This window comes from Salipiger sp. PrR003 (assembly GCF_010500785.1).
GTDB classification, from domain to species: Bacteria; Pseudomonadota; Alphaproteobacteria; order Rhodobacterales; family Rhodobacteraceae; genus Salipiger; species Salipiger pacificus_A.
Map to the genome: position 1 here is coordinate 56,138 of NZ_JAAGOV010000054.1, position 194,234 is coordinate 250,371.

The following is a 194,234-nucleotide window of genomic DNA, read 5'->3' on the forward strand; positions in this document are numbered from 1 at the left end:
CTTCATCGGCGAGCGGAAGAAGGGCGAGATCCAGACCGCATCGACCCCCATCGAGGCGATGTGCGGCAACCGGCGCGAGATGCCGAGCAGATCGCCCACGCCGTCGCCGTTGCTGTCCTGAAAACTGCGCGGATAGACTTGGTAGATCACCGCGCCGCGCCACCAGTCGCGGTCTTCGGTCGAGGGCACGGGAAGGGTGTTCTTGCTCATGTATTGGGTCTTTCGATCACTTGACGGAGCCTGCCAGCAGGCCGCGCACGAGGTATTTCTGCATCGCGAAGAAGACAACCAGCGGCACCACGATCGACACGAAGGCCGAGGTTGCAAGGAGCTCCCATTGTCCGCCGCGCGAACCCATCAGATTGACCAGCCGCGCCGTCAGCACCAGCCGGTCGTCGTCGGTGCCAAGGAAGACCAGCGCGACCAAGAGGTCGTTCCAGGTCCAGAGGAACTGGAAGATGGCAAAGCTCGCCAGCGCCGGGAAAGACAGCGGAAGCACGATCTTGGTGAAAATCTGGAAGTCCGACGCGCCGTCGACGCGGGCGTTCTCGATGATGTCCTTGGGTAGACCGACCATGTAGTTGCGCAAGAGGTAGATGGCGAGCGGCAGCCCGAAACCGGTGTGGGCCAGCCAGACCCCGAGGTAGCCCTTGCCGATGCCGATCGCGTTGTGCAGCTGCAGCAGCGGGATCAGCGCGAGCTGAAGCGGCACGACAAGCAGCGCCACCACCGCGGCGATCAGCAGCGCGCGGCCGGGAAATTCCATCCAGGCCAGCGCGTAGGCGGCAAAGGCAGCGACGAGGATCGGGATCACCGTCGCCGGGATCGACACGGTCAGCGTGTTGAGAAACGCCTGCCCGACCCCTGCCCCCGCGGTCGTGCCGAAGAGCACGTTCTTGTAGTTCTCGAGCGTGAACTCGGGGGGTGTCGTGGCCGTGGCAAAGACCCGTGGCAGGCGCTCGCCTTCGAAGCTCTGCGGCGCTGTGAGGCGGAAATCCCCCGATTGCTCCACGGTCAGCGCCCAGCCATCCTGCAGCTCGACTTCGGTGTCCGGCTCGTAGGCCTCGGGCTCGCGCGACGAGGTGCCCCAGGCCGAGAGCGTGGTCTCGGCACTGCCGAAGAGGTTGCCGTCGATCACGTAGAGCCCGCCTTCCTCGCGCTCTTCGCCCGAGATCCGGATTGCCGGGAGCTGCCCCTTCTGCGCCGAGAAGGCCGACCACCAGCCCGAGTTGCTGATCTGCTCGGCGGTCCGGAACGACGAGACCAAGAGGCCAACCGTCGGAAAGAGCCAGAGCGCCACGAGCAACGCCACCGAGATGTGGACCGCCCAGGTGAGGGTCGATTTCTGTCCTGCCATGCCTTCCATGTTCCGCCCTCCTCAGCGCGTCTCGCGGCGCGCGTTGATCACGTTCCACACCAGGATCGGCGAGACCAGCAGCATGATCACCATCGCCGCGGCCGAGCCGACGCCCCAGTCGAAGGCGCGGAAAAGCTTGTCATACATGTAGTTGGCCAGAACCTGCGTCTGCCACTGGCCATTGGTCATGGCGAGCACGATGTCAAAGACCTTGAGCACCACGAGGGTGATCGTGGTCCACACCACGACAATGGTTGAGCGAATCTGCGGCACCTTGATTTTGAAGAAGATCTGGAACGGGTTCGCACCATCGACGATGGCCGCCTCGACCGTCTCCTCGGGAATGCCGCGCAGCGCTGCGCCGAGGATCACCATGGCAAAGCCGGTCTGGATCCAGATCAGCACCACCATCAGCAGGAAATTGTTCCAAGGGGTGATGGTCAGCCAGGTCTGCGGCTCGCCGCCGAGCCAGACCCAGACCGCGTTGAGGATACCGATCTGCTCCTGCCCGATCGGGCGGAAATCATAGACCAGCTTCCAGATCACCGAGGCGCCGACGAAGGAAATCGCCATCGGCATGAAGATCAAGGACTTGGCGAGATTGCCCCAGCGAATGCGGTCGGTGAGCTGCGCCGCCAGCAGGCCGAAACCGGTCGAAGCAGCGGGCACCACGATCAGCCAGAGCATGTTGTTGCGGATCGCCTCCCAGAATTTCGCCTCGCGCAGCATCTGCTGGTAGTTGGCGAGCCCGACGAAGGCGCCCCCCTGGTTGCGGTCGGTCAGCGACAGCCAGAAGGTCGCCACTACGGGATAGGCCAGGTAGAGCCCAAGCGCGAAGATCGCGGGAAAGAGAAAAAGCCAGGGCCGGATCATCTCGGCGCGGCGGATGTTGCGGCCGATGTTGGGGCCGCGGGCGGGGAAGAGAACCTTGTCGATCAGCTGGTTCGATAGCCAGAAATAGCCGATGCAGCCGCCGAGCCCGATCACGATGGTCAATACGGCCTGAAGTGCCGGATGCATGACGTCCTCCCCGTCGCTTGCAGTCGTTCGGGGCGCCGCATCTTCCCTATTAAGAGCGGCGCCCCGCGTCGAGTTTACCCCGAGTTACTTGTTCGCGTCCCAGCTTTTCTGGATCGCGGTCGCCACGTCCTCGGCCGACCTGCCGCCGACGTAATCGACCATCCCGGTCCAGAAGCTGCCTGCGCCGACGGCGCCGGGCATGAGATCCGAGGCGTCGAAGCGGAAGGTGGTCGCGTCCAGAAGGATCTCGCCCATCTTCTTCAGCGGCGGGCTGCCGTAGAGCTCTGCGTTCGCTTCCTTGTAGGGGGTCAGGAAGCCCGACTGCGCCATCCAGATCTCATGCGCGATGGGGGTCTGCAGGAACTCGATGAAGGCGCGCGATGCGTCACTGTCCTTGGTGATGAACGCCAGCGTGCCCGCACCCAGCACCGGCTGGCCGAGGTCCTTCTCGGCATAGGCGGGCATGTAGAAGAAATCCGCGTCCACGCCCATCTCGGTGCCTTCGGGGAAGAAGGTTGGGATGAAGCTGGCCTGGTGATGCATGTAGCATTGTGGCGGCGAGGCGAAGAGACCCGCCGGGCTTTCGCGGAAGTCGGTGGTGGCCACTGCGCCGGCGCCGCCATTGACGAAGGCGTCGTTCTTGGCGAACCAGCCGAATTCCTCGATCGCCTCGATCACCTTGGGATCGTCGAACTTGACCTCATTGGTCACCCATTGGTCGTAGACCTCGGGCGGCTGCACGCGCAGCATCATATCCTCGACCCAGTCGGTCGCCGGCCAGCCGGTCGCCCCACCCGAGCCCAGACCGATGCACCAGGGCGTTTCGCCCTCCTCGGCGATCTGCTCGGTCAGGGCCTTGAGGTCCTCCATGGTCTCGGGAACCTCGTAGCCCGCATCCTCGAAGTTCTCGGGGACGTAGAAAACCAGCGACTTCACGTCGATCTTGTAGGGGAAGGCGTAGAGCTGCTTGCCGTCCTTGCCCTCGAAGGAGCCGAGGCTCACCCAGCTGTCGCCGGCGGCGTAATTCTCGCGCAGCCAGTCGGCGGTCTCGTCGCCAAGCGGGGTGACGTAGCCCTTTTTCACCAGGTCGGCGATCAGGCCGGGCTGCGGCAGGATCGCGATGTTGGGCGGGCTGCCCGCCTCGGTGTCGATGACGATCTGCTGCTCGTAGGTCTCGGACGAGGAATAGCTGACGTCGGCGCCGGTGGCCTGCTCGAAATAGGCCAGCACCGTCTCGACCAGTTGCTGGTCGTCACCGCGCCAGGGGCCGAAGATGCTCAGGGTCTGGCCCGACAGGTCATGCTCGGCCGCGAAGGCGTCGAGGCTGTCCCAGTTGAAATCGCCCTCGCCGGGGGTGAACACCATCTCGGCCTGGGCTGCGCCCGCGCAGAGCGCCAGCGCCGCCACCGAGCCGAGAATGGCGCGCGTGCCGCGAACGGGTGTGTTTCGCTTGGTCATGTCGTCAAAGTCCTCCCGTGTTGTCACGGCACCCAGGGCCGCGAGAGATGTGGTCAATTCGGACGCGCTGGGGACACTCCTCACCCCAAAGCGCTTTGAGCCACGAGCAGCCTCACGCGTTTGCCCCCCTGTTGTCAATCATGCAATGGCCTAGGTGATCGGAAATTACATGCCGCACTGCAGCTAATCTAGGCGTTTTGCAAAGGGTCTTCCCGACCGCCCCGTTTTGCCGTTACTGTCGGAAGGTACCGAAGCGCTTTGGAAGACCGCTGATGAACCTCAAGCAACTGGCCGCGCATCTGAATCTCTCGCAAACCACCGTGAGTCGCGCGCTCAACGGCTACCCGGAGGTCAACGAGCAGACCCGCAAGCGCGTCATGGAGGCGGCGCAGGCGCTCAACTATGCCCCGAATGCACGGGCCAAGGGGCTGGCGACGGGGCGGGCCATGACCATCGGCCATGTCATCCCCTTCTCGCACCAGCACCAGATGATGAACCCGGTGTTCGGTGATTTCATAGCTGGCGCATCGGATGAATACGTCAAGGCCGGATACGACATGACCCTGTCGATGACCGGCGATCGCGACGAGGAAGAGAACTACCGGAGGCTCAAGGCCAAGGGCAATGTCGACGGGATCATCGTGCATGGTCCCTCGATGAAGGACGGGCGGATCCCCTTCCTGCGGCAGCTTGGCCTGCCCTTCGTGGTGCATGGCCGCGCCACCGATCTCGACATGCCCTACAGCTGGGTCGACATGAACAACACCCATGCCTTCCAGCGTGCCACCGACTTCCTGCTGGACCTCGGCCATCGCCGGATCGCCTTGATCAACGGGCTCGAGTTCATGGATTTCGCCTACCGTCGCCGCGTCGGCTTCGAACAGGCGATGGCCGGGCGAGGCGTGGCCGTCGATCCCCGCCACTTGAGCGCTGGCGAGATGACCGAGAGCTACGGCTTCGAGAGCGCCGCGCGCATGCTCGCCCTGCCCGACCGGCCCACGGCGATGATCACCTCGTCCGTCATTGCCGCCATCGGCATCCGCCGCGCCATTCATGCCGCCGGGCTGGAGATGGGCCGCGACATCTCGGTGATCACCCATGACGACGATCTGAGCTTCCTGCGCAACGGGCCGGATGTGCCGATCTTCACCGCCACGCGTTCCTCGGTCTATGAGGCCGGGCGGATCGCCGCGGCGATGCTGCTGGCGCATATCGCCGATCCGGAGAGTCCGGCGCAGTCCCGCCTGCTCGAGGCGCAGCTGATCATCGGTGGCTCCACCGGCCCCGTGCCGCAAGACACCCGCTAACCACCGGGCCTCTCCAAGCCTCAGCCCCCCTTTCCCTCGAATCGACAAGGACAACCCATGCAGTTCACCCGCAAGGATTTTCCCGAGGATTTCCTCTTCGGCGTCGCCACCTCCAGCTACCAGATCGAGGGCCATGCCTTTGGCGGCGCTGGCCGCACCCACTGGGACGATTTCGCCGCCACCCCCGGCAATGTCGTGCGCGCCGAGAACGGCGACCGGGCCTGCGATCATTACCACCGCTACGAGGAGGATCTCGACCTGGTGAGGGCCGCAGGGCTCGATGCCTACCGCTTTTCCACGAGCTGGGCACGGGTGCTTCCCGAGGGGCGCGGACAGGTGAACCAAGAGGGGCTCGACTTCTACGACCGGCTCACCGACGCCATGCTCGAGCGCGGCATCAAGCCCTGCGCCACGCTCTACCACTGGGAGCTGCCTTCGCCGCTCGCCGATCTTGGGGGTTGGCGCAACCGGGACGTGGCAAGCTGGTTCGGCGATTTCACCGAGGTGCTGATGAGGCGCATCGGCGACCGCATGTATTCGGTCGCGCCGATCAACGAGCCCTGGTGCGTCGCCTGGCTGTCGCACTTCATGGGGTTCCACGCGCCCGGCCTGCGCGACATCCGCGCCACCGCCCGTGCCATGCACCACGTCCTGCTCGCCCATGGCCGCGCCATCGAGGTGATGCGCGGGCTTGGCATGCAAAACCTCGGCGGGGTCTTCAACATGGAATGGTCGAGCCCCGCCAATGACACCCCCGACGCCCGCCATGCCGCCGAACTCTACGATGGCATCTACAACCGCTGGTTCACCGGCGGCGTGTTCAAGGGCGAATACCCGCAGATCGTGCTCGATGGCCTCGAGCCGCACATGCCCGCGAATTGGCAGGATGATTTCGGGCTGATCACGCAGAAACTCGACTGGTGCGGGCTGAATTACTACACGCGCAAGGTGATCGCCCCCACCAAGGGGGCCTGGCCTTCGCTGGAAGAGGTCGAAGGACCGCTGCCCAAGACCTTCATGGACTGGGAGATCTACCCGCAGGGCCTGTCGCAGTTCCTCACACGGATGGCGACTGAATACACCGGCGACATCCCGCTGTACGTCACCGAGAACGGCATGGCCGCGCCCGATCCCCTGGTGGACGGCGGCGTGGACGATCAGGACCGCATCGCCTATCTCGACGACCATCTTGCCGAGGTCCGCAAGGCCATCGCGGGCGGCGCGCCGGTGAAGGGCTATTTTGTCTGGTCGCTGCTTGACAATTACGAATGGAGCCTCGGCTACGAAAAACGCTTCGGGCTGGTCCACGTGGACTTCGACACCCTTGAACGTACGCCCAAAGCCTCTTACCACGCGCTGGCGAGAGCGCTAACGGAGTAAGGCATCATGAGCAGCGGCGGCACGGCAGTTCTGGCGGATATCGGCGGCACCAACACCCGGGTGGCGCTTTGCGAAGGCAGCAGGCTGATCGAAGGATCGGTGATGCGCTACCGCAATGCCGAGAACGACGGGATCGGTGCTGTCCTGAAGCATTACCTTGCCGAAAAGGGCGCAACGGTCGACGCCGCCTGCGTCGCGGTGGCCGGCCCGGTGCGCGACGGCGCGGGGCGCCTGACCAACATCGACTGGGAAATCGATCGCCCGACGCTTGCAGAGGCCACAGGCGCCGAGACCATTTCGGTGCTCAACGATCTGCAGGCGCAGGGCCATGCGCTCGGACATATCGCCGAGGACTGCCTCACCCCGATCCTGCCCGGGCTGCCCGCCAGCCCGCAGGCGGCGCGGCTGGTCGTCGGCATCGGCACCGGGATGAACGCCGCCCCGGTGTTCCGGCTCGGCGAGCGGACCCTGGTGCCGCCGTCGGAAGCGGGCCACGTGGCCATCCCGGTACAGACCGACGACGAGATGCGCCTGCTGCGCTACATCGAGCGCAAGCACCAGGGGCCGAGCGTCGAGCACATCCTGTCGGGCCGCGGCTTCGAGCGCGTCTACGCCTGGCTCTGCGACGAGGACGGCGCAGGGGAGCCGCTGGAGGCGCAGCAGATCATGGAGGCGGCGCAAGCCGGCACGGATGAGCGTGCCTTGCGGGCCATCGAGGTCTTCGTGCGGATGATGGGCCGGGTGTGTTCCAACCTTGCACTCACCACCCTGCCCTTCGGCGGCATCTATTTGATCGGCGGCGTGGCGCGGCACTTCGGTCCCTACCTGACCTCCGGCGCTTTCGAGCAGGCGTTTTGCGACCGTGGGCGCTTCGCCGAGTTCATGACGCAGTTCCCGGTGAGCCTTGTGACCGACGATTATGCGGCGCTCACAGGTTGTGCCTGCCACTTGAGCGAATTGCCGTAAATCTCGGCGCAATCTTCAAGGCGGTTGCCTTTGTGTAACAAAAACTGTTCATCAATCGTGCAGACGCCCTAGGTCGACCGGCGCAACCCTTCGTCTTTTCCAAAAGCGAGTGCCTTACCCATGAGCCAATCCGCCTCCCTGCGCGAGTCCATCCTCCAGCACCTTCGCTACTCCTTCGGCAAGGATCCCGAGCACGCGATCCTCGAGGACTGGCGCATGGCGCTGAGCTACGCGGTGCGCGACCGGATCACCGATGCCTGGATCGCGGCAACCGGCAAGACCTACGACTCGGAGGCAAAGCGGGTCTACTACCTGTCGATGGAATTCCTCATCGGCCGGCTGCTCGAGGACGGGATCGTCAACCTCGAGCTGGTCGAGGAAGCCAAGGCCGTGCTCGAGGAATTCGGCAAGGATTACGCGATGGTGCTGGCCGACGAGCCCGACGCGGCGCTCGGCAACGGTGGCCTCGGGCGCCTGGCCGCCTGCTTCCTCGAGAGCCTCTCGACGGTCGGCTGTCCGGCGCACGGCTACGGCATCCGCTACGAACACGGGCTCTTTCGCCAGAGCTTTGTCGACGGGCGCCAGGTCGAGCAGCCCGAGCTCTGGCTCGAACAGCGACACGCCTGGGAATTCGAACGCCCCGAGGTGCGCTACCGCATCGGCTTCGGCGGCCATGTCGACAAGCGCGGCGAGACCGTGCGCTGGTATCCCGGCGAAGTGGTCGAGGCCGAAGCCTTCGACACACCGGTTGTCGGCTGGAAGGGCCGCTGGGCCAACACGCTGCGGCTCTGGTCGGGCCGGGCCATCCACCCCTTCGACCTCGACCGGTTCAACCACGGCGATTTTGCCGGCGCGGCCCAGCCCGAGGCGCTGGCGCGCACCATCTCTCGCGTGCTCTATCCCGATGACACCACCGAGCAGGGCAAGGAGCTGCGGCTCAAGCAGGAGTACTTTCTGACCGCCGCCGCCCTGCGCGACATCCTGCGCCGCTTCAACAACCAGTTCGGCGACCTGCGCAAGCTGCCCTCCAAGGTGGCGATCCAGCTCAACGACACCCACCCGGCCATCGCCGGCCCCGAGCTGATCCGGGTGCTGCATGACGAGCGCGGCCTGTCCTTCGAGGAGTCGATGGAGATCGCCCGTGGCTGCCTGAGCTACACCAACCACACGCTTCTGCCCGAAGCGCTGGAGACCTGGGACGAGTCGCTCTTCGGTCGGCTCCTGCCGCGCCATATCGAGCTGATCGATCAGATCGACAGCACCCACGCCAAGCAGAACCCGTCGCGGCTGAACTCCATGCGGGCCGACCACCAGGTGAAGATGGGCCAGCTCAGCTTTGTCATGGCGCATCACGTCAACGGCGTCTCGGCGCTGCACACCGAGCTGATGAAGACCACGGTCTTCGAAGAGCTGCACACCCTGCATCCGAACCGCATCGTCAACGAAACCAACGGCGTCACCCCGCGGCGCTGGCTGCTCGGTTGCAACCCGCGCCTTGCCGGGCTGATCACCGAGGCGATCGGCGAGGATTGGGTCGATGATCTCGAACAGCTCGAAAAGCTCGAGCCCTTCATCGAGGACAGCGGCTGGCTCGACCGCTACGCGAAGGTCAAGCGCGACAACAAGGCAGAGCTGTCGACCTGGATGGCCGAGGGGTACGGGCTTCACGTCGACCCCGAAATGCTCTTTGACGTGCAGATCAAGCGGTTGCACGAGTACAAGCGCCAGCACCTCAACATCCTCGAGACCATCGCCTATTGGGCCGAGATCCGCGACAACCCCAATGCCGACTGGACGCCGCGCCTCAAGCTCTTCGGCGGCAAGGCCGCGCCGGGCTATTTCTTTGCCAAGGACATCATCCGGCTGATCAACGACGCCGCCGCGGTGATCAATGCCGATCCGGTGACCGCGCCCTATCTCAAGATCGCCTTCTTGCCGAACTACAACGTCAGCCTCGCAGAGCGGATGATCCCCGCTGCGGATCTTTCGGAACAGATCTCGACCGCGGGCAAGGAAGCCTCGGGCACCGGCAACATGAAGTTCGCGCTGAACGGCGCGCCGACCGTCGGCACGCTCGACGGCGCCAACGTCGAGATCCGCGCGCATGTGGGGGCCGAGAACTTCTTCCTCTTCGGTATGACCGCCGAAGAGGTGATGGAGCGCCGCAAGGTCGAGGGCCACGCCTGGCAGGCGGTGCAGGCCGATCCGCGCCTCAAGCGCGCGCTCGATCTGATCCGCGACGGGCGTTTCTCGCCCGGCGAGCCCGACCGCTATCATGGCATCACCGCCAATCTCGAAGGCGCCGACTACTTCCTCGTCTGCTCGGATTTCACCGACTACTGGCGCGCGCAACGCGAGGTGGACGCGGCCTTCAAGGACAGCCGGGCCTGGGCGAAGATGGCGGCGCTGAACACCGCGCGCTCGGGCTGGTTCTCTTCCGACAGGACGATCCGCGGCTACATGAACGACATCTGGGGCGCGGCAAGTCTTCTCTGAGCGAAAGGAATCTTACGAGTTCCCGATGCCTGAGATCATTGCCAGATGCGCGGATCCGACTACAGTCACGTCATGAGCACCGCGTCCACATCCCTCGACACTGCCCTGCTGCGGCTGCTGCGGGGCCATCACGACGATCCCTTTGCCGTCCTTGGTCCGCACGAGCAGGACGGCGCACGATACGTCACCACCTACGACCCCGGCGCCGACCGCATGTGGGCCCTGGTCAGGGGCGTGCGCCACCCGCTCGAGCCGACCAATGTACCGGGCTTCTTCCGAGGCCCGGTGCCGGGCGACATGGCCTATATGCTCCTCGGCGAAGACCACGGCGAGGACGGCGAGCCGCGGGTCTACCAGCGCGAAGACCCCTACCGCTTCGGCCCGGTGCTCGGCGAGATCGACGAGTACCTGCTGGGCGAAGGCAGTCACCAGCGGCTCTGGGAGGCGCTCGGCGCCCATGTGATGACCCACGAAGGCGTGGCGGGCACCCATTTCGCTGTCTGGGCACCGAATGCCAAGCGCGTCTCGGTCGTGGGCGATTTCAACTGGTGGGACGGGCTGCGCAATCCCATGCGCCGCCGGGGCGCTACCGGCGTGTGGGAAATCTTCGTGCCAAATGTCGGCGACGGGGCCTTCTACCGCTACGAGATCGTGGGCCCCGACGGGACCGTGCAGCCGCGCAAGGCCGATCCCATCGGCTTCGGCTCCGAACACCCGCCCGCCAATGCCTCGATCGTGCGCGACATCACGGGCTACGGCTGGACGGACGATGCGTGGTTCGAGACCCGGGCCGAGGCGCAGAGCCGCTCCGCGCCGATCTCGATCTACGAGGTCCACCTTCCTTCGTGGCGGCGAAAGGATTGGGGCCGGCCGATCTCTTACATCGAGGCCGCCGAAGAGCTGGTCGACTACGTCGCCGATATGGGCTTCACGCACATCGAACTGATGCCGATCAGCGAATACCCGTTTGACGGCTCCTGGGGTTACCAGCCCATCGGCATGTTCGCCCCGACCATCCGCCACGGGTTGCCCCACGAGTTCCGCGACCTGGTGAATGCCGCGCACCGCGCCGGGATCGGGGTGATCCTCGACTGGGTGCCGGGCCACTTCCCCACCGACGCGCATGGCCTTGGGCGCTTCGACGGCACCGCGCTCTACGAGCACGCCGACCCCAAGGAGGGCTTCCACCACGACTGGAACACGCTGATCTACAACTACGGCCGCGCCGAGGTGGCCAACTACCTGACCGCCAACGCGCTCTACTGGCTCGAGGAGTACCATGCCGACGGGCTGCGGGTGGATGCGGTCGCCTCGATGCTTTACCGCGATTATTCCCGCCCCGCGGACCAATGGGTGCCCAACAAGGACGGCGGCCGCGAGAACTACGAGGCGATCGCGATGCTGCGCCGGATGAACACCGAGTGCTACGGCCAGCACCCCGGGATCATGAACGTTGCCGAAGAAAGCACCGCCTACCCGGGCGTGTCGTCGCCGGTGGATCAGGACGGTCTGGGCTTCGGCTTCAAGTGGAACATGGGCTGGATGAACGACACGCTCGATTACATCCGCAAGGACCCCATCTACCGCAGCTACCACCACCACCAGATGACTTTCGGGCTGGTCTACGCCTTTTCCGAGAACTTCATCCTGCCGATCAGCCACGACGAGGTGGTGCACGGCAAGGGCTCGATGCTGGGCAAGATGCCGGGCAACCAGTGGGAGAAGTTCGCCAACCTACGCGCCTACTATGGCTTCATGTGGGGCCACCCGGGCAAGAAGCTGCTGTTCATGGGGCAGGAGTTCGCGCAGGCGCACGAGTGGAACCACGATGCCGAGATCGACTGGGCCTGCCTCGACGATCCCCAGCACGCCGGCATCCAGCGCCTGATCCGAGATCTCAACGCACTCTATTGCGAGACACCAGCCCTGCACGCCAAGGACTGCGAGGAAGAGGGCTTTGCCTGGATCGCCGGAGGCGACACCGGAAACTCGGTCTTCTCGTGGATCCGACGTGGCCGGTCGGACGAACCCGAGGTGGCGGTGGTCTGCAATTTCACGCCTGCCGAGCAGCCGCGGTACCGCATCGGCCTGCCCGACACCGGCGTCTGGCGCGAGGCGCTGAACACCGATGCAGGCATCTACGGCGGAGGCAATCGCGGGAATTTCGGCCGCGTCAGCGCCGACGACGAGCCCAGCCACGGCTATCCCGCCTCGGCCGAGCTTTTCCTGCCGCCGCTTTCGGCGATCTTCCTCGTTCGCGAAGACAGCTGACGCATTCATACCCGTGTCGCGGCCGTGCCCGATACATCGCATTTAAGTAAAGGAGGAGACGAATGCCCCGACGTTCCCAGAGGCTCGCGAGCCGCAGCATGGCCTTCGTGCTCGCGGGGGGCCGCGGCTCGCGCCTGCACGAGTTGACGAATTTTCGCGTGAAGCCGGCTGTCTATTTTGGCGGCAAGGCCCGGATCATCGACTTCGCCCTCTCCAACGCGCTCAACTCCGGCATCCGCAAGATCGCGCTGGCCACGCAGTACAAGGCGCACAGCCTCATCCGACACTGCCAGCGCGGCTGGAACTTCTTTCGCGCCGAGCGCAATGAGTTCCTCGATATCCTGCCCGCCTCGCAGCGCTACAACGAGCAGACCTGGTACCGCGGCACCGTGGACGCGGTGGCCCAGAACATCGACATCATCGACAGCTACGACATCGACTATATAGTCATCCTCGCGGGCGACCACATCTACAAGATGGACTACGAGGAAATGCTCGAGCAGCACGTCGAGAGCGGCGCGCAGGTGACCGTGGGCTGCCTGACCGTGGACCGGTCCGAGGCCAGCGCCTTTGGCTGCATGGCGGTGGACGAGAGCGACCGGATCACCTCGTTCCTCGAAAAACCCAAGGACCCGCCGGGCCTGCCCGACGATCCCGAGAAGACGCTGGTCAGCATGGGCATCTACGTCTTTGACTGGAAGTACCTGCGCGGCAAGCTGGTGGAGGACCTGGGCTCGGAAAGCTCGAGCCACGACTTCGGCAACGACATGATCCCCGAGATCGTCGCCGCGGGCGGCGCGCAGGCGCACCGCTTCGAGGACAGCTGCGTGCGCGAGGCCGGCAAGCCCGCCTACTGGCGCGACGTCGGCACCATTGATGCCTTCTGGCGGGCCAATATCGACCTGACCAACTTCGACCCCGAGCTCGATCTCTGGGATACCGATTGGCCGATCTGGACCTATGCCGAGGTCGTCCCCCCCGCCAAGTTCATCCACGACGAGGAAGACCGCCGCGGATCGGCCGTCAGCTCGCTCATTGCCGGCGGCTGCATCATCTCGGGCACGGAGATTCGCGAGTCGCTGCTGTTCACCAAGGTGCACACGAATTCATATTCGGCACTCGAACGTGTGGTACTTCTGCCCAATGTCCACGTCTCGCGTCATGTCCGGCTGACCAACACCGTGGTCAATCGCGGCGTGCATATTCCCGAGGGGCTTGTGGTCGGCGAGGATCCGGAGGAAGACGCAAAGTGGTTCCGTGTCACGCCAGGCGGCGTGACGCTGATCACGCAAGGAATGCTCGACCGGAGGGAAGCCGCCAAATGACAAAAGTCCTGTCTGTCGCCTCGGAATGTGTGCCGCTGATCAAGACCGGGGGGCTTGCCGACGTGGTCGGCGCCCTGCCCGGCGCGCTGTCGGTGCACGGGGTCGACATGCGGGTGCTGCTGCCGGGCTACCGGCAAGTCATCGCCAAGCTGCCAACGCAGGAAGTGGCAGCGGACTACGACGATCTCTTCGGTGGGCCTGCGCGCGTGCTGAAAGCGCCGCTCGGGGATCAGCTGCTCTACGTGCTCGAGGCGCCGCATCTCTTTGACCGGGACGGCGGTCCCTACATGGACGCGCACGGCCATGACTGGCGCGACAACCCCGAGCGCTTCGCCGCGCTCTCTTCGGTGGCCGCGATGATCGGCGCCGACGGGATCGAGGGCTGGCGGCCGCAGATCCTGCACTGCCACGACTGGCAGGCGGGCTTCGTGCCGCTCTACCTGCGCGAGCTGGGCGCCGCGGGCCGGGTCTCGACCTTGATGACCATCCACAACATCGCCTTCCAGGGCATGGCGCCGGCGTCGCGCATCGGCACGCTGGGCCTGCCGCGCACCGGCTTTCACCAGCGCGGCTACGAGTTCTGGGACAGCGTCTCGGCGCTGAAGGCGGGGCTTGTCTATGCCGACAAGCTCTCGACCGTCTCGCCCACCTATGCTGCCGAGCTGATGACCAAGGACTTCGGCATGGGGCTCGAGGGCGTGCTGCGCGAGCGGCAGGAGGATATGGTCGGCATCCTCAATGGCATCGACGAAGCGCTCTGGACCCCGCCCTACAAGACCATCGCCGAGAAGGCCGAGCACAAGGCCGCGCTGCGCAAGGAGCTGGACCTGCCGGACGACTGGCCCGGCCCGCTTTGCGTGGTGATCTCGCGGATGACCGAACAAAAGGGGCTCGATATCCTGCTCCAGGCCCTGCCCGCGCTGCTCGATCGCGGCGGCCAGCTGGCGCTCCTCGGGTCGGGCAACCCGGGGCTGGAAGAGGCCTTCCAGCGCAAGGCGCAAAAGCACCCCGGCGTTGCGGTGCGCATCGGCTACGACGAGGAATTCGCGCATCGGCTGATGGCGGGGGGCGATGCGATTCTCGTGCCCTCGCGCTTCGAGCCCTGCGGGCTGACCCAGCTTTACGGCCTGCGCTACGGAACCCTGCCCCTGGTGGCGCTCACCGGAGGTCTGGCGGACACGGTGATCAACGCATCGCCTGCTGGATTGGCAGCAGGCTGTGCAACCGGCCTGCAATTCCACCCGGTGACCGCCCAGGCTCTGGCCCAAGCGATGATGCGGCTTATAACTCTGTACCAGGACAAGGAAACCTGGACACGCATGATGACCAACGCGATGGCCTCGCCCGTAAGCTGGACCCATTCGGCAGCGAAATACGCGGCGCTCTACCAAGACATGGTCAAGGCCAAGTCTTTATGAGGCATAGATGAGCGAGCCGGTCATCCTCGCGGGGTCCGCCAGCCCGCTCGGCGCGACATTTGATGGCGATGGCGTGAATTTCGCGGTTTTCTCGGCCCATGCCGAGGCCGTCACGCTCTGTCTCTTCGACGAGGATGGCACGGAAACCCACCGGCTCCCCCTGCCCGAGCGCGATGGCGACGTCTGGCACGGGCGGGTGCCCGGCCTCACCCCGGGCCAGCACTACGGCTTGCGCGTCGAGGGACCGTTCCAGCCGCGGCAGGGGCACCGTTTCAATCCCCACAAGCTGCTGCTCGACCCCTACGCCCGCCGCATCACCGGCCACCCGCTGTGGAACGACGCGCTCTACGGCGGCACGCAGACGCGCAATACCATCGACAGCGCGCCCTTCATGCCCAAGGGCGTGGTGGTGGACACCAGCTTCGACTGGGGCGATACCAAGCCCCCCGAGACCCGGCTTGCCAAGAGCGTCATCTACGAGGCCCACGTGAAGGGTCTCACGCAGCGCTTTCCCGGCGCCGAGCACCCGGGCAGCTTTCTCGGCATCGCCTCGGACCCGGTGCTCGACTATCTGACCGACCTCGGGATCACCGCCATCGAGCTCTTGCCTGTGCAGAGCTTCCTCAACGACAGGTTTCTCGTCGACAAGGGGCTGAAGAACTATTGGGGCTACCAGACGCTCGGCTTCTTCGCCCCCGATCCGCGCTACCTCACGCAGGACGCGCTCTGGGAGTTCCAGCACATGGTTGCCCGGCTCCACGCCGCCGGGATCGAAGTCATCCTCGACGTCGTCTACAACCATAGCTGCGAGGGCGATGAACACGGGCCGACACTCAGCTTCCGCGGGCTCGACAATGCCAGCTACTACCGGCTCCCCGAGGACAAGCGGACCTACATCAACGACACCGGGACCGGCAATACGCTCAACTTGGACCATCCGATGGTGCTGCGCATGGTGATGGACAGCCTGCGCTACTGGGCCACCACCATGGGCGTTGACGGGTTTCGTTTCGATCTGTGCTCGACGCTGGGCCGCACGCCGGAGGGCTTCGATCGCAACTCCGCCTTCTTCAAGGCGCTGCGCCAGGACCCGGTGCTGGCCGCCAAGAAGCTGATCGCCGAACCTTGGGACATCGGCCCGGGCGGCTACCAGCTCGGCGGCTACCCGCCGCCGTTCAGCGAATGGAACGACCAGTACCGCGACGGCGTGCGCCGCTTCTGGCGCGGCGATCTGGGACATGTGCCGGTGATGGCCGACCGGATCACCGGCTCGGCCGGGCTCTTCGACCATTCGGGGCGCAATGCCACCGCCTCGGTCAACCTGCTCACCGCCCATGACGGCTTCACCCTGATGGACGTGGTCTCCTACACCCGCCGCCACAACGAGGCGAACGGCGAGAACAACCGCGACGGCCACGGCGAGAACCACTCGGACAATATGGGCGTCGAAGGCCCGACCGACGATGCCGAGATCACCGCCGCCCGCGCCCTGCGCCGCCGCAACCTCATGGCGACTCTGCTGCTCAGCCAGGGAACACCGATGATCCTCGCTGGCGACGAGATCGGCAATTCGCAGGGCGGCAACAACAACGCCTATGCCCAGGACAATGAGACCGGCTGGATAGACTGGGACCATCGCGACGACGCCTTCCACGCCTTCACGCGCAAGCTCATCGCCTTTCGCAAGGCCCACCCGATCCTGCGCCAGCGCCGCTACCTGCACTCGCGCCCGCGACGGATCGACGGGGTACCGGACCTCTTCTGGTGGCGTCCCGACGGGCAGGAGATGACCCGCGCCGACTGGACCAATGGCCATCTCAAGGTGCTCTGCGCCGAGTTCCGCATGGCCTCGGGCACGCCGCTCTACAAGCAGCGCGAGGAAGCGATCTACATCGCTCTCAACGCCGGCGAGGCGGTGGAACTAACCCTGCCGCACCCAGGCGAGGGCTTTTCCTGGGTACGCCACATCGATACCACCGACCCCGAGGCAGCCCCGCAGCGTCTCGGCGGCACCGTGACGCTCGCCGCGAACTCGGTGCTCTTGCTTGCAGAGGAGGCATGATGAGCGAGCTCGACGCCCGCGCGGAACAGGCCGGGATCCTCGGCGAATACCGCGACCTCTACGGCGCGTGGCACAGCACCCCGACCGAGACCAAGGCGGCGCTGCTTGCGGCCATGGGGTTGGACGGCGACGCGCCGCTGAACGTGCGCGACCTGCCCAAGTGGCACGTCTGCAGCCACGGCGAGCCGCCCTCTCTGGGTGTGCCCGGGGCCTGGCAGATCACCCTCGAGGATGGCCGCGGGATCGAGGGCGAAGGCCGCCTGCCCGCCCTGCCGCTGGGGCGGCACCGGCTCGAATCCCGCGGCGAGACCTGCTGGCTGCTCAGCGCGCCGCCGCGCCTGCCGCTGCCCGAACGCGATTGGGGGCTGATGGTGCCGCTGGCCTGCCTGCGCCCCGCGGCGCAGGGCGGCATCGGCAGCTTCGACGATCTCGCGGTGGTGGCCGAGGGCGCCGCTGCGCAGGGCGCGGGGTTCCTCGGCATCAACCCCATTCACGCCGGCTTTCACGTCGCCGATGCCGGCGGCTTCAGCCCCTACACGCCGTCGCACCGCCGCCGGCTCTCGCCGCTCTACCTGCCCACCGACACAGCCGCCACGCCCGGCCCTCTGGTGGATTTCGCCACCGAGACCCCGGCCCGGCTCGCCGCGCTCGAGGCAGAGTTCCACAACGCCCCGCCCGGCCCCGGTTTCGACGCCTGGCTGCGGCACGAGGGCGCGGAGCTGCAACGTTTCGCCCTGCACCAGGCGCTGTCGGAAAAGCTGGGCGCCTATTGGGATGCCTGGGCGCCGCCGTATCAGGATCCGGCCAGCCCCGAGGTCGCGCAGGCCGCGCGCGAATTGGCCGAGCGGGTCCGCTTCCACGCCTGGCTGCAATATGCCGCCGAGGGCGCCGTCACCACCGCGCAGCGCCGCGCGCAGGCCGCGGGCATGACCCATGGGCTCTACCTCGATCTCGCCGTCGGCACCCACCCGCATGGCGCCGAGACATGGACCGACCGCGCCAGCTTTGCCACCGGCGCCAGCCTCGGCGCGCCGCCCGATGCCTTTGCGCCCCAGGGGCAGAACTGGCGTCTGGCGCCGTTCAACCCGGTGGTGCTGGAAGAGACCGGCTTCGAAGCCCTCGCCCTCACCCTCCGCCAGCAGCTCCGCTTCTGCGGTATGCTGCGCATCGACCACATCATTGGCTTCGAGCGTGCCTATTGGGTGCCTGACGCGGACGGCCTGCCCGGCGCCTACGTGCAGATGCCCCGCGAGGCAATGTTCGCCGTCGCGCGCATCGAGGCGGCGCGCTGCGGCGGGGTGATCATCGGCGAAGACCTTGGCGTTATCCCCGACGGGCTGCACCACGCGATGGACGAAAGCGGCCTGCTGGGCTGTCGCCTCGCCTGCTTTGAACACCGTGGCGATCCCCCCGAGTTCAAGCGCCCCGAGGATTACGACGAGGCGGTCATCGCCAGTTTCACCACCCACGATCTGCCCACCTGGAAGGGCTGGCGCGCCGGTCGCGAAATCGATATCCGCGAGCGCATCGGCCTCACTCCGCCCGAGCACGCGCAGGGCATGCGCGACTGGCGCGGGCGCGAGATCGCGGGCTTCGACTGGCTCAGCGGGCAATTCCGCGGCGATCTTTCCCCCGAAGTACCCGAGGCGATGTTCCACGTTCTCGCCGCCACCCGCTCCCGGCTGGTCGCCGTTCAGGTCGAGGACCTGCTGGACAGCGACGTGCAGCCCAACCTCCCGGGCACCGTCCGGGAATATCCCAACTGGCGGCAGCGCCTGCCTTTCGGTCCGCAAGAGATTGCAAATACACCCGTTCTTGCCAATGCCGCCCGGATCATGGAAGCATCCGGCAGAAGGAGACATTCATGACGCATATCCGTACCGTACCCACCGAGCCGATCGAGGGGCAGAAGCCGGGCACGTCCGGCCTGCGCAAGAAGACACCCGTCTTCCAGAGCCACCACTATCTCGAGAATTTCATTCAAAGCATCTGGGACGGCATCGGCGGGGTCGAGGGGAAAACCCTCGTGCTCGGCGGTGACGGGCGGCACTTCAATTCGCAGGCGGCGCAGGTCGTGCTGCGCATGGCCGCGGCCAGCGGCGCCAAGAAGGTGATCGTCGGCGAGCGCGCGCTGCTCTCGACCCCGGCGGCCTCGCACTTGATCCGCAAACGCGGCGCCGATGGCGGCATCATCCTGTCGGCCAGCCACAACCCCGGCGGCCCCGAGGGCGACTTCGGCGTGAAGTACAACGCCGGCAACGGCGGCCCTGCCCCCGAGAGCATCACCGACAAGATTTTCGAGGCGACGAAGACCATCAAGGAATTCCACATCCTCGACAGCCAGGACGTCGGCCTTGCTGGCACCGGCAGCGTCATGCTCGGCGATATGGAGATCGAGATCGTCGATCCCGTCGCAGATTATGCCGAGCTGATGAAGGAGATCTTCGACTTCGACGCGATCCACGCGCTGTTCCGCTCCGGGTTCACCATGCGCTTCGACGCGATGCACGCGGTCACCGGCCCCTACGCGCGGATGATCCTTGAAGAAGAGCTCGGCGCCGGTCCGGGCACGGTGATCAACGCCATCCCGCTGCCCGATTTCGGCAAGGGCCACCCGGATCCCAACCCGATCTGGGCCAAGACCCTCATGGACGAGATGATGGGCGATCATGCGCCCGATTTCGGCGCCGCCTCGGATGGCGACGGCGACCGTAACATGATCGTCGGCAAGCACTGCTACGTCACCCCCTCGGACAGCCTCGCGGTTCTGGCCGCCAACGCCACGTTGGTTACGGCCTATGCCGATGGTCTAAAGGGCGTCGCACGCTCCATGCCGACCTCGGGCGCGGTGGACCGGGTCGCCGAGAGGCTCGGCATCGATTGCTACGCCACACCCACCGGTTGGAAGTTCTTCGGCAACCTGCTCGACGCCGGCCGCGCCACGCTCTGTGGCGAGGAAAGCGCCGGCACCGGCTCGGACCACGTGCGCGAGAAGGACGGGCTCTGGGCGGTGCTCTTCTGGCTCAACGTGCTGGCCAAGAAGCACTGCTCGGTCGCCGAGCTGATGGAGGCGCACTGGCAGGAGTACGGCCGCAACTACTACTCCCGCCACGACTACGAGGGCGTTGACAGCGATGCGGCGAACGGGCTGATGGATCACGTGCGCGAACAGCTTGGCGTGCTGCCGGGCAACGAGGTCGCGGGGATGACGGTCACCTCGGCCGAGGAGTTCGCCTATGACGATCCGGTCGACGGCTCGCGCGCCGAGAAGCAGGGCCTGCAGATCGGCTTCGAGGGCGGCTCGCGGCTTGTGCTGCGCCTCTCCGGCACCGGGACCGAGGGGGCGACCCTGCGCGTCTACCTCGAGAAGGTCGAGACGGACCCGGCGAAATTCGCGCTCGATCCGCAGGTCGCCCTGGCGCCGGTGATCGCCGCCGCCGAGGCCATCGCGGGCATCAAGACACGCACCGGACGCGACGCGCCCGACGTCATCACCTGATCGGAAGACACGACCATGGACACCCTCCGCGCCATCGCCCTGATGGTGCTTGGCATGGCGTTGCTGGCTCTCAGCGACGCCTTCATCAAGCTGTCGACGCTGCAGGCGCCCTCCGGTCAGGTCATGATGGCCATCGGGCTCGGCGGCTGCTGCGTCTTCCTGATCCTCGCCCGGCTCAAGAAGCTGCCGCTGCGCCGCGCCGATGCGCTGCATCCGCGCGTGCTTTTGCGCAACCTCTTCGAAATGGTCGGCGGGCTCGGGATGATCGTCGGCCTGACCTACATCCCGCTCTCGGTGATGGCGGCGATCATGCAGACCGCGCCGCTGGCGGTGACACTGGGCGCGGCGCTGTTCCTTGGCGAGACGGTCGGCTGGCGCCGCTGGACGGCGATAGGTGTCGGTCTTGCCGGCATGCTCATGGTGATCCGCCCCTTCGGCGCGGAATTCACCGGCTGGGAGATCTTCGCCGTCGTCGGTGTGATCGGCCTTGCCGCGCGGGATCTGGTGACCCGCACGTTGCCCGCCGCGCTGCCTTCGATCGTCGTCTCGGCCTGGGGCATGGTGTCGATCGCGCCCGTGGGCCTCGTGCTGCTGATCGTCTCGGGCCGCGCCCCGGACTTCACCCTGCCCGCCGTGGCGCCGATGCTGGCCGCCGTGGCCGTCACCGCGGCCGGCTATCTCGCGGTGACCAACGCCATGCGCATGGCCGAGGTCGCGGCGGTCTCGCCCTTCCGCTACACCCGGCTGATCTTTACCGCGAGCCTTGGCATGCTGATCTTCGGCGAGCGCCCCGACGGCTGGACCTTCGCCGGCGCCGCACTCATCCTCGCCGCCGGGCTCTACACCTTCGTGCGCGAGCACCGTCTGGCCCGCGCCCGGCAGAGGGACGTCACCCGGGGGCTCTCTGAGCCCCCGGCGTTCGCCTCATCCCCCCACGACCTCGATCCCCGGCGCCCTGACGCTGTTGGCCGCGTCCACCGAGACCGTCTCGCGGGTGCGCGGCAGCGCCTCGGGCATCTCGCGCTGGATCCAGGTGATCAGCTTCTCGCGGATCTCGCAGCGCAGGTCATAGGTGCGCGGCGCGTTGCGCGCCGAGGCGAGGATGCGGATCTCCATCACACGCTCGCGGAAGTCGTTCACCTGCAGATGGCACACGTTGCCGTCCCAAAGTTCGCTCTCACGGCAGATCTCGGTCATCTTTTCGCGGATCCGACCGATGTCGGCGCAATGGTCGAGATAAAGCAGCACCCCGCCGATCAGCGACGATCCGTCCCGCGTCCAGTTCTGGAACGGCTGCTCGATGAAATAGCTCAAGGGCACGATCAGCCGCCGCCAGTCCCAGATCTTTATGACCACGTAGGTGCCGGTGATCTCCTCGATCCAGCCCCATTCGCCTTCGACGATCACCGCGTCGTCGATGCGGATCGGCTGGGTGATGGCAAGCTGGATGCCGGCGATCAGGTTCTTCAGCACCGGGTGGAACGCAAAGCCCACCACGATGCCCGCCGCCCCCGCCGAGGCCAGAAGCGACACGCCCCACTGGCGGACCCCCGGAAAGGTCATCAGGATCGCCGAAATGGTGACGATGAGGATCAGCCAGCCGGTCAGACGCACCAGGATGCGGCTCTGCGTGACGTGCTTGCGCGCCAGGAAGTTGTCCTCGGCATCGAGCGAGAATTTCCGAAGCCGCACCGTCGTCCAGATGTGCAGCGCGGTGTGCACCACCCAGGCCACCAGCACGATGAAGGCGATCAGCAGCGCATGTTGCGCGAGGTCGCGCCACGTCGCATCGAGCGGCGCCACTGCCACGCCGATCGCGAGGAAGAACACCACGAGCCCCATGCGCAGCGGACGGCGGGTGCGCGACACGAGGCTGCGCCAGAAGAGCTCGCGCTTCTCCACCATCCGCGTCAGCAGGCCGAAGACCAGCCGGAAGGCCAGCACCCCGACCAGAAAGGCAACGCCCAGCACCGCCGTGGGCATCACCCAACCCGGCAACACCGGAATGATCGCCTCGACCGTCTCCGAAAAATTCGCCACCTGCTGTTCGAGCTGGTCAAGCTCGGAGATCTCGGCCACCTGCTGGCCGATCTGGCTGAGTTCGTCGTCCATGCATCACGTCCGCGCGGCGCCGTCCTCCCCTCGGCACCCCTCTCGCGGCCTTTCCTGCTGATCATTGCCTATGCGTCTGCAGCAAAAACCTAGAGGCCATTTCCCCGGGGGCAAAAACAATCCTGCAAGCCCATGGAGTTGTTAGCGCAACCCCATGGGAACAGGCTATGTTAGCGTTACCGTCATTGTTTACATCTGCCCAACCCCTGCTATAGCTCATCGCGAACCCATTCCTTTGCGAGGGACCCATGAGCATCATCATCGACATTCACGCCCGCGAGATCCTCGACAGCCGGGGCAACCCCACCGTCGAAGTCGACGTCACGCTGGAAGACGGCACCATGGGCCGCGCCGCCGTGCCCTCGGGCGCCTCGACCGGCGTGCACGAGGCCGTGGAAAAGCGCGACGGCGACAAGGCGCGCTACATGGGCAAGGGCGTGCTCGAGGCGGTGGCGGCGGTCAACGGCGAGATCGCCGAAACCATCGTCGGCTTTGACGCCACCGAGCAGCAGGCCATCGACATGGCGATGATCGAGCTCGACGGCACCGACAACAAGGGCCGGCTCGGCGCCAACGCGATCCTCGGCGTGTCGCTCGCCGTGGCCAAGGCGGCGGCAGAGTTCACCGGCCAGCCGCTCTATCGCTACGTCGGGGGCACCTCGGCGCGCGTCCTGCCGGTACCGATGATGAACATCATCAATGGCGGCGAGCATGCCGACAACCCTATCGACATCCAGGAATTCATGATCATGCCGGTCTCGGCGACCAGCATTGGCGAAGCCGTGCGCATGGGCTCCGAGATCTTCCACACGCTGAAGAAGGAACTCTCGGCGGCGGGCATGTCGACCGGTCTTGGCGATGAGGGCGGCTTTGCGCCCGAGCTGGCCTCGACCAAGGACGCGCTCGACTTCATCCTGAAATCCATCGAGAAGGCCGGCTACAAGCCCGGCGAGGACATCTACCTCGCGCTCGACTGCGCCTCGACCGAATACTTCAAGGACGGCAAGTATGAGATGAAGGGCGAAGGCCTCTCGCTCAGCTCCGCCGAGAACGTCGACTACCTTGCCAAGCTCTGCGAAGACTACCCGATCATCTCGATCGAGGACGGCTGCGCCGAGGATGACTGGGAAGGCTGGAAGCTGCTGACCGAGAAACTCGGCGCATCGGTCCAGCTGGTCGGCGACGATCTCTTCGTCACCAACCCCGAGCGCCTTGCCATGGGCATCGAGCAGGGCGTGGCCAACTCCATGCTGGTGAAGGTCAACCAGATCGGCACCCTGTCCGAAACGCTGAAGGCCGTCGATATGGCTCACCGCGCGCGTTACACCAACGTGATGTCGCACCGCTCGGGCGAGACCGAGGATGCCACCATCGCCGACCTCGCTGTCGCCACCAACTGCGGCCAGATCAAGACCGGCTCGCTGGCCCGCTCGGACCGGCTCGCCAAGTACAACCAGCTGATCCGCATCGAGGAAATGCTGGGCGAGGCCGCCGAATACGCCGGCCGCTCGATCCTCAAGCGCTGATTTCGGACCACCAAGAATGGCGAAGGGCGGGGAATTTCCCCGCCCTTTTTCTATGGGCCGCCGCCTTGCGCTTCTTCGCCTAGCAAACACGCCCCGTCACGGCGGCACCGGGAGCGTGCCCCGGATCAACTGCTCTCGGAAGACCGGGTCAGGACGCGCTCTTTTCCTCGACCGCCTCTGCCAGCGCCTCGGCGCGCGCGGCAAGCTCGGCCATGGCCTCGGTCAGGCTGCGCGGGATCACCGGCACCTCGACGCGCTCGGCCTCGGGCGGCGGGGCATCGCGCAAGGCGCGCACCTCGGCGGCCATGGCGGCCATGCGCTCCTCCGCTTCGCGCAGCCGGTCCTCGGTCTCGCGCAGGCGATCCTCGAGGCCGGCGGTCTTGTCTGCCAGCATCAGCCCGGCCATCAGCAGCATGCGCGCCTCGGGCATGCGGCCGATCTGACCGACCAGCACCTGCGCCTCGGTGTCCAGCATGCGTGCGGCGGCCTGGAGATATTGCTCTTCGCCCTCCTGGCAGGCGACCTCGAAGAGGCGGCCGCCGATCGGGATCTCGACTTCGATCTGCGACATCACAGCTCCTCCGGATTGGTCGCGGCGGCCAGCACCGGGGTCAGCCCCGCCAGCAGCGCCCGCGCCTCGGCTTCCTCGACACCGCGCGCGGCGCGCAGCGAGTCGAGCTCGGCCAGCATGGCCTGGTTGACCAGATGCGGCTCGCCGATGCCCGCCTCGAGCGCGGCGCGCATCTCGGTCTGTGACCGCATCAGCATGTCATTGGCCTGGCGCAGCCGCTGCAACTCGCCGTCGAGCGCCGCAAGGGCCTCCTGCTGCTCGGCGAGCTGTGCCGCCAGCGCCTCGGCTCCGGCAGCGCCTTCCGGCGGATTTTCCAGCTGCGCGTGCAGTTGCCGCACCCGCTCCTCGAGCTGGGAGTTGGCCATGCGCTCCTCTTCCAGGGCGGTGGCAATCTCGCTCTCCGCGCCGCCCTCCGCGGCCGACCGTGCCGGCCCCAGCGCCTCGACTCCCGTCGAGATGCGGTCGAGCGCGCGCGTGATCCTGGAGTGCAACTCGTCGATCTGGCTCATCCTGCGTCCCTTATTCCTTGCCTCTTTCCGAGTGTCATCTGTTCCGCGTGCCTTTCGGGCCGTCCTTGCGGCATCGCCCATGGCGGCCCGCATCCGGGTGTTGCCGACCTATACCAAAGAGTCTGGAAAGGCGAATCAATGCGCCCCCGTTCGGGGAAAGGATAACAAGCGGGCCCGGAAAATGCGCGCCATATGTTCCAAGGCCTTAGGGCGCGTGCTTCATCCTGCGCATGACAAGTTCCGGCCACTGCGCTTGAACTTATCCGTAGCGCTGCTATTGAGCCCGATGACAGGCTTCCGGCAAGAGGACAAAGCCCCGTGGACATTTCTGCACTCAAAGCCAAGAACCCCGACCACTGGACCCGCGCCTGCGCCATCCGCGCGCTGACGCTGGACGCGGTCACGGCTGCAAATTCCGGCCACTCCGGCATGCCCATCGGCATGGCCGACGTGGCCACAGTGCTTTACTCCAAGCACCTGAAGTTCGACGCCAAGAACTCGACCTGGGCGGACCGCGACCGGTTCATCCTCTCGGCTGGCCATGGCTCGATGCTGCTTTATTCGCTGCTCTATCTCGCAGGTGACGAACAGATCACCCTCGATGAGGTGAAGAACTTCCGCCAGTGGGGCGCCCGCACCGCCGGCCACCCCGAGAACTTCCACGCCGACGCCATCGAGACCACCACCGGTCCGCTCGGCCAGGGCATCGCCACCGCCGTCGGCTTCGCCATGGGCGAAGAGATCCTGCGTGCCCGCTTCGGCAAGAAGGTCGTGGATCACCACACCTATGTCATCGCCGGCGACGGCTGCCTGATGGAGGGCGTGAGCCAGGAGGCGATCACCCTCGCCGGCCGCTACAGCCTCGGCAAGCTCGTGGTCTTCTGGGACAACAACGGCATCACCATCGACGGCAAGGTCGAACTGTCGGACAAGACCGACCAAGTTGGCCGCTTCCGCTCGGCTGGCTGGGAAGTCATCGAGATCGACGGCCATGATCCCGAGGCGATCGACGCGGCCATCACCGCGGCAAAGAAGAGTGCCCAGCCGACGATGATCGCCTGCAAGACGCATATCGCGCTTGGCCACGCCGCGCAGGACACCTCCAAGGGTCACGGCGCGCTGACCAACGCCGAGCAGAACACCGCGGCGAAAGAGAACTGGGGCTGGGCCTATGGCCCGTTCGAAGTGCCCGCCGAGGTGAAGAGCTGGTGGGAAGAGGTCGGCAGCCGCGGCGCAGCCGATCGCGCCGAGTGGGAAGAGCGCTTTGCCGCCCTGTCGGACAGCCGCCAGAAGGAATTCACCCGCCAGCAAAACGGCGACGCGCCGAAGAAGCTCTCGGCGGTGATCCGCGCGCTGAAGAAGCAGGTCTCGGAAGAAGGGCCTAAGGTCGCCACCCGCAAAAGCTCGGAGATGGTGCTCGAGGTGGTCAACCCGATCATGCCCGAGACCGTGGGCGGCTCGGCCGACCTCACCGGCTCGAACAACACCAAGACCGGTGACCTCGGTGTCTTCGACGTGGATAGCCGCAAAGGCCGCTACGTCTACTGGGGCATCCGCGAGCACGGCATGGCCGCGGCGATGAACGGCATGGCGCTGCACGGCGGCCTGCGCCCCTATGGCGGCACTTTCATGGCCTTCACCGATTACGCGCGCCCGGCGATGCGCCTCGCCGCGCTGATGCAGATCCCGACGGTCTTCGTGATGACCCACGATTCCATCGGCCTCGGCGAGGATGGCCCGACGCACCAGCCGGTCGAGCACCTGGCAATCAGCCGCGCGACGCCGAACACGCTGGTGTTCCGCCCCGCGGACACCGTCGAGACCGCGGAAGCCTGGGAAGTGGCGCTGACGCAGAAAGGCACCCCTTCGGTGCTGTCGCTGACCCGTCAGAACCTGCCGACCGTGCGCCGCGAGCACAAGACGAACAACCTGACCTCGAAGGGCGCCTATGTGCTCGCCGAGGCAGAGGGCAAGCGCCAGGTGATCCTGATCGCCACCGGCTCGGAGGTCGAGATCGCGCTCGCCGCGCGCGACGCGCTGCAGGCCGAGGGCATCGGCACCCGCGTCGTCTCCATGCCCTGCATGGAGCTCTTCGCGCAGCAGGACGAGGCCTACCGCAAGCGCGTTCTGCCGGCCGGCCCGGTCCGCGTCGGCATCGAGGCGGCAACCCGTCTCGGCGGCTGGGACCGCTGGCTGCTCGGCGAACGCGGCCGCGAAGCGAAACAGGCGTTTGTCGGCATGGACAGCTTTGGCGCCTCGGCTCCGGCAGAGGTACTTTACAAGAAGTTCGGCATCACTGCGGAGAACGTGGTCGGACAGGCCAAGGGGCTGCTCTGATCCAGGCGCAGCGAGGGGCGCTGCCCCTCGCCCCTAGGGCTCACCCCCGGCGTATTCGTAAAGACAAGACATAAAAAGGGCGCCTCTCGCGGGGCGCCCTTTTTCGGTGACTGACCTAGGTGACCGGGGCGGCGCTCAGTGCGCCGCCTTTTTGCTGCTGCCGAAGAGCGGCAGAACCAGCTTGGTGATGATCGGCACGAGGATCATCCCCCAGATCACGCCGAGCACCGCGTCGCAGGCCGCCGTGACGATCCACAGCGCCGCCGGTTGCAGGTTTTCGGGGACCAAATGTGCCGCGCTTTCGGCGAGGTGGTGGATCGTCTCCTCGGGCATGTGCCAGCCCATCTGCGCCAGCGAATGCACAAGGATCGAGCCGCCGACCCAGAGCATCGCCACGGTACCGACGGTCGACAGCAGCCACATGACAATCGGCATACCCTTGACGATGCCGCGCCCGAGCGCCCGTGTGGCGCCAAGGCGGCCGACGCGGGTGAGCCAGAGGCCGATGTCGTCCATCTTCACGATCAGCGCCACCGCGCCATAGACCAATGCGGTGATGCCGACGCCGACCAGTCCGAGCGCGACTGCCTTGATCCAGACCTCGGTAACCTCGATGGCCGAAAGAGAGATGGTCATGATCTCGGCCGAGAGAATGAAGTCCGTCTTGATCGCCCCCTTAACCTTTTGCTCTTCGAGGTGCACCGGGTCGCCCTTCTCGACCTGCTTTTCCGGATTGGTCTTCTCATGTCCGGGCTTCAGGACGTGCAGAACCTTTTCGGCTCCCTCGAAGCACAGGAATGACCCGCCGGCGATCAGCAGCGGCGGCAGCAGCCAAGGCGCGAAACTCGACAACAGCAGGGCCAGCGGAAGCAGGATCACCACCTTGTTGAACACCGAGCTGCGGGCGATGCGCCAGATGATCGGCAGTTCACGCTTCGGCTCGAAGCCGGCCACGTATTTAGGTGTCACCGCGGCGTCGTCGATCACCACGCCCGCGGCCTTGGAGCCGGCCTTTGCGGCGCTGGCCGATATGTCATCGACCGAGGCCGCCGCGATCTTGGCGATTCCCGCCACGTCGTCGAGAAGCGCGAGAAGTCCGCTCATGTTCTGCTCCGTGTTGTTTGCGACCAAAAGTAATCCGGCGGCGCCATTGTGCAAGCGCGCGGCTGCCGCGAGGGCACTGCCCAAGCTTATGCGCTACCAGTTCGCCATGTTAGCGCCCGCAGCGTAGTTTATCGCTAACATACTGCAATTCCTCTATTTTTCGCGTTGCTGCGACGGCACACCTCTGTATACGAGTAAGAAAGTTATCCCACTTCCTCCCCTTTCCTGACCAGGAGACCGCTCCATGACCGTGACCGTCGGCATCAATGGATTCGGCCGCATTGGCCGCTGCACCCTCGCCCATATCGCCGAGAGCGCGCGCAACGACGTGCAGGTGGTGAAGATCAACGCCACCGGCCCGCTCGAGACCGCCGCCCACCTGCTGCGCTACGACAGCGTGCATGGCCGCTTCGGCGGCGAGGTGCGGGTCAACGGCACCACGATGGACATCGGTCGTGGCCCGATGGAGGTCATGTCGACCTACGACATGAAAGAGCTGGACTGGACCGGCTGCGACGTCGTTCTGGAATGCACCGGCAACTTCAACGACGGCGAGAAGGCCGTGCAGCACATTCACCAGGGCGCCAAGTCGGTGCTGATCTCGGCCCCTGCAAAGAACGTGCAGAAGACCATCGTCTACGGCGTGAACCACCGCGATCTGGAAAAGGGTCACACGATGATCTCCAACGGCTCGTGCACCACCAATGCGCTGGCACCGCTGGCCAAGGTGCTCGACGAGGCGATCGGCATCGAGAGCGGGATCATGACCACGATCCACTCCTACACCGGCGATCAGCCGACGCTGGACCGCCGCCACAAGGACCTCTATCGCGCCCGTGCCGCCGCCATGGCGATGATCCCCACCTCCACCGGGGCCGCCAAGGCGCTCGGCGAGGTGCTGCCGAACCTCAAGGGCAAGCTCGACGGCTCGTCCATCCGGGTGCCGACGCCGAACGTCTCGGCCGTGGACCTGACCTTCCAGGCCGGCAAGGACGTGACCGTCGCCGACGTCAACGAGATCATCCGCGAGGCCGCAGGCGGCCGCATGGGATCGGTTCTGGCTTATGATCCCGAGCCCAAGGTCTCGATCGATTTCAACCACACGACGCACAGCTCGATTTTCGCGCCGGACCAGACCAAGGTCATCGGCCGCACCGTCCGCGTGCTGGCCTGGTACGACAACGAATGGGGTTTTTCGGCCCGCATGGCGGATGTCGCCGCGGTGCTTGGACGCACCCTGCACTGATCCGCGAAAACCGATCCCGCGCGCGGAACTTTCGGGTCCAGCGGTAATAACAAAGGGCGGCCGATCTGGCCGCCCTTTTGCATGTCAGCTCGTACTTTCGGGCGACGCGCCTAGACCTTGCGCAGCGCCAGCACCGCGTTCAGTCCACCAAAGGCAAACGCGTTCGACAGCACCACCGAAACATCTGCCTCGCGCGCCTCGTTGGGCACCACGTCGAGCGCGCATTCGGCGTCGAATTCCTCGTGATTGATGGTGGGCGCAATCACCCCGTCACGCAGCGCCATGATGCAGGCCAAAAGCTCGACGGCGCCGGTGCCGCCGATGCAATGGCCATGCATCGATTTGGTCGAGGAGATCATCAGACGGTCGGCCTGCGGCCCCATGGCATCGGCCACGGCGGCGCATTCGGTCTTGTCGTTGGCGGCGGTGCCGGTGCCATGGGCGTTGATGTAGCCCACCTCGTCGCGATCGATCCTGCCGTCGCGCAGCGCGCCCGAGATCGCCCGGGCCGCGCCCTGCTTGCTGGGCATGACGATATCGGCCGCGTCCGAGGTCATGGCGAAGCCGACCACCTCGGCGAGGATGTCGGCGCCGCGCGCTTTGGCATGGTCATACTCCTCGAAGACGTAGACCCCCGCGCCCTCGCCCTGCACCATGCCATTGCGGTTGGCCGAGAACGGGCGGCAGGCATCCTTGGACATGACCCGCAGCCCTTCCCAGGCCTTCACTCCACCGAAGCAGAGCATCGACTCGGATCCCCCGGTGATCATCGCCGGGCAGGCGCCCGAGCGGACCATCTGGAAGGCAAGCCCCATCGCGTGGTTCGAACTGGCGCAGGCGGTGGCGACGGTGAAGGTCGGGCCGCGCAGGTTGAACTCCATGCTGACATGGCTGGCGGCGGCGTTGTTCATCAACTTGGGCACGACAAAGGGGTGGACGCGGTTCTTCCCCTCCTCGTAGACCGAGCGGTAATTCTCGTCCTGCGTGGTGAGCCCCCCGCCCGAGGTGCCCAGCACCACGCCCGAACGGTCCGCCATGTCGCCGTGGAATTCGAGCCCCGACTGCGCGATGGCCTCGCGCGCCGCGATCAGTGCGAACTGCGTGAAGCGGTCGTAGAGCGCAAGCTGCTGGCGGTTGAAGGTGTCTTCCGGCTCGTAGCCCTTGACCTGCCCGCCGATGCGGATGGCCAAGCGCTCGACGTCCCGGAAGTCCAGTTCCCCGATGCCGCAGCGCCCCTCGCGCATGGCTTCGAAAGTCGCAGGCACCCCGCGCCCGAGCGCGTTGATGGTGCCTGCCCCGGTAATGACGACCCGTTTCACGCGGTCTGCTCGGCCACCAGCTTTTCGATCCCGGCGACGATGCTCGCCACCGAGGAGATGTCGAAATCGCTCTGTTCGGGCTCGTTGGCGTTGAACGGAACCGAGATATCGAAGGCTTCCTCGATGGCGAAGATGCTCTCGACGAGACCAAGGCTGTCGATCCCCAGATCCTCGAGCGTGCTGTCCATTGTCACGTCCGAAGGTTCGAGCACGGCCTGCTCGGCGATGATCTCGATGACCTTGTCTTTTACAGTCATGTGCGGCGCTCCCTTTGTCGTCGCAGCGTCAGTGTCAGCGTCGGCTTACTCATTCCCCATGAGCTTGGAAACAGATTTCTTGAGTTCGGCGACATCCTTGAAGAGCCGTGGCAATCTGCGCAGCCCCTTGTAAGTCTCGACGTGTGTTTCCATTTTCATCGCCGGGTAGCCAAGCATGACGCGGCCTGCGGGGATGTTCGACAGCACCTTGGTGCCGCCGCCGGTGATCACGTTGTCGCCGATGAAGATATTGTCCGACACACCCGTCTGCCCGGCGAGCACGACGTTGCTGCCGATCTTGGTCGAGCCGGCGATGCCGCAGCAGCCGCAGATCAACGTGTTGTCTCCGACCACCACGTTGTGGCCGATCATCACGAGGTTGTCGATCTTAGTGCCATTGCCGATGCGGGTGTCGCGCACCGAGCCGCGATCGACGGTGGCATTGGCGCCGACCTCGCAGTCATCACCGATGGTGACCGCGCCGAGCGAGTGGATGCGCGCCCATTGCTGTGCCTGCTGGGTGCCTTCCTCGCCAAGGCTGGCGCGGGCCTTCTCCACGCCCGAGACCTCGGGGGTCACGTAGCTGAAGCCGTCGCCGCCGATCGCGCAGTTGAACTGGCCGAAGAAGCGTTTGCCGATGGTGCAGCGCGCGCCGATGCGCACGCCCGAGTGGATCACCGCGTCCTCGCCGAGGGTGGCGTCTTCGCCGATGAAGACCTGCGGCCCGATCACCGAGCGCGCACCGATCTTCACCCGCGCGCCGATCACCGTGTAGGGACCGACGGACACGCCCTCGCCAAGCTCGGCGCTCGGGTCGACAAGCGCGGTCGGATGGATGCCCTCGCCATAGCCATTGCCACGGTCGAGCATCGCCGAAAGGCCCGAGAGCGCGTGGCGCGGGCGCGGCGCGAGAATCGCCGCCTTGAGCCCCATGGACTGCCAGTCAGCGCCTTCCCAGAGCATGGCGGCGCGCGCCTGGCCCTCGCCGATCTGGGCGGCAAACTCGGGTTTCATCGCCAGCGCCAACTGGTCCTCGCCGGCCTGCGCCGGTTCGGCCACCGAGGTGATGCGGATTTCGAGGTCGCCCTCTGCCGGCAGACCAAGCGCGGCGGCGATCTGGGCAATGCTGTGGGTGTGTACGGTGCTGTCTAGGGACATTGGGTCCTCCGGGATGCTCTCCCCGAGGATTTAACTCGGCCCGCCCGCCAGTACCACCCCTGCGGCACTCAGCGCATCCCAGATCCGCGCGTCCCGGCCGTAAACATCGGCGCGATATTCCATCTCGCCCTTCACCGTGGTGAAGGCGGTCCGGTAGATCAGGTGCACCGGCACCGGCTGGTCGAGGTTCACCCGCGTCTCGCGCCCGGTCCCGAGCTTCGACTGGAAGAACCTCACCGGATCCGAGGTCTGCGGCGCCAGCAGCGCATAGGCGAAGTCATGCGGGTCGCTCAGGCGGACGCAGCCGTGCGAGAAGGTGCGCTGGGTGCGGTCGAACAGGGATTTCGACGGCGTGTCATGCAAGTAGATATTGTACTTGTTGGGGAACATGAATTTCACCGTCCCCAGCGCGTTACGCGGCCCCGGCGGCTGGCGCATGGCGAAGGGGAAGCTCGACGCGGTGTATTGCGAGAACCCGTTGGCTCGGTTCACCGGCCGACCCTGACGGTCGGTGATCTCGAGATGGCCCGCGGCACCGGGGTTGTTGCGCAGCAGCGGCAGATATTCTTTGACCACGATCGAGCGCGGCACGTACCACGACGGGTTGATCACCATGAATTCCATCTTGTCCGAGAATTCCGGCGTGCGCCGGTCATCCTCGGGCGAGCCGACCACCGAGCGCGTCTCGAAGGTGACCTTGCCGTCATCGACGATCTCGGCATGGAAATCGGTAAGATTGACCATGATGTGCCGCTTGCCGAGCCCCTCGGGCAGGTTCAGCCAGCGCTCGCGCTCCATCGCCACGAGAACCGATTTCAGCCGGTCCTCGGCAGAGATGTTGAGCTGGCTGAGCGTGCTCGACCCGGCAACGCCGTCCACCGCCAGCCCGTGACTCCCTTGGAAGCGCATCACGGCGCTGCGCAGCGTGTCGTCATATTCGGCCGAGAGCGTCGGTTCGAGATAGCCCATGGCGATCAGCCGGTCGCGCAGCACAATCACATCGCCACCCCGCTGGCCCAGTTCGAGCTTGGCGGTGCGCACGGTCGGCCCCCAGCCACCGCGGGAGACGATCTTTTCGAGCTTCAGCTTGGCGCGCAGCAGACGGGCGTATTCATCCGAGGACGGCGCAAGGTGTTGCAGCACCTGGTGCGGATCGCTCGCCGCCAGCACCTCGAGCAGGATCTTCGGGTCGCGCCGCGGCGCGTCGCGCTTGATGCCGCTGTCGGCGTCATGCGGGTTGAGGATGCCGCTCTGCAGATCGTGGGCGTATTGCAGGAAGGCGCGGCTGATCTCGACCTCGAGCTCGCCGCGGGCGCGCTCGCCCTCGACATGGCGCATCTTGCGGATCAGACCGTCGAGATCGTAGCGCTGCGTGGGAAGCCCGTGCACCGAGGCCGTGCCGAGCGCCTCGATCAACGCCGCCCGCCGCAGTGCCGCGGTGTCGTCCGGGCCGGTCCAGATCGGGGCGAAATCTCGCATCCGGTAGAACGCCGCGAGCCCCTCGTTGCCCGAGAGATTCTCGGCCACCGCCTGGCGGTAGGCGGTCATGGAAAGACCTTGGGTGACGTCCTGGCCAACCTGCTCCGAGAGCCCCTGCGACAGTTCCTGAGCGCCGGCGCGCCCCGCCGGCAGCGCGATCAGCGCCCCTGCCAGAACAAGGCCCACAAGACCGCTACCACGCCGGAGATTCCGCAATTTACCCATGTCGACCCGTAATATTCTGCATTCATGCCTATCGGCGATTTTCCGGTGCGGCGGTGGGGCTTGTCCACACACAATCGCGCGTGATCGGCGAGTTTTCCACCGTTGATACGCCAATGCACAGTCGGCGCCGAGGTTCCTTCTGGCCGGAACGTTGCTTCTCGGCGTCTGCGCAAAATTTCGCCGATTTTGCCGGGGAACCCACTAGGGGTAGCAAAATATCCTTCATCGATAAATTTTCCTGTGCCATAAAAGCCGCACATCTGGGGGAAAGATGGTAGGTCCGCCCAACGAGGCGGAACAAACAGGCACAGCGACTAAACGGGACAGGCGCTTCACATGACAGACAAAACAGCTAGCGGCATCTCGCGGCGTGGCCTTCTTGGCGCGTTCGCGGCAACTCTCGTCACGGCAGCACCCACTTACGCAAGCGCGGCAGGTTTCCTGCGCGGCGCGGGCGACGTGCGCCGCCTGCGGATGTACTCCGCCCGCACCGGCGAGACGCTCAACATGATCTACTGGATCGAAGGGGAGTACATCCCCGACGCGCTCAAGGAAATTTCCTACTTCATGCGCGACTGGCGCAGCAACGATGTGAAGAACATCGACGCACGCACCATCGACATCATGACGGCAGCCCACAACCTCATGGACGTGAGCGAACCCTACATGCTGATCTCGGGCTACCGCTGCCCGAAAACCAACGCGATGCTCCGGGCCCGGTCCTCGGGGGTTGCCAAGAACTCGCGTCACCTCAAGGGCGAAGCAGCCGACCTGCGGCTCAACTCGCGCTCGGTCAACCAGATGGCGCGCGCCGCGGCCTCGTGCAACGCGGGCGGCGTCGGCCGCTATTCCAGCTCGAACTTCGTGCACATGGATTGCGGCCCGGTGCGCAGCTGGGGCAGCTGAGCGGCTCTTTCGGTTCTTTTGTGTGACAGGGGCGCCCATGGGGCGCCCTTTGTCTTTCCGGAGGGTCCGGAGGCGGCTCTACCAAGGTATTTCCGCCTCGCGGCAATGGCTTACGCGGCACCCGAGCGCAAGGCACGCCATTCGTCGAGGGCGGCATTTTCCTCGGCGGGCGCCAAGTCTCGCGGCTCGGGCGAAGGGCGCGCGGCCCGCGCGAGGCTGGTCGCGATCTCGCGCTGAAAAGCCTGTCCCTTGGTCTGGTGGCGGGCGCCGAAGTAGAAGCTGACAACCGCGCCCAAGAGCCACCACAGCGGCTCGGGCACCAACGCCAGCCCCTGCATGCGCGCGGCAAACCACTCGGGGCTGGTCATGGCACTGCCGAGAAGACCCAGCGTGCCAAAGGCCATTGCCGGGCGCGGAAGACGGTTGAGCCCGTCCACCAGCCGGTCAAAACGGGAGGTGGCCGGGCGCCCGAATTCGCGGGCAAACTGCTCAAGCGCGGCGGCGCGCAACCCCGCGTCGCGCGCCGAGGCCGCCTCGGCGTTTTCCCGGAACACCTCGGCGGTCTCGCGGATCACGCTGCCGCCGGTGCCGGCGAGCGCGGCGAGAATCCGGTCGATCAGCCCCATGCCGCCACCCGGGCGCGAAACTGATCGTCGGTCAGGCGGAACCGCGGCGAGATGAAGGTCTCGGCGCGGCGGATCCAGCCCCCCTTGCCGCCCGCGCGGCTGCGGGCGAACTTGCGGCTCGCCGGGCGGCGGTCCGCCAGCGCGAAGTAGTAGTTCCGACGCGCGATCCCGTAGGCATCGGCGATATGGTCCGGTGCGGCAGCCATGGCCCGGCGGGCCGCCGCGACGGTTTGCGGGCCAATGACACCGTCTTCCTCAAGCGCCTCGCCCATCTCATTCAGCAGGCGTTGCAGCAGCTTCACCGCGCCGGCTCCGGCATTCACGTACATGTCGAAGACCGAGGGTTGCAGAACCTCTGGCAGCGCGTCGATGCGCGGCGCGTGGAAGTAGTCGCGCAGGAAGATGGTCGCGGCCTCGCTTTCGCCGAGCCGCCGCAGGTCCGCCCTGTCGACGTCGCCATCTCCGTCGAGGTCCCTCCCTAGCCGCCGCAGGGTGCCGAGCGTGACGCCGTGGTTCGTGGCGCCGCCCGGATCATCCGGATCATCAACATAGCCGCCTTCGCGCGCGACAATCTCCTGCGCCATGCGGCGCAGCTCTGGGGTTTCGGTCATCGTCGGCCTCCTGCTTCACCGATGGGTTCCCGGAGGCCCCATGGTCTGCCACAAGGGGTAAACGGAGTTTCATCAGAGCGTTCGGAGGGGCTGTGCAGGGCAATATGACAGCAGAAGAGATCATTGGGCTGCTCGGGCTCGTCCCCCACCCCGAGGGCGGGCACTATCGGCAAACCTGGATCGCCGGGGCCGACGATGGAACGCGCCCTGCCGGCACCTGCATCTATTTCCTGCTGGGGGGCGACGAGCGCAGCCACTGGCACCGGGTCGACGCGGTGGAGATCTGGCATTTCTACGCCGGGGCGCCGCTGGAGCTCTCGATGGCACAGACCGAGGCAGGCCCCAAGGAAGTTCACGCGCTCGGGCCGGACCTTGGCGCGGGTGCGCGGCCTCAGCTCATTGTGCCCGAGGGGCATTGGCAGGCGGCGCGCAGCCTCGGCGACTGGACGCTGGTCGGCTGCACCGTCTCGCCAGGCTTTCGCTTCGAGGGGTTCGAACTGGCCGCGCCGGGCTTCGACATCCCCTGAACGCAAAACGGCCGGGGCAAGACGCCCCGGCCGCATGGATGCTGGAAAAGAACCTTAGTTCATCGGGCCTTCGTCGATGTCTTCAAGTTCCATCAGCTGGTCCTTGGTCATGTTGGTCACGACCGAGTACTCGCCGTCATCGATCGGAACGAACTTGGCGTTATCGATCTCGAGCAGCACGTGCTTGTCACCGATGTCGAGGAAGCCGCCAACTTCGGCCACGATGCCGCGGAACGACCCGTCGGAGTTCAGCACGATGTCTTCGATCTCGCCGACGTTGTCCCAGTCTTCCGAGACGGTGTCGTAGGTCATGCCTTCATCCCAGTCCGACATGTCGCCATCCGCGTCGACCGCATAGACGGCACCGCCGGTGATGTCGCGGGTGCGGATCAGCCCGTCGGGCGAGCCGTTGAACATGTTTTCGGCCGAAGTAGCCATCTCGCCGGCTTCCTGCTTCATCTCGGCGCCAGCTTTGGCCATCTTGTCGCCAGCTGCGTCAAGTGCCTGCTCGCCTTCGGCCACGGCTTCGTTGGTTTCCTGAGCAACCGCGTCGCCGGTGTTCTCCATTGCCTGCTCAGCATTCTGCACGGCTGCGTCCGCGTTGTCCTTGGCAGCGTCCATGCTGGTTTCCTGCGCGTAGGCAGCCGAACCGGCAACGAGGGCGATGAGGGCGGCGGTGGTGGTGAGACGTTTCATGGTAGCTCCTCCTTAGGGAAGTCGTCGTCTTGTCTGCCCTCTCAACACGCGGGGCGCGGTCGTGTTCCGACCGCGCCCCGATTTTAATTGCATTGATATCGTGGAACTTTTTCACATATCGCGTTGCGCGAATGCGACCAATCGCCGGGTCGAGCCATCCTTGCCCTCGGCGCTTTCCTTGCCCGAGACAATCGGCCCAAGCGCGGTCGCCAGTTCCTTGCCGAGCTCCACGCCCCACTGGTCGTAGGAGTTGATGTTGAGGATCACCCCCTCGACAAAGACACGGTGTTCGTAGAGCGCCACGATCATCCCGAGCGTGCGCGGATCGAGCAACGGATACACCAGCGTGGTCGAGGGGCGATTGCCCGGGAAGACCCTGTGCTTGGCCTGGCGCTCCAGCTCGGCGCCCTCGAACTTTCCGGCAACCTTGCCGCGCGCCTCGTCAAGATCGCGTCCGCGCATCAGCGCCTCGGACTGGGCAAAGCAATTGGCCAGCAGCAGCTCATGGTGGTGGCGCAGCTTGGGCTCGTGGCTGCGCGCGCCGACCATGAACTCGCAGGGGATCACCCGCGTGCCCTGGTGGATGAGCTGGTAGAAGGCGTGCTGGCCATTGGTCCCGGGCTCGCCCCAGACCACCGGGCCACTGTCGAAGCCGAGGGTCTCGCCGTCCATCGCCACCGACTTGCCGTTGCTCTCCATCTCGAGCTGCTGCAGGTAGGCGGGCAGCCGGGCGAGCCGGTTCTCGTAGGGCAGCACGGCGCGGGTGGCATAGCCCAGCACCTGATTGTGCCACATGCCGACGAGGGCCAGCAGCACCGGCATGTTCGCCTCGAGCGGGGCCGAGCGGAAATGCGTGTCCATCGCCTGCCCGCCCTCGAGGAACGCGCGGAAGTTCTCCGGGCCGATGGCGATCATCATCGACAGGCCGATCGGCCCCCACATGGAATAGCGCCCGCCAACCCAATCCTCGAAGCCAAAGACGCGGCTCGCCGGGATGCCCCACTCGCCCGCCTTCTCGGCATTGGACGAGAGCGCGACGAACTTGCCCTCGGTGCTCACGCCCTTCGCTTCGAGCCAGTCCCAGGCGGTGCGCGCGTTGGTCATGGTCTCGATGGTGGTGAACGTCTTGGAGGCGATGACGAAGAGTGTCGTCTCGGGATCGCAGAGCTTCAGCGCATCGGCGATATCCGCCCCGTCGACGTTGGAAACGAAGTGGCAGCGCGGGCCGTCGTGATAGGGTGCGAGCGCGATGGTGCCCATCTTGGGGCCAAGATCCGAGCCGCCGATTCCGATGTTCACCACGTCGGTGATCTTCGAGCCGCGCACCTCGGCGGCCAGCGCCTCCATGCGCGACAGCGTGTCCAGCACCTCGGGCATCACGTCGGCGCCGTCCACCTCGACCGGCGTTCCCGCAAGGTTGCGCAGCGCGGTGTGCAGCACCGCCCTGCCCTCGGTCTCGTTGATCTTGGCGCCGCCGAACATGGCCTCGCGCCGCGCCTCGACGTCGGCGCCGCGCGCCACGGCCAGCAGCGCCTGCAGCACCTCGGCGTCGACCTGCGTCTTGGAGTAGTCGAAGAGCATCCCCTCGGCCTCGACCGAGAAAGTCTCTGCCCGCGCGGCATCCTCGGCGAAGAGCGTGTCGATGCGCCGGCCTTCACGTGCAGCCGCGAGGCGTTTCAGGTCATCCCACATGGAGGTACGTCCCCTGTTGATCCGTTCCGTCTGATAGCGTCACTCGGCCCAGTGCACCACCGCCTGATCGAGCACCGCATTGATCGGCGCCTCCTCGGGCGGCAGACCCTTGGCCTTTTCCAGCGCAGCCCGCTTTTCTGCCCCGAAGATGAGCACGTGCTTGTTCAGGGCCCCGCCCAGAACCGGCGCGGTCAGGGTGATCCGCGGCTCGGGCGCACCGGGCGCGCGCATCGGCAAGAGGATCGGCGCTTCCGGCGACAGCGCCTCGGCCAGCCGGTCGGCGCCGGGGAAGATCGAGGCGGTGTGCAGATCGGCGCCCATGCCCAGCAGCACCACACCGAGCGGCAGCGAGGGGCGTATCGCCTCGGCCAGTTCCTCGAGCTTCTCCTCGGGGGTCTCGGCCTCGGCGTAGAGCGGCAGCAGCCGTGCCGCCGCAGCCTTGCCGGTCAGCAGACGCTCGCGCAGCAGTCGGGTGTTCGACCGTTCCGAGGTCTCGGGCACCCAACGCTCGTCGCCAAGCAGCACGTCGACCCGGTCCCAGTCGAGCGACGTCGCGCTGAGGCTGTCGAAGATCGGCCCGGGCGATGTGCCACCGGGCACCGCGAGAGACACGCGCTTGGAATGGTCGAGCTGTGCGCGCAGCTCTCCGGCGATCATGTTGGCAAGGTCGATCGCCAGCATCTCGCGGTCGGGGTAGTCGCGGAACTCGTAGCTCATGTCTTGATCCCCCGCCAGCGGCGGCCGTCCCTGTTGATCAGGAAAGCGGCATCGTCCGGCCCGGTGCTCCCCGCATCATAGGGCTTGGGGTGATCGCCGCGGCGTTCCCAGCCCTCGATCAGCGGATCGGTCCAGGCCCAGGCGGCCTCGACCTCGTCGCCGCGCATGAACAGCGTCTGGTTGCCGCGGATTACGTCCATGATCAGCCGCTCGTAGGCATCGGGCGCATCTGCGGCATCCGGCCCCAGCGCATCGGCAAAGGACATGTCGAGCGGCACGTCGACAAGACGCATGCCGCCCGGCCCCGGCTCCTTGATGGTGACGCCCAGCGTCATGCCTTCGTTCGGCTGCAGGCGGATCGACAGCATGTTGCGATGCCGCCCGGCGTCCATGCCGAAGATCGAATGCGGCGCGTCCTTGAACACCACGGCGATCTCGGAGGCCTGCGCCGAGAGCCTTTTACCCGTGCGCAGATAAAACGGGGTATTTGCCCATCGCCAGTTGGAAATGTAGCATTTCATCGCGATGAAGCTCTCGGTCCGCGATGCCTGGTTTTCGACGTCCTCGCGGTAGGAGTTCACCTCGCCGTCCGAGGTGTACTGGCCGCGCACGATGCTGTCGGGATCAACCGGGTCGAGCGCGCGGATCACCTTGAGCTTCTCGTCGCGGACCGCGTCGGGCTCGAAGCGCGCCGGCGGCTCCATGGCGATAAGGCAGAGCAGCTGCATCAGGTGGTTCTGCACCATGTCCCGCATCGCGCCGGACTTGTCGTAGTAGCTGCCGCGCCCGCCGACGCCGACGGTTTCGGCCACCGTGATCTGGATGTGGTCGACATATTGCGCATTCCACAGCGGCTCGAACAGCATATTGCCGAAGCGCACCGCCATCAGGTTCTGCACCGTCTCCTTCCCGAGGTAGTGGTCGATCCGGTAGATCTGTTTTTCGTCGAAGTGCCGGGCCAGCTCGGCGTTGAGCGCGCGGGCGGATTCGAGATTGTGGCCAAAGGGCTTCTCGACGACGATCCGCGCGTCGGGATTGGTCAGCCCGTGGCTGCGCAGTTGCTCGGCAAGATCGCCGAAGAGGCTCGGCCCGACCGAGAAGTAGAAGGCCCGCACAATCCCATCGTCGTCGCGCAGAGCCTCTTTCAGCTCGGACCAGCCGCTTTCGCCGCGGGCGTCCACGGCGACATAGCCCAGCAGTTCGAGAAACTCACCGAGCGACGTATCATCGCATTTGGCCTTGCCGAACTCGAGGATCGCCTCGCGCACCATGTCGCGGTATTCGTCCACCGAGATCTCGGAGCGCGCAGCGCCGATCACCCGCGAGCCCTCAGGCATCTGCCCCGAGCAGTAGCGGCGATAAAGGCCGGGCAGGATCTTGCGGCGCGCAAGATCGCCGGTGCCTCCGAAAATGACCAGGTCGAAAGGATCGACGGGAATGACGCGGGAAACCATCTAGGGCCTGTCTCCGATTCTCATATTACGTCGGTTAGCGCTAACCGAGCCCTGCCTACCGCATTGCTGCGCGCGAGTCTAACATCCTGCGGCAGCGCGGCAATGCCAGGGGGAAAGATAAACCGCACCGGTAACCATTTGCCGAAGGCCGACGGATCGCTTGAACCGGCGGGGCGCCCGTGCGACGCAAGGGCAGAACAAAACGACAGCAACAAGACCACGCCTTGGGCGCGGGGAAAAAATCGGGGCGGGCCATGGCACGACGCATCATCATCGACACGGACCCCGGGCAGGATGACGCGGTTGCCATCCTTCTGGCCCTTGCCTCACCCGAACTCGAAGTGCTGGGGATCACCGCCGTTGCGGGCAACGTGCCGCTGCCCCTGACCTCGCGCAATACCCGCATGGTCTGCGAACTGGCCGGCCGCACCGACATCCCCGTCTTCGCCGGCTGCGACGTCCCGCTGGAACGCAAGCTGGTGACCGCCGAGCACGTGCACGGCAAGACCGGTCTCGATGGCCCCGAGCTGCCCGCGCCGGTCATGCCGCTGCAGGAGCGCCACGCGGTCGACTTCCTCATCGACACGCTGCGCGCCGAGCCCTCGGGCACGGTCACGCTCTGCCCGCTCGGCCCGCTCACCAATATTGCCACCGCCTTCCGCCGCGCCCCCGACATTGTCGAGCGCGTGCAGGAAATCGTCCTGATGGGCGGTGCCTATTTCGAGGTCGGCAACTACACCCCCGCCGCAGAGTTCAACATCTACGTCGATCCCGAGGCCGCCGCCGAGGTCTTCGGCTCGGGCGTCCCGCTGGTGGTCATGCCGCTCGACGTGACTCACAAGGCGCTGGTGACCAAGCCGCGCAACGACGCGATCCGCGCGCTCGGCACGCCGGTGGGCAAGGCCGTGGCAGAGATGACCGACTTCTTCGAGCGCTTCGATCTGGAGAAATACGGCTCCGAAGGCGCGCCGCTGCACGATCCCTGCGTCACCGCCTATCTTCTGGCTCCCGAGATCTTTTCGGGCCGGCACATCAACGTCGAGATCGAGACCGTTTCCGAGCTGACCCTCGGCATGACGGTGGCCGACTGGTGGGGGGTTTCGGGCCGCGCGCCCAACGCCACCTTCATCGGCGATCTGGATGCCGACGCCTTCTTCACCCTGCTCACCGAAAGGCTGGCCAAGCTATGAAATCCCTGCACCTCGCCGGTTCCGACGATCTCGAACGGCTGCTGCCCATGGTCGCCAGCTTCCAGGCAGAGCGCGGCACCGAGCCCGACGAGGCCCGGGTCACCGCAGCGCTGACACCGCTGCTCGAGGGCGCGCCGCAGGGCGCCGCCTGGCTCATCGGCCCGCGCAAGGCGCCGGTCGGATACGTGGTGGTCAGCTTTGGCTGGTCGGTGGAAAGCGGCGGCATGACCGGCACGATCGACCAGCTCTACATCCGCCCCGCGGTGCGCAGCCGCGGCATGGGCAGCGAGGCGCTGTTCCAGCTCACCCAGGCGCTGCGGCAGGGCGGCATCACCGCCCTGCAGATGGAGGTCGACCGCGAGGACGAACACCTGCAGCGCTTCTGCCGCCGCGCCCGCCTGCAGGACCGCGGCGCCGCGCTGATGCGCTGCGCGCTCTGAGAGCCGCGCCCGAACCGCCGCTCTCTCTCGCAAGCCCCCCTTTCGCGGAGCGCCAGCTCTGCCTATCTGGACTGTCATGACCCTTTCGATCCCCTTCGACAACAGCTATGCCCGCCTGCCCGAGGCCTTCTACGCACGGGTTCCGCCCGCCCGCGTCGTCGCCCCGAAGCTCATCGCCTTCAATACGGCACTGGCCGGGGACCTTGGCATCACCGGCATGGGTGATCCGCTGCTCGCGGCGATCTTCTCCGGCAACACGCTGCCCGAGGGGGCGAACCCGCTCGCCCAGATCTACGCCGGCCACCAGTTCGGCGGCTTCTCTCCGCAACTCGGCGACGGGCGGGCACTGCTGCTCGGCGAGGTGATCGACAGGGCCGGCCTGCGCCGCGACATCCAGCTCAAGGGCTCCGGCCCCACCCCCTTTTCGCGCCGCGGCGACGGGCGGGCGGCGCTGGGGCCAGTGCTGCGAGAATACGTGCTGTCCGAGGCGATGCACGCGCTTGGCGTGCCCACCACCCGCGCGCTTGCGGCGGTGCGCACCGGCGATGACGTCTACCGCGAGACCATCCTGCCCGGCGCTGTGTTCACCCGCGTCGCCGCGAGCCACATCCGCGTCGGAACCTTCCAGCTCTTCGCCTCGCGCCAGCAGTACCCAGAGCTGCAGCAGCTCTACGAGTACACCCGCGCGCGCCACTACCCCGAGACCACCACCCCCGGCGAGATGCTAGCCGCCGTCTGTCAGCGCCAGGCCGAGCTGGTGGCGCAGTGGATGTCGCTCGGCTTCATTCACGGGGTGATGAACACCGACAACTGCACGCTCTCGGGCGAAACCATCGACTACGGCCCCTGCGCCTTCATGGACCAGTATCACCCGGACATGGTCTATTCCTCGATCGACCAGCACGGGCGCTATGCCTACCAGGCGCAGGCCGACATCATCGTGTGGAACATGGCCCAGCTTGCCACCGCCATGGTGCCGCTCGTGCAGGACCAAGATGCGGCGGTGACCGAGTTCACCGAGATCATCAACGCCATGCCCAACCTCATCCGGGGTGCCTGGCTGACCCGCTTCGATGCCAAGCTCGGCCTTGGCGCGCCGGACCCTGAGGACGCGCGGCTGATCGCCGACCTGCTGCAGATGATGCAGGCGGGCGGCTCGGACTTCACCAACACCTTCCGCGCCCTCGCCAGCGGCTCGGCCCGAGACGAAATCACCGACCGCGCCGCCTATGACGCCTGGCACACCCGCTGGCAGGAGCGCATCTCCGGAGAAAGCGCTCCCGAAGCGCGGATGCGCGCGGCCAACCCCGCCTTCATCCCGCGCAATCACCGCGTCGAGCAGATGATCGCCGCCGCGATGGAGGGCGACGAGAGCCTCTTTCATCACCTCAATGCGGTGCTCTCGCGGCCTTACGAGGATCAGCCCGAGGCCGACGAGCTGCGCCGCCCGCCGCTGCCCTCGGAGGTTGTTCAAGCGACCTTCTGCGGCACATGAGCCGGCGCCGGCACGACCGGCAACTCCTTCGTAAAAGCGCGCAAATCCGCCCATACGGGAATTTTCCTTCCCCAACGTCACCGCATCCGGCAAGCTTGCGGCGACATCAACCTCGGCACGCATGTTGAAGGGAGCACGAAGATGAGTCTCATGGGAACCCTGGCAAAGATTGCCGTCGGCTATGCCGCCGCGCGCGGCGTTGACCGTCTCTCCGGCGACCAGGGCCTTGGCACGCTGATCGGCGGCAAGGCCCAGATCCCCGGCTCAGAGCCCGGCACATCGCTGCAGGCGCAGATGGGCAAGATGCTCGGCGGCAACGGCAACCCGCTTGGCGCCATCATGGAACAACTGAAGAAAAGCGGCCTCGGCACCATGCCGGGCATGGATCAGGCCGGCCAGGCCGCCAGCACGGGCCTCGCGGGGATGCTCGCGGCCGCGGCAAAGGCGGCCAACATGGGCGGCAAGAACCTCGGCGACATGCTCGACAAGATGAGCGCCACGCAGGCCGCCCCCGAGGCCGAGACCGCCGCCGGGCTGATGCTGCGCGCGATGATCCAGGCCGCCAAGGCCGACGGCGAGATCGACGCCGCCGAAAAGGCCAAGCTGACCGACACGCTTGGCGCCGACGCCTCGCCCGAGGACATCGCCTTTCTCAAGGAGCAGCTGGGCGCCAAGCTCGACCCCGAGGCGCTGGCCAACGACACGCCCGATGCGCAGAAGACCCAGGTCTACGCCGCTTCGCTGATGGCGATCACGGTGGACACGCCGAACGAGGCCGAATACCTTGATCGTCTCGCCAAGGCGATGGGGCTGCCGGAAACTGCGGTGAACGCGCTTCACATGCAGATGGGCCTGCAACCGCTCTACGCCTGACACAGTCGCCGGTCCTCCGGCCCCAAGACCGAAGGCCCGTATGCAAAGACACCCCTTCTACGGCCTTGGGCTCGCCGCCCTCGGCGCGCTCGTTCTGACGCCCGACACGTTGCTGATGCGGCTGTCGGGCATGGTGGGGCTGTCGATGCTGACCTGGCGCGGGCTGGCGCTCGGGGCGACCTTCTGGGCGATCTTCCTCCTGACCACACGCGGCCCGCGCAACCTGCGGCTTCTGCTGACCCGCCCCGGGCTGACGGTGATTGCCTGCCAGAGTGCCAATGCCGCGCTCTTCTCGCTTGGCATCGCGGTGGCGCCCGTCGCGGTGGTGCTGCTGGCGGTGGCGACCATGCCGGTCTGCGCCGCGCTGCTGTCGCGGCTGCTCTACGGCGAGCCCACCAGCCGCGCCACCTGGATGACCATGGGCGCGGTTCTGCTCGGCATCGGGCTCGCGGTCAGCGGCAAGGGCGATCTCGCGGCCAGCCCCGGCACGCTCGTGGGGGCGCTCTGCGGATTTGGTGTCGCGCTCACCCTCGGGCTCAGCTTCGTCACGCTGCGCCACGCTCCGACACTGCCGCTGATGCCCGCCATGGGCACTGGCGCGCTGATTTCGGGGCTCTGCGGGCTGGCGCTGGTGCCGGCGGGCGCACTCACCGGGGGCCATGTCCTGCCGATCCTCGCCACCGGCGCGGTGATCCTGCCGGTCTCCTTCTTCTGCCTCAGCTCCGCATCGCGCCACACCGCCGCGGCCAACGTCAGCCTGCTGATGCTGCTCGAAACGGTGCTTGGCCCGGTCTGGGTCTGGGCCTTCCTTGGCGAGGCGCCGAGTCCGCGCATGCTGCTTGGCGGCGCGCTGGTGGTCATCAGCCTCGCGCTCTACATCGTGAGCACCCGCCGCCGCGCCCCGAGACCCGCCCGGGTTCCTGCCAGGGCCAACTACCCCGGCAGCGAGGCGCGCGGTGCCGAGGGGGCGAAGCCCCCTCTCTCCTGACGCGCCAACCTGCCGAACGGGTTCAGCCGACCAGCAGGTTCACCCTCCGGTTCTGCTTGCCCTTGTTCTCGATCTTGCCGAGCCGCAGGTCCCCGATCTCGCCGGTGCGCGCGACATGGGTGCCGCCGCAGGGCTGCAGGTCGATCTGCCCGTCGCCCACGCCGATCCGTACCAGCCGGATCCGCCCGGCGCCACGCGGCGGCTGAACGCTCATGGTCTTGACCAGCTCGGGGTTGGCGTCGAGCTCGGCCTCGGTGATCCAGCTTTCCGAGACCGTCAGGTCGCGGGCCACGAACTCGTTCAGCATCGCCTCGAGTGCGTCCCGGTCCTCGGGTGGCTCGGGCATCAGGAAGTCGAGTCGGCCCTTGCCAGCGCTGATCTGCCCGCCGGTCACCGGCAGCGGCAGGGCCACCGACAGCAGGTGCAGCGCCGTGTGCACCCGCATGTGCCTGTGGCGGCGCTCCCAGTCGAGCACCTGCGTAACGCGCGCGCCGACATAGGGCAGCGGTTTGGGCTCGGCCGGGACGAGCACGATGGTCTCGCCCTCGCCCTTCACCGCCGTCGCGATCTCGATCGCGCCGCCCGGCCAGCGCAATTGGCCGCTGTCGCCGGGCTGGCCGCCGCTGGTCGCGTAAAAGAGCGAGGCATCAAGGATGATGCCGCCCTCCTCGGTCAGCCCGATGACCTCGCCCGGCGCCTCGCGGCGATAGGCGTCTTCAAGGAACAGTCGTTCCGTCAACTCGCTCTCCTACTCGTCTTCCGGTCCGACGGTCGGAAAGGCATCGCCTCCGCCGCCGGTCTTCTTGCCCTGCCGCTTCGCCGGCGTGTCATCCTCGGTGCCCTCGTCGCCGCCCTTCGGCGACCGATCTTCGGAGGGATACAGCGCTTCGGGGTTCCGCAGCCAGATATCGCGCTGCGCAAAGGGCACCTCGATCCCCTCGGCCACGAAACGTGCGTTGATCTCGTGGTTGAAGTCCGAGAGAATTTTGATCTTCTGGTTCACGTCCCGCACGATGGCCCGGATCTCGAACTCCAGCGAATCCGCGCCGAAGCGTGCAAAGACAACCGAGGGCTCGGGATTGAGAAACACCATGTCATGCTCGCGCACGATGCGCAGCAGGATGCTCTCGACCTTGCGGGTGTCGCTGCCATAGGCGACGCCGACGGTGGTGAAGACCCTGCCGACGACGTTGCCGCGGGTGAAGTTGGTCACCGTGCCCGAGATGAAGTCCGAGTTCGGCACGATCACGTCGGTGCGGTCGAAGGTCTCGATCCGCGTCGCGCGCACCGAGATGTCCTTGACGATGCCCATATTGGGCCCGACCTCGATCCAGTCGCCCTGGCTGATCGGTCGCTCGATCAGCAGGATGATCCCCGAAACGAAATTCTGCACGATGTTCTGCAGGCCGAAACCGATCCCGACCGACAGCGCCGAGATCACATAGCCGAGCGCGGTGAGGTTGATCCCCGCTGCTGTGATCGCAACCACCGCCGCCAGCATCACCCCGGCGTAGCCAAGCCCCGAGATGACCGCATTCTGCCCGCCGATGTCGAGCTTGGTCTTCGGCAGGATCGAGCTGCGCAGCCCGCTCTGCAGCAGGCGGGTGACGCCGTAGCCGACGGCGAAGACCACCAGCATGGTCAGGAAGCTGGTCGGCGAAATGCGCGCGTCGCCAAGCAGGAAGCCCTCTTGGAAGCGCGCCCAGAGTTCTGTGAGATCCGCGACCCGCGCGCCCCAGATGAGCGCCAGCATCGGCAATGCCAGAACGATCAGCACCACGCCCGCAAGCACGGTCATCAGGCTGTCGTCGGGATCCTTGCGGGTGATCAGCTCATAGAGGTCCTTGACGAAGCGCTGCAGCACCAGCACCAGAGCCAGAAGCGAAAGCGACACCACTGCGGGAAAGACCATCCCCTGCCCGACCCGGTGATAGCCGACCGCCGCCATGATCGGCCCGAAGACCGCCAGCAGCATCGACAGTCGGCCAATCAGCCGCGCCAGCTGCATCCGGAAGGTCGAGCCCTCGAGCAGCGTGCCGTCGCCCTCCTCGGGCTCACTGCGGCTCAGCCCGGACAGGATGTGCCCGAGGCGGAACAGCATCAGCGCCGTGAGCACGATCAGCGGGAAATCGAGCACCGCGTTTGTCGCATCGGAGAATTTGAAAATCTCCGAGAGCGTCTGGCCCATGCCGCGAAGCACGTAGAGCAGCGCGAGGACCGACGAATAGAGCCAGGCCTCGGTGCGCTGCCAATTGGGCAGGGGCATCGTGGCGACCGCGTCGTCGCTGTTGAAGCTCTCGCCCGCCAGCCAGCGGATGTAGAGCAGCACCAGCCCCCAAATCGGCACGGTGTACATCACCACTGTCAGGTTCTGTCCCGGCAGCCCAGAGATCGTCGCCGCCACCACCAGCAGGATCAGCCCGCCGAGCGGCACCACGATCGAACCGAGCGAGGCGACGAAGCGCCAGACCCCAGTGCCCCGGCGTGTGCGGCGCCGCAGCCATTCCTCGATCCGCCGCACCCACGCCGGGCCGCGGATCACCAGAAGGCCCGACAGGCCAACCAGCAGGATGATCACCGGAAGGTTCTCGCGCGCCGCCGCGCGCTGGCTTTCGGAGGCGAAGTTGTCGCGCACCTCCTGCACCAGCGACGTGCCTGCCGCGACCACGTCGTTCGCCGCAGGAGCCCAGAGTTGGAAGTTCAGCGGCGACGGCCCGAGGGTCAGCAGGCGGCTGGTCTGCATCTCGCGGATCTTGGTGTCGATCTCGCCGATCAGCCCGTTGGCCTGCGTGTAGGCCTCCTGCGCGCGGCGCACCGGCGCCTGCGCATCGGCAAGTTGCTTGGTCAGGTCGGCCCGCCGATTGCCGATGTCCTCGGCCTCGCTCTCGCCCTCGGCGGGGGCCGGGCCGAGCGTGTCAAGCTGCTGCTGCAACGTGTCGATGCGCGAAGCATTGGTACTTTCGGCCCGCAAGAAACTGTCCCGCCAACCCGCGATCTGGCTGCGCAGATCCTCGTATTGCTTGACGGTGACATCCTCGCCGTCCAGCAGCCCGTCGGCCTGATCCGCGAGTTTCGTCCAGGTGGCGTAATCAATGTCCTGTGCCTGCGCGACCGCCAGGGTCGCGCAGAGCAAAGTCATCGCGCAGGCGGCAAGGACACGCCGGATCAGGGCACTCATACGTCCTCGAAGACGCCGGGGATCGAAGCGGGCGAGCGGTCGAGCCAGCCCGGCACCGGCAGATCGCGCGAGCGCAGGAAGCTCGGGTTGAAAAGCTTGGACTGGTAACGCGTGCCGTAGTCGCAGAGCACGGTGACGATGGTGTGTCCCGGGCCCATTTCCTTGGCCATGCGGATCGCGCCCGCAACGTTGATGCCGGACGAGCCGCCAACGCAGAGACCCTCCTCGGAGAGCAGGTCAAAGACCACCGGCAGCGCCTCGGCGTCGGGCACCTGGTAGGCGAAGTCGGGGGCGAACCCTTCGAGGTTGGCGGTGATCCGGCCCTGGCCGATGCCCTCGGTGATCGAGTCACCCTCGGACTTCAGCTCGCCGGTGGTGTAGTAGCTGTAGAGCGCCGCGCCCATCGGATCGGCCAGACCGATCTTCACACCCTTGGACTGCAGTGCGCCCGCAACCCCCGCCAGCGTGCCGCCCGATCCCACGGCGCAGATGAACCCGTCGACCTTGCCGCCGGTCTGCTCCCAGATCTCGGGGCCAGTGGTTTCCACATGGGCCAGCCGGTTGGCGACGTTGTCGAACTGGTTGGCCCAGATCGCGCCGTGCGTTTCGGTCTTGGCCAGCTGCTCGGCCAAGCGGCCCGAGTAGCGCACGTAGTTGTTCGGGTTGCGGTAGGGCGCCGCCGGGACCTGCACCAGTTCGGCGCCAGCAAGACGGATCATGTCCTTCTTTTCCTGAGACTGGGTCTCGGGGATCACGATCACCGTGCGGAAGCCCATGGATGCGCCGACCAGCGCGAGACCGATGCCGGTGTTGCCCGCCGTGCCCTCGACGATGGTGCCGCCGGGCTCAAGCAGCCCCTTCTCCATCGCATCCTTGATGATGTAGAGCGCCGCGCGGTCCTTCACCGACTGGCCGGGGTTCATGAACTCGGCCTTGGCGAGGATCTCGCAGCCCGTCATCTCGCTGGCTTTCTTCAGGCGGATCATCGGGGTATGTCCGACCGCCTGCGCCAGATCCTGTGCCACGCGCATGGGTATCTCCACTTCGTCAATTCGTTGGTGGACAGGTGTAGGGCGGACGCCGGGTGAACTCAAGCCGCCGAACGGAGGCGCTCACGCGCCCGTGCCAACCACAGAAGCATCATCGCCAGCGGCCCGGCGTTGACCTCGCCGCTCTCGACGAGGTCCATGGCCGCCTCGAACGGCAGAACATGGCTGCGGATGTCCTCGTTTTCGCTGTCGAGCCCGTTGATCCCGCCATTATGATCACCAAGATCGCACAGGCCAAGGAAGCAGTGGAAGAACTCGCTGGTATACCCCGGGGATGCATAGACCCGCAGCATCGGCTCGAGCCTGCCGAGGCGCAGCCCCGCCTCCTCGACCGCCTCGCGGCGGGCACAATCCTCGGGGCTTTCGCCGGCATCGACCAGCCCCGCGACCGGCTCGAGCACCCAGGGGTGGCGGTCCTCGCGCAGAAGCGGCCCGTAGCGCATCTGCTCGATCAGCAGCACCAGGTCGCGCTCCGGATCATAAGGCAGCACCAGCGCCGCGTCATAGGCGACAAATCCCTCGCGGTGGATCACCTCGGACATGGCGCCGTCGAAGCGCTCGTGCTGCAGCGTGAAATCGCGCATCCCGAAGAAGCCGTCGTGGGCGCGGCGATCGGAGAGGATTCGCACCGCGCCCTCGCGGGTGCGGTCCGAGCGCAGCGTGCAGGGCGTCTCCCGCGCCGCCAGCGCCCGCGACCAAGCGCGGGCCGCGAGATAGGGCCGGATCCTGCGCACCATCTCCGCCGGGCGCCGACCGTAGCCGAGCATGATCTCGCGCGCGATCTCGCAGCCGAGCGTGGCGTTCTGCGCGCGCCATCGCGCGGCATCCCAAGGGCTGCCGCCGGACGCCGGATCGATCCGTGCGTAGACCGCTTCCGCCTCGCCGGGAATGGCGATCTCGGCGAGGTCTTCGGCGTACCAGCCGGTGAAATAGCACAGCCGCGCGACATCGCCCTCGGTCAGCTCGGGCAACAGACCCGCCGCCTCGGACCCGGGCGCCGCGCAGAGCAGTGTCAGCCGGTCCGCCCCGCCCTCCGGGTCCAGCACCGCGTGGCCGGGCAGACGTGTCGCAGGGGTCTCCACCGGGCGGCCGAGCACGATCTCAAGCAGGGCCGGATCCGCCAGTACGCCGGACAGGAAGACCTTCATGCGGGTTATCTCCAGTTTCGTGCGGCCAGCTCCGCCAGGGCGCCGGACAGGACCGCGCCCAGGACCATCAGCCCGATGAACCCTCCGTCCAGCAGATGCGCCCCGAAATCAAGGGCCAGATCGAAAATCGCGACGAAGGCCTCCGCCGGGCCGTCGTAGCGGTGCCGCATGGCGAGCCGGAACATCTCGTAGATCGCCTGCGCCAGGATCCCCCAGAGCACCAGCATGGCCGTTGCGGTGATCCCGGCCGAGATGCCGTTGGCCATGCCGCGTCCGACCCGTGTGCCCAGGATCCGCCAGCCCGCCGTCAGCCCGAGCAGCAGGTTGAGCCAAAGAAACCCGCCGAAGGCCGTGGTCTCGGGCATGACGCGGGTCATGATGTAGCGTGACCCGACAAAGGCCAAAAACGCGAGGCAGAGCGCTGCCACGAGGCGCGCAGCAGTGGTCATCTGAATACTCCCCGAACACCAATTACTTGTTTGCTGTCAATAAACGCCGCGCGCCCCCCGGGCGCAAGATGGCGACAGCCCATGGGGCGGCGACGTCACCCTGCAACAGCAGATTGGCCCGGAATGCGCCGTTTTTATGAAATAATGATGCCCCTCGGAGTCAAAAGTCCCGGTTCTCATAGGCCTCCAGCGCCGCCTCGCGTCCCTCGCGGGCCGAGACCACGGGCTCGGGATAGGGGTCCGACCCGGCCAGCCCCCAGCTGCGCGGCACCGCGTCGAAGTAGTCGAGCGCGCTTTGCGGCGCCTGCGCCTGCCCTTCTGCGATCCACTTGCGGCGGTAGGCGCCCTTGGGGTCGAACTTCTCGGCCTGGCTCTCGGGATTGAAGACGCGGAAGTAGGGCGCGGCGTCCGGCCCGCAGCCCGCCACCCATTGCCAGCCCATCGCGTTCGATGCCGGGTCCCAATCGATCAGGCAATCGTCGAACCACGCCTGGCCGATGCGCCAATGCACCATCAGGTGCTTGGTCAGGTAGCTGGCGACGATCATCCGCGCACGGTTGTGCATGTAGCCTGTGACATACATCTCGCGCAGCGCCGCATCGACCACCTCCATCCCGGTGCGCGCCTGTTCCCAGAGCCGCACCTCGCGCAACCGGCGGTCCTCCTTCCAGGGGAAGGCGCGCCATTCCTTGCGCCAGTTTTCCTCGAGGATATGCGGCGTGTGCCACATCAGGTGATAAGCAAAGTCACGCCAGGCGAGCTCCGCGAGGAACTTGCCCGCGCCGTCCTTGCCCTCGGCCTGCGCCCGCAGCCCGGCGTGCCAGCAGCGCGCCGGGCTGATCTCGCCGAGGCTGAGGTACTCGGACATCCGAGATGTGCCGTCCACGTCCAGCCGGTCGCGGGCCTTGCCATAATCCGCAACACCGTCGCGCATGAAAGTGCCAAGCCGCGTCTGCGCCGCCTGCTCGCCTGCGGACACATGCTTGGCCAGCACCGCCGCGCCACGGTTCATCGCGCCGCCAAGGTTCCAATCCGCCAGCGCCGCGCTCTCGGGCCACTCGCCGGGAGCGGCGATACCCGAGGGCGCCGCTTCGGGTGCGGCCACCTCGCGATCCTTCACCGCCCGCCAATAGGGGCTGTAAACCTTGTAGTAGCCCCCCTGTTTGGTCTCCACCGTCCAGGGTTCGAAAAGCAGGTGCCCGGCAAAGCTCTCCGCCTCGATCCCCTCCTCCTTGAGCCGCGCCTTGACGTCGGTGTCGCGCTCAACCGAGGCCGGATCGTAGGCGCGCTGCCAGTAGACCGCCCCGGCCCCGGTCTCGCGAAGCAGCTCGGGGATCACCTCACGCGCCGGCCCGGCCCGCAGGATCAGCCGCGAGCCCGCCTCTTCGAGCGCCGCCATGAAGACCTCTAGCCCCCGCTCCAGCCGCCACTTCGGCGCCGCCCCCAAAGCGTCGACCGTGTGGTCGCGCAGGAAGACCGGGATCACCGGACCGCCGCGCGCCACCGCCGCGCTCAGCGCCGCATGATCCGACAGGCGCAAATCGCGCCGAAACCAGACAAGTGTCGGGGAAACATCGTGCATGGGGCCTCCTGGAACCTCGGGTTTCGCGGGCAAACTGGCCCGCCCGCCGGTTCCGTCAAGGACTCTGGCACGGACCGGCCGTCTTCATCTCTTTGCAAATACGCGTATTGCGCCGGACTGGATCAGCGCCAAGATCGGGGGCGAGCGCCTAAGCTGCCCGATGAGATCGCGGCGAAAGGCCCCACAAACCGCGGGAGGAGCACCATGCACATCAGGACCGAGGGACCGGAGGAGGCCGCGGCGATCTTGGCACTCACCACCCGGGCGTTCGAAACGGCCGCGCAGGCGAGCGGCACCGAGGCGCAGATCATCGAGCGGCTTCGCGCCGCAGGTGCGCTGACCGTCTCGCTCGTTGCCGAGGAGAACGGAGCGCTGATTGGCCATGTCGCGGTCTCGCCGGTGGAGATCGGTGGCCACCACGGCTGGCAGGGGCTGGGGCCGATCTCGGTCACGCCGGAGCGGCAGCGCAAGGGAATTGGCACGGCCCTGATGCGCGCGGCGCTGGCCGAGGTCCGGGCTTCGCATGCGCCCGGCGTCGTGCTGGTGGGCGATCCGGCCTTTTACGGGCATTTCGGATTTCGGCGGGCCCCGGGGCTGCAGCTTGACGGCATACCGCCCGAGGTGCTCCTTGCCCTGCCCTTCGGCCCGGACCTGCCGCGGGGCGCGCTCAGGTTCCATCCCGCCTTCGGGTTGGACTGACCGCGCTGGCAACGCAAAACGCGGGCCCCGAGGGGCCCGCGTCTTGATCATCGAGCGATGCGGATCAGAGCCGGCGCTCTGCCTGCAGGCCGCGCCAGATGGCGATGCACATCACCAGCAGCACCAGCGTGAACGGCAGGCCGGTCGAGATCACCATCGACTGCAGCGATGAGAGCCCGCCCGCCGAGAGCAGCAGCACGATGGCCACAGCCCCCTCGAAACAGGCCCAGAACACGCGCTGCGGCACCGGGGCGTCGACCTTGCCACCGGCGGTGATCGTGTCGATCACCAGCGAGCCGGAGTCCGAGGAGGTCACGAAGAAGACGATGACCAGCACGACTGCGAGCACCGAGGTGATCGACGACAGCGGCAGCGCCTCGAGCATGGCAAAGAGCGACAGCGGCGGGTTGTAGCTGTCGATGACATTGGCCTTCACCATGCTGGTGGCCGGATCGCTCAGCACCTGGTCGATGGCCACGCCGCCGAAGACCGCCATCCACAGCACGCAGACAAGGCTCGGGATGATCAGCACGCAGGTGATGAACTCGCGCACCGTGCGGCCGCGGCTGACGCGGGCAATGAACATGCCGACAAACGGCGACCAGCTGATCCACCACGCCCAGTAGAACGACGTCCAGCCCTGCACGAAGTCGGTATCCTCGCGCCCGACGGGGTTCGACAGCGGCACTAGGTCGACGATGTAGGCCCAGAGACCGCCAAGGAAGTCCTTGAAGATCAGAATCGTCGGGCCGACCAGCAGCACGAAGACCAGCAGTGCCGCAGCGAGCACCATGTTGATCTCCGAGAGCACCTTCACCCCGCCGTCGAGGCCGCGCACCACCGAAACAAGCGCAATCGCAGTGATGAAGGTGATGATCAGAACCTGCATGGTCGGGCTGATCGGCAGGCCGAAGACGTGGTTGAGACCCGCATTCACCTGCTGCGCGCCGAAGCCGAGCGACGTGGCAAGACCGAAGAGGGTGGCGAAGACCGCGAGGATGTCGATGATATGGCCCCACCAGCCCCAGACACGATCGCCAAGCAACGGATAGAAGGCCGAGCGCACGGTCAGCGGCAGCCCCTTGTTGTAGGAGAAGAGCGCCAGCGCCAGTGCCATCACGGCGTAGATCGCCCACGGGTGCAGACCCCAGTGGAAGATCGTCGCGGCAAGACCCATGGCCTTGGCGGCGTCGACGTTCTCGGGGATCAGGTTGCCATCAGCGTCAAAGGGCGACGGAACGCCAAGCGGAGAGCTGACCGCCATGTGGTAGACCGGCTCGAGCACGCCGAAGAACATGAGGCCAATGCCCATGCCGGCGGCAAAGAGCATGGCGAACCAGCCCGCGTAGCCGTAGTCGGGCGACGCCTCGGCGCCGCCAAGCCTGACCGAACCGAGCGGCGAGACGATCAGCACCAGGCAGAAGATCACGAAGATATTGGCCGCGCCGAGGAAGAACCAGTCGAAGGTCTTCGTGGCGAAGGAGAACAGCCAGCTGAAGATGCTTCCCGCCTGCTCTGGCAATGCCAGCGTGTAGAACACGAAGGCGACCACGACGGCGCCCGAAATCGCGAACACGGGGTTGTGCACGTCGAGCCCGAACGGGCCGATCTGTGCCTCGAAATTGTCCTGACCGATCTCGTAATCGGTCTCGATAATCTCCGACGCGCCCTCGGGCGCCGGGATCCCTTGGTCCGCAGTGTCAGTCTCTGCTGCGTCACTCACGCGTGGACCCTCCTTTTTTCATTCTTAGTTCAAGTTGTGACAGTCTTGTCTTTGGCAATACGCCAAGGCCCGCGGGCCTCAGCGCACCACCATGACCGAGACCCTGGCCCGAGAGGCGATGGTTCCACCGTTGGAAGGCCAGAAATGATCGGCGATGCCGGGGATGTGGCTGGCCATGACGACGAGGTCGGCGCCGGTCTCCTCCGCGGCCTTCACCAGCGCCGGATCGAGATCCACCGCCGGGTCGTGGGTGGTGACCGGATGCGCCTCGGCCGCCACCCCGGCGGCCAGGCCCTGCGCCTTGGCGAAGGCCGCGAGCTTCTCGCCGTACTCCTTGGGCGTATGCGCGATCGACGATGGCGTCGAGGCAGTGACGCCCACATAGACGAGTTGCGCCCCGTAGTGCGCGGCAAGATCACCGGCCACGTTGAGCGCTTTCGCGAGCCGATCCGCATGCGTCAGGTCAACCGGCACCATGATGCGATTGAACATAGGTCCCTCCGTCTTGGGCGGCCCGGCTTCCCCGGACCTGCGAGATTCCAGCCTCGGGAACCGCCACGGCCTCTGCCCGGCAGTCTCCAAGGACGTCCGACGCCTCCCGCGGGCCTTCCCGCGCCAGCATCGCAGGGCCGCGCTGCACGCCGCCCTTGGACAGCGGTGTTCCGCCGATATGGATCGACCTAGGGCACAATTGCGTGAGGTAAAGGCACCGATCCTCAGAAAGTTGAAATCCCCCTGCCCGGCCCCGGCGCCACGGCAAGCCTCGGCAGGCCACAAGGCCACTTGACCGGCGCGGAGGGAATGCTACTCAGGCGCCACGGTGGGCCTGTAGCTCAATTGGTTAGAGCAGGGCGCTCATAACGCCTTGGTTGCGGGTTCAAGTCCTGCCGGGCCTACCAGATCACCCAAAATCCTTCGTCAGGACGCCTAAGGCGACCCTTTCCTCGCATCGCCCTGACCTCGTGAAGGCCCCCGCCCAAGCGGTGCAAGCCAAGCAAGCCGTCCGGCCTCGGCGGCCGCACGACGTTAATCTTTTTCAGCACTGCACGCTCAACCGCGACCATTACGCGGACAACGCGGGTACTCGTACTGCTCTAATCAACAATCCCTGACCATCGCGGCGAATTTGACCCATTTGCGCCACAGTTCAATCACAGTTTTTCCCCGTCCCTCATCTAGTGATTGGTTAACCAAGATCGCCAAGGCCGGCTCCTGCGGCAGCTTATGGCGTCGAGCAGTTTACGTGAGTGAGAAAGGGTACCCCATGCCGGATCGTCTCGACCGTCACCCAAAGATGAACACCTCTTTTCTCGGGATCCTCGGCGTTGTTCTGATCACGGCGACCGCCGCGGCGATCTTCGGCGTGCGCTGGCAGGCGCAGGAATACCAAGTGCAGTTGCAGCGCGAGTTGGGCCTGCGCGGTGCCCAGGCACTGGCGCAGACCTTCAACAAGGCCATCAGCCGGGAATGGGACTCGCTGCGCGCCGTCGCCTCCCGCACCGCCTATGCCGAGCCTGCCGAGATGCAGGATTTTGCCAATGCGGTGGTGCGCGCCGGCGGACAGATTGCCTGGGTGGGCTTTGCCTCCCCCGACGGGGTGATCATCGCGGGCTCGCGCGGCGAACGCATGGGCGAAGACGTCTCACAGCGGAACTGGTTCCGCGCCGGTTTCAGCGGCGAGACCGTCGGCACGGCCTATACCAAGAACGAGGGCACCAACGAGGAGATCAGCCTCATCAACCTGTCGATGCCGGTGAAGGACAGCTTCGGCAACACGCAGGCTGTGGCGGTCTACAGCGTGCGCATTTCCTGGGTCGCCGACTACATGGCCGAGGCGGCGCAAGAGCTCGAACTCAGCGCGCTCATCCGCGACCGCAAGGGGCAGACGCTGGTTGACACGCGGCCCGAGGCCGGCAGTGACCTACCCGCCCGCGTCGAGGGGTTGATCCTTGCCGGCCGGCCCGATGCCGACCGCACGCGGCTGCATCGCAGCGACGCCGGGCACCTCTATGCGGTGCTGCCCAATTTCACGCTCAACTCCATGCCGGGCTTCGGCTGGACGCTGATCGTCGATGTCCGCGAAGACAGTTTCGGGGCGGCCTTCCCGCAATTCGTGAAGAACGTCAACATGATCCTCGCCGCGGTCGGGATCAGCGTGCTTGCCGCAACGCTGGTGCTCTTCCACTACCTCACCCGGCCCTTCCAGCGTCTCATCCGCGCCGCGACGGCGCTGGCGGACGGCCAGATGGTCTACCCGCGAGAAGAACAGAGCACCCGCGAGAGCATGCTCCTGTCGGCGGTGCTGGCGCGCCTGCAGACGCAGATTCAGTCGCTGCGCGCCAAGCCCTAGGCCCGGCGCACAACAAGGCTTGGGATCAGGCGCAGCGTTCGGTCGCTGCGCCTTTTTCCTGTCCGAGCACCTCGGCGGCGATCTCGAAGCTGCGCAGGCGCGCGGCAGGATCGTGGATCATGCCGGTGAGGATCAGCTCGTCCGGCTGGTAGCGCGCGATCAGCGCCTCGAGCTCCTCGCCGACCTTGTCACGATCACCCGCGGCCGAGACGCTCAACGCCGAGTTCGCCGCCGCAAGGAAGCGCGGGTCGGTCTGCGCCGAGATGTCGCCCACCGGCCGCGGCAGCCGCCCCGGGCGCCCGGTGCGCAGGTTGATGAAGGCCTGCTGCTGCGAGCTCTTCAGCCGGATCGCCTCTTCGGTGGTCTGCGCCGCCCAGACGTTGGCGGCCAGCATGAAGCGCGGCTCTCGGGTGATGCCGGGCTGGAAACGCGTCCGGTAGACCTCGATGGCCTGTTCGAGCGCATCGGGGGCAAAATGCGAGGCGAAGGCATAGGGCAGCCCGAGATGCGTGGCGAGCTGCGCGCCGTAGAGCGAGGAGCCCAGCATCCAGACCGGCACATGGGTGCCCTCGCCCGGCACGGCGATCACCGACTGGGTCTCGTCGGCTTCCTGGAAATAGCCCAAGAGCTCGATCACGTCCTCGGGGAAGCGGTCCGCGGCGGTGCTCATGTTGCGGCGGAGCGCCATGGCGGTCACCTGATCCGAGCCCGGCGCACGGCCAAGGCCCAAATCGATCCGCCCCGGGAAGAGCGTTTCGAGCGTCCCGAACTGCTCAGCGATCACCAGCGGCGCGTGGTTGGGCAGCATGATGCCGCCCGCGCCGACGCGGATGGTCTTGGTCGCCGCAGCCACCTGCCCGATCACCACCGCCGTCGCCGCCGAGGCGATGCCGCGCATGTTGTGGTGCTCGGCGAGCCAGTAGCGCTGATAGCCCCAGTCTTCGGCGTGGCGCGCAAGGGTGATCGTATTGGCCAGTGCCTGCGCCGGGGTGCTGCCCTCGGGCACCGGCGAGAGATCGAGAAGGCTGAAGGGAATGCGGGTCATGCGGCACCTCTAGGTCGTGTTGGTGCCAGATATAGGAGCCGCCTCCCCGCAGGGTCACCCTGCGCAGACGCACAAAGGAGCGCCTCCCCTGTGCGTCTGCACAAAGACGACGCTCTGCGCCCGCGCAAGTTTGGTCAGCGCGCGGCCATGCGGATCGCCCCGTCGAGACGGATCACCTCGCCGTTCAGCATCGGGTTCTCGACGATATGCTGCACCAGCGCCGCGTATTCCGACGGGCTGCCGAGCCGCGCCGGGAAGGGCACCTGCTGGCCGAGGCTGTCCTGCACCTCCTGCGGCAACCCCTGCATCATCGGCGTCAGGAATAGCCCCGGCGCGATGGCGCAGACACGGATTCCCAGCGCGGCCAGATCGCGCGCCATCGGCAGGGTCATCCCCACCACGCCGCCCTTCGAGGCCGCATAGGCCACCTGCCCCACCTGCCCCTCATAGGCCGCGACCGAGGCCGTGTTGACGATCACGCCGCGATTGCCATCGGTATCCAGAGGCGCGTTCTTGGCCATCAGCGCCGCCGCCTGCGACGCGAGGTTGAACGTTCCGGTGAGGTTGATGGCGATGGCCTTGGCGAAGAGCGCCGGGTCATGCGGCTCCCCGCGCGACACGGTCTTGGCGCCCGGCGCGATGCCCGCGCAGCTCACCGCCACGTGCAGCGCGCCCTCGGCCTCCATCACCCCGGCCAGCGCGGCGGCTATGCTTTCGGGGTTGGTCACATCGGCCTCGATGAACCGCCCGCCGATCTCCTGCGCCGTGACCGGGCCGCGCTCGGCGTCCCTGTCGAGCAGCGTGACCTTAGCGCCAAGGCCTGCCAGCCGCGCCGCCGTCGCAGCCCCGAGGCCCGAGGCACCGCCCGATACCACGGCCACGGTTGTTGCACCGATCTGCATAAAACTCCTCCCGATTTATCCTCGGGGCGGAGTTGAACCGCAGCGACCACACCGCGTCCAGCGCAGCGGCACGGAACGTTGCGTCAGGGCAGTCTCAGACCGGAGGCCTGCGCTCCGCCGCGTCGAGCACCGGCGTGCCGAGCGCACCGTAGAGGATCATCACAACCGCCCGGCTCGGCGCCTCGCGCAGCGCCTCGCCCAGATCCGCCACAGTCGAGGAGACCATCCGCTGACCCTCCTTGCTGACGTTCTCGGCCATCAGCGCCGGCGTCTCCGGCGGCATGCCGGCGGCGATCAGGCGCTCGGCCAGCTTCGAGAAGGTACGCCGCCCCATGTAGAGGCAGGTCACCGCCTCGGGATCGGCGAGCGCTGCCATGTTCATCTCTTCGGGCAATGCGCCGGTCACGTCATGGCCGGTGACAAACTGCAACCGGCGCGCTGTGAGCCTGCGAGTCAGCGGCATCGCGGCCGCCGCAGCCGCGGCCGAAGCCGAGGTCACACCCGGCACCACCTCGAAGGGCAGCCCCGCCTCGGTCACCGCGGCGATCTCTTCCTCGAGCCGCCCGAAAATGCCCGCATCTCCGGATTTCAGCCGCACCACGTGCTGGCCCGCCAGCGCGTGCTGCACCAGAAGCGCGCTGACGAATTCCTGTTTCGGCGAAGGGCAGCCTGCGCGCTTGCCGACGGCCACCATCTCGGTGCCCTCGGCGCAAAGATCGAGGATCGGTCCCGAGGCAAGGTCGTCGTAGAGCACCGCATCCGCCTTCTGAAGGCACTTCAGCGCCCGCACGGTCAGCAGGTCGGGATCCCCGGGACCCGAGGAGACGAAACTGACAAAACCGGGCATGGGGCCTCCGTATGCGGCGTAAGCGGTGCGCCCCGTGCTACGCCGCCGGAGGAAGCGGTGCAAGACGTCCCTGTTGCGCCGGCAGCCGGCCCCCGCCAAAGGAAAACGCCCCACACCTTTCGGCACGGGGCGTCGAAATTTCAAGCTGTGTCAGGAGATCACAGGCGCGAGGCCACGTTTTCCCAGTTCACCAGGTTGTCGAGGAAGTTCGCCAGGTACGCCGGGCGCTTGTTGCGGAAGTCGATGTAGTAGGAGTGCTCCCACACGTCGCAGCCCAGAAGCGCGGTCTGGCCGAAGCAGAGCGGGTTCACGCCGTTCTCGGTCTTGGTGATCTTGAGACCACCGTCGGTGTCCTTGACGAGCCAGGCCCAGCCCGAACCGAACTGGCCGGCGCCTGCTGCCGAAAACTCTTCCTTGAACTTGTCGAAGGTGCCGAAGGACTCGGTGATCGCCTTCTCGAGCTCGCCCGGCATGGCGTTCTCGCCCGGGCCCATCATTTCCCAGAACTGGCTGTGGTTCCAGTGCTGCGAGGCGTTGTTGAAGATGCCGCTCTGGGCAACCGCGCCGGCCTCATAGGTGCCTTTGACGATCTCTTCCAGCGACTTGTCGGCCCATTCGGTGCCCTCGACCAGCTTGTTCAGCGTGGTGACATAGGCGTTGTGGTGCAGGTCGTGGTGATACTCCAGCGTTTCCTTGGACATGCCCTTGGACGCGAGCGCATCGTGAGCATAGGGAAGATCGGGAAGTTCGAAGGACATATGCGTTTCCTTTCGCCTGTCGGTGAGATTGCCAGTATTCCTAGACCTGCCATCGGCGAGGTCAAGCGAAGTATGGTGTACCATTGCACTCAGGGCTGTGCGGACAGCTCTTCGAGCGGCTGCGCCTCGCATCGGCCATCTGCCTGAAACACCGAATCAAATCCCGCCGGGATGGCGGTGACCGTGGCCCTGCCGCTCGCCTTGTCGATGCTGGCGCGATAAAGCATCTTTCGAGTCTGCTGCGCGTTCACGCCGACGGGGTAACTCCAGGTAAAGCTGATCCGATCGGCGGTCTCGGAGGCGCGCTTGCCAAGCACCGGCAACCCGGCGTTGTGAAAGAGCGCGATGGGATCCGAGATCACCACGCGCCCCGTTTCGGGATCATGGGCGATGAACAGGATCGGCGGCACCCAGCGCTGGCTGTAGGGCACGTCGAGTTGGCACAGGTAGCCCACGGACTGCTTGGAGACCAGTTGGCCCGCTATGGGTTCCTCGACCGCCAGCAAGAGCCGCTCCGGCACCGAGTCCGCCGCCACCGACGCCGCCGGAAGCGCAAGGCCCAGGCAGAGGGCAACGGACCGCGCAAATACTCTCATCCGTTCGCCCCTTCCTGAAACGTCGCCGTGGCCGACGCTACGGGTGCCGGGCTCCGGGTGCAATGCGGGGCGGCTCAGAAATATTCGAATTCAGGCGCATTTCGCGCCGCGCCGCTCAGCAGCCGGAAGGCGTAGTCTGCCACGGACCGGAAGCAGAAGACCTCAGCCTGCTCGGCCGAGAGCACGTGGATCGCAGCCGCGACCTGGGCGATGCGGGTGCGGCGGAGGCTTCCGACGGGCAATGCCGAGGGCGAGACGTCGGCGGGCGTCAGTCGCGCCAGCGCCTCGCGCATCTGCGGACCCTCGATCCGAAGCCGCACCCGCATGTCCGACACGTCCTGCACCAGTGCGAACACGGTCTGCCGGTCGAGCTCGGCCTGAAGCTGCGGCGCGGCGCTGCGCGCGTCGCCATAGGGCATGAGCAGCAAAAGCTCGTCCGGCGACATCCACAGCAGCCCGCGGGTGTCGCTGCCGCTGGATTGCCAGACGCCCGGAATCCGGCAGCCCGCCAGCGCCTCGACCGGCGCGGTGAAGGCGGGATCGGAAAGGTCGCCACGCAGGGCGATCATCCCCGTCGGCCCCTCTTCGCGCACTGTCAGCGCACCTTGGGAGACCGCGCCCATCAACGGGCTCATCGGCTCAAGACTGGATTCAGGCATCGTTTCTTGCCCCCTCGGGATCGTAGAAGACCGGATCGACGATCGTGGCCTTCAAGGTCGTCTTCGCCTCGTCGGCCGCGTCGTAGTCGTCGGTGGTGAAGGTGAGCTCCTCGCCCATCCGCTGCGGCCCGTCGAGCACCAGCGCCATGGCGATGCCCCGACCCAGAGTGGGCGAGAAGTAGGAGGAGGTCACCCGCCCCTGCGTGTTGCGCTGACCGTTGGCGTTCTTGCCCGGCGCGAGAGCGAGCGCGCCGGTTGGCAGCACGCCGCCGTCGGGCGTCTCGAGGCCGACCAGCTTCCAGCGCTTCGGATCGGCCATGTGCACCCGCTCCTGCGCGCGCTTGCCGAGGAAGTCGTCCTTCTTCTTCGAAAGCGCCCAGCCGAGGTTCAGATCCTGCGGGATCACCGTGCCATCGGTCTCGTCGCCGATCATGATGAAGCCCTTCTCGGCCCGCATCACGTGAAGCGCCTCGGTGCCATAGGGAGTCACATCCCATTCCGCGCCCAGTTCGAGCAGCCTTCCCCAGAAGGCGCGGCCCAGATGGGCGGGCACCGCGACCTCGTAGCTCAGCTCTCCCGAGAAGGAGATGCGGTAGACCCGCGCCGGAAACCCGCCGAGCGTGCCTTCGGCGAAGGTCATGAAGGGCAGCGCTTCTTTCGAGACGTCCATCCCGCCGAGCTTTTCCAGAAGCCGGCGCGCCTCGGGGCCGACCACCGCGACCTGCGCGTATTGCTCGGTCACGTTAGCGGTGTAAACTCGCCAGTCAAACCATTCACATTGCAGCCAATCTTCCATGTGAGCATGAATCCGGTCGGCCCCGCCCGTGGTGGTGTGGCAGAGCCATGTGTCCTCGGCGAGCCGCACGACGACGCCGTCGTCCATCAGGAAGCCGTTTTCACTGCACATCAGCCCGTAGCGGCACTTCCCGATCGGCAAGGTGCTCATCATGTTGGTGTAGAGCATGTCGAGGAACCTGCCTGCGTCCGGCCCTTTCACCACGATCTTGCCCAGCGTCGAGGCGTCGAGCAGGCCAAGGCTCTGGCGGGTGGCGAGGATCTCGCGGTTCACCGCCATCTCGGTGGTCTCGCCGGGACGGCGATAGCAATAGGGTCTGCGCCAGTGACCCACGGGCTCCCATTGGGCACCATTGGCGTCGTGCCAGGCATCCATCGGTGTGCGGCGCAGGGGCTGGAACAGCTCGCCCCGCGCCTCGCCGGTGATCGCGCCAAAAGAGATCGGCGTGTAGGGCGGCCTGAAGGTGGTGGTGCCGACCTGTGGAATCGCCTCACCCAATGTCTCAGAAAGCACCGCAAGACCATTGATATTGCTGAGCTTACCCTGATCCGTTGCCATACCCAGAGTGGTGTAGCGCTTGGCGTGTTCGACGCTTTCGTAGCCCTCGCGGGCGGCAAGCTGGAGGTCCGAAACCTTCACATCATTCTGGTAATCCAGAAAGGCCTTCATCCGCAGGTCGGGCGTCGCCTTTGCGGGCACGATCCAGAGCGGCATGAGCGCTGCCTCCGGTTCAGACTCTCCGACCGGTGCCCCTATTTGGCCAACCTCACACCCAACCTTAAGAGCGACGTTTTTCCCTGCCTTTACGGCATCTTCAAGCACGTTCCTCAGAGGAAACTCGCCATTGGTCGAGCCCGCCACGACGACCATGGGCGAGCCATCGGCGCCGGTGGGCGCGCGCTCGGGATCGGGACGGAAGAAAGCCCCCGGCTCGTCCCAGCGAAGCTTGCCGCCGCAATGGGACCAAAGATGCACCACCGGCGACCAGCCGCCCGACATGGCCACCGCGTCGCAGGGGATGTCCTCGAGCACGTTGCCCATCCCGTCCGCAAGGCAGCTGTGCACCGTTCGCACCCGCTTGCCGCCGCTGACCTTGGCGATGGCACGCCCGGGATCGACGCGGATGCCGATCTCGCGCACCCGCTCCATCAGCTTGCCGCCGCCCATGGGCCGTGCATCGAGCACGCGAACCACCTCGACACCCGCCTCGTGGAGCACCAGGGCCGTGCGGTAGCCATCGTCGTTGTTGGTCAGCAGAACGACCCGCTGGCCGGGCGTCACGCCGTAGTTGACCACGTAATCGCGCATCGCCGAGGCCAGCATCACCCCCGGCACGTCGTTGCCGGCAAAGCTGAGCGGACGCTCGATGGCACCGGTGGCGGCGACGATCTGCTTTGCCCGGATCCGCCAGAGCCGGTGACGCGGCCCGATGGTGCCCGGCGCGTGGTCGGTCAGCCGCTCGTAGCCAAGCACGTAACCGTGGTCCTGCACCGCCGCGCCCATGCAGCGCACAACGCGGCGCAGGTTCGGCAGCGCGTCGAGTTCCGCCAATGTCTGCGCGATCCAGGCTTCGGGCGTCATGCCGTCGATCGTGCCGCCATCCACGGGCGCCCGCCCGCCCCAATGCGCGGACTGCTCGATCAGCAGAACCTGCGCACCGCTCTCGGCCGCCACTTTCGCCGCCAGCAGCCCGGCCACCCCGCCGCCGACCACCAGCACATCGACATGGGCATGGAAATGCTCGTAGCTGTCGGAATCGCGGCTCTCCGGGTGCGGTGCCTTGCCAAGCCCCGCCGCACGGCGAATGAACGGCTCGTAGAGGTGCTTCCAGAAGGCGCGCGGCCAAAGGAAGGTCTTGTAGTAGAAGCCCGCCGGCAGAAAACGCGACAAGGCCGCGTTCACCGCGCCCACGTCCTGCTCGAGGCTCGGCCAGCGGTTCTGGCTTTCAGCGGTGAGCCCGTCGAAGAGCTCGGTGGTGGTCGCGCGCTGGTTCGGCTCGAAGCGCGGTCCCCCGCCGAGCCCGACCAGCGCGTTCGGCTCCTCCGCGCCCGAGGCGATCACCCCGCGCGGGCGGTGGTACTTGAAGCTGCGCCCCACCAGAAGGTGGTCATTGGCGATCAGCGCCGAGGCGAGCGTGTCGCCGGGATGGCCGCTCATCGCAACGCCGTCGAAGGTGAAACGGATCTTGCGGGAGCGGTCGAGAAAACGGCCGCCCTTGGCCAGACGGGTGCTCATCTGCTGGACCTCGTGCGGGTGTGCCCGGTGTCACATCCCTTTGAGAGGGAGGGCGCGGGCGTATTTTGAAAGAGAAGAAGGCTCATGCGGGCAGCTGCCAGCCGGGGTGGCGAGCCCGAATCCGGGCGAGCACCTCCTCGGGCGGCTCGGGGAGCCGCGCAGCATAGGTGCCGTAGACCTCCATGGTTACGCTGTCGCGCGCCGCGAGGAACCACTTGCCGCAGCCATAGGCGTGGCGCCAGCGTTCCAGCACCGGCCCCTTCGCCGCGTGGCGAGCGAACAGGTAGCCCTCCAGTTCCGCATCGCTGCTGCCCGGGCCGAAACGCTTCAGATGCGCTTCGCCGCCCGGGGCAAGCTCGATCTCCGCAGCCTCGAGGCCGCAACAGGGACAGGTGAGGATCAGCATGCGGCCTCTCCATTTCGATTTCGACAGGGTGTGGTCGCGACACCTTGTGCCGCGAGAGCTGGGCACGCAAAAGGCCCGGCCGCGAAAACGGGGCCGGGCCTTCCAAGGGTGTGCGGCGTCACGCCCCGAGGGGCGCGGCGCGGATCAGTTGCCGCCGGTCTGTTCGGCAGCGCCATCCGTGGCCGGAGCAGCCTCGGGAGCAGCCTCGGGCGCGGCTTCCGGAGCGGTCTCGACGGGGGCAGCCTGCTCTGCCGGGGCAGTCTCGACGGGAGCTGCGGTGCCGGAAGACGCGGTACCGTCCTCGATCGTGACGTTGACGTCATCGGCGGGTGCGGTCGTGGTCGCGGCGTCATCGCCCCCGAACATGGCCCAGGCGAGCACAGCCAGCACGACAACGACGATGCCGAGGATGAAGGCCATCCCGGCGCCTGCGCCGCTCTTGGTCGTGGTCGTCGTGGTCGTTGTGGTGTGGTCGTGCACCGGGCGCGGCTCGGGGCGGGGTGTGCGGGTATTGCGCGTATCTGTGGTGTAATCGGACATGGCTCTTCTCCAGTGCATTTCGTGACTGGAAGTGGAACGTCCATGCCGCGTGGCCCGTTCCCGCGCCCCCGGGGCATGCTCAGTTTTCCGCCTATCGATGAGGCAGAGCCCCCTGCGGCCCGCCTCAATTCCCGGCGTGGCGCCGCTTTACACGTGGAATTCACCGCCCGGTGGTCGCCTATCCCTGTTTGGAGCCGGAACGGCCCTATCCTTGCGAAACGGCGGAGATCCCCCGGCGCCGCGTCGCGGGCGGCTCCCGCAGGCAACAAGACGACCCCCGAGCAAGAGGAGGCCCCATGAGCAGACTTCTGACAACGACCCTGACCAGCAATCGCGGACGGCGATACCCGGTGGAGCTGTTCACCCGCGACACCGAGCTGGCGGAGGAAGGCGCGGTCTACATGCTGTTGCGGCTGCCCGAGGGGCGCGCCGTGCAGGCGCAGATCCTCTATGTCGGCGAGACCTGCGCGCTCGGCGCGCGGCTCGCGCGGGACAAGCTTCCGGGCGGGCCCTGGGCGCGGGCCGACGAGCTGGGCTTCGATGCCATCGGCGCGGTGGCGCTGTCGCGGCCCGAGGATCGACAGGCCGTGGCGCAGGAGTTCATCCAGAGCTGGCGCCCGCCCTGCAACGACGGGCACGGCGCACAGGGCGGACACGCCGGCCTCATGGAACTCGCCGGCCCGCTGCCGGTCACCTTGCCGCGCAGCACGCCCGGGCACTGAGCCCGGCGCGGCAGCGGCCCTCGCGCGGGCGCTCAATGCGCCACCCCGGCCGCGACGCTCTCGTCGATGAACCGCCCCTCGCGGAAGCGCTCGAGGCCGAACTCGGAGGTCAGTGGTGAATATCCCTTGGCCATCAACTCGGCGAAGCCCCAGCCCGAGCCGGGGATCGCCTTGAACCCACCGGTGCCCCAGCCGCAGTTGAGATAGCAGTTCTCGAGCGGCGTCTTCGACAGGATCGGCGAGCGGTCGCCGGTCACATCGACAATGCCGCCCCATTGCCGCAGCATCTTGAGGCGGCTGATCATCGGGAAGGTCTCGGTCAGCGCCCGCACGGTCTCCTCGATGTGCTGGAAGGAGCCGCGCTGGGTGTAGTTGACGAAGCCGTCTGTGCCGCCGCCGATCACCATCTCGCCCTTGTCGGACTGGCTCATGTAGCCATGCACGGTGTTGGCCATGACCACCACGTCCATGCAGGGCTTGATCGGCTCGCTGACCAGAGCCTGCAGTGCCACCGACTCGATGGGCAGTCGAAAGCCGGCCTTCTCGGCCATGACACCCGAGTGCCCCGCCACCACGATACCGAGCTTGTCGCAGTCTATCTCGCCCTTGGTCGTGGTCACCCCCTGCACCTTGCCGCCCTCGGAGCGCACCGCGGTGACCTCGCAGTTCTGCACGATGTCCATGCCCATGTCCGAGCAGGCCCGGGCGTAGCCCCAGGCCACGGCGTCGTGCCTTGCGGTGCCGCCGCGCGCCTGCCACAGCGCGCCCAGCACCGGGTAGCGCGGCCCGTCGACGTTCATGATCGGGCAGAGCCGCTTGACCTCGCGCGGGCCGATCATCTCGGTCTCGATCCCCTGCAGCCGGTTCGCGTGCACCGTGCGCTGATAGCCGCGCAGCTCGTGCTCGGTCTGCGCCAGCATCATCACGCCGCGCGGGCTGAACATGACGTTGTAGTTGAGCTCCTGGCTCAGCCCCTCGTAGAGCGCGCGCGCCTTCTCGTAGATCGCTGCCGAGGGATCCTGCAGGTAGTTCGAGCGGATGATCGTGGTGTTGCGCCCGGTGTTGCCGCCGCCGAGCCAGCCCTTCTCGAGGATGGCCACATCGGTGATGCCGAAATTCTTGCCGAGGTAGTAGGCGGTGGCGAGCCCGTGGCCACCCGCCCCGACGATCACCACCTGGTAGCGCCGCTTGGGGTCCGGCTTGCGCCAGGCGCGACCCCAGCCGGTGTGGTATCGCATGGCCTCGCGGGCAATGGCAAAAACCGAATAGCGTTTCATGATCGTCGAATCCGCCCCTGTTGTCCCTTCGGGTTCCCCGATACCTGCACGAGCCGAGGCCATCTGCAACCACCCGGGCGCCAACACCCTGCCCGATCGGCAGGAAACGGACGCGCCCCGGCGCATCCGTTTCCCCCAGCCCAGGAGTCACAGCCCCGAGAGCGGCCCAAATGCCGCGGCCCTTGCCTCTTTTTTCCCGCGCGCCGCCCGGCTACACAATGGCAAGAACGGGAGAGTTTTAATGACCACATTCTGGATCGTGACCGCGCTGGCGGTTCTGGCTGTCTCGGCACCGTTGCTGCTGGCGCTGCTGCGCGGCCAGGCCGAGATCGCCGGGGCCGAGGCGTTCGACCTCAAGGTCTACCGCGACCAGCTCTCCGAGATCGACCGCGACCGCGCCCGCGGCACCATCGGCGAGGCCGAGGCCGAGCGGCTGCGCACCGAGGTCTCGCGCCGCATCCTGGCCGCCGACAGCCGCGCGCATCAGCCCGCCCCTGGCGGCCGTGGCACCGGGATCGCCCGCTCCGGCCCGCGCCGCATCGCCGCCGGTCTCGTGCTGCTCGCGCTGCTCGGCGGCAGCTACGCGCTCTACCTGCAGCTCGGCGCGCCGGGCTACGGCGATCTGTCGCTCGGCACCCGCATCGAGGCCGCCGAGAAGCTGCGCGCCAGCCGTCCCTCCCAGGCCGAGGCCGAGGCCTCCGCAGCCAGCCCGCCGCCCGAGGACGCCCCCGAGGAATACACCCAGCTTGTCACCCGCCTGCGCGAGGCCGTCGCCGCGCGGCCGGACGATCTGCAGGGTCAGGCGCTGCTCGCCCGCTCCGAGGCGGCGCTTGGCAATTACCCGGCGGCCCATGCGGCGCAGCGCAGGGTGATCGAGCTGCGCGGCGAAGAGGCCAGCGCCTCCGACTACGCCGATTTGGCCGACATGCTCGTGCTGGCCGCCGGCGGTTACGTTTCGCCCGAGGCCGAGACCGTGCTCGACGAGGTGATGCAGCGCGATCCGCACAACGGCGTCGCGCGCTACTACGGCGGTCTGATGATGGCCCAGACCGGGCGCCCGGACAGCGCCTTCCGCATCTGGGACACGCTGCTGCGGGACAGCCCGCCCGACGCACCCTGGGTGCCCGCAATTGCCGCACAGATCCCCGAGCTGGCGCTCCGCACCGGGATCAATGACTACGCTTTGCCCGATGTCGCCAGCGCGGCGCTCCGGGGAGAGACCCCGCCCGCCCTGCCCGGCCCCAGCGCCGGGGACGTGCAGGCCGCCTCCGAAATGTCCGAAGCCGACCGCCAGGCGATGATCGAGGGTATGGTCGACTCGCTCTCCGAGCGCCTCGCCAGCCAGGGCGGAAGCCCCGAGGAATGGGCCCGGCTGCTGACCGCGCTTGGCGTGCTCGGCCAGACCGACCGCGCCGCGGCGATCTGGACCGAGGCCCAGCAGGTCTTTGCCACCCGCCCCGAGGCCCTCGACACCGTCCGCGCCGGCGCCGCCCGCGCCGGTCTTGCCACCGAGTGACGCGCCCGGCGCGCGCGCCCTTTCTTCCAGGGGGTAATGTCCCGGGGCGCTCCCTTCCCTCGGACCCACGCCTGAGGTAGGGACAGCGCAGCACCCCAGAGGACCTCGCCGATGATCCACGAAGACATCTCCGACTTCGCCGCCGCCCTGCCGCCGATGCAGGCCATCGCAGGGCTCGACCTCGGCACCAAGACCATCGGCGTGGCGCTCTCGGACCGGCTGCTCTCGGTGGCGACGCCGACCGAGACGATCAAGCGCAAGAAGTTCACCCTCGATGCCGAGGCGCTGCTGAAGATCGTCACGAGTCGCGAGATCGGCGGGATCATCCTCGGGCTGCCGCGCAACATGGACGGCTCCGAGGGGCCGCGCGCGCAATCCACCCGCGCCTTCGCGCGCAACCTGTCGAACCTCTGGGACGGGCCGATCGGCTTCTGGGACGAGCGGCTTTCCACAGTCGCTGCCGAGCGCGCGCTGCTCGAGGCCGACACGTCGCGCAAGAAACGCGCCGAGCTGATCGACCACGTGGCCGCGAGCTTCATCCTTCAGGGCGCGCTCGACCGGCTTCGGCACCTGCGGACCGGCTGATGGGCGGGCCTGTCGAAACGCCCTGCGTGAACATCTGCGTGGTGCACCGCGAGAGCGGGCTCTGCACCGGCTGCCTGCGCACGCTGGACGAGATCGCCGGCTGGGCGGGCTACACCCCGGAAGAACGCCGCGCCATCATGCAGGAGTTGCCCGAGCGAAAGGCGCTGCTCCGCCAGCGCCGCGGCGGCCGGGTGGGTCGGCTCAAACGCGAAAGCTGAGGCGGCTCAGGCCGCCTCGCGCATCCGCCCCAGCGCCTCGTCCAGCACCTCTGTGCCGGCACCCTCGCGCGAGGCTTTCTCCGACAGCACCTGCCGCCATTTCCGCGCCCCTGGGCGACCTGCGAAAAGCCCGAGCATGTGCCGCGTGACCTGATGCAGCCGCCCGCCGTCGGCAATGTGACGCTCGATGTAGGGCACCATCGCGGCGACAGCCGCGTCGGGCGAGACGGTCTCGCGCGCGCTGCCGTAGATCCGCGCGTCCGCCTCCGCCAGCACGTCCCAGGGGGTATGGTAGGCCGAGCGGCCGATCATCACCCCGTCGAGCCCACGCGCCAGATGCGCCTCGGCCTCCTCGAGGCTCTGCACGCCGCCGTTGATCGACAGGTGCAACTGAGGGAAGGCCGCCTTCATCGCGTGCACGAGCTCGTAGTCGAGCGGCGGGATATCGCGGTTCTCCTTGGGGCTCAGCCCCTGCAGCCAGGCCTTGCGGGCGTGGATGGTCACCCTCTCGCAACCTGCCGCGGCGATCTTCTCAAGAAAGTCCGGCAGAACCTCGCGCGGCTCCTGCTCGTCGACACCGATGCGGCATTTCACCGTCACCTCGACGTCGACGGCGGCGCGCATCGCGGCGACGCAGTCGGCCACCAGTTCGGGGTGCTTCATCAGCACCGCTCCGAAGGTGCCCGATTGCACCCGGTCCGAGGGGCAGCCGCAATTGAGGTTGATCTCGTCATACCCCGCCTCGGCCCCCAGCTTTGCCGCCTGCGCCAGCTCGACCGGATCCGAGCCCCCGAGCTGAAGCGCCACTGGATGCTCCGAAGGGTCGAACTTGAGCAGGTGCAGCGCGCCGCCACGCACCAGCGCCGGCGAGGTGACCATCTCTGTATAGAGCAGCGTTTGGCCCGACAGAATGCGGTGCAGGTAGCGGCAGTGCCGATCAGTCCAGTCCATCATCGGGGCCACGCTCAGGCGGGCAGCCGCGTGAAGGGTCGATTTCTCAGGGGTCGTCACGTCGGGCCTCCGGCAGCCTTGGGCTCATGCAATCATACCGCCAGAACGCTCCGGCGTCGCAAGCGGCGCTCCTACATCCTGGCGCAGAAAAATGGAACCCCAAAGGCCGCCGCCGGGTCAGCCGAGGTTTGACAGGTCGAGCGCGTCGCTGTCCTTCAGCGTCTTCAGCACGAAGTCCGAGCGCACCTGCGCGATGTCAGGGCGCAGCAGCAGCCGCTCGTGCAGGAAGTTCGAGAAGCTCTCGAGATCGCTTGCCCGCACGTGCAGCACGTAGTCGGCGTCACCCGAGACCGAAAAGGCCGCCTGGATCTCGGGTTGGCGTTCGATCCAGGCCGAGAAGTCCATGTCGGCGGTCTTGGCATGCGTGCGCAAGTTCACCCGCACCACGACGCGGATTCCGAGCCCGAGCTTTCCGGCGTTGAGCCGGGCACGGTACCCCTCGATCACCCCGGCGGACTCGAGCGCGGCGCGACGGCGCGAGCATTGCGAGGCCGAGAGATGCACACGCTCGGAGAGCTGCGCATTGGTGAGCGCCCCGTCCTTTTGCAGCGCGTCGAGGATCAGGCGGTCGTAGCGGTCGAGCGGCATGGTAGGTTACCTCGCGCAGGTTTCGACTTAATGATGCACGTTTCACGCATGTAGCACCACTTCATGCGCATCATAACGCATATCTTCGTCTTGCACTGCATGCAATTGCACACCTCTTGCAGCACCTTCGCGCTATCATGCGCCCATGACAAACGGGAGTGAGAAGATGTTCGACGCCGGCCCCACCCATGTGCATCAGGCCATCGCGCAAGCGGTACATGACCATGGGATCGACACGATGTTCGGCCTGATGGGCGACGCCAACCTCTTCATCGCCGATCATTTCGCGCGTGGCTGCGGCGGGCGTTTCGTGCCTGCGGCGCATGAGGGAAGCTCGGTGCTGATGGCGCTGGCCTACGCGCATGTCGCCGGCAAGGTGGGCGTCGCCACGGTCACTCATGGCCCTGCCCTGACCAATTGCGTGACCGCGCTGACCGAGGGTGCGCGTGGCCAGATCCCGATGGTGCTGCTGGCGGGCGACACGCCGGTCGCCAACCCGCGCCACCTGCAGGGCATCGACCAACGCGCCGTCGTGCTCTCGACCGGCGCCGGCTTCGAGCAGATGCGCTCGCCCGAGCTGGCGGTGCGCGATGTCGCGCGCGCTTTCTACCGCGCCAAGGTCGAGCGTCGTCCCATCGTGCTCAACATGCCCGCCGAGTTCATGTGGCAGGAAGCCCCCTATGAGCCCTACGTGCTCAGCGTTTTCGAGACCCGCAGCTTCGTGCCCGAAGGCGAGGCGCTTGACGAGGCGATCGGCATGATCGCCAGCGCGCGGCGGCCGATGATCCTCGCCGGAGCCGGGGCGTATGACGCCCGCGAACAGATCATCCGCCTCGCCGACCGGCTCGAGGCGCCGCTTGCCACCACGCTCAAGGCCAAGGGGCTGTTCCGCGGCCACCCGCATGACATCGACATCTTCGGCACGCTGAGCACCCCTGCTGCCTATGACGTCATCGGCAAGTCCGACTGCATCATCAGCTTCGGCGCGTCGCTGCACGAGTTCACCACCGACCGCGGCAAGCTGCTGGCGGGCAAGCGGCTGGTGCAGATCGACTGCGACCGCAGCGCCATCGGCCGAACCCTGCACCCCGACGCCGCGCTGATCGCCGACGCGGGGCTCACCGCCGACAATTTCGTGCATTGGCTCGACGAGGCCGAGATACCCGGCAGCCGCTTTACCGCCGAGCTGAACGGCGAGGAGTTGCGCCGCCATCCGCCCGCGCGCGTCAACAAGACCCCCGAGGCCAGCGTCAACTACGTGGCGGCGCTCGAGCGGCTGGAAGAGGCCCTGCCCAAGGACCGCATTCTCGTCACCGACGGCGGTCGCTTCATGACCGAGGTCTGGTGCCGCATCTCGGCCCCCGATCCGCGCAGCTTCGTGGTCACCGCCAACTTCGGCTCCATCGGGCTCGGCCTGCAGGAGGCAATCGGCGCCGCTGTGGCGGCGCCCGACCGGCCGGTGGTGCTCTTCTCCGGCGACGGGGGGTTCATGATGGGCGGTCTTGGCGAGTTCAACACCGCGGTGCGGCTCAAGCAGGACATGGTGGTGATCCTGTGCAACGACAGCGCCTATGGCGCCGAACACATCCAGTTCATCGACCGCAAGATGGACCCGGGCCTCACACAGTTCGACTGGCCCTGCTTTGCCGAGGTGGCAACCTCGCTCGGCGGCAAGGGCATCCTCGTGCGCTCGGACGACGAGCTGCAGGCCGCCATCGACGCCATCGAGACCCGCGATCGCCCTCTTCTGATCGAGCTGCGCCTCGATCCGAACGACGTCCCGCGCATGCGCATCTGATCCGAACCGGTCAGGCAGCGTCGCAGTCCGGCGGGACGCTGCCCCCACTGTTGCCGGGCGCAACTTCCTCACGCCCGGCCACTGCATGAGCCGCGCGGCTGCTGCGCAAGCAGCCACCGGACCTGCCGTGGCAACACCCTGCCCCCACAGCAAAACGATTCAACTCTGCCGTATTTTCAGGCAGCACCTGCTGCAACGCAGAAACACCCCGGCGCGGAATTCTGCGGCAAGTCTGTTTCGAAACCCACGATGTCGCATCCAGCCCTCAGAATCGTCGCGGGCACGATATTCCTTGCCGTAGATCGCCCGATCCGGCCCGACTTTCGCGACGCGATTTCAGCGCGCAGACGGGCCGGCTCGGCGGGACGCACCACCGTGGAGGAAAGGCCGGACGCCGGCCGCTTCTCCGCATGAGACCCGCACGGGCCCTGCGCCCGGCCTACGGAGTTCGGCCATGACTGCTGACGCCACGACCCTCGACCTGCTGAGCCGCCGCAAGCCCGGCCACGCCCTCGAACAGGCCTTCTACACCGATCCCGGCATCTACGCGCAGGATCTCGAGCAGATCTGGTACCGCGAATGGCTCTTCGCCACGCCCGTGGTGGCGCTGCCGAAGACCGGCAGCTACGTGACACAGAAGGTCGGCCCCTATCGCGTGGTGATCGTGCGCGGGCCGGACGGCTCGGTGCGCGCCTTCCACAACACCTGCCGCCATCGCGGCTCGGTGATCTGCAAGGCCGCCTCGGGTCAGGTCGCCAAGCTGGTCTGCCCGTATCACCAGTGGACCTACGAGCTTGACGGCCGCCTGCTCTGGGCGCGCGACATGGGCAGCGATTTCGACGCCTCGGCGCATGGTCTGAAACCGGTGCATTGCCGCGAGGTCGCCGGCCTCGTGTACATCTGCCTTGCCGACGAGGCGCCCGATTTCGACACCTTCGCCAAGATGGCCGAGCCCTACCTCGCCGTGCACGACCTCAGCGAGGCCAAGGTGGCGCATCAGTCCACCATCATCGAGAACGGCAACTGGAAGCTCGTCTGGGAGAACAACCGCGAGTGCTACCACTGCGCCGGCAACCACCCGTCGCTCTGCCGCACCTATCCCGAGGATCCCACGATCACCGGAGTCTCCGCCGACGGCACCTTCCCGCCCAAGGTCGAGGCGCATTTCAACCGGCTCGAGGCTGCAGGCGCCCCGTCGCGCTTCCGGTTGTCCGAGGACGGCCAGTATCGCCTCGCGCGGATGCCGCTGCTCGATGGCGCCGAGAGCTACACGATGAACGGCAAGATCGCGGTGCAGAAGCGCCTTGGCCGGGTCCCCTTCCTCGATGCCGGTACGCTGCTCAAGTATCACTACCCGACCACCTGGAACCACTTCCTGTCGGATCATTCGATCACTTTCCGCGTGACCCCGATCAGCCCGACCGAGACCGAGGTGCAGACCACCTGGCTCGTGCACAAGGACGCGGTCGAGGGCGTGGATTACGATCTGGAAAACCTCATCACCGTCTGGGAACACACCAACGACGAGGACCGCACCGTGGTCGAGGACAACCAGCAGGGCATCAACTCGCCCGCCTATGAGCCCGGCCCCTATTCGGCCAGCCACGAGGACGGGGTGAACCAGTTTGTCGACTGGTATTGCACCACGCTCGGCAAGCGTCTCGCCCCCACACGAATGGCCGCAGAATAATGGCGGCGGACAGCTCCCTGCTTTCTGCCGCCGTGCGCTACTGGAACGATGCCGAGATGCTCGAATGCGTCTCGGTCATCCCCGAGGCGCCGAACGTCTGCACCTTCTGCTTCGTGGCCCCTTCGGGCGCGCTGTTTTCCTACCTGCCCGGCCAGTTCGTCACGCTCGAACTGCCGGTGCCGGGCGGGCCGCTCTACCGGACCTACACGATCTCCTCCTCGCCGTCGCGGCCGCTGTCGATCACCGTGACGGTAAAGGCGCAGCCCAATTCCATCGGCACGCGCTGGATGCTCGACAACCTGCGCCCCGGGATGCGGATCAAGGCGCTCGGACCGGCGGGGCATTTCACCTCGCACCATCACCCGGCGGCGAAGTTCCTGTTCATCTCGGCGGGCTCGGGCATCACTCCGATGATGTCGATGGTCACCTATATGTACGACCTCGGGCGTATTCCCGACGTGGTCTTCGTGAACTGCGCCAAGCGCCCCTCTGACATCGTGTTCCGCGAGCGGCTCGAGCATATCGCCAGCCGCATTGACGGCATCGAGCTGCGCTGGGTGGTGGAGGAAGGCGACCGCTTCCAGCCCTGGACCGGCTACAAGGGGATGTTCAACCAGCTCATGCTGGGCCTGACCGCGCCCGACTACCTCGAGCGCGAGGTCTTCTGCTGCGGTCCCGAGCCCTTCATGCAGGCGGTGCGCGACGCGCTGGCCGGCCTCGGGTTCGACATGGACCACTACCACCAGGAGAGCTTCCAGCCCTCGCTGGAGGAGGAAGACCGCGATGCGACCGAGGGCGACGTCGTGCCCGAGGACGCGAAGGCCGAGGTCAGCTTCGCGACCTCCGGTGTCGTCCAGACCTGCAAGGAAACCGACACCATCCTCGCCACCGCGCGTGCGGCCGGGCTCAACATTCCCTCGGGGTGCACCTTCGGCGTCTGCGGGACCTGCAAGATCAAGAAGACCTCGGGCCAGGTGCACATGGTGCACAACGGCGGCATCACCGAGGACGACATCGCCGACGGCTACGTGCTGGCCTGCTGTTCGCACCCCATCGGCAAGGTCGAAGTCGAGGCCTGACGGGCTGCTTCGGACGCAAATTGCAAGGCCGCCGCGAGAGATCGCGGCGGCCTTTCGCGTCACTGTCGGGGGGATGAACCGTGCCGCCTCAAGGCGAGGCCGCCGGGTGAGCGCCTGCCCGCCCGGCGCACGCCCGGCCTTTACTCGGCGGCCACGACAGCCACACCGCCCGGCACGTAGTTGAGGATCGGCGCAAGCCAGCGCTCGGCCTCCGCCACCGGCATGCCCTTGCGCGCCGCGTAATCCTCGACCTGATCGCGCTCGACCTTGGCGACGCCGAAGTAGTAGCTCTCCGGGTGTCCGATATAGAGCCCCGACACCGACGAGCCCGGCCACATGGCGTAGCTCTCGGTCAGTTCGACGCCGGTGGCATTGGTCGCGTCCAGCAGATCGAACAGCGTGGTCTTCTCGGTGTGGTCGGGCTGCGCGGGATAGCCCGGCGCGGGGCGGATACCGGCGTATTTCTCGGCGATCAGCTCCTCGGGGGTGCAGGCCTCGTCTGGCGCGTAGCCCCAGAGCTCGCGGCGCACCATCTCGTGCATGCGCTCGGCAAACGCCTCGGCGAACCGGTCGGCCAGTGCCTTCACGAGGATCGACGAATAGTCGTCGTTCTCGGCCTCGAACTCCTTGGCGATGCGCTCTTCCTCGATGCCCGCCGTCACCACGAAGCCGCCGAGATAGTCCGGCGTGCCCTCGGGCGCCACGAAATCCGACATCGCCACGTTGGGCCGGTCACCGCGCTTGGCGGTCTGCTGGCGCAGGGTGAAGAAGGTCGCAAGCTCTTCGGCGCGGCTCTCGTCCTTGTAGAGGCGGATGTCATCGCCCACGGCGTTTGCGGGCCAGAAGCCGACCACGGCGCGCGGGTTGAACCATTTCTCTTCGATGATCTTCTTCAGCATCGCCTGCGCGTCGGCAAACAGCGCCCGCGCCGCCTCGCCCTGCTTCTCGTCGTCGAGGATCTTCGGGTAGACGCCCTTCATCTCCCAGGTCTGGAAGAACGGCGTCCAGTCGATGTAGCGCGCCAGCTCGGCAAGGTCCCAGTCGTCGAACGCCTTGGTGCCGAGGAAGCTCGGCGCGTGCTGCGGCGTGAACTCGAGCTTCAGCGCATTGGCGCGGGCGGCCTCCAGCGGCAGGCGCTTCTTGGCCAGCTCGGCGCGCGCGTGCTTCTCGGCGACATCGGCGTATTCGCTCTGCACGTTGGCGACATAGGCGGGCTTTTGCACCGGCGAGAGCAGCGACGAGACCACGCCCACCGCGCGCGAGGCGTCGTTGACGTGCACCGCCTGACCGGCACCGTAGCGCGGGTGGATCTTCACCGCCGTATGCACCCGGCTGGTGGTCGCGCCGCCGATCAGCAGCGGGATGTCGAAGCCCTGCCGCTCCATTTCCGAGGCCACATGCACCATCTCGTCGAGCGACGGGGTGATGAGTCCCGAAAGACCGATCACGTCGACGTTCCGCTCGCGTGCCGTGGCGAGGATCTTCTCGGCCGGGACCATGACGCCAAGGTCGATGATCTCGTAGTTGTTGCAGGCCAGCACGACGCCGACGATGTTCTTGCCGATGTCGTGCACGTCGCCCTTCACCGTGGCCATCAACACCTTGCCGGCGCTCTCGCGGCCATCGCCGCCGCTCAGGCGCTTTTCCTCTTCCATGTAGGGCAGCAGCACGGCCACAGCCTGCTTCATCACGCGGGCCGATTTCACCACCTGCGGCAGGAACATCTTGCCCGCGCCAAAGAGATCGCCGACCACGTTCATCCCGGCCATGAGCGGCCCCTCGATGACGTGCAGCGGGCGCTCGGCGGCCTGCCGGGCTTCCTCGGTGTCGGCGTCGATGAACTCGGTGATGCCGTTGACCAGCGCGTGCTCGAGGCGTTTTTCGACCGGCAGCTCGCGCCAGCTCATGTCCTTTTCACGGCCCTTGGCGCCGCCCTGCCCGCGGTATTCCTCGGCCAGCTCCAGCATGTTCTCGGTCGCCGTGCCGCCGTTGGCGGGCGTGCGGTTCAGCACCACATCCTCGCAGGCCTCGCGCAGCCTGGCGTCGATCTGGTCGTAGACCGCCAGCTGGCCGGCGTTGACGATGCCCATGTCCATACCGTTCTGGATGGCATGATAGAGGAACACCGCATGCATCGCCTCGCGCACCGGCTCGTTGCCCCGGAACGAGAACGACAGGTTCGATACGCCGCCAGAGATATGGACGTGTGGGCAGGTCTCGGTGATGCGGCGGGTGGCCTCGATGAAATCGACGCCGTAGTTGTCATGCTCCTCGATGCCGGTGGCGACGGCAAAGACGTTGGGATCGAAGATGATGTCCTCGGGCGGGAAGCCCACTTCTTCGGTGAGGATCTTGTAGGCGCGCTGGCAGATCTCGACCTTGCGGTCCTCGGTGTCGGCTTGGCCGGTCTCGTCAAAGGCCATGACCACCACGGCCGCCCCATAGGCGCGGCAGAGACGCGCCTGATGCAGGAAGCTCTCCTCGCCTTCCTTCAGCGAGATCGAGTTGACGATGGACTTGCCCTGCACGCACTGCAGGCCCGCCTCGATCACCTCCCATTTGGAGCTGTCGATCATGATCGGCACGCGGGCGATGTCGGGCTCGGCGGCGATGAGGTTGAGGAACTCGATCATCGCCTGTTTGGAGTCGATGAGCCCCTCGTCCATGTTGATGTCGATCACCTGCGCGCCGTTCTCGACTTGGTTCAGCGCAACCTCGAGCGCGGTGGCGTAATCGCCATTGGTGATGAGCTTGCGGAACTTGGCCGAGCCGGTGACATTGGTCCGCTCGCCGACGTTGACGAAGGGGATCGTGTCGGTGAGCGTGAAGGGCTCCAGCCCCGAAAGGCGCATCTGCGGGATATGCTCGGGGATCGCGCGCGGCTTGTAGTCCGCCACGGCCTTCGCGATGGCGCGAATGTGCTCGAAGGTCGAGCCGCAGCAGCCGCCGACGATGTTCACCAGCCCGTCGCGGGCAAAGCCGGCGACCTGCTCGGCCATCTGCTCGGGCGTCTCGTCATATTCGCCCATCTCGTTGGGCAGGCCGGCGTTGGGATAGGCGCAGATCAGCGTGTCGGCGACCGACGAGAGCTCTGCAAGGTGCGGGCGCATGGCATTGGCCCCGAGCGCGCAGTTCAGACCGATGGTCAGCGGCTCGGCATGGCGCACCGAGTGCCAGAAGGCGGTCGGCGTCTGGCCCGACAGTGTCCGGCCCGAAAGGTCGGTGATCGTGCCCGAGATCATCACCGGCAGCCGCTCGCCGCGCTCCGCGAAGACCTCCTCGCAGGCGAAGATCGCGGCCTTGGCGTTCAGCGTGTCGAAGATCGTCTCGATCAGCAGGATGTCGACGCCGCCGTCGATGAGCGCCCGCGCCTGCTGGGCATAGGCCTCGCGCAGCTGATCGAAGGTCACCGCGCGGTAGCCGGGGTTGTTCACGTCGGGGCTGATCGAGGCGGTACGGTTGGTCGGTCCGAGCGCGCCGGCGACGAAGCGCGCGCGGCCGTCCTCGGCCTCGGCCCGGTCCATGGCCTTGCGCGCCAGCCGCGCGCCCTCGAAGTTCAGGTCATAGACCGCCGCCTGCATGTCGTAATCGGCCTGCGCGATGGTGGTCGACGAGAAGGTGTTGGTCTCGGCGATATCGGCGCCCGCCATGGCGTATTGAAAGTGGATCTCCTCGATCGCGCCGGGGCGCGTCAGGTTCAGCAGGTCGTTGTTGCCCTGCTGCGGCTTGTCGCTCGAATGCGGCAGGTGGCAGGTGCAGGCCCCGCCGCCGCAGCCCTGGAAATCCCCCTCCGAGAGGCCGAGCTTCTGGATCTGCGTGCCCATGGCCCCGTCGAGGATCAGGATGCGCTCGCGCGCGGCGGCCTCGAGACGGTCGAAGACCGCAGAGCGGGTCGGAAGGGAAGCAGACATGACGGACTCCGGGCGTGGGGCAAGCATTGGTTGCGCCGTCTCTAGCGATCCGGGCCTCTGAGGGCCATCTCATAATAATCATCGTTATCATGAAACCGGCTCAAGAAGTGGCACATCGCCGACCGGGGGGTGTGCCTCTGCAACGCAAAGGGGCGGACCCAACGGCCCGCCCCTTCCTTGTCTCATGCCTGCCCGATCAGTTCGGGATCAGGTCCGGCACGATTGTCACGATGCCCGGTGCGAACCACAGCAGCGCAAGCCCCGCCACCTGGATCAGCACGAAGGGGATGACCCCACGGTAGATGTGCCCAGTGGTCACCGAGGCCGGGGCCACGCCGCGCAGGTAGAACAGCGCGAAGCCAAAAGGCGGCGTGAGGAACGAGGTCTGCAGGTTGACCGCGATCATGATGGTCACCCACTTCGGATCGAAGCTGCCGCCGTAGATCACCGGGCCGACGATCGGCACCACGATGTAGATGATCTCGAGGAAGTCGAGCACGAAGCCGAGGATGAACAGCACCAACATGACGATCAGGAAGACCTTGTGCTCGTCATCGAAGCTTTTCAGGAAGCTCTGGATGTAGTGCTCGCCGCCGAAGGAGATCACCACCAGGTTCAGCAGCTGCGAGGCCACGAGGATGGTGAAGACCATTGAGGTCACCTTCGCCGTCTCGCGCACCGCCGGGGTCAGCACCCCTGCCTTGAAGAGCACCCAGCAGGCGAACAGCAGCCCGAAAAGCGCATAGAGATACGCCGCCTGCGCCACCAAGAAGGCGATCCAGGTTTCGTAATTGGCGCCCTCGGTGCCGACCCGCAGGTCGAAGTTCATCCCGATGAGGAGCATGATCGCAACCGCGAAGGTCGACATCAGGATGATCTTGGGCGAGCGGCCGTCCTCGTTCAGCTTGCGGTAGGCCGCGAGCATGATCGCACCGGCCGCACCGAGCGCCGCGGCGGGCGTCGGGTTGGTGATGCCGCCGAGGATCGAGCCCAGCACCGCGACGATCAGCACCAGCGGCGGGAAGACCACGCGGATGAGATCGTTCTTCGCCAGCATTGCCGCCGCCTTGCCTGCGGCCCAGAAGGAGATCGCCCAAGGGATCAGCATCATCAGCACCGTCGCCAGCGGCGAGGTGTTGGGATGGATGAAGAGCACATCCACCAGCAGGCCGAGCACGATCCCGCCCGCACCGATGAGCAGCGGCCTGGGATCAGAAGACGGCGAGACCGCCCGCGCCCAGGCCAGCACGATGCCGAGGATCACCGCGATCACCGCGAGGCCGGTGCCGATGGGGGCGGCATTGGCGATCTTGGCAGCGCGCGCCGCGTCGATCTCCTCGGGGCTGAGACGGTGCGATTGCTCCACGCCGCCGGCCTCGTCGATGGCCTGCTGCTCGGCAACCGCCGTGTCCCAGGCCTCCTGGCCGTGCAGGTCGATCATCGCCGCCTGGCACTCGGGGCCGACGTTGGTGCGCAGCGAGGCCATCTGGCCGCTGTCGGAGTAGCTGTCGATCCGCGTCGACTGCGAGCCCACCACGCCCATCTGACCGAGCACGATGGTGCCGACGATCAGCAGCGCCGGAACGCCGAGGTACCAGGTGAAGGCCTCACCGCGGGTCACCGGCTCGCCGCCGCCGCCTTCGATCTGCACCGGAGGCGCGGACTGCGGGCGGAACATGGCAAAGCCAAAGGCATAAAGCGCGTAGAGCACCGCCAGCAGAATGCCCGGCAGCAGCGCCGCCTGGAAAAGCGTGCCCACGGAAACCACCGCCGGCTCGCCCAGCAGGGTCAGCGCGTCGGTGCAGCCCGCAAGCTGCGCGCGGTCTTCCTGTGCCGTGGCGTAGAGGTCCCCGGCGAGCGTGCCCAGCAGAACGATGACAATCGACGGCGGGATGATCTGGCCGAGCGTGCCCGAGGCGGCGATGACACCCGTCGCCAGCTCGGGCGAGTAGTTGTTGCGCAGCATGGTCGGCAGCGCCAGCAGGCCCATGGTCACCACGGTTGCGCCGACGATGCCGGTGGAGGCCGCGAGGAACGCGCCGACGACCACGATCGACACCGCAAGGCCGCCCGGCAGCGGTCCGAAGACGCGCGCCATGGTGGTCAGCAGGTCGTTGGCGATCTTCGAGCGTTCCAGCACGATGCCCATCATCACGAACATCAGCACCGCGAGCAGCGTCTCGATGGACTGGCCCGCGATGACCCGCTCGTTGATGCGGTTGACGATGAACGAAACGTTGCGGTCGAGCGCCACTTCCCAGCCACGGTCGAAGACTGGCATCGCGTAGCGTGGCAGGTCCGGGTAGCGGAAGATGGATATGGCATCCTCGCGCACGCCGCTTGCAACCAGCGTCCGATAAGCCTCGGAGCCGGTGTCGATGGCCTGGTGCACGAGCAGGCCGGCGCTGTCGAGCGCCGCGATGATGAAGAAGGAGATCACCCCCGCCCCGCCGATGGCAAAGGCCACCGGGAAGCCGGAAAGGATCGCCGAGAAAAGCGTGAGAAAGACGATGATCAGGCCGATCTCGACGCCATCGAGTCCGAATAGCATTTACCTATGTCCCTCTCAGAATTCCGCGTGGTCGTAGGCTTCTTCGCCTGCCTCGACCCGGTCGTGATCGTGATATTTGCCTTCGCTCTCCGGGCCTTCCTTCCATTCGAGGTAGGAGCGCCAGAAGAAGACGACCCCCTGCAGGAAGATGAAGCCGCACATCAGCACGATCAGGATCTTGAACAGGAAGTAGGCGGAAAAGCCGTTGGGGCTGAAGCCGATGGTCTCGACGTTCCAGCGCAGCGCGCGCGCCTTCATGACCAGCCGCTCTAGGCCTTCCGAGGCCGAGGGCTTGGGCACGATCAGGTGGCGCCACAGGAAGTACCAAGAATAGAGCCAGACCAGCACCGCCATCGGCATCATGAAGAACAGGCTGCCGAACATGTCGATGATCTTCTTCGCGCGGTAGCTGACCGGCGCATAGACCAGATCGACGCGCACATGCCCGCCCTGCACGAAGGTGTAGGCCAGGCAGAGCGCCACGACGATGGCGTTGTAGAGCTTGAGCTCTTCGGACCACCAGCTGACGTCGAAGCTCACCGGCACGCCGAAGCCGAACGACAGGTCTGGACGGGCGAAGACCCGCTGCACGAGGATGATGATCACCTGTTGCAGCACCATGATGAGGCCGGCCCAGGCTGCGATGCGCCCCACGGTGTTGTGGAAGCCCTCGAGCCCGCGCACCATGCCCCACATGAAGCTGTGCCGCCACATGCCGATCGCTGTGAGCACCAAGAAGGCGGTCAGCACCACGAACAACAGTTCCACCGACGCGCCGTAATAGACGAAGCGCATCACCGCCTCGTTGTCCGTCCAGTTCAGCCAGCTCGACGGATGCGTCACAGCGTAGCCGAGGTTCCAGAAGGACATGGCGATATTGCCGAAGAACCAGGTCAGGCCATCCAGTATCGCACCGAATGCCCCGCCCGAGGCTGTCTCTTCCATGACCTGTGCCCCCTTATGTCTCTTGTTGGTCTTGTTGGGTGCCCTGCCCGGCCGGCGTCTCCTGCCGGCCGGGACAGGGCTGTGTCTTCAAAGCAGGAGCGCCCCCGCGAACCGCGGGGGCGACAGACATGCGATTGGGCGGATCAGAGACCCATGACGCGGTTACGCTGGGCCGAGAAGGCGCCTTCCGAGCGGCTGATCCACTGGGCCGAGGACTTCATCGACTCGTAGTAGCTGTCGTAGCACTTCTTGTAGATCTCGTCGCCCATTGGCTCCTCGACCACTTCCTTGGCTGCGGCGCCAAAGGCGTCCCAGACGCTGTCGGGGAATTCGACGAGCTTCACGCCGCCGGACTGCAGACGCTGCAGGGCCGCCGAGTTGTTCGCCATGAACAGCGACATGGTCCAGAGGTTGGACGCGCGCGCCACCTGCTCGACGATCTTCTGCTGCGTCGGGGTCAGGCTTTCGAAGACCTCGAGGTTCATCGTCAGGTTCAGGTTCGGACCCGGCTCGTGGAAGCCCGCGGTGTAGTAGGTCTTGGTGATTTCCTGGAAACCGGCCTTCTCGTCCGCCCAGGGACCGATCCACTCGGTGCCGTCGATCGCACCCGAGGACAGCGCCTGGTACACTTCCGCGCCGGGCAGGTTCTGCACCGAGGCGCCGAGCTTGCCGAGCACCTGGCCACCCTGGCCGGGCATGCGGAACTTCAGACCCTGGAAGTCTTCGGGCGAGTTGATCTCTTTCTTGAACCAGCCACCCGACTGCGGGCCGGTGTTGCCGGCTGCAAAGGCCTTGAGGCCGAAGATCGAGTAGAGCTCGTCCGCCAGCTCGTTGCCGCCGTCATGGTAGATCCAGTTGGAATATTCCATGAAGTTCATGCCGAAGGGCACCTGGCTGAAGAACGACAGCGCCGGGTGCTGGCCGAGGAAGTAGTAATCCACGCCATGGTACATGTCGGCCTGGCCAGCGGACACGGCGTCGAAGACCTCGAAGGCACCGACGAGTTCACCCGCCGCCTTCAGCTCGACGGTCAGCTCGCCATCGGTGGCCGCGGTGATCTGGTCGGCGCAATATTGCGCGCTGTCATGCACACCGGCGAGGCCACGGCCCCAGGTGGTCACGAGAGTGAGGGTGCGGCGGCCCTGCGCGATCGCCGGAGCGGCGAGCGCGGTTGCAGCGGCGGCTGCGCCACCTGCGGTGGAAGCCCTCAGAAAAGAACGACGATCCATGTAAATCCTCCCATAGATTATTCTGCGCCTGGCGGTCTCCTCCGTCCCGGCGCGGATCGTTACGGTTCGGGCACCCTAGGACATTTTATTGCGCAAGCGAAATACCCAGCACTGCGTAGAATTGGTCATAAACTTGCCCATGACGTTACAAAAACGTAGCCTCCCCTTGCCTTCCGTTGCGGCACTCCTAGGCGAATGCGCGCTCGCGCCTTCCCAAGACGCCGAATCATGACGTAATCCAGAGGAAATGCGCGCGATCATTCAGAATCTCCGGCAGTCCTTCAGGCTCAGCTACGGACAGAAGCTCTTTCTTCTGGCCTCGGTGCCGCTCATCCTCGCCTGCGCCGCCATTGCCCTCCTCGTCGCCTTTCAATCGCGCACGCTCGCCGAGCGCGAAATCCGGCAGCTCGAGAACGAGTTGCTCGAGGCCAAGAAGCAGGAGCTGCGCAATTACGTCACCCAGGCGCGCAACGGCTTCTACTTTATCTACGGTGCCGCCGCCCCGGACGACGACGAAGCCAAGACCCAGGTCGCGCAGATCCTAGCGGCGATGATATACGGCGAGGACGGCTCTTTCTTCGTCTACGATTACGACGGCACCAACCTCGTCTCGCCGCGCCGCACCGACATGATAGGCCGCAATTGGTCCGGCCTCACCGACAGCGCCGGCACGCCCATCGTCGATCCGATGATCAAGATCGCCCGGCAGGGCTCGGGCTACCTGTCATTTCTCTGGCCCAAGCCCTCAACCGGGGAGGAGGCCGAGATGATCGCCTTCGTGCTCGGCTTCCAGGACTGGCAATGGGCGGTGGGCACCGGCGTTTGGATCGACGACGTGCTGGCCACGGTCAGTGCCAGCCGGGCTGAGGTGCAGGCCCGCATCCGCCGCACCTTCCTTTATATCGGCGGCATCACCCTTGGCGCCCTGCTGGTGGTCTTCTTCTCGGGGCTCGCGATGAACCTGCGCGAGCGGCGGCTGGCGGATGCCAAGCTCAAGGAGCTGACACAGCGGGTGTTCGACGCCCAGGAGGACGAGCGCCGCCGCGTCGCGCGCGAGCTGCACGACGGCATCAGCCAGATCCTCGTCGGGGTGAAATACGCGCTCGACATCACCAAGCGCCGCCTCGCACAAGAGGATCCGCGCGCCATGGACACGCTCGAGCGCGGACACGAGGCGCTCACCGGCGCCATCCAGGAGGTGCGCCGGATCAGCCGCGACCTGCGCCCCGGGGTGCTCGACGATCTCGGCCTCGGCCCGGCGCTGAAAGCGCTGATCGACGACTTCGAGGCGCGCACCGGCATCAAAACCACGCTCGAGACCGTGGTCTTCCGCAACCGCGTCGACCAGGAGGGGCGCATCGCGCTCTACCGCATCGCCCAGGAGGCGCTGACCAATATCGAGCGCCACTCCGGTGCCACCGAGGTCACGCTCGACCTGCGCGGCCACCGCCGCGGCGCAACGCTGCGGATCGAGGACAATGGCCATGGCATCGACCCCGACAAGGTCCGCGGCCAGCGTGGCATCGGCCTGAGGAACATGCAGGAGCGCATGGACCAACTCGGCGGACACCTGCGAATCTTGTCCTCCAGATCCGGCACGGTTATCGAGGCACAGATCCCCCTGTCGCACCTGCTTCCTCCCGAAGACGGCGCCTCCACATCCAGACCCAAGGCAAGCGCATGACCGAACCCACCAAAGTCGTCATCGTCGATGATCACCCGCTGGTCGCCGAGGGCATCGAGGCACTCTTGGAAAGCTACGATGACATCACCGTGCTGGCGACGGTCTCGGACGGCCAGCAGATGATTGACCGGCTCGACGAGCTCACGCCCGACGTCATCTTGATGGATCTCAACATGCCCGGGCTCGGCGGTCTCTCGGCCACCGAGATGATCCTCGAGCGCCGCCCCGAGACCCGCGTGCTGGTGCTCTCGATGCACGATACGCCGCAGTATATCACCACCGCGCTCGGCCATGGCGCTTCGGGCTATCTTCTCAAGGATGTGCCCACCGAGGAGATCAAGACCGCCATCGACACCGTCATGCAGGGCAAGCGCTACCTCTGCACCGGCGCCGAGGGGGCGCTGGCCCCGGTGATGACCGGCGGTCGCGAGCAGCTCACCAACCGCGAGCAGACCATCTTGCTGCAGCTGGCGCAGGGCAAGTCGAACAAGGAAGTGGCTCAGGTGCTCGATATCTCGGTGCGCACCGTCGAGACCCATCGCAAGAACATCAAGCGCAAGCTCGGGATCAGCTCCACCGCCGGGCTCACCCGCTACGCGCTGGAGCACGGCGTTCTGCAGGGCACCGGCGTCAACAGCTGACGTCTTCCGTGGCGGACGCCGCGAGTGTCAGCAGGCAATTCGTTCCAGGCACAAGTATTCCGGGGAGTCGGCGCCGGCGGACAGGGGCAAAGCCCCCGCGTGCCGACCCCGACAGGCGCTCAGATCATCTTGCCGACGCGGATCACCAGGTCTTCGGCAGCATGGAACTCCGCCGGCATGACCTGCGGGATCTGCACGCCGTCGAAGGCCGCCTCCTCGGCGTCGCGATGCCGCTCGACGGTGGCCAACGCTTGGGTCAGGACCAGCAGTCCCACCAGCGCCACAGCCTTCAGCGCGCTGAAATCCCGAGCGTGACGATAGAACCTATGATACTGCGCCATGACAGCCTCCTGCACACAAGTGAACCCTTCGGTTCAGTATTGCAGCGCTTTCAACCCACGGCAATTCACGACTTCACGCAAGCCCGTGTGAAGCCCGAAACATTGCGCGAAACATGGCGCAGCTTCGGCCATTTTTCGCGAAACTGCGTGATACACCCCATCAAACGCAATAAAAGTACAAATATCTCGCATCCAGAGCACTTTTTCTGAGCCGATAGGTGTTGACCCTCCGGCCCCTGCCGCCTATGGTCCGCCCCACGCACGAAGGGAGTCCGCCAGATGGGCCTACTTGTAATTATCGTAGAGACATGGCGCATGGGCCGGTAACCGGAACCATAATGGACCCCCATGCGCCCCCGAAATCCTCGGGGGCTTTTTTGTGCGCAAATGAGAAGTAAAATCGAAATGACGTCTGTAACGGAGACCGCGATGACACGTCAGATGACCGGAGCGAAGATGGTGGTTCAAGCCCTGAAGGATCAGGGTGTGGACACGGTATTCGGCTACCCCGGGGGCGCGGTGCTACCGATTTACGACGAAATCTTCCAGCAGAACGATATCCGGCACATTCTCGTCCGGCACGAGCAGGCGGCGATCCATGCCGCCGAGGGCTATGCCCGCTCGACCGGCCGCCCCGGTGTTGCGCTGGTGACCTCGGGCCCGGGCGCGACCAATGCCGTGACCGGCCTGACCGACGCGCTGCTGGACTCGATCCCGATCGTGGTTCTCTCGGGCCAGGTGCCGACCTTCATGATCGGCTCGGACGCCTTCCAGGAGGCGGATACCGTCGGTATCACCCGCCCCTGCACCAAGCACAACTGGCTGGTGAAGGAGACCGACAAGCTCTCGAGCATCATGCACCAGGCGTTCCACGTGGCGACCTCGGGCCGCCCGGGACCGGTTCTGGTCGACATCCCCAAGGACGTGCAATTCGCCACGGGTGAGTACACCGCCAAGCCGCAGGCGCCCGTCGGCCACTACCAGCCGCAGGTGAAGGGCGACATCGAGACGATCACCCAGCTCGTCGAGGCCATCGAGAAGGCCGAGCGCCCGGTGTTTTACACCGGCGGCGGCGTGATCAACTCGGGCCCGGGCGCCAGCCAGTTGCTGCGCGAGATCGTCGAGGCCACGGGCTTTCCGATCACCTCGACGCTGATGGGTCTCGGCGCCTACCCCGCCTCGGGCAAGTCCTGGCTGGGGATGCTCGGCATGCATGGTCTCTACGAGGCCAACCTCGCGATGCACGGCTGCGATCTGATGATCAACATCGGCGCGCGCTTCGACGACCGCATCACCGGCCGGCTCGACGCCTTCTCGCCGCGCTCGAAGAAGGCGCATATCGATATTGATCCGTCGTCGATCAACAAGGTGATCAAGGCGGACATGCCAATCGTCGGGGACGTTGGCCACGTGCTCGAAGACGTGCTGAAGATCTGGAAGGCGCGCGGCCGCAAGATCAACCGCGAGGCAATTGCCAAGTGGTGGCAGCAGATCGAGGAGTGGAAGAAGGTCAAATGCCTGACCTACAAGCAGTCCGAGACGGTCATCAAGCCGCAGTACGCGCTCGAGCGCCTCGAGGCGCTGACCAAGGGCCGTGACCGCTACATCACCACCGAGGTCGGCCAGCACCAGATGTGGGCGGCGCAATACCTCGGCTTCGAGGATCCGAACCGCTGGATGACCTCCGGCGGGCTCGGCACCATGGGCTACGGCTTCCCGGCCTCGGTCGGGGTGCAGGTCGCCCACCCCGAGGCGCTGGTGATCAACGTCGCGGGCGAAGCCTCGTGGCTGATGAACATGCAGGAGATGGGCACCGCGGTGCAATTCAACCTGCCGGTGAAGCAGTTCATCCTCAACAACGAGCGTCTGGGCATGGTGCGCCAGTGGCAGCAGCTGCTGCACGGCGAGCGCTATTCGCAGAGCTGGTCCGAGGCGCTGCCCGATTTCGTCAAGCTCGCCGAGGCCTTCGGCGCCAAGGGCATCATCTGCAAGGATCCCGCCGATCTCGATGACGCGATCATGGAGATGCTCGATCATGACGGGCCGGTGATCTTCGACTGCCTCGTCGAGAAGCACGAGAACTGCTTCCCGATGATCCCGTCGGGCGAGCCGCACAACAAGATGCTGCTCGGCGACGCGCAGGCCACCAACGCCATCGCCGGCAAGGGCGCGGTGCTGGTCTGACGGCTCGCGCGGACGAGGCCCCGCCCTGTCCGCCACCGCGACGACCACCATTCCGCACAAGACAACTCAGGAGCTGCAATCCATGTCCGCGCTACAGATCAAGAAGGGCTCGTCCAAGCATTCGGCCTACAACCTACGGCCCACCTTCTCGGACGTTCAGGAAACCCATACCATCACCGTTCTCGTCGAGAACGAGCCCGGGGTTCTGGCCCGCGTCATCGGCCTCTTCTCTGGCCGGGGCTACAACATCGACAGTTTGACGGTGGCCGAGGTGGACCACGAGGGGCACCTGTCGCGGATCACCATCGTGACCACCGGCACGCCGCAGGTGATCGAGCAGATCAAGGCGCAGCTCGGCCGGATCGTGTCGGTGCGCGACGTGCACGACCTTACCGCCGAGGGCAGTTCGGTCGAGCGCGAGCTGGCGCTGCTGAAGGTCGCCAGCACCGGCGACAAGCGGGTCGAGGCCCTGCGGCTGGCCGACATCTTCCGCGCGCAGGTGGTCGACAGCACGCTCGAGAGCTTCGTCTTCCAGCTGACCGGCACGCCCGACAAGATCGACGCCTTCGCCGAGTTGATGCGTCCCCTCGGGCTGGTCCAAGTGGCGCGGACCGGCGTCGCCGCCCTCGCCCGCGGCAAGGCCTGAGCCGCACGGCCCCACACCTCACCCCAGAAACGCTGACGGGCCCGATACTTCGGGCCCGTTTGGCTGTGCGCTCCGCCGGTGGATCTTGCTCAGGCGACATCTCTTTCGGGCCGCTGCGCATCGCGAAAGGCAATGACGCGCCCCCTCGAGCCCGCGCCTGAAAGCCCTCCCACAGGGCGCTGATCGGCGCTGAACAGCGTCTCCACCAATCCGAAAAACTTTTTTTCTTCAAGCCTATGGGGGTTGCTTGCATGACGCAGGTTCTCGCCGTCATGCATGTCGAACGCGACCAGGTCGCCCACGTTGAGCGGAGTTCCGCCCTCCGGGCCATGCTCGGGCTCATGCCAGAACGCGAGTTCGCCGTGATCTTCGCACCAGATTACTGCTTTGTGATCCGTTCGATCAGACCAGAGCACAACTCCTATCATCTTCTGTGACATACATTTCCCCACATCTCGCCCCTGACAAGACTGACGCAGATGCCGGATCGCTCACATGCGGCGAAACGTGACGTATGCTTGATTTTTGTGTCTGCATCAATCACGATTGTCTCCATATGGCATCAGCAGTGACGCTATATAGCAACAAAAAGAAGTTCACAGGGAGGGACTACGCGTGGAAGGCGTCACCTTGAAAAGAACTGTCGCAAGCACGAAAGAAAACGGAATGTCCACCGCGCCCAGGGATCAGGCACCGACCCCAAGTCCGGCAGAGCTGCGCAGCGTCTTCGGAGCCAATCTCCGGAAGCTCGGAAGCAGCGCCGCCTCCATCTCGGCTCTTTGCCGGGACCTCGGAATCAACCGCACGCAGTTCAACAGGTATCTGGCCGGAGAATCCTTTCCGCGGCCCGATGTGCTGCACCGGATTTGCAGTTTCTTCGGCGTGGACGCGCGCATCCTGCTGGAACCGGTGGAGGAGATCAGCAATGAGCCCGCCAGCCTCCTGCAGCACCCCTACCTGGCCGATTTTGTCGGCGCCGGGCTGCTCGGGCTGAGCGAGGAAGAATTCCCTTCGGGCTTGTATCGTTTCTCGCGCGCTGCTTTCTCCGAGGAATCCCGGTTCGTCGTGGGTCTGGTCCGCATCTTCCGGAAAGACGGCATGACCTTCCTGCGCGGCTTCGAGCCAAAGGAAGCGCTGGCCATGTACGACCTGCCGACCGACGCCGCGTCGCGCGAATACCGCGGGCTGGTGCTGCGCCAGGCCGAAGGCATTGCAGCGCTTGTCAGCCGCCGGGGCGCCATCACCACCTCGTTCAACTACCTGTCGAAGACGGGCGGGCTCACCAACCATTTCTGGGTCGGCTACGCCGTGCGCACCACACCCGAAAACCCCTCCGGCCGCCGCGCCGCGCGACTGGTCTACGAGTATCTGGGCAACGACAGGCACAAGGTGCTCGCGGCTGCACGAGGGACCGGCTACCGCACCGCAAAGGAACTGGTTCCCTTCCACCGTCAACAGCTTCGCGTCGACGAGGATTTCCGCTGACCAACAGCGCCGGCACCTTCCCAGCGGTGCCGGTCCCGCGTCAATCTTCCTCCGGCAGCCTGAGCTGGTCGTAGAGATGCCAGGTCGCATGGCCCAGCACCGGCAGCGCGACGAAAAGCCCGAGGAAAAACGGCAGCATCGCAGCGAAGGTCACCAGCGCCAAGAACGCCCCCCAGGCCAGCATCGGCAGCGGATGGCGCTGCACGTAATCAAACGAGGTGATCATCGCCGTGACGAAATCCACGTCCCGGTCGAGCAGCAGCGGCAACGCCAGCACGGTGATCATGTAGACCAGCAGGGCAAAGCCCGCCCCCACCAGTGTCCCAACTGCCAGCATGGCCAGCCCGTTCGGCGTCAGGAAGACATCGAGGCTCGAGCTGACGTTGGTCATCGGCGAAAGCCCGAGGAAGAGCGCAAAGATCATGTGCCCGAGGAAGAACCAGAACAGGAAGACGATCACGATCACCGCGCAGAGCGAGGGCAACTGGCGCTTCGACTGGCGCAGGATGACGCTGAAGACCTGCATCCACTCGAGCGGCTGGCCGCGTTCCAGCCGCCGCGAGACCTCGTAAAAGCCCACCGCCGCGAAGGGGCTGAACAGCGGGAAGCCGATCGCCGCCAGCACAAGCCAATAGCTCGTGCCGGTGGCCAGGGTCAGCCATGTCAGGAACAGGCCCGCCGCCACGTAGACCCCGCCGAAGACCAGCGCGAAACCGGGCGCGAAGATCAGATCGCCCAGTCCGAGTCGCAAGGCCGTTCTCAGCGTGCCAAAGCTCACGTCCGAGAACTCCGGCACCCCCGGCCGAGCCGCGTCGTCGCTCATGACGGTGTCCATGGCGCCTCTCCCTCAAACCCCCTGCTGCCAAGGATTTAAGCCGAGATGTACGCCATGTGGCAAGTCGCCGAACGGCGGCGCCCCGGAGCGTCCCGCCGAAACGCGTCCGCGCTGCGGCCCGCTCAGTCCTCGCGCGCGTCGGCGCGGGACTTGCCCGAGACTTGCTGCGCCAGCGTCGCGCCCATGAAAGGATCGAGATCGCCGTCGAGCACGCCTTGCGTGTCCGAGGTCTCGTGATTGGTGCGCAGGTCCTTGACCATCTGGTAGGGCTGCAGGACGTAGGAGCGGATCTGATTGCCCCAGCCCGCCGAGCCCTTGTTCTCATGCGCCTCGTTGATCGCCGCGTTCCGCTTGTCGAGCTCCATCTGGTAGAGCCGCGACTTCAGGGCCTTCATCGCGATGTCGCGGTTCTGGTGCTGCGACTTCTCCGACGAGGTCACCACGATGCCCGTGGGATGGTGGGTGATCCGGACAGCCGAGTCGGTGGTGTTGACGTGCTGGCCGCCGGCGCCGGAGGAACGGTAGGTGTCGACGCGGATGTCGGCCGGGTTCACCTCGATCTCGATGTTGTCGTCGACCACCGGGTAGACCCAGACCGAGGCAAAGGAGGTCTCGCGCGTGCCCTTGCCGAAGGGCGAGATGCGCACCAACCTGTGCACGCCGCTCTCGGACTTCAGCCAGCCATAGGCGTTTTGGCCGGAGATCTTGTAGGCGCAGGACTTGATGCCCGCTTCGGCGCCAGCTTCTTCCGACTGCAACTCGACCTCGTAGCCGCGCTTTTCCGCCCAGCGGACGTACATGCGCTGCAGCATCGCGGCCCAGTCGCAGGCCTCGGTGCCGCCGGCCCCGGCGTTGATCTCGAGGAAGGTGTCATTGGCATCCGCCTCGCCGTCGAGCAGCGCTTCGAGTTCCTTGGTGCCCGCGGTCTCGGCCAGCGCCTTCAGCGCCGCCTCGGCCTCGTTCACCACCTCGTCGTCCTCTTCCATCTCGCCGAGCTCGATGAGTTCGATCTGGTCGGCCAGCTCCTGCTTGATCGACTTGTAGGTGTCGATGGCATCCACCAGCTGCTGGCGCTCGCGCATCAGCTTCTGCGCGGCGGCTGGATCATCCCAGAGGTTCGGGTCTTCGACACGGGCGTTGAATTCCTCGAGCCGGAACTCCGCGGTTTCCCAGTCGAGCCGCTGCTCCAACAGGCCGAGGGACTTGCGGATTTTCTCGACGGTGTTCTGGGTCTCGGCGCGCATGCGGATGTTCCTGCGAATGGGACGTCTTGGTTCTGGGGGGACATAAACCAGCGCCGGGGTGCCTTCAAGCGTCGAGGCAGCGCACAGGCCCAGCCGCGCCCGGAATTGCCAGAGGCACCGGGCGGGCGCGATCCCAAGACCGCGGCAGCAGGCTTCAGCCCGTGGCCCCGCCCGCGTAGACCGTCAGCGTCGGAAGATCGGTGAGCGGCGCGCCGATGAGCCGCATCGCCGGCAGCGAGATCCGGCTGCCCCCCGAGGCAGGCCCCTCGATCGGCCGCAGCTCGACCTGCGCCGACTTGCCGTTTGCCGGGTAGACCACCCTGCCCTTGGTGACGCTCGAAACCAGCGGCGTCTCGAGCCAGAACCCCGGATCGGTGGGATCCCCGAGCGAGGCGACGGTGCTCCCGAGATTGCGCTCGGCGGCCGCAGGCGCCGCCGCGGCGGCGCTGCGCTCCTCGGCGCTGGTGGTGTCGAACTGCTCCTCGGTCCGCGCATTGCTGGGCGGACGCAGAGTTGCCGAGGTGGCCGTGGGGCTTGTCGGCGCCGGTGTTGGCGCGGAGCTTTGCGACGCTTGCTGCGCGCAGGCCGCCAGCAACGCCGGAAGAACAAGGGCGGGAAGGGTAAGGATCACTCTCATGTGTACGAAGCTAGGCCGCCCCCCTGCCTCTGGCAATCGCGCAGATGCTTGTCCCGGCAGGGTTTCGCGCATACATTCGTGCCATGACTTCGCCCATCACACCCCTCGTCGATCCATTCCTGCGGCCGATCTCCTACCTGCGGGTCTCGGTCACCGACCGCTGCGACTTCCGCTGCGTTTATTGCATGTCCGAGAACATGAGCTTCCTGCCCAAGAAGGAGCTTCTGACGCTCGAGGAGCTGGACCGCCTCTGCTCGGCCTTCGTCGGCCTCGGGGTCGAGAAGCTGCGCATCACCGGCGGCGAGCCCCTGGTGCGACGCGAGATCATGACTTTCTTCAACGCCATGACCCGGCATCTCGAGTCTGGCGCGTTGAAGGAGCTGACGCTGACAACCAACGGCTCGCAGCTCGAACGTTTCGCGCAGCCGCTCTGGGACGCGGGCGTGCGGCGGGTCAACGTCTCGCTCGACACGCTGGACGAAGGCAAATTCGCCGACATCACACGCTGGGGCCGCCTGCCACAGGTGTTGCGCGGCATCGACGCGGCGCAGAAGGTCGGCATGCGCGTCAAGCTCAACGCCGTCGCGCTGAAGGGCTTCAACGAGGACGAACTCTTCTCGATGACCGAATGGTGCGCCGCGCGCGGCATCGATCTGACCTGGATCGAGGTCATGCCGATGGGCGATATCGGCAACGAGGACCGGCTCGGTCAGTACTGGAAACTCTCGGACGTGCGCGCCAAGCTTTCAGAGCAGTACACGCTCACCGACCTGCCCGAGAGCACCGGCGGCCCGGCCCGCTACGTGCGGCTTGAAGAGACCGGCCAGAAGATCGGCTTCATCACCCCGCTGACCCACAACTTCTGCGAAAGCTGCAACAGGGTTCGGCTGACCTGCACCGGCGAGCTCTTCATGTGCCTCGGTCAGGAAGACAACGCCGATCTGCGCGCGCCGCTGCGCAACCACCCCGACACCGACGCTCCGCTCGAAGAGGCGATCCGCGCGGCGATCCTGCGCAAGCCCAAGGGGCATGATTTTGACTATTCTCGCCAATCGGTGGACGGGCGCGTGTCGCGCCACATGAGCCACACCGGCGGCTGATCTGATCCGGCGCGCGCAGGGGGCGCTGCCCCCTCGCCGCTCTGCAGCTCACCCCTGCGTATTTTCAAACAGAAGAGCCGGTCGTGAAGACGCCCGCCGCGGATAAACCGGGCGGGCGTTTTCGTTTTTGCTTTCGGGCCTTGCCCCCGCGGATCAGTTGCCCTGCAGCAGCGGGGTGATGCGGCGCACGGCGGCGCGGCGGTTCTCGCGCTCGTCACCCGACGTCTGCACCGCGAGATCGCTCTCGCCGTACCCCTGAAGCACCATGTTGGCAGCCGGAACCTTGAAATACTCGGTCAGCGCCAGGGCCACGGATTCCGCGCGGCGGTCCGAAAGGGCAAGGTTGTAGCTCGCCGGGCCGGTGGCATCGGTATGGCCCTCGATCAGAAAGACCTCCGAAGGGTTCTGCTCGATCATCCGCTTCATCGCATTGCCAAGCGCGGCCAGCTCTTCTGCCTCGCCCGGGCGGATCGCCGCGGAGTTGGTCTGGAAGGTTACCGTGTCCACCGAGATCTCGGGCACGAGGTGACGCACACGGTCAATGTTGCGGATCTGGTTGAGCGAGAAGGCCCGGTTCACGCCGTCGGCCTCGCGCGAGGCCAGCGCGGCGGCAAGATCCTCGCCCTGCAGGTCACGGAAGTTCAGACGCTGGGTCCGGGCCTGCGGCAGCTCGCTGACAACCACCTGCTGCGCGCTTTGGGTGTCGTCAAAGAGCACGACCTGCTGACCGTCGGGCAGGATGCGCGCACGGCGCAGCACGCGGCCATCGGCGGTCTTGATCGTCTCGACCGAAGTGCCGTCGCCATAGGCGACAACGGTGCGGGTCGAGCCATCGTTGTAGCGGTAGGTCTTCACGTCCGAGCCGGGCTGGCGCAACAGCACGTCGTCGTTGCGCAGCACGCGGTACTGGCCGTCCTGCTCGACCACGACGCGGTCGCCGGTGTTCTGCACGACCTGCGCGCCATCATCGAGGATCTGGCTCAGCGCGAAGGTGCCCAGACCGACGAGCGCCGCCTTCTCAAAGTTGCTGAGGCCGTCCTCGTCGTCGTCTTTCTTCTTGGCCTTTGCGCTTTCCTCGGCCTGCTGCTCGGGCTCTGCCTGCGTGCGCAGGTCGGTGGCGAAATCCTCGTCGGAGGCGCGCACGTCGGCCTCGGTCAGGGTTTCCTCGACCAGTTCGGCATCGTCCGGGGTTTCCTCGGAAGACGCGGCGGCCGCGGCGGTCTGAGCCTGCTCTTCCTCGCGGGCGACGGCCTCGGCCTGCTGCTCGTCGCTTGCCGCCTCGGGCTCGGCTTCGGTGCTCTGCGGCTGGGTCTCGGCGTCCGGCGCGGCAGCCTGTTGCTCGGCCTCCGCCTCGGCTGCGGAGGGCTCCGCGGCGGCACCGCCGGTGGCGGCCTCCTCGGCGGGTGCGTCCGGCGTCACAGTCGCGTCGCCTTGGGCTGCCTGCTCTGCCTCGAGCGCCTGCTTCAACTCGTCGGCGCCTTCGGTCTCATCCGGCGTCGCCTCGGCTCCGGCGGTGGTGTCCGTCGCAGCGTCAGCCTCGGGGGCCTCGGTCGGTGCAGTGGTCGCCTCGGCGTCTGCCGATTGTTCAGCCTCGAGGGCTTTTTTCAGCTCGTCCGAGCTTTCTGCCGTGGCAGGTTCCGACGGGGACTCGGCGGTTGCCTCGGCTTTCGGCTCCGAAGTCGCATCGCCTTGGGCTGCCTGCTCCGCCTCGAGCGCCTGCTTCAGCTCGTCCGAACCCTCGGTCTCGGCGGCTTGCGGCTCGGCTTCTGCTGCGGGTGCTGCGGCGGAGTCGCTGGTCTTTGCCTGCGCGGCCTCCGGGGCCGGCGCCTCTTCGGCGCTCAGGGTCTCGGCTTCGCCCTTGCGCGCGGGGGCCTCGGCCTGCTGCTCAGTCTGCTGCTCAGTCTCGGTTTGGGCTTGCTCGGGCTCTGCCTGCGCTGCGGCGGCGGGGGCTTCCTCGGTGGGGGCGCTGGTCTCGGCGCTCGCTTCGGGAGTCTCGAGCGTGCCATCCGCCTCGGCTTCGGCCTCGACGCCAGCCTTCGTATCTGCCTCGGCAGAGGGTGTCTCGGCCGAAGCTCCGGTCTCGGCGGCGACCTCACCCTCCTTATTGCCGGCCTCCTTATTGCCAGCCTCCCCGCCCTTGGCTTTGGGCTCTGCGTCTTGGCAAGCCTTGGCGTCGGGCGTCTGCGCACAATCGGCCTCGGCCTTCTGGCTCTGGGCCGCCACGGGCATGGCGAGGCTCGCGGCGAGCGCGAGGATGGTCGTCGATTTCAGAAGACCTTTGGTCATTCGTTACGTCCTTCTCCTGTTCCGCAAAGCGCGGCGTGGGAAGGCAACGAAACGGCCGGGAAAAAGTTCATTCCATCTGCATAATAAACAAGCGGAAAAATGCTCGCGCCGAGCTAGACCCCCTGCAACAGCGCCATGAGACGCGCCTTCTCGCCGCTGTCGCGCGCGCTGGAGATCACCGCTGCCAAATCCTCCAGCGAGGCAATGCTGTGCCCGGCGCGGAAGCTGTCCACATGCGGCAGCATGGCGCGGATCCCGGCGGCCCTTGGCGCGAAACCGTCCCAGCGCAGCAGCGGGTTCAGCCAGATGAGCCGCCGCGCCGACAGCTGCAGGCGCTGGACCTCGCGCGCGAGCAGTCCCGCGTCGTCACGGTCGAGCCCGTCGGTGATCAGCAGCACCACCGCGCCCTGCCCCATGACGCGCCGGCTCCAGTCGCGATTGAAGGCGTGCAGGCACTGGCCGATGCGGGTTCCGCCCTCCCAGTCCTGCGCCTCGGCCCCGGCGGCCCTGAGCGCGGCATCGACGTCACGGGTGGCAAGATGGCGGGTGATGTTGGTGAGCCGCGTGCCGAAGGTGAAAGCATGTACCTTGGCCCAGCCCGCGCCGCGGCGGTTGGCCACCGCGTGCAGAAAATGCAGCACCATCCGCGAATACTGGCTCATTGAGCCGGAGATGTCGCAGAGCACGACCAGATTGGGCCATTTCTCGCGCGGCTCGAGATGCGCGAGGGACCGGATCTCGCCGCCCTGCTTCATCGCCGCGCGCAGCGTGCGCCGCCGGTCGAGCCTGCGGCCCAGCACCGAAGCCTTTCCGCGTCGCGACGGCAAGGGTTTCACCGGCAGCTCGAGCCGGGCCAGCATGCGTTTCGCCTCGGCGATCTCTTCGAGCGACATCTGCTCGAAGTCGAGGGACTTGAGCCGTTCCTCGCGCGAGACGGTGAAAGAGGCGTCGACCTCGATCTTCGTCGCCTCCTCCTCCTGCTCGGAGACGGGGATCTCGGGCATCTGGTCGCCAAGCAACGCCTGCGCGGCGCGCTTCTCGGCGGACTGCGCCAGCTTTTCCTCCTGAACGCCGCGGATCGCAGGCAGCATCATCGACATCATGTGCTCGAGGTAGCGCGGGTCGCGCCAGTAGAGCCTGAAGACCTGCGCGAAGACCAGCCGCTGCTCGGGGCGCGAGACGAAGCAGGCGTGCAACGTCCAGTAGAAATCCATCCGGTCGGTAAAGCCCGCGGCCTCTACCGCGCGCACCGCGTCGACCACCCGCCCCGGTCCCACCGGCAAGCCGGCGCGGCGCAGGGCGCGGGCGAAATGCAGGATGTTCTGTGCGAGCCGCGGATGCTCGGGGAGCGTGAGGGGGATCTGCTCGGCCATCACGGATGCCGCGCGTCTGGCAGGCGTGGCTTTAGGGGCCGCCTCCGGCAGGCATCAGACCACCGGCGGCTCTGCCCCGCGACCCCGGGGTTATTTGGCCTCGGAAAACGCATCAGGCGGGCTCGAGAGAGGCTTTCGCCTCGTCGAGCAGGCGCTTGGCCTCGCTGCCCTGAATCCTGGCGATGTCGTCCTGGTATTTCAGGATGGCGCCGAGCGTGTCCGAGATCACCTCGGGCGAAAGGTCGATCACGTCGAGCGCCAGCAGGCACTTGGCCCAGTCGATGGTCTCGGCGACGCCGGGCTTTTTGAAAAGATCCTCGGTGCGCAGCCGCTGCACGAAGGCGACGATCTGACGCGACAGCGCCTCGGCCACCTCTGGCGCGCGGGCGTGCAGGATTTCGAGCTCGCGGGGGAAGTCGGGATAGTCGACCCAGTGGTAGAGGCAGCGGCGCTTCAGCGCGTCATGCACCTCGCGCGTGCGGTTCGAGGTGAGGATGACCGTTGGCGGCTCGGGCGCGGTGATCGTGCCGAGTTCGGGGATGGTCACCTGAAAGTCGCTCAGCGCTTCGAGCAGGAAGGCCTCGAAGGGCTCGTCGGTGCGGTCGAGTTCGTCGATCAGCAGGATCGGTGCGCCGTTTTCGTCTGGCCGCATGGCCTGCAGCAGCGGACGCTCGATCAGGTAGTCGGGGCCGAAAAGGTCGTGTTGCAACTGGCCGCGATCGGCCTCACCGGCCGCCTCGGCGGCGCGGATGGCGATCATCTGGGCGGCGAAGTTCCACTCGTAGACCGCCGAGCCCGCGTCCAGCCCCTCGTAGCATTGCAGGCGAATGAGACGGCGCCCGGTGGCGAGACTCAGCGCCTTGGCGATCTCAGTCTTGCCGACGCCCGCCTCTCCCTCGAGGAAGAGCGGCCGCCCGAGCCGAAGCGCCAGAAACAGCACCGTGGCGAGCGGGCGCGGACAGACATAGCCGGTGCGCGACAGAAGCTCCTGCACCGCGTCGATCGAACTGGGGTCTTGCATGTGGGTCTCCTCCTGCCTTGATTGCTGCCCGGCAGCAGGCCGCCGGTCAAGGGAGATGCGCAGGTTCCCCGCAGCGGGTGCCCGGCGCTTTGCCACACTCAGCCATGACGCGCTGCATGCGCTCGACAGCCACCTCGTGGCGGATCCGGTGCGCGCCGGGCTGCCCGCCGCCGCGGTGCGCGGGCGTAAGGTGCGCCTTGCCGCGCTCATGGGAGAGGAGCCCTATCGCGCGCTCACGGGGCGGCTGATGGTTGCCCCGCCCTCGCGCCCTCTGCCGCCCGAACTGGCGCGCCCTCTGATCGCCGCCGCGACCCGCGCCCGGCAGGCAGGCAAAGCCCGGGATTCCGTGCAACCATCTCCCTCACCGTGATTTTTCTTGCCGCCTCACCACCGCCGTATTACCCCTAAAGCCACATATTTCCGCCCCATTCCGCTCCCAGTCTGGCAACATCCGAGAGCGGTGCTACCGTGGGGAAAAACAGCCGCCCCAGCACGGGCCCGACCGGACGCGACAGGACAATGGCAGGTATCATGAAGGACAACACGGATCAGCTCAGGCACGAGATAGTCTCCGACGACGATCTCGATCTCACCGATGTTGACCTCAGCATGCACAGCGGCTGCAACTGGATCGCGGCCATCTCCGAGATCGGCGAGCAGCACGGGTTCGCCGAACCGCTGGGCAAGCGGCACCACGCGGTCTTCGTCGAGGATGGCGACACCCTGCTGGTGAGCTTTGAGTCGATGCCCGGGATTTCGTCCTATAGCCAGACCGCCACCCCGCTCGGCTGGGAGATGCAGGCGATCGAGGGCTGGTCGAGCCTGTCGCTGATCTGCACCGCCGACACCTGGTTCCGCGACGCCGAGGTGATCCGCTTCTTCGACCAGCTTCTGGACGATGGCTTCTTCGACGCCTTCGAGAAGGTGATCTTCTACGGCGCCGGCCCCTGCGGCTATGCCGCCGCCGCCTATTCTGTCGCCGCACCCGGTGCGCGGGTGGTGTTGCTTCAGCCGCAGGCAACGCTCGATCCACGGATCGCGGAATGGGACGACCGTTTTCCCGAGATGCGCCGCGTCGATTTCGCCTCGCGCTTCGGCTACGCGCCCGACATGATCGACGCCGCGCAGGCGGCCTATGTGCTCTACGACCCGCAGGAGCGGATGGACGCCATGCATGCCGCGCTGTTCGAGCGGCGCAACGTGAGCCGGTTCCGCCTGCCCTATATGGGCGACGCGCTGCAAGGCGACCTGCTGGAGCTCGACCTCGTGCACCCGATCCTCGCAGCTGCCGCCGACGACCGGCTGGACCGTGCCGAGATGGCCCGGCTGCTGCGCGCGAGGCGCAACCATACCCCCTATCTGCGGCGGCTGCTGTCGCGGCTCGACGTCGAAAACCGGCCCTTGCTGGCCGAATGGCTCTGCGCCAATGTCACCGCCCGGCTGAACGCGCCGCGCTTCCGCCGCCGTCTCGACGCGCTGCGCGCCGAAGGTGAGGCGCGCGAGGGCTGAGCCGGACCAGCCGCGCCGCGTGGAAAGCGGCGCAGCGCGTCCTCAGCGCACCAGCGAGCCGACCCGCGACACCTGGCCACCGCCGACCGGCGCGGCCACACCCGTTGTCGAAGGCCCCGAGGTCGGCCAGCCCTGCGCCACGCGCACGGCAAGAAATCCGAACGCCTGCGCCTCGAGCATGTCGCCGTCGAGCCCGGCCTCCTCGACCGGCACCACCGGGCAGTCGAGCCCGGCCTGCAACATCGCCATCATCACCGGGTTGTGCCGCCCGCCGCCGGTGACCAGCAGCCGCTCGGGCGGGATCGGGCAATGCTCCATGCCCTGCATCACCGCAGCCGCCGCCATGGCGGTCATCGTGGCGGCGGCATCGGGGTCGGAAAGCTCGCGCACGAGGTCCAGCATCAGCGAGAAATCATCCCGATCGAGGGATTTCGGCGGCATGCGGCGGAAGAAGCCCTCTTCGAGGAAAAGCTCCAAAGCCCCGTCGACCACCTCGCCCCGCGCCGCCAGCGCGCCGTCGCGGTCGCAGTCGAGACCGAGCCGCTCACCCACCAGATCGTTGATCGGCGCATTGGCAGGCCCGGTGTCGAAGGCCAGCAGCGCGCCAGGCGCCTCGGGCGCAGGTTTGCGCGGGTCCACCCAGGTGAGGTTGCCGACCCCGCCGAGGTTGAGGAAGGCCACGGGCGCCTCGGCCCCCATCTTCCGCGCGCAGGCGAAATGATAGAAGGGCGCCAAGGGTGCGCCCTCGCCCCCGAGAGCCACGTCGGCGGAGCGGAAATCCCAGACCACGTCGCGCCCGAGCGCCTCGGCCAGCGCCCCGCCGTCGCCAAGCTGATGCGTGCCGCGACCGTGTGGCTCATGCGCCAGCGTCTGGCCGTGAAAGCCCACAAGTTCGGCCTCGGGGAACTCGGCCAGCAGCTCGGCATGGGCGCGCTGCACGACCTCGAGCGCCTCCTCCAGGCCCGGCGTTTTGCCGTCATCGGGCCAGCGCCCCAGCGCGGCCTTGAGCACCCGGCGCTCGGCCTCGGTATAGGGCCGGTAGCCAGAGCGCCCGAACTCGTGGATCTCTGCCCCGTCGGTGCGGATCAGCGCCGCGTCCACCCCGTCGAGAGAGGTTCCCGACATACACCCCAGCGCCCAAACGGAGCGTGCACCCAACTTGCCCTTCACCTTCGCCTTCCCCGCGCTTATAGGAACTTTCGGACTATAAGAGGGATCCACGATGACCTACCATCCCAAATCGGACTTCATGCGCGTCATGATCGAGCGCGGCTACCTTGCCGATTGTACCGATTATCAGGGCCTCGACGAGGCGCTGTGCAAGGGCGTGGTCACCGCCTATATCGGCTATGACGCGACGGCGAAGTCGCTGCACGTGGGTCACCTTCTCAACATCATGATGCTGCGCTGGCTGCAGAAGACCGGCCACAAGCCGATCACCCTGATGGGCGGCGGCACCACCAAAGTGGGCGACCCCTCGTTCCGCTCGGACGAGCGCCCGCTCTTGGGGCCGGAGCAGATCGACGCCAACATCGCGGGCATGAAGCAGGTCTTTGCCAAGTACCTCAGCTATGGCGGCGAAGAGACCGATGCGCTGATGCTCAACAACGCCGAGTGGCTCGACGGGCTCAACTACCTCGAGTTCCTGCGCGACATCGGGCGGCACTTCTCGGTGAACCGGATGCTCTCGTTTGAATCGGTAAAATCGCGCCTCGACCGCGAGCAATCGCTGTCGTTCCTCGAGTTCAACTACATGATCCTTCAGGCCTATGACTTCCTCGAGCTGAACCGCCGCTACGGCTGCGTGCTGCAGATGGGCGGCTCGGACCAGTGGGGCAACATCGTCAATGGCATCGACCTGACCCGCCGCGTGCTCGACCACGAGATCTACGGGCTCACCTCGCCGCTGCTGACCACCTCGGACGGCCGCAAGATGGGCAAGAGCCAGGGCGGCGCCATGTGGCTCAACGCCGACATGCTGAGCCCCTACGAGTTCTGGCAGTTCTGGCGCAACACCACCGACGCCGACACCGGGCGGTTCCTGAAGCTCTACACCGAACTGCCGGTCGAGGAATGCGAGCGGCTCGGATCGCTGCAGGGCTCGGAGATCAACGAGGCGAAGATCATCCTTGCCAACGAGGTCACCACGCTCTGCCACGGCGCCGAGGCGGCTGCGGCGGCCGAGGCGACTGCGCGCGAGGTCTTCGAGAAGGGCGGCGTGGGCGACGACCTGCCGACGCTGGAGCTGACCGCAGACGAGATCGGAGAGGGCATCTCCATCGTGCAGGTGATCGTCCGCGCGGGTCTCGCCAAGTCGGGCAAGGAAGCCAAGCGGCTGATCACGGAGAACGGCGCGCGGCTCGACGACCAGCCGCTGACCGACGCCGGTCTGATGCTCGACGCCGCCGCGCTCTCTGCGCCGGTGAAGCTTTCTGCGGGCAAGAAGCGCCACGCGCTGGTGAAATTGGGCTAAGGCCTTCAGAGCTGACTTCGGGAGGGGCGGTGCCGGAGGGTGCCGCCCTTTCTGCGTCCGGCGCGCCGAGCCACGCGCGCCGGACGCGCACGCGCTCGCGCGGCGACTTCGGGCCGTCTTGGCCCCGGCACGACGCCGCCACCGCACAGCCTGCCGCTTTCGGACATGTCGCCGCCGTCCCGCGCGCGCATCCTGAGCCCATGACCGAGCGCCACGCCCCCCTTGTCGTCTTCACCCCCTCCGGCAAGCGCGGCCGCGTGCCCGTCGGAACGCCAGTGCTCGCGGCGGCTCGGCGGCTCGGCGTTGATCTCGACTCGGTCTGCGGCGGGCGTGGGATCTGCTCGCGCTGCCAGATCGCCCCCGCTTTCGGACAGTTCGCCAAGCATGGCATCACCTCCACCGAGGCCGCGCTCTCCGACTGGAACGCGACCGAGGCCCGCTACGCCGAGAAACGCGGCCTTGCCCCCGGACGGCGGCTCGGCTGCCAGGCGCGGATCCTCTCGGACGTGGTGATCGACGTGCCCGCCGAGAGCCAGCTGCACCGGCAGGTCATCCGCAAGGACGCCGAGGCCCGCCCGGTCGAAATGGACCCGGCGCTGCGCCTCTGTCTCGTCGAGGTCGCGCCACCGGACATGCATGCGCCGTCGGGCGATCTCGAACGGCTCACCGAGGCGCTGCGCGCGCAATGGGGCATCGAGGGTGCCACGATAGAGCCTGCGCTGCTCGCCAGCCTGCAGACCACCCTGCGCGAGGACAGCTGGACCGTCACCGCCGCGCTGCACCGGAGTTCCGCCGAGACCGCGCCGCGCATCACCGCGCTCTGGCCGGGGCTGCTGGAGGGCGATCTGCTCGGGCTGGCCATCGACCTTGGCTCGACCACCATCGCCGCGCATCTGGTCTCGCTGCGCAGCGGCGATGTCCTCGCCTCCGCCGGCGCGATGAACCCGCAGATCCGCTTTGGCGAGGATCTCATGTCGCGCGTCTCCTACGCAATGATGAACCCCGGCGGCGCGGCCGAGATGACCGCCGCCGTGCGCGCCGGGCTGAATTCCCTGGTGCAGGACATCGCCGCCAAAGCAGACATCGAAACGGGCCGGATCCTTGACCTGACCCTCGTCGGGAACCCGGTGATGCACCACCTGCTGCTCGGCCTCGACCCGGTGGAGCTGGGACAGGCCCCTTTTGCGCTGGCCACTTCCTCGGCGCAGAACCTGCCGGCGCGCGACCTCGGCCTCACCGCTCTGCCGCCCGGCGCGCAAGCCTATCTGCTTCCGCTCATCGCCGGCCATGTAGGCGCCGATGCCGCCGCCGTCGCGCTCTCGGAGGCGCCCGACCGGTCCGAAGATCTGGTTCTCACCGTCGACGTCGGCACCAACGCCGAGATCCTGCTCGGCAACAGGCGCCGGGTGCTTGCCTGCTCCTCGCCCACCGGACCCGCGTTCGAAGGCGCGCAAATCAGCTCCGGCCAGCGCGCCGCCCCGGGCGCCATCGAGGCGATCCGCATCGACCCCGACACCAAGGAGCCGCGCTTCCGGGTCATCGGCTGCGAGCTGTGGTCCGACGCGCCGGGCTTTGCCGAGGCCACCGCGCGCAGCGGCGTCACCGGGCTTTGCGGCTCGGGCATCATCGAGGCGGTGGCGGAAATGCGCATGGCCGGGTTGGTGGACGCGGGGGGGCTCATCGGCTCGGCGCAGCAGACCGGCACCCCGCGCATGCTCCCCGAAGGCCGCACGCATGCCTATATCATCCACGATGGCAGCGCCGAGGGAGGACCCGTGATCACCGTCACCCAAGCTGATATCCGCGCCATCCAGCTGGCGAAAGCCGCGCTTTACGCGGGTGCGCGGCTGCTGATGGACGAAATGGGCGTGGACAAGGTCGACAGGGTCGTGCTGGCAGGGGCCTTCGGCGCGCATATCTCGCCGCGGCACGCGCTGGTGCTGGGAATGATCCCCGACGTGCCGCTGGCGCGCGTCACCTCGGCAGGCAATGCCGCCGGCACGGGCGCGCGCATCGCGCTCTGCAGCCTCGCGGCCCGGCGCCGTATCGAAGTGCTTGTGCGGCAGATCACCAAGGTCGAAACCGCCATCGAGCCGCGCTTCCAGGAGCATTTCGTTGCCGCGAGCGCGATCCCCCATGCCAGCGCTCCCTTCGCCGAGACCCGCCGCGCCACGCCCCTGCCCGAGCCATCGTTCAACACCGAGGGCCCCCGCCGCAGGCGGCGCTAGACGACGACCGAGAGCGCGGCACGTCGGCCCGCCGCAGCAGCGCGCGGCCGCCAGCTTGCTGTTGCCAGCCCCGCGCCGCCGGACCGCGAGAAATCTGCGCCGCGCCCGCTTGACGTGCCCGCGCCGCCCGCGTAGATCAGCCTTCAGAGCGCGGGTATGATGTAATGGTAGCCTGTCAGCTTCCCAAGCTGAACGCGCGGGTTCGATTCCCGCTACCCGCTCCAACTCCTCCGAGAATTCCGGGCTTTGCGCAGGTCCCACAGACCCGTTGTCCCGTGGGCCGTCAATGCTCCGCCCGCAGCCGCTCGCGCAGCAGCCGCACGCCCTGGCGCACGTCGCCCCGCACCGGCCCTTCGCGCGGCGCATCCCGCAGCGTGGTGAGCAGCGACTCCGAGGGCCGCCCCTTGCGCGCCCAGACCTGCCGACGCAGCACCGCCTGCGCCGCTTCGGGAAGCCGCTCGGGCACCGAGCGGCCCGAGAGCGTCGCCCAGACCAGCGACCAGCAGCGCGGTGCGCTCCAGGGGTTGTAGCCGCCACCGCCCGAGACGATCAGCGCAGGGGCCAGCCCGCGCAGCGCCGCCGCGGCCCGCGCATGCGAACGGTTCGACAGCGCCAGCCGCGCCAGCGGATCCTCGAGCACCGCATCCGCCCCGCACTGCAGGAAGATCGCATCGGGGCGAAAGGCCGCCACGGCGGGCAGAATCATCTCCTCGAGCACCAGCGCGAATTCCGTGTCGTTGAACTCCCGCGGCACCGGCATGTTGAAGGCCGCCCCCCCGGCCCGGTCGGCCAGCGCGCCGGTGAACGGCCAGCGCCGAGCCTCGTGCACCGAAATCACCCGCACCTGCTCCGAGCCGTCGAAGGCGATCTCCACCCCGTCGCCGTGATGGGCGTCGATGTCGACATAGGCCACCCGGCGCATCCCGAGGCTCAGCAGGTGGCGGATGGTCAGCACCGGCTCGTTGAGAAAGCAGAAACCGCTGGCCCGATCCGCCAGCGCGTGATGCGTCCCGCCGCCGGGATTGAACACCGCGCCGCCCTGCGCTCCGACGATCTCTGCGGCCAGCAGCCCGCCGCCCACCGCCGTGGCGGGACGCCGGTACATCTCGGGAAAGACCGGGTTCGACAGGGTGCCGAGCCCGTGCCGCTGGCGCACCTCCTCGCTCACCGTCCCCGCGGCCTCAGCCGCCTGAAGCGCCGCCACGTAGCGCGGCGCATGGAAGCCGGTGAGGGCCGCGGGCTTGGCCCGCGGCGAGACCCGCCACTGCGACCCGGGGAGCCAGCCAAGCGCCCGACAGAGGTCGATCACCGCCGGCACCCGTTCGATCGACAGCGGGTGCAGGCGCCCGTAGCGCGAGCCGCGATAGATTTCCGAGCCGATGAAGGTCGCCACCGCCGCCTCTCCTGGTGTTGCGTCTAGAGTCTTGGGTCTATCTTCTAGGTCCAGATATCCCGGGGGAAAGGCGCGCAGCGGCTCGGGGCAGAGCCCCGTCATACCGCCGCTACCCCGCGATCGCCCGCAATGCCCGGGTGCGAGCCGGCGGGATCGCCGCGGTTTCGACACCGGTGAAGACATGCAGCGTGTTCATCTGCCGGTCCACCACGGCATGATCGCTCACCCAGCCGCCCATCCCGAGGTAGGTTCGCAGGAGCGGCGGGATCAGCTTGAGGGCCCCACGCGCCTCGGTGGTGGCCGGGGAGAAGCGTACCACCTCGGCCGCCTTGACGCCGATCTGCCAGCGCGCCGGGGCGGCGTGGCGGGCACGCAGGACGCCGAAGGCCGGGTCGTAGCGGGCCGCGTCGGTTCCGGTGAAGCTGGCGCAGCCGAAGAGCAGCCGCGCGCCGCCCCGATCGACGAGGGCGGCGATCGCGCCCCAGGCCAGCCGCAACACATCAGGATCGACCAGCCCCGGCCGGGTGCAGAAGCGCCCGAGCTCGATCAGTGGCCCGCCGTAGCCCTCGAGCCGGGAAAGATCGTAGTATTGCGCCGAATAGCTGCGGCCGATCTCGGCGCTGGTCTCGAGCCAGAGGTAGCGGAAGCAGGCGAGCAGCAGGCCGGTCTCATCCTCGACCAGAACATGGCGGCAACGGCTGTCCAGCGCGTCGGCATCGGGGCCCTTGCCGGGGCCGAAAAACGCCAGCCCGCGCAACGCCTGCGCCGCCTTCACGGCTTCGGCATCCGTGGCGGAGCGTGCCCGGAACCGGCCCCGGGACAGGATCAGACCGTCCTCCCCCGAAGCCTCATCCTGCACGCGGGAGGACATGGTCAGCGCCTCATTGCTGGTCGAGATCGCCGAGGGTCAGGCCGCCGATATTGCCAAAGAGCTTGCGGATGAAGCCCATCTCGCCGTCGTTGGTGCGGGTGATCCGGCGGGTGATCGGCACGACGTTGCCGTCCTCGAGGCCGTAGCGCGAGATGTTGTTGACCACGCCCTGCCCGTCGAAGGTGATCGCCAGCACCTCGCGATCGATGACCTCGGGCTCCTGCCAGGCGAAGCTTCGCACTTGCGATTCAATGTAGTAATAGCCGCCCGCGTCGCGCACGCCCGAGGCGGCGGGCACGCCGATCACGTCCTCCACCGTCGCGCGCGTATCGATCCCGGGCACGATCTGCTGAAGGTCGTCTTCGCGTGGCACGTAGCCATGCGTCTGGTACTGAGCCGAGCAGGCGGACAGTCCCAGTGCGGCGCTTGCAGCCAAAAGCGCTATTCTCACCCGTGATACCATGGACGCAGTCCTGCCCCTTGCCATGCCCCGGAGGGCCTTCTATCCCGCATTACACAACCCAGCCAAGCGCTTCAAGCAAAGGAAAGGCGAGCCCATGGACAGAGGCGGAAACCCCGCGCGGCTGCGCGTCTCGACACTGCGCCGCGACGTGGCCACAGACTTCGATATCAGGCCCGAGGCCGAGGAACGTTCGGCCTTGGCCAAGGACCTTGGCCTGCTAGGCCTGCGCAAGGCCCGGCTGGCGGGCAAGCTGACCCCCGAGGCCGGCGGCGCCTACCGGCTGACCGCCGATCTCGGCGCGACGGTGGTACAGCCCTGCGTCGTCACCCTCGATCCGGTGACCACCCGGATCGACGAGGAGATCTCCTTGCTGTTCCGGCCGGCGCAGCAAATCGCCGACCCCGATCCCGGCTCCGAGGTCGAGGTGCCCGAAGACGAGGAAGAGCCCCTGCCCGACGTGATCGACCTGCGCCGGATTCTTTCCGAGGCCCTGTCCTTGGCGCTGCCGCCCTACCCGCGCAGCCAGGCGGCGCTCGAGATGGCCGAAGCGGCGCCGGATGCGCCCGAGGAGGACCCCTCCGAATCTCGCCCGAACCCGTTTGCCGGGCTCGCGGGGCTGCGCGATCGGCTCTCGAAGGACGAAAAAGAAGAAGACTGAGCCGGTGGGGCGCGAAATCTCTCTTGCGGTTTGGCAAGAAATACCTATTTTCGCGCCTTCATCGGAATTCCGGGTTGCACGCCTCCATGGGTTAAGACTATGAGGCCGGGCACGCCCGAACGTTATCGGGCACCCGTATAGCCCCCACACGCGAACAATCGAGGTTGAGACATGGCCGTCCAACAGAACAAAGTATCGAAATCGCGCCGCAACAACCGTCGCGCCCATGACGCGCTGGTCGCGGCCAACCCCAACGAGTGCAGCAACTGCGGCGAACTCAAGCGCCCGCACCACGTCTGCCCGTCATGCGGCCACTACGCCGACCGTGAGGTCGTCGCCATGGCTGACGAGATCGACCTGGACGAAGACGCAGCATAAGTTGCGGATAGGCCCGATCGTCGCATGACATCCGCAACGGATAACCGTCAGGCGCACGGGCCTCTGGTCCTCTCAATCGACGCCATGGGTGGCGATCGCGGGCCGGCAACGATTGTTGCCGGTCTTTCCGCCTTTGCGCGGAAGCACCGCGATGTCCATTTCCTGCTGCACGGACCCGAGGCCGAGTTGCGCCCCCTGGTAGACAAGCAAAAAGGTTTGTCTGCCCAGGTCGAGATTCGCGATGCCTCCGGCGTCGTGGCGATGGAAGACAAGCCGAGCCACGTGATGCGCAACGGGCAGGACACCTCGATGTGGTCCACGCTCGACGCCGTTCGCAATGGCGAGGCCACGGTTGCCGTTTCCTGCGGCAACACCGGCGCGCTGATGCTGCTGTCGATGGTGCGGCTGCGCAAGCTGCCCGGGGTGAACCGCCCCGCCATCGCCGTGCTCTGGCCCTCGCGCAACCCGCAGGGCTACAACGTCATGCTCGACGTCGGCGCCGACATCCGCGCCGATGCCGACGACCTGCTGAAATACGCGATGATGGGCGCATCCTACGCCCGCAACGGTCTCAACCTCGAGCGCCCGCGCATCGGCCTGCTGAACGTGGGCACCGAAGAGCACAAGGGCCGCGCGGAGCTGAAGGCCGCGAATGACCTCATCGCCGCCAATGCCGAGACCGGCGGCTTCGATTACGTCGGCTTCGTCGAGGGCGGAGACATCCCCGGCAAGCGCTGCGACGTGATCGTCACCGACGGCTTCACCGGGAACATCGCGCTGAAGACCGGCGAAGGCACTGCCTCGCTGATCAATTCACTTCTCCGCGAGGCTTTCACCTACTCGCCGCTGTCGCGCCTCGCCGCGCTGCTCGCTCTGAGTTCGCTCAAGCGGTTGCAGGCGCGCGTAGATCCGCGCCGCAAGAACGGCGGCGTCTTCCTCGGCCTCAACGGCACTGTGGTGAAATCCCACGGCGCTGCCGATGCCACCGGGGTGGCCGCGGCGGTGGAACTGGCCTATGACCTCGCGCAGTCCGGCTTCGGCGACAGGCTGGCCGCCCGCGTGGCGAGCGCCGCTGCGGCCGCCGACCCCGCCGCCGACCCAGCCCCAGAGGCGCCGGACGGCACAGATACAAAGAAAAACGGAACAGGCAAATGAGCATCAGGGCGAAGGTCGCGGGCATCGGGCATTACCTGCCTCAGCGTGTGGTCCCCAACGCGGAATTCGAGAAGACCCTCGACACCTCCGACGAATGGATCCGCTCGCGCTCTGGCATCGAACGCCGCCATTTCGCCGCCGAGGGCGAGACCACCTCGATGCTCGCCGCCAACGCCGCCGAGGCCGCGCTGAAGGATGCAGGGCTCGAAGCTTCCCAGATCGACGCGCTGATCGTCGCCACCTCGACGCCCGACCTGACCTTCCCCTCTGCTGCCACCATGGTGCAGGACCGCATCGGCATGACCGGCGGCTTCGCCTTCGACGTACAGGCGGTCTGCGCCGGTTTCGTCTACGCCCTGTCGACCGCCAATGCGATGATCGTCTCGGGCCAGGCCAAGCGCGTGATGGTGATCGGCGCCGAGACCTTCTCGCGAATCATGGATTGGACCGACCGGGGGACCTGCGTGCTCTTCGGTGACGGCGCCGGGGCGCTGATCCTCGAGGCCGCCGAGGGCGCGGGCACCTCCGCCGACCGCGGCATCCTGTCGGTCGATCTGCATTCCGACGGCCAGTTCCGCGACCTGCTCTACGTTGACGGCGGGGTGTCGACCCAGTCCACCGGCCATCTGCGCATGGAGGGCAAGGAAGTCTTCCGCCACGCAGTGGAAAAGCTCGCCCAGACCGCGACAACTGCGATGGAAAAGGCCGGGATCACCTCGGAAGAGGTCGATTGGGTCGTGCCGCATCAGGCCAACATCCGCATCATCAACGGCACCGCCAAGAAGCTCGGCCTGCCGATGGAGCGCGTCGTGGTGACGGTCCAGGACCATGGCAACACCTCTGCCGCCTCGATTCCGCTGGCCCTGTCGGTCGGCAAGGCCGAAGGCAAGATCAAGCAAGGCGACGTGGTGGTCACCGAGGCCATCGGCGGCGGTTTGGCCTGGGGCGCTGTCGTCCTGCGCTGGTGAGCGCAAAAATCCGGCAAAATCCGGCCCTTGCAGGCTCCACGCCCGCAAGGGCTGCTTGACTCGGAATCCGCCTCCCCCCTATGCTGTGGCGCAACCTTGGGAGGCTGCCAAATGAGTGACAAGACTTTGACGCGCATGGATCTCAGCGAAGCGGTGTTTCGCGAGGTCGGGCTGTCGCGCAATGAAAGCGCCGAACTCGTCGAGTCGGTGCTGCAGCACATGTCCGACGCGCTGGTCCGTGGCGAGCAGGTGAAGATCTCGTCCTTCGGCACCTTCTCCGTACGCGACAAGGCGGCGCGCATCGGCCGCAATCCCAAGACCGGCGAAGAGGTCCCGATCCAGCCCCGCCGCGTCCTGACCTTCCGCCCGTCGCACCTGATGAAGGAACGGGTTGCCGACGGCAACAAATCCTGATCCGCCACGGCGCCCTCGCGGTCCCGGAGCTTCCCGGCACTGCGCCCCTGACGGGTCCAAGACATATCTGAAGCCTGCGCGCCCGCCCGGCGGCCCCGCGCAGCAGGGGGTACCACCGCATGAGCAAGTCGCGCGACGCATTCCGCACCATTTCCGAGGTGGCGGAGCTTCTGGACACGCCGGCGCACGTCCTACGTTTCTGGGAAACCAAATTCACCCAGGTGAAACCGGTCAAGCGCGCGGGGGGGCGACGCTACTATCGGCCCAATGACGTCGCCCTTCTTGCCGGGATCCGCCAGCTGCTGCACGACGATGGGCTGACCATCAAGGGCGTGCAGAAGGTGCTGCGCGAACAGGGGGTGAAACATGTCGCCGGCATTGCCCCGCCGGCCGAGCTGCTCGACGACGTCTCCGAGGCTGAGCCCCCCTCGGCCGAGCCCGTGCCCGCCTTCGAGCCGCAGGAAAGCGCCACGGTGCTGCCCTTCGCCCAGGCTGCGCCCGCAGAGTCATCCGACCTCGCAGAGGCCTCGGAAGACGCTCCGGAGCCTGCGCCCTTCGAGCCTCCGGAGGAGATGCCGAGCTACGCCGCAGCCACACCGCTCTTCCCCGAGACCGACGACCCCGAGCCCCATGCTGACGACGAGGGCGCGCCCTGGGCGGAAGACCCGGAGGCCGCTCCGGCCGAAGAACCCGCGCCCGGGACCGCGGATCTGCCCGGGTTCATCACCGAATCCCTCGAGGCCCGCGCCGCGGAAACCCCGCCCCCTGCGCTCCCCGATGTGCCCGATCTGTCGGCCCTTCCACGGCCTGCGCCGGGCGCGCTCTCGCAGCTCTCCGGGCTGACCCGGATCGACGCCGCCAAGGCTGCCGAACTGGCGCCGCATGTTGCCGCGCTGCAGGCTCTGGTGGCCGCGCGCCGGGGCGCCAGGGTGACCTAGGGAGACCGGGGAAAAAACTTTCATCTTGGGGGTTGCGCGTGCGGTGAAAACCGATATGAAACGGCCTCACAAGTCGGGCTATAGCGCAGCCTGGTAGCGCGTCCGTCTGGGGGACGGAAGGTCGCAGGTTCGAGTCCTGCTAGCCCGACCAAATACTCCCCATCGCCGTTTCTGACTTGTCCACCTCCGCCCGGGGGTGAGGGAACGGCCCCGCCAAACCGCTGGCGACAAAACACAAATTCCCACCATTTCGAAACGACCCTGAACCGCGCGCGGCATCTCGTGCAGGTCCTTGCGCTGCGTCACCAACCGCGCACAGGCGAGCAACCACAGGGCCGGAGCGCCGCATTCCTCGTTCCCTTCGCCCCCGCCGCTTGCTAAGCACGATCAACGCAATACGAGGGAATGTGACAATGACAGGGGTGCTCGCCAGCCAGCAGATTTCGGCGCTTGTCGAGAGCGGGGCGATCCGCCTTGAGGCCCCCCTCGTCGACGGGCAGATCCAGCCTGCCAGCCTTGACCTGCGGCTCGGCACCGAGGCGATCCGGGTTCGCGCCTCTTTCCTTGCAGGCGAGGGTCGCACGCTGGCCTCGCGGATCGACGAATTCGAGATGCACCGGGTCGATCTGACCGAAGGCGCCGTGCTGGAGAAGGGCTGCGTCTACGTGGTGCCGCTGCTCGAGAGCCTCGACCTGCCCGCCGGGCTGACCGCGGTCGCCAATGCCAAGAGCTCCACCGGCCGGCTTGACCTGCTGACCCGCACCATCACCGATGGCGGCACCGAGTTCGACCGCATCGTCGGCGGATATAGCGGACCCCTCTATGCCGAGATATGCCCCCGCTCCTTCTCAGTGCTGGCCCGCACCGGGATGCGCCTCAACCAGATTCGCTTCCGCCGCGGCCAGTCGATCCTCAGCGACGCCGAGCTGACCGAGCTGCACGCCGCCGAGACGCTGGTGACCGGTGGCCCGGCGGTGATCGGTGAAGGGCTCGGCTTCTCGGTGGACCTGCGCCCCGAGGGAACCGATCTGGTGGGCTGGCGGGCCAAGCCGCACACCGGGGTGATCGATCTCGACCGCATCGGCCACTATGACCCGGCCGAGTTCTGGGATCCCCTGCAGGCCTCGCGCGGGCAGCTGATCCTTGATCCCGATGCCTTCTATATCCTCGTCAGCCGCGAGGCGGTGCACATTCCACCGCGCTTCGCTGCCGAAATGGCGCCCTATCTTGCCATGGTGGGCGAGTTCCGCGTGCATTACGCGGGCTTCTTCGACCCGGGCTTCGGCCATTCCGCCGCCGGGGGCACCGGCTCGCGCGGGGTGCTCGAAGTTCGCTGCCACGAGGCGCCCTTCGTGCTGGAGCACGGGCAGATCGTCGGGCGGCTCGTCTACGAGCGCATGGATGAGACGCCGGGGCAACTCTATGGCGCCGGGATTGCGTCGAACTATCAGGGCCAGGGGCTCAAGCTCTCCAAGCATTTCCGAAGCTGAGCGCGCCGCTTCAGGCTGCCTCGCAGAGCACTACCCTGCGCGTGTCCCCCGGCTCGGCGCTGCGCAGCGCTTTGCGAGCGCGACGGATCGACGGCGCCGGATCGCCGTCGCCGCGGCGCGCCATGACCACCGCGGCCGAAAGCTGGATGCGACTCATCTCGCGCTCGGGGTCGCGGAGTTCTGCGACAAGCGCACAGAGCTCTGCCGCGCGTTCGCCCAGTTGCTCGAGCGTGCAGTTCCGGACCATGAGCAGGAGGCTGAGCTCTTCTTCGCGGCACAGGAGTTCCTCGGGGCGCAACGCGCGCTGCAACTCGGACGCGACCAGCCGCAGCAGCCGTTCCGCCGCCTCTGGCCCCGAGCGATGCGCCAGATCGACGATCCCCTCTATCTCGATCAGCACAAGCCCGTGGCTGGTGATCGGCCCGAAGGTGGCGCTGAAGAGCTCGGCCGAAGCGCGGCTTCGCATCCCGGTCGAGGGGTCGCGCAGCGCCGCGTTATAAAGCCGCCATTCCGTCAGCCGCAGCCGCGTTGCACTGCCGTCGTATTTCATGCCCAGAAAGAGGATCACCGCAAGCAAGGCCAGCGCATCGACCACCATCACCGCAACGCCCCAGGTGGCGCCCCAGTGCTGGGGCACGAAGCGGGCGGCGACCGCCTGTGCCGCCACCAGGATCAGCCAGGAAAGAAGGATCGTCCGCACCGCGCGCCCGGCCCGCGAGCTGCTGACTAGCGGGCGCAAGATCGGGCGCCTGGCGTGGCGCGCGGCGTTGGCAACGCCGAGCGCCAGCAGCATCACCGAAGTCGAGAGTGACATCTCTCCGAAGAGCATTGGCGCATTGTTGAGATATCCGATCGCCGCCACGAAGGGCAGGCCCGGCGCCATGAATGACAGGCCAACAGAGGAGACCGGCAGGCGCCGGAAGCAGAGCTGTCCCCCGGCCAGCAACACGAAGGAGACCGCCGTATTGCCCCCCATGCGGCCCGCGCCGAAATCGATCCCATTCCGATAGCCGAGGCCGGTCAGCAGGCACAGCGCGATCACCAGCATCCAGATCAGCGTTTCGCGCGGGTCCGAGCGCCGCAACGGCTTTTGCATCAAGGTTGCGGCCAGCGCCCCGGTGCCCGCCAGCAGGGTGGGCACGGAAAGCGCGCTGTCGCCGCTTGGCGCGTAGAGCCGCGAGATCCCGTAAAGATGGCCCTCCGCGGCGACAATCAGCAGCGCTCCGGCCAGCACCAGACAGACCTTTCGCGTCCAGGCGAGCGGGCGCAGGCTGGGATGGGCGGGGCTCAGGAATAAGCCGTCGCTCGCCCTGAGGGCGCGAAAACTTGCACCGTGATCCACAATTTGCACCTCCATCATCCTGCGGCGGGGAGATTGAGAGTCGCATGGGCCGATTAACCTCGCCCTAAATTGCGCGGCGATCCGGGTCGCTCTCACGGCGAGTTACGAAAAATTTGGCAACAACTCGCATAGATATCTTCTTGTCGCGCGGCCCCGCTGTCCTTGCCTCGGGGCGCAGCTGCGCGCGCGAAGGCAAGAGAACCCCCGCCCCCTGGCATTGGTTCCCGGCAGTGCCGGCCGCGCGCGGAACTTCGCGCAAACTCCTTGAAATCAGTAACTTCCGGTCGCTTTCTTATCTTCTCCCGGAACATCCGCCGGGATGTGGTGTTGTGGGACCATGAGGCGGATCGCAGCGCGGGCCGCCAAAGACTTGAAAGGACTTGATCATGAACACCAAGAAGACGCTCCTTCTCTCGCTTCCGCTTGTCGGCCTCGCAGCTGCCCCGGTTTCGGCCGCGATGACCGCCTCCGCCACCACCGAGCTGAACCTGCGCTCGGGTCCTGGCCCGCAATACTCCGTCGAGAGCGTGATCCCCTCGACCGAAGAAGTCGACGTGATGGGCTGCCTCGCCGACGCCGAATGGTGCGAAGTGAGCTACCAGGGCACCTCGGGCTGGGCCTATTCGGCCTATCTGACCACGCCGGTCGAAGACGAACCGGTCGTGATCTATGAGAACCGTGATCGCGTCGAAGTGGAAACCGTGACCTATGACGACACCAGCAATGCCGCCGCCGGAGCCGGTGTGGGCGGGGCCTGGGGCGCTGCCGTGGGCTCGCTGATTGTCGGTGGCCCCGCCGCCGTGGCCGCGGGTGCCGTGATCGGCGCCGTTGCCGGTGCCGCCAACAATGTCGAGGAAAAGACGGTCACCTATATTCAGTCGAACCCGGTGGAGCCGGTCTATCTCGACGGTGAGATCGCCGTGGGTGCCGGTATCCCGCAGGAGATCGAGGTCTACCAGGTCCCGGAAAGCGACTACGCCTATCTGAACGTCAACCAGCAGCCGGTGGTGATCGATCCCGAGACCCGCCGTATCGTGAAGATCGTGCGCTAATTAACTGTTATGATGTAGAAAAGGCCCCGTTCGCGGGGCCTTTTTTACGTTGGTTCGTAGCGATCAATCCTCGAAGAGTTCGGATTGGCCGGGGGCCTCCTCCTCGTCCTCGGGCTCAGGATCGGTGAGCGGCACGAGTCCCGGCGGCGGGCGGTTGTCGAGAAGGCCCGCGGCGCGAAGCTCCTTGAGCCCCGGCAGATCGCGGGCGCTCTCGAGGCCGAAGTGGTCGAGGAACTCTTCGGTCACCACGAAGGTCACCGGCCGCCCCGGGGTCATCTTGCGGCGGCCAAAGCGGATCCATCCCATCTCGAGCAACTGGTCGACGGTGCCGCGCGAGACGCTCACGCCGCGGATTTCTTCGATCTCGCCGCGGGTCACCGGCTGGTGATAGGCGATGATCGCCAGCGTCTCGATCGCCGCGCGCGACAGCTTGCGGGTCTCCACCGTCTCCTTTTGCATCAAAAAGCCGAGGTCGGGCGCGGTCCGGATCGCCCAGGCGTCACCGACGCGCACAACCTGCACGCCCCGCCCTTCGTAGCGCTTGCGCAGGTAGGCCAGCGCCTCGGCGGGATCGCAGCCATGCGGCATGCGCTCTTGCAGTTCGCGCACGGTGACCGGCTCGGCGGAGGCGAAAAGGATGGCTTCGACCATGCGTTCCTGATCGCCCATGGGCGGCGCTTCGAAGAGGCTTTCGCTGCTGTCCTGCGCCGCGCGCCGCTCGGCGCGCGTCAACTCGATATCGTCACTCACGCGGATTCTCTCTCTTGCGCATCTCGATGGGCGCGAAGGTGTCGGTCTGGCGGATCTCGGCCTTGCCCTCCTTCACCAGCTCGAGCGAAGCGGCAAATGTCGCAGCCGTGGCGGAACGCCAGCGCTGGGGATCGCCGGACCAGCCGTCCGGCAGCCAACGGGAAATGTCGGTCCAGTCACCGGCATAGCCGATCATGCCGCGCATACGGTCAAGCGCCTGCTCCATGGTGAAGACGTCGTGCCGGTCCATGACGAAGGGGCGGAAATCGTCGCGGGTGCGGGTGCGGGCATAGCCCTGCATGAGGTCGAGCAGCGACGCGGTGTATTTCACCTTCCGCAGGCGCTGCATGTCCTCGGGAATGCCTCGGGCGAAAAAGTCCCGGCCCAGCCGGTCGCGGGCCATCAACCGCGCCGCCACGTCGCGCATCGCCTGCAAGCGGTGCAACTGGAACGCCAGATGTGCCGCCAGCTCTTCGCCCGACGGCCCCTCTTCGGTGGGATCGGGCGGCAACAGCAGCCGCGATTTCAGGAAGGCAAGCCAGGCGGCCATGACGAGGTAGTCGGCGGCCAGCTCGATGCGCAGCTCTTTCGCCTTTTCGACAAAGCCGAGGTATTGCCGCGCCAGCTCGAGGATGGACACCTTGCGCAGGTCCACCTTTTGCGTGCGCGAGAGCGACAGCAACAGGTCGAGCGGCCCTTCGTAGCCCTCGACGTCGACGATCAGCGCCTCGGCCGCAAGGCGGTCGGCGACGCTGAGCGTCTCGAACTCCAGTTGCGCATCGTCCTGCATTGGTGATCAGCGGGGCCCGGCCAGCAAGGCCTCATGCTCCGCCTTGAGCGCCGCGATGTCAATCTCGGCAGGGATGGTACGGGCGGCAAGCGCCGCCTCGGCCCGGGACTGCGCGGCTTCGGTCATCTGGCCCGCGGCCTCGACCACCGGCCGCATGTCGTCCATCTTGCCGTTGCAGTGCAGCACCACGTCGCAGCCCGCGGCCACGGTGGCCGCGCTGCGCTCCCCGATGCTGCCCGAGAGCGCCTCCATCGACAAATCGTCGCTCATCAACAGACCCTGGAACCCGATGTTCTCGCGGATCAGGGCGATCATCTCGGGATCGACCGTGGCGGGGCGGGTGTTGAGCCCCTCGTAGACCAGATGCGCGGTCATCGCGAGCGGCAGATCGGCGAAGGGCCGGAAGGCGGCGAAGTCGATGTCCTCGAGCTCTTCGCGCGGCGCGGAGACGCGCGGCAGATCCTTGTGGCTGTCGAGCTGCGCAAGCCCATGGCCCGGCAGGTGCTTCATCACCGGAAGCACGCCGCCGTCGGTCAGCCCCTTCACCACGGCCTGCCCCATGGCGACGACGGTCTCGACGTCTTCGGCGTAGCAGCGATTACGCAAGAAGGCATGGGTGCCCGGGCGCGCCACGTCGAGCATCGGCGCGCAGTTGCCGTCGATGCCCACCGCCCGCAGCTCGGCGGCGATGATGCGAAAGCGCAGTTCCATGGCGCGGGCCGCGGTCTCGCCGGCCTGCGCCACCTCGTCGAGCGGCGGCAGGAACTCGGTGGCCAGCGGCGCGCGCAGGCGCTGCACCCGGCCTCCCTCCTGGTCGGTGAAGACAGGGGCGTGCCAGCCGACGGCGGCGCGCAGGTCGGATGTCAGCGCCCGGAGGTGCTCGGCGCTCTCGACGTTGCGCGCGAAGAGGATGAAGCCAAAGGGGTTGGCCTCGGCGAAGAAGCGTTTCTCCTCGGCGCTCAGCGTCAGACCGAGCGGGGCGAGGATGGTGGCTCCGAAACGGGTCATCGCGTGGTCACCGGGATGCAGTCGGCGTTCTCGGCGACGAAGGCAGCGCAGAAGCGGCGGGCGTCGGCGAGATCGGCAAAGCCCGCGGCGCGCAGACGGTAGAAGGTGCGCCCGCCGGAACTGGCGCGTTCGATCACCCGGTCCTTGCCATCCATGAATTCGCCGAAGCGGGCGCTGAAGCGTTCCCACTCCTGGCGGGCGACGTCTTCGCTGGCATAGGCCCCGAGCTGCGCGAGGCGGGTGCCTGCGGGCAGCGTCTCTGGGTTGATCTCCGCGGGACCGGCGGGCTCTTCGGGGGCGGGCGCCAGCGCGACAGGCTGGTTGAGCAGGTCTCCGGGGCGGGTCGACGGGCGCAGCGAGCGGATCAGCGCGCCCGCGGGGGCGGCGCCGGTGACGCTGGCCACCAACTCGCCTTCGCCCTCATCGGAAGAGAGCTCGCTGAGCGGGCGGGCGTTCGCGGCGATCTGGTCGGCAAGCGCCTGGATCGGATCGAGGTCTTCACCCTCGGCCGCGCCCTCGGCGCCTGCCTCGTCCTGCGAGAGCGAGGCGGTGGCGATCTGCGCGGATTTCTCGCGCAGCGCAGCGAGCTCCTTCTGCGGCATGTCATCGTCCGACAGGCCGATGCCCTGCGGCGCCAGCAGCAGCCGGTCGGCGCCGGGCTCGGCAAGGCCGGTGCCCGCAACGGCATTGACCGCCAGCCCGATATGATCGGCCGTGGAGCCGCCCGGATCCTCGGGGGCGATCCGCATCGGACCGTCCATCGCCTGCACCACGGGGATGCCGTTCACGTCGCGCATGAGAAGCTCGTAGCCCCACATCCCGACGCCAACGACCAGCGCAAGCGACACCGCTGCGCCGGCCCAGTTTGCCAGGGATGCTGCTCTCCGCCCGGTCGGGGCCGGGGTTTCCGGCCCGTCGTAGGGGTAATCCGCCATGTTTGCCTCGGTCTGCCTGTCGGGCCGGCACGGGGTCTCCCCGCCGGCCATCTTGCTCTGCTCATTTGCCCCGAGGCGCCTTTGGGTCAGCGCATCTCTTCTGCCGGGGTCACGCCCAAGATACCAAGACCGGCCGAAATGACAACCGCGACGGCCCGGGCCAGCGCGATTTTGCCTTGGCTGACAGCAGGATCGTCCTGCACGAAGCGCAGGCCCGGCTCGTCGTGGCCGCGGTTCCAGAGGCCGTGCAGGTCCGAGGCCAGCTCGTTGAGCCAGATGGCGACCTTATGCGGCTCGTGGCCCTTGGCCGCGATCTCGACGATGCGCGGCCATTCGGCCACCTTCTTGGCCAGTGCAAGCTCGGCCTCGTGGGTCATGCCCGACAGGTCGGCCCCGGCAAGGGCCTCGTCCGACACGTCAATTCCGGCCTCGATGGCCTTGCGCAGCACCGAGCAGACGCGGGCATGGGCGTATTGCACGTAGAACACCGGGTTCTCGCGGCTCTGCTCCACGGCCTTGGCGAAATCGAAATCGAGCGTGGCGTCGTTCTTGCGGGTCAGCATGACGAAGCGGGTGACGTCGGGGCCAACCTCCTCGACCACGTCGCGCAGGGTCACGAAGGTCCCTGCCCGCTTGGACATCTTGAATTCCTCACCGTTCTTGAACAGCTTGACCAGCTGGATCAGCTTGACGTCGAGCGGCACCTTGCCATCCGAAAGCGCCGAGACCGCCGCCTTCATGCGCTTGACGTAGCCGCCGTGGTCGGCGCCGAAGACGTCGATCAGCATGTCGAAGCCGCGGGTCACCTTGTCATAGTGATAGGCGATGTCCGGGGCGAAATACGTCCAGCTGCCATCCGACTTCATGATCGGGCGGTCGACGTCGTCGCCGTGGTCGGTCGACTTGAACAGCGTCTGTTCGCGCGGCTCCCAATCCTCGGGCTTCTTGCCCTTCGGCGGCTCGAGCACGCCGCGGTAGATCAGCCCCTTCTCGGTCAGCGACTCGATGGCGGCCTCGATCTTGCCGGTGCCGTAGAGCGATTTTTCCGAGAAGAAGTGATCCATCTTCACGCCGAGCAGCGCCAGATCCTCGCGGATCATGCCCATCATCTCCTCGGTGGCAAACTCGCGCACCGTCTCGAGCCATTCGGACTCGGACTGGTCGACATATTTGTCACCAACCTGCGCCTTCAGCTTCGCGCCGACCTCGATCAGGTACTCGCCGGGATAGGTGCCCGCCTCGAACTCGACGCTGCGGCCATGCGCTTCGAGGTAGCGCAGGTAGACCGACCGCGCCAGGACGTCGACCTGCGCGCCACCGTCGTTGATGTAATACTCGCGCGTGACGTCATAGCCAGCATAGGCCAGCAGCGAGGCCAGCGCATCGCCGAAGACCGCGCCCCGGGTATGGCCGACGTGCATCGGGCCCGTGGGGTTGGCCGAGACGTATTCGACGTTGACCTTGAGCCCCTGCCCCATGTCCGAGCGGCCATAGTCGGTGCCCGAGGTCAGCACGGCCGCGGGCAGCGCCTGCCAGACCGAGGGGTCGAGGCGCAGGTTCAGAAAGCCGGGGCCGGCGACCTCCGCGAGGGCGACGCGCGGGTCCTCGGACAGCTTGGCGGCAAGCGCCTCGGCGATGTCGCGCGGCTTTTGCTTGGCGGGCTTTGCCAGCACCATCGCGGCATTGGTTGCCATGTCCCCATGCGAGGCGTCTCGCGGCGGCTCCACCGTCACGGCGGCGGTGGCGAGGCCCTCGGGCAGCGCGCCTTCGGCCTGCAGCGCTTCGATCGCCTGAAGGACAAGCGCGCGAATGTCGGTGAAGAGGTTCATCAGTCTGTCTCCATACGGTCGGATGCTCCTCTACCATCTTGTCCCGCGGGGTCAAATGCCGAGATGCGGGGAACCGGACGGAAAGCGCGCTACTCCGCCCTGGCGCCCTTCAGCGTGTCATTGCCCCTGTCATCCCGCCGACCTTCCGAGCGCTCTTCGCGCCTCGGGGCAAGCACCACCAGCCGAACCCCATCGGCCTCCTTCGGGGCCTCATCCGGCCCGAGCAGCCGGAAGGTGCCGTTCGGCCCGAGATCCCCGACGACCATCGCCTCGGGGTTTTTCTCACGCCAGTGCTCCATGGTGAATTCCTCGGTCAGCCGCGAGATGCGGAACTCCCAGCCCTGCGCCATGCGCGCATTGGCTTCATCGTAGCTCTCGTCCGGCCCGAAAGGCCGGCCACCAAGGGTCGCCGGCAGCGCGTGGCGTGTCGACGTGTCGCGCGCCCGCTTGAGCTGGAAGACATGCTCGCGGCCGAAGTCCGGCGCAAGGTCGGTGGCCACCAGCGTGTTGTAGGCGTCGTTGTCCGTGGCGGCGATGAGGCTCTCGTAGCTGACCAGATCGAGCCGGTGCTCCGCCGCCTCCGACAGGATATCGCCGAAGAACGTGTCGAGCCCCGCGTCGCGCGCCTCGCGCAGGTGGGCATGGTTGGGATCGGCGATCAGCACCGGCAGCTCGAGCTTCTTCAGCGCCAGCCCCAATGCCACCGACCAGTCCGAGCCGCCGGTGATCAGCACACCGGGCGTTTCGGTCGCGGTCTGTCCCAGCGCCCGCGCCATGGGCGCCAGCGTAAAGCCATGCAGCACCACCGTCGCCGCCACCAGCGCGAAGGCCAGCGCCGGGATCCGCGCCGCATCCTCGACGCCGAGCGCCACCAGCCGCTGGGCAAAAAGCCCCGCCACCGCCACCAGAACCACGCCCCGCGGCCCGGTGAAGGCCACCATCAGGCGCTCCCGCCACGGCACGTTTGTGCCGACAAGCGAGATCAGCACCGGGATTGGCCGCGCCAGCAGGATCACCGAAAGCACGAAGGCCAGCGCCTGCCAGTCGAGCGAGACCAGCATGCCGCGGCTCATGTTGGCTGCCAGCAGGATGAACACCCCCGAGACCAGCAGGATCGTCGCGTGTTCCTTGAAGCGGCGCATCTCCTCGTAGCTCGGCAGGCCTGCGTTGGCGATCCACACGCCCATCAGCGTCACCGCCAGCAGCCCGCTTTCATGCAGCACCGAGTCGGCCAGGGCGAAGACCACCAGCATGGAGACGAAAAGCACCGGAACCTTCATGTATTCCGGCACCTTGCCGCGCTTGAAGGACTGCGCCAGCCCCCAGCCCCCAAGCACGCCGAGCGCCGAGGCCGCGAGGATGCCGACAATCATCTCGACCAGTGCCTCGCCCATCGAGGCGCCGTCCACCAGCACCGAGACCACCTCGAAGGCGAGCACCGCCGCCAGAGCGCCGACCGGGTCGTTGACGATGGCCTCCCACTGCAGCAGGGCCGCCGGGCGGTGCTTGAGCCGCGCCTGTCGCAAGAGCGGCGCGATCACCGTGGGGCCGGTGACGATCATGATGCCGCCGAAGACCGCCGCGCTCTCCCAGCTCAGCCCCGCCACCCAGTGCAGCGCCGCCGCCGAGGCGAGCCAGCCGAGCGGCGCGCCCACAAAGATCAGCCGCCGGACCCCGAGCCGCGCGTCGCGCAGCCCCTGGAAATTCAGCGTCAGCCCGCCCTCGAAAAGGATGATCGCCACCGCGATGGCCAGCATCGGCTCCATCAGCGCGCCGAAATCCTGATGCGGATCGAGCACGCCAAGGCCCGGCCCGATGGCAAGCCCCGCGACCAGCATGACCACGATCGCCGGGAGCTTCATCCGCCAGGCCAGCCATTGCGAGCCGACGCCGAGCGCGCCCACAAGGGCAAATCCCAGCAGCGGATCGATGCCGCCAGTTTCCGGTCCGGTCATGTCAGGGCCCTTTCACGCAACCGCGGCCTGTGCCGCGCTCATGATCTGGCCTGCGGCCTCGATCTGTCCAGTGCGATAAAGGGCTTGGCGTGCGATTGGCGCTTCAGCGCGCGTCGTGCAGGATGTCGGTGCCGGTCAGCTTGGCGTGCTGCTGCAGGGCGAAGCGGTCGGTCATCCCGGCGACGTAATCGGCCACCATGCGCGCCAGCTCGGTCTCGCTCTTGGGATCGGTCGCGCGCCAGCGAGCCGGCAGCAGCAGCGGGTTGTCCATGTAGATCGGGAAAAGTTCCATCACCGCTTGGGTCACCTTCTCGCGGATCACCACCACCGAGGGGGCGCGGTACATGCGGGTGAAGAGGAAATGCCGCACCTGCTTGAGCTCGCGGTACATCTCGTCCGAGAAGGCAACGACCGGATGCCCGAGCCGGCGGATGTCGTCGCAGCTTTGCGGCTCTGCCGCCGCGAGGCGCGCCCGGCTCGTGTCGATCACGTCGCTGACCATATAGCCGAAGACCCGGCGCAGCGCCTCGTGGCGACGGCGATAGGCGTCGAGGTGCGGGTAGAGCCGGTCGACCTCGGCATAGGCGGGCTTGATCAGCGGCAGGTCGGCGATCTCTTCCTCGGTGAAGAGCCCGGCGCGCAGCCCGTCCTGCAGGTCATGGTTGTTGTAGGCCACGTCGTCGGCGATCGCCGCGACCTGCGCCTCGCCACTGGCATGGGTCTCAAGCTCGAGATCATGCTCGGCGTTGTATTCGGCCAGCGCCAGCGGCAGCGTCTCGCCCGCTTTCAGCGGCAGCAGCGGCCCATTGTGCTTGGCGATCCCCTCGAGCGTGTCCCAGGTGAGATTGAGCCCGTCGAACTCGGCGTAATGGCATTCGAGCCGGGTGACGATGCGCAGGGTCTGGGCGTTGTGATCGAAGCCGCCATAAGGCGCCATCAATTCGTGCATCGCATCTTCGCCGGTGTGGCCAAAGGGCGTGTGGCCAAGATCATGCGCGAGCGCCACCGCCTCGGTCAGGTCGGTGTTCAGCCCCAGCGCATTGGCCATGGTGCGCGCCACCTGCGCGACCTCGATGCTGTGGGTCAGCCGCGTGCGGTAGAAATCTCCCTCGTGCTCGACGAAGACCTGGGTCTTGTGCTTGAGGCGCCGGAAGGCTGAGCTGTGGATGATCCGGTCACGGTCGCGCTGGAAACAGGAGCGGAATGCACTCTCCTCTTCCGCCACGCGGCGGGGCCGTGCCCCCTCGGGATCGCAGGAATAGATCGCCATCTGTTGTCTGCCTTTCACGTGCCTCAATGCGCGGCCCTTCCGATGCATGCCGGATGGTTGCCGCTGCTCTCGGGGATCCCTATATTATGGACCAACCGGGAGATAAACCTTTGAGGCGACCCATGAACCTGCCCCCGAAAGTGACTGACCGCGCCTACGAGCGACTCGCCGAGATCGGCGCTGGCGCCCAGGGCAAGGCGCTGCGCGTGGCCGTCGAGGGCGGCGGCTGCTCGGGTTTTCAGTATGACATCAAGCTCGACGACGCCGCCGAGGACGATCTCGTGCTCGAGCGCAAGGGAGAGCGCGTGGTGGTCGACAGCGTCTCGCTGCCCTTCCTCGCCGATGCGGTGATCGACTTCTCCGAAGAGCTGATCGGCGCGCGTTTCACCATCGAAAATCCCAATGCCACCAGTTCCTGCGGCTGCGGCACCAGCTTCTCGATGTAAGCCGCCGCTGCCGCGACATGCAAAGGGCCGCGCAGACGTCGCGGCCTTTTTGCTGTCCGCCGCGCGCCGAACAGGATCTCGCAACGGTTCCACATCCAGCCGCAACTCATTGTCCGAAAACAAGAAAGGCGCACCCTGCAAGGTGCGCCTTTCTTCTAGGTCAATGTAGCCCGGGGTGACTTCGCCACCGGCCACGAGGGGCAGCGCCCCTGCCCCGAGCGGTCAATCCTCGGTCACGTCCCCGTCTTCCTCTGACATGTGGAAATCGAGCCCATGCGCCGCGCGGATCTTATCTTCGATCTCGTTGGCGATCTGGCTGTTTTCCTTGAGGAAGTTCTTGGCGTTCTCACGGCCCTGGCCGATGCGCTCGTCGCCGTAGGAATACCAGGCGCCGGACTTGTCGACCACGCCGGCCTTCACCCCGAGATCCAGCAGTTCGCCGGTCTTGGAAATGCCCTCGCCGTACATGATGTCGAACTCGACCTGCTTGAACGGCGGGGCGACCTTGTTCTTCACCACCTTGACGCGGGTCTGGTTGCCGACCACCTCGTCGCGGTCCTTGATCGCGCCGATGCGGCGGATGTCGAGACGCACGGAGCTGTAGAATTTCAGCGCGTTGCCGCCGGTGGTGGTTTCGGGCGAGCCGAACATCACGCCGATCTTCATGCGGATCTGGTTGATGAAGATCACCATGCAGTTCGAGCGGCTGATCGAGGCGGTGAGCTTGCGCATCGCCTGGCTCATCAGGCGCGCGTGCACGCCGACCGAGCTGTCGCCCATGTCGCCCTCGAGCTCGCTCTTGGGGGTCAGCGCGGCGACGGAGTCGACCACCACCAGGCTGACCGCGCCGGAGCGCACCAGCGTGTCGGTGATTTCCAGCGCCTGTTCCCCGGTGTCGGGCTGCGAGATCAGCAGCTCGTCGAGGTCGACGCCCAGCTTCTTGGCGTATTGCGGGTCCAGCGCGTGTTCGGCATCGACGAAAGCGCAGACGCCACCCTTCTTCTGTTCCTCGGCGACGACATGCAGCGTCAGCGTGGTCTTGCCCGAGCTTTCCGGGCCGTAGATCTCGACGATCCGGCCCTTGGGCAGGCCGCCGATGCCGAGGGCGATGTCGAGCCCGAGCGAGCCGGTCGAGGTCGCCTCGATGTCGCGCAGGGCGTTGTCGCCGCCCAATTTCATGATCGAGCCTTTGCCGAACTGCCGCTCGATCTGGGCCAGCGCCGAGTCGAGTGCCTTTTGCCGGTCCGCGTTTCGCTTGCTGTCCATAGTCAGAAGATCTGCCGTTGCCATGATTTCCGATCCTTATTTCATACCGCGTCCGGGGCGGCAATCGCTGCTTTCGTTCGCCTCTTGTTCTCACCCGGGGTTATGAGACCAAAACAGGAACATTTCAAGCACCATCTGTTCTCACTGTTGCGAAACAGCGTTAAAGAGTGGTTTATCGACCAAAAGACCACGGTGAGAGGCAGGGGTATGCTGGTTTTCTGGAAGGCGCGGCTGGTGCTGCTGGCGGTCCCCAAGACGGGAACCTCTGCTTATGAAGCTGCCTTGGGCCCGCATGCCTCGATGAGCGTGCTCGACCCACCCGAGCTGAAGCACGCGCCGGTCTATCGCTACAACCGCTTCTTCCGGCCGATGTTCGAGAAGATGGGCGTGGAGCACATGGAGCTGATGGCCGTGGTGCGCGAGCCTGTCTCCTGGCTCGGCTCGTGGTACCGATACCGCCAGCGCGACTTCCTGGACGGCAAGCCCACCTCGACCCGCGGGCTCAGCTTCGAGGACTTCGTCGAGGCCTATGCCAGCGGCGCCCGCCCGCCCTTTGCCAATGTCGGCAGCCAGGCGAAATTCGTCGAGCCTCGGCCGAACGGCACCGGGGTCACGCATCTGTTCAGATACGAGCACCAGGCGCAGATCACCGGCTTCCTGGAAGAGCGGCTGGGGCTCAGGCTCGAGCTGCCGCGCGAGAATGTCTCGCCGCGCGCCGACCTGGCGCTCTCGCCCGGGGCCGAGGCGACGCTGCGGCGCAAATGCGCCGCGGATTTCGCGCTCTGGGAGCGGGCGCGCTGAGATCTCAGGCGAGCTGCTGCTGCACTGTCTCGGTCAGCTCGGTCAGCGAGAAGGGCTTGGGCAGGAACACCGAGTTGGGCACGGCCACGCGACTCTTGTCGAGCGACTCCTCGGCGTAGCCCGACACGAAGACCACCCGCGTTCCGGGCCGCATCTCGAGCGCCTGGCGCACCCAGCTCGGCCCATCCATCCCGGGCATCACCACGTCGGTGACGAAGACATCCACCGTCAGCGCCGGGTCCTGCAGCACCTCGAGCGCCTGCTCGGCGGTCTCGGCCTCGATCACCGTGAAGCCGCGCAGGCGCAGCGCCCGGGCCGCAAAGGCGCGCACCGGGGCCTCGTCCTCGACCAGCAGGACAACGCTGCCCAGCAGCGGCGCGCTGCCGCGCTCCGGCTCGGGCGCGGGGGGCTCGGCCATGCTGGTCTCTTCGAAGGCGGGGAAAAGCAGGGTGAAGCAGCTCCCCTTGCCGACCACGCTGTCGACGAAGATGAACCCCCCCGTCTGCTTGACGATGCCATAGACGGTCGAAAGGCCGAGCCCGGTGCCCTCACCCGTGCGCTTGGTGGTGAAGAAGGGCTCGAAGACCTTCTGCAGCTTGTCCTGCGGGATCCCGAAGCCCCGGTCGATGACCTTGACGCTGGCGTAGAGCCCGGGCTCGACCCGGGCACGGTCGCGGATCAGCGCCTCGTGCATCACGCAGCGGCTGGTGGCGATCTCGATCTCGCCGCCCTCGGGCATGGCGTCGCGGGCGTTCACCACGAGGTTCATCATCACCTGCTCGAGTTGCCGGCGGTCGCCGCGGATCGGGGGCAGCACCGGATCGTGGTTCAGCCTGAGGTTCACCCGCTCCCCTACCAGCCGGTTCAGCAGGTGGGTCAGATCCGACAGCGTGTCGCGCAGGTCGAGCTTCTCGACGCTCAGCGTCTGCTTGCGCGAGAAGGCGAGAAGCTGACCCACGAGCGAGGCGGCGCGGTTGGCGTTCTGGTTGATCTGCAGCAGATCCGCATAATCCGCATCGCCCTGGTCGTGGCGCAGCAGCAGCAGGTCGCAATGGCCCGAGATCGCGGTGAGCAGGTTGTTGAAATCATGCGCTACCCCGCCCGCGAGCTGGCCGATGGCCTGCATCTTCTGGCTCTGGACGAATTGCGCCTCGAGCGATTTCAGCTCGGTCGCGTCGTTGAGCACCGCGATCAGCTCGGCCCGCCCCGCCTTGAGCACCCGGTTCAGCGTGACCTGCACGAAGACCTCGCGCTCGGGGCGTACGAGGCGCAGGAATTCCGACCGATGCAGCCCGCGGCCTGCCGCCGCCTCGGTGAGCCAGTCGGTGATCGACCGGCCGAGCCCCTCCATGTGTGCCTCGATCGAGGTGCCGTCGGCGCTGGCCACCTCGAGCATGCGGCAGGCTTCGGCGTTGGCACGCAGGATCCGTCCGTCGGGCGCGAGCCGCAAAAGCGGCACCGGCAGGTTGTCGACCCCGTCCCGCACCTCCGGCGACCCTGCCGCATCCACCGGATGCAGCACCACTTCCTGCCGCCCGAAACCGGCATCCGAGCAGCGGATCAGCACGCTGCGCTCGCCCTCCGGAGAGCCGATCTGCTGCACCTTGCCGACGCGCAGCGGCAGCTCCAGCACCTCCTCGAGCTGCTTGATCCGCCGCCCGATCAACCTCCGCGCGGCGGCGTTCATATAAAGCACCGCGCCGCTGCGCCCGACGGTCAGCACCGGCACCTGCGCCGCGTCCCGCGCTTCGGGCGCGCGATCCTCCGCCTCCGCCACCGCGGTGAGGCCCGAAAAGTCGGGATCCGGCAGCCGTTCGAGCCGCCAGTAGCTCAGCCCCCCGACCTCCGCCAGCGCAAGCCGGTGCGGCCCGGCGGGAGACAGGATGTCCTCGCTCGCGCCCCCGCGCCCCTCGGCGCGGCGCCGCAGCCGCAGTTTCAGGGCCTCGGCATCCACCCCCAACTGGGTCAGCAGATCGCCGAGATTCTGCCCGGCAGCGAGAACGAACCGCTGCTGCGCGGCGCGATTGGAAAACACCGTCCGCCCGTGTCGATCCTCGAGCAGCGCCGGTGCGGGATCGGCCTCGACCAGCTTGCGCAGCCCCGACAGCTCCCCCCGCAGGCGCCGCCGCCCCATCACATGCCAGACCGCCAGCAGACCGCTGATCGCCAGAAAGGCCCCCGCCGCGGCCTGCGCCGCGAGCTGCGCCTCCCTGCCCTCGAGCAGCGCGCTGAACGCCAGGCACACCAGGCCGGCAGCGGTGAGCGCGATCCCCGGCAGAGCCTGAGAAAGCCAACTGCGCCCGCGCCCCTCCTCGTAAAACGCGGATCGCGTCACGGGGTCATCCTTTTCCTTCCATATCCCCATTCACCATGTGGCATGTGTATGATTAACCAAAGGTTAACTTTTCACATTCCCATGGGTCATCCGCGGCAGCCGCGCCGATCAGGCGGGCCGGCGCAGCTGCGCCGAGAAGAAGCCGTCGCCGCCGTCGCCGGGCAGGAACTGGCGCTGCTGCTCGACGGTCCAGCCCGGATGCCGGGCGAGGAAGGCCTCGATCTGCGCCGCGTTTTCCACCGCGAGCATCGAGCAGGTGGCATAGGCGAGCAGCCCGCCGGGTGTCACGAGCCGCGCGGCGATGTCGAGGATCCCGGCCTGCACCTTGGTCAACTCCTCCAGCCGCTCCGGTGTCAGCCGCCACTTGCCCTCGGGCGCGCGCCGCCAGGCGCCGCTGCCGGAACAGGGCACGTCGCAGAGCACCAGGTCGTAGGATCCCTTGGGGCTGGCGACGGCCTGGATGCGCGCCCCGGCGCGCTTGGCGCGCGCGGGAAGGTCGGACATGCGGCGCGGGTCTGCATCATGCGCCGCGACCTCGCCGCCGGTGCGCGCGGCCATGGCCAGCGCCTTGCCGCCGCCGCCGGCGCAATAGTCCAGGACCCGCAGCCCCGGCGCCAGCGGCAGCGCCTCGACCACCGCCTGGCTGGCAACGTCTTGCAGCTCGACCAGCCCCTCGGCGAAAGCCTGGCTCTGCGCAATGCGGCGCGCGCCCTCAGTGACCTCGAGCGCTCCGGAGGCCAGCGGATGCGTTCGGGTCTCGATCCCCTCGCCCGCCAGCGCCCCCTGAGCCGCGGCAAGATCGCCGCGCAGGCCGTTCACCCGCAGGAACACCGGGGCGCGCTCGCGCAGCGCCTCGGCGGCGGCGGCGGCCTCTTCGCCAAGGCTGTCGGTCAGCAGCGCGTCGATCCAGTCGGGAAGATCGCGGGCCTCCGCCCCCTCGGCCAGGCGTCCCCCAGCCTGCTCCTCGGCGGTCAGAGCCGCGGGAGCGTGGCCGTCCCCGGTGAAAAGGCTGTCGGGAGCGACCTGCTGCTGACGCAGCAGGCCGATGAGCCGCGCCCGCCCGCTCTCGCCGCCGCCCTGCGCGGCGGTGGAGCGCCAGCGGCGCAGCACGTCGAAGACATGGTCACGCACCGCGGCGCGGTCCTTGGACCCGGCGTAGCGCGCGCCGCGCGACCAGCCGAGCAGCGCCTGCTCGGCGGGGGTTCCGGCGGCGATGCGATCGAGCACCTCGGCGGCGGCTTGCAGCCTTGCGCCGGGGGTCATGACTGCATCCCCCAAGCGCGGATCATCGGAATATCGTGCTGCATCTGGTCTCGTGCTCCTGCCGCTGTCGCCCGCCCCTCTACCCGCGCGCGCCGCGCCGCGTCCAGCGCTTTCCCGGCGTCCGCCCCGAAACCAAAAGGGCCGATCCTCGCGGACCGACCCCCCATTTTCTCGCAGATCGCGCGCTCAGCCAATGCGGTAGTTCGGGCTCTCGCGGGTGATCTGCACGTCGTGCACGTGGCTCTCTGACAGGCCGGCGTTGGTGATGCGCACGAAATTGCAGTTCTTGCGCATCTCTTCGACGGTGGCGTTGCCGGTGTAGCCCATGGCGGCGCGCAGGCCGCCGACCAGCTGGTGGATCACCGCGCCGGCCGACCCCTTGTAGGGCACCTGCCCTTCGATGCCCTCGGGCACGAGCTTGTCGCTCGCCGCATCCTTCTGGAAGTAGCGATCCGCCGATCCGCGCGCCATGGCGCCAAGGCTGCCCATGCCGCGATAAGCCTTGAACGAGCGACCCTGGTAGAGGATCACCTCGCCCGGGCTTTCATCCGTGCCGGCGATCATCGAGCCGACCATGGCGCAGGAGGCACCCGCGGCGATGGCCTTAGCGAAATCGCCCGAGAACTTGATGCCGCCGTCGGCGATCACCGGCACGTCACCGGCCGCCTTGGCGCAGTCCATGATCGCGGTAAGCTGCGGCACGCCGACGCCGGCGACCATCCGCGTGGTGCAGATCGAGCCCGGGCCGATGCCGACCTTGACCGCATCGGCGCCCGCATCGATCAGCGCGCGGGTGGCATCGCCGGTGGCAACGTTGCCGGCGATGACCTGCACCTCGTTCGACAGCGCCTTGGCCCGCGCCACCGCGTCGATCACCCCGGCGCTGTGGCCATGGGCGGTGTCGATCACCACGATGTCGACCCCCGCGTCGATCAGCGCCTCGGTGCGCTCGAAGCCCGACTCGCCCACCCCGGTCGCGGCGGCAACGCGCAGTCGGCCCAGCTCGTCCTTGCAGGCGGTGGGGTTGAGCACGGCCTTCTCGGTGTCCTTGAGCGTCAGCAGGCCGGTGAGCTTGCCCTGCGCATCGGTGACCAGCAGCTTCTCGATCCGCCGCGCCCTCATCAGGCTGATCGCCTCCTCGCGGTCGGCGGGCTCGCGCAGGATGGCAAGGTTCTCGGAGGTCATCATCACCCGCACGGGCGTGTCCGGCTTCTGCGCGAAACGCATGTCGCGGTTGGTGACGATGCCGACAACGCGGTGCTGCTCGTCGACCACCGGGAAGCCGGTGAAACCGTAACGCTCGGTCAGCGCTTGCGCGTCGGCCAGCGTCTGGTCGGGGGTGAGGGTGACCGGGTTGTAGACGATGCCGCTCTCGAAGCGTTTCACCCGGCGCACTTCCTGGGCCTGACGTTCGATGTCGAGGTTCTTGTGGATCACCCCGATGCCGCCGGCCTGCGCCATGGTGATCGCCATGCGCGCCTCGGTGACCGTGTCCATGGCCGAAGACAGCAGCGGAATGTTGAGCGCAATGCTCTTGGTGACCCGGGTGCGCGTGTCGGCCGTGGACGGCAGAACGCTGGAAGCTGCGGGAAGCAGCAGAACATCGTCGAAGGTGAAGGCCTCGCGAATCTCCATGGGGGCGGCTCCTTGGGAGGGTATCGGTTGGCACGTCCCTATTGCACGGATGATCGGCGGGGGAAAGGCCCCTCGGACCTTCGCCGCGAGGGCTGCGGCCCGGGCAGCGCAGAAGCGCAAGCTCCGCCCACGGCCCGCAAGCTTCTCCGGAGACTTTTCGCCCTGAAGCCAGAGGCTAGAGGCGCGCGCCGAGAACGGCTTCGGCCAGGGCGATGGCGGCGAAGGGCACCGAGAGGAGCAGCGCGACCAGCAGCGCCGCAGCGCGGGTCGGCCTGGGGCGCGGGGCAAGGAGGGGCAAACGGCGGCGCGGGGCGGTCATGAGTCAATTAACCACGCGCACACTTTCGGGCGCGTTAATGGCTGCCATGACTTCTCCACTGCTGCCTCCGCCGCTCCTGCCCCTGCCGCAATCGCCGGAATACGCCCGCGCCTGCGCCGCGCTGGGAGTGCCCTGCCGGTCTGGGGAAGAGATCTTTGACGGGGGCGCGGCGCTGCGCTGGCAGGTGCAGGCGCGCCGGCTGCCGCTGCTGGGCGAGGTCAGCCTGCTCTCGCGCGGGCCGGTGACCGCGGCGCCCGCGGCGGCCGAGGCCTGGCTGCGGGAGCTGCCCACCCCCGGGCCGCTGCTGCTCAATGCCGAGGGTGTCTCGGCCGGGGCGCTGCGCGGCGCGGGCTTCTGGCCGCTGCTGACCCCGGCGACGCTTGCCCTGTTGCCGCTTGGCCCGCCGGAACAGATGCGCAGGGCGCTGCGGCAGAAATGGCGCAACCGGCTCACCCGTGCCGAGGGTGCAGGGCTGAGCCTGCGCCGCCTGCCGCTGCACGGCGGGCACTGGCTGCTGGAGGCTGAGCTGGCGCAGGCCCGCGCCCGCCGCTACCGCAACCTGCCGCCGGGCTTCATTGTCGCCTATGCCCGCGCCACGCCCGAAGCCGCGCTGATCTGGGAGGCGCGGCGGGGCGGCGCGCCGCTCGCCGCCATCGCCGTGCTTCGGCACGGGCGCATGGCGAGTTGGACCACCGGCGTCACGACGCCGCAGGGACGCGCCGCCAACGCCATGAACCTGCTGCTCTGGGCGGCGATGCGCTGGCTGGCAGAGCGCGGGCATGAGCAGCTCGATCTCGGCATGCTCAACGGCGACGACGCTCCGGGCGTCACCCGCTTCAAGCTTGGCACCGGCGCGCGCGCGCACCGGCTGGCGGGCACATGGCTGCGCTGTCGCGCGCTTGCGCCGCTCGCCCGCCGCCTGCCAAAAGGGCTGGCCACCTGACGGTGCCCAGCCCCTTCCTCTTTGTGCAAGTATCCTGCGGCGAGATGCGCCGCGCCGAGGGGCTGCGCCCCTCACCCGGCCGCCGCAGCTGCGCCGTTCACTCGGTCGGTGTCACCTTGACCATCATGTCGGGCTTGCCGACCACCGCGCCGTTCGGCCCGGTGCCGCGCTTGATCGCGTCGACGACCTCCATGCCCGAGGTCACCTCGCCCACCGCCGTGTAGGCGCCGTTCAGATGCGGCGCCGGGGCGAACATGATGAAGAACTGCGAGTTCGCCGAGTCCGGGTTCTGCGAGCGCGCCATGCCGACGACGCCGCGCGCGAAATCCTTCTCGGAGAATTCCGCCGCGAGATCCGGCAGGTCCGAGCCGCCGGTGCCCGCCATGCGCATGTCGTTGCCCTCACGGCCGAACTGCACGTCGCCGGTCTGCGCCATGAAGCCGTCGATCACGCGGTGGAAGACCACGCCGTCATACTCGCCCTTCTCCGCCAGCTCGGTCAGCCGCGCGGCGTGCTGCGGCGCGACATCGTCGAAGAGCTCGATGTGGAAGGTGCCGTTGGCGCCCTCGCCCGCGACCTCGACGTCAAGCCCCGCCGCCAGTGCAGGCGAAGCCATGACGGAGAGCAACAGCGCCAGCTTACGCATCTGCAGCCACCTTCACCGAGATCATCCGGTCGGGCTCGGCAGGCGGCTCGCCGCGGGTGATCGCATCGACGTGCTCCATGCCCTCGATGACCCGGCCGTAGACGGTGTACTGGCCGTTGAGGAAGTGGTTGTCCTTGAAGTTGATGAAGAACTGCGAGTTCGCCGAGTTCGGGTTCATCGAGCGCGCCGCGCCCAGGGTGCCGCGGTCGTGCGGAAGTTTCGAGAATTCCGCGGGAAGGTCGGGCAGCTGCGAGCCGCCGGTGCCGGCGCGGCGCAGGTTGAAGCCGTCTTCCATGTCACCATGCTCGACGTCGCCGGTCTGCGCCATGAAACCGTCGATCACGCGGTGGAAGCAGACATTGTCATATTCTCCCGCACGCGCCAGCTCCTTCATCCGCTCGGCGTGCTTCGGCGCCACGTCGGGCAGCAGCTCGATGGTGACGGTGCCGCCCTTCAGCTCGATGAGGATGGTGTTTTCGGGGTCCTTGATCTCGGCCATGTCGATACTCCCTATGGCGTTCGTTGCGCGAGATTTAGTCCGCCTGCGCCCGAATGCCAAGATGCGCGTCCCTCCGGCCCTGAGCGCGGACCGCTGCCGCATTGACCTTGCGCCCGGCTCGGGGCAGACCATTGAGCAACCCAAGGATCAGGAGGACCGAGATGGCCTGGAAGACCCTCGACGACATGGAACTCGCCGGCAAGCGCGTGCTCACCCGTGTCGACATCAACGTGCCGGTGGACGGCGGCGTGGTCACCGACGCAACCCGGATCGAGCGCGTGGCACCCACCGTGCAGGACATCCTGTCGCGCGGCGGCACCCCTGTCCTGCTGGCCCACTTCGGCCGCCCCAAGGGCAAGGTCGTGCCCGAGATGTCGCTCAAGATGCTGGTGCCCGCGCTCGAGGCCGCCTTCGGTACCAAGGTCAATTTCGCCACGCTGGACGAGGCCGAGGCGGTGATCGGCGGCTGCGCCGAGGGCCAGGTCGTGCTTCTCGAGAACACACGCTTCGAGCCCGGCGAGGAAAAGAACGACGCCGAGCTCGCAAAGCGCTACGCCGCGCTTGGTGATATCTATTGCAATGACGCCTTCTCGGCGGCGCACCGCGCCCATGCCTCCACCGCCGCGCTGGCGCAGCTGCTGCCCGCCTGCGCGGGCCGGCTGATGCAGGCCGAGCTCGAGGCGCTGGAGGCGGCGCTCGGCGCGCCGAAGCGTCCGGTGCTGGCGGTGGTCGGCGGCGCCAAGGTCTCGACCAAGCTCGACCTTCTGGGCAACCTCGTCGAGAAGGTCGACATGCTGGTGATCGGCGGCGGCATGGCCAACACCTTCCTCGCGGCGCAGGGCGTCGACGTGGGCAAGTCGCTCTGCGAGCACGAGATGACCGGCACCGCCCGCGAGATCGCCGAGAAGGCCGCCGCGGCGGGCTGCGAGATTCTGCTGCCGCGCGACGTGGTGGTGGCGCGCGAATTCCGCGAGAACGCGCCCTCGGAAGTGGTCCCGGCCGAATCCTGCCCGGCCGACGCGATGATCCTCGACGCCGGGCCGGACAGCGTGGCGCATGTGGAACAGGCCATCTCCCGCGCCGCGACGCTGATCTGGAACGGGCCGCTCGGCGCCTTCGAGATCGCCCCCTTCGATGCCGCCACCAACGCGGCCGCCAAGTTTGCAGCCAAGCGCACCGCGCATGGCGAGCTGGTTTCGGTCGCCGGCGGCGGCGACACGGTGGCGGCGCTCAACAAGGCCGGGGCGGCGGACGACTTCACCTATATCTCGACTGCCGGCGGCGCCTTCCTCGAGTGGATGGAAGGCAAGACCCTGCCCGGCGTCGCGGCGCTCGGCTGAGCCCCACAAGCCGATCGGCCCCTCGTCGGGCCGATCGGCCACAATCGGCGCGCAATCGCACCGATTTTTCAGCGACCTAGGCTACGGGGGATTTCCATGCCCCCTGCCCTGTGGCATGGTTTCCCCGACGTCGGACGGCTCCCCACCCAATGAGGGAGCGCGGCGCAGAGCAGACCAAACGGCATACAGGCATCAGGACCCACGCATATGACTGGCAGACGCAAACCGGCCCTCGGCGGCCTCGTCTTCGCGGTGATCACGCTGAGCTTGTCGGGCTATTTCACCTTTGCCGCCGTGCAGGGCGACTACGGGCTCTTCCGCCGCGCCGAGATCGAGGTGGAGGCCGACCGGCTGGCCACCGAGCTCGACGGGATCAACGCCGAGGTCGCGCATATGGAAAACGTCACCCTGCGGCTCTCGGACGACTATCTCGATCTTGACCTGCTGGACCAGCAGGCGCGCGACGTTCTGGGAATGATCCGCTCGGACGAGATCGTCGTGCGCTGAGCGCGCGCAGTATCGCAACGCCCTAAGCGCGTGCAATGCGGCGTGGGCTGAACGCGCGCAGTGCCGCAGCGCGCCGACCGCGCGCCATCCAAGGTTCCGCTGAGTTCTGCCGCCCCTCTGTGTCCGATCCGCTTCTGAGCGCCTCCCGGGCGCCTTGGCGCGAGGGCGCGGAGCGGCGGGGTTCTGCCGGTGGCTTGCCCTAACGTCCCGCCGCGCCACTTTTTAGCGAAACTCCCGCCCCGGCCCTTTGACACTCAGTCGCCGCCGATTTACTGTGGGAGAAAGTTTAACACTAAACTAGTTGGGAGGAGTCCCCATGGCCGCTCGGAAACCATCCGCAAAGCCGAACGTCTCGCCCGAGGAGCTCAAGCAATACTATCATGACATGCTGCTCATCCGCCGCTTCGAAGAGAAGGCGGGTCAGTTGTATGGCATGGGGCTCATCGGCGGGTTCTGCCACCTTTACATCGGCCAGGAAGCGGTCGTTGTCGGCCTCGAGGCCGCGGCGAGCGAAGGCGACAAGCGCGTCACCTCCTACCGCGACCACGGGCACATGCTCGCCTGCGGCATGGACCCCAACGGGGTGATGGCCGAGCTCACCGGCCGCGAGGGCGGCTATTCCAAGGGCAAGGGCGGCTCGATGCACATGTTCAGCCGCGAGAAGCATTTCTACGGCGGCCATGGCATCGTCGGCGCGCAGGTGCCGCTCGGCGCCGGCCTCGCCTTTGCCGACCGTTACCTGGAAAACGACCGCGTGACCTTTGCCTACTTCGGCGACGGCGCGGCCAACCAGGGCCAGGTCTACGAGACCTTCAACATGGCGTCGATCTGGAAGCTGCCGGTGATCTTCGTCATCGAGAACAACCAGTACGCCATGGGCACCTCGCAGAAGCGCTCCACCTCGACCGAGGAAATCTACACCCGCGGCGCGCCCTTCGGCATCCCCGGCGAGCTGGTCGACGGCATGGACGTGTTGAAGGTCAAGGAAGCCGGCGAGAAGGCGGTGGCGCACTGCCGCGCGGGCAACGGCCCCTACATCCTCGAAGTGAAGACCTACCGCTACCGCGGCCACTCCATGTCGGACCCGGCCAAGTACCGGACCCGCGAGGAAGTGCAGAAGATGCGCGACGAGCGCGACCCGATCCAGAGCGTGCGCGACCTGCTGCTGCAGGGCAAGCACGCCACCGAGGATGACCTCAAGGCGATCGACAAGAACATCAAGGACATCGTGAACGCCTCGGCCGAGTTCTCGAAGGAGAGCCCGGAGCCGGCGCTCGAGGAACTCTGGACCGACATCTACGCCGACGAAGTGCCGCAAGGCGACGCGGTAGAGGCCTGAGGCAGAAGGACTAGACGGATATGGCAACCGAAATTCTCATGCCCGCGCTCTCGCCGACCATGGAAGAGGGCACGCTGGCCAAGTGGCTGGTCAAAGAGGGCGACACCGTGAGCTCGGGCGACATTCTCGCCGAGATCGAGACCGACAAGGCGACGATGGAATTCGAAGCCGTCGATGAAGGCATCGTCGGCAAGATCCTCATCGAGGAAGGCACCGAGGGCGTGAAGGTCAACACCCCGATCGCCGTGCTGGTCGAGGAAGGCGAAAGCGCCGATGACATCGAGGTCTCCTCGGGCGGCGGCGACGACGCCGAGCCCGCGAAGACCGAAGAGACCCCCGCGGCCCCGGTCGAGGAGGCCCCCGCCTCCGCCCCGGCAACCCCCAAGGCCAAGGCGGTCGAACCCGACTGGCCCGAAGGTACCGAGATGAAGAGCCAGACCGTTCGCGAAGCGCTTCGCGACGCCATGGCCGAGGAAATGCGCAACGATCCCAACGTCTTCGTCATGGGCGAGGAAGTGGCCGAGTACCAGGGTGCCTATAAGGTCACCCAAGGGCTGCTCGACGAGTTCGGCTCGAAGCGCGTGATCGACACGCCGATCACCGAGCACGGCTTTGCCGGCATCGGCGTCGGCGCGGCCTTCGGCGGGCTCAAGCCCATCGTCGAGTTCATGACCTTCAACTTCGCCATGCAGGCGATCGACCAGATCATCAACTCGGCGGCCAAGACGCTCTACATGTCCGGCGGCCAGATGGGCGCGCCCATGGTGTTCCGCGGCCCGAACGGTGCCGCCGCCCGCGTCGGCGCGCAGCACTCGCAGGACTACGCCGCATGGTACGCCATGGTGCCCGGCCTCAAGGTCGTGATGCCCTACTCGGCCTCCGACGCCAAGGGCCTGCTGAAGAGCGCCATCCGCGATCCCAACCCGGTGATCTTCCTCGAGAACGAGATCCTCTACGGCCGCTCCTTCGACGTGCCGGTCATGGATGATTTCACCGTGCCCTTCGGCAAGGCCCGCATCTGGCGCGAGGGCAGCGATGTGACCATCGTCTCCTTCGGCATCGGCATGACCTACGCTCTCGAGGCGGCGGACAAGCTGGCGGACGAGGGCATCTCGGCCGAGGTGATCGACCTGCGCACCCTGCGCCCGATCGACTACGGCACCGTCATCGAGTCGGTTAAGAAGACCAACCGCTGCGTGACCGTGGAAGAGGGCTGGCCGGTGGGCTCCATCGGCAACCACCTGTCGGCCTACATCATGCAGAACGCCTTCGACTGGCTCGACGCCCCGGTGATCAACTGTACCGGCAAGGACGTGCCCATGCCCTACGCGGCGAACCTCGAGAAGCACGCGCTGATCACCACCGCAGAGGTGATCGACGCCGTGAAGCAAGTCACCTACCGGTAAGGAGAGCGTCATGCCCACGGAAATCCTGATGCCCGCGCTGTCCCCCACCATGGAGGAAGGCACGCTGGCCAAGTGGCTGGTGAAAGAGGGCGACACGGTCAGCTCCGGCGACATCCTCGCCGAGATCGAGACCGACAAGGCGACGATGGAATTCGAAGCCGTCGACGAAGGCACCATCGGCAAGATCCTCATCGAGGAAGGCAGCGAGGGGGTGAAGGTCAACACCCCCATCGCGGTCCTGCTCGAAGAGGGCGAGAGCGCCGACGACATCGACAGCGGCTCCTCGGATGGCGCTTCCGCCAAGTCCGAGGAAAAGCCCGCCGAAGCCAAGTCCGAGGCGCCCGCGCCGAAGGATGAGGACACCAAGGCGGCGGCGGCCACCCCGGCAGCCGGCTCGGCAACCCCTGCCCCCGCGTCCCCCAAGGGCGAGGACGGCAAGCGTATCTTCGCTTCGCCGCTGGCGCGCCGCATCGCGGCGGACAAGGGGCTCGACCTCGCGCAGGTCAAGGGCACCGGACCGCACGGCCGCATCGTCAAGGCCGACGTCGAGGCTGCCAAGCCTGCAGACAAGGCAGCCAAGTCCGAGGCCGCGGCTCCGGCCACGGCCGAGAAGAAGGCCACCGATGCGACCGTCATGCCCGCCGGCCCGTCGTCGGACGCGGTGCGCAAGATGTACGAGGGGCGCGAGTTCGAAGAGGTCAAGCTCGACGGCATGCGCAAGACGGTGGCGAGCCGCCTCACCGAGGCCAAGCAGACCATCCCGCACTTCTACCTGCGCAAGGACATCAAGCTCGACGCGCTGCTCAAGTTCCGCAGCCAGCTGAACAAGCAGCTCGAGGCGCGCGGCGTGAAGCTCTCGGTCAACGACTTCGTCATCAAGGCCTGTGCCTTGGCGCTGCAGTCGGTGCCGGACGCCAATGCCGTCTGGGCTGGGGATCGCATCTTCAAGCTCAAGCCGTCCGACGTCGCGGTGGCCGTGGCGATCGAGGGCGGTCTCTTCACCCCGGTGCTCAAGGATGCCGAGATGAAGTCGCTCTCGGCGCTGTCCGCCGAGATGAAGGACCTTGCGGGCCGGGCCCGGAACAAGAAGCTCGCGCCGCATGAATACATCGGCGGCAGCTTCGCGATCTCCAACCTCGGCATGTACGGCATCGACAACTTCGACGCGGTGATCAACCCGCCGCATGGCGCGATCCTCGCCGCGGGCGCGGGCGTCAAGAAGCCGATCGTCGGTGCTGATGGCGAGCTGGCTGTGGCGACGGTGATGTCCGTGACGCTCTCGGTCGACCACCGGGTCATCGACGGCGCGCTGGGGGCCGAGCTGCTGCAGGCGATTGCCGACAACCTCGAGAACCCGATGGTGATGCTCGCCTGATCCGGGCGCATCGCTGGAACACAGAACGGCCCCACCGCGCGGTGGGGCCGTTTTCCTTTGGGGCCGCTGCAGCACACCCGGCCGGAAGCACAGCCGGCCTAAGACGGCGAAAGGCGCAGCCCCTCGGGACCGCGCCTCAGTCGATAGCCAAGGGATCGCGCCGTCAGTCGCTGCAGTTGCAGCCGGTGAGCTTCTGGTCCATCGAGCGCGAGGGCTGATCGCAGCCCGCCTCGCCGACGATCTTAGCCGGCACCCCGGCGACGGTCTTGCAGGGCGGCACCTCGGCCAGCACCACCGAGCCCGCCGCGATGCGCGAACGGTCGCCCACCTTGATGTTGCCCAGCACCTTCGCGCCTGCGCCGATCAGCACGCCGTTGCCGATCTTGGGATGACGGTCCTCGTCCTCCTTGCCGGTGCCGCCAAGCGTCACCGAATGCAGGATCGACACGTCGTCGCCGACCACCGCCGTCTCGCCGATGACGATGGAATGCGCATGGTCGATCATGATGCCCTTGCCGATCTTCGCGGCCGGGTGGATGTCGACGCCGAACACCTCGGACGAACGCATCTGGAAGAAATAGGACAGGTCGCGCCGCCCCTGGTTCCACAGCCAATGCGCCACGCGCTGGCTTTGCACCGCCTGGAAGCCCTTGAAGTAGAGCAAGGGCTGCAGGTAGCGGTGGCAGGCCGGGTCGCGCTCGAAGGTGGCCTGGATGTCGGCCCGCGCCTTCAGCGCCAGCGAGGGATCGGAGCTATAGGCCTCGTCGCAGATCTCGCGCAGGATCTGCTCGGACATCTCGCCATTCGCCAGCTTCAGCGAGATGCGATACGCCAGCGCCCGCTCGATGGTCGGGTGGTGCAGGATCGAGATGTGCACCGACCCGCCGAGCAGCGGCTCGGCGGCGACAACCTCTTCGGCCTCGCGGACGATGCGGGCCCAGACGGGATCCAGTTCGGCGATCTTGGCGCGTGTCTTGGCCATGGGAGTCCTCCGTGAGTTGCCGCCCACTCTAGCAGATAGCCGCTGCGGGTCGAAATGCAAAACCGTGATCTAGGGGATCGCGGCCCGAGATGAAAGCCCCCACGCCCCGCGCTCAGGCAGAGAGCACGAGCCGCGCGAAGGGCCCCGCCCCGTAGCGCGCCGAGACCTGTGCCACATGCACCTCGTAAAGCCCCGTGAGCCCGTCCTGCGCAGAATCGTAACCCCATGCGGGGGCGTCGCAAAACACCTCTCGGATCACCTCGCCCCCCTGCACAACGCGCAGGAGATACCGCTCGCTCTCCTCGCCGAGCGGCACCTCCGGCAGTTCCCAGTCGTCCCCCTCGAGGCGCGTGCGCCGGATCCAGCTCAGGGTCCGTGCCGTGCCGCCCGCCATGGCCGCGCGCAGATGCACCGGCCGATAGGGCCGGAGGCCATTGCCGTCGAAGGCCAGCTCGCGGTGCACGTAGGCGGCATCGTCGTAACCACGCTTGGCCGGCCCGATGCGGTAGTGCCGCGCCTGCCGCCGCTGCGCCGGGGTCAGCGCGATCTGCTGCGGCGCCCCGTCGAGCAGCACCACCCAGGACCCGACGGGCCAGACCTCGGGCATGATCCCGTCGCTGCCCGCCTGCCCGCGCAGCCGGTGCGAGAGCAGCCAGCGTCCAGGCTCCAGAAGCTCGGCATCGCGGAACTGGAACACCTCCCAATGTCCCGGCGTGCCGTCGCCGATTGCCATGACGTTCGCCCCGCCGAGCAGCGCGGCGTCAGAGACCGTCTCGAGCGCCCCCGAGCGCAGGCTGATCTGCAGCCCGTCGCCCCGGTCGATCCGCCCGGCAGGCGCCGCGACAAGCGGCGTCTCGGTGACGCCGACCGTCGCCCGCGCGGCGAGGATCTCGTTCAGCCCGTAGTCCGCATCCGTGGCACTGGCATAGACCGCCACGCTGCCCGGCCAGGGCGTCGCCGTCACGGCCAGGTGCGGCGCATGTGGCACTTCTTCGCCGCTCAGCAGCGGCAGGTCGAGAAACAGCGGCAGCACCGGGACAGGCGCAGCCACGGGGCGCAACAACGGATCACTTTCGCCCAAGTCGGCGAGGTCGGCGGGCAAATAGGTGTCGGGCTCGATGCGCACCGCCTCGATCTTCTGGTACGCGCCGCTCTCCACCCGGTCGACGCGCGCGCGCAGACGTCCCGAGGCCCCGGGCAGTTCGACGATGTCCCCCGCACCGACCGCCATCTGCGAAGGCGGCAGAGCAAAGCGCAGTGTCTCGCGGGCGATCCGCGCCTCGGCCAGGAAGCGCTCGAGCACCATGCGCGCCTCGGCGCGGGTCAGCACCATCGGCCATTCGGTTTCGGCAACGCCATGGCTCTGCGCGTCCGGCAAGACCACCTCCTCGCCCAGGATCGCGTGGTCGCCATCGGCCTCCACAAAGCGCAGACGCAACCGCCCGGCCATCTCCGCCTCGGCTGCGCGGATGCGCAGCAGGTCGCCCTCCTCCGAAAGGTCATGCACCAGCGCCGCAGGGTCGAGCGTCCTCGGCGCCCGCCCGCGCCGCGGCAGGAAGCGGAGCATACCGTCGCGCTCGATCGCATCCACCCCATGCGCGAGCAGAAGCGGCTGCAGCGCGCTCCGTGCGTCGCTCACCCGGTCGATGTGGTAGCCGCGCACCCACCCCCAGAGGCGGCTCACGTCCACCTCCTCCACCCCCGCCCGGGCGCAGACCTCCGCCACCACCGAGGCCAGCGTCCGCCCCGACGCGCGCCCGTTCAGCCAGTGCCCACGCCGGTAGTTGCCGCCGTCCCTCCACAGCTCCGAAAGCCCCGGGAACCATGGGTAGGGCCGCGCGTCCCAGGCCCAGACCAGCGCCCGCGACATGTCGAGCATCGGCGCGCCATAGACCTCCGACAGCGGGTTGTGCGCCGGGTCGGTCCAATGGGCGTGCACGGCCCGCAGGTACTGTCGCTGCATGAGCTCATCCCGCAACCCATTGGAATACCGAGGCAGAAGGCTCTCCGAGCTTTTCGGATCGAGGAACTTGTTGGGCTGGTTCGCACCCTTGTCGAGCGCGGCGCAGCCGAGCTCGGTAAACCAGATGGGCTTGCTCTGCGGCACCCAGCCTGTGGGCTGTGCCTGCCGTACGCCGCCGATCCGCTCGTGATGCAGGTTGCTCCACCAGCCGCGCAGGTCCTTGTACCGATAGACCCAAGGCTCGCCATGCGCGCCGTCGGTGATCGGCACCCGGCGCTGCGCCTCGCGGGCCTCGGAGGTGGGATAGTACCAGTCGTATCCCTCGCCGCCCTCGACATTGGCCATCAGGTACTCGGGCGCGTAGATCGCGCCCCACCCTGCATCCGCATGGTCCTCGCCGTCGCGCCAGTCGGCCAACGGCATGTAATTGTCGATGCCGATGAAATCGATCTGCGGATCGCTCCACAGCGGGTCGAGATGGAAATAGACATCGCCCGAACCGTCCTGCGGGTGGTAGCCGAAATACTCGCTCCAGTCGGCGGCATAGCCGATCTTCACCTCCGGCCCCAGCAGCGCCCGGCACTCTGCCGCCAGTGCCCGCAGCGCCTCGACCGCCGGGAAGCCCGACGCGCTGCGGATCTGGGTCAGCCCGCGCATCTCCGAGCCGATGCAGAAGCCCGAGACCCCGCCCGCCGCAGCGCAGAGCGCCGCCTGATGCAGGATGAAGCGTCGGAACGTCCATTCGTCCGGGCCGGAATAGCTGACCGCGCCGCCGGACACCGCGAAATCCGCCGCCGAGGCCGTGCCGAAGAACGCCGCCACCTCGGCCTCGGCTGCCACGGTCCCGTCTGGCGACCCGCTCACCCCGGGCGCAAGGCTCGTCGTGATCCGCCCCCGCCACGGCAGCGCGGGTTGCCCCTCGGCCCCGGTCCAAGGGTCGGGCAGCGCATTGCCCGCCATTTGGTCCATGAGCACAAACGGGTAATAGACCACCTCCAGCCCGCGCGCCGCCATCTCCCGCAGCGCCTCGATCACCGACGCATCGGCGGGGGTGCCCCCATAGACCGGGCGTCCTTCGAGTTGCGGCACAAGCCGGGCCGCGCCGCGCCCCAGCCCGGAGACCTGCCAAGGCACCTGCGCCGAGTCCCGGTCCCCCTGTTCGACCTTCGGACGAATGGAACAGGCGCCGCAGCGCAGGTCGTCGCCGAACCAGCTCACCACCAGCGAGGCAGCGCGGCACGCGGGCAACTCGTCGCGCAGCTGGTCCAGCGAGACGAGGAAATCCGGCAGGTCGGCAGGCGTGTTGAGGTTCACCGCCCGCTGTCCGCCACTGCCGTCGTCGAGAAACACCGGCCGCGTCGCCAGCGCATATTCCCCGGTGCCGGGGATCCTTGCCACACCGCGGATCGCCAGCGGCACGTCCTGCGGATCGCCAAGCTCGGGCCGCGTCACCTCGAAGCTGAACTGCGGCACGCGGTTGCCGAACCGCTCGAGCATCAGATCCTCGATCACCACGTAGGCAGTGCCGCGATAGGCCGGAACCTGCCCGGCGCCCTCCACGGCCTCCATCTTGGGATCGGGCAGCTGCTCGCGGCTGCCGGTGTAGACGCGCATGTTCAGATCGCGCGGCGCGATCTCGGCGCCGTCGGCCCAGACCCGCCCCACGCCGCTGATCTCGCCCTCGCAGAGCGCCAGCGCGAGGCTCACCGAATAACTGTATTGCTTCACCGTCGTCGCGCTGCTCGGGCTGCCCTTGCCGCTTCCGACCTTCTCCTTTCGGACGTGTTCGGTGAACTCGGTGGCCCAGATCACCTGACCGCCGACGCGCATGCGGCCCCAGACCTGCGGGATCGCCGCCCCCTCGCCCGCCCCGGCCAGACGGAAGCGTTCGATGCGGCCGGTTTCGACGGTCTCGGACCCCGCCCCCATCAGGCGCTGGTCAACCGCCCGGCCGAGGCCTGCGCCGATAAACCGCCCCACGGCCGTCATCGACAGCCCGAGCACCGAGCCGCCCAGGCTGCTGCCAAGCGCCGCCCCGGCAGCGGAAAGAAGGATCGTCGCCATCAGGTTCTCCCCGTCGGAAAGGCAAATCGCGCCACCAGCCGGCGCCGCCACGGCGCGCTGAGCGCGCTCTCGATCACCCCGTGACCGCTGTAGGCATGGATGAAGCAAGAAGCCTCGCTTGCCTTCGTCTGCAGACCTAGGTGCTTGGCCACCGCCCCCTCGCGCATGCGGAAGAGCAGCACGTCGCCCGGCGCCTCGGCATGCACCGGCTTTGCGCGTAGATGCCGCAGTGCCGCGCGCAACAGCGCCTCGTCGCCCTGCGGCTCCGACCAGTCGCGGCTGTAGGGCGGCACCACCTCTGGTTCGGCGCCGATCACCTCCCGCCAGACGCCGCGCAAGAGGCCCAGGCAGTCGCACCCCGCCCCCTTGACCGAGGCCTGGTGCAGGTAGGGCGTGCCGATCCAGCTCCGCGCCGCCGCGACGATCCGCGCCCCGCTCATCGCCGCGAGCCCCCGCCGGTCACCGCCGCGCGGCTGGCATGGACCAGCATCCAGTCATCCTCGGGGATGTCCGGGAAGCCCCGGAAGTTCAGCAGGTTGTCGAATTTCAGCCGGCAGGTCTCGGGGCGCCTGTCGCAGCCCGCCGTGACCCGGCAAAGGTCCCCGGGCTGAAGCGCCGCGCGCAATGGCTCCCAAAGCTCGATCACCCGCTGCCCACCATCGTCCCGGTCGCGCTTGATCGCCGCGCCGAGCCCCTTGCCCGGGCCGCCCAGCATCTCGAGCCGCCCGCGGGCGAACCACCCCGGCTCGAAGTCGGTCAGCGGTCCAAGCCGGAAGCGCCGGCCCTCTGCGGCGGCCAGCATCGGCCCTTCGAAAACAAAGCCAGGCGTGGCGAGGTCGAAACCACAGGCGCTATCGCCGAGCACGGCAGAACAGGGCGCGTGGTAGACCCGCCCCACCGGCACGTTCAGCGCCTCTGTCAGCCCGCGCAGCTCGGCGTGAAAGGCCCCGTTTCCGCGCCGGATTTCCCCGAGCGTGCCGCGGAACATCACCCGGCGCTGCGAGACATCGGCCCAATTCACCAGCCAGGCCACCAGCGCCGCCCCGTCGAAGCGCCCGGCGTCGATCTCCGCCTCGGAGAGCGCCGCATCCGACAGCGCCCCCATCGCCTCGCTGTTGTCGACCGAAAGCCCGGTGCCCTGCTGCAGCGCCATCGCGCTGAGCCCGCTGCCTGCGCGGAACTCCAGCCCGTCAAACGACAAGTCCCGGTCGTGGTCGGTGAATCCATAGCGCGTGCCATCGCCCCGGGTCAGCGCCCAGCAACGTGCCACCGTGGTCAGCCCGCCCGCGAGGTGGGCATGCAACTCCGCCGCGCCCATCAGACCCGCACCTCGACAACCGGCACATCGGGCACCTGTCCGGCCTGGAAGCTGGCGACAGAGACGCTGATCCGGTCGGTGTCAAAGCGCACCGGGACGTCGAACTCGAAGCCCGCGCTGACCTCGACGCCGGCAAGCGGCGGCTCGGCAAAGGTGAGCAGCCCCGTGCCTGGATCGATGGTGAAATGCACCCCCTCGCGCATCTCGACGTCCTGCACCGCCGCCAGCACCGTCCCGGCCACCGGCTTGGCAATGGCGCGCGTATAGCTGGCGCCGCCCGATCGATAGGTCTTGGTCAGCTGGAAGGCGCGCGTCACCCCGTCACCATGCGCGATCACCTGATCCCCGGCGGACACCGTGCCCGACGGCAGGCAGGACTTGTAGTCAGACCAATCCTTCCAGCGAAACCCGTAAAGCTGCCCACGCCGCGCCTCGAAGAAGGCCAGCAGCTTCGCGATATCGTCGAGCGAGCGCAGCCCGAGCCCGGCGTCGAAACGCCGCCGCGACTGCGCCCAAGGGGTGTTGCGCTCCTCGTGGCCCGAGCTCAACTCGACCACATCGGTGCGCCGCTCCGGCCCGCCCATGGCGCCGAAGCTCAGGTCGGCGGGAAAGCGTGTCTCGTGAAAGCTCATGGTGCCTCCTCAACGGTTGCGCGCGCCTTGGCTGAGCGCCCGGCTCATCTGCGCGGCGATCTGCGAGCGGCTGCGCTGGAAGCCCTGCACGTCGGGCGTCTGGATGTTCATGACCACGCTCACCGGCGGGCTGCGCCCCTCGGCACGCACGCCGAGGCGGCCATCGGCACCGCGCGAGAGCGGCAGTATCGCCTCGGGCCCCGCCTCGCCCATCAGCCCGGTGCCGCCGCGCATGGCAAAGCGCACCGGCCCGCTGACCACGCCGCCGGTGGCAAAGGGCATGACCCGGCCCTGGCTGAAGGCGCCGCCCTGAGCAAAGGGCGAGAACGCCCCGAAAAGCTGTGACATCCCCGCCGCCAGCGCGCCCCCCAGTTGGTCGGTCACCGGGCGCACCGCCGTGCGATACGCACTGTCGAGCACGCCGCGCGCCACGCGCTGCAGCGCCTCCGAGGCCCGCATCCCATCAAAGACCACACCGTCAAAGGCCCGTGCCAGCCCCCGGCTGAGCGTGGTCTCGAGCTTCGCCGCACCCTTGCCGGTGCTGGCAAAGGTCTGGTGGATGCGCTTCAGTTCGGCGCCGAAGCCCGCCGCCATGCTCGCGGCTCCGCCCAGCCCCATCTCCAGCGCGCCCATGGCGCGGTCGAGCGCGTCGAATGTGTCGAAATCGGTCATGCGCCGTCCTCCTGTGTCGCGTCCGGGAAGGCCGCGATCAGCTCTTCGAGCCGCGCCCGCCCCATCGGGCGCGCGCCGCGGTCCTCGCCCAGCATCAGCCGCAGCTCTGCAGGGGTCAGGGCCCAGAACTCCGCCGGGCGCAGCCCCAGCGCCTGAACCCCGGCGCGCAGCAACGACGGCCAGTCGAACCCGCTCACCCGGTGTCCCCCGGCAGCGCGAAGGCCCGCGCCAGAAGCTCCGCCGCCGCCCTTGCCGCCGCCATCGGGCCGCCGCCTATCTCGGCGCTCACGAGGTCCGCCGCCGAGCCCGTCCAGCCGCCGCCGCGCAGCCCCGCCACGATCAGCGCCAGCACGTCGCGGCTGGAGCAGGCGCCGCTCTCGAAGCGGCGCACCAGATCGACGAGCGAGCCCTCCTCGAGCGCCGCCTCCAACTCGGCCAGCGCGCCCAGCGTCAGCCGCATCACCCGCCGCTCGCCGTCGAGCACCAGCTCCACCTCGCCGCGCCAGGGGTTGGCCATTTACGCCCCCGCCGCCGGCACGAAGCTCAGCGCCCCGGCCGAGGCGAGCGCGATCTCGTAGGTCGCCTCGCCGTCATGGCTGCCCGCATAATCGATTGAGGTGAGCTGGAACGGCCCCTCGACCATCCCGAAATCGGGGATCACCACCTGGAAATCCGGCGTCTCGCCGTCAAAGAAGATCTGGCGCGCGCGCTCGTCCGTGCCCGCGTCGCGAAACACACCCGACCCCGACAGGTTCGCCGATTTCACCCCGGCCCCCGCCAGCAGCTCGCGCCAGCCCCCGGCGCTTTCCAGCGAGGTGACGTCGACGCTCTCGGCGTTGAAGCTGATGCGCGTGGCCCGCAGCCCCGCCAGCGTCTCGAATTGCCCGTCGCCGGTGAGGTCGAGCTTGATCAGAAGATCCTTGCCGTTCTGCGCAGCCATGTCTGCACCTCCTTGCTGTGGCGCCTCATGCGTCCTCGACGCGGGCGCGGAATGTCAGGTCGATGCGGCGTAGGCCGCCGCTCTCGCGCCGGGCCTCGGCGCGGCGGAAGCGCAGGCTCACCAGCCGGCCGCGCGCCAGGGGGAGGTCGGCCTGATGCAGCAGGTCCGAGACCGCGCCCGCCACCGCCTTCGCCGCCGAGAACCCCGCTGCCCCGGTCACCACGGCGACGGTCAGGTCGTGCCAGGCCCCCGCCCCAGAGCCGTCGGAGGCATCGCGCACCCGCTCGGCGCCGAGCGTGACATAGAGCCCCGGCAGCGCGCCCGAAGGTGGCGCGTCGTAGATCGCACTGCCCACCAGTCCCGTCAGCGTGGCATCCCCCTGCAGCGCGCCATAGATGGCAGCCTGAAGCGCGCCGGAAACCGCATAGCTCATGACGCCACCTCTTCCTGCGCCTCGCAGACAAGATAGCGCCCCGAGAGATCGCGCTCGGCCACCGAGAGGATGTCGAACACCCGCCCGCCAAGCCGGAAGCGCTGCCCCGGCACAGGGCGGCTCGCGGCCCCCTGCGGCGCCCCGCGCACGGTGATCCGATACCGCCCGCGCGCCATCGGCCCCGCCTCGCCCATCACCTCGCGCCCCGAGCGCGGGGTCAGCTCGGCCCAGAGCGTGCCCAGCACCCGCCAACCGGCCGTGAAGCCGCCGGTGCCGTCGGGCGCCTGCAGCGGCGCCTCGAGCACGAGGTTCTGCGTCAGCCGCACCCCCCTCATGCCGAGAACCCCAGTCGCAGCGGGCGGTAACGCGCGATCAAGGCGGTCACCCCGAAGGGCATGCAGCCTTGGCTCAGCGCGGTCTCGTCGCGGTACTCGTAGTAATGCGCGGCGAGCAACAGCACCGCCTGAGCCAGATCGGGTGGCAGCTCGTCGAAGCCTTCGCCGTAGCCTGCGGTGAAACGGACCTCGGCAGAGCCGCCGTTCGGCACGTCGGGCAGCGTGCCACGCTGCGGGCGCAGCATGGGCGCGAAGGCGTCGGTCTCCAGCCGGTATCGCTCCGGCGCCACGTCCTGTGCCACGCCGTAGCGGTCCACCAGGGTCAACCGCGAGACCGCCACGACAGGCGCAAGCGGGAGCACTGCCGCTTCGGCGTCGCGCCAGCCGTGATGCGTCCAGAGGAAGCTCCGGGTGAGCAGCGCCTTGCCGGTACGCGCCTCGATGGCGGCCAGCGCCGCGCGCAGGAACGAAAGGAGAACGTCATCCTGGAGCCCGTCCTCCTCGAAGCCGCTGCCCATCCGTAGCTGCCGCTTCAGCGCCGCTAGGGGCAGCGCCGCATCGGGCACCTGGGTTTCTTCGATCACCATCATCAGGACTCTCCGCTTGTCCCTGCCGTACCTGTGCCCGCAGGGCATGAGAGCGGCGGGCCGCCGCCGCCCTCAGCCCGTTCAGCTCGTCGCGCAGCGCAGCAGCTTGATCGCCGCGAAATCGCTGATGTCGCCGCCGACGCGCTTGGTGGCGTAGAACAGCACGTGCGGCTTGGCGCTGTAGGGATCGCGCAGCACGCGCAGGTCCGGGCGTTCAGCGATCGTGTAGCCCGCGCCGAAATCGCCAAAGGCGATGGGCGTGCTGTCGGCGGCGATGTCCGGCATGTCCTCGGCGATCAGCACCGGGTAGCCCATCAGCCGCGCCGGCTGGCCCGCCGCCAGCCCGTCCGACCACAGGTGCCGCCCGTCGGCATCCTTGAGCTTGCGCAGCGCACCGGCGGTCTTGGAGTTCATCACGAAGGCGCCCTTGGCCCGGTACTCGGCGCCCAGCGCGTAGACGAGATCGATGATCGCATCGCCGTCGCCGATCGCCCCGGCCACGCCCGAGGGCACGTAGCCAATATTGCCCCACTCCCAGATCTCGTTGTCGACCATGTCGTGGGAGAGGATCCCCATGGGCTTGTCGATGCCGTCTCCGGTGATAAAGGCCGCAGCCTCGGCGCGGGCAAAACGGTCAGCGATGCGCCCCGCCAGCCAAGCTTCGAGATCGAAGGCCACATCGTCGAGCAGCCGCTGCGAAGCCTTTGGCATGGCCGAGAGCTCGTGCAGCTTGATCTGGATGCGGTCGATGGTCGGCGTCTCGCTTTCACCCGGATCGTTGACCTCGTCGGACCAGCCCGCGCCGGTGTCGCCCTGATCGACCAGAACGTCGAAAGATGACGCCTCGACCGTCACCACGGCGGAAATCGCGCGGATCGACGCGGCACTCTCGAGCACGGATTTCACCGTCTCCGAGGTCACCGGATCGACAAGGTAGCCGCCATCGGCGGCGACAGCGGTGGAGAGCGCCTTGCCCTCCAGCACGAGCCCGCGCAGCCCATCGTCATCACCGCTGCGCAGGTAGGCGCCAAAGGCCTTGCGGTGCGGCAGCCCGGCGTCCGCCATGGTGCCCAGCGCCGGGCGTGCCGCGGCAAGCGAAGTCTTGGTGTCCAGCATGGTCAGTCGCTCTTCATGGTTGTCGAGTTTCGCGTGAAGGTCGGCCCGCATGGCCTTGATGTCTGCCGTCAGCCCCGCCATCGCGGCGCCGACCCGGGCGACCGGGGACAGATCTTCCCCGGTCCGAGAACGGTTCTCGGGTTTGCTCATCAGCTCGGTCCCCTGTTGTGGCGCGCGTCAGTCGCCCGCCAGGTCACGGCGCGCGGCGTCGAGCGCCAGCGCCAGATCGCGCAGCGTCTCGGCGCTCGAGGTCTCCCCCTTTGCCGCGACCCGCGCACTTGGCAGCATCGGGAAGGTGACAAGCGACACCTCCCAGAGCTCCAATTCCCTGAGGAGCCTGCGCCCCTGTCGGTCCTTTACCGCCGTGACGGTGCGATAGCCGATGGACAGCCCGTCGATGGCCCCGGCCGCAATCAGCGCGGCCGCTTCCCGGCTTTTTTCGACCGCCTCCAGCAATCTGCCCTTCACGTAGAGCCCGCGCCCGTCCTCGCGCACCTCCTCCCAAAGGCCGATCGGCTGCGCCGGGTCGTGCTGCCAGAGCATCCGCACCGCGCGTCCTTCGGACGCCAGCCGCTGCAGCGATGCCGCATAGGCGCCGGGTGCAACGATATCTCCCCCCTGGTCGGGCGTGCCAAACAGCGAGGCATAGCCCTCGATCCGCAGCCCGTCCGAGAGGATGATCCCCGGGGCACTCTCCCCATGGGGCTCGCAGAACTTGTGTTCCAGTTCCATGCAACGCTCCCTTCCCTGCTCCGCCCCTCAGGGCGCCATGACACTCAGACCCTGCAGCGCCTGCGCCAGCAGCCCCGCTGCCACGCCATAGACCGCCAGCCAGAGCCGTTTCTCCAGACGTTCCAGCACCAGTTCCAGCCGCGCCAAGCGATCCTCGAGCGCGGCGATCTGCAGCGCGCTCAGCCGCTCATGCGCCTCGAGCCGCAACCCCGGGGCACAGGCGAAAAGCTCGTAGGGCGCCCGCTCAGTCACCCTCGTCCTCCTCCGCCAGCGGCGGCAGCCCCAGCATGCGCCGCTTTTCCGGCACGGTCAGAAAGGCCGCCTCGGACACACGCCGCCATTGGGTTTCACGTTCGGCGGAGAGCGCCGGCACCTGGTCGAGGTCGGGCTTGAGCGCCACCTCCTCGCCGGTGAACCCCGCGAGCCACCTGCCCAGCGCCGCGCTCACCCGCTGCGCCAACGGCAGCACGGTCAGCCGGTAGAAGGCGCGGTTGGCCTCCTGGTAATTCGCATAGGTCGCATCCCCGGGGATCCCCAGCAGCATCGGCGGCACCCCGAAGGCAATGGCGATCTCGCGTGCCGCGGCCTCCTTGGTCTGCTGGAACTCCATGTCCGAGGGCGAGAACCCCATGGGCTTCCAGTCGAGCCCGCCCTCCAGCAGCATCGGCCGCCCGGCGTTATGCGCCCCCTGATGCTGGCTCTCCATCTCGGAAACCAGCCGCTCGTACTGGTCCTGTGCCATAGAGCCCTGGCCGTCGCCGCCGGTCCAAACGATGGCCCCCGACGGACGCGCGGCATTGTCCAAAAGCCCCTTCGACCAGCGCGAGGCGCTGTTGTGCACGTCCAGCGCCTGCGCCGCAGGCTGCAACGGCGAGAGCCCGTAGTGGTCGTCTTGCGGATGGAAGCTCTTGATATGGCAGATCGGTGCAGGGCTCTCGCCGACATCGAAGCGGTGTGCCCGCCCGTCCACCTGATACTCATAGGCAATGGGCCAGCCATCCGCCCCCGGCACCAGCCGCATCCGCTCCGAGCGCAGCACGTGCAGCTCGGACGGCAGCCCGGCGCCGCTGCCAACCGCCTCGAGATAACCATCCCCCGACAGCAGCAATTGACCGTAAAGGGACTCAAGCAGTTCTGCCTTGCCCTGCACCGGGTTCGGCGCAGCGATGCGCCGCAGGATGGGATGGGCACTATAGCGCATCTCGGCATCCTGCAGCACCAGCGGCAGCGCCGCGGCAGCCTCCGAGATCAGCTTCACCGCGCGGAAGCCCACCGGGTTTCCGGTGAACCCCTGCCGGGTCAGCGAGCCGGTGTCCCGCGGCGACCAGGCCACGCGTCCCGAGGCCTGCACCGCGATAAGCCGGCCCGCCGCCGAGGCCTTGGTCTCCGGCCGAGCTGCCGCTCCGCGTCCCCGCCGCAGAAAGTCGAACCCCATGTGCCGCTCCTTGCTGGTCTCCGGCCCGAGACCTTCACGGCCCCGGTTCGCGTTGAAGACCAAGCTACGCAGCATCCGTTAACCAAGCCCTCCCGCGCCGCGCGCTGCCCGAGCAACGGCCGCGACCGCACCTTCCGCCGCCGCGCCATGCGAATTTGGAAAGTGAAGATGGCACCACGGCCCGCCGCGCTTCTTCGCTTGCGAAAGACGCCAGGGGTGAGGCCGCAGGCCAAGGGGCGCCGAGGTGGGGGGCAACGCCCCCCTTTTCCATGTTCACAGAACTCGAACCCGGGGCCGCCGCCAGCCCTCGGCGGGCGCGGTGATCAGCTCGGTGAGCGCCCAGACCAGCGCATCTACCCGGTCCGGAGAGCCCTGCCCCTGGAAGCCAGAGGAGGTCATCAGCCCCATCTGTTCCTCCAGCAGATCGAAACGCCGGGCATGGGCGATGCGCCCCTGCTCATAGAGCGCCGCCACCGGCTCGGCGCGCAGCACCTTGCCGCGTGTGGCACTGACCCTTCGCAGCGGCACCGACGGCGCCACCTGCCGCAGCACCGCCTCCACCATGGCACCGCCCTGGTTGACCTCGGCGACGATGCGGTCGGCCTGCCAGCGCTCGAAGGCGTCGACGGCGGCGCGTGCCCAGCCGCTCGGCCCCAGTCCCTGGACCGAGGCGTCCTCGAGCACCACCCCCTGCCAGCCCTGCGGCGGACCTTCGCAGTTCACGCCGCAGACGACGATCCCGCAGGCGTCCGAGCCCGCGCCATCGCCCGCAGGCGGATCAAGGGCGACAACGATGCGATCGAGCCGCTCCGGTGCCGCCCGCAACCGCGCGCGCTCCAGCATCTCTTGCGTCCAGAGCGCACCGTCGACGTCGCAGACCATTTCGCCGTCGAGCTCCTGCCGTGCCAGCCGGGACGCGCCGTAGCGCGCCCGCACCTCATCGAGGAAGCTGGCCGCGAGGTTGGCCCGGTTTGCCTCGGTCGGCGCACGGGTCACCGCCGTGCTTGGCAGATCCAGCAGCTCCTTCAGGACGCCAATGTTGCGCGGCGTGGTGGTCACGCAGACTTGCGGATGCTCGCCCAGCCGCAGCGCGAACTGCAGCATGTCCCAGGTCTCGCGCGCCTTGCGCCACTTGCCAAGCTCATCGGCCCAGGCACCATCGAACTGAGGCCCGCGCAGCGCCTCGGGGTCATGGGCGGAAAAGACCATCGCCTCGGCGCCGTTGGGCCAGGTGAGGCAGCGCCGCGTGGCACTCCAGTCCGGCCGCCGGTCGGGGGGCGAGCAGGCGAGCAGACCCGAGTCGCCGAACACCATCACCTCCCGCGCCTGGTCCAGGGTTTCGCCGACCAGCGCCACCCGGCGGCAGCGCCCCGGCGAGAGCGGCAGCGCGCCCTCCACCGACGCGCGCACCCACTCCGCGCCGGCCCGTGTCTTGCCCGCGCCACGCCCGCCCAGGATCACCCAGCTGCGCCAGTCCCCCGCCGGCGGCAACTGGTGCTCGAGCGCCCAGAACTCGAAGAGAAAGGGGAGCGCCAGGCGCTCCCCCTCCGAAAGGTCACTGAGGAAACTCTCCTGCACCGCAGCACCGGCGGAGGCGAGCCATGCGGCAGCCGATTTCAACCCTTGCGCGCTCGAGATCGAGCGCCCAGTCTCCGGCAATTCCCTTCTGCTTGCGTCTGACATTCCTGATCTGAGCCTCCGTTTCATGGGCGACCTTCAGCCAATAGCGCAGATCCGCCGCGGCCTTGCTGGTCTCCGGTTTGTCCAAGGTGCCGTCTTCGTCGAAGCGGTCGCGCAGGCGCCGCATGTCGCTTCCGAGATGCCGCAGCATGTCGGCCAGCTGCTCCCGTTCCTCTTCGAGACGGGAGAGTTCTTCTTCGAGATGGACGAGGATCATCGCTCGATACCTTTCTTGCCTGTAGGGGTCATGCCTCGCAGGGGGCCCGCGCCGGTCTTTGCCGGGGTCGTGGTGCCCTGCCGCCAAACGAAAAAACGGCCACCGGGGTCACCCCGGGGCCGCCTGCCCATTTCGTCCAGCATGCACGAACGCTACCAAAGAGCGTCCGAAAAGTCAAGATGACCAGGCCGCGCGGCATATCCTAAATAACTGTTAAAAATAAACAATACACCATGAATAAAGCGCGCGCCCGACGCCGCGACTGGCCTCTCTTGCCGCCCCTTTCGCGCTCTGGCACAACGGTCCGATATTCGAGTTCGCGGAGCCCGCCATGCCTTCTCTCTCCCGTCGCATCACCTCACTCAACGCCGGGGGCGGCGACGGATGGGAGATTTTCTACAAGGCCCGCGCCCTGCGTGCTTCGGGAGTTCGGGTCACCGAGCTGACCATCGGCGAGCCCGACGAGCGCACCGACCCGTCGATCTTGGCCGAGATGCACCGCGCCGCCACCGCCGGCCACACCGGCTATGCCGTGGTGCCCGGCATCCCGGCCCTGCGCGACGCCATCGCCGCCCGCGTCACCGCGCGCACCGGCGTCGCCACCACGCGGGACAACGTGCTGGTCACCCCCGGCGGGCAATCGGCGCTCTTTGCCGCGCATATGGCCGCCTGCAATTCCGGCGACGCCGCGCTGATGATCGAGCCGCATTACGTCACCTACCCCGGCACCCTCCGCGCCGCTGGCGCCGTGCCGCACAGCATCGCCACGCGCCCCGAGCACAGTTTCTTCCCGGATGCGGGCGAGGTGCGCCGCAAGGCGCGCGAGACCGGTGCCTCGGCACTGCTGGTCAACTCGCCGAGCAATCCCACCGGTGCCGTCTACCCCCGCGCGGTGCTCGAGGGCCTCGCCGAAGTCGCCCGCGACGAAGACCTCTGGCTGATCTCGGACGAGGTCTACGACACGCAGATCTGGGAGGGCGAACATCTCAGCCCCCGCGCCCTGCCCGGCATGGCCGAGCGCACCATGGTCATCGGCTCGCTGTCGAAAAGCCACGCGATGACCGGCAGCCGCATCGGCTGGCTCATCGCCCCCGAGCCCGCCATCGCGGCGCTGATCGATCTGGCGACAAACACCACCTACGGGGTGCCCGGCTACATCCAGGACGCCGCGCTCTACGCCCTGACTGCCGACGCCACGCTCGAGCCGCGCGTCGCCCAGCCCTTCCGCCGCCGCCGCGCGCTGGCGCAGCAGATCCTCTCCCGGCAGAGCATCGTCGGCCTCGTGCCCTCGGGCGGCGCCATGTATCTCTTCCTCGACATCCGCGCGACCGGCCTCTCGGGCATCGCCTTTGCCGACGCCCTGCTCGACACCCACCGCATCGCGGTGATGCCGGGCGAGAGCTTCGGTCCCTCCGCCGCGGGCTTCCTGCGCGTCGCGCTGACCATCCCCGACGGCGAATTCGCCGAGGCGCTCACGACCCTCACCGGCTTTGCCGCAACGCTCGCCAAGGCAGCCTGAGTCCGTGTCCGGCACGCCGATCTCCAGCATCCGCAACCTCGGGCCAGCGGTGGAATCGGCCTGCCGGCGCGCCGGGATCGCGGATGCCGAGACGCTGCGCGCGCTCGGCGCCGACGAGACCTACCGCCGCCTGCTCGCCCATGGCACGAGGCCGCATTTCATCGGCTTCTACGTGCTGCACATGGCGCTGCAGGGGCGCCCATGGAACGACGCGCGCGGTAAAGAAAAGGAAGAGCTGCGCAGCCGCTTCGACGCGCTGGTTGCCGAACGAAAGGGCAACGCGCCGCTGGACGGCATCGAGAAAATCCTCGACGAGATCGGCGTCATCGACCCGAGCAGGCGCCCCCGCAAATAGCGCCATGCTGACCATCAGAAACCAGCTCTCGGCCCGCGCCGCCGTGCGGGCACAGGAACCTTGCCGTGGGTCTGCGTGTTGATCAGCCAACACATCCTTCATCTGAAAGGAAGACCGACATGGACCTCATCCGCATCATCTTCGCCATCCTGCTGCCGCCGCTCGGCGTGTTCCTGCAGGTCGGCCTCGGCAAGCATTTCTGGATCAACATCCTGCTCACGATCTTCGGCTACATCCCCGGCATTGTGCACGCGATCTGGATCATCGCCCGCACCGGGCCGAAGCAACAGCACGTGTGATCGCCATGGCCGCCCGCGAACACACGCTCCACCCCGATTTCCAGCGCCTCGACAAGATCGACCGCTGGGCACGGCGGATGGATCGGGCCTACCGCATTCCCTTCACTCCGATCCGCTTCGGCTGGGACGCGGTGTTCGGCCTTGTTCCGGGCATCGGCGACACGCTGGCGCTCGCTCCGGCGGTCTGGATCGTCAAGGAGGCGCACGCCATGGGCGCGCCCAAGCCGCTGCTCGGACAGATGGGCGCAAACCTCGCGGTCGACTGGCTGGTGGGTCTCGTGCCTCTGGTGGGCGACATCTTTGACGTCGGCTATCGCGCCAACACCCGCAACGCCGGGTTGCTGCGACGCTGGCTGGAAAGCCGCCACGCGCCCGGCGGCGCCGGCTCAGCCGAACCCATCGACGTCGCTGCCTGAGACTCCAAGCGACCGCACATCAAAACCGGACAGCAAAAAGGCGCCCCGCGGGGCGCCTTTCTATTTGCGGTGATTGAGCGTCAGGCTCAGCCGACGAGCTCGAGGCCAGCGAAGAAATAGGCAATTTCTTCGGCCGCGGTTTCCGGAGCGTCCGAGCCGTGCACCGAGTTCTCACCGACCGACTCGGCGAACTCTGCGCGGATGGTGCCCTCTGCGGCGTCGGCCGGGTTGGTGGCGCCCATCACTTCACGGTTCTTGGCGATCGCGCCTTCACCTTCCAGCACCTGCACGACAACCGGCTCGGAAGCCATGAATTCGCACAGCTCGCCGTAGAACGGGCGCTCGGCGTGCACCTTGTAGAACTCGCCAGCCTGCGCCGGGGTCAGCTGGATGCGCTTCTGCGCGACGATGCGCAGGCCCGCTTCCTCGAACTTGGCGTTGATCTTGCCGGTCAGGTTGCGGCGGGTTGCGTCGGGCTTGATGATCGAAAGGGTGCGTTCGACGGCCATTTTGGTCTCTCCAATGTCACAAGGCCGGGCAACGGCCCGGCCAGCATTCTCTGGTGGGGGCGTTACCATGGGGTTGAGGAATTGGGAAGACCCCGTGGCCCCCGCTGCCTCGTCCACAGGCAGAAAGGGGCTCTGCCCCTCTTGGCCCACGGCCAATTCACCCCGGCGCATTTTGGAAAGACAAGACGCTGGGCAGTGCCACCCTTCTTCCCTTTCCAAATACGCACATCGCGCCCTCGGCGTCGGCAGAACCGCCGGGTAAGCGCGATATGCACGAAGGGGGATGTTGCCCGCCCGAAGGCTCTGCTATGGCGGCGCCATGCTGAGTATTCGAGACATCTCCTATTCCGTCGAAGGCCGCCCTCTGCTCGAGGAGGCCTCCGCCGTGATTCCCGCGGGCCACAAGGTTGGCCTCGTCGGTCCCAACGGCGCGGGCAAGACCACGCTCTTCCGGCTCATCCGCGGTGAGCTCACGCTCGATGGCGGCGAGATCGAGCTGCCCGCCCGCGCCAAGATCGGCGGCGTGGCGCAGGAGGCGCCTGCCTCGGATGTCTCCCTGATCGAGACCGTGCTGGCCTGCGATCTCGAGCGCGCCTCGCTGATGGCCGAGGCCGAGACCGCCACCGACCCCCACCGCATCGCCGACATCCAGACCCGTCTCGCGGACATCGACGCCTGGTCCGCCGAGGCGCGCGCCGCGACGATCCTCAAGGGCCTCGGCTTCGACGAGGCGGCGCAGCAACGCCCCTGCTCGGACTTCTCGGGCGGCTGGCGGATGCGCGTCGCGCTCGCCGGCGTTCTCTTTGCCGAGCCCGACCTGCTGCTCCTCGACGAGCCGACCAACTACCTCGACCTCGAAGGGGCGCTCTGGCTCGAGAGCTACCTGCAGAGCTACCCGCACACGGTCATCGTCATCAGCCACGACCGCGGCCTGCTCAACCGCGCGGTGGGGGCGATCCTCCACCTCGAGGAGCGCAAGCTGGTGCTCTACCAGGGCAATTACGACACCTTCGCGCGCACCCGCGCAGAACGCCGCGCCGTGCTCGCGGCAGCGGCCAAGAAGCAGGACGAGCGCCGCGCCCACCTGCAGAGCTTCGTCGACCGCTTCCGCGCCAAGGCCTCCAAGGCCCGGCAGGCGCAGGCACGCGTGAAGATGCTCGAGAAGATGGAGCGGATCACCCCGCCCGAGGAGGCCGCCAAGCGCGTCTTCACCTTCCCGCAGCCCGACGAACTCTCGCCGCCGATCCTGGCGCTGGAGAATGCCTCCACCGGCTATGGCGACAAGGTGGTGCTGCGCAAGCTCTCGCTGCGCATCGACCAGGACGACCGCATCGCGCTGCTCGGCCGCAACGGCCAGGGCAAGTCGACACTGTCGAAGCTCTTTTCCGGGCGTCTGGCGCTGATGGACGGCAAGATGACGTCCAGTTCGAAATTGCGCATCGGCTATTTCGCCCAGCACCAGGTCGACGAGTTGCACCTTGACGAGACGCCCCTGCAGCACCTACAGCGCGAGCGTCCCGACAGTGCCCCCTCGAAGCTGCGCGCGCAGCTGGCGGGCTTCGGCCTAGGTGCCAACCAGGCCGAGACCGAGGTCGGGCGGCTTTCGGGCGGGCAGAAGGCCCGCCTGTCGCTGCTGCTGGCAACGCTCGATGCGCCGCACATGCTGATCCTCGACGAGCCGACCAACCACCTCGACATCGAAAGCCGCGAGGCACTGGTCGAGGCGCTGACCGCCTATTCCGGCGCGGTGATCCTCGTCTCGCACGACATGCACCTGCTGGGGCTGGTTGCCGACCGTCTGTGGCTGGTCAAGGACGGCACGGTGACCCCCTACGAGGAAGACCTCGAGGCCTACCGCAAGATGCTGCTGACGCAGGACAAGCCGGCAAAGCCCGCCAAGGCCGAAAAGGCCGCGCCGAAGCCGAAGCGCGCCAGCCGCGACGAGGTCCTTGCGCTGCGCTCGGAGGCGCGCAAGTGCGAAGAGCGCGTCGCCAAGATCGAGGAGATGCGCGAGAAGCTTGCGTCCAAGCTCGCCAACCCCGAGCTCTACGAGGCAACCCGTGCGGGCGAGCTGGAGACCTGGAACCGCAAGTACGCCGAAGTCATGGACGGGCTGCGCCGCGCCGAGGCGCTCTGGGAAGCGGCAATGGAGAAGCTCGAAACGGCGGAAGCCGGCTGAGCCGGCAGGCTTTTTCTGGACAGCGCCCGCGCGAGGCCCTAGCCATTTGCCATGGACATGGCCTTGATCATCAGCGCCTTCGCCACGCTTTTCGTGGTGATCGACCCCATCGGGCTGACCCCGGTCTTCATCGCGCTGACCCAGGGCGCCGATGCCGCGCATCGGCGCGCGGTCGGGATCCGGGCCTGCATCACCGCGCTGGCGATCCTCATGCTCTTCGCGTTCTTCGGCGAGGCGGTGCTCGGATTCATCGGCATTTCGATGTCGGCCTTCCGTATCTCGGGCGGGCTGCTGCTGTTCATCACCGCACTCGACATGCTCTTCGAGCGCCGCACCAAGCGGCGCGAAGACAAGGTCGAGGACGAGGTCATGCCCGATCCGTCGATCTTCCCCATCGCCATCCCGCTGATCGCCGGCCCCGGTGCCATCGCCACGATCATCCTGCTGGTCGGACATTCACCCGGTCCGCTCGAGACCGCGATGATCCTCGGCGTGCTGGTGATCGTGCTGCTGATGACCCTCGCCTGTTTCTTTGTCGCTGGTCCCATCGAGCGCGCTCTGGGCCACGTGGGGATCGTCGTCGTCACCCGGCTCTTCGGCATGCTGTTGGCGGCGCTCGCGGTGCAATTCGTCATCGACGGCATCCGCGGCATAGACTGGTCGGGCGTTTTCGGCTGAGACTCGCAGAGCGCGAGCGCAGCCCCTACATTGGTCCCAAGCATGGGGGGCGCGCATTTGTCTGAATTCGAAATCGGCCGGCTGGGATACCTCGGGCTGCTTCTGGCGGCGCTGGTCCTGTGGATGTTCGTACAGCAGCGCGGCCGGCTGATGCAGAAGCTGCAGCAACTGGCGGCTTGGGGGCTGATCTTCCTCGGGGTGATCGCGGCCTTCGGCCTCTGGGACGACATCCGCCACACGGTGAGCCCGCAGCAATCGGTCTTTGCCGAGACGGGCCGGATCGAGCTGCCGCGAGCGTCCGACGGGCACTACTACCTGACGCTTCAGATCAATGACACGCCGGTGCGTTTCGTGGTCGACACGGGCGCCACCGGCGTGGTGCTGACCCGGCAGGACGCCGCGCGCATCGGCATCGCCACCGCGGACCTTGCCTTCCACTCCAGCGCCCGCACCGCGAACGGCGCGGTCGAGACCGCGCCGGTCCGGCTCGGTACCGTCACCCTTGGAAGCTTCGAGGACCGCAACCTGCCTGCCTTCGTCAACGGCGGAGAGATGGACAACTCGCTGCTCGGCATGAGCTACCTGCAGCGCTTTGACCGGCTCGAGATCGCGGGTGGCAAGATGGTGCTGGAGCGGCGCTGAGCGTCAGACCTCGATCTTCAGCCGCTCGCGGTCGAGCACCGCGATGGCGCCGCGACGGATCTCGATGACCCCGTCGCGCCGCAGGTCGCCCAGCAGCTTGTTGATCGTCTGTCGCGAGCAGCCCACCATCGAGGCGAGGTAGGACTGGCTCAGCCGGGCCTCGCGGTGGGCCTCGGTCGTGAACTGGTGCAAGTACATGCGCAGCCGCTCCTCGACCGAGAAGAACTGCGCGATGGCCCGAAGCTCGTTGTCGCGGGTCAGCCGGGTCTGCATGATCGCGGCGGAATTGCGCAGCAACAGCGCCGGCGGAATGTGCTTGAGCAGCAGCTCGAAGGAGCAAGCCAGCACCATCGCTTCCGGCAGGGTCCGGCAGCTCGACGAGCAGGGGGTACCCGACAGGCCCTCGACCTCGCCGAGCACCTCGCCTGGTCCGGCGACATGCAGCACCGCGGCATTGCCCTGCTTGTCGAGGTAGATCACCTCCACCCGGCCCTTCAGGATCAGGTACATGACCGGCGTCGTTTCTCCCTGCCGCAGGATATCGGTCGGCGCGTCGAAGCGCTGCAGGGTGCACTCGGAAAGAAGGGTTTCTTTCTGCTCTCGGCTGAGGCCGTCAAACAGCGGGCAGTCGAGCAAAGGCCCGTATTCGATAGGAGTTGTCATGAAGTCAGTCCGATAGCCGCTTGGTCAAGTGACGCAAGGGCAAAACACATAAATCTGTCGCGAGCACCGGCACGGACGGGCGCGTCGGCGGAAATCCGTCGGCTCATCGGCGAAAACATCCGCCGCGCGGGATGAAAACGGGAAATGGCCATTCCAGAGCCGCGTCTGCCGTATCCCGAACCGGAACGTTCCGATCCATGGGGTGCGGCGGAGGACGACTCTGGAATGGCCGTTACTTGGTAACCCTCACCCTCACACGGAAAACACCGTGTAAGACACGACCAAGCCCTAGGATACAACTCGAAGCGGTCGGGCGTGCAATCACGGTTTAGGAGGATTCTCGCCGATCTGTGTAAGCGGGGCGACAGTGCTGTCATATTTTTCAAGAAATTTTCTATTTTTTTGCCATTTTTCCGGAGACTGCAATCCTGCCTCTCAATTGGCAGAATGGGCGGAAATTAGCGCATATGTCAAATAGGATCACCCTAAAGGCGAGTCACACATTTGCCATCACGCCAAATGCGTGATGATTTCGTGACAGCCAAACTTTCAGGACTCGGCTTTCTTTTCCCAGCGTCCGCTTTCCTCGGACCAATATTGTGCGGTCACTCCGGCGCCGGTGAGCGCCCGCCACTGCCCGCGCGCCACATCAAGCGCCCGCGGGTCCATGCCGTCGAAGAGGACGCAAACCCGCTCCATTGCGCTCACCTCCTCGGGCGAGACCGCCGCCCCGTCCACCGACATCAGGCAGGACGCGCCGTTGGGCGTCTCGGCGCGATCGGTCAGCAGCACGGGCTGCAGCGCGTCATGCGGACCACCGGCGCGGCCATGCGGCAGGAAGCTGCCGTCCCGGCCCAGCCAGAGCCGTTCGTCGAGCCAGTCGAGCCGCTGCGGATCGCCGCCGCGCACCGCCACGCGCCAGCCCGCCGCCAGCGATTTTTCCAGCAGCATCGACAGGGTCTCTTCGACCGGTCTCTGGGTCAGGTGGTAGAACATCGCGACACCCATGCGCGCCAGCCTCCTGTCATCGGATCAATGTTTCGCACCCGGGCGCGGGGCGCCCGGGGCGGCGGCGGGCCTGGCTCAGCCGTCCTTGCGCTCGAAGCGGTCGCGGATCATCCGGTCCAGCGACAACACGCCCCAGCCGGTCGCCCCGGCAGGCGCCAGCAGCGAGGCGGACTTCAACTTGGCCACCCCGGCGATATCGAGGTGGATCCACGGCATGTCATCCCTGACGAACCGCTTGAGAAACTGCGCCGCGGTGATCGAGCCCGCGGGCCGCCCGCCGATGTTCTTCATGTCCGCCAGCGGCGACTTGAGCATGTCGTCATAGGCCTGGCCCAGCGGCATGCGCCAAGCGCCCTCGCCCTCGGTCTTGGCGGCCTTGAGGAAGTCCTCGGCGAAGCCCTCCTCGTTGGAAAACACCGCAGCGTTCTCATGGCCAAGCGCGACGATGCAGGCGCCGGTGAGGGTCGCCAGATCGACCATCGCGGCGGGCTTCACGTGTTCCTGCGCGTACCACAGCACGTCGCAGAGCACGAGCCGGCCCTCGGCGTCGGTGTTGAGGATCTCGATCGTGTCGCCCTTCATCGACGTCACGATGTCGCCGGGGCGCATCGCGGTGCCCGAAGGCATGTTCTCGACGAGGCCGACGAGGCCAACGACGTGCGCCGAGGCCTTGCGCAGGGCCAGCGCCTTCATCACGCCTGCCACGGTGCCCGCGCCGCCCATGTCCATGGTCATGTCTTCCATGCCCGGCCCCGGCTTCAGCGAGATGCCGCCGGTGTCAAAGACGACGCCCTTGCCGACCAGCGCCAGTGGATCGCCCTCGGCACCCTTCCAGCGCATCACCACCATCTTCGACGGCGCGGCAGAGCCCTGCCCCACGGCCAGCAGCGCGTTCATGCCAAGCTCGGCCATGCGCTCCTCTTCGAGAACCTCGACCTCGACACCGAGCTCGGTGAGCGCCTCGAGCCGCGCGGCAAATTCCTCGGTGGTCAGCACGTTGGCCGGCTCGCTCACGAGATCCCGGGTAAAGGCGACGCCCTCGGCCACCGCCAGCAGCGAGGCCGCGGCCTTGCCGGTCTCTTCGGGCTTGGCACAGAGGATGGTAGCGGGCTCGGGCGCCTCGGCGCTCTCGGACTTGTGATTGACCACCGCATGGCCGCGCAGCGCCAACGCGAGCGCCAGATGCTCCAGCCGCGCGGTGCTCTCGCCGACCAGGGTCAGCGCCTTGCCGCCTGCGGCCGAGGCCAATGCCGCGCCCGCCTTGCGCGCCTCGGCAACAGAGGGACGGCGCTCGAGCTTCACCACGTCCAGCGCCTCGGCGGCGAGCCCGGCCGGATAGGCCAGCGAGATCACCTCGCCCGCCTTGGCCTTTTCCCAACGCTCCGCTTCGAGCAGCCGCGCCAGCGCCCCCTTGGTCAGGCGGTTCAGCCGGCGCGCACCGGGGCTCATCCGGCCTTCGGCATTGACCAGCAGCGCGATCCTGCCCTGCCGCTCCGCCAGCCCGTCGAGGTCCACCGCCGAAAATTCGAATGTGCGCAACTGGGTCATTCGCCCGCCTTCCCTGCTTGTCTGTCGTCATTGTGTCCGGTCCAAGACTCCTAGAGCGCCGCAATCGGCTTGACCAGAGGCACCTTTTCCCGCGAAGAGCGATCGTCTAGGGTCGTCGCCAACGGAAAACCGGGGGAAGTGAAGTGCAGAGATTCGACAGATACATGCTGTCGCAGCTCATGGTCCTGTTCGGGTTTTTCTCGCTGGTGCTGGTGATGGTTTACTGGGTGAACCGCGCAGTGAACCTGTTCGGCGACCTGATCGCCGATGGCCATTCCGGCGGCATTTTCATCGAATTCACCCTGCTCAGCCTGCCGGCGGTGATCGCCATCGTGCTGCCCATCGCGGCCTTTGCCGCCTCGGTCTACGTTATCAACCGCTCGAGCAACGATTCGGAGCTGACCGTGGTGCAGGCCACCGGCTACTCGCCCTGGCGGCTGGCCCGGCCGGTGCTGGTCTTCGGACTGATAATCGGCGCAATGATGGCGGTGCTTGCGCATGTTCTGGTGCCACTTTCTTACGGCCAGCTGCGCGAGCGCGAGGCGGAGATCTCGGGCTCGGTCTCGGCCCGGCTGCTGCACGAGGGCACCTTCCTGCACCCGGCCAAGGGCGTGACCTTCTACATCCGCGAGATCTCGCCCGAAGGCGAGCTGCGCGACGTCTTCCTGTCGGATCGCCGTCTGAAGGACCGCGAGGTGATCTACACCGCCCGCACCGCCTACATCGTGCGCAGCGAGTCCGACACCACGATGCTGACCATGGTCGAGGGCACCGCCCAGACCCTGAGGCGTTCGGACAAGGCGCTGTCGACCACGACCTTCGAGGATCTGACCTACGATATCTCCAGCCTGATCACCCCCGACCGCCGTCCCGGCCGCCGCGCCCGGCAGATCGGCACGCTCGAGCTGCTGACCGACACCGAGGCGGTGGCCATCGAGGTCAACGACTCGGTCGGCGAAGTGCTCGAGGAGGCGCACATGCGCTTCGAGCAGCCGCTGCTCTGCGTCGTGGCCGCGCTGATCGGCTATGCCGCGCTGATGACCGGCAGCTTCTCGCGCTTCGGGGTCACCCGGCAGATCATCGGGGCCATCTTCCTGCTGGTGCTGATCAAGATCATCGAAAGCTCGGTCTCGACGCCCGTGCGGGCCAATGGCGCGCTCTGGCCGCTGATCTACCTGCCCAGCCTCACCGGCTTCGCGATCACCGGCGCCATGCTCTGGCAGGCCTCGCGCATGCGCCGCCCGGGCCGGGCCGCGCGCAAATCCCCCGCTCCCGGAGCCGCGGCATGATCCTGCATTTCTACTTCGCCCGGCGTTTCCTGCGGTTCTTCCTCGCCATCGCGCTGATCTTCGCGCTGTTCTTCTTCCTCGTCGATCTGGTCGAGCAGCTGCGCAAGTTCGGCGATGAGGTGAGCTTCGGGCAGGTCGTTCACATGACCCTTCTGAACCTGCCTGGCGGCACCTATTCGATCCTGCCGCTGGTGACGATCCTTGCCGCCATTTCCATGTGCATCTCGCTGGCGCGCAGCTCCGAACTGGTGGTCAGCCGCGCCGCGGGCCGCTCGGGTCTTGCCGCGCTGATGGGGCCGGTGGGCGTGGCGCTGGTGATCGCTGGGCTCGCGGTGGGCATGCTCAACCCGATCGTGGCCGCCACCTCGAAGCGCGCGGCCGATCTCGAACAGGAATGGGACAGCGACGGCGGCTCGGTGCTGTCGATCGGTGCCGAGGGGCTCTGGCTGCGGCAGGGAGCCGACGGCGCGCAGACCGTCATCCGTGCCAGCCGCACCAACCCCGATGCCACGGTGCTCTTCGACGTGAGCTTCGTCAGCTACGCCCCCGGAGGCGGTCCTGAGCAGCGGATCATCGCCGAGCGCGCCGAGCTCGAGGCCGGAGACTGGGTGCTGACAAAAGCCAAGGTCTGGCCGCTGGGCGATGTCGGCAACCCCGAGCGATCCGCCCAAACCTTCGACGAGATGCGCCTGCCCTCGAACCTGACGCAGGACGGGATCCGCGACCGTTTCGGCCAGCCCTCGGCGATCCCCATCTGGGAGCTGCCAGCCTTCATCCGCGGGCTGGAAGAGGCCGGCTTCTCGGCCCGCCGCCACATCGTCTGGCTTCAGTCCGAGCTGGCCCAGCCGATCTTCCTCGTGGCGATGGTGCTCGTCGCCGCGGGCTTCACCATGCGCCCGGCGCGGCTGGCCAACACCGGCCTGTCGGTGCTTGCTGCGGTGATGCTCGGCTTCGGGCTTTACTACGTGCGGAACTTCGCGCAGATCCTCGGTGAGAATGGCCAGCTCAACCCGATGCTCGCCGCGTGGGTGCCGCCCGTCGCCGCGCTTCTGCTGGCCCTCGGGCTGGTGCTCCAGATGGAGGAAGGATGACCCCCCAGACCCGACTGCTCGCGGCGGCCTTGGCCCTGAGCCTGCCACTCAGCGCCGCGCTGCCCCTTCCGCTGCGCGCCCAGACCAGCACCACGACCGCCCCCGCAGAGGGCCAGGGCCCGGCGATCCTCGTCGCCGACGAGGTCTACGTCGAGGATGGCAACCGACTGATCGCTCAGGGCAACGTCGAGGCGCTGCAAGATGGCACACGGCTGGCGGCAAGCCGGATCGTCTACGACCAGAAGGCCGGAACCCTGCAGATCGAGGGGCCCGTGCGGATCACCGACGCCTCGGGCAATTTGCTGCTGGCCGAAAGCGCAGAGCTGGAGGAGGGCCTGCGCGACGGCATCCTCACCGGGGCGCGCATGGTCATGGAAGAGCAGCTCCAGCTCGCCGCTGTCGAGGCGCGCCGGGCCGAGGGACGCTTCACCCAGCTCAGCCGCGTCGCGGTCAGCTCCTGCCAGGTCTGCGGCGCCGACGAGGTCCCGCTGTGGTCGATCCGCGCCGACCGCGTGGTGCACGATCAGGAGGCGCAGCAGATCTACTTCGAGGGCGCGCAGCTGCGGGTGCTCGACGTGCCGATCCTCTGGGTCCCGAGCCTGCGCCTGCCCGACCCCACGCTCGAACGGACCCGCGGCTTCCTGGTTCCTTCGTACCGCACGACCACCCTGCTCGGCTTCGGCGTGAAGGTCCCCTATTTCATCCCGATCGGCGATCATCAGGACGTCACGCTCACCCCCTATGTCTCGCCGGTCACCAAGACGCTCGAGACGCGCTACCGCCGCGCCTTCGTCAATGGCGATGTCGAGCTCAACGGCGCGCTGACCCGCGACACGCTGACCACCGACGAGACCCGCGGCTACCTCTTCGCCGAGGGCAATTTCGGCCTGCGCAACGAGTTCCAGCTCGACTTCGACCTCAAGATGGTCAGCGACGAGGCCTATCTCAACGATTACGACTACGACGACCTCGACCGTCTCGACAGCACGATCGAGATTTCGCGGGCGCGCTCGGACGACCTGCTGCGGCTCGGGCTGTCGCATTACCAGTCGCTGCGCGCCTCGGAAAAGGATGCGCTGCTGCCGTCGTGGATCTTTGACAGCACCTACGAGAGGCGCTTCTTCCCCGGCGGACGGCTCGGCGGAGAGCTGCGGCTCGGCACCGAGGTGCACGGGCACTACCGCACCTCTTCCAGGGACATCGACGGGCGCGACGTGGCCCGGCTCACCGCCGAGGCCAGTTGGCGCCGGCGCTGGACGCTCGACGGCGGGCTGCGCTTCGGGCTGACCACCGAGCTGTGGTTCGACCGCTACGCCTACCGGCAGGACAGCAGCTCGGACAGCGATGTGTCGCGCGCCATGGGCGGCACCGCGCTTGAGCTGCGCTGGCCGCTGGTCCGCCACGACGCGGGCGGCGGGCACACGCTGCTCGAGCCGGTGATGCAATACGGGCTGGTGGGCGGCACGCGGGTCAACATCGTCGCCGACGAGAGCACCCGCGTCGAATTCGACGAGGCCAATCTTCTGGCGCTTTCGCGCTTCCCTGCCGCCGACCGGCGCGAGCACGGCCAGACCCTTGCCACCGGCCTGCGCTGGCTGCACGAGGCGCCCGAGGGCTGGCGCGCCGGGATGACCCTGGGCCGGGTCTGGCAGGACGAGGCAGACCCGGACTTCAGCCAGTCCTCCGGTCTCGACAGCCAGCTGTCGGATTGGCTCGTCGCCGCCGGCTTCAGCAATGACACCGGGCTGACCATCTCGGCGCGCGGACTGCTCGCCGGGATCAGCGATCTCAGCAAGGCAGAAGCGCGGGTCGACTGGTCCAACGACTGGATCGATCTCGGCGCCTCCTACCTCTTCCTGGTGCAGGACGCCGCCGAGGAACGCGACGAGACCCAGTCGGAATGGTCGCTCGAAGGCAGCTACCGTTTCGCCACCAATTGGACCGGCTCGGCGGAATGGCGCTACGACCTTGCCGATCAACGGCTTGACCGCGCGGGCATGGGCCTGCAATACCGCAATGAATGCGTCCAGGTCGACTTCTCGGTGACGCGCAAATACGCGTCCTCGACCAACCTGGAACCGTCCACCGATTACGGCCTCTCCGTGGCGCTGACTGGCTTCGGCACCTCGGAAAGCGCCAAGGAGTATCGACGCACATGCAAGTGATCCCCTCCCGTTTCCTCCGCGCCGTCGCCTGTGCCGCAGGCCTGGCGCTCGCCCCGGCAGCCCTGCTTGCGCAGGGGCTCTTCTCGCCTGCGATCCTTGTCGACGAGATGGTGATCACCAATTACGAGATCCAGCAGCGCGCGCGGATGATCGAAGTGTTGAATTCCGGCTCTGATCCGATGAAGCTCGCCCGTAAGCAGCTGGTGGACGACCGCCTGCGCCTGCAGGCCGCAAAGGATGCGGGCATCGATCCGTCGGCAGAGGAAGTCACCGACGGCATGGCGGAATTCGCGCAGCGCGGCAATCTCAGCCTCGAGCAGTTCGTCGGCGTGCTCGGCCAGAATGGCGTCGACGAGCAGACCTTCCGCGACTTCGTGACGGCCGGCCTCTCCTGGCGCCAGCTGGTCCAGCTGCGCTTCCAGTCCCGCACCACCGTCAGCGACGAGGAGGTCGACCGCGCCCTCTCCGGCAGCGCCACCGGTTCCAACGTGCGCGTGCTGCTTTCCGAGATCATCATCCCGATCCGTCCGGGCACCGAAGCGCAGGTGCAGAGCCTCGCCGAGCGCATCTCGCGCTACCGCTCCACCGCCGAGTTCTCCGCCGCGGCGCGCGAGTATTCCGCCACCGCCACCCGCGGCGAGGGTGGCCGCCTGCCCTGGCAGGATCTCTCGGCGTTGCCGCCGGTGCTGCGGCCGCTGGTGATCGGTCTCTCGCCAGGCGAGGTCACCGCGCCGATCCCGATCCAGGGCGCCGTGGCGCTCTTCCAGATGCGCCAGCTCGAAGAGTCGGGCTACACCGCACCCGAGATCGCCTCGGTCGATTATGCCACCTACTACATGGCCGGCGGCCGCACCCCCGAGACGCTGGCCAAGGCCCGCGTGCTGGCCAGCAAGGTCGACCGCTGCGACGATCTCTACGCCTTTGCCAAGGGCCAACCCGCCGAGGTGCTGCAGCGCCAGTCGCTGCCGCCCTCCGAGCTGCCCACCGACGTCGCCTATGAGCTCTCGAAGCTCGACCCGGGCGAGATCTCGACCGCGCTCAGCCGCTCGAACGGCCAGACGCTGATGGTGCTCATGCTGTGCAACCGCACCCCGACGGTCACCGCCGATGCCGATCGCCAGCAGGTGACCATCGGGCTGCGCAACCAGCGCCTCAACCAGATGGCCGAGGCCTACCTGTCGCAGCTGCGCGCCAACGCCCATATCGTGGAGAAATGAGCGCGGCCCGGGCCCTGCCGATCGCGCTCTCCTGCGGCGAGCCCGCGGGCATTGGCCCTGAATTGGCCGAGGCCTGCTGGGCAGAGCTTGGCGCTTCGCTGCCCTTCTTCTGGATCGGCGAGCCGCGTCACCTGCCCGGCACCGTCCCGCACGTGCGGATCGAGCATCCCTCCGAGGCCGCCGACGCCGCGACCCGCGGGCTGCCGGTTCTGGCGCAGGAGTTCCCCGGCCCCCGCGTGCCGGGCGTGCCGCAAGCGGCGCAGGCCGCGAGCGTCGTGGCCTCGATCGAGCGCGGCGTGCAGCTCTGCCAGTCCGGCGAGGCCGCGGCACTCTGCACCCTGCCGATCTCCAAGCAGGCGCTGGCCGAGGGCTGCGGCTTTGCCTTCCCCGGCCACACCGAGTTCCTCGCCCATCTCGGGAACGTGCCCCTGGTCGTGATGATGCTCGCCTGCCCCCAGCTGAAGGTTGTTCCCGCCACCATCCACATCGCCCTCGAGGACGTGCCGCAGGCGCTCGACGCGGCGCTGCTCGAGGCGCGACTGAGGATCACCCATGATGCCATGGCGGGCTTCGGCGTCGCCCACCCGCGCATCGCGGTCGCCGGTCTCAACCCGCACGCCGGCGAAGGCGGACGCATGGGACGGCAGGAAATCGAGATGATCGCGCCGCTTCTCGAACGGTTGCGCACCGAAGGCATGGACCTTCTCGGCCCGCTGCCCGCCGACACGATGTTCCACGCCGCGGCCCGCGCCCGCTACGACGTGGCGGTCTGCATGTACCACGACCAGGCGCTGATCCCGGTCAAGACGCTGGGCTTCGACGAGGGGGTCAACGTCACCCTCGGTCTGCCCTTCGTGCGCACGTCGCCCGACCATGGCACCGCCTTCGACATCGCGGGCAAAGGGCGCGCCAACCCCTCCTCGACGCTGGCGGCGCTGCGCATGGCCGCCGAGCTTTCGGCTGGCGCGGCGCAGGGGTAAGGGTATAGAGGGGCTCTGCCCCTCGCTCTGGGGCCCACCCCGAAGTATTCAAGGAAAGATGACAGCATGAGCGGGATCGACGGCCTTCCTCCGCTGCGCGAGGTGATCGCGACGCATCAGCTCAGCGCCAAGAAATCGCTGGGCCAGAACTTCCTGCTCGACCTCAACCTGACTGCCAAAATTGCACGGGCGGCGGGGGATCTGTCGGGCATGGACGTGCTCGAGGTTGGCCCCGGCCCCGGCGGCCTCACGCGCGGGCTGCTTGCCGAGGGCGCGCGCCGGGTGCTCGCGGTCGAGAAGGACGCGCGCTGCCTGCCGGCGCTCGACGAAATCGCGCGGCACTACGAGGGCCGGCTCGAGGTGATCAACGGCGATGCGCTGCAGGTCGACCCGCTCGAGAAGCTGACCCCGCCGATCGCGATCTGCGCCAACCTGCCGTACAACGTCGGCACCGAGCTTCTGGTGCGCTGGCTGACCCCGACCGACTGGCCGCCCTTCTGGTCGACGCTGACGCTGATGTTCCAGCGCGAGGTCGCCGAACGCATCGTGGCGCAGCCCGGCTCCAAGGCCTATGGGCGTCTGGCGCTGCTGGCGCAATGGCGCTGCGAGGCCCGCATCGTGATCAGCCTGCCGCCCTCGGCCTTCACCCCGCCGCCCAAGGTCTCTTCGGCCGTGGTGCATCTCAAGGCCCTGCCCGAGCCGCGCTACCCCGCCGACGCCAAGACGCTGGAGCGGGTCGTCGCCATGGCCTTCAACCAGCGCCGCAAGATGCTGCGCGCCGCGCTCAAGGGACTGGCGCCGGACATCGAGGAGAAACTGCTGGCGGCGGGCATCGAGCCCACCGAGCGCGCCGAGCAGGTCTCGCTCGAGCAGTTCTGCGCATTGGCACGCGTGCTGAAGGGCTGAGGCTTCGAGCCGCACGGCTCAGCAGAGCGCGATCCCAGAACGAAAAAGGCCGGGCAATGCGCCCGGCCTTTTCTGTTTCCGCCGATCAGGCCTCAGTTGCCCTCGGCCTTCTCCGCCTCGATCTTGCGCCAGTTGGCGACGTTGCGGTTGTGCTCGTCCAGCGTCGTCGCGAAGGCATGGCCGCCCGATCCGTCCGCCACGAAGTAGAGATACTCCGACTGCGCCGGGTTCAGCGCCGCCTCGATGCTGGCGCGGCCCGGGTTGGCGATCGGGGTCGGCGGCAGCCCGTCGATGACGTAGGTGTTGTAGGGCGTCTGCTTGCGCAGCTCTGACTGCCGCAGCCCGCGGCCCAGCACACCCTCACCATTGGTCAGCCCGTAGATCACCGTCGGGTCCGTCTGCAGGCGCATGCCGCGCTCGATCCGGTTGACGAAGACCGAGGCCACCATCGGACGCTCGTCGGCGACGCCGGTTTCCTTCTCGACGATGGAGGCCATGACCAGCGCCTCTTCGGGGCTGGCATAGGGCACGCCCTCGGCACGGTTGGCCCAGGCCTGCGCGAGGATCGCCTCCTGCGCTTGGGTCATCCGGGCAATCAGGTCGGCGCGCGTGTCACCGGGGCTGATCTCGTAGCTGTCGGGCGCCAGAGAGCCCTCGGCGGGCCGGTCGCCGGCCTCGCCCTCGAGGATGTCGATCAGGCCCAGTTCCTCGACCACCTTCCAGCTCGTCACCCCCTCGGCCAGCGCCACGCGGAAGCGCGTGCCGACCTCGGATTTGACCTCATCGTAGCCCTCGGGACGCGGCTCCTCGCTGGCCGGATCGAACTCGATCCGCTCGACGTAGCGCCCGGTCTCGGGGTCAAGCTCGCGCACCTGCACCTCGGCGCTGTTCACGCCGATGCGGTAGACCACTTCGGTGCCACAGGTCGAAGCGCCGCCCTTGGTGACGATCTCGGTGATCTGCGACATCGAGGCGCGCTCGGGCACCAGATAGGAGCCCGCCTTCAGCGCACCGGTCTTGTCGGTATAATCCGCGCCGAGCCGGAACAGCATGTCCGAACTGACCGCCCCCTGCTCTGCGAGATCACGCGAGACGCGGCCAAAGTTAGAGCCGCGCTGCACCTGCAGGCAGATGGGCTGCGCCAGCGGCCCTTCCGCGCTGTACTCGTTCTGCGCCCAGAGCAGAAAACCCCCGGCGAGGAAGACAAGCACGACCAGGAAGGTCATCGCGTTGGAGGCGATGTTGCGCCACATCTCAGCTGACCTTCCCGAAGATCACGCTCGCATTGGTGCCGCCAAAACCGAAGCTGTTGGAGAGCGCATAGTCAATCTTGCGCGCGCGCTTGGCATTGGGCGCGAGGTCGATCGGCGTCTCGACCGCCGGGTTGTCGAGGTTGATGGTCGGCGGCGCGACCTGATCGCGGATCGCGAGGATCGAGAAGATCGCCTCGATGGCGCCGGCGGCGCCGAGCAGGTGGCCGGTGGCCGACTTGGTCGACGACATGGTGACATTGCCGGCGTGATCGCCGAGCAGCTTTTCGACCGCGCCGAGTTCGATGGTGTCGGCCATGGTCGAGGTGCCATGGGCGTTGATGTAGTCGATCTGGCCCGGCTCGAGGCTCGCCGACTTCAGCGCCGCGCTCATCGAGCGCAGGGCGCCGTCGCCGTCCTCGGACGGGGCGGTGATGTGGTAGGCGTCGCCCGAAAGGCCGTAGCCGATCACCTCGGCGTAGATCTTCGCGCCGCGTGCCTTGGCGTGCTCGTATTCTTCCAGAACCACGATGCCCGCGCCCTCGCCCATGACAAAGCCGTCACGGTCGGCGTCATAGGGACGGCTGGCCTTGGTCGGATCGTCGGCACGCTTGGTCGACAGCGCCTTGCAGGCGTTGAAGCCGGCGATGCCGATCTTGCAGATCGCCGCCTCGGCGCCGCCCGCGACCATCACGTCGGCATCGCCGTACTTGATGAGGCGCATCGCGTCGCCGATGGCATGCGCGCCGGTCGAGCAGGCGGTGACCACCGAGTGGTTCGGTCCCTTGAAGCCGTATTTGATCGAAACCTGACCCGAGATCAGGTTGATCAGCGCGCCCGGCACAAAGAAGGGCGACACGCGACGCGGGCCTTTTTCCTGCATCATGACGGCGGTGTTGGCGATCGAGTTGAGCCCGCCGATGCCCGAGCCGATCAGAACGCCGGTGCGCTCCTGGTCTTCCTTTTCGGTCGGCAGCCAGCCGGAATCCTCTACGGCCTGCTGCGCGGCGGCCATGCCGAAGAGGATGAAGGTGTCGACCTTGCGCTGTTCCTTCGGCTCCATGTATGTGTCGGCATTGAAGGTGCCGTCAGAGCCGTCGCCCAGCGGCACTTCGCAGGCGTAGGTGGTGGTCAGTCCCTCAGTGTCGAAGCCCTTGATCGGCCCGGCGCCCGATTGCCCGTCCAGAATACGTTCCCAGCTTTTCTCGACCCCATCCGCCAGCGGCGTGACAAGCCCCAGCCCGGTAACCACAACGCGACGCATTGCTCTGCCTCTCTATCAAGTTCCCAATGTTGACGCCGCTCATACCGCGCGGGCGGCTTGCTCGGCAAGCATAACGGTTAATTTCGGTCTGGGTTTAGACCCGGAATGCCCTCAGGCCCAGTCTGCGCCGAGATCCGCCTGCGCCCGGTCGATCCAATGCTCGCGCAGCCAGTCGCAGGGTTTGGAATGGCGGATGAAGCTTCCGTTATAGCCCTCGAGCGCCTCGGACATCTTGGGATGGCCGTGGAAACAGACCACGCGGGCATCCTCGGGGAGGCGCGGCGCATGCAGCCAATTGCCCGGGAACGGGTTGCAGTCATACTTGAACGAAACGACCCAAGGGTCCGGAATATATGTGAAAACTCCGCGATCCATCGCCTTGTGCGAGGTGTAGCGCTGTTCCGATCCGCGGGCTTTCTCGACCTCGGCATAGGCGTTCGCCGCAAGGTCCTCGTAGAGAAACCCGTGCCGCGCCGGATCGAAGCGGAACACCGAGCCGTGGCCGGTGGGCCGTCCCTTGCGCTTTTCGGTCCAGTCGTGGCGCATGGCGATGGTGCCCGGCGCAAGATCGTGGAGCTCGCCCAGCGGGCCTGTGATCACGACATCGAGATCGAAGCCCAGCACCGGCCCGTCGAGGTCGGGCACGAGCCCGGGGCGGAACAGCGACACCTTGCGCATCGCGCCCTGTCGGTTGGCCACGGCAAGCGCTGCGGCCATGGGCTCGGCGAAAGGTTCCACCGGCAGGTCGATGATTTCGATATCCGGGTGCAGCCCCTCGGCGTGCTCGGTCATGCAGAAGAAACGCACCGGGCGGTCCATGTGGCGGCGCACGCCGGAATACAGCCGGTTGACGTATTCCGGGCCAAAGGCGGTGCCCCATTTGATGCAGAAGATATTGGCGCGCATGATGATCTCCGGGTCGGTCTTGCCTGCGCTTTAGACCAAAGCGCGGGCAAGTGCCAACCTCTCGCGGGAAAAGTCGCTGTCGCCGCTAGTGCACCGAGTGGCGGATTCGCCGGACGCCCGCCCAGACCAGCAGCGCCACGGGCACCACGGCCAGAGCCGTGAGCGTGCCTTTCGAGACCCCCACCGCCTCGGAAACCGGGTAGAGCAGATACCCCACCAGCGAGACGGCATAATAGGAAATCGCCACCACCGAGAGCCCTTCGACCGTGGTCTGCAATTGCAGCTGCTGGTCGGCGCGGCGGTCGAGGCTGGCGAGGATTTCCTGGTTTTGCGCCGAGCGCTTGACCTCGACGCTGGTGCGCAGAAGCTCGCCCGCCCGCATCGCCCGCGCCGACATCTCTGCCAGCCGCTTCTCGCTGCTCTTGACGGTCCGCATGGCCGGATCAAAGCGCCGCGCCATGAACTCGCGGAAGGTCTGCCGCCCCTCGAAGCGCTCTTCCCGAAGCACCGAGATACGCTGGTTGACCAGCGCTTCGTAGGCGGCCGTGGCCGAAAGACGGAAGGCACTTTGCGCCTGTACCGTCTCGAGTTCTGCCGAGACCCCGAGCAAGGCCCTCAGCACCTCTTCCTCGGGGGTGGCGCCACTGGTCATCTCGGTGGAAAGCCGGGTGAGATTTTCGTCGATCCGCGTCAGATCGGTGCGGATCGCGCTGACCCGGGTAAAGCCGAGCATGGCCATGGTCTTGTAGACCTCGATCTCGCAGATCCGCTGCACGACGCGCCCCACCCGCTGCGCGCCGGTGGTCTCGCTGGAGAAGACGGCGAAGCGCTGGTGTCCCGCCGGGTCGATATGGAAATCCCCCGCCGCCACCAGCGCATCGTCGAGCATGGAACTCACCGCGACGCTGTCGGTGACGAACCAGTCGGCGAGGTCGGACTTGATCCGCGCGGGATCGGCCGGACGCTCGACGATGCGGATCATCGCCGAGGTCATCCGAACGCCGGGCATCGCCGCGAGCCAGTCCTCCGGAAAGACGCCGAAGTCGCGCGGATCGAAGGGCACGTCGCCGAGTCCCGGCAGGAAGGCGGTGTAGGTGACGAACTCGGTGTGCAGCTCCCACTTGATCTCGGCCTTGCCGATCCGCCCGGCGTAGTGCCGCGCATCGGGCTTCGGATGCTGCGCGCCATGACGGTCGAGCAGCTCGATCAGATGCGCGATGTCCTCGTCGCGATCGCGCGAGGCGGCATCATGCGGGCGTTTGACCGCAAGATAAACCGCCCGGCAGGGCACGTCGAGCGAGGGGAAAGGACGGGCATGAAGCTCGTTGGCAAGCTCGTAGCGCAGCGGGTGGTCTTTGATCGGCGGCATTGCTGTGGCTCCGGGATGGTGCGGCGACACTATCGCGCCCCAAGGTAATGTAAAGGAATTAATCCTTCTATATCAGGTAATTAAATGAATACATTCGTATACAACCTCAAGTGCCGCGGCGGTTCAGCCCCACCCACGGCGGGCCCGCAGCGCCTCGGGGACCGAGATCAGCAGGAGCACCGCGGCACAGATGGCAAAGAGCCAAGCCCCGACGCTGCCGAAGAGCACCGCGCCCAGCACGCCGCCCCCCGCGAAGCAAGCCAGCGTCAGGCTGTGCAGCCGCAGCTTCGCCAGCGTGTCACAGCGCGCGCCGATATTGGTGAAGAGCACCGCCAGCCCGATGCCGATGTCGGTCGCCATCCCCGAGACATGCGTCGTGCGCACCCGTGACCGCGAGATCATCGTCGTCACCGCGTTCTGCAGACCCATCACGAAGCTCAGCACGATGACCAGCAGCGCCTGCGGCGCGGCGGGCCAGATCAGGAGCAACGCTCCAAGGGCGAGGACCAGCATGCCCTCGACCGCGATGGCCTGCGCATAGATCCCCCGCCGCCCCCGCGCCTCGCCGGTCTGGATCGCCAGCGCCGCCAAGCCCGCGCCGAAGATGAAGGCCGCCACCAGCCCCAGGAAGGACAGCGCCAGCAGGACCGCGCCGCTTGCGAGGTGATCAGCGAAGGCCGAGATATTGCCGGTCATATTCGCGGTGAACGACCCCGCGATAAGAAAGCCGACCGCATTCAGTGCGCCCGAGACGGACGACAGCAGACCGGCTAGAAAAAGATCGATGACCCCGCTGCGATCATCCCCGACCCGGATCAGCATGTCTCACCCATTCCCCTCGTGACCTCGGGATCCTAGGACGCGCGGTGGCGGAGCGCAAAGACCTTGCGGCGGGTCAGCCTGACCGAAGGTCCTGCGCGACGTGGCCCCTGCCGCTGTTTCCCGGCATTTCCCGCTTCTGCAATGGCGTGGAATCTATCTGAATTACGTAGCAGTTACGGATACTTACACCCAGGAAGCTTTCCAGCTGCCTTCGCCCGCCCGAACCGCCCCTCGCGAGACCGGCTCCGAGGCAGCTCCAATTCCGCCCTGCGACAAAAAGTTGCAACCTGAATACCAGGAACGGCGTCGCAAATTTACGCCACTCCATATATCAATTCACATTCCTCCAAATTAATATGGACAGCCCCTCGGTCAGGCTCAATTCTAATATGGTAAGCTAGTTTGTGTTTTCTGTGCCTCGGGTTTTGTTGCATGGCCATATTAAAGATTTTGCCGCTCCTGTTCATGTTTGCGGCCTCCTTCGTCGAAGCGAAGGATATCGACCTCCTGCTTTTTGACGCGGACACGCAGACCAGATTTGCTGGCTGCCTGACGTGCGCCCCGCAGGAACCGGACTCCATTTGCAACGAGACGGGCAGCTATGGCTCGCGCCACCTGTCGAAAAGCCTCTGGAACATCCATGGCCCCTTCGGCTCGAAATACAGCCCGGACAGTCCCTGGAACGCGAAAGGCGCCGGGCTTGTCGTGGTCGACGCGACCGGGACGGTATTTGGGGCTTTTTCGCGCAATCCGCTGTCGCATGGCGACCAGCCGCCGATGTCCAGCGTCCGCTATATGATCACGCTTTACGACAGATATACCGACCTATCCATCGTGAGAGATCTCGTCTGCGAAAGATAATAGTCGCGCCCCTGCCAATTAACCGCCTGTGACGTTCGCGGGTCTATTGGTCCCGCAGCGAATTGCAGGGGATATCGGGTGCCTCCCTGTGGCTGGCAGGCCAAAGGAGCTGGCAAAAGAAAAGGGGGCGCGGCCTTTCGGCCCCGCCCCTCCCTGTCTTTCGAAATCGCTGCCCGGCGCTTCAGCCGTTGGCGAGTTTCGCCTCGCGGGCGGCGCGCAGGCGCGCGAAGTCGTCGCCGGCGTGGTAGCTCGAGCGGGTCAGCGGCGTCGCCGAGACCATCAGGAACCCCTTGCCGAAGGCCGCCTTCTCGTAGGAGGCGAATTCGTCCGGGGTGACGAAGCGGTCCACCCGGTGGTGCTTTGGCGTCGGCTGCAGGTATTGGCCGATGGTCAGGAAGTCGATGTCGGCGGTGCGCATGTCGTCCATCACCTGCACGACCTGCTGACGCTCCTCGCCAAGGCCGACCATGATGCCGGACTTGGTGAAGATATGCGGGTCCATCTCCTTGACCCGCTGCAGCAGGCGCAGCGAGTGGAAGTAACGCGCGCCGGGGCGCACGGTGGGATAGAGGCCGGGCACGGTCTCGAGGTTGTGGTTGAACACGTCGGGGCGCGCCGCGACTACGGTCTCCAGCGCGCCGGGCTTGGACTTGAGGAAGTCGGGCGTCAGGATTTCGATGGTGGTCTCGGGCGAGCGGTGCCGGATCGCGCGGATGGTCTGGGCGAAATGCTCGGCCCCGCCGTCGTCGAGATCGTCGCGGTCCACCGAGGTGATCACCACGTGGTTCAGGCCCAGTTTGGCAACCGAGTCGGCAACCCGGCCGGGCTCGAAGACGTCGAGCGTCTCGGGACGGCCGGTCGCGATGTTGCAGAAGGTGCAGCCACGGGTGCAGATATCGCCCATGATCATCATGGTCGCGTGGCCCTGGCTCCAGCACTCGCCCACGTTGGGGCAGCCGGCCTCTTCGCAGACGGTGACGAGCTTGTTCTCGCGCATGATGCGGCGGGTTTCGTTGTAGCCCGCGCCGCCGGGCGCCTTGACGCGAATCCAGTCCGGTTTCTTGGGCTGGGCATTGTCGGGACGATGCGCCTTCTCCGGATGGCGCTGCGCCGGGATCTTCAGGTCTCGCAAAGCGTTTCCCCCGCGATGTGGGTCAGGTTGCCCCGGAGGATAGACCTCTTCCGCGAGAGGTTCCAGCCCCGCCCCCGGTTCGGTCCCGCCGCCGGGACTGCACGTATCGCCGCCTCCCCTACGCCGATCCTGCGCAAAGCGCAATCGGCGGGCAGGCCGCGGCCATTCCGGGCCCGCCAGCGCCGCAACCCCAGGCTTCTGCTTGCGCCCGCCGCTCGGCCCTCCTATCCCCACCTCAAGGGAAGAGACCCGACTTTGATTGTTTCTGAAAGGACACCAGAATGAGAACCGGCGTTGCACTGCCCAATGTCACCTTCCGTACCCGCGTCCGCGACGAGTCCCTCGAAGGCCCGAACCCCTTCCGCTGGCAGGACATGACCACGGCGGATTACTTCAAGGGCAAGCGGGTGATCCTCTTCTCGCTGCCGGGCGCCTTCACCCCGACCTGCTCGACCTACCAGCTGCCGGGCTTCGAAAAGAACGCCGAGACCTTCCGCGCGCAGGGCATCGACGAGATCTACTGCATGTCGGTCAACGACAGCTTCGTGATGAACCAATGGGCGAAATCGCAGAACCTCGATGCGGTCAAGGTGATCCCCGACGGCTCGGGCGAGTTCACCCGCCGCATCGGCATGCTGGTGAACAAGGACAACCTGGGCTTTGGCATGCGCTCCTGGCGCTATGCGGCGATCATCGACGACGGCGTGGTCGAGGCATGGTTCGAAGAGCCCGGCCTGTGCGACAACCACGGCGAGGATCCCTACGGCGTGTCGAGCCCGGAAAACCTGCTGGAGTACCTGGCGAACGCAAAGAGCGAAGCGGCGGCGTAAGCCCTTCGCCGAAGCGATGCGGAAAGCGGGCCATTGCGGCCCGCTTTTTCATTTTGGGCTGCACCCGCCCGGTCCAGCCCAGCCCCGCCCGACCCCAGGTCAAAGCCATCGGGCGCGCGGATTCATCCCGAGATGCGCACCAGGTGATTGTCCCAGGCCACATCCGCCCGGCGCAGCGGCTTCGGCGTCTCGCCCTGCACCAGGATCAGCCCGCCGAGCCCGTCGCTGGCCATGTACCCGCCGTCGTGGGTTGCCAGCCCGCAAACATCCGTGCGCGACACCGCCCCGAGAAAATCTCCCGTCTCCGAAAAGCGGTGCATCCGCCCGCCGCGCGGCGAGGTGATGGCGATCTCGCGCCCTTCGCCGGCGAAGGCGACGCTGCCCGCGTAGCCCTTCATCACCAGCTCATCCTCGAGCGGCGCATCGCAGAGCACCGGCGCCTCGCCCCGGCGGTGCAGCCCCAGAAGCGGCGTCGCCGCCCCCGCCTCGCCCTGCCACTGCATGCAGAAGCCCACCAGCCCGTCGGGCCGCAGCGCAAGATGGCGGATCGAGTTCTGCTGCAGCTCGGGCGCGAGTTCGACCATCTCCAAGAGCGCGCCGTCAAGGCCCACGTAGGCGAGGTTCGGCTGCATCGTGTCGATGTTGAGCTGATTGCGGTCGAAGGCATCGGTCTGGATGCCGCCATTGGCGATGACGAGGCTCTGCCCGTCCGGCATCAGCCGCAGCTCATGCGGGCCAAGGCCATGGGTCGGGAAATCCGAGACCCGCCGGTAGCCGGCCTCCACGTCCCAGATGCCGACGCGCCCGGCGCTGCCCTCGGCCACCTGCTCGGAGGTGAAGAGCACCGTGCCGTCGGCGGAAAAGGCGCCGTGGCCGTTGAAGCTGTGGCCCTCGGGGGCACTCAGCTCGTGCAGCACTTCGCCCGACGTGCAGTCAATGACCAGCGCGTAGGTGCCCGGGCGGCGGGCAAAGCCCACGGCCTCGGCGCGGGTGGGATGGGCGCAGGCGGCATGGCCGCGCGCCGGCAGCGGCACGCGGAAGGCCTCCTCGCCGCCCTCGCGCAGGCCGATCAGCACGAAACTGCCGTCGGCCTGCTTTGCCGCCGCCAGATAGGTGGGGTCGCCCACCGCCGCCCAGCCGGTCGCGGGGGCGGCAGAGACGGCCAGAAGGCTGGCGATGAAAGAGCGCCGTGTTGTCATGTGATCAGTCCCCGTCGCCCGAATTGAAGCCCGGCTGGATGCCGAGCCGCGTGCCGATCTCGAGCTCCAGGGCATCGCTCAGCGCGCGCACCTGCTGCTGGAGGATCTCGACGTGCAGGCGCTCCGTCGGGTCGTCGACCTTCTGGAAGCTCGGATCCTCGACCCGCTGCGCCAGCTCGTACAGCCGCTCAAGCGCCGCCTTGCTCTGCGGAAGCTCCCAATCGGCAAGCGCGGCGGCCATGTCGTAGGCGCCCTGCGAATCCTGCAGCACGTTGCGCAGGCTGCGGCCCGAGCGCCAGGCCTCGGCGCGGGTCGGGCGCGGCCGCTCGAAGGTCCCGAGGGGCCGGCCAAGGCGTGTGTCGGCGGTGAACTCGAGCCCGGTGAGGATCTGCGTGTAGAGCGCCCGGATCGCTTCGTCCTCGGCCATGTAGGTGGCGTTGCCCTCCTGCCCGGCGGTGCGCAGCACGTCGGCGAACTGCCCCTCCCAGCCGGCATCCAGAGACGCCGCCTGACGGGCGAGATCGCGGGTCATGGTCTGCACCAGCGTGCAGGCATAGCTGCCCTTCTCGTAGTCCGAGAACTCCGGATCGTAGAGCATGTACTCCAGCGGGTAGAGCCCGCGCGCGGCGATCGAGACATCGCCGTAGGCCACCGGATCGCGGCCGATCTCTTCCTCGCCCGCGATCAGCCGCTTCAGCGTCTTGGGGGTGAAGCCGCGGCTGTCGGGCCAGAAGGCCACGGGCAGCGCCCCGGTCTCGGAAGGGCCTATGTGGATGTCGGCCACCGCGTTCCACATGTCGAAGGCATGCATCCAGAGGTCCTGCAGCGACGCGGCGGTGCAATCGGCCTGCGCCGCACCGGCGAGCGTTTCGGTGGCCTGCGCGAAGCCGGCGAAGGCGGGCAGGATATGCGCGCTCAGGGCCTCGGGCACACCGGCTCCGGCAGGGGCGGCAAGCGGCGCGGCAAGGGGCACCGCCAGCAGGGCGGCGCAAAGGGTCAGGCTGGTCTTCATTCACAAACTCTCCAGATACCGGATCAGCGCCGCGCGGTCCGCCGGCACCATGGAAACCACCTTGCCACGCTGCGTTTCGGCCTCGCCGCCATGCCAGAGGATCGCCTCCAGCAGGCTGCGGGCCCGTCCGTCGTGCAGATAGGTGGTGTGGCCGCTCACCCGCTGGGTGAGGCCAATGCCCCAGAGCGGCGCGGTGCGCCATTCGCGCCCCGTGGCGCGGCCCTCGGGGCGATGGTCCGCCAACCCCTCGCCCATGTCATGCAGCAGCATGTCGGAATAGGGCCAGATCAGTTGGAAGCTCTGCTCGGGCTGAGCGTCGAGCCTGTGGGTGACGAATTTCGGGGTGTGACAGGCGGGGCAGCCGGTCTCGTAGAAGACGCGCTTGCCCTCCAGCACTTGCGGGTCGTCCACGTCGCGCCGCGCCGGCACGCCGAGGTTGCGGCTGTAGAAGGTGACCAGCTCGAGCGCCGTGCTATCCGCCTCGAAGCCGCCGCGCTCGGGATCGTCGCCCCCCGGCGCCGCGCGGCAGGCGGTCTGTGCGGCGGTGCAATCGCCCCACTTGTCGGGATGCAGCGGCGTCGAGATGCCGATGTCGCTGGCAAAGGCTGCCGAGGATTGCTCGCGGATCGTCGCCATCCCCGCCTTGTGACCAAAGCGCCCAAGCATGGGGGCATCGTGCTCCAGCGACCAGACAATCGCGGCGCGGCCGGAAATGCCATCGCCATCCGCGTCCTCGGGGTCTGCCAGCGCGAGGATGTCCTGCGCCGGGATCGCCTCGAGCAGGCCAAGGCCGATCATCTGCGGCGCGACGCGCGGGCTGAGCATGGCCCCTTCGCCGAGCGGGCCATAGGCGAGATCACCCGCCGCGTAGCTGGGCACCCGCAGCGAGGCGCTCTCGCCGCCCGAAAGCGGCACCGGGCGTTCCTCGTAGCTCACCTCGAAGCGCGCCTCGCCGCCCTGTCCGACGGTGGCGAAATCCTGGATCTGGGTGCCGTAGACCGGGTCGGGGTCAGTGGCGATCCACTCGGCGATCCGCGGCATCTCGGCACCGGGATCGGCGGGCACCGAGACCCGCAGGAAGATCGACACCGCGCCGTCGTCCGGCCCCGCAGGCGGATGGCCGCGCCCGTCCTTCAAGTGGCAGTTCTGGCAGCCACGCGCGTTGTAGAGCGGCCCCAGCCCGTCCGACGCGCGGGTCGACGAGGGCGAGGACACCCAGAGCTTGCGAAAGAGCCCGTTGCCCACCTTGAACTCGAGCTCGCGGTCGAACTCCATGTTGCCCGAGGGCTGCGAAAAGGCCTCGGCACTGCGCAGAGGGCGCACGGTGGCCGCCCCTGCGGGCAGCTCCTCGAACTGCTCGGGGGCCGAGAAGTCCTGCGCCCAGGCGGTCACCGCGGCGATGCGCTTGCTCTCGTCCTCGGTGCGGGGAAGGATGTGAAGATGCAGGTCCTGCAGCCCGGGCGCTATCCCGTCAGCGGGTGAGCCCTCGGCAGCAAGGGACGCGCCGCCCGCGAGGGCGGCGCAGAGCGCGAGGCTACTCGGCTTCGTCCATCTTGGACGCGTTGAGAAGCGCATAGCGTTCTTCTCCGAGCTTTTCGTAGAGGTCCAACTGTGTCTCGAGGAAGTCGATATGCCCTTCCTCGTCCATCAGCAACTCCTCGAAGAGTTTCATCGTGACGTAGTCGCCGGCGGAATTGCAGTACTCGCGGGCTTCCTTGTAGAGCGCGCGGGCTTCTTGCTCGGCGGCGAGATCGGCCTCGAGCGTCTCCTTGGGAGTCTGGCCGATGCGCAGCGGGTCGAGCTTCTGCAGGTTGGGGTGACCGCCGAGGAAGATGATCCGGGTGATCAGCTTGTCCGCATGGTGCATCTCCTCGATGCTTTCCTCGCGGCTCTTCTTGGCCATGTGGCCAAGCCCCCAGTCCTCCTGCAGCCGGTAGTGCAGCCAGTACTGGCTGACCGCGGTGAGTTCAGAACGCAGTGCCTTGTTGAGGTACTCGATGACTTTCTCGTCGCCCTTCATAAGCGCCTTCCTGTGTTGATCTGCCTCCGCGCAGGTTGCGCAGGTGCATGGGTACCTCCAGATTGTCGTTGCGTCGCATGGTTTGCAAGAACAGCGGCATGCACCCCCCGCAATCGGCAGCTTTACCCAAGGCGTGGTAAATTTTTCCGGGCGTGATGATCGTCTGCGGGTCGGAGTGCCGCATCCAGTCGATCGCCGCATGTATGTCGCGATCCGAGATACCCATGCAGTGGCAGACGATCATCGTTCCGGTCCTTTTTACTGGAAGACGGAGGTGGGGCTGTCGAGGCTGTCGGACCCTTCGAACTCGATGCCCTCGAGCGCCAGAGAGGTCACGATGCGCTCAATGGTCCGGGTCTGGTCGATAAGACCGTTGACGCCGCCCATGATCAGCGCCTCGCCCTTCTCGTTGCCCGCCTCGAGCATCTGGTCATAGGCAAAGCCCTCTTCTTCGGCAGCGGTCTTGATCGCACCGAGCGCGGCCATCGTGGCGTCGAGCTTGGCCTTCATCTCGGCGTCGAGCTCCGGCGATGTCTCGGACACCAGATCGCTCAGCGACGCGCCCTCGACGGTGCTGCCGTCGACGCGGGTGTAGCTGCCGAGATAGACGTTCTGGATGCCCTTGCCGTCGTAGAAGTGCGAGTTGTGGGTGTTGTCCGAGAAGCAGTCATGCTCTTCCTCGGGGTCGTTGAGCATCAGCCCGAGGCGCATGCGCTCGCCCGCCTGCTCGCCGTAGGAAAGCGAGCCCATGCCGGTCAGCATTGCCACGATGCCCGCGTCGGCATCGGCGCTGACCTCTTCGCGCGCCGCGCCGCCCTCGGCCCAGTTCGCCGCCATTTCCTCGAGGTCCGAGACCAGCAGCTGGGTGACAGACGTAAGATAGGCCGCGCGGCGGTCGCAGTTGCCGCCGGTGCAGTCATCACCGACGACGTAGTCGGTATAGGGACGATCCCCAGCGCCCGGCTCGGTGCCGTTGAGGTCCTGTCCCCAGAGCAGGAACTCGATGGCATGATAGCCGCGCGCCACGTTGGTCTCGATGCCGTCCGCCTCGTTCAGCGTGTCGGCGATCAGCTCGGGCGTGATCAGCGACGCGTCGACTTCCTGACCCGCCAGCTCCAGCGTCGGGTTGGCGATCACATTGGAGGCCGCGAAGGGGTTTTCGTCCGAGGCACCGCCGTAGCTTTCGTCCACGTAGTCGATCAGACCCTCGTCCAGCGGCCAAGCGTTCACCTTGCCTTCCCACGCGTCGACGATCGGGTTGCCAAAGCGGAAGACCTCGGTCTGCTGGTAGGGGTTGCGCGCAGCCAGCCAGGCCTCGCGCGCGCCCGCCAGCGTGTCCTCGGACGGCGCGGCGATCAGCGCGGCTACCGCGTCCTGCAGCGCCTTGGCGGTGCTCAGGCTGTCCTCGTAACCGGCCTGCGCGATGTTCGCGTAGGTCTCGATGACAGCGGCCTTGTCGGTCGCGGCCAGCGCCGGAGCGGCGATGGTCAGCGCGAGTGCGGATGTGGTCAGGAATTTCATCTAGGTCTGTCCCCTCGTGGCTTTATTATTGGTGTTGCGGCTGGCGGCGACGTCTTACTTGGTCAGGATCAGCTTGCCCGCCTTGGTGATGCGCAGCGTGTAGACCTGCCCATCGAGTTCGATCTCGGCAAGGTTGCCGCTCTCGGTCAGCAGGCGCGCATCGTGACGCGGAATTACGGGTTGTGCTACGTCGGTTTTGAACCGGTCAATCATCATTGTCTCACTCCTCGTGCGGAACGCGCCTGCGGCTCGTCGCGCGAATTTTCCACGCGGTCGAGAAGCGCCTCGAGCGCCCCCTCCGCCGGCCAGAAGGCACCGAAGACCATGGCAAGAAGGTCGGCCCGCGCCGCGCAGGCCTCGGCCGCGGTCGAATACCCGATCTCGTGCTTCACGACGGCCCCTTCTCTTCCAGTGGCTTCGACTGTCGGCTCCCCCGGGCACCGGATCGTAATCGGCACGAGGTGGCTTGCTTGCGGACAAAACTGAGCAAATAGATCGGGTTTGTCAATCCGACAAATTTCGTCGGACATCACAAGTTCAGAAGTCCCGGCGAAATTGTACCCTGTTCGCGTTGCGGTCGCCGATGAGATGCGCAATCACTTGCGCAAAGGGGACATCATGGCCGACTTCCGCTTCATCCACGCCTCCGACCTTCACTTGGGCCGGCGCTTCGCCGCCATGCCCGAGGAGATCCGTCCGCATCTTGCCGAGGCACGCCACGGCGCGATCCCGCGGCTCGCGGGCGCCGCCCGCGCGGCGGGCGCGGCGCATGTGCTGATCGCCGGGGATCTCTTCGACACGCCCACCCCGAGCCCGCGGGTGCTCGTGCAGGCGCTCCATGCCTTCGGAGCCGAGGAAGACCTCACCTGGTGGGTGCTGCCCGGCAACCACGACAGCCTCGGGGCCGAGGCACTCTGGTCCGAGGTCGCCGCCCGCGCCCCCGCCAACCTGCGCCTGCTGGACACAGCCGAACCGATCGAGATGGCGCCCGGCGCCTGGCTGCTGCCCGCGCCCCTGCCTCGGAAGTTCCCGGGCTACGATCTCACCGCCTGGATGCCCGCCGCCGAGACACCCGAAGGCGCGCTGCGCATCGGTCTCGCGCATGGCGCCGTGCGCAGCTTCGACGAGGACGACGCCCGCGCCTCCGAGGTGATTCCGCCCGACCGGGCCGAGAGCGCCCGTCTGGACTACCTCGCGCTCGGCGACTGGCATGGGCAGATCGCCCTCGGCCCGCGCACCCGTTACTCCGGCACGCCCGAGCGCGACGGCTTCCGTCACGAGGGCCGCGGCGGTTGCCTTTCGATCACCCTCACCGGCCCCGGCGAGCCTCCCCGGATCGACTCCATCGAGACCGGCCTCTACCACTGGCAGGACATCGCCCTGCCGCTGCTGCCCGTTCAGGACGCGGCCCAGGCCCTGCACGACGCCCTGCCCGAGGGCCGTGCGGCCCGCCGCGACCACCTGCTGCGCCTGCGCGCCGAGGGTCGCACCACGCTCGCCGGGCGCGCCGCTCTGGAAGAGGCCGCCCGCGAGGTCGCCCCCGACTTCGGCTATTTCGAGCTCGACACGACCGCGCTTGGCACCGAGCACGAGCTGTCGGACCTTGATGCCATCGACCGCGCCGGAGCGCTGCGCATCGCCGCCGAGCGGCTGGCCGAGGCGGCCGAGGACACCGACGCCGCCGCGCGCGAGCGCGCCGTCGCCTCCGCAGCGCTGAACCGCCTCTACGGGCTGCTGCAGGAGGGCAAGACATGAAGCTGCTTTCGGTCACCCTCTCGGACGTCCGCCGCTTTGCCCGCCCGGTGACGGTGCAGGGCTTCGGCCCCGGTCTCAACGTGCTGTCCGCGCCCAACGAGGACGGCAAATCCACGCTCTTCGATGCGCTGCAGGCGCTGTTCTTTGTCCCGCACCGCAGCCGCGCTAAGGAAATCTCCGCGCTGCGCCCGCACGCAGGCGGCGCGCCCATGGTCTCTGCCGAGATCGAGGATGACGGCCGCCGCTACCGGCTCACCAAGCGCTGGCTCTCGCGCCCCATGGCAGAGGTCCACGAGGGCACCCGCCTCGTCGCCAAGGGCGAGGCGGCGGAAGAGTGGCTCTCGGCCCTCACCCAATCGCCCGAGGACGGGGGCCCCGCGGGGCTGCTCTGGGTGCGGCAAGGGCTTGTGGCGCTCGACCAGGGCGAGAGGCGCGAGCAGGACCATGCCCACAAGGCCCGGCGCGACCTTCTCTCCTCGGTTGCGGGCGAGGTCGAGGCGCTGACCGGCGGCCGCCGGATGGATCGCGCGCTGGCTCAGACCGAGGCCGCGCTTGCCGAGTTGGTCACCGCCTCGGGCAAACCCAAGGCGGGAGGGCCACTGAAGGCCGCCGAGGACGAGGTGGCGGAGCTGAGCGCCCGGCGCGACACGCTGACCGACACTGCACAGGCGCTGGAGCAGGCCATCGCCGACCGCCGCCGGCTGCGCAGCGAGCTTTCCGAGCTGCAGGACCCCGAGGCGCAGGCCGCCCGCGAGGCGCGGCTCACCGAGGCGCGCGCCGCCGCCGAGACCGCCCGCGCCTTTGCCGAGCGCCAGAAACGCGCCGCTGAACAGGTCGCCGCGCTCGAGGCGCGCCGCGACGCCGCCGCCGAGAGAGCCGTGGCGCTCACCCGCGCCCGCGCCGCCGTCGCCGAGGCCGAGACCCGGCTTGCGGGGCTTGTCGAGACAGAGGCAGAGGCCAGCGCGACCGCCACCGCCGCGAAGACAAAGCTGGCCGAGGCGACCACCACCCGCGACGCAGCCCGCGCCGCGCAGCGCGCCGCGCAGAAAGATCAGGCCGCCGCGCAGGAGGCGGCGCAGCAGGCGCGGGTGAAGGCCGAGCGCTCGGCGCTGGAAAAGCGCCTGACCGAGGCGCGCACCCTGGCGCAGGCCGAGCAGGCCGCGAACACCGCAGCGCAGCGCGGCCCGGACACAGCAGCGATGGAGTCGCTCGACCGCGCGCTGACCGAACTGCGCGTGCAAGAGGAACTCCACGCCCGCACCGCCCCCAAGCTGCGGCTTGACTACGCCCCCGGCGCTGCCGAGGTGCTGCTCGACGGCACGCCCCTGCCCGATGCCAGCGAGCGCCCCCTCGATGGACCCGCAACGCTCGAGCTGCCCGGCATCGGCCGCCTGTCGCTCGATCCCGGCGCCGCCGCGCAGACCGGCGCGCTGGACGAGGCGCGCGAGGCCCTGGCAGCCGCACTCGCCGCCACAGGCTGCGACAGTCCCGAGGGCGCGCGCGAGGCAGCCCGTGCCCGCCGCAGGGCGCAAGCCCAGCTGCAGGAAACCCGCGCCGC

General features: G+C 67.3%; 175 protein-coding genes, 3 tRNA genes and 2 pseudogenes (1 of these 180 cut by a window edge). 76 read left to right on the plus strand and 104 right to left on the minus strand.

The window, feature by feature from the left end; translation table 11 throughout:
- The 4 genes from G0D83_RS19720 to G0D83_RS19735 all read right to left on the minus strand — a co-directional run.
- Nucleotides 1–210, minus strand: partial view of an alpha-glucosidase gene (locus tag G0D83_RS19720; protein WP_164196459.1) — the 5' portion only. Its footprint begins 1,434 nt before the window's first position; only the first 210 of its 1,644 coding nucleotides appear in the window; the start codon lies at nt 208–210; its stop codon lies off the left edge, out of view.
- Nucleotides 211–226: 16 nt separating this feature from the next.
- Nucleotides 227–1,366, minus strand: a complete 1,140-nt coding sequence (locus G0D83_RS19725) for a carbohydrate ABC transporter permease (protein WP_164196460.1) — start codon at nt 1,364–1,366, stop codon at nt 227–229.
- Between the two features lie 12 nt (nt 1,367–1,378).
- Complete coding sequence (locus G0D83_RS19730; RefSeq protein WP_164196461.1) at nt 1,379–2,377, minus strand: carbohydrate ABC transporter permease; 999 nt, start codon at nt 2,375–2,377, stop codon at nt 1,379–1,381.
- Nucleotides 2,378–2,461: 84 nt separating this feature from the next.
- On the minus strand, nt 2,462–3,835 hold the full coding sequence (locus G0D83_RS19735; RefSeq protein ID WP_164196462.1) for an ABC transporter substrate-binding protein: 1,374 nt from the start codon (nt 3,833–3,835) through the stop codon (nt 2,462–2,464).
- Nucleotides 3,836–4,107: 272 nt separating this feature from the next.
- On the opposite strand from G0D83_RS19735, the gene G0D83_RS19740 reads away from it, so the two are divergent.
- From G0D83_RS19740 to G0D83_RS32810, 11 genes and pseudogenes are all read left to right on the plus strand, one after another.
- Nucleotides 4,108–5,142: a LacI family DNA-binding transcriptional regulator gene (locus G0D83_RS19740; RefSeq protein ID WP_108965434.1), complete on the plus strand. Its 1,035-nt coding sequence runs from the start codon at nt 4,108–4,110 to the stop codon at nt 5,140–5,142.
- A gap of 57 nt (nt 5,143–5,199) precedes the next feature.
- Nucleotides 5,200–6,522: a GH1 family beta-glucosidase gene (locus G0D83_RS19745; protein WP_164196463.1), complete on the plus strand. Its 1,323-nt coding sequence runs from the start codon at nt 5,200–5,202 to the stop codon at nt 6,520–6,522.
- A 6-nt stretch (nt 6,523–6,528) separates the two neighbouring features.
- Entirely contained in the window at nt 6,529–7,488 is a 960-nt protein-coding gene (locus G0D83_RS19750) for an ROK family protein (RefSeq protein WP_164196464.1), read from the plus strand.
- A gap of 120 nt (nt 7,489–7,608) precedes the next feature.
- Nucleotides 7,609–9,984: a glycogen/starch/alpha-glucan phosphorylase gene (locus G0D83_RS19755; protein WP_108965428.1), complete on the plus strand. Its 2,376-nt coding sequence runs from the start codon at nt 7,609–7,611 to the stop codon at nt 9,982–9,984.
- Nucleotides 9,985–10,056: 72 nt separating this feature from the next.
- Nucleotides 10,057–12,255 (plus strand): 1,4-alpha-glucan branching protein GlgB, encoded by a 2,199-nt coding sequence (gene glgB, locus G0D83_RS19760; protein ID WP_164196465.1) that lies wholly within the window; start codon nt 10,057–10,059, stop codon nt 12,253–12,255.
- Nucleotides 12,256–12,317: 62 nt separating this feature from the next.
- Nucleotides 12,318–13,580, plus strand: coding sequence for a glucose-1-phosphate adenylyltransferase (gene glgC / locus G0D83_RS19765; protein ID WP_164196466.1), 1,263 nt, complete (start codon nt 12,318–12,320; stop codon nt 13,578–13,580).
- The gene (gene glgA, locus G0D83_RS19770) at nt 13,577–14,998 is read left to right on the plus strand and encodes a glycogen synthase GlgA (RefSeq protein ID WP_108965422.1); all 1,422 of its coding nucleotides are present in this window, start codon (nt 13,577–13,579) and stop codon (nt 14,996–14,998) included. Before glgC ends, glgA begins: the two co-directional genes overlap by 4 nt.
- Nucleotides 14,999–15,005: 7 nt before the next feature.
- A complete protein-coding gene (gene glgX, locus G0D83_RS19775; protein ID WP_164196467.1) occupies nt 15,006–17,060 on the plus strand; it encodes a glycogen debranching protein GlgX in 2,055 nt (684 codons plus the stop codon).
- Nucleotides 17,060–18,928 (plus strand): 4-alpha-glucanotransferase, encoded by a 1,869-nt coding sequence (gene malQ / locus G0D83_RS19780; protein WP_164196468.1) that lies wholly within the window; start codon nt 17,060–17,062, stop codon nt 18,926–18,928. Before glgX ends, malQ begins: the two co-directional genes overlap by 1 nt.
- The gene (locus tag G0D83_RS19785; RefSeq protein WP_164196469.1) at nt 18,925–20,559 is read left to right on the plus strand and encodes an alpha-D-glucose phosphate-specific phosphoglucomutase; all 1,635 of its coding nucleotides are present in this window, start codon (nt 18,925–18,927) and stop codon (nt 20,557–20,559) included. The genes malQ and G0D83_RS19785 overlap by 4 nt, the downstream gene beginning before the upstream one ends.
- Nucleotides 20,560–20,613: 54 nt before the next feature.
- A pseudogene (locus G0D83_RS32810) lies at nt 20,614–21,333 on the plus strand (DMT family transporter); the annotation flags it as partial.
- A gap of 150 nt (nt 21,334–21,483) precedes the next feature.
- Here the strand turns inward: G0D83_RS32810 and G0D83_RS19795 are convergent.
- Nucleotides 21,484–22,671, minus strand: a complete 1,188-nt coding sequence (locus tag G0D83_RS19795; protein WP_164196470.1) for a mechanosensitive ion channel family protein — start codon at nt 22,669–22,671, stop codon at nt 21,484–21,486.
- A gap of 248 nt (nt 22,672–22,919) precedes the next feature.
- On the opposite strand from G0D83_RS19795, the gene eno reads away from it, so the two are divergent.
- On the plus strand, nt 22,920–24,197 hold the full coding sequence (eno, locus tag G0D83_RS19800) for a phosphopyruvate hydratase (protein WP_164196471.1): 1,278 nt from the start codon (nt 22,920–22,922) through the stop codon (nt 24,195–24,197).
- A gap of 148 nt (nt 24,198–24,345) precedes the next feature.
- Here the strand turns inward: eno and G0D83_RS19805 are convergent, their stop codons facing one another.
- Together G0D83_RS19805 and G0D83_RS19810 are read right to left on the minus strand one after the other, a co-directional pair.
- Complete coding sequence (locus G0D83_RS19805) at nt 24,346–24,768, minus strand: cell division protein ZapA (RefSeq protein WP_164196472.1); 423 nt, start codon at nt 24,766–24,768, stop codon at nt 24,346–24,348.
- Nucleotides 24,768–25,277 carry a hypothetical protein gene (locus G0D83_RS19810; protein WP_164196473.1) on the minus strand — a complete coding sequence of 170 codons (510 nt, stop codon included), beginning with the start codon at nt 25,275–25,277 and terminating at the stop codon, nt 24,768–24,770. Before G0D83_RS19810 ends, G0D83_RS19805 begins: the two co-directional genes overlap by 1 nt.
- 318 nt (nt 25,278–25,595) lie before the next feature.
- Between G0D83_RS19810 and tkt the strand changes: the two genes are divergently transcribed.
- A complete protein-coding gene (tkt, locus tag G0D83_RS19815; RefSeq protein ID WP_164196474.1) occupies nt 25,596–27,614 on the plus strand; it encodes a transketolase in 2,019 nt (672 codons plus the stop codon).
- 135 nt (nt 27,615–27,749) lie between these two features.
- Here the strand turns inward: tkt and G0D83_RS19820 are convergent, their stop codons facing one another.
- The gene (locus G0D83_RS19820; protein WP_164196475.1) at nt 27,750–28,718 is read right to left on the minus strand and encodes a DUF808 domain-containing protein; all 969 of its coding nucleotides are present in this window, start codon (nt 28,716–28,718) and stop codon (nt 27,750–27,752) included.
- 244 nt (nt 28,719–28,962) lie between these two features.
- Between G0D83_RS19820 and gap the strand changes: the two genes are divergently transcribed.
- Nucleotides 28,963–29,964, plus strand: coding sequence for a type I glyceraldehyde-3-phosphate dehydrogenase (gene gap / locus G0D83_RS19825; RefSeq protein WP_164196476.1), 1,002 nt, complete (start codon nt 28,963–28,965; stop codon nt 29,962–29,964).
- Between the two features lie 110 nt (nt 29,965–30,074).
- On the opposite strand, the gene G0D83_RS19830 is transcribed toward gap, so the two are convergent.
- Genes G0D83_RS19830 through G0D83_RS19845 form a run of 4 tightly spaced genes read right to left on the minus strand, consistent with a single transcriptional unit; the run spans nt 30,075 to nt 34,402 of the window.
- Complete coding sequence (locus G0D83_RS19830; protein WP_164196477.1) at nt 30,075–31,283, minus strand: beta-ketoacyl-[acyl-carrier-protein] synthase family protein; 1,209 nt, start codon at nt 31,281–31,283, stop codon at nt 30,075–30,077.
- Nucleotides 31,280–31,540, minus strand: a complete 261-nt coding sequence (locus G0D83_RS19835; RefSeq protein WP_164196478.1) for an acyl carrier protein — start codon at nt 31,538–31,540, stop codon at nt 31,280–31,282. Before G0D83_RS19835 ends, G0D83_RS19830 begins: the two co-directional genes overlap by 4 nt.
- Nucleotides 31,541–31,585: 45 nt before the next feature.
- Nucleotides 31,586–32,698, minus strand: coding sequence for a UDP-3-O-(3-hydroxymyristoyl)glucosamine N-acyltransferase (locus tag G0D83_RS19840; protein ID WP_164196479.1), 1,113 nt, complete (start codon nt 32,696–32,698; stop codon nt 31,586–31,588).
- Between the two features lie 30 nt (nt 32,699–32,728).
- Entirely contained in the window at nt 32,729–34,402 is a 1,674-nt protein-coding gene (locus tag G0D83_RS19845; protein WP_164196480.1) for a L,D-transpeptidase family protein, read from the minus strand.
- A 336-nt stretch (nt 34,403–34,738) separates the two neighbouring features.
- On the opposite strand from G0D83_RS19845, the gene G0D83_RS19850 reads away from it, so the two are divergent.
- Nucleotides 34,739–35,308, plus strand: a complete 570-nt coding sequence (locus G0D83_RS19850) for a DUF882 domain-containing protein (protein ID WP_108965394.1) — start codon at nt 34,739–34,741, stop codon at nt 35,306–35,308.
- A gap of 110 nt (nt 35,309–35,418) precedes the next feature.
- On the opposite strand, the gene G0D83_RS19855 is transcribed toward G0D83_RS19850, so the two are convergent.
- Nucleotides 35,419–35,934 (minus strand): holin family protein, encoded by a 516-nt coding sequence (locus G0D83_RS19855; protein ID WP_164196481.1) that lies wholly within the window; start codon nt 35,932–35,934, stop codon nt 35,419–35,421.
- Nucleotides 35,925–36,545 (minus strand): holin-associated N-acetylmuramidase, encoded by a 621-nt coding sequence (locus G0D83_RS19860; protein WP_164196482.1) that lies wholly within the window; start codon nt 36,543–36,545, stop codon nt 35,925–35,927. Before G0D83_RS19860 ends, G0D83_RS19855 begins: the two co-directional genes overlap by 10 nt.
- A gap of 104 nt (nt 36,546–36,649) precedes the next feature.
- Here G0D83_RS19860 and G0D83_RS19865 point away from each other — a divergent pair, with 104 nt between their 5' ends.
- Nucleotides 36,650–37,072 (plus strand): cupin domain-containing protein, encoded by a 423-nt coding sequence (locus G0D83_RS19865; protein ID WP_164196483.1) that lies wholly within the window; start codon nt 36,650–36,652, stop codon nt 37,070–37,072.
- Nucleotides 37,073–37,126: 54 nt separating this feature from the next.
- Here the strand turns inward: G0D83_RS19865 and G0D83_RS19870 are convergent, their stop codons facing one another.
- The 4 genes from G0D83_RS19870 to zwf all read right to left on the minus strand — a co-directional run bounded on the left by G0D83_RS19870 (nt 37,127) and on the right by zwf (nt 41,631).
- A complete protein-coding gene (locus G0D83_RS19870) occupies nt 37,127–37,768 on the minus strand; it encodes a PRC-barrel domain-containing protein (protein WP_164196484.1) in 642 nt (213 codons plus the stop codon).
- A gap of 111 nt (nt 37,769–37,879) precedes the next feature.
- Nucleotides 37,880–39,481, minus strand: coding sequence for a glucose-6-phosphate isomerase (gene pgi, locus G0D83_RS19875; protein ID WP_370457287.1), 1,602 nt, complete (start codon nt 39,479–39,481; stop codon nt 37,880–37,882).
- An 18-nt stretch (nt 39,482–39,499) separates the two neighbouring features.
- Nucleotides 39,500–40,177 carry a 6-phosphogluconolactonase gene (gene pgl / locus G0D83_RS19880; protein WP_164196486.1) on the minus strand — a complete coding sequence of 226 codons (678 nt, stop codon included), beginning with the start codon at nt 40,175–40,177 and terminating at the stop codon, nt 39,500–39,502.
- Complete coding sequence (gene zwf, locus G0D83_RS19885; protein ID WP_164196487.1) at nt 40,174–41,631, minus strand: glucose-6-phosphate dehydrogenase; 1,458 nt, start codon at nt 41,629–41,631, stop codon at nt 40,174–40,176. The genes pgl and zwf overlap by 4 nt, the downstream gene beginning before the upstream one ends.
- A gap of 254 nt (nt 41,632–41,885) precedes the next feature.
- Between zwf and G0D83_RS19890 the strand changes: the two genes are divergently transcribed.
- The 5 genes from G0D83_RS19890 to G0D83_RS19910 all read left to right on the plus strand — a co-directional run bounded on the left by G0D83_RS19890 (nt 41,886) and on the right by G0D83_RS19910 (nt 46,617).
- Nucleotides 41,886–42,821, plus strand: a complete 936-nt coding sequence (locus tag G0D83_RS19890; RefSeq protein WP_164196488.1) for a nucleoside hydrolase — start codon at nt 41,886–41,888, stop codon at nt 42,819–42,821.
- Nucleotides 42,818–43,261 (plus strand): GNAT family N-acetyltransferase, encoded by a 444-nt coding sequence (locus G0D83_RS19895; RefSeq protein ID WP_164196489.1) that lies wholly within the window; start codon nt 42,818–42,820, stop codon nt 43,259–43,261. Before G0D83_RS19890 ends, G0D83_RS19895 begins: the two co-directional genes overlap by 4 nt.
- Before the next feature lie 76 nt (nt 43,262–43,337).
- Nucleotides 43,338–44,756 (plus strand): YdiU family protein, encoded by a 1,419-nt coding sequence (locus G0D83_RS19900; RefSeq protein WP_164196490.1) that lies wholly within the window; start codon nt 43,338–43,340, stop codon nt 44,754–44,756.
- Nucleotides 44,757–44,897: 141 nt separating this feature from the next.
- Nucleotides 44,898–45,629, plus strand: a complete 732-nt coding sequence (locus G0D83_RS19905; RefSeq protein WP_164196491.1) for a DUF533 domain-containing protein — start codon at nt 44,898–44,900, stop codon at nt 45,627–45,629.
- A 40-nt stretch (nt 45,630–45,669) separates the two neighbouring features.
- Complete coding sequence (locus tag G0D83_RS19910) at nt 45,670–46,617, plus strand: DMT family transporter (RefSeq protein WP_164196492.1); 948 nt, start codon at nt 45,670–45,672, stop codon at nt 46,615–46,617.
- 22 nt (nt 46,618–46,639) lie between these two features.
- On the opposite strand, the gene G0D83_RS19915 is transcribed toward G0D83_RS19910, so the two are convergent.
- From G0D83_RS19915 to G0D83_RS19940, 6 genes are all read right to left on the minus strand, one after another.
- Nucleotides 46,640–47,356: an alanyl-tRNA editing protein gene (locus tag G0D83_RS19915; RefSeq protein WP_164196493.1), complete on the minus strand. Its 717-nt coding sequence runs from the start codon at nt 47,354–47,356 to the stop codon at nt 46,640–46,642.
- Nucleotides 47,357–47,365: 9 nt separating this feature from the next.
- A complete protein-coding gene (locus G0D83_RS19920) occupies nt 47,366–49,795 on the minus strand; it encodes a DUF3772 domain-containing protein (RefSeq protein WP_164196494.1) in 2,430 nt (809 codons plus the stop codon).
- Nucleotides 49,792–50,826 (minus strand): cysteine synthase A, encoded by a 1,035-nt coding sequence (locus G0D83_RS19925; RefSeq protein ID WP_164196495.1) that lies wholly within the window; start codon nt 50,824–50,826, stop codon nt 49,792–49,794. The genes G0D83_RS19920 and G0D83_RS19925 overlap by 4 nt, the downstream gene beginning before the upstream one ends.
- 59 nt (nt 50,827–50,885) lie before the next feature.
- The gene (locus tag G0D83_RS19930; protein WP_164196496.1) at nt 50,886–51,992 is read right to left on the minus strand and encodes an NUDIX domain-containing protein; all 1,107 of its coding nucleotides are present in this window, start codon (nt 51,990–51,992) and stop codon (nt 50,886–50,888) included.
- A gap of 5 nt (nt 51,993–51,997) precedes the next feature.
- The gene (locus G0D83_RS19935; RefSeq protein ID WP_164196497.1) at nt 51,998–52,441 is read right to left on the minus strand and encodes a TrgA family protein; all 444 of its coding nucleotides are present in this window, start codon (nt 52,439–52,441) and stop codon (nt 51,998–52,000) included.
- 160 nt (nt 52,442–52,601) lie between these two features.
- Nucleotides 52,602–54,023: a deoxyribodipyrimidine photo-lyase gene (locus G0D83_RS19940; RefSeq protein WP_164196498.1), complete on the minus strand. Its 1,422-nt coding sequence runs from the start codon at nt 54,021–54,023 to the stop codon at nt 52,602–52,604.
- A gap of 204 nt (nt 54,024–54,227) precedes the next feature.
- Between G0D83_RS19940 and G0D83_RS19945 the strand changes: the two genes are divergently transcribed.
- Nucleotides 54,228–54,722 carry a GNAT family N-acetyltransferase gene (locus tag G0D83_RS19945; protein WP_164196499.1) on the plus strand — a complete coding sequence of 165 codons (495 nt, stop codon included), beginning with the start codon at nt 54,228–54,230 and terminating at the stop codon, nt 54,720–54,722.
- A gap of 64 nt (nt 54,723–54,786) precedes the next feature.
- Here the strand turns inward: G0D83_RS19945 and G0D83_RS19950 are convergent, their stop codons facing one another.
- Both G0D83_RS19950 and G0D83_RS19955 read right to left on the minus strand, forming a co-directional pair.
- Nucleotides 54,787–56,445 carry a BCCT family transporter gene (locus tag G0D83_RS19950; RefSeq protein ID WP_164196500.1) on the minus strand — a complete coding sequence of 553 codons (1,659 nt, stop codon included), beginning with the start codon at nt 56,443–56,445 and terminating at the stop codon, nt 54,787–54,789.
- Between the two features lie 78 nt (nt 56,446–56,523).
- Nucleotides 56,524–56,937 (minus strand): universal stress protein, encoded by a 414-nt coding sequence (locus tag G0D83_RS19955; protein WP_164196501.1) that lies wholly within the window; start codon nt 56,935–56,937, stop codon nt 56,524–56,526.
- Between the two features lie 330 nt (nt 56,938–57,267).
- On the opposite strand from G0D83_RS19955, the gene G0D83_RS19960 reads away from it, so the two are divergent.
- Nucleotides 57,268–57,344 (plus strand) — tRNA-Ile (locus G0D83_RS19960).
- Between the two features lie 365 nt (nt 57,345–57,709).
- On the plus strand, nt 57,710–58,795 hold the full coding sequence (locus tag G0D83_RS19965; RefSeq protein ID WP_108965351.1) for a cache domain-containing protein: 1,086 nt from the start codon (nt 57,710–57,712) through the stop codon (nt 58,793–58,795).
- A 25-nt stretch (nt 58,796–58,820) separates the two neighbouring features.
- Here G0D83_RS19965 and G0D83_RS19970 read toward each other — a convergent pair whose 3' ends face one another.
- From G0D83_RS19970 to G0D83_RS20010, 9 genes are all read right to left on the minus strand, one after another.
- Nucleotides 58,821–59,840, minus strand: a complete 1,020-nt coding sequence (locus tag G0D83_RS19970; RefSeq protein WP_164196502.1) for an LLM class flavin-dependent oxidoreductase — start codon at nt 59,838–59,840, stop codon at nt 58,821–58,823.
- Between the two features lie 134 nt (nt 59,841–59,974).
- Nucleotides 59,975–60,742: an SDR family NAD(P)-dependent oxidoreductase gene (locus tag G0D83_RS19975; protein WP_108965346.1), complete on the minus strand. Its 768-nt coding sequence runs from the start codon at nt 60,740–60,742 to the stop codon at nt 59,975–59,977.
- Nucleotides 60,743–60,836: 94 nt separating this feature from the next.
- Nucleotides 60,837–61,589, minus strand: a complete 753-nt coding sequence (cobA, locus tag G0D83_RS19980) for a uroporphyrinogen-III C-methyltransferase (protein WP_164196503.1) — start codon at nt 61,587–61,589, stop codon at nt 60,837–60,839.
- A 158-nt stretch (nt 61,590–61,747) separates the two neighbouring features.
- Nucleotides 61,748–62,347 (minus strand): superoxide dismutase, encoded by a 600-nt coding sequence (locus G0D83_RS19985; protein ID WP_108965342.1) that lies wholly within the window; start codon nt 62,345–62,347, stop codon nt 61,748–61,750.
- Between the two features lie 89 nt (nt 62,348–62,436).
- Nucleotides 62,437–62,943, minus strand: coding sequence for a hypothetical protein (locus tag G0D83_RS19990; protein ID WP_164196504.1), 507 nt, complete (start codon nt 62,941–62,943; stop codon nt 62,437–62,439).
- Between the two features lie 74 nt (nt 62,944–63,017).
- The gene (locus tag G0D83_RS19995) at nt 63,018–63,602 is read right to left on the minus strand and encodes a sarcosine oxidase subunit gamma (protein ID WP_164196505.1); all 585 of its coding nucleotides are present in this window, start codon (nt 63,600–63,602) and stop codon (nt 63,018–63,020) included.
- On the minus strand, nt 63,595–66,633 hold the full coding sequence (locus G0D83_RS20000) for a sarcosine oxidase subunit alpha family protein (protein WP_164196506.1): 3,039 nt from the start codon (nt 66,631–66,633) through the stop codon (nt 63,595–63,597). Before G0D83_RS20000 ends, G0D83_RS19995 begins: the two co-directional genes overlap by 8 nt.
- Nucleotides 66,634–66,715: 82 nt before the next feature.
- Nucleotides 66,716–67,039, minus strand: coding sequence for a sarcosine oxidase subunit delta (locus tag G0D83_RS20005; protein ID WP_164196507.1), 324 nt, complete (start codon nt 67,037–67,039; stop codon nt 66,716–66,718).
- Between the two features lie 144 nt (nt 67,040–67,183).
- Nucleotides 67,184–67,579, minus strand: coding sequence for a hypothetical protein (locus tag G0D83_RS20010; RefSeq protein WP_108965332.1), 396 nt, complete (start codon nt 67,577–67,579; stop codon nt 67,184–67,186).
- A gap of 296 nt (nt 67,580–67,875) precedes the next feature.
- Between G0D83_RS20010 and G0D83_RS20015 the strand changes: the two genes are divergently transcribed.
- A complete protein-coding gene (locus G0D83_RS20015) occupies nt 67,876–68,301 on the plus strand; it encodes a hypothetical protein (protein ID WP_164196508.1) in 426 nt (141 codons plus the stop codon).
- Between the two features lie 32 nt (nt 68,302–68,333).
- Here G0D83_RS20015 and G0D83_RS20020 read toward each other — a convergent pair whose 3' ends face one another.
- Entirely contained in the window at nt 68,334–69,578 is a 1,245-nt protein-coding gene (locus G0D83_RS20020; RefSeq protein ID WP_108965328.1) for a sarcosine oxidase subunit beta family protein, read from the minus strand.
- Between the two features lie 241 nt (nt 69,579–69,819).
- Here G0D83_RS20020 and ccmI point away from each other — a divergent pair, with 241 nt between their 5' ends.
- The 3 genes from ccmI (at nt 69,820) to G0D83_RS20035 (ending at nt 71,897) form a co-directional block, all read left to right on the plus strand.
- Nucleotides 69,820–71,094: a c-type cytochrome biogenesis protein CcmI gene (gene ccmI, locus G0D83_RS20025; protein ID WP_164196509.1), complete on the plus strand. Its 1,275-nt coding sequence runs from the start codon at nt 69,820–69,822 to the stop codon at nt 71,092–71,094.
- 111 nt (nt 71,095–71,205) lie between these two features.
- Complete coding sequence (ruvX, locus tag G0D83_RS20030) at nt 71,206–71,679, plus strand: Holliday junction resolvase RuvX (RefSeq protein WP_164196510.1); 474 nt, start codon at nt 71,206–71,208, stop codon at nt 71,677–71,679.
- Nucleotides 71,679–71,897 carry a DUF1289 domain-containing protein gene (locus tag G0D83_RS20035; protein ID WP_164196511.1) on the plus strand — a complete coding sequence of 73 codons (219 nt, stop codon included), beginning with the start codon at nt 71,679–71,681 and terminating at the stop codon, nt 71,895–71,897. The genes ruvX and G0D83_RS20035 overlap by 1 nt, the downstream gene beginning before the upstream one ends.
- Before the next feature lie 6 nt (nt 71,898–71,903).
- Here G0D83_RS20035 and dusA read toward each other — a convergent pair whose 3' ends face one another.
- Nucleotides 71,904–72,908: a tRNA dihydrouridine(20/20a) synthase DusA gene (dusA, locus tag G0D83_RS20040; RefSeq protein ID WP_370457280.1), complete on the minus strand. Its 1,005-nt coding sequence runs from the start codon at nt 72,906–72,908 to the stop codon at nt 71,904–71,906.
- 117 nt (nt 72,909–73,025) lie between these two features.
- Nucleotides 73,026–73,496 carry an Lrp/AsnC family transcriptional regulator gene (locus G0D83_RS20045; RefSeq protein ID WP_164196512.1) on the minus strand — a complete coding sequence of 157 codons (471 nt, stop codon included), beginning with the start codon at nt 73,494–73,496 and terminating at the stop codon, nt 73,026–73,028.
- 166 nt (nt 73,497–73,662) lie between these two features.
- Here G0D83_RS20045 and G0D83_RS20050 point away from each other — a divergent pair, with 166 nt between their 5' ends.
- The 3 genes from G0D83_RS20050 to G0D83_RS20060 all read left to right on the plus strand — a co-directional run bounded on the left by G0D83_RS20050 (nt 73,663) and on the right by G0D83_RS20060 (nt 78,063).
- The gene (locus G0D83_RS20050; RefSeq protein ID WP_164196513.1) at nt 73,663–75,294 is read left to right on the plus strand and encodes a thiamine pyrophosphate-binding protein; all 1,632 of its coding nucleotides are present in this window, start codon (nt 73,663–73,665) and stop codon (nt 75,292–75,294) included.
- 454 nt (nt 75,295–75,748) lie between these two features.
- Nucleotides 75,749–76,984, plus strand: coding sequence for an aromatic ring-hydroxylating dioxygenase subunit alpha (locus G0D83_RS20055; RefSeq protein ID WP_164196514.1), 1,236 nt, complete (start codon nt 75,749–75,751; stop codon nt 76,982–76,984).
- Nucleotides 76,984–78,063, plus strand: a complete 1,080-nt coding sequence (locus tag G0D83_RS20060; protein ID WP_164196515.1) for a 2Fe-2S iron-sulfur cluster-binding protein — start codon at nt 76,984–76,986, stop codon at nt 78,061–78,063. Before G0D83_RS20055 ends, G0D83_RS20060 begins: the two co-directional genes overlap by 1 nt.
- Before the next feature lie 140 nt (nt 78,064–78,203).
- On the opposite strand, the gene metH is transcribed toward G0D83_RS20060, so the two are convergent.
- The 4 genes from metH to G0D83_RS20080 form a co-directional block, all read right to left on the minus strand.
- Nucleotides 78,204–81,974: a methionine synthase gene (gene metH / locus G0D83_RS20065; RefSeq protein ID WP_164196516.1), complete on the minus strand. Its 3,771-nt coding sequence runs from the start codon at nt 81,972–81,974 to the stop codon at nt 78,204–78,206.
- 196 nt (nt 81,975–82,170) lie between these two features.
- Nucleotides 82,171–84,525: a TRAP transporter large permease subunit gene (locus G0D83_RS20070; protein WP_164196517.1), complete on the minus strand. Its 2,355-nt coding sequence runs from the start codon at nt 84,523–84,525 to the stop codon at nt 82,171–82,173.
- 15 nt (nt 84,526–84,540) lie between these two features.
- Entirely contained in the window at nt 84,541–85,470 is a 930-nt protein-coding gene (locus tag G0D83_RS20075; RefSeq protein WP_164196518.1) for a TRAP transporter small permease subunit, read from the minus strand.
- 143 nt (nt 85,471–85,613) lie between these two features.
- The gene (locus G0D83_RS20080; RefSeq protein ID WP_164196519.1) at nt 85,614–86,699 is read right to left on the minus strand and encodes a TRAP transporter substrate-binding protein; all 1,086 of its coding nucleotides are present in this window, start codon (nt 86,697–86,699) and stop codon (nt 85,614–85,616) included.
- Between the two features lie 247 nt (nt 86,700–86,946).
- Here G0D83_RS20080 and G0D83_RS20085 point away from each other — a divergent pair, with 247 nt between their 5' ends.
- Both G0D83_RS20085 and G0D83_RS20090 read left to right on the plus strand, forming a co-directional pair.
- Nucleotides 86,947–88,383, plus strand: coding sequence for a cache domain-containing protein (locus G0D83_RS20085; protein ID WP_164196520.1), 1,437 nt, complete (start codon nt 86,947–86,949; stop codon nt 88,381–88,383).
- Nucleotides 88,380–89,024: a response regulator transcription factor gene (locus tag G0D83_RS20090; RefSeq protein WP_108965303.1), complete on the plus strand. Its 645-nt coding sequence runs from the start codon at nt 88,380–88,382 to the stop codon at nt 89,022–89,024. Before G0D83_RS20085 ends, G0D83_RS20090 begins: the two co-directional genes overlap by 4 nt.
- 119 nt (nt 89,025–89,143) lie before the next feature.
- Here the strand turns inward: G0D83_RS20090 and G0D83_RS20095 are convergent, their stop codons facing one another.
- The gene (locus tag G0D83_RS20095; protein WP_164196521.1) at nt 89,144–89,365 is read right to left on the minus strand and encodes a hypothetical protein; all 222 of its coding nucleotides are present in this window, start codon (nt 89,363–89,365) and stop codon (nt 89,144–89,146) included.
- A 429-nt stretch (nt 89,366–89,794) separates the two neighbouring features.
- On the opposite strand from G0D83_RS20095, the gene G0D83_RS20100 reads away from it, so the two are divergent.
- Together G0D83_RS20100 and ilvN are read left to right on the plus strand one after the other, a co-directional pair.
- On the plus strand, nt 89,795–91,549 hold the full coding sequence (locus G0D83_RS20100) for an acetolactate synthase 3 large subunit (protein ID WP_164196522.1): 1,755 nt from the start codon (nt 89,795–89,797) through the stop codon (nt 91,547–91,549).
- An 82-nt stretch (nt 91,550–91,631) separates the two neighbouring features.
- Nucleotides 91,632–92,195, plus strand: a complete 564-nt coding sequence (ilvN, locus tag G0D83_RS20105; protein WP_108965297.1) for an acetolactate synthase small subunit — start codon at nt 91,632–91,634, stop codon at nt 92,193–92,195.
- 89 nt (nt 92,196–92,284) lie between these two features.
- On the opposite strand, the gene G0D83_RS20110 is transcribed toward ilvN, so the two are convergent.
- Nucleotides 92,285–92,635, minus strand: a complete 351-nt coding sequence (locus tag G0D83_RS20110; RefSeq protein ID WP_164196523.1) for a hypothetical protein — start codon at nt 92,633–92,635, stop codon at nt 92,285–92,287.
- A 175-nt stretch (nt 92,636–92,810) separates the two neighbouring features.
- On the opposite strand from G0D83_RS20110, the gene G0D83_RS20115 reads away from it, so the two are divergent.
- Nucleotides 92,811–93,680 (plus strand): helix-turn-helix domain-containing protein, encoded by an 870-nt coding sequence (locus G0D83_RS20115; protein ID WP_370457281.1) that lies wholly within the window; start codon nt 92,811–92,813, stop codon nt 93,678–93,680.
- Nucleotides 93,681–93,720: 40 nt separating this feature from the next.
- On the opposite strand, the gene G0D83_RS20120 is transcribed toward G0D83_RS20115, so the two are convergent.
- From G0D83_RS20120 to G0D83_RS20130, 3 genes are all read right to left on the minus strand, one after another.
- Nucleotides 93,721–94,515, minus strand: a complete 795-nt coding sequence (locus tag G0D83_RS20120; RefSeq protein ID WP_164196524.1) for a DUF2189 domain-containing protein — start codon at nt 94,513–94,515, stop codon at nt 93,721–93,723.
- 122 nt (nt 94,516–94,637) lie between these two features.
- Nucleotides 94,638–95,759, minus strand: a complete 1,122-nt coding sequence (gene prfB / locus G0D83_RS20125) for a peptide chain release factor 2 (protein ID WP_108965289.1) — start codon at nt 95,757–95,759, stop codon at nt 94,638–94,640.
- Nucleotides 95,760–95,913: 154 nt separating this feature from the next.
- Nucleotides 95,914–96,396, minus strand: coding sequence for a hypothetical protein (locus G0D83_RS20130; protein ID WP_164196525.1), 483 nt, complete (start codon nt 96,394–96,396; stop codon nt 95,914–95,916).
- 83 nt (nt 96,397–96,479) lie between these two features.
- Between G0D83_RS20130 and moaA the strand changes: the two genes are divergently transcribed.
- A complete protein-coding gene (gene moaA, locus G0D83_RS20135; RefSeq protein ID WP_108965285.1) occupies nt 96,480–97,496 on the plus strand; it encodes a GTP 3',8-cyclase MoaA in 1,017 nt (338 codons plus the stop codon).
- A 153-nt stretch (nt 97,497–97,649) separates the two neighbouring features.
- On the opposite strand, the gene G0D83_RS20140 is transcribed toward moaA, so the two are convergent.
- From G0D83_RS20140 to G0D83_RS20150, 3 genes are all read right to left on the minus strand, one after another.
- On the minus strand, nt 97,650–99,782 hold the full coding sequence (locus G0D83_RS20140) for an OmpA family protein (protein ID WP_164196526.1): 2,133 nt from the start codon (nt 99,780–99,782) through the stop codon (nt 97,650–97,652).
- 113 nt (nt 99,783–99,895) lie between these two features.
- Complete coding sequence (locus G0D83_RS20145; RefSeq protein ID WP_164196527.1) at nt 99,896–101,155, minus strand: VWA domain-containing protein; 1,260 nt, start codon at nt 101,153–101,155, stop codon at nt 99,896–99,898.
- Nucleotides 101,156–101,267: 112 nt separating this feature from the next.
- Nucleotides 101,268–102,176, minus strand: coding sequence for a MoxR family ATPase (locus G0D83_RS20150; RefSeq protein WP_108965279.1), 909 nt, complete (start codon nt 102,174–102,176; stop codon nt 101,268–101,270).
- Between the two features lie 55 nt (nt 102,177–102,231).
- Here G0D83_RS20150 and G0D83_RS20155 point away from each other — a divergent pair, with 55 nt between their 5' ends.
- The gene (locus G0D83_RS20155) at nt 102,232–102,546 is read left to right on the plus strand and encodes a hypothetical protein (RefSeq protein WP_164196420.1); all 315 of its coding nucleotides are present in this window, start codon (nt 102,232–102,234) and stop codon (nt 102,544–102,546) included.
- 161 nt (nt 102,547–102,707) lie between these two features.
- Nucleotides 102,708–103,685, plus strand: a complete 978-nt coding sequence (locus G0D83_RS20160; RefSeq protein ID WP_370457282.1) for a phosphoadenosine phosphosulfate reductase — start codon at nt 102,708–102,710, stop codon at nt 103,683–103,685.
- A gap of 42 nt (nt 103,686–103,727) precedes the next feature.
- On the opposite strand, the gene G0D83_RS20165 is transcribed toward G0D83_RS20160, so the two are convergent.
- Nucleotides 103,728–104,810 (minus strand): anhydro-N-acetylmuramic acid kinase, encoded by a 1,083-nt coding sequence (locus tag G0D83_RS20165; protein WP_235939472.1) that lies wholly within the window; start codon nt 104,808–104,810, stop codon nt 103,728–103,730.
- Between the two features lie 97 nt (nt 104,811–104,907).
- Here G0D83_RS20165 and tyrS point away from each other — a divergent pair, with 97 nt between their 5' ends.
- The 3 genes from tyrS (at nt 104,908) to G0D83_RS20180 (ending at nt 108,610) form a co-directional block, all read left to right on the plus strand.
- Nucleotides 104,908–106,158: a tyrosine--tRNA ligase gene (gene tyrS / locus G0D83_RS20170; protein WP_108965275.1), complete on the plus strand. Its 1,251-nt coding sequence runs from the start codon at nt 104,908–104,910 to the stop codon at nt 106,156–106,158.
- A gap of 200 nt (nt 106,159–106,358) precedes the next feature.
- On the plus strand, nt 106,359–108,386 hold the full coding sequence (locus G0D83_RS20175) for an ASKHA domain-containing protein (RefSeq protein ID WP_164196528.1): 2,028 nt from the start codon (nt 106,359–106,361) through the stop codon (nt 108,384–108,386).
- A gap of 150 nt (nt 108,387–108,536) precedes the next feature.
- Nucleotides 108,537–108,610: transfer RNA gene (locus G0D83_RS20180), tRNA-Gly, on the plus strand.
- Nucleotides 108,611–108,669: 59 nt separating this feature from the next.
- Here the strand turns inward: G0D83_RS20180 and G0D83_RS20185 are convergent.
- The 3 genes from G0D83_RS20185 to G0D83_RS20195 form a co-directional block, all read right to left on the minus strand.
- Nucleotides 108,670–109,779: an acetoin utilization protein AcuC gene (locus tag G0D83_RS20185; protein WP_370457283.1), complete on the minus strand. Its 1,110-nt coding sequence runs from the start codon at nt 109,777–109,779 to the stop codon at nt 108,670–108,672.
- A gap of 109 nt (nt 109,780–109,888) precedes the next feature.
- Nucleotides 109,889–110,650 (minus strand): GNAT family N-acetyltransferase, encoded by a 762-nt coding sequence (locus G0D83_RS20190; protein WP_164196530.1) that lies wholly within the window; start codon nt 110,648–110,650, stop codon nt 109,889–109,891.
- A 10-nt stretch (nt 110,651–110,660) separates the two neighbouring features.
- On the minus strand, nt 110,661–111,086 hold the full coding sequence (locus G0D83_RS20195; RefSeq protein WP_370457284.1) for an outer membrane protein assembly factor BamE: 426 nt from the start codon (nt 111,084–111,086) through the stop codon (nt 110,661–110,663).
- A gap of 121 nt (nt 111,087–111,207) precedes the next feature.
- Between G0D83_RS20195 and G0D83_RS20200 the strand changes: the two genes are divergently transcribed.
- The 8 genes from G0D83_RS20200 (at nt 111,208) to G0D83_RS20235 (ending at nt 117,114) form a co-directional block, all read left to right on the plus strand.
- Entirely contained in the window at nt 111,208–111,771 is a 564-nt protein-coding gene (locus G0D83_RS20200; RefSeq protein WP_164196531.1) for a DUF177 domain-containing protein, read from the plus strand.
- Nucleotides 111,772–111,942: 171 nt separating this feature from the next.
- Complete coding sequence (gene rpmF / locus G0D83_RS20205) at nt 111,943–112,149, plus strand: 50S ribosomal protein L32 (protein WP_066106415.1); 207 nt, start codon at nt 111,943–111,945, stop codon at nt 112,147–112,149.
- 24 nt (nt 112,150–112,173) lie between these two features.
- Nucleotides 112,174–113,304, plus strand: coding sequence for a phosphate acyltransferase PlsX (gene plsX, locus G0D83_RS20210; RefSeq protein WP_164196532.1), 1,131 nt, complete (start codon nt 112,174–112,176; stop codon nt 113,302–113,304).
- Nucleotides 113,301–114,272 (plus strand): beta-ketoacyl-ACP synthase III, encoded by a 972-nt coding sequence (locus G0D83_RS20215; protein WP_164196533.1) that lies wholly within the window; start codon nt 113,301–113,303, stop codon nt 114,270–114,272. The genes plsX and G0D83_RS20215 overlap by 4 nt, the downstream gene beginning before the upstream one ends.
- Before the next feature lie 111 nt (nt 114,273–114,383).
- Entirely contained in the window at nt 114,384–114,686 is a 303-nt protein-coding gene (gene ihfA, locus G0D83_RS20220) for an integration host factor subunit alpha (protein ID WP_095881078.1), read from the plus strand.
- Between the two features lie 119 nt (nt 114,687–114,805).
- Nucleotides 114,806–115,624 (plus strand): MerR family transcriptional regulator, encoded by an 819-nt coding sequence (locus G0D83_RS20225; RefSeq protein ID WP_164196534.1) that lies wholly within the window; start codon nt 114,806–114,808, stop codon nt 115,622–115,624.
- Nucleotides 115,625–115,698: 74 nt separating this feature from the next.
- Nucleotides 115,699–115,775: transfer RNA gene (locus tag G0D83_RS20230), tRNA-Pro, on the plus strand.
- 262 nt (nt 115,776–116,037) lie between these two features.
- Complete coding sequence (locus G0D83_RS20235) at nt 116,038–117,114, plus strand: 2'-deoxycytidine 5'-triphosphate deaminase (RefSeq protein ID WP_164196535.1); 1,077 nt, start codon at nt 116,038–116,040, stop codon at nt 117,112–117,114.
- 10 nt (nt 117,115–117,124) lie between these two features.
- Here G0D83_RS20235 and G0D83_RS32815 read toward each other — a convergent pair whose 3' ends face one another.
- Nucleotides 117,125–118,465, minus strand: a complete 1,341-nt coding sequence (locus G0D83_RS32815; protein ID WP_164196536.1) for a GGDEF domain-containing protein — start codon at nt 118,463–118,465, stop codon at nt 117,125–117,127.
- Nucleotides 118,466–118,842: 377 nt separating this feature from the next.
- Here G0D83_RS32815 and G0D83_RS20245 point away from each other — a divergent pair, with 377 nt between their 5' ends.
- Complete coding sequence (locus G0D83_RS20245) at nt 118,843–119,508, plus strand: DUF1236 domain-containing protein (protein WP_164196537.1); 666 nt, start codon at nt 118,843–118,845, stop codon at nt 119,506–119,508.
- Nucleotides 119,509–119,571: 63 nt separating this feature from the next.
- On the opposite strand, the gene scpB is transcribed toward G0D83_RS20245, so the two are convergent.
- From scpB to G0D83_RS20280, 7 genes are all read right to left on the minus strand, one after another.
- Entirely contained in the window at nt 119,572–120,177 is a 606-nt protein-coding gene (gene scpB / locus G0D83_RS20250) for an SMC-Scp complex subunit ScpB (protein WP_164196593.1), read from the minus strand.
- Nucleotides 120,178–120,250: 73 nt separating this feature from the next.
- Nucleotides 120,251–121,048, minus strand: a complete 798-nt coding sequence (locus G0D83_RS20255) for a ScpA family protein (RefSeq protein WP_164196538.1) — start codon at nt 121,046–121,048, stop codon at nt 120,251–120,253.
- A 6-nt stretch (nt 121,049–121,054) separates the two neighbouring features.
- Complete coding sequence (gene nagZ, locus G0D83_RS20260; protein ID WP_164196539.1) at nt 121,055–122,056, minus strand: beta-N-acetylhexosaminidase; 1,002 nt, start codon at nt 122,054–122,056, stop codon at nt 121,055–121,057.
- On the minus strand, nt 122,053–122,991 hold the full coding sequence (locus tag G0D83_RS20265; protein ID WP_164196540.1) for an SPOR domain-containing protein: 939 nt from the start codon (nt 122,989–122,991) through the stop codon (nt 122,053–122,055). Before G0D83_RS20265 ends, nagZ begins: the two co-directional genes overlap by 4 nt.
- An 86-nt stretch (nt 122,992–123,077) precedes the next feature.
- Nucleotides 123,078–124,820: an arginine--tRNA ligase gene (argS, locus tag G0D83_RS20270; protein WP_164196541.1), complete on the minus strand. Its 1,743-nt coding sequence runs from the start codon at nt 124,818–124,820 to the stop codon at nt 123,078–123,080.
- Between the two features lie 89 nt (nt 124,821–124,909).
- A complete protein-coding gene (locus tag G0D83_RS20275) occupies nt 124,910–126,775 on the minus strand; it encodes a sodium:proton antiporter (protein WP_164196542.1) in 1,866 nt (621 codons plus the stop codon).
- A gap of 103 nt (nt 126,776–126,878) precedes the next feature.
- Nucleotides 126,879–128,045, minus strand: a complete 1,167-nt coding sequence (locus tag G0D83_RS20280) for a deoxyguanosinetriphosphate triphosphohydrolase (protein WP_108965243.1) — start codon at nt 128,043–128,045, stop codon at nt 126,879–126,881.
- A 122-nt stretch (nt 128,046–128,167) separates the two neighbouring features.
- Between G0D83_RS20280 and G0D83_RS20285 the strand changes: the two genes are divergently transcribed.
- Nucleotides 128,168–128,491, plus strand: coding sequence for an iron-sulfur cluster assembly accessory protein (locus G0D83_RS20285; protein ID WP_108965242.1), 324 nt, complete (start codon nt 128,168–128,170; stop codon nt 128,489–128,491).
- 222 nt (nt 128,492–128,713) lie between these two features.
- Here the strand turns inward: G0D83_RS20285 and recA are convergent, their stop codons facing one another.
- Nucleotides 128,714–129,781 (minus strand): recombinase RecA, encoded by a 1,068-nt coding sequence (gene recA / locus G0D83_RS20290; protein WP_108965241.1) that lies wholly within the window; start codon nt 129,779–129,781, stop codon nt 128,714–128,716.
- 183 nt (nt 129,782–129,964) lie between these two features.
- On the opposite strand from recA, the gene G0D83_RS20295 reads away from it, so the two are divergent.
- On the plus strand, nt 129,965–130,558 hold the full coding sequence (locus G0D83_RS20295) for a gamma-glutamyl kinase (RefSeq protein ID WP_164196543.1): 594 nt from the start codon (nt 129,965–129,967) through the stop codon (nt 130,556–130,558).
- A gap of 4 nt (nt 130,559–130,562) precedes the next feature.
- Here the strand turns inward: G0D83_RS20295 and G0D83_RS20300 are convergent, their stop codons facing one another.
- The 3 genes from G0D83_RS20300 to guaB all read right to left on the minus strand — a co-directional run bounded on the left by G0D83_RS20300 (nt 130,563) and on the right by guaB (nt 135,791).
- Nucleotides 130,563–132,893, minus strand: a complete 2,331-nt coding sequence (locus tag G0D83_RS20300; protein ID WP_370457285.1) for an ATP-binding protein — start codon at nt 132,891–132,893, stop codon at nt 130,563–130,565.
- Between the two features lie 108 nt (nt 132,894–133,001).
- Complete coding sequence (locus G0D83_RS20305; protein WP_164196544.1) at nt 133,002–134,156, minus strand: RsmB/NOP family class I SAM-dependent RNA methyltransferase; 1,155 nt, start codon at nt 134,154–134,156, stop codon at nt 133,002–133,004.
- 186 nt (nt 134,157–134,342) lie between these two features.
- The gene (gene guaB, locus G0D83_RS20310) at nt 134,343–135,791 is read right to left on the minus strand and encodes an IMP dehydrogenase (protein WP_108965238.1); all 1,449 of its coding nucleotides are present in this window, start codon (nt 135,789–135,791) and stop codon (nt 134,343–134,345) included.
- Between the two features lie 356 nt (nt 135,792–136,147).
- Between guaB and G0D83_RS20315 the strand changes: the two genes are divergently transcribed.
- Nucleotides 136,148–137,053, plus strand: coding sequence for a GNAT family N-acetyltransferase (locus tag G0D83_RS20315; protein ID WP_235939474.1), 906 nt, complete (start codon nt 136,148–136,150; stop codon nt 137,051–137,053).
- A gap of 97 nt (nt 137,054–137,150) precedes the next feature.
- Here the strand turns inward: G0D83_RS20315 and G0D83_RS20320 are convergent, their stop codons facing one another.
- Both G0D83_RS20320 and G0D83_RS20325 read right to left on the minus strand, forming a co-directional pair.
- Entirely contained in the window at nt 137,151–137,699 is a 549-nt protein-coding gene (locus G0D83_RS20320; protein WP_164196545.1) for a peptidylprolyl isomerase, read from the minus strand.
- Nucleotides 137,692–138,198: a peptidylprolyl isomerase gene (locus tag G0D83_RS20325; protein ID WP_164196546.1), complete on the minus strand. Its 507-nt coding sequence runs from the start codon at nt 138,196–138,198 to the stop codon at nt 137,692–137,694. Before G0D83_RS20325 ends, G0D83_RS20320 begins: the two co-directional genes overlap by 8 nt.
- Nucleotides 138,199–138,359: 161 nt before the next feature.
- On the opposite strand from G0D83_RS20325, the gene pgk reads away from it, so the two are divergent.
- The 5 genes from pgk (at nt 138,360) to G0D83_RS20350 (ending at nt 144,165) form a co-directional block, all read left to right on the plus strand.
- Entirely contained in the window at nt 138,360–139,538 is a 1,179-nt protein-coding gene (gene pgk, locus G0D83_RS20330) for a phosphoglycerate kinase (protein WP_164196547.1), read from the plus strand.
- A 207-nt stretch (nt 139,539–139,745) separates the two neighbouring features.
- The gene (locus tag G0D83_RS20335) at nt 139,746–140,045 is read left to right on the plus strand and encodes a septum formation initiator family protein (protein WP_164196548.1); all 300 of its coding nucleotides are present in this window, start codon (nt 139,746–139,748) and stop codon (nt 140,043–140,045) included.
- A gap of 316 nt (nt 140,046–140,361) precedes the next feature.
- Complete coding sequence (gene pdhA / locus G0D83_RS20340) at nt 140,362–141,384, plus strand: pyruvate dehydrogenase (acetyl-transferring) E1 component subunit alpha (RefSeq protein ID WP_164196549.1); 1,023 nt, start codon at nt 140,362–140,364, stop codon at nt 141,382–141,384.
- A 20-nt stretch (nt 141,385–141,404) separates the two neighbouring features.
- A complete protein-coding gene (locus G0D83_RS20345; RefSeq protein WP_164196550.1) occupies nt 141,405–142,790 on the plus strand; it encodes a pyruvate dehydrogenase complex E1 component subunit beta in 1,386 nt (461 codons plus the stop codon).
- Between the two features lie 10 nt (nt 142,791–142,800).
- Nucleotides 142,801–144,165: a pyruvate dehydrogenase complex dihydrolipoamide acetyltransferase gene (locus G0D83_RS20350; RefSeq protein WP_164196551.1), complete on the plus strand. Its 1,365-nt coding sequence runs from the start codon at nt 142,801–142,803 to the stop codon at nt 144,163–144,165.
- A gap of 163 nt (nt 144,166–144,328) precedes the next feature.
- On the opposite strand, the gene cysE is transcribed toward G0D83_RS20350, so the two are convergent.
- From cysE to G0D83_RS32310, 18 genes are all read right to left on the minus strand, one after another.
- Nucleotides 144,329–145,147 carry a serine O-acetyltransferase gene (gene cysE / locus G0D83_RS20355; RefSeq protein ID WP_095883888.1) on the minus strand — a complete coding sequence of 273 codons (819 nt, stop codon included), beginning with the start codon at nt 145,145–145,147 and terminating at the stop codon, nt 144,329–144,331.
- Nucleotides 145,148–145,259: 112 nt separating this feature from the next.
- Nucleotides 145,260–149,174, minus strand: a complete 3,915-nt coding sequence (locus tag G0D83_RS20360) for a glycoside hydrolase/phage tail family protein (RefSeq protein WP_164196552.1) — start codon at nt 149,172–149,174, stop codon at nt 145,260–145,262.
- A complete protein-coding gene (locus G0D83_RS20365; protein ID WP_164196553.1) occupies nt 149,174–149,614 on the minus strand; it encodes an NlpC/P60 family protein in 441 nt (146 codons plus the stop codon). Before G0D83_RS20365 ends, G0D83_RS20360 begins: the two co-directional genes overlap by 1 nt.
- Nucleotides 149,611–150,492, minus strand: a complete 882-nt coding sequence (locus G0D83_RS20370) for a DUF2163 domain-containing protein (protein ID WP_164196554.1) — start codon at nt 150,490–150,492, stop codon at nt 149,611–149,613. Before G0D83_RS20370 ends, G0D83_RS20365 begins: the two co-directional genes overlap by 4 nt.
- The gene (locus G0D83_RS20375; RefSeq protein ID WP_164196555.1) at nt 150,492–151,124 is read right to left on the minus strand and encodes a DUF2460 domain-containing protein; all 633 of its coding nucleotides are present in this window, start codon (nt 151,122–151,124) and stop codon (nt 150,492–150,494) included. Before G0D83_RS20375 ends, G0D83_RS20370 begins: the two co-directional genes overlap by 1 nt.
- A 9-nt stretch (nt 151,125–151,133) precedes the next feature.
- The gene (locus G0D83_RS20380; protein ID WP_164196556.1) at nt 151,134–151,796 is read right to left on the minus strand and encodes a phage tail tape measure protein; all 663 of its coding nucleotides are present in this window, start codon (nt 151,794–151,796) and stop codon (nt 151,134–151,136) included.
- The gene (locus G0D83_RS20385) at nt 151,793–151,993 is read right to left on the minus strand and encodes a rcc01693 family protein (protein WP_164196557.1); all 201 of its coding nucleotides are present in this window, start codon (nt 151,991–151,993) and stop codon (nt 151,793–151,795) included. The genes G0D83_RS20380 and G0D83_RS20385 overlap by 4 nt, the downstream gene beginning before the upstream one ends.
- The gene (locus G0D83_RS20390) at nt 151,990–152,313 is read right to left on the minus strand and encodes a gene transfer agent family protein (protein WP_164196558.1); all 324 of its coding nucleotides are present in this window, start codon (nt 152,311–152,313) and stop codon (nt 151,990–151,992) included. Before G0D83_RS20390 ends, G0D83_RS20385 begins: the two co-directional genes overlap by 4 nt.
- A complete protein-coding gene (locus G0D83_RS20395; RefSeq protein WP_164196559.1) occupies nt 152,314–152,736 on the minus strand; it encodes a phage major tail protein, TP901-1 family in 423 nt (140 codons plus the stop codon).
- A gap of 25 nt (nt 152,737–152,761) precedes the next feature.
- Complete coding sequence (locus tag G0D83_RS20400) at nt 152,762–153,169, minus strand: DUF3168 domain-containing protein (protein WP_164196560.1); 408 nt, start codon at nt 153,167–153,169, stop codon at nt 152,762–152,764.
- Nucleotides 153,166–153,504, minus strand: coding sequence for a head-tail adaptor protein (locus G0D83_RS20405; protein WP_164196561.1), 339 nt, complete (start codon nt 153,502–153,504; stop codon nt 153,166–153,168). The genes G0D83_RS20400 and G0D83_RS20405 overlap by 4 nt, the downstream gene beginning before the upstream one ends.
- The gene (locus G0D83_RS20410) at nt 153,501–154,094 is read right to left on the minus strand and encodes a head-tail connector protein (protein WP_164196562.1); all 594 of its coding nucleotides are present in this window, start codon (nt 154,092–154,094) and stop codon (nt 153,501–153,503) included. Before G0D83_RS20410 ends, G0D83_RS20405 begins: the two co-directional genes overlap by 4 nt.
- 78 nt (nt 154,095–154,172) lie before the next feature.
- Nucleotides 154,173–155,357 (minus strand): phage major capsid protein, encoded by a 1,185-nt coding sequence (locus G0D83_RS20415; RefSeq protein WP_164196563.1) that lies wholly within the window; start codon nt 155,355–155,357, stop codon nt 154,173–154,175.
- 27 nt (nt 155,358–155,384) lie between these two features.
- Nucleotides 155,385–155,939, minus strand: coding sequence for an HK97 family phage prohead protease (locus G0D83_RS20420; RefSeq protein ID WP_164196564.1), 555 nt, complete (start codon nt 155,937–155,939; stop codon nt 155,385–155,387).
- A 27-nt stretch (nt 155,940–155,966) separates the two neighbouring features.
- Nucleotides 155,967–156,191, minus strand: a complete 225-nt coding sequence (locus tag G0D83_RS20425) for a hypothetical protein (RefSeq protein ID WP_108965216.1) — start codon at nt 156,189–156,191, stop codon at nt 155,967–155,969.
- Nucleotides 156,184–157,374: a phage portal protein gene (locus G0D83_RS20430; RefSeq protein ID WP_164196565.1), complete on the minus strand. Its 1,191-nt coding sequence runs from the start codon at nt 157,372–157,374 to the stop codon at nt 156,184–156,186. Before G0D83_RS20430 ends, G0D83_RS20425 begins: the two co-directional genes overlap by 8 nt.
- A gap of 273 nt (nt 157,375–157,647) precedes the next feature.
- Nucleotides 157,648–158,952 (minus strand): DNA-packaging protein, encoded by a 1,305-nt coding sequence (locus tag G0D83_RS20435; protein WP_370457286.1) that lies wholly within the window; start codon nt 158,950–158,952, stop codon nt 157,648–157,650.
- Nucleotides 158,930–159,271, minus strand: a complete 342-nt coding sequence (locus tag G0D83_RS32310; RefSeq protein WP_235958150.1) for a hypothetical protein — start codon at nt 159,269–159,271, stop codon at nt 158,930–158,932. Before G0D83_RS32310 ends, G0D83_RS20435 begins: the two co-directional genes overlap by 23 nt.
- Before the next feature lie 331 nt (nt 159,272–159,602).
- Between G0D83_RS32310 and G0D83_RS20440 the strand changes: the two genes are divergently transcribed.
- The 4 genes from G0D83_RS20440 (at nt 159,603) to G0D83_RS20455 (ending at nt 161,860) form a co-directional block, all read left to right on the plus strand.
- Nucleotides 159,603–160,790 carry a pyridoxal phosphate-dependent aminotransferase gene (locus G0D83_RS20440; protein ID WP_164196567.1) on the plus strand — a complete coding sequence of 396 codons (1,188 nt, stop codon included), beginning with the start codon at nt 159,603–159,605 and terminating at the stop codon, nt 160,788–160,790.
- Between the two features lie 4 nt (nt 160,791–160,794).
- Nucleotides 160,795–161,145 carry a TfoX/Sxy family DNA transformation protein gene (locus G0D83_RS20445; RefSeq protein ID WP_108965211.1) on the plus strand — a complete coding sequence of 117 codons (351 nt, stop codon included), beginning with the start codon at nt 160,795–160,797 and terminating at the stop codon, nt 161,143–161,145.
- 119 nt (nt 161,146–161,264) lie between these two features.
- Entirely contained in the window at nt 161,265–161,444 is a 180-nt protein-coding gene (locus tag G0D83_RS20450; RefSeq protein ID WP_108965210.1) for a YqaE/Pmp3 family membrane protein, read from the plus strand.
- Between the two features lie 5 nt (nt 161,445–161,449).
- The gene (locus G0D83_RS20455; protein ID WP_164196568.1) at nt 161,450–161,860 is read left to right on the plus strand and encodes a DUF4112 domain-containing protein; all 411 of its coding nucleotides are present in this window, start codon (nt 161,450–161,452) and stop codon (nt 161,858–161,860) included.
- An 86-nt stretch (nt 161,861–161,946) separates the two neighbouring features.
- Here the strand turns inward: G0D83_RS20455 and ndk are convergent, their stop codons facing one another.
- Nucleotides 161,947–162,369: a nucleoside-diphosphate kinase gene (ndk, locus tag G0D83_RS20460; RefSeq protein WP_164196569.1), complete on the minus strand. Its 423-nt coding sequence runs from the start codon at nt 162,367–162,369 to the stop codon at nt 161,947–161,949.
- Between the two features lie 319 nt (nt 162,370–162,688).
- Between ndk and abc-f the strand changes: the two genes are divergently transcribed.
- The 3 genes from abc-f to G0D83_RS20475 are packed head-to-tail and all read left to right on the plus strand — an operon-like array spanning nt 162,689 to nt 165,868.
- Nucleotides 162,689–164,548, plus strand: a complete 1,860-nt coding sequence (abc-f, locus tag G0D83_RS20465; RefSeq protein ID WP_108965209.1) for a ribosomal protection-like ABC-F family protein — start codon at nt 162,689–162,691, stop codon at nt 164,546–164,548.
- Nucleotides 164,549–164,599: 51 nt separating this feature from the next.
- Complete coding sequence (locus G0D83_RS20470; protein WP_108965208.1) at nt 164,600–165,226, plus strand: MarC family protein; 627 nt, start codon at nt 164,600–164,602, stop codon at nt 165,224–165,226.
- A gap of 57 nt (nt 165,227–165,283) precedes the next feature.
- Complete coding sequence (locus G0D83_RS20475) at nt 165,284–165,868, plus strand: TIGR02281 family clan AA aspartic protease (RefSeq protein ID WP_203594868.1); 585 nt, start codon at nt 165,284–165,286, stop codon at nt 165,866–165,868.
- Between the two features lie 3 nt (nt 165,869–165,871).
- Here G0D83_RS20475 and G0D83_RS20480 read toward each other — a convergent pair whose 3' ends face one another.
- The 3 genes from G0D83_RS20480 to G0D83_RS20490 form a co-directional block, all read right to left on the minus strand.
- Entirely contained in the window at nt 165,872–166,531 is a 660-nt protein-coding gene (locus tag G0D83_RS20480) for a Crp/Fnr family transcriptional regulator (RefSeq protein ID WP_108965206.1), read from the minus strand.
- Between the two features lie 549 nt (nt 166,532–167,080).
- Nucleotides 167,081–167,539, minus strand: a complete 459-nt coding sequence (locus tag G0D83_RS20485) for a DNA polymerase III subunit chi (RefSeq protein WP_164196571.1) — start codon at nt 167,537–167,539, stop codon at nt 167,081–167,083.
- Between the two features lie 75 nt (nt 167,540–167,614).
- Nucleotides 167,615–169,087 carry a leucyl aminopeptidase gene (locus G0D83_RS20490; protein ID WP_164196572.1) on the minus strand — a complete coding sequence of 491 codons (1,473 nt, stop codon included), beginning with the start codon at nt 169,085–169,087 and terminating at the stop codon, nt 167,615–167,617.
- 164 nt (nt 169,088–169,251) lie between these two features.
- On the opposite strand from G0D83_RS20490, the gene lptF reads away from it, so the two are divergent.
- From lptF to rsmA, 6 genes are all read left to right on the plus strand, one after another.
- The gene (lptF, locus tag G0D83_RS20495; protein WP_164196596.1) at nt 169,252–170,376 is read left to right on the plus strand and encodes an LPS export ABC transporter permease LptF; all 1,125 of its coding nucleotides are present in this window, start codon (nt 169,252–169,254) and stop codon (nt 170,374–170,376) included.
- Nucleotides 170,373–171,467, plus strand: coding sequence for an LPS export ABC transporter permease LptG (gene lptG, locus G0D83_RS20500; protein WP_164196573.1), 1,095 nt, complete (start codon nt 170,373–170,375; stop codon nt 171,465–171,467). The genes lptF and lptG overlap by 4 nt, the downstream gene beginning before the upstream one ends.
- Nucleotides 171,464–173,632: an LPS-assembly protein LptD gene (locus tag G0D83_RS20505; protein WP_164196574.1), complete on the plus strand. Its 2,169-nt coding sequence runs from the start codon at nt 171,464–171,466 to the stop codon at nt 173,630–173,632. The genes lptG and G0D83_RS20505 overlap by 4 nt, the downstream gene beginning before the upstream one ends.
- A complete protein-coding gene (locus tag G0D83_RS20510; RefSeq protein ID WP_203595630.1) occupies nt 173,623–174,849 on the plus strand; it encodes a peptidylprolyl isomerase in 1,227 nt (408 codons plus the stop codon). The genes G0D83_RS20505 and G0D83_RS20510 overlap by 10 nt, the downstream gene beginning before the upstream one ends.
- A complete protein-coding gene (pdxA, locus tag G0D83_RS20515) occupies nt 174,846–175,829 on the plus strand; it encodes a 4-hydroxythreonine-4-phosphate dehydrogenase PdxA (protein WP_164196575.1) in 984 nt (327 codons plus the stop codon). The genes G0D83_RS20510 and pdxA overlap by 4 nt, the downstream gene beginning before the upstream one ends.
- A gap of 66 nt (nt 175,830–175,895) precedes the next feature.
- Complete coding sequence (gene rsmA / locus G0D83_RS20520; protein ID WP_108965198.1) at nt 175,896–176,735, plus strand: 16S rRNA (adenine(1518)-N(6)/adenine(1519)-N(6))-dimethyltransferase RsmA; 840 nt, start codon at nt 175,896–175,898, stop codon at nt 176,733–176,735.
- A gap of 92 nt (nt 176,736–176,827) precedes the next feature.
- Here the strand turns inward: rsmA and mltG are convergent, their stop codons facing one another.
- From mltG to G0D83_RS20545, 5 genes are all read right to left on the minus strand, one after another.
- On the minus strand, nt 176,828–177,988 hold the full coding sequence (mltG, locus tag G0D83_RS20525; protein WP_164196576.1) for an endolytic transglycosylase MltG: 1,161 nt from the start codon (nt 177,986–177,988) through the stop codon (nt 176,828–176,830).
- 1 nt (nt 177,989) lies between these two features.
- Nucleotides 177,990–179,249 (minus strand): beta-ketoacyl-ACP synthase II, encoded by a 1,260-nt coding sequence (gene fabF / locus G0D83_RS20530; RefSeq protein WP_164196577.1) that lies wholly within the window; start codon nt 179,247–179,249, stop codon nt 177,990–177,992.
- Nucleotides 179,250–179,360: 111 nt separating this feature from the next.
- The gene (locus tag G0D83_RS20535) at nt 179,361–180,155 is read right to left on the minus strand and encodes a glycosyl transferase (protein WP_164212996.1); all 795 of its coding nucleotides are present in this window, start codon (nt 180,153–180,155) and stop codon (nt 179,361–179,363) included.
- 85 nt (nt 180,156–180,240) lie between these two features.
- Complete coding sequence (locus tag G0D83_RS20540) at nt 180,241–181,524, minus strand: DUF3422 family protein (protein ID WP_164196578.1); 1,284 nt, start codon at nt 181,522–181,524, stop codon at nt 180,241–180,243.
- Between the two features lie 123 nt (nt 181,525–181,647).
- Nucleotides 181,648–182,346 (minus strand): YoaK family protein, encoded by a 699-nt coding sequence (locus G0D83_RS20545; protein ID WP_164196579.1) that lies wholly within the window; start codon nt 182,344–182,346, stop codon nt 181,648–181,650.
- Between the two features lie 432 nt (nt 182,347–182,778).
- Here G0D83_RS20545 and G0D83_RS20550 point away from each other — a divergent pair, with 432 nt between their 5' ends.
- Entirely contained in the window at nt 182,779–183,207 is a 429-nt protein-coding gene (locus G0D83_RS20550) for a hypothetical protein (RefSeq protein ID WP_164196580.1), read from the plus strand.
- A gap of 181 nt (nt 183,208–183,388) precedes the next feature.
- On the opposite strand, the gene lipA is transcribed toward G0D83_RS20550, so the two are convergent.
- Nucleotides 183,389–184,339 (minus strand): lipoyl synthase, encoded by a 951-nt coding sequence (gene lipA / locus G0D83_RS20555; protein WP_164196581.1) that lies wholly within the window; start codon nt 184,337–184,339, stop codon nt 183,389–183,391.
- Nucleotides 184,340–184,620: 281 nt separating this feature from the next.
- On the opposite strand from lipA, the gene G0D83_RS20560 reads away from it, so the two are divergent.
- The gene (locus G0D83_RS20560) at nt 184,621–185,169 is read left to right on the plus strand and encodes a peroxiredoxin (RefSeq protein WP_108965190.1); all 549 of its coding nucleotides are present in this window, start codon (nt 184,621–184,623) and stop codon (nt 185,167–185,169) included.
- Between the two features lie 122 nt (nt 185,170–185,291).
- Here the strand turns inward: G0D83_RS20560 and G0D83_RS20565 are convergent, their stop codons facing one another.
- Genes G0D83_RS20565 through G0D83_RS20600 form a run of 8 tightly spaced genes read right to left on the minus strand, consistent with a single transcriptional unit; the run spans nt 185,292 to nt 191,313 of the window.
- Entirely contained in the window at nt 185,292–186,368 is a 1,077-nt protein-coding gene (locus G0D83_RS20565) for a DUF1513 domain-containing protein (RefSeq protein ID WP_164196582.1), read from the minus strand.
- Between the two features lie 4 nt (nt 186,369–186,372).
- Entirely contained in the window at nt 186,373–187,380 is a 1,008-nt protein-coding gene (locus tag G0D83_RS20570) for an imelysin family protein (protein WP_164196583.1), read from the minus strand.
- Complete coding sequence (locus G0D83_RS20575) at nt 187,381–188,955, minus strand: di-heme oxidoredictase family protein (RefSeq protein WP_164196584.1); 1,575 nt, start codon at nt 188,953–188,955, stop codon at nt 187,381–187,383.
- Nucleotides 188,915–189,400, minus strand: a complete 486-nt coding sequence (bfr, locus tag G0D83_RS20580; RefSeq protein ID WP_108965186.1) for a bacterioferritin — start codon at nt 189,398–189,400, stop codon at nt 188,915–188,917. Before bfr ends, G0D83_RS20575 begins: the two co-directional genes overlap by 41 nt.
- Nucleotides 189,348–189,644: a bacterioferritin-associated ferredoxin gene (locus tag G0D83_RS20585; protein WP_108965185.1), complete on the minus strand. Its 297-nt coding sequence runs from the start codon at nt 189,642–189,644 to the stop codon at nt 189,348–189,350. The genes bfr and G0D83_RS20585 overlap by 53 nt, the downstream gene beginning before the upstream one ends.
- A gap of 14 nt (nt 189,645–189,658) precedes the next feature.
- Nucleotides 189,659–190,921 carry an imelysin family protein gene (locus G0D83_RS20590; protein ID WP_164196585.1) on the minus strand — a complete coding sequence of 421 codons (1,263 nt, stop codon included), beginning with the start codon at nt 190,919–190,921 and terminating at the stop codon, nt 189,659–189,661.
- 54 nt (nt 190,922–190,975) lie between these two features.
- Nucleotides 190,976–191,134, minus strand: a complete 159-nt coding sequence (hemP, locus tag G0D83_RS20595; protein WP_370457288.1) for a hemin uptake protein HemP — start codon at nt 191,132–191,134, stop codon at nt 190,976–190,978.
- A complete protein-coding gene (locus G0D83_RS20600) occupies nt 191,134–191,313 on the minus strand; it encodes a hypothetical protein (RefSeq protein ID WP_164196586.1) in 180 nt (59 codons plus the stop codon). The genes hemP and G0D83_RS20600 overlap by 1 nt, the downstream gene beginning before the upstream one ends.
- 226 nt (nt 191,314–191,539) lie before the next feature.
- Here G0D83_RS20600 and G0D83_RS20605 point away from each other — a divergent pair, with 226 nt between their 5' ends.
- Together G0D83_RS20605 and G0D83_RS20610 are read left to right on the plus strand one after the other, a co-directional pair.
- Complete coding sequence (locus G0D83_RS20605; RefSeq protein ID WP_164196587.1) at nt 191,540–192,676, plus strand: metallophosphoesterase; 1,137 nt, start codon at nt 191,540–191,542, stop codon at nt 192,674–192,676.
- Nucleotides 192,673–194,234: pseudogene (locus G0D83_RS20610) on the plus strand (chromosome segregation protein SMC); the annotation flags it as partial. The gene G0D83_RS20605 and the pseudogene G0D83_RS20610, both read left to right, overlap by 4 nt.

Bases quoted from the DNA above. Each gene is read 5' to 3' on its own strand.
- G0D83_RS19990 (WP_164196504.1), bottom strand. From the start codon at position 62,943: ATGAGAGTATTTGCGCGGTCCGTTGCCCTCTGCCTGGGCCTTGCGCTT.
- G0D83_RS19845 (WP_164196480.1), bottom strand. From the start codon at position 34,402: ATGGGTAAATTGCGGAATCTCCGGCGTGGTAGCGGTCTTGTGGGCCTT.
- mltG (WP_164196576.1), bottom strand. From the start codon at position 177,988: ATGTGGCGCAACATCGCCTCCAACGCGATGACCTTCCTGGTCGTGCTT.
- glgX (WP_164196467.1), top strand. From the start codon at position 15,006: ATGAGCGAGCCGGTCATCCTCGCGGGGTCCGCCAGCCCGCTCGGCGCG.
- G0D83_RS19785 (WP_164196469.1), top strand. From the start codon at position 18,925: ATGACGCATATCCGTACCGTACCCACCGAGCCGATCGAGGGGCAGAAG.
- G0D83_RS20585 (WP_108965185.1), bottom strand. From the start codon at position 189,644: ATGATCGTCTGCCACTGCATGGGTATCTCGGATCGCGACATACATGCG.
- ilvN (WP_108965297.1), top strand. From the start codon at position 91,632: ATGTCCGCGCTACAGATCAAGAAGGGCTCGTCCAAGCATTCGGCCTAC.
- G0D83_RS20075 (WP_164196518.1), bottom strand. From the start codon at position 85,470: ATGGAAGAGACAGCCTCGGGCGGGGCATTCGGTGCGATACTGGATGGC.
- gap (WP_164196476.1), top strand. From the start codon at position 28,963: ATGACCGTGACCGTCGGCATCAATGGATTCGGCCGCATTGGCCGCTGC.
- G0D83_RS19890 (WP_164196488.1), top strand. From the start codon at position 41,886: ATGGCACGACGCATCATCATCGACACGGACCCCGGGCAGGATGACGCG.
- G0D83_RS19975 (WP_108965346.1), bottom strand. From the start codon at position 60,742: ATGCAGATCGGTGCAACAACCGTGGCCGTGGTATCGGGCGGTGCCTCG.
- G0D83_RS20165 (WP_235939472.1), bottom strand. From the start codon at position 104,810: ATGTCGGGAACCTCTCTCGACGGGGTGGACGCGGCGCTGATCCGCACC.
- G0D83_RS20480 (WP_108965206.1), bottom strand. From the start codon at position 166,531: ATGACAACTCCTATCGAATACGGGCCTTTGCTCGACTGCCCGCTGTTT.
- prfB (WP_108965289.1), bottom strand. From the start codon at position 95,759: ATGCGCGCCGAGACCCAGAACACCGTCGAGAAAATCCGCAAGTCCCTC.
- G0D83_RS19925 (WP_164196495.1), bottom strand. From the start codon at position 50,826: ATGCGCGTGGCACAGGATCTGGCGCAGGCGGTCGGACATACCCCGATG.
- G0D83_RS20130 (WP_164196525.1), bottom strand. From the start codon at position 96,396: ATGAGAGTGATCCTTACCCTTCCCGCCCTTGTTCTTCCGGCGTTGCTG.
- G0D83_RS20190 (WP_164196530.1), bottom strand. From the start codon at position 110,650: ATGTCCTCCCGCGTGCAGGATGAGGCTTCGGGGGAGGACGGTCTGATC.
- G0D83_RS20565 (WP_164196582.1), bottom strand. From the start codon at position 186,368: ATGACAACACGGCGCTCTTTCATCGCCAGCCTTCTGGCCGTCTCTGCC.
- malQ (WP_164196468.1), top strand. From the start codon at position 17,060: ATGAGCGAGCTCGACGCCCGCGCGGAACAGGCCGGGATCCTCGGCGAA.
- G0D83_RS20315 (WP_235939474.1), top strand. From the start codon at position 136,148: ATGGCTGCCATGACTTCTCCACTGCTGCCTCCGCCGCTCCTGCCCCTG.
- G0D83_RS20410 (WP_164196562.1), bottom strand. From the start codon at position 154,094: ATGATGGTGATCGAAGAAACCCAGGTGCCCGATGCGGCGCTGCCCCTA.
- G0D83_RS20400 (WP_164196560.1), bottom strand. From the start codon at position 153,169: ATGAGCTATGCGGTTTCCGGCGCGCTTCAGGCTGCCATCTATGGCGCG.
- pdxA (WP_164196575.1), top strand. From the start codon at position 174,846: ATGAGCGCGGCCCGGGCCCTGCCGATCGCGCTCTCCTGCGGCGAGCCC.
- G0D83_RS19755 (WP_108965428.1), top strand. From the start codon at position 7,609: ATGAGCCAATCCGCCTCCCTGCGCGAGTCCATCCTCCAGCACCTTCGC.
- G0D83_RS32310 (WP_235958150.1), bottom strand. From the start codon at position 159,271: ATGATCCTCGTCCATCTCGAAGAAGAACTCTCCCGTCTCGAAGAGGAA.
- G0D83_RS20505 (WP_164196574.1), top strand. From the start codon at position 171,464: ATGACCCCCCAGACCCGACTGCTCGCGGCGGCCTTGGCCCTGAGCCTG.
- ruvX (WP_164196510.1), top strand. From the start codon at position 71,206: ATGATCCACGAAGACATCTCCGACTTCGCCGCCGCCCTGCCGCCGATG.
- G0D83_RS20015 (WP_164196508.1), top strand. From the start codon at position 67,876: ATGAGCAGACTTCTGACAACGACCCTGACCAGCAATCGCGGACGGCGA.
- G0D83_RS20405 (WP_164196561.1), bottom strand. From the start codon at position 153,504: ATGAGGGGGGTGCGGCTGACGCAGAACCTCGTGCTCGAGGCGCCGCTG.
- G0D83_RS19795 (WP_164196470.1), bottom strand. From the start codon at position 22,671: ATGGACGACGAACTCAGCCAGATCGGCCAGCAGGTGGCCGAGATCTCC.
- G0D83_RS20345 (WP_164196550.1), top strand. From the start codon at position 141,405: ATGGCAACCGAAATTCTCATGCCCGCGCTCTCGCCGACCATGGAAGAG.
- G0D83_RS19935 (WP_164196497.1), bottom strand. From the start codon at position 52,441: ATGACCACTGCTGCGCGCCTCGTGGCAGCGCTCTGCCTCGCGTTTTTG.
- G0D83_RS20140 (WP_164196526.1), bottom strand. From the start codon at position 99,782: ATGACCAAAGGTCTTCTGAAATCGACGACCATCCTCGCGCTCGCCGCG.
- G0D83_RS19725 (WP_164196460.1), bottom strand. From the start codon at position 1,366: ATGGAAGGCATGGCAGGACAGAAATCGACCCTCACCTGGGCGGTCCAC.
- G0D83_RS20200 (WP_164196531.1), top strand. From the start codon at position 111,208: ATGGACAGAGGCGGAAACCCCGCGCGGCTGCGCGTCTCGACACTGCGC.
- G0D83_RS20335 (WP_164196548.1), top strand. From the start codon at position 139,746: ATGACTGGCAGACGCAAACCGGCCCTCGGCGGCCTCGTCTTCGCGGTG.
- G0D83_RS19920 (WP_164196494.1), bottom strand. From the start codon at position 49,795: ATGAGTGCCCTGATCCGGCGTGTCCTTGCCGCCTGCGCGATGACTTTG.
- G0D83_RS20360 (WP_164196552.1), bottom strand. From the start codon at position 149,174: ATGGCGACGATCCTTCTTTCCGCTGCCGGGGCGGCGCTTGGCAGCAGC.
- G0D83_RS20375 (WP_164196555.1), bottom strand. From the start codon at position 151,124: ATGAGCTTTCACGAGACACGCTTTCCCGCCGACCTGAGCTTCGGCGCC.
- G0D83_RS19860 (WP_164196482.1), bottom strand. From the start codon at position 36,545: ATGACCGAAACCCCAGAGCTGCGCCGCATGGCGCAGGAGATTGTCGCG.
- abc-f (WP_108965209.1), top strand. From the start codon at position 162,689: ATGCTGAGTATTCGAGACATCTCCTATTCCGTCGAAGGCCGCCCTCTG.
- G0D83_RS20050 (WP_164196513.1), top strand. From the start codon at position 73,663: ATGTTCGACGCCGGCCCCACCCATGTGCATCAGGCCATCGCGCAAGCG.
- G0D83_RS20085 (WP_164196520.1), top strand. From the start codon at position 86,947: ATGCGCGCGATCATTCAGAATCTCCGGCAGTCCTTCAGGCTCAGCTAC.
- G0D83_RS20020 (WP_108965328.1), bottom strand. From the start codon at position 69,578: ATGAAACGCTATTCGGTTTTTGCCATTGCCCGCGAGGCCATGCGATAC.
- G0D83_RS19965 (WP_108965351.1), top strand. From the start codon at position 57,710: ATGCCGGATCGTCTCGACCGTCACCCAAAGATGAACACCTCTTTTCTC.
- ndk (WP_164196569.1), bottom strand. From the start codon at position 162,369: ATGGCCGTCGAACGCACCCTTTCGATCATCAAGCCCGACGCAACCCGC.
- G0D83_RS19745 (WP_164196463.1), top strand. From the start codon at position 5,200: ATGCAGTTCACCCGCAAGGATTTTCCCGAGGATTTCCTCTTCGGCGTC.
- lptG (WP_164196573.1), top strand. From the start codon at position 170,373: ATGATCCTGCATTTCTACTTCGCCCGGCGTTTCCTGCGGTTCTTCCTC.
- G0D83_RS19870 (WP_164196484.1), bottom strand. From the start codon at position 37,768: ATGAAACGTCTCACCACCACCGCCGCCCTCATCGCCCTCGTTGCCGGT.
- tyrS (WP_108965275.1), top strand. From the start codon at position 104,908: ATGACCTACCATCCCAAATCGGACTTCATGCGCGTCATGATCGAGCGC.
- G0D83_RS20560 (WP_108965190.1), top strand. From the start codon at position 184,621: ATGAGAACCGGCGTTGCACTGCCCAATGTCACCTTCCGTACCCGCGTC.
- G0D83_RS19820 (WP_164196475.1), bottom strand. From the start codon at position 28,718: ATGAGCGGACTTCTCGCGCTTCTCGACGACGTGGCGGGAATCGCCAAG.
- G0D83_RS19985 (WP_108965342.1), bottom strand. From the start codon at position 62,347: ATGTCCTTCGAACTTCCCGATCTTCCCTATGCTCACGATGCGCTCGCG.
- G0D83_RS20175 (WP_164196528.1), top strand. From the start codon at position 106,359: ATGACCGAGCGCCACGCCCCCCTTGTCGTCTTCACCCCCTCCGGCAAG.
- G0D83_RS20150 (WP_108965279.1), bottom strand. From the start codon at position 102,176: ATGCAAGACCCCAGTTCGATCGACGCGGTGCAGGAGCTTCTGTCGCGC.
- rsmA (WP_108965198.1), top strand. From the start codon at position 175,896: ATGAGCGGGATCGACGGCCTTCCTCCGCTGCGCGAGGTGATCGCGACG.
- G0D83_RS20235 (WP_164196535.1), top strand. From the start codon at position 116,038: ATGACAGGGGTGCTCGCCAGCCAGCAGATTTCGGCGCTTGTCGAGAGC.
- G0D83_RS19855 (WP_164196481.1), bottom strand. From the start codon at position 35,934: ATGGGGCTGATCGACCGGATTCTCGCCGCGCTCGCCGGCACCGGCGGC.
- G0D83_RS20005 (WP_164196507.1), bottom strand. From the start codon at position 67,039: ATGCTGATCCTCACCTGTCCCTGTTGCGGCCTCGAGGCTGCGGAGATC.
- G0D83_RS20215 (WP_164196533.1), top strand. From the start codon at position 113,301: ATGAGCATCAGGGCGAAGGTCGCGGGCATCGGGCATTACCTGCCTCAG.
- G0D83_RS20470 (WP_108965208.1), top strand. From the start codon at position 164,600: ATGGACATGGCCTTGATCATCAGCGCCTTCGCCACGCTTTTCGTGGTG.
- G0D83_RS20575 (WP_164196584.1), bottom strand. From the start codon at position 188,955: ATGCGCTTCTCAACGCGTCCAAGATGGACGAAGCCGAGTAGCCTCGCG.
- pdhA (WP_164196549.1), top strand. From the start codon at position 140,362: ATGGCCGCTCGGAAACCATCCGCAAAGCCGAACGTCTCGCCCGAGGAG.
- G0D83_RS20160 (WP_370457282.1), top strand. From the start codon at position 102,708: ATGAAGGACAACACGGATCAGCTCAGGCACGAGATAGTCTCCGACGAC.
- G0D83_RS20590 (WP_164196585.1), bottom strand. From the start codon at position 190,921: ATGAAATTCCTGACCACATCCGCACTCGCGCTGACCATCGCCGCTCCG.
- G0D83_RS20605 (WP_164196587.1), top strand. From the start codon at position 191,540: ATGGCCGACTTCCGCTTCATCCACGCCTCCGACCTTCACTTGGGCCGG.
- G0D83_RS20080 (WP_164196519.1), bottom strand. From the start codon at position 86,699: ATGGATCGTCGTTCTTTTCTGAGGGCTTCCACCGCAGGTGGCGCAGCC.
- G0D83_RS19930 (WP_164196496.1), bottom strand. From the start codon at position 51,992: ATGAAGGTCTTCCTGTCCGGCGTACTGGCGGATCCGGCCCTGCTTGAG.
- G0D83_RS20285 (WP_108965242.1), top strand. From the start codon at position 128,168: ATGAACCTGCCCCCGAAAGTGACTGACCGCGCCTACGAGCGACTCGCC.
- G0D83_RS20320 (WP_164196545.1), bottom strand. From the start codon at position 137,699: ATGCGTAAGCTGGCGCTGTTGCTCTCCGTCATGGCTTCGCCTGCACTG.
- G0D83_RS20380 (WP_164196556.1), bottom strand. From the start codon at position 151,796: ATGACCGATTTCGACACATTCGACGCGCTCGACCGCGCCATGGGCGCG.
- G0D83_RS20420 (WP_164196564.1), bottom strand. From the start codon at position 155,939: ATGGAACTGGAACACAAGTTCTGCGAGCCCCATGGGGAGAGTGCCCCG.
- pgl (WP_164196486.1), bottom strand. From the start codon at position 40,177: ATGAGCTACGAGTTCCGCGACTACCCCGACCGCGAGATGCTGGCGATC.
- rpmF (WP_066106415.1), top strand. From the start codon at position 111,943: ATGGCCGTCCAACAGAACAAAGTATCGAAATCGCGCCGCAACAACCGT.
- G0D83_RS20155 (WP_164196420.1), top strand. From the start codon at position 102,232: ATGCGCAGGTTCCCCGCAGCGGGTGCCCGGCGCTTTGCCACACTCAGC.
- G0D83_RS19730 (WP_164196461.1), bottom strand. From the start codon at position 2,377: ATGCATCCGGCACTTCAGGCCGTATTGACCATCGTGATCGGGCTCGGC.
- glgB (WP_164196465.1), top strand. From the start codon at position 10,057: ATGAGCACCGCGTCCACATCCCTCGACACTGCCCTGCTGCGGCTGCTG.
- G0D83_RS20450 (WP_108965210.1), top strand. From the start codon at position 161,265: ATGGACCTCATCCGCATCATCTTCGCCATCCTGCTGCCGCCGCTCGGC.
- G0D83_RS19905 (WP_164196491.1), top strand. From the start codon at position 44,898: ATGAGTCTCATGGGAACCCTGGCAAAGATTGCCGTCGGCTATGCCGCC.
- G0D83_RS20035 (WP_164196511.1), top strand. From the start codon at position 71,679: ATGGGCGGGCCTGTCGAAACGCCCTGCGTGAACATCTGCGTGGTGCAC.
- G0D83_RS20350 (WP_164196551.1), top strand. From the start codon at position 142,801: ATGCCCACGGAAATCCTGATGCCCGCGCTGTCCCCCACCATGGAGGAA.
- G0D83_RS20305 (WP_164196544.1), bottom strand. From the start codon at position 134,156: ATGACCCCCGGCGCAAGGCTGCAAGCCGCCGCCGAGGTGCTCGATCGC.
- G0D83_RS19750 (WP_164196464.1), top strand. From the start codon at position 6,529: ATGAGCAGCGGCGGCACGGCAGTTCTGGCGGATATCGGCGGCACCAAC.
- G0D83_RS20415 (WP_164196563.1), bottom strand. From the start codon at position 155,357: ATGAGCAAACCCGAGAACCGTTCTCGGACCGGGGAAGATCTGTCCCCG.
- G0D83_RS20325 (WP_164196546.1), bottom strand. From the start codon at position 138,198: ATGGCCGAGATCAAGGACCCCGAAAACACCATCCTCATCGAGCTGAAG.
- eno (WP_164196471.1), top strand. From the start codon at position 22,920: ATGAGCATCATCATCGACATTCACGCCCGCGAGATCCTCGACAGCCGG.
- G0D83_RS20570 (WP_164196583.1), bottom strand. From the start codon at position 187,380: ATGAAGACCAGCCTGACCCTTTGCGCCGCCCTGCTGGCGGTGCCCCTT.
- G0D83_RS20095 (WP_164196521.1), bottom strand. From the start codon at position 89,365: ATGGCGCAGTATCATAGGTTCTATCGTCACGCTCGGGATTTCAGCGCG.
- metH (WP_164196516.1), bottom strand. From the start codon at position 81,974: ATGTCTGCTTCCCTTCCGACCCGCTCTGCGGTCTTCGACCGTCTCGAG.
- G0D83_RS19805 (WP_164196472.1), bottom strand. From the start codon at position 24,768: ATGTCGCAGATCGAAGTCGAGATCCCGATCGGCGGCCGCCTCTTCGAG.
- G0D83_RS20540 (WP_164196578.1), bottom strand. From the start codon at position 181,524: ATGCCGCCGATCAAAGACCACCCGCTGCGCTACGAGCTTGCCAACGAG.
- G0D83_RS19940 (WP_164196498.1), bottom strand. From the start codon at position 54,023: ATGCACGATGTTTCCCCGACACTTGTCTGGTTTCGGCGCGATTTGCGC.
- G0D83_RS20265 (WP_164196540.1), bottom strand. From the start codon at position 122,991: ATGGCGGATTACCCCTACGACGGGCCGGAAACCCCGGCCCCGACCGGG.
- G0D83_RS20485 (WP_164196571.1), bottom strand. From the start codon at position 167,539: ATGGGTGTCGCGATGTTCTACCACCTGACCCAGAGACCGGTCGAAGAG.
- G0D83_RS20370 (WP_164196554.1), bottom strand. From the start codon at position 150,492: ATGGGCGCGGCGGAGTTGCATGCCCACCTCGCGGGCGGGCTGACCACG.
- hemP (WP_370457288.1), bottom strand. From the start codon at position 191,134: ATGATTGACCGGTTCAAAACCGACGTAGCACAACCCGTAATTCCGCGT.
- G0D83_RS20055 (WP_164196514.1), top strand. From the start codon at position 75,749: ATGACTGCTGACGCCACGACCCTCGACCTGCTGAGCCGCCGCAAGCCC.
- guaB (WP_108965238.1), bottom strand. From the start codon at position 135,791: ATGGAGATTCGCGAGGCCTTCACCTTCGACGATGTTCTGCTGCTTCCC.
- glgA (WP_108965422.1), top strand. From the start codon at position 13,577: ATGACAAAAGTCCTGTCTGTCGCCTCGGAATGTGTGCCGCTGATCAAG.
- G0D83_RS20295 (WP_164196543.1), top strand. From the start codon at position 129,965: ATGCTGGTTTTCTGGAAGGCGCGGCTGGTGCTGCTGGCGGTCCCCAAG.
- pgk (WP_164196547.1), top strand. From the start codon at position 138,360: ATGGCCTGGAAGACCCTCGACGACATGGAACTCGCCGGCAAGCGCGTG.
- G0D83_RS20395 (WP_164196559.1), bottom strand. From the start codon at position 152,736: ATGGCTGCGCAGAACGGCAAGGATCTTCTGATCAAGCTCGACCTCACC.
- moaA (WP_108965285.1), top strand. From the start codon at position 96,480: ATGACTTCGCCCATCACACCCCTCGTCGATCCATTCCTGCGGCCGATC.
- G0D83_RS19970 (WP_164196502.1), bottom strand. From the start codon at position 59,840: ATGACCCGCATTCCCTTCAGCCTTCTCGATCTCTCGCCGGTGCCCGAG.
- G0D83_RS20510 (WP_203595630.1), top strand. From the start codon at position 173,623: ATGCAAGTGATCCCCTCCCGTTTCCTCCGCGCCGTCGCCTGTGCCGCA.
- G0D83_RS19955 (WP_164196501.1), bottom strand. From the start codon at position 56,937: ATGTTCAATCGCATCATGGTGCCGGTTGACCTGACGCATGCGGATCGG.
- G0D83_RS20430 (WP_164196565.1), bottom strand. From the start codon at position 157,374: ATGGGGTTCGACTTTCTGCGGCGGGGACGCGGAGCGGCAGCTCGGCCG.
- fabF (WP_164196577.1), bottom strand. From the start codon at position 179,249: ATGCGTCGCGTTGTGGTTACCGGGCTGGGGCTTGTCACGCCGCTGGCG.
- G0D83_RS20440 (WP_164196567.1), top strand. From the start codon at position 159,603: ATGCCTTCTCTCTCCCGTCGCATCACCTCACTCAACGCCGGGGGCGGC.
- G0D83_RS20550 (WP_164196580.1), top strand. From the start codon at position 182,779: ATGGCCATATTAAAGATTTTGCCGCTCCTGTTCATGTTTGCGGCCTCC.
- lptF (WP_164196596.1), top strand. From the start codon at position 169,252: ATGCTGTCGCAGCTCATGGTCCTGTTCGGGTTTTTCTCGCTGGTGCTG.
- cobA (WP_164196503.1), bottom strand. From the start codon at position 61,589: ATGCCCGGTTTTGTCAGTTTCGTCTCCTCGGGTCCCGGGGATCCCGAC.
- G0D83_RS19840 (WP_164196479.1), bottom strand. From the start codon at position 32,698: ATGTCCCTAGACAGCACCGTACACACCCACAGCATTGCCCAGATCGCC.
- G0D83_RS20070 (WP_164196517.1), bottom strand. From the start codon at position 84,525: ATGCTATTCGGACTCGATGGCGTCGAGATCGGCCTGATCATCGTCTTT.
- plsX (WP_164196532.1), top strand. From the start codon at position 112,174: ATGACATCCGCAACGGATAACCGTCAGGCGCACGGGCCTCTGGTCCTC.
- G0D83_RS20545 (WP_164196579.1), bottom strand. From the start codon at position 182,346: ATGCTGATCCGGGTCGGGGATGATCGCAGCGGGGTCATCGATCTTTTT.
- argS (WP_164196541.1), bottom strand. From the start codon at position 124,820: ATGAACCTCTTCACCGACATTCGCGCGCTTGTCCTTCAGGCGATCGAA.
- G0D83_RS20010 (WP_108965332.1), bottom strand. From the start codon at position 67,579: ATGTCCGATTACACCACAGATACGCGCAATACCCGCACACCCCGCCCC.
- G0D83_RS19735 (WP_164196462.1), bottom strand. From the start codon at position 3,835: ATGACCAAGCGAAACACACCCGTTCGCGGCACGCGCGCCATTCTCGGC.
- G0D83_RS19850 (WP_108965394.1), top strand. From the start codon at position 34,739: ATGACAGACAAAACAGCTAGCGGCATCTCGCGGCGTGGCCTTCTTGGC.
- G0D83_RS20390 (WP_164196558.1), bottom strand. From the start codon at position 152,313: ATGGCCAACCCCTGGCGCGGCGAGGTGGAGCTGGTGCTCGACGGCGAG.
- G0D83_RS19910 (WP_164196492.1), top strand. From the start codon at position 45,670: ATGCAAAGACACCCCTTCTACGGCCTTGGGCTCGCCGCCCTCGGCGCG.
- G0D83_RS19945 (WP_164196499.1), top strand. From the start codon at position 54,228: ATGCACATCAGGACCGAGGGACCGGAGGAGGCCGCGGCGATCTTGGCA.
- G0D83_RS20365 (WP_164196553.1), bottom strand. From the start codon at position 149,614: ATGAGCGGGGCGCGGATCGTCGCGGCGGCGCGGAGCTGGATCGGCACG.
- G0D83_RS20490 (WP_164196572.1), bottom strand. From the start codon at position 169,087: ATGACCCAGTTGCGCACATTCGAATTTTCGGCGGTGGACCTCGACGGG.
- ihfA (WP_095881078.1), top strand. From the start codon at position 114,384: ATGAGTGACAAGACTTTGACGCGCATGGATCTCAGCGAAGCGGTGTTT.
- G0D83_RS19895 (WP_164196489.1), top strand. From the start codon at position 42,818: ATGAAATCCCTGCACCTCGCCGGTTCCGACGATCTCGAACGGCTGCTG.
- G0D83_RS20455 (WP_164196568.1), top strand. From the start codon at position 161,450: ATGGCCGCCCGCGAACACACGCTCCACCCCGATTTCCAGCGCCTCGAC.
- G0D83_RS19835 (WP_164196478.1), bottom strand. From the start codon at position 31,540: ATGACTGTAAAAGACAAGGTCATCGAGATCATCGCCGAGCAGGCCGTG.
- bfr (WP_108965186.1), bottom strand. From the start codon at position 189,400: ATGAAGGGCGACGAGAAAGTCATCGAGTACCTCAACAAGGCACTGCGT.
- nagZ (WP_164196539.1), bottom strand. From the start codon at position 122,056: ATGACCCGTTTCGGAGCCACCATCCTCGCCCCGCTCGGTCTGACGCTG.
- G0D83_RS20120 (WP_164196524.1), bottom strand. From the start codon at position 94,515: ATGGACACCGTCATGAGCGACGACGCGGCTCGGCCGGGGGTGCCGGAG.
- G0D83_RS19900 (WP_164196490.1), top strand. From the start codon at position 43,338: ATGACCCTTTCGATCCCCTTCGACAACAGCTATGCCCGCCTGCCCGAG.
- G0D83_RS20000 (WP_164196506.1), bottom strand. From the start codon at position 66,633: ATGAGCACCCGTCTGGCCAAGGGCGGCCGTTTTCTCGACCGCTCCCGC.
- G0D83_RS20060 (WP_164196515.1), top strand. From the start codon at position 76,984: ATGGCGGCGGACAGCTCCCTGCTTTCTGCCGCCGTGCGCTACTGGAAC.
- G0D83_RS19865 (WP_164196483.1), top strand. From the start codon at position 36,650: ATGACAGCAGAAGAGATCATTGGGCTGCTCGGGCTCGTCCCCCACCCC.
- G0D83_RS19740 (WP_108965434.1), top strand. From the start codon at position 4,108: ATGAACCTCAAGCAACTGGCCGCGCATCTGAATCTCTCGCAAACCACC.
- G0D83_RS19810 (WP_164196473.1), bottom strand. From the start codon at position 25,277: ATGAGCCAGATCGACGAGTTGCACTCCAGGATCACGCGCGCGCTCGAC.
- cysE (WP_095883888.1), bottom strand. From the start codon at position 145,147: ATGGCCAAGACACGCGCCAAGATCGCCGAACTGGATCCCGTCTGGGCC.
- glgC (WP_164196466.1), top strand. From the start codon at position 12,318: ATGCCCCGACGTTCCCAGAGGCTCGCGAGCCGCAGCATGGCCTTCGTG.
- G0D83_RS20045 (WP_164196512.1), bottom strand. From the start codon at position 73,496: ATGCCGCTCGACCGCTACGACCGCCTGATCCTCGACGCGCTGCAAAAG.
- G0D83_RS20535 (WP_164212996.1), bottom strand. From the start codon at position 180,155: ATGCGCGCCAATATCTTCTGCATCAAATGGGGCACCGCCTTTGGCCCG.
- G0D83_RS19995 (WP_164196505.1), bottom strand. From the start codon at position 63,602: ATGCCTGAATCCAGTCTTGAGCCGATGAGCCCGTTGATGGGCGCGGTC.
- G0D83_RS20255 (WP_164196538.1), bottom strand. From the start codon at position 121,048: ATGCAGGACGATGCGCAACTGGAGTTCGAGACGCTCAGCGTCGCCGAC.
- G0D83_RS20145 (WP_164196527.1), bottom strand. From the start codon at position 101,155: ATGGCCGAGCAGATCCCCCTCACGCTCCCCGAGCATCCGCGGCTCGCA.
- G0D83_RS20280 (WP_108965243.1), bottom strand. From the start codon at position 128,045: ATGGCGATCTATTCCTGCGATCCCGAGGGGGCACGGCCCCGCCGCGTG.
- G0D83_RS20090 (WP_108965303.1), top strand. From the start codon at position 88,380: ATGACCGAACCCACCAAAGTCGTCATCGTCGATGATCACCCGCTGGTC.
- G0D83_RS20245 (WP_164196537.1), top strand. From the start codon at position 118,843: ATGAACACCAAGAAGACGCTCCTTCTCTCGCTTCCGCTTGTCGGCCTC.
- ccmI (WP_164196509.1), top strand. From the start codon at position 69,820: ATGACCACATTCTGGATCGTGACCGCGCTGGCGGTTCTGGCTGTCTCG.
- scpB (WP_164196593.1), bottom strand. From the start codon at position 120,177: ATGGGCGATCAGGAACGCATGGTCGAAGCCATCCTTTTCGCCTCCGCC.
- G0D83_RS20100 (WP_164196522.1), top strand. From the start codon at position 89,795: ATGACACGTCAGATGACCGGAGCGAAGATGGTGGTTCAAGCCCTGAAG.
- recA (WP_108965241.1), bottom strand. From the start codon at position 129,781: ATGGCAACGGCAGATCTTCTGACTATGGACAGCAAGCGAAACGCGGAC.
- G0D83_RS20275 (WP_164196542.1), bottom strand. From the start codon at position 126,775: ATGACCGGACCGGAAACTGGCGGCATCGATCCGCTGCTGGGATTTGCC.
- G0D83_RS20110 (WP_164196523.1), bottom strand. From the start codon at position 92,635: ATGTCACAGAAGATGATAGGAGTTGTGCTCTGGTCTGATCGAACGGAT.
- G0D83_RS20225 (WP_164196534.1), top strand. From the start codon at position 114,806: ATGAGCAAGTCGCGCGACGCATTCCGCACCATTTCCGAGGTGGCGGAG.
- zwf (WP_164196487.1), bottom strand. From the start codon at position 41,631: ATGGTTTCCCGCGTCATTCCCGTCGATCCTTTCGACCTGGTCATTTTC.